Genomic DNA, 230,686 nt, shown 5'->3' with positions numbered 1-230,686 from the left:
CTGGGACCGCGGCCGTATCGCCCGAGGCCTGGAACAGTTGCGATCGGCCGACGGCGCACCTGGCACCTATCTTCCGCAGGCGGTGATCGCGGCGGTGCATGCCACAGCGCCCACCTGGCAGCTCACCGACTGGGGCACCATCTGCCTGGCCTACGACCGTTTGGCGGCGATGACGGACTCGCCAGTTGTACGCGCCAATCGTGCACTCGCCGTTGGCTTCCGCGACGGATTCCCGGCCGGGCTGGCCGCGCTCGACGAGGTGGCCGACGATCCGCGGCTGGCCCGGACGAATGCGGTGGCGCCGATCCGGGCGGACCTGCTGCGCCGGGCCGGCCGGCTGAGCGAGGCCCAGCACTGGTACCGCGTCGCCCTCGAGGGCGAAGGCGCTGGGTCTGAGCCGGCGCGGGCGTTCCTGCGCCGCCGCCTCGCCGAATGCCTCACCCCCTGATGCCGAGCAGACACAAAACTGCCCCTTTTCAAGCGAAAAGGGGCAGTTCCGTGTCTGCTCGCGCAGAAAAAGCTACTCCTCGGTGAAGTTCCGGGTCACCGACGGGTCAACCGGGATACCCGGGCCCGTGGTGGTCGACACGGTGACCTTCTTGAGGTAGCGACCCTTCGAGGACGACGGCTTGGCCCGCAGCACCTCGTCGAGGGCGGCGCCGTAGTTCTCGGCCAGCTTGGCCTCGTCGAAGGATGCCTTGCCGATCACGAAGTGCAGGTTGGCCTGCTTGTCGACGCGGAAGTTGATCTTGCCGCCCTTGATGTCGGCCACAGCCTTGGTGACATCGGGGGTGACGGTGCCGGTCTTGGGGTTCGGCATCAGACCGCGCGGGCCCAGCACGCGGGCGATCCGACCGACCTTGGCCATCTGGTCCGGGGTGGCGATCGCGGCGTCGAAGTCCAGGAAACCGCCCTGGATCTTCTCGATCAGGTCATCGCTGCCGACGACATCGGCGCCGGCAGCCAGCGCCTGCTCGGCCTTCTCGCCGACGGCGAAGACGGCGACACGGGCGGTCTTACCGGTGCCGTGCGGCAGGTTGACGGTGCCGCGCACCATCTGGTCAGCCTTGCGGGGGTCGACGCCGAGGCGGATGGCGACCTCGACGGTGGCGTCCTGCTTCTTGGAGGAGGTCTCCTTGGCCAGCTTCGCGGCGTCAAGCGGCGAGTAGAGCTTGTCCCGGTCGATCTTTTCCGCGGCTTCGCGGTATGCCTTGCTGTTCTTGCTCATTGAAATTCCAATCGTGTTCTTGGAGTCGTGGTACGGGCCGATGCCAGCCCTGCCACAGGTGGTGACTCGATCGCTGCGCGCGACCTATTCGACCGTGATACCCATCGAGCGCGCGGTGCCGGCGATGATCTTCGACGCGGCGTCGATGTCGTTGGCGTTGAGATCGGCCTTCTTGGTCTCGGCGATCTCGCGCACCTGGTCCCAGGTCACCTTGGCGACCTTGGTCTTGTGCGGCTCGCCCGAACCCTTGGGCACACCGGCGGCCTTGAGCAGCAGCCTGGCGGCGGGCGGGGTCTTCAGTGCGAATGTGAAGCTGCGGTCCTCGTAGACAGTGATCTCCACGGGGATGACGTTTCCACGCTGCGACTCGGTCGCGGCGTTGTACGCCTTGCAGAACTCCATGATGTTGACGCCGTGCTGGCCAAGTGCAGGACCGACCGGCGGGGCGGGGTTGGCCTGCCCGGCCTGGATCTGCAGCTTGATGAGCCCGGCGACCTTTTTCTTCGGGGCCATGCTTCTGGTGTTCCTTTACTTGCTCATCCAAGGGCGTGAAACGCCCGTTGTTTCTAGCCGCTGTGGCGACTAAATCTTGGAGACCTGGTTGAAGGTCAGTTCGACCGGTGTCTCGCGGCCGAAGATGGAGACCAACACCTTGAGCTTCTGTTGCTCGGCGTTGACCTCGCTGATGGAGGCGGGCAGCGTCGCGAACGGGCCGTCCATGACGGTGACGGACTCGCCGACCTCGAAATCGACCAGGATCTCGGGCCGTTCCAGGGTGGCCTCGGTGCTGGCACCGGCCGCGGCACCCGCGCTGGACTTGGCGGGCTTCTTGGCCGCGCCCTGCGGCAGCAGGAACTTCACCACGTCGTTCAGCGACAGCGGGGACGGACGCGAGGTCGCGCCGACGAAGCCGGTGACACCGGGGGTGTTGCGCACCGCGCCCCACGACTCGTCGTTCAGCTCCATGCGCACCAGGATGTAGCCCGGCAGCACCTTGCGGTTGACCTGCTTGCGCTGGCCGTTCTTGATCTCGGTGACCTCTTCGGTGGGCACCTCGACCTGGAAGATGTAGTCGCCGACGTCCAGGTTCTGCACGCGGGTTTCGAGGTTGGCTTTCACCTTGTTCTCGTAACCGGCATAGGAGTGGATGACATACCAGTCGCCGGGCTTGAGCCGCAGCTCCTTCTTGAGCGCGACTGCCGGGTCCTCGTCTTCGTCGGCAGCTTCGCCGTCGCCGGCGGGGGCCTCATCGGAGGATTCGGCCGGGGCAGACTCGGTCTCGTCGACCGTCTCCGTCTCGGCGGCGTCCTGGCTGTCAGCCAGATCGTCGGTCTGCGACTCGACTGCGCCGACGGCCGGTTGGTCCTCAGCCGGATCGTCGGCAACGGTCTCGTCGCCGTCGAACGTGGTCACGTTGTCAGTCCTCTCTCAAATTCCAGATCAGGTGCCGAACACCAGCGACACCAGTCGCGCCAGGCCGAGATCGGCGCCGGAGATCAGCGCGACCATGAACACCAGGAAGACCAGCACCACCGTGGTGTAGCTGACCATCTGCTTGCGGTTCGGCCAGATCACCTTGCGGAGCTCGGCAACGACCTGCTGCAGGTAGTTGACGACGAACATGATCGGGTTTCGCGACGGCCCGGTCTTCTTGGCCTTCGCGTTCTTCTTGGCCTTCTTCGACTTACCGGAGTCAGCCTTGGCGTCATCGCTCGACGCGTCGCCCTCAGCGGCCTCGTCGCCGTCGGCCTCACCAACCACGCCACGACGGGTCCGCTTGCCGGTCGGGCGCAGCGGTCGGGTCACCACTGCGGTCTGACCTTGGGAGGTGTCCGTCGCCCCGGAGTCGGCGCCGGCGTCGGTTCCAGTGTCGTCTGCGGAGCCGGCACCTTCACGCTCGTCGCTCACCGCATGCTCCGTTCATCTCTAGCGGATTGGTTTGTTGCGGTCACTTTCCAGTGTCCACACGTTGTCGAGTATTCAGTTTGAGCAGGGGCGACAGGACTTGAACCTGCAACCTGCGGTTTTGGAGACCGCTGCTCTGCCAGTTGAGCTACGCCCCTCTGTCGGTGGCCTACTGGCGCTTCCGCCACCGTACTGCGTCGAGGCTTACACAATTCGCGCGCTCCCCGATCGCTCATGGTCAAGACGACGGACAGCGCGCTGAAATGGGAAAAACCCCGGGTTCCGAGTGTACCCGGCGTGGGCGCGAGAAACTAATCGCGCCCACTGATGACAACTACTCTCCGGCGGCCTTGCGGATGACCTGACCGGATTCCGGATCCCACTTGAGGGAGATCGAATCGTCGCCTTCGTGGCCCATCAGCGTGGTGTATCCATCCAGCACCACCTCACCGTTGTCGTCGGTGCAGACGTTGTGGGTGACGACGATGTCGGCGCCGAAGCGCTTATCTACCGAGGCGATCACCATCTTGGCGTGCAGGCGGTCACCGACCTTGACCGGCCGGTGGTAGACGAACTTCTGATCGACCTGCAGGATCTGCATGGTTTCCATGCCGAGGTCGACATTTCGGAAGAAATCGGCCTGCACCTGCAGCGCGAAGATGGAGGAGAAGGTCGGGCCTGCGACGAGCGCATCGTGGCCCAGGGCGGCGGCGGCCTCCTCGTCCAAGCTGGCCGGATCGTTGGCCTTCACCGCCCGCGCGAACTGCCGCACCTGCTCACGGCCAACCTCGAAAACCTCGGGGTATTCGTAGACCATTCCCAGGATGTCAGCCTTGAGTGCCATGGCCCAGAACTCCTTACGCCAGTTTCGCGGTCGCTGTGGCCCGCCCGAAGATCTTCTTTCCGCCCGCGGTCGCCGAGATGGCCAGCGTAACGAGGTTCTGCTCGGGATCCACGGACTTGACCCGTCCGTTGAAGACGATCTCGGCGCCCACCCCGTCGTTGGGGACCGGCACCACCGCGGTGAAGCGGACGTTGTACTCGGTGACCGCAGCCGGATCGCCGACCCAGGCGGTGACGTAGCCGCCACCGAGGCCCATGGTCAGCATTCCGTGGGCGATCGCGGTGTCGAGGCCGACCTGCTTGGCGATCTCGTCGTCCCAGTGGATCGGGTTGAGGTCACCGGACACGCCGGCGTAGTTGACCAGATCTCCACGGGTCAGTGGGATCACGCGCTCGGGGAGCGTGTCACCGACCTTTACCGAACTGAACTCGCGCAGCGCCATCAGTTAAAACCCTCTTCTCCGTCGCCCGCACGCCCAGCCAGGGTCGTGTAAGCCTCCTGGACCACCTCACCGGTGTCGTCGGTGATGATGTTCTTGGTCACGATGATGTCGGTTCCGTGCGCCTTACGAACGGAATGCACGTACACGTCGCAGTAGAGCTTGTCACCGGCCCTGACCGGCTTGAGGAACCTCAGCTCCTGATCGACCTGGACGATCTGTGCGTCCTGGATGCCGATGTTCGCCCACTCGAAGAACGCCCACTGCGCCTGGTAACCGAAAATGCTGATGAAGGTCAGCGGCGCCGGCAGTGAGTCGTGACCGAGCTCAGCTGCGGCAGCCTCGTCGTGGTAGAACGCATCGTCGTTCTTGACCGCGATAGCGTGTTCGCGAATCTTCTCGCGTCCGACCTCGTAATGCTCGGGATGCCGATAGTGCATCCCGACGATGCTTGACGATAGAGCCACGAGCGTTGGGCTATCGCGACTCTTTGTGCGGCTGGTGGGTGCCGCAGTTGGGGCAGAACTTCTTGATCTCGAGCCGGTCGGGATCGTTGCGGCGGTTCTTCTTGGTGATGTAGTTGCGGTGCTTGCACACCTCGCACGCCAAAGTGATCTTCGGCCGTACGTCGGTACTCGACGCCACGTCAGTTCTCCCTGCTTAAAATCACGCTCTGCTGTTGATGTTCCAGTAGCGGTGGGGGGACTCGATCCCCCGACCTCACGATTATGAGTCGTGCGCTCTAACCAGCTGAGCTACACCGCCCCGATGATGCGAGTCGGCGCACCGCCTGCTCGTCCACCGAGCCCCCTAACGGAATCGAACCGTTGACCTTTTCCTTACCATGGAAACGCTCTACCGACTGAGCTAAGGGGGCTTGTCCCCGCGGCGTTGCGGCTGCGGGGCCTTAAAGAGGGTACAACCTCCCCGGCAGCCGCACCAAACCGCAGGTCAACGCGGCCGCCGGGGAGCTGTTTTGCCTGGTCGGCTAGTCCAGGAGCCAATCGTTGGGCGCGAACAGCTCGCAGTGCACGCGCTCGTGGGCGATTCCGCGGTCACTCAGCTGGGTACGGACCGCCTCGACGAATCCCGCTCCGCCGCACAGGTAGTACGCGGCGTCGGCGGGCAGTTCGATCCCGTCGAGCTTGAGCAGCCCGGCGTGCACGCCGGGGGCACCACCGGTGACGCCGTCCTCGTACCAGAGGTCGAGGCTCGCATTGGGCAGCGCGTCGATCAGCTCGTGCTGACGTTCCCGCAGCGGCTGGCCGCCGTCGCTGCGATCGGCATGCAGGACCCGTACGTAGGTGTCGGGGGCCTCGGCGGTCAGGAATTCCAGGATGCCGACCATCGGGGTGATGCCGATGCCCGCTGACACCAGCACCAGGGGGCCGTCGGGCCGGCCGCCGGTGTAGAGGTCACCGAACGGCAGCGTGACGTCGAGCAGGTCGCCGATACAGAGGTTGGCCCGGATCCAGGACGAGACCTCACCGGCGGGCTGGTCCGCGACGGCGTCGACGGGCTTGACCGCAAACGTGAGGTCGGTGGACCCGGGTGCGCCGACGAGGCTGTACTGACGTAGCTGTCGGGCACCGTCGGGCAGCGTCACGCCGACGGAGACATATTGTCCGGGAGCGAAGTTGACGGGCCCGGTGGCGCGCACCGTGACCAGGACCGCACCGGACGGGTCGTCGACGCGCGAGACGACGCGCAGCCGCCGGAAGACGTCACCGGGTTCCACACCGGCGCCGGCGTACAGGTCACGCTCCAGCGCGATCAGGGTGTCGGCCATGATCCAGTAGACCCGGTCCCAGGCCGCGGCGACCTCGGGCGTCACGGTGTCGGCGCCCAGCACCTCGACGATCGCGGCGAACAGGTTGTCGTGCACGATCGGGTACTGGTCGGCGGTGATGCCCAGCGAGGCGTGCTTGTGACCGATGCGCGCCAGCAACGCCGACGGGTGCGGCAGGTCGGGGTTCACCAGGTGGGTGGCGAACGTGGCGATCGATGCCGCCAGCGCGCGCTGCTGGGCCCCCTGGGCCTGGTTGCCGCGGTTGAACAGGTTGCGCAGCAGCTCAGGATGGTTGGCAAACAGCCGGCGGTAGAACTCCGAGGTGATCTCGTCGATGTGCGCGCCGATGAGGGGCAGTGTCGCGGAGACGATTTCGGCGTGCTGCGGCTCCAGTTCGTCGCGTACCGCAGACGGCTCGGGGCTGGTGACGGTCATCGGGGATTCCTTTCGGGGGTGGTGAGTTGCAGAACGATCGGTAGGCGGGTGTCCGCCGTCAGGTCGGTGACGGTGTAGCGGTCGAGTTCGCGATAGAACGCCTCCTTCGCGTCGGCCAGCAACCGGCGTAGCCGGCAGGCGGCGATCAGCGGGCAGGGGGAATCCCCGCCGCATTCGATGACCTCGCGGTCTCCTTCGAGTTCGCGCACCAGCCAGCCGATCGAGGCGTTGCGCCCGGCCTCGGTGAGCACCAGTCCCCCGACCCGGCCGCGGCGCGCGTGCACCATGCCGAGTTCGGACAGCTTGGAGACGGCCTTGGCGACGTGATGTTCGGACGCGTTGGCGCCCGAGGCGATGGTGCGGGTGGTGATGCGCCGGTCCTCGGATTCACCCGAGGACAGCAGCATCAGCGTGCGGAGTCCTAAGTCGGTGAACCGGGTGAGGTGCATACCGATGACGCTAGTAATTCCGCATTTTTGATGCGAGTTTTATTGGTGTGGGTTCAAACACCTCATGACGTGCGGTTTTTGGACCTGCGGAGATGCCTGCGCGGAGCCGCAATAGTCTTGACGCATGTCCGAGCCCAAGGTTGCAGACCGCTTGTACTTCCGGCAGTTGTTGTCGGGCCGCGACTACGCGGCCGGCGACCCGATCGCCCAGCAGATGCGCAACTTCTCCTATCTGATCGGCGACCGCGAGACCGGCGACGCCGTGGTGGTCGACCCGGCATACGCGGCCAACGACCTGGTCGACGCGCTCGAGGCCGACGGCATGCACCTCTCCGGTGTGCTGGTCACCCACCACCACCCCGACCACGTCGGCGGCACGATGGCGGGCTTCTCTCTGAAGGGTCTCGCCGAACTGCTGGAGCGCCAGAGCGTGCCGATCCACGTCAACACCCACGAGGCCGAGTGGGTCTCCCAGGTCACCGGGATCGCGCCGAGCGAGTTGACCTCGCACGTGCACGGCGACAAGGTCGCGATCGGCGCGGTGGAGATCGAGCTACTGCACACCCCCGGCCACACCCCGGGGAGTCAGTGCTTCCTACTGGAGGGCCGACTGGTCGCCGGGGACACGTTGTTCCTCGATGGTTGCGGGCGCACCGACTTTCCCGGCGGCAATGTCGATGACATGTTCCGCAGCCTGCAGGCGCTGGCCCAACTGCCCGGCGACCCGACCGTCTTCCCAGGGCACTGGTACTCCGAGGAACCGAGCGCTGCGCTCGGCGAAGTCAAACGCAGCAACTACGTGTATCGGGCGTCGAACCTTGAGCAATGGCGCATGCTGATGGGCGGCTGATGAATCGTTTCAGTTCCACGAAGTGCGGAATCCGCTGATTTCATGATCAATTGACGGGGCAGTTGCACCCTATAACGGTCGCTCTGCCACGGATTTCGTTGCCCAGGCGTTTGCAAGGGGAACTACGTGCCATTTTGCGCGATTCGAGTAGTGCAATACTCAGGACACCAGCCCCCGTACCCGGCAAAGTATTGGTCAGCATCAGTTGAGCAGTAGTTGACAGTCCCGCCGGGGGTCGCCGTGAAGAACATCGTGCTGTGCTTCGACCACACAGATGAATATCCCGGACTGCGTGACGCGTCGAATACCGAGATGCTGTTTCGGTTGCTGGACGGCACCGATCAGCTGACCTGGTATCACAGCGGCACGGCCACGCAGCCCGTCAGACGTATGACGCCGAGCCGCCGCGGCGACTCGGCCGGCGAAGCCCGAGCGGCCATCGCCGAGGCCTACCGCTTCCTCGGCGATGCGTGGGATCCCGGGGATCGCATCTTTCTGTTCGGCGGCGGCGAGGGCGGGCATCGCGCCGGTGAACTGGCCACGCTGCTCGGCACGGTCGGCTTGTTGCCGGCCCATTCCGATGACGTACTGGACTATGCGCTTGCCACCTATGTACTGCCGCGCACGGCGCGCACGGCCCAGGACTGGCGACAGATCAGGGTGTTGGCGGGCCAGTTGTTCGGTGACCGCGATCCGGCCGTACCGGTGCGGTTCGTCGGGCTGTGGAATGCCACGGCCACCCCGGGCACCAAGCACCACATGGGTCCGCTGCCGACGGTGGAGTCCGGCCGGCACGCGGTGGCGGTCGAGGGTGGTCGCCGGACGATGCGGTATCGCGAGAGCCTCGATGAAGTCTGGTTCCGGGGAACCCGCGGCGATGTCATCGGCGGCACCGGCGCGTGTTGGCCGCTGGCCGACATCGCTCTGGACTGGATGTTGGACGGGGCTATTTCGTCGGGGCTACGGGTTCGCGATCACAGCGCCTGCCCCACCGATCTCGACGCGCTGGCCGGGACCGCGGGGGCGATCGGGCGGTGCCGGGCGCCGCTGGACGCCAAGGTGCACGCCAGTGTCGAGGTGTACCTGCGTTCGCACCCGCACTATTGGCGGCGACTGCCCGCGCGCATCGAATGGACCGACGCCGAGTGGCTGGCCCGCGGTGAGCGGCTGGTGCACACACCCGTGACCGTGCCGGTACAGCGCGACATCCTCACTGCCGTCGCCTCGTGAGAACAGTCGTTTGACCGAAGTTTGCTGAGCTGGACCGCTGCCCGCGGTGAATGTCCGTGATATACCCACCTGGTGGGGATCATCGATTCAGTCACGGACCGGGGGCGCGAGTTGGCTAGTTTCGAACCGGGTGCATGGACTGCGCTCGCAGCATGGGTGGCAATTGCCGTCATCGTCATCGCGTTGATCTATGCCTGGCGGCAGTATCTGAAGGCCAGGGACCGACGTGCCGAGCTGACCCAGCCGAACGTGTCGATGTTCATGGAGCCGAGCAGTGCCGATTGGCATCTGGTGGAGCTGGTCGTCCGCAATTACGGTCAGCGCCCGGCCTACGGGTTGCGGTTCGAATTCGCGAATCCGCCGACCGTCGGCAAGTACGAGAGCTCGTATGACGACAACTTCGTCGACATCGTGCCGTTGAACCTGCCCGCCGAGATCCCGTACCTGGCGCCGTCGCAGGAGTGGCGCATCGTGTGGGATTCGGCACTGGACCGCAAGCAGCTCGGGGAAGCGATCGCGTCCCGGTTCGACGGGGCGGTCACCTATTACGACGAGCCGGGCTCACCCGGCAAGCCCGCCGGGCGCAAGCTGCGCAACACCGCGGTGCTGGATTGGGCCACGCTGCCGCCGGTGGACCGCATGGAACTGCTGACCACCCACGATCAGGCCCGCCGGGAGAAGCAGAAGCTCGAGTTGTTGCGCGGTGTCCTGACCTATTTCCAGTACGCGGCCAAGGAGACCGACGAGCAGAAGCTGCGTTCGGAGATCAACCGCATCAACGCCCTGGGCGCCGAGATGCGGTCCCGGTGGCGCGACCGCTACGAGGCCGGCGATGACGATGACGACGACGATTACGACGACGACGATCCCGAGACCGATCTGATCAAGCCGCCGCCTTCCACCGGCAGGCGTCATCGGGCCTGAGCCCACTCGCTAGCATCAGTGCGATGAGCAGCCTGGTGAGCTACGAGCTCAACGATGCCGTGGCCACGATCACGATGGACGACGGCAAGGTCAACGCGTTCTCGCCGGCGATGCAGGCCGAGATCAACGCGGCGCTGGATCAGGCTGCTGCCGGCGCCGCTGCCGGCGAGGTGAAAGCCGTGGTGCTGGCCGGCAATTCGAAGGTGTTCAGCGGCGGGTTCGACCTGAGCGTGTTCGCGGCCGGCGACGTGGCGGCAACCCTGGGCATGCTCGCCGGCGGTTTCGAGCTGTCGGTGCGGTGCCTGAGCTTCCCGGTGCCGGTGATCATGGCTGCCACCGGGCATGCCATCGCGATGGGCTCGTTCCTGCTGTTGTCCGGTGATCATCGGGTCGGCGCGGTGACGTCGCGGTGCCAGGCCAACGAGGTGAAGATCGGGATGACGCTGCCGATCGCGGCCATCGAGATCATGCGGATGCGCTTGACCCGGGCGGCTTTCCAGCGCGGGATCGCCATGGCAGCGGTGTTCACCGGCGACGCGGCGATCGCGGGCGGCTGGCTCGATGAGGTCGTCGAGGCCGACGCGGTGCTGTCACGCGCCCAGGAGGTGGCGGCCGAGGCCGCGGCAACCTTGAACACCGGTGCGCACGTGGCCAGCAAGCTCAAGGCCCGCGCCGAGGCCCTGTCCGCGATCCGCGCCGGAATCGACGGCCTGGCACAGGAATTCGCGGGCTAGGCGCTCTCGCGGGTCGACCTGTCGCTTGCCTCGCCAGTGACGCGGTGGCGGTTGTTTCGCGATTTTTCCGCCACGGCGTTACTGGCGTGATGCCCACGCCTTGGCAATGCGGCCGAGCACGTTGGCCGCACCGTCCCGGCGGGTGACCCGGATGACGATCCAGCGGTTTTCGATCATCTCGTCGATGCGAGCGATGTCCTTACGGAGTGTGTCGGGATCGGTGTGGTGCCGTCCTTCGTATTCGAGGGCGATCTTCAGATCCGGCCAGGCGAGGTCGACCTCGCCGATCACCGCGTCGTATTCGTTGCGGACGGGATACTGCGATTGCGGGCGAGGGTAACCAGCGCGAATCACCAAGAGCCGCAACCAGGTTTCCTGCGGTGACTCCGCGCCTGGATCCACCAACGCGATCGTGGCGCGCGCCTGCTTGATGCCCTTGCGGCCCGAGTGGCGTTCGGCCGCCGCCTTGATGTCTGACACCTTCAGCCGGGCGGCTCTGGCCAGCGCATCGATGGCCGCGACCGCCTGGTCTTCGGGGAATTTGCAGGCAAGGTCGACCGCAGTACGGGCAGGAGTGGTGAGGCGGATATCGCCGATCTGACAGATTTCGTCCTCGTCGATGGCATCGCCCCACGCGATGATCCCGCGGGCGGGACGATGATTGCTGTCGATGATGTAGGCGGGCAGGCCGGCATCGATCCACCGCGCACCGTGAAAGGCCGATGCGGAGAACCCGGCCAGAACCCCGTGTCCCCGGGACCGCAACCAGCAGGCCTTGGCCCGCAGTAGCGCGGTCGGCTCGGTACCTGTGGCGACATAGATATCGCGATGGACAGCGGTGAACCGGGTTCTCAATTGATGTCGGGTCAGCGCACCTGAGGCCAGCGCTGCGCTGCCGATGAACGGTTCCCCCATCGCTGGAGTGTGCCAACCGCTACCGACACCCTCGCCAGTAACGCTGTGGCGCTCATTTCGCGATTCTCCCGCCACTGCGTTACTGGCGCGAGGCGCGCCACCCGACGCCTCTCCAGATACATGTATGTGCTATGCATATTTCGTGCCTCGCTACAACCAGCTCGATGAGCTTCTGGTGCGCATCCACATCGTGCGGCAGCGCCCCGGTTGGCGGCGCCGGCTGATCGACGCGTCGGGCGGCGTCCCGTCACTGTCGACGCTGCGCGTGCTCCGCGCCGTCGAGCAGCGGGAGAAGACCGGGCAGAGCGCCTCGGTCGGCGAGGTGGCCGAATACATGGCCGTCGAGCACTCCACCGCCAGCCGCACCGTCGCCAACGTCGTCGCGGCCGGGCTGCTCACCAAAGCCCAAGACGCCGAGGACCAGCGCCGGTGCGTCCTCACCCTGACCGACGAAGGCCGGAAGGCCCTGGCCGATGTCACCGAACGGCGCCGCGAGATGGTCGCCGAGACCGTGGCCGAATGGCCGGAGTCCGACGTCGACAAGCTCGTCGACCTGCTGGAGCAGCTGGTCTCCGATTTCGAGCGAGGGATCAGCTCGTGACAGCCGAGACCACTGCCCGCCCGCAGCCGCGCGGCGCCCTGCGGTTGATGTTCGACCCGGTCTTCGGTGCGCTCTTCTGGGGCAAGATGTTCTCCGTCGTCGCGGTCTGGACGCATGGCATCGTCGCTGCCATCGTGATCTTCGACGCCACCGGTTCGGCGGTGATGGTGGGCATGGTCGGCGTCGCACAGTTCCTCCCCCAGCTCATCCTGAGCCCGACCAGCGGCAAGTGGGCCGACGTCGGCGACCCGGCCCGCCAGATCCTGTGGGGCCGGGTGTTGTGCATCATCGGCTCGGGCTCGACCGCCCTCTGGCTGGGCCTGGATCCCGACCTGCAGGGCACCGCGGCGGCGGTACCCGTGCTCGTCGGCTCCACCTTGGTCGGCTTCGGATTCGTCATCGGCGGCCCGGCCATGCAGTCGGTGGTCCCGAGCCTCATCCGCGACGGCGAGTTGGCAACGGCCATGGCGCTCAACAGCATTCCGATGACCATCGGCCGCATCCTGGGCCCGGCCATCGGCGCTTTCCTGGCCGCGCGTCTCGGTGCCGCACCCGGCTTCGCGATCAGCGCCGGCCTGCACCTGGTGTTCGCGATCTTCCTGCTGCTGGTCACCTTCCCGACCCGGCCGGCACGCAGCCCGCACGGGGACTACCGCGTGCGCGCGGCACTTTCGTACGTCTGGCGGGACCGCCCGCTGCTGCTGGCTCTGCTGGCCGTGGCGACCGTCGGGTTCGCCTCCGATCCGTCGATCACGCTCACCCCGTCGATGGCCGAGGACCTCGGTGGCGGCGCCCACCTGGTGGGTGCGCTGTCGGCGGCGTTCGGCATCGGCGCGGCGGTCGGCATGGTGGCGCTGGCCTCGATGCGTGGACGCCTGGCGGCCGCCCGGGTTTCGGCGATCGGGTTGTGGCTGCTCGTGGCCGGCTGTGGGTTGCTCGCGGTAGGTACCGTCACGCCCGTGGCGCTGACCGGTTTCGCGGTGGCGGGGCTGGGCTTCGGTTGGGCGATGACCGGTCTGAGCACCGTCGTTCAAGAGCGGGCACCCGAAGAACTGCGGGGCCGCATCATGGCGCTGTGGCTGGTCGGCTTCCTCGGGTCACGCCCGTTCGCCGCGGCGCTGTTGGGCGGTGCCGCCGACATGTTCAGCGTGCGGGTGGCGTTCGTCATCGCGGGTGCGCTGACCCTCGCGGTCGCACTCGCCACCCGACCCGCCGCTCTGTCGACTCCAAACGCAGCAACACTGTGACCGGGTCTCCTATCGTGTCTTTCGATGGCACTGCACCTGCACCGGGCCGAGCGCACCGATCTGCTCGCCGACGGGCTGGCAGATCTGCTGTCGCATCCCCCGGCTGACCCGTTCGCCCAGGAGCTGGTGCTCGTGCCCGCCAAGGGCGTGGAGCGTTGGCTGAGTCAACGGTTGTCGAACCGGCTCGGGGTGTGCGCGGCGGTCGAGTTCCGCAATCCGCGTTCGCTGATCGCCGAGCTGACCGGGACCGCCGAGGACGACCCGTGGTCGGCCGATGCGATGGCCTGGCCACTGCTGGCGGTCATCGACGACAACCTGGATCAACCATGGTGTGCGCCGGTGGCCACTCACCTCGGTCATTTCGAGACCGGTGACGAGCATGAGCTGCGTCAGGGCCGGCGCTATGCGGTGGCCCGACGGTTGGCCGGACTGTTCGCCTCCTATGCGCGGCAGCGCCCGCAACTGCTGGTCGATTGGGCGGAGCTGCCCGACGACCTGTCCTGGCAGGCACCGCTGTGGCGGGCATTGCTCGAGCGGATCGACGCCGATCCCCCGCACCTGCGGCAGGCGAAAACCCTTGCCCGGCTCGCCGAATCGCGCAGTGATCTGCCGGAGCGGTTGTCCCTGTTCGGGCACACCCGGTTGCCGGTCACCGAGATCGAGTTGCTCACCGCGCTGGCGACGCATCACGATCTGCACCTGTGGCTGCCGCATCCCAGCGATGATCTGTGGCATTCACTGGCCGCGCACACCGGCCCGATCCCCCGCCGTGAGGACAACAGCCACCGCGAGGTGGGCCACCCGCTGCTGGCCACCCTGGGCCGCGACCTTCGGGAGTTGCAGCGCAGTCTTCCCGTCCCGGACTCCGACGAATACTTGAGCAGAACCGGCGGCGGCATAGCTGAGCCCGATACCGTGCTGGGGTGGCTGCAGTCCGACATCGCCGCCAACGCGGTTCGCCCGGCCGGACGGGTGCCGCGGCGGGACGATCGCTCGGTGCAGGTACACAGCTGTCACGGTCCGGCCCGGCAGATCGAGGTGCTGCGGGAGGTGCTGCTGGGCCTGCTCGCCGACGATCCGACCCTGGAACCCCGCGACATCCTGGTGATGTGCCCCGACATCGAGACCTATGCCCCGTTGATCACGGCCGGATTCGGGCTGGGCGATGTGGTGCGCGGCGCGCATCCGGCGCACAAGCTGCGGGTGCGGCTGGCCGATCGCGCTCTGGTGCAGACGAATCCGCTGCTGTCGGTGGCCGCGTCGGTGCTGACGCTGGCCGGTGGGCGGGCCACCGCGAGCGAGGTGCTCGACCTGGCCGAGTCAGAGCCGGTGCGGGCCCGGTTCGGGTTTTCCGACGACGATCTGGAGGCCATCACCGCCTGGGTGCGTGAGGCCAACATCCGGTGGGGTTTCGACCAGGAGCACCGTAGCCCGTACGGTGTCGAATTCCTGCACAACACCTGGCGTTTCGGGATCGACCGGGTGCTGGCCGGGGTGGCGATGTCCGATGACTCGCACGCCTGGCTGGGCACCACACTGCCGCTTGACGACGTCAGCAGCAACCGGGTCGAGCTGGCCGGCCGGTTCGCCGATTTTGTCGAAAAGCTCAGCCACACTGTCCGTCAGCTCAGCGGCGTCCGACCTCTCGACGAGTGGTTGTCGGCGCTGGCCACCGGGATCGAGGCGCTGGCGTACTCCGACGAGGAGTGGCCCGCGGCCCAGGTGCAGCGCGAGTTCGCCGAGATCGGCGAGGCCACGGGGGCGGCAGCAACGCCACTGCGGCTCAGCGATATTCGAGCGCTTCTGGATCGGCATCTGGCCGGCCGGCCGACGCGGGCCAACTTCCGCACCGGAACCCTCACGGTATGCACCATGGTGCCGATGCGCTCGGTTCCGCACCGGGTGGTGTGCCTGGTCGGACTGGACGACGGCGTGTTTCCGCGGCTGGGAGCCGTCGACGGCGACGACGTGCTGGCCCGCGACCCGCGCACGGGTGAACGTGATATCCGTTCGGAGGACCGGCAGCTGCTGCTCGACGCGATCGGCGCGGCCACCCAGACCCTCGTGGTCACCTATACCGGCGCCAACGAATACTCCGGGCAGCCCCGACCGCCGGCGGTGCCGCTGGCCGAGCTGCTGGATACGCTCAGGACCACCGCCGAGCAGCCGGTGGCTGTCGTCACCACACACCCGTTGCAGCCCTTCGATATTCGCAACGTCACGCCGGGTGCACTGGTGCCCGACGGGCCGTTCACGTTCGATCCCACGGTGCTGACCGCAGCGCAGGCCAGCGCTGGGCAGCGGGCGGAACGGCCACCGTTCTTCGCCCGCCGACTTCCGGCGCCACGCACCGGGGACGTCGCGTTGGAGGATCTCGTCACGTTCTTCAGGGATCCGGTGAAGGGCTTTTTCCGGGCGCTGGATTACACGCTGCCCTGGGATGTGGACGGGGTGTCGGATGTGATGCCGGTCGATATCGATGCGCTGGAGGAATGGACCGTCGGCGATCGCATGCTCGGCGACATCATGCGGGGCATGACCCCGGCCGACGCCCAGCAGGCCGAGTGGCGGCGCGGCACCCTGCCGCCGGGCCAGTTGGGCTGGCGCCGTGCGATCGTGCTGCGTGATCAGTGTGCGCTGCTGGCCATCGAGGCGCTGCGGTATCGGGAGGCGGACCCGCAGGCCTATGACGTCGACATCGACGTGGGTACCGGACGCCGGTTGACCGGAACTGTCTCGCCCGTTTTCGGCGACCGAATGGTGTCGGTGACCTACTCCAAGCTCGACGGCAAGCACCTGCTGCAGTCGTGGATTCCGTTGTTGGCGTTGGCCGCCGGGCATCCCGACCGTGACTGGTCGGCCGTGTGCATCGGGCGCCCCCGGCGCGGCGACACGCCGCGCATCGAAGGGCTGGGCCGCCCGGACGATCCGGTGGGGCTGCTGGCCGATCTGGTGGCCATCTATGACGCGGGCCGGCGGGAGCCGTTGCCGCTGCCCATCAAGACCTCCTATGCGTGGGCGGCAGCGCGTCACGCCGGTGACGACCCGGAGCGTGAGGCCGCTTACCGTTGGCGCAGCAGCAGATTCCCCGGCGAGGATGAGGCGCCCGCGCATGTGCGGGCCTGGGGTCGCGGCGCACCGCTGAGCCGGCTGGTCGGTCTGGGTGAATACTCCGAGCGGCTGTGGCTGCCGGTCCTGCAGGCCGGCGCCCAGGCCGGAAGGTCGGGCCGGTGAACGTCTTCGAACTGACCGGCCCGCTGCCGCGGACCAACAGCACCACGGTGTTGGAGGCCAGCGCGGGCACGGGCAAGACCTTCGCGCTGGCGGGGCTGGTGACCCGCTTGGTCGCCGAAGGTGCGGCGACGCTGGATCAGATGCTGCTCATCACCTTCGGTCGGGCCGCCAGTCAGGAGTTGCGGGAGCGCGTGCGCGCCCAGATCGTCGGCGCCCTGGCGGCGCTGGAGGATCCGTCACGCGCCGACAACGATCTACTCCAGTATCTGATCGCCGAAGATCAGCAGGCCCGCGGGCAGCGGCTACGCGACGCCCTGGCCGGTTTCGACGCGGCGACGATCGCCACCACGCATCAGTTCTGCCAAATCGTCCTGAAATCCCTTGGTGTGGCCGGAGACAGCGATTCCGGTGTGACTCTGGTCGAGAGCCTTGACGAGTTGGTGTGCGAGATCGTGGACGATCTGTATCTCGCCCACTTCGGCGCTCAGCGGGATACCCCGGAGCTCGGGTATGCCGAGGCGCTGCGGCTGGCCCGGGTGGTGGTGGCCAATCCGGCGACGGAGCTGCGGCCACTGGACCCGGAACCGGAGTCCCCGGCGGAGATTCGGGTGGCGTTCGCGCGGGCGGTGCTGGCGGAGTTGGAGATTCGCAAGCGTCGCCGCGGCGTGCTGGGTTACGACGATCTGCTGACCCGGCTGGCCGGTGCCTTGGCCGCCGAGAATTCGGCGGCACGGGTACGGATGGCGCAGCGCTGGCCGATCGTGATGGTCGACGAGTTCCAGGACACCGACCCGGTGCAGTGGCAGGTGATCGAGCGGGCGTTCTCCGGGCGGTCCACGCTGATCCTCATCGGTGATCCCAAGCAGGCGATCTACGCGTTTCGTGGTGGGGACATCGATACGTATCTGCGGGCCGCGGCGACCGCCGGGGACAAGCAGACCCTGGGCACGAACTGGCGCAGCGACAGTGTGCTCGTGGACCGGTTGCAGGCGGTCCTGCGCGGTGCCGAACTCGGTGGTCCCGATATCGTGGTGCACGACGTACAGGCACACCACCAAGGGCATCGGCTGGCCGGGGCACCGCACAACGATCCGTTCCGGCTGCGGGTGGTGCGGCGGAATCGCACCGGTACCAGGGTGATTCCGATCGCCGATCTGCGCCACCACATCGGCAGGGACCTGGCCGCTGACATCGGAGCCTTGTTGGCCAGTAACGCGAGCTACGCCGGCCAGAAACTGGAGGCGGGCGACATCGCGGTGATCGTCGAGACCCACAAGGACGCCCGGGCCTGCCACACCGCCCTGCTCGACGCCGGCATCCCCGCGGTCTACACCGGGGATTCGGACGTGTTCAATTCCGAGGCGGCCGAGGACTGGCTGTATCTGCTGGAGGCCTTCGACCAGCCTCACCGTCCCGGGTTGGTACGCGCCGCGGCTGCCACGATGTTCTTCGGCGAGACCGCGGAAACCCTTGCCGAGGGCGGTGATACGTTGACCGATCGGGTCGCCGACACGCTGCGCACCTGGGCCGGCCATGCCCGCGAGCGCGGTGTCGCGGCGATCTTCGAGGCCGCGCAGCTGGCCGGTATGGGCAGGCGAGTGCTGTCCTGGCAGGGCGGGGAGCGGTCGATGACCGACCTGGCCCACATGACCCAGCTGCTCGGGGACACCGCACACCGGGAGGGTTTCGGGCTCCCCGCACTGCGGGACTGGCTGCGCACCCAGCGCGCCGAGGGCGGTGGCGCGTCCGAGCGCAACCGGCGCCTGGACAGCGATGCGGCGGCGGTGCAGATCATGACGGTGTGGGTGAGCAAGGGGCTGCAGTTCCCGATCGTGTACCTGCCGTTCGCGTTCAACCGGTATGTCCCGGAACCGGATCTGGTGTTGTTTCACGACAACGGGGTGCGGTGCCTGCAGATCGGCGGCCCCGATCCGGCGGTGACCCGCGCCGGCCGCGCCGAGGCTGCCGCCGATGACAGCCGCCTGACCTACGTGGCGATGACACGGGCCCAGTCGCAGGTGGTGGCGTGGTGGGCACCGTCCAACGACGAGCCGAACGGCGGCCTGTCGCGCCTGCTGCGGGGCCGCGTGCCCGGGCAGTCCGCGGTGCCCGACCGCTGCGCGCCGGCCAGGATCTCCGATGACGATGCGCTGGCCTGGTTGCGGGCCTGGGAGGCCGCGGGCGGTCCGGTGCTGGAGGAGTCGGTGATCGGTGCGGTCGTCCCGGTACCGGCGCACACGATACCGGATGGGCTGGCGGCGAGGCATTTTCACCGCTCCATCGACACCGCCTGGCGCCGTACGTCGTACTCGGGGCTGCTGCGGGCAGCCGAAGATGACGGGAACTCCGGGGTGTCCAGCGAGCCCGAGGTCGCCGAGCTCGACGACGAGTCGACCGACATCACCGTCGTCGCTCCAACCCAGGGCACCGACGTTCCCTCCCCGATGGCGTCGTTGCCGGCCGGGGCCGCGTTCGGGTCGCTCGTGCACGCGGTGCTGGAGACCACCGATCCGCTCGCCGCGGATCTGACATCCGAGCTACGGGCCGAAGTACGACGCCACGCGGCCCGCTGGCCCGTCGAGATCGAGGCCGACGAGCTGGCTGCCGCCCTGCTACCGATGCACGACACCCCGTTGGGGCCGTTGGCGCCTGGCATGACGCTGCGCCAGATCGGGTTGGCGGACCGGCTGTGCGAGTTGGACTTCGAGTTCCCGATGGCCGGTGGCGATCTGCGCGGCGGCGAGTTCGCGCGGCTGGCCGAGATCGGGGCACTGCTCGATGCGCATCTGCCTGCCGACGATCCGATGGCCGTCTACGCCGAGCGGTTGTCGACCGGGCTGCTGGGTCGCCAGCCGCTGCGCGGGTACCTGTCCGGTTCGGTGGATGTGGTGCTGCGGATCGGGCAACGCTTCGTGGTCGTCGACTACAAGACCAACTGGCTGGGTACCGGCGACGCGCCGCTGACCGCGGCCGATTACGGGCGTGACCGGATGGCAGAGGCGATGCTGCACTCCGACTATCCGTTGCAGGCGCTGTTGTACAGCGTTGTGTTGCACCGGTTCCTGCGCTGGCGGCTGCCGGATTACGATCCGGGCACGCATCTGGGCGGGGTGATGTATCTGTTCGTCCGCGGCATGTGCGGGGCGCAGACGCCCGTCGTCGACGGACACCCGGCCGGCGTGTTCAGCTGGGAACCGCCGGCCGGATTGGTCGTCGCGATGTCGGAGCTACTGGATCAGGGGGCCCGGTGATGTTGGACGCCTTCGCCGAGATCCTGGAAGCCGCTGATGTTCAGGTGGCCCAACGGCTGAGCACGCTGGCGGAGGAAGCCGATCCGCTGGTCACCCTGGCTCTGGCCCTGGCGGTGCGGGCGCTGCGCGGCGGCTCGGTGTGTGTGGATCTACGCGCGGTGGCCGAGCAGGCCCAGCTACCCGATCTGCCGTGGCCGCCGGTCGACGAGTGGCTGGCGGCCGTGGCGGCCAGCCCGCTGCTGGGCACTCCCCCGGTACTGCGGTTGTTCGGGGATCTGCTCTACCTCGACCGGTATTGGTTGGAGGAGCAGCAGGTGTGCGACGACGTGCTGGCGCTGGTGGGTGCCCAGCGCGACGGCGCGGTCCCCGACGTGGCGCGGCTGTTCCCACCGGGTTTCGAGGAGCAGCGGACCGCGGCGAAGGTGGCGTTGTCGCAAGGACTGACGGTGCTGACCGGTGGGCCGGGCACCGGAAAGACGACCACGGTGGCGCGCTTGTTGGCGCTGTTGGCCGAGCAGTCCGCTCTGGCCGGCCGGCCGTCGCTGCGGATCGCGCTGGCCGCGCCGACCGGTAAGGCCGCGGCCCGGCTGCAGGAGGCTGTGCAGCTCGAGGTGAACCGGCTCGACGCCGTGGACCGTCAACGGATCTCGGGGCTTCAGGCCACCACGTTGCACCGGCTGTTGGGGTCGCGTCCGGACACTTCGTCACGGTTCCGGCATCACCGGGCGAATCGGCTGCCGCACGACGTGATCGTCGTCGACGAGACGTCGATGGTGTCGCTGACCATGATGGCCCGGCTGTTGGAGGCGGTGCGTCCGCAGACCCGGCTACTGCTGGTGGGCGATCCCGATCAGCTGGCATCGGTGGAGGCCGGGGCGGTGTTGGCCGACCTGGTCGACGGGCTGGGGTCGCGCGGGGTGGCGGCGCTGCAAACCTCGCACCGGTTCGGCGAGTCGATCGGTGCGCTGGCGTCAGCAATCCGGGCCGGGGACGCCTCGGGTGCGGTGGAGGTGCTGGCGGCCGGCGGTGAGCATGTCGAGTGGGTGTCCGCCGATGCGGGCGAGCGGCTGCGGGAAGTGCTTGTGCCACACGCCGTTGCACTTCGGCAGGCAGCGCTTCTCGGGGACGCCGCCGCGGCGCTGGACATCCTCGACGAGCATCGGTTGTTGTGTGCGCACCGGCACGGTCCGTTCGGTGTCGCGCAGTGGAACCGTCAGGTGCAGCGGTGGCTGGCCGAGGCGACCGGTGAGCCCACCTGGGCGTCGTGGTACGTGGGACGGCCAATCCTGGTGACGACCAACGATTATGGGCTCAAGGTCTACAACGGCGACACGGGCGTCACGGTGGCCACTCCGGACGGGCTGCGTGCCGTCGTGGGTGGGACCGTCGGCGGGTCCGCGTCATTCGCGACCGGCCGGCTCACCGAGGTGGAGACCATGCACGCCATGACGATCCACAAATCCCAGGGCAGCCAGGCCGACGAGGTGACCGTGCTGCTACCGCCGGAAGACTCCCGGTTGTTGACGAGGGAGTTGTTCTACACCGCGGTCACCCGGGCCAAGACGCGGGTGCGCGTCGTGGGTTCCGAAGCGGAAATTAGCGCGGCTATCGCCCGGCAGGCAGTCCGAGCGACCGGCCTGCGAAAGCGGCTGAAGCTCTAAACGGCACGTCCGGCGAAAAATGCGCCGGAGATGAGACCGATTACGAGTGCCAGGGTGGGAAGACCCATTGCCACTGCCACCACGACGCCGGCGACCGCACCGATGCCGAGCACCAGCAGGAGTGCCCCAACAATTGCTCCAAACATGGACCGCCCTTTCGTATGACAGCGATCACAATGTACATCGTCCGTGGGCTGAATCACATACAGACGAGGCACCAATTCGGTTAACGATTTCGCGGCAAAATGTATAGCTGAGCTTGGTATATGCCTTGTTCAGCGCATGCCAGCGAACTCGGAGGCGGCGCTACCCGGCGCCCGACACGTTCAGCGCCCAGAACACCAGCGCGGTCAGTGCCACAAACGTCAGCAACGAGATCGCAAACGCGCGGCCCCACCAGCGTCTGGGTGCGGCGAACGGCAACACAAGGGCCCAGAAAAGGCTCAATGGCACGGAGATGAGAACGCCGAAGACGATTCCGTAGCCGTGCGGATCGGTGGCTGGGTTCGTGTCGAAGGCCGAACTCAGCATCCCGAAAACGATCAGTGCCCAGAACAGCACAGCGCCTGCACCGATCACTCCGGCGAGGCAACGGAGGGCCAGCACGAGTTGATCGTGCCGACCAGTGGGAGGCGGCTGGACCCAGCCCTGCGGCGCATAAGCCTGAGGGCCGTACCGGTCGACCCATTCGTGCGGGTATTCCTCTGGTGGTGTCTCTTCCACAGCACCCCCCGGTTCGGTGTCCTCACCAGGATAGAGGCGGATCCGTGGTGCCGCGGGCACCGATTTCTGGCGTCAGACGGTCACGGGAACCGACTGTCCGGCCAGCGGTTCATACACCGCGTACTGGAACAAGGCATCCAGGATCGGCGCCACCAGCCCGTCCCACGGCGTCGCCTGTACCGGGTCGGACGAGGTGAACGGCAGCACCACCGCGGTGGCGGTGCCCGACGACGTCGGGATGTCGATGCTCTCCTGCGGCGCACCGTACACACCGGTGTTCGTGCCGTGGTATATGTCGTTGATCCAGCCGGCCGCAACGGTTTTGACCGCCTCGGTGTTCTGCGGTTGCGAGAAGCCCGCGATGAGGTACTCGGCGAATTGCAGGATGACGTTGGCACCCTGCATCCCGTCGATGTGCCGCCCACCGACCAGCATGACGCCGTTGAACTGCCCGGGCCGGGCGGTCTGCAGTTCGTCCCCGACGGTGCCGTTGCGATTCCACACATACCGTTCGGACGAAATGAGTAGCACCGGACGGTAATTGGCGCCACTCAGGCCATTCAGCGCCTCAGGCATGTCGTTGTGGGTATCCACCGCGTCGAGCAGGACCACCCCGGCCAGGTTGTCGACCGCGCCGTTGTCGACCATGCGACCGGCGGCGCCGGTGACCAGCATCCCGCCCAGGGAATGGCCGACCAGGACGAACGTAGACGGCAGGGTGACGGGGTGGCCGGCCGCCGCAGTGGCGCTCGCGGTCAGCTCTGGCCTGCCGCCGGCGAACAGGTCGGCGACGGACTGCTGCATCGGTTCGCCGCCGATCCATTCGCCGCTGGGGTCGAACAGGTTTGACGACAACGTCGGGACGACGACGATGCTGTTGGTCTCCTCAGCCAGGTAGGCCGCGGTGTAGCTGTACATCGGGCCGGTGGCCATGAATCCGTGCTGCAGGTAGATGACGCCGGTGGCGGAGTCCGGATCTTCGGGGAAGTACCAGTCGGCGCGCACGGTCTGGTTGGTGCCCGGCATGTCCAACGTCGAGGTGCGGACGGTGACGTTGCTGCCGGGCGGGAGCGCCGGCGGGCCCGAAAAAACCTGCAGGGCAGCGCCGACCACGTTGAACACGAGCGAGCCGACGATGTTGACCAACGGCACCGACCGCGGCGCGGTGATCGGGGTGGTCATGGCGGCGATGGGTTTCACGGCCTGGTGGACCTGGGGCGCAACCGGGTTCGCGATCCGATCGGCGATTCCGCCGAGCAGGCTACGGCCCTGGGTCACCTGGTCGACGACGGTGCCGACCTCTGCCGGCGGCGGCGCCTTTACCTGGGCCGGACGGGTGATCGCTTCGATCGCGTCGGCGATATCCGGCGCCTTGTCGGCCACCGCGATGGCAGGCACCGCGGCTTCGGAGCGCTCGACGGTGTCACGCCTCGCCGTCTCCTTGGGCCGCGAAAGTGATTGTGCAGACCGGAGGTTCGGCGCCCGGTCGGCAAGGTCGGTCAGTGCGGTACGTGCGTGGGTGGTGAGATCGTCGACCAGCCCACGCACGTCGGAACGCCCCGGCAGGGACAACCGCGGGCGTTGACGCACCGCTGCGTTATCGGTCCGGCGCAGCCTCTCCTTGCGCGGGCCCACTCGGGACACCGGGGCTCGCTGCTTCGCCGATGCACCAGAGCCGTTGGCGGACTGCGTAGTTGACTTATCGCGGCCGGGATCGGCATGGACCGTCGAGACCGTTCCGACGAGCAAGCCCATCCAGAGCGCGACCACCAGCACGCCCCACCCCGTCGTCGCCATTGCATGAACTGTCCGCCCCCGTGTGGTCACGCAGGCACGCTAACCGGCGCGATCAGCGGCCCGCAGGGAAATGCGACAAATTGGCGATAATGTTTCTTTAATGTCAAGGCGGCTGCGCCCGTCGGGCATACTGAAGCTCCATTTACGCAGCCGAGCAGGATAGTCGATTGTCAGCACCAGAACGCCGATCCCGTGGGCGCCCGGTCGGCGGCGGTAACAGCGCCGAGCAGGCTCGCGAGGTGTTGATGGATGCCGCCGAGCACCTGTTCGTCACCCGCGGCCACCGGGCCTCGACAATGGAGGTTATCGCCCACGAGGCCGGCTATTCGCGTACCGCGATCTACCGTCAGTTCGCCAACCGCAACGAGTTGATCGCGGCCATGGTGCAGCGCACCACCCAGAGGCACATGGCCTCGATCCTGACGCGCATGCCCGAGGGCGCAGGGCCGATCGACCTCCTGGTCGAGAGCATGGTCATCGTCGCCACCGAACTGGTCGCCGATCCGCTGCTCAACACCATCGCCGACCAAACGCCCGACGGCACCATTGCGTCATTGATCGCAAAGGACACTGATCTGACGGATCTGGTGACCACCACGGTCGAGGGCGTCCTCGCCGACGGCGCCACTCAATTCCGGCCTGGTGTGCACCCGAATGATCTGGCGCAGTTCATCATCGCGACTGCGCTCGGCTTCCTGGTGAAAGCCGTGCCGGTCGGCAACGACGCTGCGGTGGCGCGGCGTTACATCGAGACGTTCGTCCTGCCGGCCATCGTGGAGAAGCCGCCACCGCCGCGTCGGGTCTTCTGAGCGCGCGTCGCTCAGCCGAAGTAGTGCCCGCGGTCGAGATCCGCGAGCAGCCCGACTTCGGTTGGCTGCCAACCGAATCGCCGGCGCGTCAACGCGCTGGACGTCGGTACGTCGAGGGCGAACATGCCGCCGATCCACCCGAAGTGGTCGAAGGCCTGCTCGACCGGAACCGAGGTCACCGGCAGTTCGAGATGGCGGCCGATGGCGGTAGCGATGTCGCGGCCCGCGATGCCCTCTTCGGCCACCGCATGCAGGACAGTCCCCGAGGGGGCCTGTTCTGCGGCCAGGCGGAACAACGGCGCGGCGTCGAGTCGGTGCACGGCCGGCCACCGGTTGGTGCCGTCGCCGATGTAGGCCGAGACCCCTTTCTCCCGGGCGATCTGGATCAACCGGGGAACGAACCCGTGGTCACCCTCTCCGTGCGTCGTCGGTGACAGCCGCACGATCGAGCCGCGCACCCCCTTGTCGGCGAAGGCCAGCACCGCGGGCTCGGAGTGCCGCGGCAGGCCGGGTTGAAACGCATCGTTCTCGGTCAGGAGCCGGCCGGCGCTGTGGCCGGCGGCGCCGGAGGTGACGACCAGGGGGCGATCCGAGCCCGCGAGGGTCGTGCCCAGGACCTCGATGGCGCGGCGGTCCAGCTCGCCGGCGTCGCCGAAGTTGTCGAAGTCGTGATGGAAGGCCAGGTGAATGACGCCATCGCTGGCGTCGGCCGCAGCCCGCAGGCTGTCGTGATCGTTCAGATCGCCGCGATGGACGTAGGCTCCGGTCGCGCTGAGCGCGTCAGCCGAGGCGTCGGAACGCGCCAGGCCGACGACCTCATGGCCGTGGGCAATGAGGTCCCGAACCACCGCAGAGCCCACAAAACCCGATGCACCCGTGACGAAAACCCTCATGAATCCTCCTGATGTCAGTAACTGTCATCACTGGGAACGCGATGACAGTTGCTGACATTCCCTAGGATCACATCCCATGAGCCGCTGGCAGCCCAACGCGAGCGACCGCCTGCAGGAGGCGGCCCTGCAGCTCTACCTCGAGCGCGGGTTCGACCAAACCACGGTCGCCCAAATCGCAGAGCGGGCCGGGCTGACCGAGCGCACCTACTTCCGGTACTTCGCCGACAAGCGCGAGGCACTGTTCGGCGGGCAGGCCATGCTCACCGAACTCTTGGTCACTGCCATCTCCGATGCCCCGGCCGATACGTCACCACTTGATGTCGTCGGTGCCGCATTGACCGCCCTCGGACCGATGTTCGACGGCCGACGCGACCACGCCCTGCGGCGGCAGACCGTGATCGACGCCAACCCCGCGCTTCAGGAGCGCGAACTGAGCAAGCTCGCCACGCTGTCCACCGAGATGGCCGAGGCGTTGCGTGGGCGCGGCATCGGCGACGGGCCCGCACACTTGGCGGCCGAGACCGGCATGGCGGTGTTCAAAGTCGCGTTCGGTCGATGGGTGCACGGCAGCACAGACGCCGGGCTGGCCGAGATCGTCACGTCGACAATGGACGAAATGAAAGCCCTCGCCGTATAGCGGCAAAAGTCAGCGCAGCGCGCTGCCCTTGACCCATTCGGCCCAGGGCACGGACCAGTCACCGTTGTTGGTCGGCTTGAGCGGGTCACCGCCGGTGTTGCGGATCTCGACGATGTCGCCGGGCACCGAGAAGTTGTAGAACCATTCGGCGTTCTCGCCGTTCAGGTTGAGGCAGCCGTGGCTGGTGTTGGTTTTCCCCTGTGCCCACACCGTCGCGTTGAGCTGGTGCAGATAGATGCCGTCGATGCTGATGCGGGTGGCCCACGGGATCGTCGTCTTGTAGCCGAGCCGCGAATTGACGGGCAGACCGTAGGTCGAGGAGTCCATGATCACCGGGTTGGCCTTGTCCATCACGGTGTAGATGCCGCGCGGGGTCCAGAAGCTCATCGTGGTGCCGCCGATGGTCTCGGTGCCGCCCATGCCCATCGAGGTCGGCATGGTGCGCACGAGCTTGCCGTTGTCGTAGACCTTGACCTGCTTGTCGGTGTCGTCGGCGATGGTGACGTGCGAGGCGCCGATGGTGAAGGAGACCTTCTCGTCCTGGGCGCCGTAGAGGTCGTCGCCGAGTTTGGCGCCGTAGATGCCGGCGTCGACGGTGACCTTCGTGCCCGGCGCGTAGTACTTCTCGGGCCGCCAGTGCGCGGTCTGGTCGTCGATCCAGTTCCACGCGCCGACGGCCTTGGGTTCGGTGATGACCTTCATCCGGTTCTCGGCGGTGGCCTTGTCGGTGATCGGTTCGTCGAATCGCGCGACGATCACCGTGCCGACGCCGTAGGTGGCGCCGTCCTGCAGCGGGGCGTAGTTCGTGCCGTTGAGGTAGACGCGGGCCTGGTAGCCGGGGGTGACGGTGGTGAACGAGACGGACTTGCGGGTCGGCATGCCGCCGGGACCACGCGCATCGACCTTCAGCGTGTAGGTGCGGCCGTAGCCGAGCGTGGTGGTCGGCTTCCACGTCCTCGCATCGGGGGTGAGGATGCCGGGGATCTCCTTGCCGGCGTCGTTGAGCATCGTCACGCGCGCCACGGTGCCGGTGTCGGCGGTGACCATGACCCGGGCCAGTGGGTCGACCTCGGCGTCGACCTTTGGAGTGATGGTCAACTTGGCCGGCTCGGTGGGTGAGGGCTGCGGGGCACCCGGGGGTGCCGCTGCCAACGTCTGGCAATGCTCGGCGCAGTCCGGCAGGGCCGAGACAACGACACCACCCGACACGGCCAGCACGGCAAGTGCGACCGCCAGGTAGGCACGACGAACAGACGTCAACGTCACTCCAATGTGGTTCGGCGAGGGCCAAATTGATCAGGGCGTGATCAGTGTCTCAATGGTAGCCCGGCCGCTTCGGCCGCGTCGCAACGCCTCGGGGTTGTGGGCGAGTCGTGATGGTGCCGATGCCTCAGCTAACAGCCCGCTCGAGGTAGTCCATCGCCGCGTCGGGCTCCTCGGCGACAAACACCAGCTCATCCAGCGGCACGGGCAGGAACCCGTCCTGCTCCATCCGTCGCAGCTGGATCACCAGGCCGTCGTAGAAGCCCGCGGTGTTCAGCAGCACGACGGGCTTGTCGTGGCGCCGGTGCTTACGCAGTTCCAGGATCTCGGTGGCTTCATCGAGGGTGCCCAGCCCACCGGCCATCACCACCAGCGCGTCGGAACGCGCCAGCAGCAGTGCCTTGCGCTCGGAGAGGTCGGCGGTGATCACCATCTCGTCCGCTCCCGCCCTAGCCTGCTGTCGCAGGAACTCGACCGAGATCCCGACCAACCGGCCGCCGCCGGCCTGCACTCCGTCGGCCACAACCTTCATCAAGCCCTTGTCGGACCCGCCCCAGACCAGCGTGTGGCCTCCCTTTCCGAGGAGTTCGGCGAAGGTGCGCACCGGTTCGGTGTAGCGCTCATCGAGGTCGGCGGCGGACAGAAAGACACAGATGTTCACGTCATGGGCGCTTTCGATTGGATCCCTGGGTCTAGTCAACCAGACTCAGGAATAAGTCGGTGAAACCGTGTGCTGCTTTGAACATGACCATCGTGACAGCCGCGGCCGTGCAGATCAGTCCCGTGCTCTACAGCCGGGAGGGCACTGTGCAGAAGGTGGTCGACAAGATCGCCGACCTCGGGCGACGTGGCGTGCAGTTCGCGACGTTCCCGGAGACGATCGTGCCGTACTACCCGTACTTCTCGTTCCTGCAGCGCCCGTTCGAGATGGGCGTCGAGCAGCTGCGGCTGATGGATCAGGCAGTAACCGTCCCCTCCGCCACGACGCACACCATCGCCGATGCCGCGAGGGAAGCCGGCGTGGTGGTGTCGATCGGCGTGAACGAACGCGACGGCGGCACGCTGTACAACACTCAGCTGCTCTTCGATGCCGACGGCACCCTGCTGCAGCGTCGGCGCAAGATCGCGCCCACCTTCCACGAACGAATGGTCTGGGGGCAGGGTGACGGTTCGGGCCTGCGGGCAGTCGACAGCGCCGTCGGACGCGTAGGGCAGTTGGCCTGTTGGGAGCACTACAACCCGCTGGCTCGCTATGCGTTGATCGCCGACGGCGAGCAGATCCATTCGGCCATGTACCCAGGCTCCTTCGGCGGTCCGCTGTTCGCCGACCAGACGGAGATCAGCATTCGCAATCACGCGCTCGAATCGGGCAGCTTCGTGGTCAACGCCACCGGATGGCTCGATGCCGATCAGCAGGCGCAGATCATGGCCGATACGGGCGCGCCGATCGACCCGATCTCCGGCGGATCGTTCACCGCGATCGTGTCGCCGCTGGGCGAACTGCTCGGCACGCCGCTGCGTTCCGGCGAGGGCGAGGTGATCGCCGACCTCGACATCAGTCTGATCGACCAACGCAAGTCGAAGATGGACGCCCGCGGACACTACAGCCGCCCGGAATTGCTCAGCCTGCTCATCGATCGCACCCCGACCGCCCATGTGCACCAGCGGGTGGAGGTCGATCATGTCTGAGCGGCAGGAAATCCCATTCCGCGGAGTGCGGCTGCGTTATGAGAGCGCGAAGAGTTTCGACGCTCTCGTCGCGGCTCTCCTGGCCGACGTCGGCAGCATCCCGGTGCCGATCGATGACATCGCGACGCGGCACGAAAGCTGGGAATCCTACGAGCGCGCGGTGCAGTCGCATGTCGGCGACAGCGGGTTCATGTTGTTCGCGGCATGGAATCACGGCGGGTGGATCGGCAAGGCCGGTATCGATCGGCAGGCGCTGCGGGTGGTGATCGGCAATCCACTGATCGCGATCACGATGCTGCGCCACGATGTGACCGCCGGCCTGTTCGCCCCGGTGGAGCTGCTGCTCACTTCCGAAGGCACCGGACGCAGCGCGCTGACCTACGTGGTGCCGTCCTCGCTGATGGTGATCGACGACAACCCGGCCCTGCTGGCGGCAGCCACCGCCCTGGACGACAAGTTGGCCGGCCTCGCAACAGCGATAACGGCGGCCAGCACTGATTTGTAGCGCAAGGCCGGGGCCCCCGAACTCACCCAATTACTGGTTTGTCCCCAAACGCCCATACCATCGCTAATCGACATGACCGACAAAGCCCTCGACAACGCCCTGGCGGCCCCCGCCTCCAACACCCCGCAAGCTGCCCGGATCTCCGCCGAGGGGGCCCGTCGCCGTACCTTCGCCGTCATCAGCCACCCGGACGCCGGTAAGTCCACGCTCACCGAGGCGTTGGCGCTGCACGCCCGGGTAATCACCGAGGCCGGCGCGATCCACGGCAAGGCGGGCCGCCGCTCAACGGTGTCGGACTGGATGGAGATGGAGAAAGCCCGCGGCATCTCGATCACCTCGACGGCGCTGCAGTTCCCGTACCGCGACTGCGTCATCAACCTGCTCGACACCCCCGGGCACGCGGACTTCTCCGAGGACACCTACCGGGTGCTGACTGCCGTGGACTGCGCGGTGATGCTCATCGACGCCGCGAAGGGCCTCGAGCCGCAGACGCTGAAGCTGTTCCAGGTGTGTAAGCACCGCGGGATCCCGATCATCACGGTGATCAACAAGTGGGACCGTCCGGGCCGGCACGCGCTGGAGTTGATGGATGAGATCCACGAGCGGATCGGGCTGCGCACCACTCCCCTGACCTGGCCGGTCGGTATCGCCGGTGACTTCAAGGGCGTGATGGACCGTCGGGCCGAGAAGTTCATCCGGTTCACCCGCACCGCGGGTGGGGCCACCGCCGCGCCCGAGGAGCACATCGCCGCCGCCGACGCTCACGCTGCCGCCGGCGACGACTGGGACACCGCGGTCGAGGAATCCGAACTGCTGTCGATCGACGGCTCCGACTACGACCGTGAGACGTTCCTGTCCGGCGAATCCTCCCCCGTGCTGTTCACCTCGGCCGCGTTGAACTTCGGCGTCAACCAGTTGCTCGACGTACTGGTCGAGTTGGCCCCGGCGCCCAGTGGGTCTGTCGGTGTCGACGGGAATCACCGCGCGGTGGACTCCCCGTTCAGCGCGTTCGTGTTCAAGGTGCAGGCCGGTATGGACAGCTCGCACCGCGACCGCATCGCCTACGCGCGGGTGGTCTCGGGCACGTTCGAGCGCGGCGACGTGCTCACCCACGCCGCCACCGGCAAGCCGTTCGTCACCAAGTACGCGCAGTCGGTGTTCGGTCAGCAGCGCTCGACGCTCGACGATGCCTGGCCCGGTGATGTGATCGGGTTGGCAAACGCCGCGGCGCTGCGCCCCGGCGACACCTTGTACCGGGACATCCCGGTGGCCTACCCGCCGATCCCGAGCTTCTCCCCCGAGCACTTCGCGGTGGCCCGCGGCACCGACCCGAGCAAGCACAAGCAGTTCCGGAAGGGCATCGAGCAGCTGGAGCAGGAAGGCGTCGTGCAGGTCCTGCGTTCGGACAAGCGCGGCGAGCAGGCCCCGGTGTTCGCCGCGGTCGGGCCGATGCAGTTCGAGGTCGCCGCCCACCGGATGGCCGCCGAGCTCAGCGCACCGATCGCACTGGAGAACCTGCCGTACCAGATTGCGCGGGTTGTCTCCCCTGAAGACGCCGACTTCGTGAATCGTCAGGTGTCGGCCGAGGTGTTGACCCGCAGTGACGGCGTCATGCTGGTGCTGTTCTCCACGCCGTGGCGGCTGGAGGGTTTCCAGCGCGACAACCCCGACATCAAGCTGGGGTCCTTGGTGGCCGCGGAAGGCTGATCGATGACGGACCCGCAACCACCTGCCGAACCGCCCGCCAGCACTGGCACCAAGGGAAAGCAGTGGGTGTGGTTCGTCGGGCTGGTCACGGCCATGGACCTGTTGGGGTTGACGGCTGCCGTCGTGCTGATGCTGCCGCTGGCCATGGTGACCGACCCCTGCCACGAGGGCGTCACCGACAAGGTGTGCCAACTGACCGCGGCCGGCCAGAACACGCTGCTTCTGATTCCGTGGATATGCCTGGTCGTCGGCAACGTCACCGCCATCGCGGGCGCGGCATTCGCCGAACGGCGGAAGTGGACACCACTGATCGGTATCCCCGTCGGAATCCTCGGGTACTTCGCGACGATCCCGATCGGCTATTGGTTGGCGTTCGCCGTGTAGGACGGTTTTGTTCAGGCCGCTCAGTTGTCGTCGATCGGTCCGCCGCCTTGGAGAACGATGCGCCAGGTCCGCGACGGATGGTCATCGCAATCGAATTGCACGGCGTCGACGTTGTTTTCGTGGCTCACCCCGCCGGCGATCGTCACGCATTTCTGGGTTTGGACGTTCCTGATCTGAGTGGTCCCGTCGCCCTGATTGTCCAGAACCCAACGGCGCGACGGATGATCATCGCAGTTGAACTGCAGCGCAGGCACATTGTTCTCTCGGCTCACCCCACCGGCTATGGTCAGGCACTTGTTGGTCTGCAGATTTCTGATCTGCACGGTGCCGCCACCCATATCGTCCAACATCCACTGGCGCGACGGATGGTCGTCACACGTGAACTGCAGCGCAGGGACGTTGTTCTCGGTGCTAACCCCGCCGGCGATCGTCAGGCACAGACCGGTTTGGGTGTTGACGAGCTTGGCTCTCTGGGACCCAGCCTGCGCCGGTGGCGCAAACATCATCCCGACCGCACACACGCCCGTCAGAACCGCGCCGGCGAATGCACGTCGGCCAGATGAAGTTTCCATGGCAATACCCCCTGTGTTGACTCGTTGTCGGGCGCGCTCGGCTGCACACCTACGGTGTGAATCCGTCCGCGCCCATACAGATTGACGAGCACAACCGTGCGGGCACACGAGTAACCGACTACCTCAATCGTCGGCTCATCCCCACCAGAAGGAGGCGGCGATGATGCAGTACAACGCGATCAGCGCCGCACCTTCCAACCAGGTGGACTCCCCGTCGAAGGCGATGATCGCCGCCAAAACGACCGCGACCAACAGCGCGACGATCAGCATCGGCCCGAACACCAGGGTCAGTGAGGCGAGCCCGAAGATCTGGCTCACCAACACGAGCACCGGCGCCAGCACCAGGGCGATCTGAATCGGGCTGTTGAGGATGATCGAGAAGGCGTACTCCGACTGATTTTTGGCCGCCAACTGCACGCCGACGACGTTCTCCACCGCGTTGCCCGCGATCGCCACGATGACCAGACCGGCGAACGCCTGCGAGATGTGCAGCGAGTCCATCGCCGGTTCCAAAGCGGCGACAAACCAGTCGGATACGAACGCGGCCAATCCGCCGGCGACGGCCAACATGCCGATCGCCATGCCGACCGGCCAACGCGGCGCCTCTTTATGTACCTGCGGGACAGGGGCACTGGTCTTGTCTTTGCCTCGACTCAGCGAATACGGCAGCGACAGTCCGAACAGCACCAGGAGGACGACCGACACGATCATCGAGAAGGACACTTCGTGTTCGGAGGCAGGCGCGTGCACCTCGTGGGCGATCGACGGAATCGCCATGGCGGTGACCGACAAGACCATCAGCACCAAGATGGTCCGGACTTGTGCGGAGCCCAGTTTCTGCGGACCGTGTTTCAATCCGCCGACCAGAAACGCCAAGCCCAACACCAGCAGCAGGTTGGCCAGGATGGAACCGACGAGCGCGGCCCGCACCACGTCGACCAGTCCGGCCTTGAGCGCGAAGATGCAGATGAACAGTTCCGGCAGGTTGCCGAGTGCCGACTGCAGTACACCGGTCGCCCCGGGGCCGAACCGGTCGCCTAGTTGGTCGACGCCCCGCCCGACCAGGGACGCCAATACGGTGACGGCCAGCGCACTGACGACAAACGCGACCAGATGCGGCCAGCCGCCGTAGTGGGACAGCCCCGCCACCACGCAGATGGCCAGGCCACCAAAGATCAACAGCTTGTCGGACCGGATCAACACCGCCGTCATGCGGGTCATCATGACACGTCAATGGCTACACGTTGACGTTGAAACTCGCGATCGGCGTCGGATTCGCTCCCGGCAACAATGTTGTACTCCAGCCCCTGTGGCGAATGTGCCGCTTCTCCAGACATTTTCGACGTTTCTCATGAAAGCCTGCACATTCGGCACAGCTCCCCGAAAAGGGCAGGCCCCGTTCTAACCCCGCAGCGCTTCGGCGACCGGGCCGAGATCGAGCAACACCGTCTCACCATTGGCGTCGTCGAGCCCGTCGTTGTCCGTGACGACGTACAGGTTCTGATTGCCGGCGATCGCGAAGCCTTCGACCTTCTCCTGCACATAACCGTTGGTGGCCTGCAGATCCGGCACCAGATTGCGGGCCAACGTCTTCGGCAGAACCGGTGGCTTGTCGGCGGCCGATGTCACGCCCGGGGCGTCGGGAACCGCCACCCGGTACAACGCTTTGAGTCGCGCGTCGGGGCCGTTGAGCTTGTCCCGCTCGAGGACCAGCAAATCACCGTCGTGGACGGCGATTTCGGAGACACCGATCCAGTCGTCCTTCGTGCTGGTGGATTCCAACTGGTAGCCGAACCATTCCCACTTGTCCCCCGTCGGCGTGTAACGCCCGATGCGGACCACACCCGACGGGTCGGACTTGAGCTCACGTTGCAGCGCGATCCAGACGGAATTTCCGTCGACGGCGACACCTTCTAGGCCCTGGCCACCCAGCTGAGCTGCAACATCTTTGGGCAGCGGAACCCGCTTCTCGATACGGCCGTCGGCGGCGACGTAGACCAATTGGTTGCCGGGACCGTCGTCACCTTCGACCGCCAGCACGAAGCCGCCGTCGGGTCGGGCGGATACGCCCTCAATGTCGAGGGTGACAGGCTTGCCGTCTTCGGTGATCGGCAGCGCAGTGTCGATCAGCGCCGGTTTCTGCGCCACGTCCACGCCGAGGATGCGCGCCGGGCCGTACGCGCTGTCGGTGGCGGTGTAGAGCCGATTGTCGTCGCGAGGGTCGGCCGACAGCGCGCCGAGGGCACCCCATCCGATCGGTGCGCCGTCGATGTCGCCGGAGACGATGGACGGAAAGTCCGGTTTGCCTGTGGTGGCGAAGGATTCGCCGTAGCCGTAGAGGTTGACCGAGGCCCGTACGCGAGCCTCGGCATCGTCGGACTCCGAGGAGATGGCCAGCAGATTGCGTGACGGGATCGGCAGGACACCCTCGGGGCCGGGCGTGGTGGGCAGGATCTGCCGGAACCTGGGAGCGGCCGGTTCACTGACGTCGTAGACGGCGACGAAGTTGCTGCGCTCCGACGCGACAAGCACGATAGGCCGGCCACCAATGTTGGTGATGGCCAGGCCTTCCGGCTCGGGGCCCTTTGACTCGGCGCGGCTTTCGATGTGCAGGCCGGAGCGCACGGCGAGTTGTTCGAGGGAGTTGCCGGCGTCCCAGGTGATCTCGCCCGTGCCGGCGTCGAAGATCGTCCAGCCGCGGGCACCGCCCTTCCAGTCGCCTTCGTTAGCAGTGGCGAGGTAGTCGTCACCGATCCAGCCGATGGCGTCCGGTTCCCGCGGGGTGTCCTTGATCGAACCCGTCTGGTCGATCGTGTCGTCCTCTTTGGTGTCGATTCCTTCGACGGATTGGCTTCCGGCGCTGAAGATCTTGGTGACCTTGCCGGTGGGTCCGTCGATGACGGCGATGCCGTTGTTCTCCTGCAGCGTCACCGCGACCTGGCCGCGCGAATTGATGCTGACGTACTCCGGTTCGAGATCCTCGGGTGTGTCCAGGCCAGCCTTACGCGCGGCCTCCACATCGAAGTCGACCGTGCGGGGTTTCCAGGTGTTCGGCGCGCCCTTGAGGTCGATCAGTTGCACGAATCCGGTCGGCGGCTGGGGAAGGTCACCTTCCTCCTTGCCGGGCGGGGTGAACTCCTCGTTGCGCTGGTTCTCCATGGCGATCGCGGCGAAGGCGCCGTCGGGACTGATGGCGATCGAATCGGGCTGACCGCCCAGATCGATGCTGTGCACGCGGGTGCGGTCAGTGGTCCGGACGATGTCGACGCGTCCGGAGGGGCGCGCGAAGTCACCGCCGGTGGTGTCGACGACGACGAGGACGTGCTCGCCCACCGCGGCGACCGAGGTGGGCTGGTCGTCGGCATGGCCCAGCTCGGCGAGGGAAAGCGTGCCTTTGCCAACGGGTTTGGCGGGATCGAGGATATCGACGAAGCCGATGCGTTTGGCGGCGGCGTCGGTGTAGATGAGGGTGTTGCCGTCCGGGGTGACGGTGGAGATCTCGGCGACAGTCTCTTTATCGAGCGGGTCAGCAGCCGGTTTGTTGAGGTACACCGGGTAGGTGGCGGTGCGGTGGTAGCGGTCCGCGTCGGGCAGGTTCCAGTCGATCTGCGAGGTCGCCTTCGGGGTCGCCGGATCCCCTGGATTCTTGTCCTCGGTGGAGCATCCCGCCAGGAGCAGTGCTGCCACCGTGGTCACTGCTGCGGCCCGTCTCGCCGTTGTCATTCGCCACCTTCTTCAGTTGTGCCGGTGCGTCGGACGAGCGTGCCTGGCACAGGTGACTGACAGGGATTCCACAGGTGAACGGAAAGCGACGCGCGCTACAGCGGCGCTGAGAGCGGGCCGAGCGCCTGGCATTGCGGGGCGATCTCCGCGATGCCCATCCAACCGCCGCATCCCCGACCGGTGGACACATAGGTCGCGCCGGGCCGGTAGGGCGCCAGCACCTGTGCCGGTTGGGCTCCCCTGCCCTGATTGCATTGGATGGGTGAGGCGTTGTCCTGACGCTGCACGCACGCCACGGTGAAGCGGGGGTCTGCCGGAGCTCCACATGCGGATGGGCCGACGGTCGCGCTGACCATATCTGCGCCGTCGACATGCACGACGGCGGGCGGCGACAGGGTGAATGCGCAGGGCGGCGCGGGTTCGGCGTGGGCGGGTGCAGCGATGACGCCCGCGATCACGATCCCTGACAACAGCACCGAACTGGCCCGAGCCATGTGCCGATCATAGTTCCGCTGACTGGTCGATCAGTAGGGCTCGGCGGGAATCAGTGAGGCGACCACGCCGCACAGGTACTCGACCTCGGCGGTGGAGGGCTGCATCTCGAAGGCGTGCACATGGCAGGCGACGCTGAGACGGTTCCAGGCCAACGCTGCGCGGTCGGCGGCCTCGGCGGTGTCCAGGGACTTGAGCACGACGAGCTTGCTGCGCGAATTGGCCCGGGGAGCATCCGCATCGAGGGCGGAGCATCGCTGATCGATGATCTCCTCCAGCGCCTGGCGGGCCAGGAACGCCGCGACCCGTGATGACAACCCCTCGGCCGATCCGGGTGCCCGGAGTACACGTTGCGCCTGGCCGAGCAGGTCCATCACACTCATCGCAACGCCAGCACTTCGAGCACCGTCTTCTCCAGGTCCCGGGCGTCGTGGATGGAGACCGGTCTTGCGTCGCCGTGTGCGCCGGCGTTGCAGATCCGCAGTGCCCGTTGGCGTTCGCCTTTGAGCCATGACGTCAGATCGGTCTGCGGATCACCGTGGATCGCCAGGGCCAGCCGACTCGAGGTCTTCTTGGCCGACAACCACTTGTCCTCGGATTCGGTGAGTGCTCGACCGGCCAGCGCCTGCTTGGCATAGAAGGTCTGCTTGGCAGCGGATTCCAGCGCCATGCGGAACAGCGCCGGCGCGGCCCGGCCTTTGATGTCCTCGGGCATCTTGGTGTCCTTGATCAACGCGAAGATATCGTCGACCTGCCGCCGGGCCGGATTTACGTTGTCGCGCACAGTGACCCGTGAACCCTTCTCACGGACCACTTCGATCAACCTGGCATCGACTCCGGTGTCCCGGATCACCGAGGCCAGGCGGTCGTCGTGGGAGAAGACGATCACCTGGTGTGTCTGCGCAATCTCGCACAGCACCTGGACGAAGCCGTCGATCTTCGACGGGTCCATCGCCTGGATCGGATCGTCGAGGACGACGAATCGGAACGGACTCTGCACCGAGGTCGCCCGCGGCAGGAACAATGCCAGCGCCAGTGCGTGTAGCTCCCCTTGGCTCATCACCGAGAGTGCCTTTGTGGGCTTGCCGTCGACCGCGCCTTCCAGCACCACCTTGCGCCGGGTGGAGGTCCCTTCGAGGGAGATCTCCACGAGGTCGACGTTGCTTTCCTGGCGGAGCTGGTGCCAGATGTCACGGGCTTGGGCGGCAATGGGTTTGAGCCGCAGATTACGGAAGGCGGCGGCATGTTCGTTGACCCATTTCTTGGCGGCGGTGACGGCGTTGAGTTCGTCGTCCACTGCCCGGGCCTGTTCTTCGAGGCCGACCCAGCCGCCCAGCTGGGCCGCCAGCGGCGCCCACGCGGTTTCGCGTCGCGCGAGTTCGTCGGCGGCCTCGGCACGCAGCGTTTCGGCGGCGGCGATCACTTCGGTCAGCATCGACTCGGCGTGCGCCGCCAGGGCATCGTCGCCGACCGGGATCTTCCGGGCGGCGGCCACCGCGTCGTTGTAGGTCGAGAGGGCGGGGAGGTCGACGCCGGGCACCGGGGCCGCCGGGACGAGTCCCTGGATCAGGGTGATCAGACTCGACCGCGCGGATTTGAGTTGTAGTGCGGTGGCTCGGTATTCGTCGAGCAGCTCGTCGCTTTGAGCGATGTTGGCCTGAGCGGCCGTGGCCCAGTCCGCGTCGAGGTGTCCCTGCGCGCACACGGGGCAATCGACGTCACCGGCCTGATGGTGAAAGCGCAGTGCGGTGCGCAGCAGGTCGACGCGTTGGCTGGTGAGGTCGATCGTGGCGGTCGCGGAGTCGGCCGCGGCTTTGATGGCGGTGCGTAGTTGCCGGGTCGCCTCCTCGACGCTGTCGATGGTCGGCGTCTCTACCTGGGCCAGGGCCCGCAAGGCGGGCACCACGTCGGATTGGGCCTCGCCTGCCCCGGTCGCCAAGGCGCGGACATCATCCAGGGGCACAGGACGTTTGCGCAGGAGTTTGGCCGCGCGCCCCGCTCGTTCGTCGGCGTGCCCGGCCAGCGCATCGAGGACGCGCTTACGTTCGGCGTCGGCGGTATCGCTGGCGATCTTGATCGCCTTGAGTCGGGTGGCGAGGAGCTTCTCGGTGTCGGCGAGCGCGTCGAGCCCCAGCAGTTTGGCCAGCGCGTCGTACAGCGCTGACGGCCCACCGTCGAACAGCCGGCCGAGCTCCTCGTAGGACAACAGCGGGCGGTGCAGTTCCAGGGCGCGGGTCCAGCCCAGGGCCACCGTGCCGTCGACTCGCTTGCCCCCACCGGTCTGCGTCCAAGTGGTGCAGTTGTCCAGTTTCTCGCCCTGATCCCAGTCCACGCCGATGGTGAACGGGCCGAGCGCCTCGCGGGTGAACCCGACCTGGATCTCGCACGGGTCGGGGTGGTGGAGGTTCTGCCAGGCCTCCGCCCACAGGCTCTCCTTCTTTTTCCAGCGATAGCTCGTTCCGGTGAGCGTGAGCTCCAGCGCCTCGGCGAAGCTGGATTTACCCGAGCCGTTGCGGCCGCTGACCACCATCAGGCCCGGCGCGGGGAAGAGGTCCAGCCGCGCGGACGGGCCCACACCGCGAAATCCGGAGACCGTGATCGAACTCAGAAATGTCGGCGTTGGACTGGTTTCCGTGGCCTCCCCACTTCCGCCGGATACCTCGGCCAGGGCGCCGAGGACGACGTCCTTCGCCCCGTCGGACAACGCGTCGTCGGCTCCGAGCAGTTCCAAGATGACGTCGTGTACGGACTGTTCGGCGCCTGCGGCGGCTGCGGCGGACTCACCCTCTTGCGGCATGCAACGATTTAACTATCTGCGGCCGACAATTTTGTCGGGATCGTCAGTTGAGCTGAGCCGCCTCAGGAGCGGAGGCTCTCGGGATGTCCTGCGCCGGCCCCTGTGGCGAACGTGCAGCCTTTCCGGCCAAGTCGGCGTCGGTGGCGTGCATAACATGCACGCTCGTCACAGTGCTCCAGAGCGCACATCCAGCCGACTAACGCGATCGCCGGAGGCATTCGTTGTGGACGTTTCCCACGCCGAGGGCGCAGTCCCTGATCAGGCAGAGGTACCCAGGGCGTGCCTGTTGTCAGACCGTGCCGCGTGAGGCCCACGCGGTGGCGCTGACGGTGAAGGGTCCGCCACCCAGATGGTCGCGAGCCACCGATGCGAGACGTGCGCGACCGGCATCGTCCAATCCCTGGACATGGTCACCAGCGGGACCGACGCCGAATGTGTACGGCTCCCACCAGTCTTCGAAGGTGGCATGTACAAGGTTCACCGTCAGGGGGCGCTCGTCCACGTCGCGCAGGCCGGCCGCTTCGAATATCTCGGTCAGGTGCCCCCGGTGCGCCCCGGAGAGCAGTGCTTCGTCCTCAGCATCTGGGGCAATGATGTGAACAGCCTCCCAGAACGGCGCCAGCGCGCCGGTCGGACCGTCCCACACGCAGGCTGCGACGACGCCGTCACGCCGAGTCACCCGACCCATCTGCCTCACGCCGGCGACCGGATCCGACATGAAGTGCACGACCAATTGCGCCAGGGATGCGTCGAAAGCAGCTGTGTCATATGGCAATTCCTCTACCGTGCCCTGCCGCGCATCGACATCGGGAAATCGTGCGCGGATCGCGTCGACGAACGGCGGCGACGGATCGATCGCCGTGACCTTGGCTCCCACCGACAGCAGTTGCGCGGTCAGCGCGCCCGGCCCGCATCCCACGTCGAGCACCTTGTCGCCCGCACCGACCCCGGAAAATGCCACAAACATCTCCGCAAGAGGCTCGGCGTACCGGCCCATGAAGCGCGTATAGGCGTCCGGGGGGACAACAAAACCCACGAGGAAATGCTACGTCGCCGGCTCTGCCGGGAGACCGATTCGCGACCTACCCACATTCGCACCGATACGGTTCTTGCCATGGCTGACGACGACCTGCGGACTGCTCTTGAGGCACATTGGGCGTCATCCGACGTGGACGACTTCGACGCCGAACATCGGATCTACCGGCGCGACGCGGTCCTTGACTATCCCCAATCAGGTGAGCGGATCCGCGGGCGAGACTGGATTCAGGCTTCTCGCGAAGCTCAGCCGAATGCCAAGCGCTTCACGGTCCGCCGCATCGTCGGTGGCGGTGACCTATGGATCAGCGAACTCGTGCTGACCTACGACGGGCAACCGTCCTATGTGGTGAGCATCATGGAATTCGTGGAGGGCGAAGTCGTCCACGAGACCCAGTACTTCGGGGCTCCGTTCAGTCCCGGTCCATCCCGTGCTCAGTGGGTCGAATCGATGGAATGACAACGCTGTTCGCCCCTCGAAACTGAGGCGAGTCTGGGCTGGTCGGGCGAGACGCGGATCAACCCGGCGAACTACGTGCCGTTGGTCTCCTGACCACCGCCGACGTACGCATGTATGCGGCCCTGGGGATAGGGCAGGTTGATTCCGTTTTCGTCGTAGGCGCGCAAAATTTCCCGACGGAGTTTGCGCTGCACCGACCACTGCGCGTTCGGTCGGGTCTTGAGGGTCATCCGCAAGGTGAGCTGGTCGGCCGCCAGCGACTGCACCCCGAGCATCTCCGGTTCACCGATGACCTTGCCGGCCATCTTCGGATCGGCGATGACGTCGTGGGCGGCTTCGACAGCGACCTGTTCGGCGCGGTCCACATCCGCGGTCAATGCGACGGGGACCTCGACGCGGGCCACAGCGTAGTCCTGGCTCATGTTCCCGACGCGGGCGATCTCGCCGTTGCGGACGTACCAGAGCGTGCCGTCGATGTCGCGGACGGTGGTGATGCGCAGCCCGACACTCTGCACCTCCCCGGACACCTCACCCAGGTCGACGGTGTCGCCGACGCCGTACTGATCCTCCAGCAGCATGAACACACCGCTGACGAAATCGCGGACCAGGTTCTGGGCACCGAAGCCGATCGCGAGCCCGACCACCCCGGCCGAGGCGATGAACGGCGCGATATTCACCCCGAGCACGCTGAGGATCGCCAACACGACCCACACCAGCAGCACAATCGACACCGTCGACTTGAGCACCGAGCCGATCGTCTGCGCCCGCTGCTGACGGCGTTCCGCGGCCCGTATGCTGCTGGTCGTCGCCGAGGCACGATCACGCAAATAGCGCAGCATCGGAGGTTTTCTGGCTTGCCCTTCCACCTCCCCGCTACGGGACTTCTTGGTCCTGCCGGTGGTCGCACGGTCGATCATGCGATGCAGCAAAAATCGAATGATTAACGCAACAACGATGTACGCGGCGACCCGAATAGGAACCTCGATCAACCAATGTCGATTGGTATCTGTCCATTCGAAAGCCTGGTTGTACATTTCCACGTTTTCGACGGTACGGCAGAACTGACGCAGGCGTCGAATGAGCGGGCCCACCTGCGCACTTGCACGACCAATTCGCTTTTGCAATAAGCATTTTCGGACTGCAGAAATGCGGGCAGGCCTCGCCCCAGACGAAACACGCTGACCAGCGGCACCGTATGCCCGTTGCCGTGGTTCCCCGCCAGGCGGCTTAGACCGTTGGATATTGACGTGCGTTCACTCGTGTCTGTGAGCCGATCACACAGCGATACTGCCGCCGAGTACCTACCGTGTATTCACCAGCAACCGAGAGGATGCCGAGTTGGCCGTCGAAAGCTCCGCGAACCCCACCACGCCGACGCTGCGCGAGCTCACCGTCCGCGGCATCCTGCTCGGCGGCGCGATCACGCTGGTGTTCACCGCCGCCAACGTCTATCTCGGTCTCAAGGTCGGCCTGACCTTCGCCACCGCCATCCCGGCCGCGGTGATCTCGATGGCCCTCCTGCGCAATTTCGCCAACCACTCCATCGTCGAGAACAACATCGTGCAGACCGTCGCCTCGGCGGCCGGCACGCTCTCGGCGATCATCTTCGTGCTGCCCGGGCTGATCATGATCGGCTGGTGGACCGGGTTCCCGTACTGGATCACCGCCGCCGTGTGCGCGGTCGGCGGCACCCTCGGGGTCATGTACTCCATCCCGCTGCGCCGGGCCCTGGTGACCGGCTCGGATCTGCCCTATCCCGAAGGCGTCGCCGCGGCCGAGGTACTCAAGGTCGGTGACAGCACGCGTGGCGCCGAGGAGAACCGCATCGGCATCCGGGTCATCGCGTTCGGCGCGCTGGTATCGGCCGGATTCGGGCTGTTGGCCAACCTCAAGGTGCTGGCCAACTATGTGGCGGCGTACTTCCGCGTCGGGGCCGGCGGTTCGATGTTCGGCGCCAGCCTCTCGCTCGCGCTGATCGGGGTGGGGCATCTGATCGGGATGACCGTCGGCATCGCGATGCTCGTCGGGTTGATCATCTCCTTCGGGGTGCTGCTGCCGATCCGGACCATCGGGACGTTCGGCACCGGTGAGTCGGTGGCCGACGTGATCGATGGCGTGTTCGTGCACGAGGTGCGGTTCATCGGCGCCGGGGCGATCGCGGTGGCCGCGGTGTGGACGCTGCTGAAGATCCTGCGCCCGATCATCAAGGGCATCACCGAGGCGATGGCCTCGGCACGGGATCGGCGTGGCGGTCAACTGGTCGACATCACCCAACGCGACATCCCGTTCCCCCTCGTCGTGGGGGTCATCGTGGCGATGCTGATTCCGATCGCGGCGCTGCTGTGGGAATTCTCCCGCGGCACCGCACTGCAGGGCAGTTCGGCCGGGATCATCGTGGCGAGCCTGGTGTTCGTCTTCGTCATCGGCCTGATCATCGCCGCGGTGTGCGGCTACATGGCCGGCCTGATCGGCTCGTCGAACAGTCCCATCTCCGGCGTGGGCATCCTGACCGTGATGATCGCCGCACTGCTGATCAAGGTGGTCTTCGGCCGCGCCGATGGCGACCAGTCCCTCGCGCTGGTGGCCTTCACCCTGTTCGTCGCGGCCGTCACGTTCGGAGTCGCCACCATCTCCAACGACAACCTGCAAGACCTCAAGACCGGTCAACTCGTCGGCGCCACGCCGTGGAAACAGCAGGTGGCCTTGATCATTGGTGTTCTGTTCGGGTCGGCGGTGATCCCGCCGGTGCTCGACCTGATGCAACGCGCGTTCGGCTTTCTCGGCGCGCCGGGGGCCACCGACCATGCCCTGGCCGCGCCGCAGGCCGCGCTGATCTCCTCACTCGCCAAAGGCGTGTTCGGCGGGTCCCTGGACTGGTCGCTGATCGGCTTGGGTGCGGCGATCGGGGTGGCGATCGTGATCGCCGACGAAATCCTGTGTCGCACTTCCCGGTTCAGCTTGCCCCCGTTGGCCGTCGGGATGGGTATGTATCTGCCGATGAGCCTGACGCTGATCATCCCGCTGGGTTCACTGCTGGGCTGGTTCTACAACCGGTGGGCCGATCGGAGCGACTCCGCGGCCGGCACCGAACGCAAGAAGCGCCTCGGCGTGCTGCTGGCCACCGGCATGATCGTCGGCGAGAGCCTCTACGGCGTCGTTTTCGCCGGGTTCGTCGCCGGCACCGGAAGCGACGACCCGCTCGCGATCTTCACCGGCAATGACGGGACTTTGGCTGAGGTTCTCGGGGTGATCGGCTTCGCGGCCGTGCTTCTGTGGTTGTACAAGCGGACGCAGAAGATTTCGGGGCGTGCGGTGGAGGTGTGATCTGACGCGAGGCCGGCACCTCGTTGAGTTTGAGTCGATGGGGGTCTGTCGGTGATGTCCTGTTTCGGGGCACTGTGGCGAACGTGCAGTTTTTCCGGCCAGAACTGCCTCGTGACGCCAAGATCCTGCACGCTCGCCACAGTGCACCGCATCGAACGTTGGGATAGGAATTCGCTTTTCGCACTTCATGCTTCGGCGGCTGCGCTGCCCGGTTCGAACCGCAGTGGCAACGCCTCGCCTTCTCGTCCCTGCTCGTGTCGTCCACAGCCATTTCTTGTATGCGGGTTCGTAAGACCTGGCTATACCTTCTAAATGTAGCGATTCACGGGCGCCAAAACGTGCTCGGCGATGCCCTCACTCGCCCAGCCCTGACGGTGAACTTCGCGACGAACCATCGATAGACATCGCATATGCGGGCGAGCGCGGGCAACAGCGCTCAGCGAGGCACGACCGTGATGCTGCATCGAGGTCCGTTCGCCCCGGACAACCGCACATCCGCAGTGACCAGGGTGCAGTCTAGATTTTCGGCAAGCGCGACATACATTGCGTCGTACGCCGTTACAGCGGACCGGAGTTCCCAGACCCGTTCCAGGAGAGGTCCAGCGGCATAGCGAATCAGCCCGAGTCTTCGCCAGATATCCAGCGCCTGACGCGCTTCCTCTGTCCCGAGCAAGCCGGCTGCGACTTGACGACGCAGCACACTGACAACTTCCACGTCCGCCAGATGCGGTACATGAATCGGTTCGGCCACAAGAAGTCTCCGGGCCGGCCCATCATTCAACAGCGCTGAGACTGCCGCCGACGCGTCGAGCACGATCACCTGCGTTCGGATTCCAACTGCTCGACGATCGTCTCGGTGGCAATGTCGAGATCGGGCAGTGTGGCGACCAGCGCCGCGTTGTCGACTCGGCGAGTCGCCGCATCGAGTTCACGGATTGCCACGGCAGTCACCGACGTGCTCGCGGCACGTGCCATCCGCTCGAGTCGATCCATGACCTCGTCGGGGACATTACGCAGATGCAGAGTTCGCACCGTCCCAGCGTACGCTTCTCGCTTGCATTCTGCTAGCAAATTGCTAGCAGAATGCGATTCATTGCTTTCAGCCTGCATCGTCGAGGCTCCAGTAGTTCTCCGCTTGTCTCAGGATGTCTTTCTTGTAACGCGACCTCAGCTGGTCGATCACCGCGATCGTGTGCGCCGTCAGCTCCTCGCGAATCCCGCTCTGCGCGTGGGCGAATGGGATGAAGGCACGCAGCAGATCAGGCGCGTCCAACACGACCTCCAACGGAGTGTAGGAGTCGTCGCAGTACGGGCTGCCGATCGCCCGTTCCACGCGGATCTCACTCCACCGCAGCGGATCACCACAACCAGTCTCGATCAGCTCGAGCAGCAGATCCCGGTGGCCGCGGTCGGCAAAGGGCGCTGCTGAGTCGGTGGCGAAGAACCGGTCGCACAGCTGCCCGGCCGCCACCCAGTCCGTGGACGGCCGCTGTGCACCACCTTCGGGCAGCTGCCGTACCAACCACTGAATCAGGGCTCGGCACTGCGGCCAGGTATCGGTCGCACGCGTCAAGGTCGGCTCCGAGAGCGCATCCTCGATCCACGCCCTGGCATCGGCCAGGGTCATCTCGACGACATAGGTATCACTGCTGGAGGCGACCGCCCGCGCAAGACACTGGTCAATCGGATCCCACACGACGATGGCATCGACGACGCCGGACAGTCCGTTGTGGTCGATCAAAACGGACGCGGTCACCTCGTGTTTGCCGTCGAATCGCGCGCCGATCACAAGTTCGTCGGCGTCGCCGAGCACATCAGCGAGGCGCACCGCGCGGTACATCTCGACGTGCGACAGACCGGTGATCCATTGCGGCAGAGGATCGTTGCGCTCAGCAACAGCTTCTCTGCATCGCATCTGGAGCTCTGGATCATCGACGAGAAGTTGAGCCAGCACGGCCAGCAGCGCCGTCGTCTCCCGATTACGCTCACCGATCATGCCGTCGACAAACCGATCCAGGAAGCCGGCGTCGTACTCCGACTTTGGCCAGTCCAACGGATCGGGCCTGCCCTTCTGGATCACGTAGCCGGCCGTGCCAAGCAGACTGTGGGGGTGTCTGCCCGAAACGGTCATGCGTATCGCGTCCCCGAAGGTTGTGTCGGGACGAGATTCCCGGTCGCGTTTCCTGGCCCGCCGCACATCACGACGAGCCTCTTTGGCCTTGCGTTCACGTCGTTTGTCTCCCATAGGCGGAGGCTACTCAGGGGTGCTGACACCTCCGCCGGCTGCTCAAGTCCCTTCGCATCCAGGGCTTTCACCCCGGCTCCTACCGCTCGATGAGCAGCGACGCGTCGGTCCAGTAGCCGCCCATGTAAGGCACTGCGATCACCGCGATCACTCGGTGCAGTGGCGTCCGGCCCGGGCAGTTCTCGGTGAGGAGCATGTCGTAGCGGTAGGTCCTGGTGTCGGACGAAACCCACGAGATGTCCATCGTCCCCTGCTCACCCCGATCGCGGACCGAGTCGAGGGCGTACCGGCAATCAGGAAGCGGAAATGCCGCCTCGATCAGGCGGTCGAGTTGCAGGTTGTCCGGCGCGTCCGGCGCGGCGCTGGTGTTGCGCAGCAGCTGCAATTGCTTCGGGTCTCGCGAGTTCAAGGCGGCGACGAGGTCCTGGGCCCGTCGTTGTTGCTTGTCCGGCAGGTAGGGCTTCATCTGCCGCAGTCGGTCATCCTCGACTTTCCCGAGGTACCAGCCCGCGGCAGCGCCACCGGCGATGAGGACGACGAGCACGAGTGCCGCAACCAGGGCCAGACGCCCGATGTTGACTCTGCGCACAGCGCCCCCTCTCCGGGCGCACCACACTACGCCGGCACACTGGCCACCCGACAGAACTCCGCGGCGAACGCCTGCGCGATACCCGCAGCGCGGCGGTGGTACTCGGCGTCATCGAGGTCGGCGTCGCCGCGTCGGTATCGAGAGCCCAACCGTGCCAGCGCATCGGCTCCCTCGTTCAACGGGACGCCGGAATGCCCGGGCACCCAGCGTATTTCGATCCGGTCGCGCTCGAGATAGATGCGGCGCCGGGCGGCGTGCAGGCAGTGTTCGCGATCGGGCTCTTCTGCCGGGTAATCCGCGGGCATGGCCGGCTGGCCACGCTTCCAGCGGTTCACCATGGAGATGGCGTGCTGACTGTCGGACAACACCGCCAGGTGATGGCGTGGCAACGCGGACACCGCGGCGCCGATCGCCCGCAGCTCGGCGACGAGCACCGGTTCGGTACCGACACGTTTGGACGACGACCGATATCCGGCCAGCCCGTAGTCCCCGGACGAGGTGAGCCAGCCGAACCCGGCGTGCTGTTGACGCACCGAGCCGTCGGTCGCCACGGTCACGGGCCCGCCGTCGACCGCGCGTGGCGATGGGAGCGGTACCGGCTGTGCCGGGCAGGCGTTCTGCACGGATGCGACCGCGGCGGCCAGCAATGAGCGATCGGCATGGTCGGGACGCTCGATCCACCAGTCGCCTGCCGCCTCGGAGATCTGCCCGGCGTACTGCCACAGCGGGCTTCCACAAGTCAGGTTCACGACGAACCGCAACCGCTCCAGCCCCTGGCGCCCGGCGCAGACCACGCCGATGGCATCGAGCACCGCCACCTCGGGATTGGGCGCCGCCACCACTCCTGAGCCCGACCAGGACTCCCCGACCGCGGCATACCGGTAACCGAACGCCGTCTCGGCGACCGCGATCGCGATCGACTCGGCCGGACGCGGGCGCGCGAACACCAGGTCGACGCGCCTGGGGCGCGCCTGAGGTACCTCCACCATGTCTCGCCTCCCGCGGGTTCGATGGGGAGACAGTAGGGGTGGGCACCGACAGTGCATCGGTGCGCGAGTCGGGCTCGACCGAGTTGTCGGTGCCCCTCTTCATACTGATCGGCTCGCTGGAGATTCCATGCCGAGCGAGAGGACTCCGGCATGACGATCCGCATCGCGACACTGAACATCCGCCACGGTGGCAGCAAGTTCGGTGCAGCACTCAGCACGCGACTGCTCGGCTATGACGCCGACCTGCTCGTCGTGACCGAGTTCCGGGCCAACGAGGCGGGCACCACTCTGGTCGCCCAGCTCGAACACGCCGGATATACGACCACGCATCCCATGGCCGAGCCGAAGCAGAACACCGTGCTCATCGCATCCCGAACCCCCATCGACCGCGCGGCACCGTTCACCCGGGATCTGCCCGGCCGGCACCTGTGGTGCGCGGAGTTCGACGGGACCCTCATCTGCGGCGTCTACCTGCCGCAGGCCCACGCGAAACTGCCCTACTGGGAGGCGTTGATCGACCGAGCCCGCCGCAGCGGAGTCGACTTGCTCATCGGCGACTTCAACACGGGCAACAACGATCTCGACAAAGATCCCAAGGGGACGAAGTTCATCGGGCCGGAAATGCCCGGCCGCTTGATCGCCACCGGATACACCGACGTGTGGCGGTCGCTGCACCCGACCACCCGCGAGTACTCATGGCTCAGCCGCCCCGGCGACAACGGATTTCGCCTCGACTACATCTTCGCCGCGCCGGAGTTCGCAGAGCGTGTCGTGGCGTGCGAATTCGACCACGCACCGCGGCTGGCCGGCGAGACCGATCACTCGGCGCTCGTGGCCTCGTTCAACTGAAAGCCAACCAACGGAAGGAGACCATGAGCGATCAGAGATGCGTGCCGCGTACCCGGTGGCCGCTGAGCATCATCCGCGGTTCGAAACTGCCTGACCCGCATTGTGTTCGCGTGACCGTCACGTTCTACATGAGCTCCGATATGGGGACCGTTGACCTCGCGGTGCACGGGTACGCGCTCGGGGCGACACCGCACGAAGCCGTCGCCCGCACCAAGGAATACGTTCTCGTGCAGCTGCATCGGGTGATCACGCGGCGGGGCGGAACGTTCGAGCGGTGGTGGGCCGAAGACGAATACGGCCACATCCTCGAATCTCACGATGCCTACCAACGGCCCCGCCGGCCGCAGATGTGGAGCTAGGGTCGATCTCAGTATCGAGCACTCCGACTGACCGCATCGTGGTAACAAGGTTTCGTGCCCGACGCCATCGATCCCCTGCTGCTCGGTCAGCGCGTGGTGGCGATCTTAGAGACCGGCGCCCGGGTGGCGACGTACAAGTTGGCCACCCTCATGGCGCTCATCGACCACTGCATCGAGAACCTGCCGGAGCAACCGTCTGATTCGTTGACGGTCCCTACTTGATCGGCACGCTCTTGCAAAAGCACGCAGGCGAATCACCTTGCGGACAGCAGCTATTCCTCAGCGCTTACGCCGCCTGGCTCGATCCTGACCGGCAAGGCTTCGCCTTCTCGTCCCTGTCGACGAAGTTCTTCTAGCCACTGCGCGTAGTCGGTCTCGTAAGACCTGTCCAGCTCCTTGCCCTTATCAGTAACCCGTAACCACAGCGTCCACGGCCAACCCGCACGATCATCGAACCGGTCAACGTACTCGGCAAATATCCGTTGGATCGACTCTTGCAGCGAGCTGTCCCAGGGGACGAAACGCGCGCCATGGTCTTGCAAGTCACCGATCTCGGCTACGCCTTCGCCTATCAGCAGACGAACCAACTCGAGTGTCTTGGGTTGTATTTCAGCGCGGCTTTCGGACGGATTTTCCTCCGCGACATGCCGGTGCACCTCCCAGAGTTTGACCCAATCATGCTGGCCCTCCACGAGAACCTTCTCGCGCGCAGACAGCATTTCCTATCCTCCTGACCAGCACGTACCCAGGAGTCCGAGCGTACCAATAGTGCGGCGCTTGATTTCGCCGATGCGTCATGACCGCCCAAAGTCAGGAAGGCCAGGCCGTTTCGATCTCGCGGGCGAGGTCGAGCTGCCACGGTTCAGCGACGTCGAGCAGAATTTGATCCCATTCGGGCGCAGAGGATCGGCGTGCCGCGGCGGCATCGGCCACCACTTGCAGCGCTGTCCTGCCTCCTATCAGAAGCGTCGGCACATGAATATGCCTGAGTGACGAAGGATGTTTAGTAATAAGACCTTTCGCGGTCGCCTTCCCGATCGAGGCTGCGCCGACCAACGAATGTGCCGCAAGCCGTAACTCTGTCCGCTTTCGCTCTTCCCGACGATTCAGGACAGCAGTCCCGCGTGTTCGAAACGCCTCAACGTGCACATGCGTGCGAATCACGAGCTCGGTCGTGAGAGTCGTCATTCCCGGCGCCACAGTGGCCGACCGAACGTTTAGCCCCTCCCCGCTCCGCAATCCTTTGTACGCATGCAAGGCAAACTTTCTGATCGCTTCGTCGTCCATCTCATATAGCAAGGATGATCCGGGTATCGGGAGACTCATCGGGGTAAGCACGTCGGCTCCAAGATGCATAAGCCACCGCAGCAGCGCCTCTTCGAAGGTGTCAACGACGTCAAATCGTCCGCTGGCACTGACTTTGGATCGCTGCCCAGCCGACCACCCGACGCCTCGAAACTCGCCGTCCATGATCTGGCGCAGCGCTTCGAACGGCCGGGCCAAATCGTGGCCGGCAGACTTGACACGATGGGCCCGACCGCCAAACCCCTCACCCATGTAGTCGATCGGTAGACGCTTTCCTGCCTTCTCAAATCGGCGCAAGACGTTGGTTTTCGTCAGAGCAAGGAGGCGGTTCCGGACCGCTCTGTCGATGGAAGCATCGAACCAAACGCAAGCCGTCCCGAGGACCCCCGCGAGGCCCACCATGGCAACGTCCGCTGTGCTCCACTCGATCCGTTGCCGACTGCGCCATTCAGCGAGTGCCTCTGCCTGCTCAGCGGTCAGCGCCGCATCGAGATCGACATCGATCCAGGAGTTCGATTCCCGCAAGCCGTCGTTGAAAACTGTCAGGTCTCGGTAGGGTTGCGAGGGCGGAGCAACGGGAAGCGCTGAGGCGACTGGGTCGTCAGACAGCGCATTGGCGATGGCGCGGTCCATCGCGTCCAGCCGCCTGCGTTGAGTATCGAGATTGCGATCGAAGTCTTCGGTCATCCGACAAACGCCGGCAACCGGTCACGAACAACCTCGAGCGTCGCTTTGGCTTTCTCGGCGTCGGATCGGACTTCCCGCAGACTCGACAGTTCATCTTTCAGCGCACGGTTCTCGTCGCCGAGGCGCTTGTTTTCGGCCTTCAGAGCAGCAATCCGTTCGCTAAGGAGATTGATTCTGTCGGAGAAGTCGTTGATACGGCTCTGCAGACCCTCTGCCACCCGACGGAGCTTCTGATCACGGTCCTGAGAATCGGCAAGAACCAACTTGGCCAGCAGGTCAAGCTTTATGGCATCGGCAACCACTTCAGCTGAACCGACACGGCTGAATCGGGCAGTGGCTCCCGCTGCCCCCGCGGCGAAAACACTGCCGACTCCCGTCAGCAGAATCGTGCCGCCGAACACGCCGAAACCGCCGGCTGCGATCGAACCACCGCCCAGCATGGCCAGACCAGCTGACGTCGCCGCGGCTCCAGAGAATCCTAGACTTGCACCGATTGCTCCCCCAACAGCTGGGGCGGCCCACCCTGCCGTAACTGCGCCCAGCCCAAGCCCGACGACCGAAACTGCCGCGACCTTCCCCCACTTGATGGACTTGCGTTTCAGCTGACGCATCAACGCGTCGAATTCCCCTGTGGCCGCTTCGAAGTCATCCTGCGACACGCCCGCAAGCTGCTGGACAGCCGTTTGCAGGCCCGCCTGACGCGCCCCACTCACCCATTTCTCGGCCGGGTACCAGGGATTGAAGGTCATCAGGTCGATCAACAGGATCATCCCGCGTGATCGCGAGTCGATGGCACGAGCACGTTCAGCTGTCATGTCCGGGCCGAATGAATCGGAGGGCGCGTTGTCACCCGCGCTTCGTGCGGCCACTAGAAATGAACGATGAAACTCGTTCAATACCAGTTGCTTGCGTTCTTTGCGAGCGTCCCGACGTTCCTCAGAGAGGTCGGTGCGCATCATCTGCAAACGCAACGAGTGCAAAGTCACCAGCTCGCCTGGATCCAGGGTCAACTGGTCCGCCAAGTCATCGGCATCGTGCATACCGGTTGATCTCCCTTCATGTGCGCAGGTGGACAATAGCCCGCTGCTATGACACGGCTAGTGCTTTTCCTCGCTCAGCGCCGCGCGAACCTGGCCGGTGTCGAGTTCATCGCGACGTCAGTTCCAGAACAGTCGGACGTGTCGAACGGATACGGACATTCGGAAACTTCGCCACCAGCGAGCACACGAACGCCGACCGCTTCACATTCAGGTCGTTGAGTAGCTCTTGCTGACTCAATTCGCCTTTGTCGCGCAATCTGTCCCATGCCGCGGCGATCATCCACGCTGGCACGCGCTGCGGCCCAGACCCACGGCTCAACGAACGCTCGGTTTCCACGAGGACACCGTCGCGGTCCACATCGATGATCCTGTTGAGCTTCTTGCTGGACAACGTCAAGATCACCGTGCCGGGACCGGCTACCTCCGACACCTGATCGAAGAGGTCGTCATCGAACGGGGCTGCACTCATGCAGACCCGACCACGACGATCCCGGACGGCTGCTGCTTGAGTGTCCCGATGGCCAGTGCCCGTTCCAGCGCTTCATCCAGCCGGGCGCCGATGGCCTGTGTGATGCGAACCCCGCCGAATAACGCCAACGCATCACGCTTGAGATCTTCGACGGCCATGCCGCCGGCCTGCTCGGTCACGATCGCCATGGCATTGCCGATCTCCACCAAGCTGACTTCGCCGATCTGCCGACCGTCGCCTTTCTTCGACGTACGTGCCGTCCGCCAGGTAACCGGGTCAATACCGCTGGGCCAGTAAAAATCTCGATCCCCCGGGCGCAGGTACCTGGCGGGCACGACTCGCCGGATAGCGACCCGACGGGACTCGGCAACCTTGCCGAGACTGAAGGCGCCAGCCACGAGCTTGGCCAGCCGGTCCTGATGGACCGGCCCCTCGGTGTCGATGATCGACTCGACGACCTTCAAGACCTTGGACTCGTTGTAGGCGGTGTGGATCTCATCCAGCACCCTGATGTCGCCGACAACGATCGGCATCCACGGGCTGAAGTCCACGATGTTGACATGCCGGCGCGGGGCGACGGGTTCAGGCTTCGACACCGCGGCAGGTGCTGATCTGAAGGCGAAAACCTCCTCGCGGATCTGCGGCACCGGAGCGGGGCCCGTCGCAACCACCGGCGCCACCTCCACCGGCGGTTCCAGCCGACGCTGCTTGGCCGCGGCCACCGCATCCCGCAAGCGCGTGATCGTTGCTTCCCGCTGACTCAGCCATTCGGGCAGCCAAACCCGTTCCACACCAGGCCAATGCAGAAGAGTCGACAGCACGTCGACTGGCAGCCCGTCACGGTCGGCCACTGTCCTGCGGTCGTACCACTCCAGACCGTCGAGCAGGACCGCGACCAGCGGCTGGTCGGGTTCATCCGGGTCCGAGACAACGAGGTCGACGCGGAAGTCGGACAGCCCCACATCCGCGCTGACGACGAAGCCCTCGCCGCGAAGCGCCTCGGCGATGTCGTCACGGTGCCGGTCGATCACGGCGTTTCGCCGTCCGCCCTGGGTGATGGTCTCCACGCCTCGGTGAGCCATCTCCAGGTACACGCGCAAATGCTTCGTACCCACCTGGGTGGTCTCCTCCGCACGCAGGTCCCCTGGATCGAAGCTCGCATAGAGAACCACTTCGCGTCGCGCACGGGTGATGGCGACGTTGAGGCGGCGTTCGCCACCTGGTCTGGACAGCGGCCCGAAGTTCAGTGGTACGACGCCCTTGTCGTTCTTGCTGAAGGCGATCGAGAACAGGATGGTGTCGCGCTCATCGCCCTGGACGTTCTCGAGGTTCTTGACAAACAGTCCGTCAGGTTCGTCAAGCGCCCGCAACAGGCGGTCGTCCCCGGTATCACGCAGCAGGTTCTCGATGAGATCACGCTGCTGGGCGTTGAACGTGATCACACCGATCGACGGCGCGACGTCAGGCGACGCGGCGAACCGCCCGCGGATGTCCGCCAGAATGCGATCGGCCTCGACCCTGTTGGTGCGCAGCGTCTTTCCGCGGCCGGACCGCTCGAACTGTCCATCGACCCGGACGAGGGAGATGCCGTGGCCGGTGGCCGGCGCCAACGGTGCGGGGAACGAGGCCAACCGCCCGTTGTAGTAATGGATGTTGCTGAACGCGATCAACGTCTCATCCTGACTACGGTAATGCCAGGACAACCACTGCTGCGGCACCAGCGCTTGCACACATTCACTGAGGATCGACTCTTCATCGGCAACGACCTCAGGGGTGACATCCTCTTCACCATCGTCAACGGACACACTGGCATCGGCAAAGCTGGTGGGCGGCATCTGCTTGCTATCCCCCACGACGACAACAGACTTCGCGCGACCCATCGCCCCGATGGCATCAGCGACGCGGATCTGGGACGCCTCATCGAACACGACGATGTCGAAGATGTCTTGCTGGGCCGGGAAGAAGCGGGCTACGGAATCCGGGCTCATCAATGTGCAAGGAAGGATCTGGGTGATCAGGTCCCCGAAGTTGTCCATCAGACTGCGCACGCTCATGCCGCCACGCTTGCGGTCCAGTTGCCTTTTCAGCAGCCCGATCTGGCCGCTCTCGGTGTACACATCAATCGTGCGGCCGGCGAGCAACTGTGCGGGTATGGACCGGCGCAGCTCCTCACGGATGGCCGACGAGCTGGTGGTGAACCGTTGGATGGCCTTGCCGTGTGCGGTCACGTCAAAGTCGCTGAGTCCGCTGGCCTCGAGCCGTTCGGCGATGGACGCGATAGCCACACCACGGTCGAACGCGAGGCTGGCGTCTTCGGCCACGATATTGCCCGCGAGGATGGCCTTCCGCGCCTCACCCATGTCCGCACGCAGCAGCGGTTCGACGTGCTGGAGCAGCCCGACCCACGCCTCAATGGTCGCCGGGGTCTCCAACCTTCGCGCAACGCGAGTCACCCACCACTGGGCAATGAAGGAGCCTTCGCCGGCCCAGCTCTGCTGCTGTGCTGGTGTGGTGCCGGTGGCTTCCGTCAGCTGCCGCCATCCGGCCGACAGCGCCTGTAGCGTCGGGGCCATCGTCCCGGTCTGGGTGTCGCTGTAGAACTTTCGCAGATCCGCAATGTGCGGCGCCGTCGGATTCTTGGACAGCACCTCGCCCACGCGTCGCAGGGCTGCGAAGTTCGTCGTCAGATGCGCAACATCGTCGGCCACGAACGGGTTCCACGGGCGGTCGAACAACACCACCGGCAGTGCGGCAACCCGTTGCCGCAGATCAGCGACGGCAGTGTGGCTGGTCTGCATGTCCGCGGTCCGCGCTGACAGCGACTTGAGCTTGATCTCTGCCGGATCCACCGCGAGAACATCAGTGAGCTGTGCAAGGACCGCGCGGCGCCGCTTCTTGCGGCCGAAGATGCCCGATTCGTCGGCTGCCACCGCCGCGGCATGAATGGCCAGAATGTCGAGGTCCATGGCTGCCGGTGTGGCGATGGCCAGCCAGTCCGGCTGTTGTTGGTGCAGACTCGCGAGGAGCTGTTCGAGCCCAGCGACGTGGGCCTGCCACTCGGAGGTACTGAGGCTGTCCACCGCCGCCAGCGGGTACCGCGGCTCGTTGGTCAACCGGGCCCAGGTGTCGATGGCGTCCGTGTTCTGCCATTTGCCGATCGCATCCAGGGCGATCCCGCCGGCTTGGAGTTCGGCGAGAGCGGTGTCAAACGCTACCGCGGCGGCGTGGATGCGGGCGGCGTCAAGGCCGGATTGCGGGACGGCGTCGATGAACGCCCAGGGATGGTCGGTGCGGGGACGCGCGTCGTCGACCTTCTCCGGCAGCGTGCGGAGCGCCTGCGCTGCCGCGTCGAAAACTGTGGAATCAGTGTTGGTGACAAGGCTTCTCGGCACGGTAAGCGGGATGACGTCCTGGTCAGCCGCGAGCTCGGACGAGCGTGCGGTGTACAGGGACTGCCCGACGGCATTGCGCTCGTGCAGCCGGTTGGCGTAGCGGGCCAGGCTGTGCCGACTCGACTCGGCCACCTGCAGATTGGTACGCAGCAGATCCGCGTCATGGCTCAGCCGCAGTTCCAACGCGTTCTTGATCTGTGCCCGCACCGCGGCGGGTCGCGCAGACTTGTCGTGGATGTCCAGAGACAGCTCCCCCAAGCCCACGCTTTCCAGGCGCTTCTTCACCACGTCCAGAGCTGCCCGCTTCTCGGCGACGAACAGCACGCGACGTCCGGCCGCCATCGCATGTGCGAGCAAATTGGTAATGGTCTGCGACTTACCGGTTCCCGGAGGCCCTTCGAGGACAAATGTCCGGCCACCGACCGCGTCGGCGACGGCCCGCAGCTGAGAGGCATCGGCCGGCACTGGCACTGAAGTGCTCAGTTCATCGAGGTCACTGTCAACCGCGTCCACGACCGGATCGGTGAACTGGTTCTGTGGGTTTTCGATGAGGTGGCGCACCAAGCTGTTGCGGGACAACCCCTTCCATGATTCGTCCAGGTCCTTCCACAGCGGGAACTTCGCGAACTGCAGGATCGCCAGGTGCACACTGTCCTCGACCCGGAACGGGAGCCCCGCCTCGGCGACCGCGCGGCGGACGGCATCGAACGCGCCGGTCAGGTCGATACCTGACGCATCTTCATTCGGCTGCGCGAGCCCGGGAATTTCCAGGCCGAGCGCGGTGCGCAGCTTCTCGACGAGGCAGTAGTTCGGTGTGGAGGCGCCGGTGTCGTCCATGGTGAGGACATAGCGCTCACCCCGGTTGGTGGTGCTGAGTGTCACCGGCACCAGCACCAGCGGTGACCGCAGCGGACGGTCGTTGAGGTTCCAGTCGAGCATGCCGAAGGCGAGATAGAGATTGTTGGCGCCAGTCTCTTCACGGATCGTTTTCGCCTTGTTGGCAAGGTATCTCAGCTTGTTCTTGTACGACGCCGCGGTGATGTCGATGTAGGCGCTGCGTTTGTCGGCGAGCAAGATTTCACGTTCACCTTCGGGCAGCTCCCGCCCGAAGCGAACACCGCGGGCGACATCGACGTTCTGCACCTCGTCGGATCCCAGCAGACTGAAGCCGGCACCGGCATTGACGGCGTCCTCGAAACGGCTGAGCGCGGGGGCTGGAACTTCGAGGCGGTAGCCGGCGCGGTCGGTGTAGTTGATGAGCTTGTTGCGCAAGCTGAGGTCGAGCAGCGCGTTCTTCCACTGCCTGATGCGGGCGGGGACGGGCTCAGCCTGCGGCGCCGGTTTCGTTTCGCTGGCCACGTACGGCGCGATCACCGGGCCTGCGCCCGGTTCATAGTGCGCCACAACGACATTGCCCTCAGCATCGGTACTGCGGCTGGGCAGTGGGTAGATGCGAGCCCGCCGGGCCTGCCGCACGTCGGTAACGCCGAGGATGTTCGTCAGATCATCGGAGAGGTGCCGGATGCGTGGCGCACGGCGTGCATCGTCGAATGTGGCGTCGGACGCGGACTGCGTCATCATGGTGGTTTCGACGAGCCCGATGTTGCCGAGGTCGACCTGGTTGACGACCTCGACGGGCTCGGTGGTGGAGACCGTGCCGAGGGCACCATCGATGCGCCAGTAGCCGACGAAGGCGTGGCCGCGGATCAGCCAGATCGTCGAGTTGATGCCGCACTGTTCAAGGACGGCCGCCATCACCAGGGTCGTGTCGAGGCAGGTGCCCAGGCGCCCGTCGAGGACCTCGGCCGGGGTGCGCACCTTCTGCCCGATATCGCCCCAACTCGCGGGCGGCTCGGCATAGCGGATGTCGCGGGCCTTCATGGCGTCGAAGACCGCTTGGGCGATCGCGTCGACGCGTTCGGGGTTCTCGCTCTGGTAGCCGTCGATCGAGGAGTTCCCGGTGGCTGCGAGCAGCCGGTCGGAGATATCGACCATCAGGGTGGCGATAGCGGCGGCGTTGGGCTGAATATGGGCGGCCAGGATCTCCAGCGCAAGTTGCGGCGGCGTGGCCTTCCATTGGTTGGCCGCCAGGATGTTGACCTCTTTGGCAGCGTCGGCGAGGACCTGACCGGAGCTGTCGCGCAGAACGACGCGGATGTCACCGGGGCGCTGCTCGTCGACCCGCAGCATCGATGCCGGGTCCAGTTTGAGGTCAACGGAATTCAGGACTGTGGGCTGGTGTGCCAGCAGGTCGAGGTGGATTTCGGCAGGTCCGCCGTGGGAGCCTTCGGCGCTGACCACGTCGACCTCGATGACCGCGCCCTGGAGGTCACCACCGGTGTTGTCGACGGTGATGTGGTCGATCACCGGGATGCGGCAGTGGGCCATCGCGTAGCTCAGGTCCGAGATGGCGGAGATGTCGATACGCGGCGCGTCGATCGCGGGCGCGGGAGTCGGCTCCGGCGTGGGTACCGCTTGTTTCGTCGGCTCCGGCTGCGGTGCGGTTGTGGCAGCGACGGGTGCCATCGACGCTTTGAGCTTGTTGACCCGGACCGCGACGTCGGTGGCGCCGATGGCGCGCAGCAGCAGCTCCGCCGAGTCGATCGCGCGGTAGGTTTCCGCGTCACTGAACTCGCCGGTGTGGGCCCACGTATTGCGGACCTCGCGCAGCTCCTTGGCGTAGATCTCGGCCTGGCGGGGCATGGCGCGGTTGAAGGGGTACCCGAGGTCGCCGAGGCGTTCGGTCATGGCGCGCAGCATCAGGGCCAGGTCGCGGCTCTGGTATTCGCCACCACGGCGTCCGTTGGCGGCATCCTTTGCACGCAGCAAGTCCACCCAGTCGGTCCCGGGGGGCAGAACACGGTTGAGGGTTTGCGCGACAAACGGTGACAGTCCGCCGGCCAGTGTGGTCAGGGTTTGTCCGACGAGTTGGTGACGATCAACGGAGTTCACGGCCTACACCTCTGCCTTCATCGCGTATTGAGTATTGCGTAATGCAAGCACTTCGCACGCGGGTATCGAAGGCCGCTGACGGGTACCCCGACGCAGCAGCCAAAACATGGAACCACGACGCACCCACCCGGCGGAGTTCTTTGCCGACGTTAATTTGCCGAGGATCGTAGCGACCAGGGGCGATGCAACCACCGACTGGGGTGCACACATGGGTCAAGCAGTCGGCGGTCATCGGGTCTCCATCCGTCAGGCTCAGACGCCCGCGGGTGGCGAGCTGATCAGGATGGCATGGGGTACCGACAAGTGACGACAACGACGTAGTCGCAGCTGACCGAGCCACGCTAGTGCTGCGCATTCTGGCGTTCATGCAAGGCAGGCGGGTTCAGATTCGGAATGCACGTTCGTCACGTCCGGTCGGGGTCGATCTGGAACCCGTCGGGCAGGGGCTTTAGCGTCTTCTCATTATCATCGAGGGCTGCGCCACCCGACGATTGGAAGTCACGCAGTGCGCCGTAATCGATTTCACCCACCACAAAATAGTCGTGTGATCCACCTTTGAGTCGGACCACATCGCGTTCCCATACCTTGTCCATAGGTGCTCGGAGACGGGTGTCGCCGTAGCCGCGGGTGTTGGCTTGGGCAATGTACGAGTGCAGATCGAGGGCCGACGACTCCACGAGTGCCTCGAACGAATGAAGATCGCGGTTCCACTCCGGGATGAATAGGGCATCAATCGAGCCTCGAAGATGCGAACGATACTCGATGTTCGTCAGCTCACTACATATCAGAAGCGCAAAGCGGAAGTCACCGTGGGCAATTAATGGAGGTAGTCGCCACCTCTGCGCGGGACTCAACAACTTACCAAATGGTTTGAGGACCTTGTCTATCTCGGGCCGAGCAGGTCGTTGTTTGTCCTGTCTGTACACGAAAAACGGCAATCCAAACCCGTCTAGCTCGAGTGCAGCCCAGACTTGGTTTGTGACACGACTCCGTCCACAAGGCTGATGCTCTATCCCAGTAACGAGGCTGATGCCAGAACGCCTTAGCCCCCGGGCGAATTCGATGAACCAGGAAGCTGGCATAGCGAGCTCAGGCAAGAGCAGATAGTGTGGGCGATCCGCATGTGTCACAACCGAATTCAACACAGTTCGAATATGTTTGAATCGCGCGAGCGACAAATTCGGAGTTCCGTAGACCGCCAACGCCGCGTTCGATTCATCAGTGTGCAGCATCGTCAACGCGACTCGGACGCGGCGATCTGCCCGACTCTTTGGTACATGAATCACGGTTGGCCGCCCCGCCCGCGTACGAACCGTGGCAGCCGGCTTTCCGAACGTCCCGCGAGTCGCGTGCAAAATGCTGCTAATAAGTTCTCCAGGTGGCACACCGTAAGCTCGCCGGCCATCCGCCGGCAGCGCAACGTGGAGCTCTATCGCTGTCGGGGGCCGAGTCGCAAACGCAAGCCCGGCATTGGTTCGGCCTGGCACCGCGAGACTTCTACGCTGGCGGCCGGGGCGTCGCCTCAACGCCGCCACAAGCATTTCCAAGCCGGCCGCCACGGTGGGATCGAGCGGCAATCCGACGCACGCGACCGGCAGCACGTTGTCCGCCTTCGGAAGATCTAGCAACGACCAACGATACGGGCGATGCCCAAGGTCGCGCTGAACCATCTTGCGATGCAACGTTCGCAAGCTCGCCACGCCCGGCAGGGGCCGCAGGAAATCCGCAGCTTGTCCGCGCACGGGCAAGAGAATCGCTCGCAAGTCCGCCGCACTGATCGGACCAGCCCAACCGCTGATGAAGCTCTCGAGAGCTTGATTGAGCAGCTGTCGCGCCCAAATCCGCAGGACGTGCGAAGCGACTTGGTCACGAAGGCCCGAAGATACGCTGCCCGCCTCATCACGTGACAGGTACGCGGATACCGAAATGACGCACGTGTCCTTTACTTCATCCGGTAGCCGTGCGAGTGACTCAAACACCATCGGCAGTACCTGGCTGTCACCAGACGACGCCGCGAGTGCAATGATCCGCGGCAGATATACCGCCAAATCGAAGAACGTTGGGAGCGAAAGCAGATGCTCGCAGACAACCCTGAAGAATTCATGCCGCTCATTGATCCACTCCGTTGGCGGCAAGTTCCGCTCAAAAGACTCAAAATCGCGTAGCAGAACCGCGAAGCTTTGTTTGCGTGCGGACATTCGATCGGCATCCCGTAGGGTTGTGGCTGCGTCACCATCGGTGCGACGAGCGGGCGCCATTGCAGACTCGATCTGATCGACTTCACTTGGGACATTGGCAACCGACCGCCACTCGCTACTCCGGGCGCGGATTGTTGATCGAATTGACTCGATCAATGCAAATCCGCTGCGCCCTCGGAGATGAAACGTTTTATTCTTTCGATTCTCGAATGCAATGACCGATCGCTGTAGGTAGCGCGGCGTGAAATAGATGGCACTCTTGACTGCTTCCGTGTTCGCTGCGGTGGGCGAAGGTTGCTCAAGAGTCAGGAGATTACGACTTCGGCCGATGAGCCAGTGCCATAAGGCCTGATCATTGTCAACGCCGCCCGGGTTCTCCACCACAAGTAATAGATCGTCGACGTAACGACCGAAGTACAGCGGTTCGACATCATTCAAAATGGTCATGTCAAGTTCAGCTAGCGCCAAGTTAGCCACGACGGCGGAAGCAGGCAAACCAACCGGCAGGCCCCGATCGCGCCATCCCATGGTCCTTGCGACATTGGTAGACCAAGCGTGGAGCGCGGACACGAATAGTCGATTCAATTTCCGCTGACGAGAATCGAGCTGCACTCCCAAGATTTCCGATAGAAAAGTACTATCCAGGAGGAATTCGGGATCTAACTGATGGTAGAACGACGTGACATCGGCGGTCAGCGCGATAACGTCGCGCTCCTCCTCTAGTGCAGAGGTCATCGCATCCAGACCGCGGTCCCGCCACCTTTGATAGGCCGGCTCATACGGAAGAAAGCTGCCAGATCCGAGCTTGTTCGGGCCTCCGTTCGGGCTGCGACGCAATCGGTTGCCCAGCGCATTGGGTTCCAGTTGCGCATCTAGATATGTCCCAACCTCCAGCATCCATAGCGTAGAGAAAACATGGAAGTCAATGCTGCAATGGGACATGAGTCGAAACTCAGCAGTCGGACTCTTCGGTGCTTGGTCGGTCAGTTTCCGCCACGACTCTGCGGGGGATGACCAGAATGACGCGACGTCAACCTCGGGATCGTCAAGCTTCTTCGGCGAGAACGTAAAGTCGCCAACGAATTTCGGATCGGTAACCCAGGATTCATCATCACCTTCTACGCGTTCGAGAAGGCCGTTCAGATTCTCGTTCAACGTCTCTTCGTACTCCACCAGATCCAACCGCCGCGGATCGGACGAGTAATACAAGTCCACCTTCGCCTTGCGGTATGCCATGACGAGACTGAGCAGCGAAGTGGAGGGCATGGTCACTGATCCTCAGCTCTGACGTTTGTCGAATCCCGCGTGTCGCTCCCAAACGCTCACCCGGGGATCGTAATAGTGCACCATCCCCTGCCGTGGGCACCCCGCGACTCAGCCGCGTCACATGTGCTATCGGGTACAGCGCGTGCCCAGCCACCGTGTACAGCGGCGCACCTGTCATCACGCGCCTGACCCGCAGATCCCTCGACGCGCCCGGCTACCGATATCGAGACATCCGTACCAAAATTGACGACGCGTGCCATAAATTGTCGGTGAACGGACGCATACTGCGTAGCCCGGCAAGGTCCGAATCCGGGGAACAGCCAACAAGCCTGGAGCACGGCGCACTAGCGTTATCTCTACACACAGCGAAAAGGGGGTGGCTCACCGGTGAAGGACGGCCGCTGGGTCACGATCGCGGACTCGCAGTTCACCCACGAGAAGCAGGGACTGGAGGCGGTCAAGCAAGCCCTACCCGATGCTCCCCCGTTCCGGGCCTGGGCGAACTTCGAGTTCCGCGACAACCGTGGACGCTGGCATGAGGTCGACCTGCTGGTCTTGGCCCGCGACACGCTCTACCTGATCGAGCTCAAGCACTACCGCGGCATCCTGCGCGGCAACGACCACGTGTGGATGCGCGACGGCCACCGGGCCGAGGATTCCCCGCTGCTCCTTGCCCGACGCAAGGCCCAGTACTTCGCCTCATTGCTGAAGGACTCGCTCCGCCAGAAGGCCGGGCACCTCCCCAAAGGCGTGATCCCTTACGTGCAGGAGCTGGTGTTCCTGCATCACCCGGAATTCGTCTGTGACCTGCCGCAGAGTTCTGCAATCAACCTCTACGGCCTCGACGGCCACACCAAGACCACCGGACTACCTGGTATCTCCGAGCGCCTGCTGGCTCCCGCCAAACACGACCCGGTCACCGAACACAACAGCATGCTGATCGCCGGCCTGATGAAGGCGATCGGCCTGGCCCCGCGCCGCCAACGCGAGGTCGGCTCCTGGATCATCGACGACCAGCCGCTTGCTGACGGCGACGGCTGGCAGGACTGGCCGGCGTTTCACCACGTCAACTCCGAGGACCACGTCCGCATCCGGTTCTACACCACCGGGCAGGGCTCGACGAAGGCCGACGATCATGCCCGCAAGCAGGCCGTCACCCACGAGTTCAACCTGCTGTCGCGGCTCACCTACGACGGGTTGCAGGCGCCAAAGGATCTGGTCAACGAACCCGAGCTGGGCATCGGCCTGGTGTTCCCGCAACCCAAGGCCGACACTGCGCTGGACCTCTGGCTGGCCGATCATCAGGACACCCTGACGCTGGATCAGCAGCTGGAGCTGATCTCCGATATTGCCGACATCGTGCACTACGCACACCGCAACCGGGTGGTGCACCGCAGCCTCAACCCTCGCTCGGTCGCGATCCGCGAGCGCGGCGCCCACCTCCTGCCTCAGGTCACCGATTGGGACAGCGCCGGGGTGTTGCCGGCCAATCCGGACACTGCGGTGAGTCGGCTGTCGTCCGGGTCGCTGTCGCTAATGGCCGCCACTCCCAGTGACACCGCTCGGCTGTTTGCCGCCCCGGAAGGTCCTCGCCCGGCCGACCCTGCCCGCATCGATGTGTTCGGTCTCGGCGCGCTGGCGTTCTTCATCCTGACCGGCGGGATGGCGCCAGCCACCGAGCGGGGCGAGCTGATGGACCGGCTGCGCCGGGACCGCGGCCTTGACCTGGCCGCCGAGATGCCCCAGGTCCGTTCGTCGCTGCGACAGCTTGTACTGGACGCCACCGACCCCAGCCCCGCCGAACGTACCGACAGTGTCGCCGACTTCGTGGCGAAACTCGCCAAAGTTCGGGAAGACCTGTCGGAGAAGACAGCGGGCACTGACCCGCTGGAGGCCAACCCGGGCACCGTCTTGGCCGGGGGCCGTTTTCTCTATAAGCGACGGCTGGGTGCGGGGTCGACGGCGGTGGGCATTCTGGTCGAAGACCGCCAGGTAGGCGGCACCGAACGGGTGCTCAAGGTTGCCAAGGACGCAGATGCCGCTGAACGGCTGCACGCCGAGGCGCAGATCCTCGGCCAGTTCGAGAACGACGACCGCATCGTCACCCTGCACGGGGTGGAGACCGTGGGCGGCCGCACTGCCCTGCTGCTGCGCTACGCCGGGCGCACCACGCTGGCCGAGGAACTCAACAATCGGGGCCGGTTGTCCATCGACGTCCTTGAACGCTGGGGCACCGACCTGCTGACGGCACTGGTCGCCCTGGAACGCCACGGCGTCACCAACCGCGATATCAAGCCATCGAATCTTGGTGTGCACCAAGCAAGTTCACGTGCCGAGTCGCATCTTATGATGTTTGACTTTTCGATGGCCGGGGTTGATGCCCGCAATATCGAGGCCGGCACACCGCCGTACCTTGATCCGTTCCTGGGCACGGGAGCCCGCCGCCAATACGACACAGCGGCCGAGCGATACGGCGCAGCCGTGGTGCTGTTCGAGATGGCCACCGGCTCCACACCGGAGTATGGCCCGGACCCGAGTGCCAACCCTGCCACCATCGATGATGACGTCACCGTGAACCCAGCCCTGTTCGAGCCCACCCTGGCGACGGCCATGGTTGAGTTCTTCGCCGCGGCGCTGTCGCGCGATACCGCGCTCCGCCCAGATACCAGTGAGGACATGCTGCGGGGGTGGCGGCGCATCTTCGAGGTTGCCGACGCCGACGTCACCGCTCACGCCAGCGATGCCGCCGCCGAAAAGGCTGACACGGCAACCGCACTCACCGCGGCGGGGCTGAGTCCGCGGGCACTCTCGGCATTGGAGCCGGTGCAGGTGACCACGGTGGGCGAGCTCCTGGCGCTGGATTCCACCGCGCTGAACCGTCTGGTGGCCCGCGAGGCGAAGGACACCCGCAGCGAGATCACCACCCGCTACCGTGCCTGGGCAAAACGACTTGGCAAGCAGTCGCAACCGGCGAAGAGCGATTTGATCGGCCTCGACGACACGATTGCGTTGCTGATGTCGGTGGTGTCTGGTCAACGCTCCTCCACCCGTAAGGATGCCGCGGCGCTGATCCTCGGTGTCAATCCCGGGTTGGATGCATTCGCCAGCAGCACCGAACTGGCCGAGAAACTGGGTAAGGCTACCCAGCGGGGGCCGCAGTTACTCAAGGAGCTGCAGCAGGATTGGGGTGAGCACGCCGTCACCCGTGAGAGGCTCGACGACATCACGGACATCGCGCGACGGGTGATTGCCGACTTCGGTGGGGTGGCCGCGATCAGCACGCTGACCGCCGAGATTCGGGCGCAGCTGCCGCAGGCCGGGCTCGGCCCGACCGACGCTGTTGCGCGCGAACGTGCCGACCGGGCGGCCGGCGGTCTGCTGCGGGTGGCGCTGGATCGGCTCAGCGAGCATGAGGCCGCCGCTGGTGACAAGGAATTCGTGCGGCGACGCCATGGCCGCCGGCTTTGTCTGTTAGCCAATGACGAAATGCTGCTCAGCGCAGCTGAATCCGGGGCCAAGAGGGCCGATGAGCTTGTGTCGGCCGACCGCAATGCGGTCATCCCCGCGCACAGCGCGGCTCGGGAGTTGCGGGCAGCGTTTCAGGATGGCTACAACGCAGTCAGCGACCGGGAGGTCAGCGTCCCGGCGCCGGGCGATGTGCGGTTGGTTCGGCTGGCCGCCGCGATCTCCAAACATGCCGGGGTGTCCGGTCGCGGGGAACTGCACAATCACGATATGTCACCAGCGGCGGCGGTGCAGGAAGCGTTGTCCGGGCTGGCGCAAAGCGAATCCCTGTCAGCGTCCCAGATCCGCAGCCGCGTTACCGCCCGCTTCCCTGAGCTCGGTCGGATACCGTTGCGCCCGCATCTGGACAAGATTCTCGACCAAACCACCTTGAATCTCAAATGGGACAGCGAGCGGGAAACGTTCTGCTTCCCGGATGCCGAACCGGCCAGTGCGACCACGATGCACACCCGCAAACCCACCAAGGTTCCTGAGCTGGCAACGGCAGCAGCGGATGCCGCAACCGAGCAGGCGACCAGCACTGCGGCAGTGCTGCGCCGCTCGGTCGATGAGTGCGGGTTTGTTGCGGTCGGGGTGCCGATTCCGCCGGATCGTCCCGGTGAGCATGAGCGCGTGGCCCGGCTGCTCGCCGAAACCCACGGTGGTCAGGTAATGGACGTGACGACGCGGCTCATCGCGGCGATGCGGGAACTTGCTGCGCAGCAGGGGGTTTCGTGGGATCTGATCCGCGGGGCAGACGCAGCGGAGTCGGGCAGTCGCGACGCCCGTGGGCTGCGCGCGGTGATCGACCGCGTCGTCCCCCTGTTGTGGGCCGCGTTGCAGGCGGCAGTGTTCGACGGCCCAGGCAGCCGTGAGCCGCTGATCCTGACCGAGATTTCACCGCTGGCCCGGTACGGCCACCTGGAGGTGTTGGCGAAGTTGTCCGATCTGTCGGCGCCGCGACGCCGGCCGGTGTGGGTGGTACTGCCGCAGCTGCGCGGTCAGGTTGGGGCGTTGGTCGACCGCAAACCCATCCAGTTGAGTTCACCGGGTGGGCAGTTTGTGGTGTGGCGGGAGGCGCCGGATGCGGTACCTGCCGGCAGTGATGGAGGGGTACATTAAATGACCTGGGCGGCATCGGATTTGGTGGCGGCACTGCGCCGGCAGGTGCTCGATTTGGAGGCCGATCTGCGGGTCCGGGTCGATGGTGAGGATCACGACGCTCGCCAGCCTGGCGCGTTTGAGGCGTGGAAGGCAGACTATGGCGCCGCGTTCGCTGCGCAGCGCACCGCGTCGGGCTGGCAGGAGTGGCGCAACGACCGGGTGACCCAGGCCGCGGTGGCCTGGGTCCTGCTGACGGTGTTCGCCCGCTACTGCGAGGACAACGCCCTGGTCGGCCCGCGCTGGATCAGCGGAGCCGATGCTGATCAGCGCGCCCAGGCTCTTGATGCCCGGCGCAGCTACTTCCAGGCCCAGCCCGAGCACACCGACCGCGAATGGGTCGGCCAGATCATTGAACATTTCGCGAAGTACCCGGCCACGGCTGGGCTGGTGGACAGCTTCTCTCCGCTGCATCTGGTGGCACCGTCGGGTGATGCGGCGCGGGCACTGCTGGAGTTCTGGTGGCAGCAGGGCGATGACGGTCAGCCGGTCTACTCGTTCGCAGGAGTGGACACCCGGTTCCTCGGCGATGTGTACCAGGACCTGTCCGAGCACGCCAAGAAAACCTACGCGCTGCTACAAACTCCGGAGTTCGTCGAAGAGTTCATTCTCGACCAGACCATGGAACCGGCGCTGGCGGATCGGCCGTTGGAAGGCTTCACCGTCATCGACCCAACCTGCGGCTCAGGGCATTTCCTACTAGGCGCCTTCCATCGACTGCACGAACGGTGGCAACGCGAAGCACCCGCACTCGGTGCCCGCGAACTCGTGGAGAAGGCCCTCCACGGGGTGTACGGCGTCGACATCAACCCATTCGCCGTCGCGATCGCCCGCTTCCGGCTACTGGTCGTTGCGTTGCATGCCGCCGGGGATCACAGCATCGAGCAGAAAATCCGCTACCAGCCGCATCTGGCTGCAGGCGACAGCCTGCTGTGGGGGGCGAATCAACAGCTGCTGCCCGAAGATCTATTGGCAGGCCCTGCGATTCGTGCGGACACCACCGAGGACGCCGAGGCGCTCAAAGAGATCCTGCAGCGCGAACACGATGTGGTAGTCGGTAACCCGCCCTACATCACGCCCAAGGACGCCTCCCTCAACGCAACCTATCGCCAGCTATACAGCACGCCGCATCGCAAGTACGCGTTGACAATTCCCTTCATGGAACTACTATTGCGCCTTGCGTATCCAGCAGGCCAGGAACGACCTGCCGGGTGGATTGGTCAGATCACCTCAAACTCGTTCATGAAGCGTGAGTTTGGTTCAAAGCTGATCGAAGAATTCTTGCCAACGATCGACCTCAAGGCTGTGATCGATACCTCGGGGGCCTACATTCCGGGACACGGCACACCGACGGTGATTGTCGTGGGGCGGAATCAAAACCCTTCCGCTGACACGGTTCGCGCGGTACTCGGGGTCCGTGGCGAACCGGGGAGGCCAGATGCCCCGGCTAAAGGATTGGTGTGGACCTCCATCGTGGAGCACATCGGAGACCCGGGATTTGAAAATTCCTACATCAGTGTCGCTGACATTGAGCGTTCGCTCTTCCGCACCCATCCGTGGAACCTCGCGGGAGGCGGGGCGGTACAACTGGTTGCCGCGATCGAGACAAGCTGTTCGAAGAAGCTGGACGACAGAATGACCGGTCGAATCGGTTTCGCCAGCTTTCCAGGTGCGGACGATGCTTTCTTTGGACCTGCGCATTACTTTCGCGATCGAAACGTACCGCATCCGCTTGCAAAGCCACTGGTACTTGGTGAGTACGTCCGTGATTGGACCGAGCTCCACGGCGAGTTCGCGTTCGTACCGTACGACGACAATGCTGAGTTGATTCCGCTTGATACCGATTCACCGTGGTACAGAAGGATTTGGCCGTTCCGCGTTCCCCTGCAGAACGTCACCGGTTTCGCCGGCGAGACATCCGCGGAAGCCGGTCGAGATTGGTGGTCGTGGTACCGATGGGTAGCGGCCCGCTATCGCACCCCCCTCTCCATCACCTTCGCGTTCGTCGCCACGCACAACCATTTCGTGCTGGATCGTGGCGGGAAGGTGTTCAAGCAGTCCGCGCCGGTGATCAAGTTGCCGGAAGGTGCGTCGGTCGAGGATCATTTGCGCCTGCTGGGGGTGCTGAACTCGTCGGTGGCCTGCTTCTGGCTCAAACAGAACAGCCACAACAAGGGCAACGGCGGAATCGGCGGTGGAATCGGCGACGAGGACTGGGAACCGCGATACGAATTCACCGGCACAACCCTCAAAGATTTTCCACTGCCCGCCACCACACCCGTTGAGCGCGCCCAACTCCTCGATCAGCTCGCCCAGAACCTTCAGCACCAGTCACCATCAGAGATCGCCGAGCGGCAGATTCCTACCGCTGCAGCACTCGACGCAGCGCGCACGGAATCAAACCGTCTGCGCGGGTTGATGATCGCCCATCAGGAAGAGCTGGATTGGGGGTACTACCGGATCTACGGCCTGATCGAGGATGACCTGACGTACCCAGGGGAACTGCCCGAAATAGCGCTCGGTGAACGGGTTTTCGAAGTCGCATTGGTCCGTCGGATGAAAGACGGTGAGCACACCGCGTGGTTTGAGCGGCACGGGTCCACGCCGATCACCGAGATCCCCGCCCACCTACCCGCCGAATACCGCGAGCTGGTGCAGCGTCGGCTTGATGCCATCGAGTCCGATCCGCATATTCGCCTGCTGGAGCGCCCGGAGTACAAGCGGCGTTGGGCATCCGAGCCGTGGGATAAGCAGGTCGAGTCCGCGCTACGGGGTTGGCTGTTGGATCGGGTTGAGGACCGCGCCCTGTGGTTTGACCGGGAGGGTCGACCCGCCGCACAGTCGGTGGCGCAGCTGGCCGACGTGCTCGATCGGGATGAGGAGTTCCGCAGTGTGTTGCGGTTGTGGGCCGGAGACACCAACGCAGCCACCGGAGCAGCGTTGGCGAAACTGCTTGCCGACGAATCTGTTCCGTTCTTAGCGGCCTACCGCTACAAGCCCTCCGGGCTGGAAAAGCGTGCCGCCTGGAAGGACACCTGGGCGCTACAGCGCCGCGAGGATGCCGGAGAGAAGCTCGCCAGCCCGATCCCGGTGCCGCCGAAATACAAGCCCACTGATTTCGCCAAAGGCTCGTATTGGTCGCATCGCGGCAAGCTGGATGTCCCCAAGGAACGCTTCATCTCCTACCCGTACGCCGGGCGGGACACTGACGCCACCGAACTGCTCGGCTGGGCTGGCTGGGATCACGCCGAGCAGGCGCTCGCTCTGGCCTCACTGGTATCTCTGCGCATTGACGAGGGCTGGGACACCCCCACGCTGGTACCACTCCTCGCCGGTTTGCATGAGTTGGCACCATGGGTTCGGCAGTGGCACAACCAGATCGACCCCGAATACGGCGAGTCCGTCGCCGACACCATCGATGACGAGCTCACTGCACGGCTGACCGAGCATCACCTCACCGTGACCGACCTGACGAGTTGGCGACCTGAAACGGCTCGCCGCGGCCGAAGGACGAAAACCTCATGACAGTGCTTCTTCGTGATGTCATCAACATCCCCGAACGAGTCGGCAGCGACGATTACGTGCTGCGACTGACTGACAGCACCGACGATGACGCCCACATCGCCGCGACACTGGATGAATATGTGCTTACCGAGTCGCTGCGGGAAAACTTCGCCGCTGCACTCGATTTGGTCGCCGACGCGCTGAGTAAAGATACCTCTCGGGCGGCGTATCTCACCGGGTCATTCGGTTCCGGCAAGAGCCATTTCATGGCCGTGCTGTACGCACTGCTCGGCAACCACCCGGCCGTGCGGGTACCGAAGTTCCAGGACCTCACCGGCCACTACGACGGCGCGCTAGCCGGCAAGAAGCTGCTGCGGCTCACCTACCACCTGCTAGGCGCCAAAACGCTCGAGCAGGCGGTGTTGCGCGGCTACGTCGAGCAGATCACCCGACTGCATCCCGACGCCCCACTGCCGGCCGTACACGTCTCCGACAAGCTGCTCGACGATGCGGAAAAGCTCCGTAAGCGCATGGGCGACGAGGAATTCCTAGCTGGTCTTGGTGGCGGCGAAAGTGGCGGCGACGGCTGGGGTGGGCTGCTTGGTGCGGCGTGGGATCTACCCCGCTACCTGGCTGCGCTCAAGTCTGGCCCGGAGGATTCCGAGCGCCGCGAACTGGTCTCGGCATTGGTCAACGGGTATTTCGGGTCGTTCACCGAGACGGCTGATTACGTCGACCTAGACCGCGGGCTGGTAGTCATCTCCGAGCATGCCAAGGCCCTCGGCTACGACGGAGTGGTGCTGTTCCTCGATGAGCTGGTGTTGTGGCTGGCATTCTCGGTGCGCGACACCGAATTTTTCGCCCGCGAATCGCAGAAAATCACCAAGCTGGTCGAATCCTCGGGCCGCCAGCGCGCCATCCCGCTGGTGTCGATCATCTCCCGGCAGATGGATCTGCGGAAGTGGTTCGCTGACGCCGGGGCATCGGGTGCCGAGCAGGAAGCCCTGGACCGGGCCTTCCAGTATCAGCAGGGCCGATTCCGCGAGATCGAACTGGGCGACGACAACCTAGCCGAGGTCGCCAACGCCCGTCTGCTCAAGCCCAAAGATGAAGCTGCCCAAGCCGTTTTGGACCAGGCGTTCGCCGATCTCACCCGCCGCCCCGAAGTGTGGGATGTGCTGCGCGACAGCCTCAACACCGACGAAAAGCACCGCGGCGCCTCGGAAGCCGAGTTCCGGTTAACCTACCCGTTCTCACCGGTGCTGGTGTCCACCCTGCGCCATCTGTCCTCGGTGATGCAGCGAGAACGCACCGCGCTCAAGGTGATGCAGCGCATCCTGGTCGACCGCCGTGACACGCTCACGGTGGAGGACCTTATCCCGGTCGGCGATTCCTTCGACTACATCGTAGAAGGCGGTGAGCCCATTGACAACCACGCCGAGACTATGTTCAAGGCCGCCCACGACCTCTACGGAAGCCGGCTTCTGCCGGCGCTGCTGGAGAAGCATTCAGTCAGCAAGGAACAACTGGAGACCGACCCGGATTCGGTGCCAGGCGGTTTCCGCGGACAGGAGCGAATCGCCAAAACCCTTCTGCTGTCCGCGATCGCGCCGAACGTCCCGGCGTTGCGGGACATCACAGCGCCACGGCTGGCCGCGCTCAACCACGGATCGATCAAGGCTCGGGTCGCTGGTGGTGAATCGCGGGTAGTGCTCGGGGTGGTGCGCGAATGGGCGCAGAAGGACGCCCCGGAGATCAGCGTCTCCGACGGCACCAATCCGGTTATCCGCGTCCAGCTCGCTGAGGTCGACTACCAGTCGATCCTGGATCGGGTTCGGGGCGAAGACAATTCGGGTCGACGCCGGGTGCTGCTGCGCAAATTGGTCCACAAGGCGCTTGGCGTCACCACCGCTCAGGATGATCTCGGTGGGGCGGCGACTCGCACCGTCATCTGGCGTGGGTCACGGCGTGAAGTCGACATCGTGTTCGGCAATGTGCGTGATGTCAGCTCACTGCCCGAGCAGTCGTTCGACAACCGGCCCGGCACCTGGCGCTTCGTCGTCGACTATCCCTTCGACGACGACGGTTACACCAGCTCCCACGACATCGACCGCATCGACAGGCTGCTTACCAGTGGGGATCGCCACGCAGTGGTGTGGTTGCCGCGGTTCTTCACCGAATCTGCGATGGAAGACCTGGCGCTGCTGGTGAAGCTGGACTGGTTGTTCACCGGCAGCGGCGACCGCTGGAATGAGAACTCCGACCACCTTGGGGCCACCGATCGGGCACAGGCACGGGGCATCCTCGAAAACCTGTTCAGCGGCACCATGACCAGTTTCCAGAACCTGTTGAAGCAGGCGTACGGGATCGAGCCCGCCGATCCGAAACGGATCACTGCAGACTCTCTGCAGTTCGATGTGCTGACCGCGCTGAGCCGCGACTTCGACCCGCAGATGCCGCCTGCCGCCGGTTTGGAAGACGCTTTCCTCAAGATCGTCGATCAAGCGTTTGCCGCCACCTACCCGAACCATCCTCAGTTCGATCCGGCGGTTGAGGAAGTCACCGCCCGCAATTTCGAAACGCTTCGCGACTATGTGGAGCAGGCTGCTACCCATCGCGACGGACGCATCCCCACCATTCCAGGCAACGACCGCAAGGTGGTGCGTCGGATCGCCGGTCCGCTGCGAGTCGGCAAGGCCACCGAGGACCACTACCTGTTTGCAGAGGACTCGTTCGCCTACTGGGCTGGTGAGCTGGACCGGGCCGCCCTGGCCGCCGATCCGGTCACCGTCGGCGCGTTGCAGCAGCACATCGACGGCCTGTCCCCTGCCTGGGGGTTACGGCCCGAAGCCCGCGATCTCGTGCTGTCCGCCTGGGCGTTGCTGCGTAAGCGGGCGTGGTTCGAAGCCGGAAGTGCCATCACCGCACCGGCATTGGGACGGATGCGGCCCAACATCGAGTTGCGGGCTGAGGAGCTGCCCGATCAGCAATCCTGGGATGACGCCCGCGCCAATGCCGCCAAGCTGTTCGGCTACACCATGCCACGCACATACCTGACCGGGGCCAACGTCGCTGATTTCGCCGCCCAGGTGCGGGCCAAGGCCAACGAATCGCTCAGCGAGTTGGGGTATTTGATCGAGGAGCTCAGCACTGCCCACCATCGACTCGAGTTCAGCGCTGGCGCGAATGACCGGTTGACTGCGGCCCAGGCGCTTCAGGGCTTTGTCGAAAACCTATATGGCACGGCGAGCAATGTCGCCGTCATCAACGCGATGGCTTCCGTCGAGCTGCCGGTTGCGTTGGAGACCGCCGGCCAGATCGCCGGCGACGCCGCACGCGACACCCGCGCGTTGCGGAATTTCAAATGGAAGCTGCTGGAGAAACTGAAAGCCGGCACCGACCGTGCCGGTGAGGCGGGCGATCATGCCCGAGCGATCTGGAAAGCGCTGCAGGATGCGGTGTCGATTCCGGGCCGGTCACTCAGCGACGAACTGGCCGCCGGTGAGAACAAACTCGTCACCTGGGTCGTCGAGGATGAGCCGCCGACCCCTCCTCCCCCACCGCCTCCACCTCCCGGGCCCCGACCATCGGGCGAGGTGGTGCTGCGCGGCACGAAGGACCTGTCCTCGTTGCAGTCCGCACTCAACTCAGCGCTCGATGACGGCAAGAAGGTCCATGTGCATTGGTGGGTCGAATGAGCGCCCTGACCGCCACCGAACCGATCATTCGGGCCCGGTTGAGGAAGGCCAGCGCCAAGCAGTACCGACACGGGGTGCTCGGGCTGCGCGCCAAACCGGCATGGGACGGTGACGGTTTCGAGTACGACGGTGCCCCTGTGACGGTGGTGGCGTGCCCGTCGGTGCTGGCGATCTGGGAAGCCATCGACGCCCGCGACGTCGAAGGCTGGACGGTGGTGCTCACCAACGTCGACGATGAAGATCTCGGCGACACCGTGCTGGCGCACCTGCTCGACGGCCGACTGATCACCCCCGATCCGTGGGATGCGTTGCGCAGCAACTTTTCCACATCGACCATCGAACCGGCGCTGTACCGGTCGACCAATGATCGCGCCGTGGCCAACGGCCTGCTCAGCGTGCTGTCGGCCGACGCCTACACACCGGCGCCCGGTGGCGTGCTGACCCGAGATCACGCCATGCAGACGCTGGCCCGCGATGTGTTGGAGATCGTCAAGGGCTCTGATGTTGAGGTCGATGCGCTAGCGATCCTGGAGTGGAGCCGCTCACCGGCAGCGCCCGACCACTTGGTGGACCTGCGGACCCGCGGCGGTGCCGAACTCTCCGCAGCGGCCACCGCGTGGCTGGCAGGCAGGGCTGGACAGTTGGCGAAACCTCTGGCGGCGCTGCTGGAAGCCAACCGCATCTCCGATCTGGTTCCGCTGGGTGTGGTGGCGGGGTTGTTCTGCCAGGACGAAGGTTCCGGCGACGCCGTCGCGCTCGGTGTGTTTCTCGGCCGCTACGGGCTGACCGGCCTGAACACCAGCGACCTGAACGCGTGGTACACCAGCGCCCGCGGGCTGCTGACCACCGCGTTGGAACCGGCTCATCAGCAAGCGGTGCTGCAGACTGCCGCGGGCATCGTCAACGACTTGGGAATCGGTGCTGCCGCAGCAACTTCCGACCTGCTGCCGCACGGGCTGGAGGCTCGGGTCGATCTACTGGCCGATGCCCTCACCGCCGCGCTGCCACAGCCGCTGCCCGCCGACCTCGACGGCGTCCTGGTCGCCGCGTCGGCGCTGCAGCTCATCGAAACCCGTTGGACCGAGACCGAACAGCACTTTCTGGCCGCCAACTCCCCCACCGTCGAGGCGTTCTCCGGCGCGGTCCGGCTGGTCCGCTGGTTGACGCAGCCTGCAACCTCAGCCAGCGGGCTCGCCGAGGTGGCCACACGGTACGTCCGTGCTGATTCCTGGGTCGACACCGCGCTCATCAAGGCCCGCCGCGGCGCGCAGAGCCCGGTACCCGCTGCCGCTCTGCGCGCCCTGATCGACCTCGTGGTGGCGCGGCGCTCCCGCCATGACCGGGTATTCGCCGCAGCGTTGGCTGATGCACCTAAACCCGCCGTGCCGACCATCGAGAATGTGCTGCGCGAGCTTGTCGTCCCGGTGGCCCGCAAGGTTCCCACTCTGCTATTGGTGGTCGACGCCCTGTCGTTAGCGGCTGCCAACAACCTGGTCACCGCGATCCAACAGGACGGCTGGACCGAGCTGTCGGTCGGAACCGATACCGGCCGGGGCTGGGCGCTGGCAGTGCTGCCCACCCTCACCCAACGCAGCCGCTGCTCACTGCTGTCCGGGGAGCTGCGCGAAGGCGCCGATACCGTCGAAAGGTCCGGCTTTCTGGCACTGATCCGCGAAGCCGGGCTGCAAGCCACCGGCGGCACGTCCGACCCGATCTTCCACAAGAAGGCGCTCGACGCCATACCCAGCGGCGCCAGCCTGGCAACCGACGTCAGCAACGCCATCGCCGACACCACCAATCAGCCGCTCGTGGCCGCGGTCCTGAACTACGTCGACGACACCCTGCACCACACCGATCCCGGTGGCACCGACTGGAACTTGACCACCATCACCCATTTGCGGGCACTACTGCACGCCGCCAAGAATGCTGGCCGCGCGGTCATCATCACCTCCGATCACGGCCACATCATCGAATACGGCACCAGCGCAAAGGTGAGCCGCGCCAACACGTACGGCCAACGCGCCCACGGGGATTACGCCAACGTCGACCCCGACCGCGAGGTGGTGGTCGAGGGCCCGCGGGTACTCACCGACAGCCACCGGGTGGTGCTGGCCGTCGATGAGACCATCCGTTACGGCGCCCGCAACGCCGGTTACCACGGGGGTGCGCTACCGGCCGAAGCGCTGGTACCGGTGCTGGCGTTCTTGCCCGGGCAGCTGCCCGAATGGGCGGTGCCGGTGGCCGCGACCGAACCCTCCTGGTGGTATCGCGCGGCAACGTCCGCTACGAAGCCTCTGCCCGCTTCCGGGCGGAAGAAGAAGGCCGACACGGAACTGACCCTGTTCACCCAGGTGACTACCGAGCAGCCAAGCCCGCTGCCGGACAAGGTAATTCGCAGCAAGGTGTTCGAAGCTCAGCTGCGGCTGGCCGGCCGGATTGTGGTCAAGCCTGCGCAGATCAAGAACCTGCTGCAAGCCCTGCTGGCAGCAGGCGCGTACGAGATCACCCTCGCCCAGGCCGCGACCGCACTCGGAGTCGCCACCGCTAGCGTCAACGGCGCACTCATGCAGACCAAGCGGGTGCTTGACGTGGAGGGCTACGAGGTGTTGCGGGTGACCGGCGGAGTCACCGGCCTTGATGTAGCGGCGCTCAAGGAACAGTTCGGGGTGTCCGAGTGAGCAGTCAGGTGTCAGCGCGACGGCGCCGCGAAATCCTCGACGCTCTGCGGCGCGGCACCGTCCCGTCGAACGGGCTGGATCAATTGGCGGTCGGGCTGGGTCGTTTCGAAACCGAACTGGATGCTGAGCTCGACGTCGTCGCCGCAGGCGGCGCGGTGTTCAAAGCCGTTCGCGGTGAATATGGCTCGGGTAAAACCTTTTTCGCCCGTTGGTTAGCCGATCGTGCGATGAAGAAGGGTTTCGCGGTCGCCGAAGTGCAGATCAACGAGATCGACACTCCGCTGCACAAGCTGGAGACCGTGTACCGGCGCAGCATCGAATCGCTGCGCACCGCCTCAATTCAGCCTAGTGCGCTGCGCCCCATCCTGGATGCCTGGCTGTTCACCATCGAGGACGACGCCGGCCAGCAAGGGGTGGATGTCGATGCGTTGTTGGAGCGTCGGCTGGCCGAAGTCGCTGCCCGCGCGCCGGTGTTTCCGCTGGCGATCCGCGCCTACCGGCGATTCGTCGCCGACGGTGACCACGATGGTGCCGATGCGCTGGTGGCCTGGCTCGGTGGGCAGCCGCATGTGGCCGCCGCAGTCAAACGCCGCGCCGGGATCAAGGGCGACCTCGACCATTACCTGGCGCTGGGTTTTCTGCGTGGTCTGCTGGCGATCCTCGCCGATGCCGGCAACCCGGGCCTGCTGCTGGTACTCGACGAGGTGGAAACCCTGCAACGGATACGCAGCGACGCCCGCGCCAAAGCCCTGAATGCGCTACGCCAATTGATCGACGAGGTACACGACGGCCATTTCCCCGGCCTGTACCTGCTGATCACCGGTACACCGGCCTTCTTCGAAGGCCGACAGGGCATTCCGTTGTTGCCGCCATTGGCCGACCGGCTGCACACCGAGTTCGCCAAGGATCCCCGGTTCGACAATCCGCGGGCCCCACAATTGCGGCTGACCGGTTTCGATCAGGCCCGGCTGGTAGAGCTGGGTACCCGGGTGCGCGACCTGTATATCGGGGGCGTTCCGGACCCCGATCGGGTGCGCGGGGTCGCCGATGATGCGTTCCTGGAACGGTTCGCCAGCGCGGTGGCAGGTGAGCTGGGCGGCAAAGTCGGTATCGCGCCGCGGCTGTTTCTGCGCAAACTCGTCGATGTGCTCGACAAGATCGAGCAGTTCCCCGACTTCGACCCGTATACCGACTACGAGGTCACGATCGCCCCGGCTGAGCTGTCCGATGCCGAACGCGCCGCCTTGACTGCCGACGACGTGCCGCTCGATCTGTAATGGACGCCTTCGACCGGCTGCATCCGGGTGTCCAGTACCACCTGGCGAATACCCTGCGGTGGAGCGGTCTTCGGCCCACTCAGGCCTCCGCGGTCGAGCCGATTCTGTCCGGCAGCGATGTGGTGGTATTGGCACCGACCGCCGGTGGCAAGACCGAGGCGGCGATGTTTCCGGTGCTCTCGCGGATGGCGTCCGAGGACTGGCAGGGCGTGTCGGTGCTCTACGTGTGCCCGCTGCGCGCACTGCTGAACAATCTGCAACCCCGCCTCGATGGCTACTGCCGATGGCTCGGGCGGACCGCGGCGGTGTGGCACGGCGATGTGAGTCAAGCTCAGCGACAACGCATTCTCGCCGAGCGGCCTGACGTTCTCCTGACCACCCCCGAATCCCTGGAATCCATGCTGGTGTCCACCAAGGTGGACCCGCGCGTGCTGTTCGCCGGGCTCCAAGCAGTTGTTGTCGACGAGATCCACGCCTTCGCCGGCGATGACCGTGGCTGGCATCTGCTGGCGGTGCTCGAACGCTTGTCGCGCATCGCGTCGCGGCCGTTGCAGCGGATCGGACTCTCAGCCACCGTCGGCAACCCAGATGAACTGCTGGATTGGCTGCAGGGCAGCTTTCATCAGCGCGACAAAAAGGTGGTCGCCCCTGATTCCTCCTCACCCACCGCCCCCGAGATCACAGTGGACTTCGTGGGTTCGATTACCAACGCCGCCACCGTCATTGCATCCCTGCACACCGGGGAGAAGCGCCTGGTATTCGTCGACAGCCGCCGCCAAGCCGAAGAACTCGGGGCGGCGCTACGCGAACGTGGCATCGAAACCTACCTGTCGCATTCGTCCCTGTCCGCCGCCGAACGGCGCCGCTCCGAAGCCGCATTCGCCGACGCTCGCGACACCGTCATCGTGGCCACCTCGACGCTGGAACTCGGCATCGACGTCGGCGACCTTGACCGAGTGATCCAGATCGGATCAACTCGCACCGTCGCGTCGTTCCTGCAGCGGCTGGGCCGCACCGGCCGCCGGGCAGGCTCGACACGCAACTGCCTGTTCCTGTGCATCGATGACGACAGTGTCCTGCTGGCCGCGGCCATGCTGAAGCGGTCGTCCGACGGCTGGGTCGAGCCGATCATTCCCCCGGCGCATCCGCGACACATCGCGGCGCAACAGTTGATGGCGCTGTGTTTGCAACAGCATCGGATCAGTGCCGCCGAGTGGTCGGATTGGTGGGGTGACCTACCAGTGTTCGATGAGAACACGCCGGAGATCCTTGAGTTTCTGGTCTCTGAGGGCTATTTCGAGTGTGATGGCCCGTTCCTGCAGATCGGGCCCGAGGCCGAACGACGGTTCGGCCGTCGCTACTTCTCCGACCTGACCGCCGTGTTCACCGCGCCCCCGGAGTTCGTGGTGCTGGCCGGCCGGGTCGAAGTCGGCACCATCGGCACCGACCTGCTCACCGAAAGTACGGAAGGCCCAAGGCTGCTGCTGCTCGGCGGCCGGTCATGGAAGGTGACCCACGTCGACTGGGAGCGACGGCGCTGCTTCGTCGAGTCGGCCGACGGCGGCGGCAAGGCCAAGTGGTCCGGCATCTCCGGCGGCCTATCCTATGAGGTGGCCCGCGGGATGCGCGACGTGCTGCTGGGCGCGACGCCCGTGGGAGTGGTGTTCACCGCCCGTGCGGCAACGGTATTGGCGGAGCTGCGGTCCACGTTTGCAGAGAACGTTGCGGTCGACCGTTTGATCGTGCGTCTGCCCGATGACTCTGCGGGCAGGTGGTGGACGTGGGCCGGCACCGCGGCGAACCGGACGCTGCAGGCGTCGCTGCCGTCAGTGATCGACCCGCGGCAGCGCATTGACGAGAAATCGGTGCGGCTATTGCCCGGGGTCTCGGTGCAGGAGTTCTCCACAGCCCTCGGTGAGGTTGCTTGGCGGGACCCCGAGGTCGATGCGAATGCACTTCGGGGGCTGAAGTTTTCAGCGGCACTACCCAGGTACTTGGCGGTCAAGACATTGGGCGCCCGACTTGGGGATCGTGCGAACGCCAGGGAAGTCGCTTCTCAAGACCGAGCATTTTTCAGGTACCACAACAGTTAGGAGCCGCAGTGATCAAGTCAGTGGCCGATGATCCGGTATACAAATTGCTCAGCTCTGAGGACACGGTCGTCTATGAAGTGCCCAGGTACCAGCGCGAGTACGCATGGACCAAGCAACAATGGGACGAACTCTTCGATGACCTGCTCGAAGAGGAGGACTCGAGCTCTGGCCACTTCCTCGGCACCATCATCTGCATCAACCGCACCGCTAATGCGACCAAGGAGAACGTCCTCGAACTCGTGGATGGTCAACAGCGACTAACCACGCTGTCGATCTTGATGGCTGCAATCTACAGCTTCTTGACCAACCACAGCGATCAGCTTGATCAGAACGAGCTGGTCGACTTGAACTTCCTTGGCAGGCAGTTAGTTCTGAAGGATGGCGATCGGTTGCGGGTTCGTCCTCAGATCCAAAACTCCAACTACGACGATTACGTAAACGTCCTGAAGGCCTGTCGGCTTCTGCCCAAGGCCCCAACTGTCAAATTCCTGGGTAACCGTCGCATCATGAAGTGCTACAACCACTTCAGCGGCCTCATCGAACAGCACGCAGGGCCGAAACCGTCGGTCAAACCAGTGTTTGACCTGCTCAAGCGCGTGAAGCAGGCGATACTCGTGAAGCTGGAGGTAGAGAGCACCTCGGATGCTTTCACGTTGTTCGAATCATTGAATAACCGTGGCATCCCGCTCACGCCCATCGACATCATCAAGAATTCACTGCTCGCGGCCGCCGACAAGAAGCGGCAGAAAGGGTTCACCGCAGACCACGTTTTCGACCAGTGGAACGAACTTCTTGATGACCTCGGAGACGACTACAAGATACAAGAGCGGTTCTTCCGTCACTACTACAACGCGTTCAAGGATGAGCTGCCGCCGGTGCCAAAGGCGCCGATCGCGACACGCTCGAACCTGATCAAGATCTACGAGAGAGTAATCGACACAGACCTCGAAGAACGGCTTGGGGACATCCTGCTCTGCGGCGGAGTCTATCGACGGATCGTCGGCAATCTCGATCCCGACGAACCAACCAACGCATTCGACGATGCACTCGCCAACCTTGCCCGTGTTCAGGGCGCACCCTCGGAAGCCCTCCTTCTCTACCTCATGACATACCGTGACGACCTAGAGCTCACCGACCCCTTGCTGAAGTCAGTTACCGAGACACTCATAAGCTTTTTCGTCCGAAGGAACCTGACAGGTGATCCGGCGACGAACACGCTCCAGCGACTTTTCATGTCAATCATCGGAGAAGTGTCGGCAATGGCAGGGCAGGACATCGTTGACGCTGTGAAAGCACGTCTGCGCGACGTGGCGTCCGACGACACGACCTTCTATGCCAAACTCACGGCCCCCCTCTACAACGAGAATGCCGATGTGACGAGGTACATATTGATCGCACTGGCTCGTGCCGGCATGACCAATGAAACGTTCACCGACCTGTGGGAGCGGGAGGGCAATCACTACAAGTGGACAATTGAACACATCTTGCCTCAAGGAACCGGGCTTCCTAAAGAATGGCTGAGCATGCTGGGCGGAGCTGAGATGGCATCCGCGGTTCAGCAACAACATGTGCATCGCCTGGGAAACCTAACGGTGACAGGCTACAACAGCACGTTGAGCAATAAATCCTTCCATTCCAAGAAGATTCGGAAAGACACCAACGGCAACTTCGTCGGCTTCAAGAATGGGTTGGCGCTCAATGCCGACGTGGTGGAGGCGAAGCAATGGACCGCGGCCGAGATCGAGGCCAGAACCGCGAAGCTGGCCAAGCGAGCCTTGAAGCTATTTCCGCTCTGACTCACTTCGGAACTGATCCTAAGTGGAAGGATGAAAGATCATCTTCCCGGAGACCTCCAGTACGGAAGACAGCCAGATCGATGGATTCTGCACACGCGGCGGCCAGACAAAATTGGGTATGAGGGGACGATGGCAGTGGCATCAGCCAGTCAAACAGTACCCATTCACGTGTCAAAAGTTCACAAGCCGCACAATAACTTTCGATGGCTCACCGGCGAGATCCTCTGCAGACACCCTAACGAAGTCAACCCATTCAGCAGTCCTCGTCGGTACATCGGCGTGCTTCAGACCCGAGACTTCCATGTAATGCACGCATGATTCCCGCTTGAGCAGGAAATCCGTGTCGTCCATAATGTCAATCTCAACATCGGGTATCTTAACCTCAAATTCTCCGTCGTCATGGCCTTCAGCGCGCCTCGCCGTCACTTCTACAAGCTTCTCGTAGGACGCCATGTTGGCCCTTCCTCGGACACACACGGCGACTTCCTCGTCAGAATCAACGTCTGTGCCGATGTAGGCGTCAACATCGATCTCGAGCTCCATCGCATCTAGGTCGGCCGCCGAGTCACGGAATTCGACATCGAGGTTCCGTCTTGCCGACAGCAGCGGACGTATACCGAAAGGCACATCAGCAGCATCGAAACTCGTCAGCTTGAGGTGCAAATCCGATGCCTGGATCGGATTGTCGTCATACACGAGGGTACCTGATGCTGAATCGCGGATATCGCCTGCGACGACGGAAGTCTCATCCCATCTACTTGCCATCCCAACGTAGATGGTCTCCCCCAGAGTCGGGCTAGACACTTCAATGACGACTGGGCTCAACGTCAGTCTCGGGTCAACGAATCGGCTGTTCCATAATTCATCAGAGAACTCAAACGCCACCGACACGGACAGCTTGCTCCAACTATCGGTCACAAGCCGAGCACGCGCGTCGACGGCCCGCCACCCCCTGCGTGACAGAGCGTCAGCGTCAATTGCGACAGGAATGTCGAGAAATCTGTTGACCATTCGGTTCTACCTTCCGCTCACAGTACGATGCAGCCTGCACAGCCTATTTGTGATGTGGTGGTGACGCGTCACGAACTGCGGAGACACTCAGTTCGGCATTGCTCCCGAGGTCGCGCCCACTATCTGCCACCCCTAAAATCCGCAATGCTGCGGCACGCGAAAGGTCTTGGTGGTCACGCCCATTGCGGTGTGAGCGTAGACATCCGTAGCACGAAGTCTCCTCGCCACAATCACAATCATTAACCCGCTTCAGAGCCGATTCCAATACTAGGCCGATATTTTCGGCGATCCGTTTGGCCGAACCGGCACCGCCCGGCACGGTATCGAAAAGCACGATGCTCCGGCGGTGATCTGCGCTCCACGACAACGCGCCGTCAATGTCATCACGGGTGATCTCCAGGGCCTGTGAAGCGCCCTCCAGAATCGCGTACAGCGCAGACAACCAGTTCGACTCGTGATCGCGCTGATATGGAATCCCATCGAAGGTGAACTCTGCGATATCCGATTGGTACCGGTGGCCGAGCGAAATCCTCTCCAGTGGCCCATCACAATCACGACCATTCTCTGGCTTCTGATGTTTCTTACGGCGGCTTCCCCGCTCGCCGGTCGTCGCCCAACCGCACCATTGGCAGAGCTGGAATCCGTCGCCAGCCCCGTTGGACACAACAGAGAGCCACGCACGGACTCCAGCACGCGCCGTGATCCTCAGGCCAGTTGGGCCCGACCACCGGTAAACGCCAAGCTCATCCCCATGCGTCTCGATGTAGCTTCCCCCGTTCCATCGACGTTCAGGGGGCGCACTGCCTACGTCTTGGGTATCGCTGGCAGCGACGAACCCGAACTCCGGAATAATCAGGGTTCCAGTGGATTTGAACGGCTCATTGCAGCTGGGGCATACCACCGTGGGGTCCAGGTTGCTGCCGCGTTCAAAGCGCCCACACGTGCTGCAAATGCGGTACTTGTGACGTACAAGCTCCTTGCCGGGACGCTTCTTTAGGCCTGCTGACGTCCACACTCGGCCACCAGCCACCACTTGGTTCCCCGGCGCATAGTCGTAGATCGCCAACGATAGATCACGGCCAAGCTCTAGGCGGCCGCCTACTGGGTCTGCCGCACCGAAAGTGCTTAGTTCCACCGTGTCGACGGGAAACCCGTACTTGGGCAATATGTTCCGGCTACCCAGGTAGCCAAGAAGCTCGCGGCTAACGATCGTTCGCTTTGTCTCCTCGAGGCGCTTACTGATTCCGAACTTACGATCCTTCACCGACTCTTCAATACGAGTCTCGATGTCGGCCACGTCCTGGCGCATCTCCGCCTGCACTGAATCCAGCAACTCAAGCAGCGGCTCAACCCAACTACCGTCCTCCACACCGATCTCCGATAGGACGCTTGAAGGAAGCGCGGCTCGAAGCGCGTCCGAGACGCTGCCGGGGACAGGAGTCAGAAAGTCCCGTACGCGGCTGGCCGGAGTACTTTCACCACCGTCTTCTGGCAAGAAGAATGGTCCCGCATGCTTCCACTTGTCACCTCGCGTGTCATGACAGTGACGGAAGTACGCAGCCAACGCGATTGAGTGGGCATGACGCCGAGCGATCCGTGCATTGTCGACCGGCACCCACGGGATGCGCATCTTGCCGGCGATCATCGAAGTTGGATCCTGGTACTGCGCCAGATCGTGCGCAGATCGGTTCGCGTAGGTCACCACCAACGCTGCCGACGCCGCGCGACGTCCGGCTCGGCCCGCACGTTGCACGTAGTTCGCAGTCTTGGGTGGCATGTTGCGCATGACCACCGATTGCAGGTCTCCGACGTCGACACCCAGCTCGAACGTGGTCGAACATGACAACACATTGACTGCGCCATTGATGAATTCGCGTTGGATCTCCGCAGCTTCCTTAGCTCTCCACTGCGCAGTGTGCTCCCTGGCCGCAAGGGGTGCAGTGTTCATCGTCTGGTAGACGACACGGTAGTGATTGGCGTCCGCGTCCGGATCCGGCAACTCGAACGGTTGAAGCCGGCCGCTGCAGCGGCCATTCGGACAGACGCCACGGACTGAAAAGGCAGTGGTCAACCGGCAGGTGTCGCACCGATACCAAGCGCAGTCGGCCCCGTTGCTGACTACCAGCTTCCGGTGATCCAGTTGGAAGACGAATCCCCCGCCCCCGCGCTCCGACTCGGAGACAAAGAACCCGGCGGAATCCAGAGTCTTCCAGCAGCCTTCGAGAACTTTCTCGGGTTCGGCGCCACTGCCCAGCGCTGCAAGAACCTTCCGGAGAAACGTCACCCGGCTGTTGGTCGTACCCCCGCCGCTCGGATTCCAACTGATGATCTGTTTGGCACGGTCAGATCCGGTGGAGCGCATGCGCACTCGCGTGTTCCGCGGCGCGAACCGTTCGTCCTTGACATCGACACGGTCAAGAACGGTGATGGCGCCCTGCAATCTGACCGTCTTCACCAGTTCGTTGAGCAATGCCCACGCTTCTTCTTCGCTCAACCCGAGGGATGTGAACCCGCGTAGAGAAATCGGAGTGTCTCGCTGCAGTTCGACCTTCAGAAGTCCGAGGCCTTCGAGCGATTGCCGAGTCTCCAGCGTCATCAGCTCGCCGGAAATCCATTGATGAACCGCCTTGGTGATTTCGATATTGCCCATGCTTCTGGGGAAATGCCCAGCGGCGTCGGCCTTCTCCCGCGCGAGGAGCGCAAGGTCTCCGACTGTGAGGTCGCCCTTGGCCATCGGGTCTCGCAACGCCTGGGTAATATAGCGGCGTTCCAGCATCCGTGTGTACGTCCGATCAAGGTAGGGAGCCGCAAATGCCGCGGCCTGCCGGGAATCGGAGAACATCAGCAACTTTCGGCCGCCGCCAACCTGGTCAGCCGCTTCGCCCACCGCTTCAGGCAACTGCTGGTACAGCGCTGTAGTGACCACAGCCGGTGCTGCGTTGACGTCGGCACGTAGGCGTCGGGCACCTTGCCGGGACTGCGTGCCGCATTCCGTGCAGCGGCTCATTACTCGGGTAGCGCGGGGGTGTTCACGAACAAGCAGCATCTGGCCGTCGCATTGTCCGGATGGGCAGCCGGCCGCGGCCGCATCTGCGAGCAGTCCGCAGTCCGTGCAGAGTCGCCGGGTCATAGGGTCAGACTTGCTTGTCTTGACGTCGGCTCCCGCAAGCGTCACTTCATCCTCATCGATGACGACGTCACCTTGCTCATCGGCGAGAACCAGCCAGTTGACTGAAGAATCGGCTTTCTTGGACGGGACGAAGTATTCCTTGCGGTCACGCGAAACAACGTCACCCGCCAAATGGACGGCGCCGCAGCGCGTGCAAGTTCCAAACTCAAAGACTGCTCGTCCCGTCACCGGGTCGACTTCATGCCTGCCAAGAAAGATGCGCGGTCCTTCGTCCGCGAAGCTGACGAATGCACCCTCAGTCGCTCTGACAAACAGGTGGTACCGGGCAGATAGCACGGGATGGCCGGTTTCGTCGTGCGCGCCGCTGCCAAGTTCAACGAGTGCATCGAGCTTCTCTGCCGATTGAGGGTCCTCCGGCCACAGGCACTCCCGTAGCGTGCGCACGTCGACGGGACCACCGCTCAGCGCGTCCTTCAAGTCGACCATAGATTGTTCGGTTGCTAGCGACTGCGCCACATCCATACCGGACGGCACTACATCGATAGGCTTGAGCTCGCCGCGATGCAGCGCCAGGAGCTGCTCACCGGTTAGGCGCCATGTCGGTACAGGAACATGCTTTTTCCGCACCGGCTCAACCAGATCCTGGCGGGTCACATCGCCGTCAACGTACTCGAACTTCGCGTCAAAAAGGTTCGATGCGAACTCCATCGCCTCACCGTGCGGGTCATTGCGCACCGAGCCGTTCAGGGATGCCGAAGTGGCGATGCACTGGAGGTTCGCCCCGGCCGCAACCCGCTGCTTGAGGCGCCGGATCAGCAACGCAACCTCGGAGCCCTGCGCACCGTCGTATACGTGCGCCTCGTCCATCACGATGAAGCGCCACGTGCCAGCGTGCGGTCCGTCGAACAGATCGATGTCCGCGGGACGCAGTAGCAGGTACTCCAGCATCGCGTAGTTGGTCAGCAACAGATGCGGTGGCGTGTCGCGCATTTCCTGTCGGCTCAACAATTCGTTGGGCAGGCGCTGCTCACCGGGATTGGTCTGGAGAAAATCGGCTTCAGCGGTGCGCGCATCCTCGGCCGCTTCGCCGGTGTACCGCCCAAACGTAATCTCAGGCGCCGACGCAAGAACGGCACGGAGGCGCTTGAGCTGATCGTTGGCGAGTGCATTCATGGGATACAGCAGCAACGCTCGAACACCGGGGCCCAGTGTTCCTGCGGCGGATTCTTTGAGCAGGGCGTTGATGATCGGGATCAGGAAGCTCTCAGTCTTTCCTGATCCAGTGCCCGTGCTAACCACTAGGTTTCGACCGGCGGTGAACTTCCGTACTGCAGTCTCTTGATGGACGTACAACGGACGATCGAGTCCCAACGCTGAGCTGTCCACCTTGCTGAATCCCCGATGAAGGACCCCTTCATCGATCAGCTGCCGGCATGTCGCGCCCGTTTCGTACGGAGGTGTCATTTCCAGGATCGGCCCCTTGATCAACGCCGTCGTAGCGTCGATCTCGGCATCGAATGCCTCGGCGAGCCGCTCGTCTCGCGGCGCAAGAAGCGTCTTGAGGTAGCGCTTGTAACTGCCCTCGATCTGCTTGGCAGTTTCGAGCGGGTCAAGTCGATCTGTCATCAATCTTCTCCAACAAGGTTTCCGCGAATGTCATGAATGACTAATGCCTCTGCAAGCAACAGGTCGGTCGCCACCAGGTTCGGGCACAGCTGCGCTAGCCGGGTCCAGCCCAACAGCATCCCTGTGTTCAGGTACTGCCCGCCGATGCGACCGTGCGCCTCTAGTCGTGCTAGCACTGCTAGCGTCAACGACTGCAACGACATCAACATCCAGGGGTTCGCCGCGGTATCGATTCCAGTCAGTCGATCGCTGCGAATCTTGATGGCGTCGTACGCCAGCCGCGACGTGCGTCTGATCGGCTCAATCACGAATGATGTTTGTGTAGCGAAACTCTCCGACCATCCGTCGGCCGACCACTCCATGCGCTGGCAGAACGCCTGGAACGCGGCGGTAAACCTGGTGTGTGCATGCAACAAGGGGCCGGGGACCAAAGCGATCTCCCGCAGAATTGCGTCGACCTGGTCGGTCGGCATCGCACTCATCGCGAGAACACTCTTGTCGAAGCAGCCCTCATTGAGCCCGTCGGCCTTGCCTGTCTGCAGCAGCGCCATGAGCATGCCCCCACCCTTGTTGGTGAGGTATCCGAGCGTCTCTGCCCGCTCCCATCGGACTTTGTGCCGCCGTGTGTAAAGGGATGGGAGGTCCGACATTTCGATCATGCAACCGAACCACGGGTCTGAATGCAGCTCGTTTGCGGTGTCGACGGTCGCGTAACTGCGGTTGACGAGCTCAGTGCGCACGAGCATGGCCATCTTGTCGTCCAACGGAATCGTGCTGTTGCCAAGGCAGTTCAGGGCCGTCCTCGGGTCGCTGGCGAGCAGCCTGGTCAGTTGCGAGACGCGTACGGCGTCTCCATCGTTATTCAGCCAATCGATAGCAGCCCAGACTTCTGGCACGGAGCCTGCTTCGAATGGCACCGGACCTTCACCAGCTAGAAACTGGGAAAGCTCGGTCTGAACGTGGTTTCCACAGGAATACCAACCACTCTGCTGGACTGTGAATGAATCGTCGGCAGGCTTGGGCGGTGCGTCGAGCAGCACCCACGGGTCGTCAATAAAGAGCTGGCAGCGGAGTTCTCCGGCGTCGATCAAGTCTGACGGTAGCCGCGCCATGTTGCCTTCAAGAGGCACCGTGGTGCACGGCCGCCATGGAGCTGTGGAACACCAGACATAGGCAGCGAGGTCGGCAACGTCTGCCACGTCCTCGAAATGCAGTGCACCGTCGCGCAGTTCAACAGCTGTGGCCAACTCCTGGGGCCTGACAGCCAACACAACCACTTCGAGCCTCGTCCCGTTGGACTGCAACGTCGCAACAAAATGGCCGGACGGCTGACTACCTACCGAATCGGCGAACTTCTGTAGAGCAAGTTCGTAAACGTCGTCCTGCCGATGCTTCGGGCTCGTCTCGACCTGAACATACTCACCGGTTGCGGCGACGTAGCTGAAGGAGACTCGGTCGACGCCCGCGGCTCGAACTGCAATGAACCGACCCTGTGTGACCATATCGGTAGTGCAGACGTCGACCGTGGTGCGCCACGGGGCAGGCTTTCCGACTTCACCAGTACGTATTGCGATGTGAGGCGGGCGAATAATCAGACATCCAGCCATGCCGCCGTCGCCAGCGACTTCGAACTCCCGCTCAATGTCTTTCTCTCCGAACTCAACACGGGTGAGGCCAGAAGGTTCCAGCCGGTCGGGATCGACAGTAGCTGTGCAGGGCGTAAGCCCGTTGCCTTGTGGCACCCGCAGATTCACGTCGTATTCGACCGATAGGCCTTCGGCCACAAACACGACACAGCGCGCCTTGGATCCCAACGGGCCCGATACATCAACTTCGAACAGGCCAAGCTGCGGTTCAGGTGCATCGTCGAAGGGGTCGACGCAAGTTTCCTCAGCTTCGGCTCGCCAATTTCCGACAACAGCCCAGTCTGCATTTCCGACTCGCCGCACGCGAACCTGCCACTGCGGTCCTCTGTCGTCTTGCGAAGGCGGCAGCATGACCCACGGCCGTTCCGCGTAGACGGAACGACCTTCACTGGTGTAGACGCCGGTGAGAGGCTCGCCCAGCTCAAATCGCGGTCGAACCTCCTTGCGGACCACTCGCGGTGTTCCGACGCGCTCGCCCAAGGACTCAAGCTGCAGCGCACTTACACCGCCCAGTTCAACAAAGGCGCTGCGCCAGCCGGGCCACCCTGCTGGGTTGCCCTCGTCGCGCTCCCTCACCGGGGTGCCAGTTACCGCATCGATCAACGTATGGCTCTGTGGGTAGACCACCCACGCGACGTCAATCAATCCATCGTGACGGGGAATCCATTGGCCCTTTTCTGCAAACGTGAGCAGTGGGTCCGCTTTTGCCACCAACGGCAACACGCTGGACTGGCCGGACGCGTCATGAGACATGACCAACTCACGGGCAGGTCCTGGTATCGACACCTGGGTCGCCGCCGTGCCGCCGCCCCAAGACCTGGTGCAGTAGACATCCCGTACTTCACCGTCGAAAGACACTCGCCACGGCGACTCCGCACCGACCTTCGGATACGGCAGACGAACCACGACCTCGTCATCACGAACGCTGTAGACGATGCTCGGCCGGCTCCTTGCGCCAACAACGGACGACCGCTGTGTCACCTTGATGGGCTCTTCGCGGAGCTGGTTGAGGAGTTCCTCAACCAAAACGGTCGGCAGACCCGTAGTCGAAGAGTCCAGATCAGCGTCAAGCAAGGCAGGGTCAGCCGTCGTCGCCTCAATGACCTCGATAATCCGATCGAGGATGTCGATCGCGAATTCCGCACCATGCATGAGGAAGTTCCGCACCGGAACATCGAGACTTGCCGCGCGGTGCTCCTTACCCGGCTCGTGGAGCCACTCGATGACTGCCGCGCCGCTCGGCATTCGGCCGTTGACGATGTGCTCGTTGAGCATCCTCAGCAAGTCGCCCAAGCAGTGCACGGGAACACCCGCGTGCATCGCCAGCAACATCACATACTTACGTGATTGGTCCTTTTGTACGTCAGGAACCCTAGCGAGAGAGAACTTTTGAAGCATTGCGTCGAGGCTGAGGCGCAGCGCGCGCTCGACATCTTGATCCCGCGACAAATTCAGTTCCTGCCAGAAGCTCTCCCAATACGCTCCATGGTCGTACGCCAGGGAGGCGTGGCCCACCAAAATCATCAAGGTGGCAGCGGGGTACTTCTTGATCATCTCCCTACGAGTGAAACCCTGGTTGACCAGCTGTTGAGTTCGGGATCCGTACCGCGACTTCAACTCCCTGATGTCCTGGGCAACGAAGTCAGTTTCAATGACGAGGTTGACCGGTTGCAGCCGCGTCCGCCACTCGTACTCCGCGTCGCTCATCCAGTCCACGAGCGCCTGAGTCCCCGACACTGTGCCCCTCCATCTCGCTTCTTGAGAGAGCACTGTAAGCCAGGTCACCGACAAATCTATGCCCTGGGTAGAGATTCGTGGCAAATATTGACGTCGCCTGCACAAATCCCCGGACAACGACGTGTAGCAAGGGTGCCGGCAGGAGCGACACGTCAACCAATCACTACGCGACAGCGTCGTTTGCCGGCAGTGGAGAGGCGGCGGCCGAGTGCATCTACGCCACCGCAGCTCGTGCCGCCAAATACACCTCGGTCGGCATTGCCTGACGCAAGTGCCAGGTGATTGCCATCGGCCGCTCGCCCTCGTGCGACACGTAGTCGGCCGGCCCCAAGAAGATGTACGGCGCGGCGCCGAGCGCATTGGTCTTGGCCTCCCGCACGAACAGCAGAATGTGCGAGCCGTCGCGACGGTGGTTGATGTAGCGCTGCCCGGTCTTTGATGCCGCGGACGTCGTCGACTGCGACTCCCAGTGGAACAAGTCCGGGCTCAGCGCGAAGTCCCGATACATCGTCGTCGGCGAGTAATCGTTGTCCGACTTCTTCAAGGTGATCAGGAACGCGTCGGCATTGATCGCCTCGCACCACGCCACCCCTTCCCGCATGGTTGCCGGCGTCCGCCTGTCAGACACCCACCCGAGCCCGGCGAGAATCTCTTCACGTGAGTACGTGGCGTGCATCGCTAGTGGCACCTCAGCCAACTTAGGCACCACGTCACCCAACGCACATGTAGTGCGATGTGCGGCATCAAAGGCGATATCAACAACCTGACGCATCTCCTCCGCTACCGCTTCGCTCCGAAGCACGGCGAGTCCTGCTGCGGCACTGTCGAATCCACCACCGTTTGGAAAGAGCGAGTAGAACAGCATTTCCGCCAACCGCTGCTCGGTAGCACCGCCGCCGGCCAGCAGCGCGCGATACGCTTCAGCCCGTCGTCGGTCGTCCACGTGCACCAGCGCCTTCACTCGTTTGACCAACTCCGTCTCCCGCGGACCGGACTGCTCCGCCAGCTTCCCGGCGTCGCGACACAGGGTGGTCCACGACCTATCGGTCCGCAGAATGTCCTCGATGCCGCGGCCCGACTCCTCCAGATAGGACGCCAGCCGATCGTTGGGATGCGCCCGAATCTCAGACACCAGCGCCGCCTTCTTCGGCGACACCTGCTGACGCACGTTCTCCAGCACCAGCTTCTGCGCGACCTCGTCGAGCACGATCTGGCTGCCCGAGGGCAGGAACGGAAACCCTTGCTCGATCTGCTTTTCCAGCTGCTTACGCCCCAGTCCGGTCAACGCCCGGAACCGCTGATCGAACCGGAACTCTTTCCGCTGATGCCCCACGAAGTCCAGCGCCGTCAACACCGACTTCCGCGGCGCCAACCGCAGCCCGCGACCCAACTGCTGTAGAAATACTGTCGCACTCTCCGTGGGGCGCAGAAACAGCACCGTGTCGACCATGGGAATGTCGAGACCTTCGTTGAACAGATCGACGGTGAACACCACATTGATCTCGCCATCACGCAACGCTGCCAACGCCCCACGACGGTCGGCGCTGTCATCGAGACCGACCACGGCTCGCGCCGGAATCCCCGCGGCCACAAACCGTTCGGCCATGTAGCGGGCATGGTCGACGCCCACGCAGAATCCCAATGCCCGCATCGCACCGACGTCGGCGATCTTATCGCGCAACTGATCGAGCACGATGCGCGTCCGGGCGTCGTTGCCGGTGTAGACCTCGCTCAGCTGGGCCAGGTCATAGCCGCCACGCTTCCACTGCAGCGTCTCCAGGTCGGTGCCGTCATGGACGCCGAAGTAGTGGAATGGGCACAGGAGGTTCTGCTCGAGCGCATCCCACAACCGCAGCTCCGCGGCGACCCGTCCGCCGAAGAATGCCCGCACATCAATACCGTCGCCCCGCTCCGGGGTGGCGGTGAGCCCGAGCAGTTCTAGCGGCTCGATGTGGTCAAGCAGTCGGCGATAGGACGCCGCTTGCGCATGGTGGAACTCATCGATCACCACGATGTCGAAATGCCCCGGCTCGATGGTGGAAAGCCGGTCCACAGAAAATGATTGGATGCTGGCGAAGACGTGCCGCCAGCGAGTCGGTTGATCCCCGTCGACCAATAGTTCCCCGAATGTCGCGTCAGTGAGCACCTCCTGATACATCCGGCGAGCCTGAGTCAGAATCTCCTTGCGGTGCGCGACGAACAGCAGCGTCAGGTCACGGCCGTGCACCTCACGCACCAACCGGCGATAGTCCAATGCGGCGATCACCGTCTTACCGGTCCCGGTGGCAGCGACAATCAAGTTGCGGTGCCGGTCGTGCAGCACCCGTTCAGCGTCGAGTTGTTCGAGCAGCTCGGCTTGATACGGCTTGGCCGTCACCTCCAGGCCGGACAGCGTCACCGCAAGTGGGTCGCGTTGCTTCCTCCCAGAAGCGATCTCCAATGCGCCGCGCAGCTTCTCACCGTCCTCGGACGGCCGATAGGGTTCGAATTCTCGGTTCTCCCAATAGGAGTCAAATGTCGCACGGAACTTTTCCAGCAGGTGCGGGGTGGAGATCGCCGACAGCCGCACATTCCATTCCAGTCCGTCGACGAGCGCGGCGTGCGACAGGTTGGACGACCCGACATAGGCGGTGTGAAAGCCCGTGTTGCGGCGCAGCAGCCATGCCTTGGCGTGCAGCCGGGTGCGATCGGTCTCGTAGTTGACGCGGACCTCGGCGCCGAACTCGTCGACCAGCGCATCGAGCGCTCGCGCGTCGGTGGCGCCCAAGTATGTCGTGGTGATGACCCGCAGCAGCACCCCGCGTTGACGCAGCTCGGTCAGCTCGCGCTCCAGCAGCCGCAAACCCTGCCACTTGACGAACGCGCACAACAGGTCGACATGGTCGGCGCTGGCCAGTTCGGTCCGCAGTTCTGCCGCCAGCGTTGGCTCATTGCGGGCGTTCGTCATGAGCGCCGCATCGGACAGAGGAGTGGCGGGACGCGGAAGCCGTACCGTGCCTAGGGTTGTTGGATTCACGGCGTCCAGCCGAAGAATCTTCGCGGGATCGTCCTGATGCAACACTTCGTGCTGTGCATCGGTATCGCCAAGCACTTCGAGGATGTTGCGAAGCAGCTCCGCTCGCGCCTCGGGACTACCCGCAGCCTTCAGTTGCCGCTCGATGAGCGGTGTCAAATGCCGAGCGATGGCCAACGCTTGCTCGGCATCGTCGACAGTGCTGAACCCTGGCTGCAGCTCGGGACGCTCCGCCAGGGCGATGGCAAGTCGCTCCGTGAGCAGGGATTCATATAGTCCAACATCCACGCCGGGAGGTTAGCGCGACCGGACGACAGCGGGCGCAGATTCTGTTCTGCAGTTCATCGCCGGAAGCGTCAAGGAACTGCTTCCGCCCGAACCGCGATCTCAATAGAGCGCCGCCAAAGCCCTCGCTGATAAGGCAGAAACGGCAGCCATATGTTTGCATGAGGCAAGCTGCTGCACGTCAGCCGACCGGCGTCCAGCCTCACCTAAGTCGGCACAGAACCGACAGCAGCTCTCGTTGCATGACGCTCCTCAACCGCATGTTCGGCGAAGTGCTAACCCGGAAGCTTCATCGCCAGGCCGGTCGCTAGTCACAGTTACCGCAGACCCCGGTCACCGACAATTGCATGCCGCAACTGCAGAACCCCGCTGTGCGACGAACATCGCGGGACCGGTCACTCCCACGGTGCACCCGGGTTATCGGATGCTCGACATACCAAGTCCCCTTCCGGGAACTTGGTGCACGTCCAACCCCACTGCCCACCGCGCGGAGGATCTCGTCTTCGGAGGTGAATCCGTTCGTATATCCGTAATGGATGTGGAGATCGGGCAAGCCATCGCTCCGCGTCGCAATGACGTGCGGACGATCTGTGTTCTCGACCGCACGGAAGTCCGCCATACCGATGGCGGAAGTCAACTCCCGAATGAACTGGTGATTTTCCGCCGGAATCCGCGTCTTGGACAACGCGCCGAGTAGCGAGTCAACGGGGCCTTCAGTGTCCATGGCGTGAGGATAGACAGGAACACCGACGACCCGAGCCGTTACTTCGAAACACGAGCGGCCTACCGCTGCGATGGCGCGCCTGGCGTCCACCCGTCGATTCTGCTGCTCATGAGCGGGAACGGCACCGCCGATGTCGCACGTAGCGCGGTAGCAGACGGTACTTGTCAGACCGTTCCACCACACTCCAGACATGAGCCGCCGCAACCGCCAAAAGCGCGCCGCCAAGCAGAGGGACCGCCGGCGCACAACGACCCACCAGAAACGCTGGCACACCGATCCCGGGTACGACCGGGTCGCCCTGCTCGACCGCCTCACCGCGGCGCTGTACAACTACGCGATGTGTCCCGACCACGACGCGGAATTCCACGCCGCTGAGCTGCTCGACGAGTTCCCAGGCCGGACACACGATCTCGACCTTGCCGCCGACGGCACTTTGGCCGGTGCCATCAGCAGAGCGTGGCAGGTGGGTTGGTCGCCCAACGACCTGCACGAGTTCGCTCGTCGCCGTCTCGACGCAGCGGCAACCGGCTACCTGGACGAGGCCATCGTTCGCGAGTCGCGGCACTATCCCGTCACCGCACTACACCCGCGATGGCGCGCCGAGCTCGCCGCGTTGCACGTGGACATCGATCACGGCGCTCCGCAGATGTGGGACTGGGCGAACACGAATGCCGTCGACCGTCACGGAGCGTTGACGGTCGTACTGAAGGTACTGCGGCTACTGGCAACCCTTACGATCCTGGAACCCTTTCTGCCGTTGCCCGGTGAGCACCAGCACTCGACGGTCCCGGTGAACACGGCCGACGCGAAAGCGCTCAGCCGCGTGCGCGGACTACTCGCCAAGGCAGAGGCCACCAAGTTTCCCGAAGAAGCGGAAGCGCTTTCGGCCAAGGCGCAAGAACTGATGAGCAGATACTCGTTGCACCACGCGATTCGAGACCACGAGCGTGGCCGCGTAGCGGATGCCATCGCTCGGCGGATCTGGATCGACAACCCCTACGTCAGCGCCAAGGCGGCACTGGTGCAGTCCGTGGCAACGGCCAACCGGTGCCGCATGGTGTGCGCGGAGAAGATCGGGTTCGTCGCCGTCATCGGGGCCGAGTGCGACCTGGAATTCGTTGAACTGCTTGCTACTTCGCTATTGGTCCAGGCCACCCGGGCGATGCTGCGCGCGGGCCGAGAAACCAGCGGCGGACAGACCCGGACACGCTCGTTTCGCCAATCGTTTCTGCTCTCCTACGCCAACCGCATCGGTGAACGCCTCACCGCCACCTCCGCGACAGTTGCCACCGAAGTGGATCGCAGCACGCTGCTTCCGGTACTGGCAGCGCGCAGCCAGGCCACCGATGACCTCACCAACCGGCTCTTCCCAGCGACTGTCCCCCGTGAAATGTTGGCCTCCAGCGGTGCTGGATGGACGGCCGGACGTATTGCAGCAGACCTTGCGCAGCTGGAGGTGCGTCGCCCGATCGCGGGGTGACGGGTCTTGAGCGCTTCTTGGCGACACCTCAAACCGCACAACTGCCTCCGCGCAGGATGGAATTTAACTCCGCCAACGGAATATGCGGCTGCCATAGGCCGGCCCGCGCAGGACCGGAGCGCGCGGCTGGCATGACCAGCACGAGGTCGGGCCCGTCGAGGTACCACGCGCGGTAATCGTCGGTGTAGTTGTATCGGTGCCCGGGATCGAACTGGGCGATGTCAATATCTTGGGTCACTGCACTTTTCACGTGCGGACGCGCCAGCGGGGGCAGAGCGGTGAGCGGGTCGATGTCCCGACAGAACAAGTCGGCGAGGGCGAGCTGCTTGCCGCGCTGCAAGTCGAAGGTGAAGGTGGTGATCTCATCGTTCGGGTGCGCGCCGCCGAGGTACCAGACGATGCTGAACACAACGGACCGGATTCCTGGCGCATGTTCGAATGTCTGGTAGGTCAAACTCGCCTGTCCATCTCGGACCAGGCCGTCGTCCGGGTGGCCGAACCTCGTGAAGAAATCGCGCACAAATTCTTTGACCGGTGGTCCCGCGGTCTGGTCGTTCAGCAGGTCCTCGGGGTATTTGGCGGACAGTTGCACAGCGATCTGGTGTGCATTGGTGACCCTGAGCGTGCATACGCCACCGGCCTGATCCCAAGTTCCGCCGTTGCCTTCGCAGAACGCGAGCGAATCTGCCCCCGGGGACGGATCGGCGAAAGCCCGCGAATCCGAACCCACCCCGACCAACGCGAGACCCGCCGTAAGCACGCAGACTGCTCGGGCGATGAACCCGACGCGCCACCGCGCGACTACGGACTGGTCAGTCATGCGGCGATTACCCCCGTGCTGCCAAAGCTGATTGATGCCCGTTCGCACCTCGGTCCCGAAGCCCCTACCAACTAGCCGGCGAGTAATCCTTCAAGAAGCACCCGTAGAGGTCCTCGCCCAGTTCCCCTCGCACAATCGGGTCGTACACGCGCGCAGCACCATCCACCAGATCAAGCGGTGCGTGGAAGCCTTCCTCGGCCAGCCGGAGCTTGGTCGGATGGGGGCGCTCGTCGGTGATCCAGCCGGTGTCGACCGCGGTCATGAGAATCCCATCCTGCTCGAGCATCTCCCCCGCACTCGTGCGGGTCAGCATGTTCAGCGCGGCCTTGGCCATGTTGGTGTGCGGGTGCCCGGGCCCCTTGTAGCCGCGGCCGAACTGGCCTTCCATCGCCGACACGTTCACCACGTACTTACGCCGGGCCGACGATGCGGCCAGCGCCGGGCGCAGCCGGCTCACCAGAATGAAGGGTGCGGTCTGATTGCACAGCTGCACCTCGAGGAGCTCCATCGCGTCGACCTCGTGCACGCGTTGGGTCCAGCTGTTGACCGACGCGGTGTCGGGCAGCAGCCCACCGGCGTCGATGGCAGTCCCGGCGGAGATCCGCTCGGGCGAGGCGCTGCGCGCGGTCAGCGCCAGCTCAGTCAGGGCGTGCGCTGATGGGTGCTCGCCGAGGCTCCCGGCCAGGGCGTGGGGATGGGCGTCACTGACGTGGTCGAAGGTGACCACGTCCACCAGCGCCGGTGGCGGGGTGCGCTCGGCCTCGACCAGGGCGGCATACGAGCCCGGCGGGCGGCGCACCGTCTGCGCGGCGTTGTTGATCAGAATGTCCAGCGGCCCCTGCGCGGCCACCTCGTCGGCCAGGGCGACCACCTGAGCCGGGTCACGCAGGTCGATCCCGACCACTCGCAACCGGTGCAGCCAGTCGGCGCTGTCCTCCATCGCGGCGAAGCGGCGCACCGCGTCGTTGGGGAACCGCGTCGTAATGGTCGTAAAAGCGCCGTCGCGCAACAGCCGCAGCGCGATGTACATGCCGATCTTGGCGCGCCCACCGGTGAGCAGGGCACTGCGCCCGGTCAGGTCGGTGCGGGCATCGCGCTTGGCTCGGTTGACCGCGGCGCATTCCGGACAAAGCTGGTGGTAGAAGGCGTCGACCACGGTGTGGTGGTTCTTGCAGATGTAGCAGGCCCGCGAGCGCAACAGCGTGCCCGCACTGGCCCCGACCGCAGTGGACACCAGCGGCAGACCTTGCGTCTCGTCGTCGATCCGTCCGGGTGCACCGGTAGCGGTGGCCGCGATGACGGCGCGGTCCGCGGTCGCGATCGCGTCACGTCTGGCGTCCCGACGGGCCTTCTTCACCGCCTTGAACAGCTTCGCGGTGGCCTGGCGCACAGCAACGGCATCGGGATGCTCTGGAGGCAGCGCCTCCACTTCGGAAAGCACCCGCAGGCACGTGCTGAGCTGGTCGGGATCGATCGCGGTCACCATCGAAGGGTACGGGGGTTGGGGCCAAAACCCGCTATCGAGCGAACGGGCCTACAGGTAGAGGTGGTGGGTGCGGTGTTGCGGCGAACGTGCAGGTTTTCCACGTGATGTGTGCAGGTCTGGCCGGAAAAGCTGCACGTTCGTCACAGCGCCCCGCACGGGACATAGGAGCGGAACCGCCGGCAAAACGGTGAGCCCCAGATATCAGTCGTAGATGACGTCGAGCCCCCGCCGCCGAAGATCGGCCAAGGTGTCCCGCATGCCTTGCAACTGCTCGGGTGAATGGCCCACCCAGTCGGCGATCTCCCCGACGATTCGCACCGGCTCACGGGTTCGGTAGGAGCGGGTCGGGTTGCCGGGAAGCTTCTTGTCGGTGACGTTCGGATCGTCCTCCAGCGCACCCTCGGGTTCGACGATGTAGATGCGGCCCCGCCCCTCACCGACGGCCATCTCGGCGCCCCACACCGCGGCATCCAACGTGCGGGTGACGTACACGTGGTTCATGATCCGGCCCGCTTCGTAATTCGATTCGCGTCCGGGCACCAGGCGATCACCCACCGCCAGGTCAGCCTTGGTGCCGTGCAGCAGCGCACCCGACTCGTGCACTTCAAACGGTTTCGGCGTACTCGTCACAATCTCCCCCATCTGGTCACGGACCGACAGATTGTGCAGCACGACAGGGGCCTTGCCACAAGCCCCACCCCCGGCCGTATATTGAGAATGGGAACAGATCCGCAGCGCCGGCTACCTCTCAGAGTTGATCGAGCAGACCGTCGACGAAACTGGACAGTCTCGTGAAATGTGTTCCGGGCCAATAGATCTGTCCGCAATCTTCGCAGCGGACGAAGTCGTTGTAATGACGGCGGGTCAACGGCTCAAGGCGGTCGCACACCTCATCCTTCGTCACCGCGGCCAATACCCCGTTGCACCGCACGCACCGAGTGAACGGCGCCACCCGCCGTCTCAGGTCCAGCCGCCGAATCACCTCCAGCGTCTGTTCCTCCGGTTGCTCGGAGTGGACGAACAAGCCATGCGTGATCGCCCGACGTTTCAACAGGCCCCGGTCGCGGGTCAGCAGGATCCGCTGTTGCTCCAGGCTGATGTCGGCCAGGCTGTGATCGTCGGCGTCGTTCGACCACCAGACGTCGAACCCGAGCACCCGGAGCAGCCGCGCCAGGCGACCAAGATTGACGTCGATCACGAACCGCGGCTCACGCAGCGGCTCGGGCCGTAGCCGGACCGTCGACTCGATATCGAGCGCCTCGAACATCGGGTACACCGCGATGCGGTCCCCCGCAGCCGGTCGGTGCTCGAAGCCCACCGGGTCCCCGTTCACCAGGATCAGGTCGATCTCGGTGTGCGGAATGCCCATGGCTTCGAGGACATCCTTGACGGTCTGATGGCTCTGGCAGGGACGGTGCACGGTCCGGCCGCGCGAGCCGGCTTCCACGAAGTCGTTGAGCTCGGCGTATGCCCGGACCGTCACGAAACCGGCCATATCGCCATAGTGACGCGCGGACTCGCTGCGGGCAATGAACATTGCCTCGACAACCTGGGCAACCTCGAACAATCGGCATAGCGTGAGGACATGACAGAGCCCATGGTCACCGTGGCCCACCCGCCGAAGGCGATGCTGCGCGTCGTCAATCCGGCCCTGCGGTTCATGTTGCGCACGCCGTTCGCCGGCTCCGCACGCAAGCAGTTCATGGTGCTGACGGTGCGCGGCCGAAAGACCGGACGGCAGTATGCAATTCCGTTGAGCGCACACGTCATCGACAACACTCTCTATGCGCTGACCGACGCGGCATGGAAGTACAACTTCCGTGACGGCGCCACGGCCGAAGTTCTGCACGACGGGCAGTCAACGTCGATGCGCGGCGAGCTCATTCACGACCCCGCGACCGTGGCGGATCTGTTTCACCGCTGTGCCGAGTCCTATGGCGTCAAACGCGCCCAGCGGATGATGGGGTTGACGTTCCGCGACCCACGCATCCCCACACTGGAGGAGTTCGCCGACGCGGTCGACCGAGCGCACCTCGCCGCGATCAAGCTGTCCCGCGATTAGCCGTCACTTGAGGCAGGTGTCGAACTCGTCTCGGATGCGCTGTTGCAGCGCCGACGCATCGGGCACGAGCAGTTCGGACTTGGTGCGGTCGCCGTTGACGTACTCGCATTTGCCGATCATCGCGCTGCCCGCCCAGCGTGGCTCGTCGAAACGGGCGCGGTCACCGTTCCAGCGCCAGGTGAGGCTGACAGGATGCTCGGGGCCGGCCTCGATCGCGTGGATGGTCCGCACGATGTCGTCATAGGCAGTCGCCCGCGTCGGCACGCCGAAGGTCAGATGCTCAACCCGCCCGTCGCGGACGCTGATCCAGCCCGGTTGGGCCGGCGCCGCTGCAGCCAGTTGCCCGTCGATACGCTGCTTTTCCACCGGGGACAACCGGGTGAAGATCATCCAGTGCGGATCGGCGACCCGGTTGGCGGCAGAGACTTCGATACCACCCGGCGGCCGGTCGGCGAAGATACGCAGGATGGCATCGACCGCGGCACCTGGTTTTTCGGCCTCCCGGATCTCTACCTTCGATGCATCGGGCGCGGCGCCGCTGAACCACTGGATCTCCCCGGCCGGGGCCTCGGCCCGAAGGCGACGCACCAGTCCGGTCACCTGCTCGACGTCATCGGGCAGATCGGCGCTTCCGGAAATCGAAGTCTGTTCGGCCACAATGATCTTCATCCGCTGGTCGAACTTCGCGAAGTCTTTGCCGCGTAGCTCGTCGAGCTGGGAGGTCACCGCTCCGACCTGCTGATCGCTGGCCTGCTCCATGTCAACACTGAGTTCGAACCGAGTGCCCTCGAGGATGCCGTTGTCATAGATCAGGTCGACCTCGGACACACCCGGCATCGCCGCGATGCGGTGCTTGATGTCGAGTGCTTCCTGTTCACGGTCGGGCGCGCCGGTGCAGCCACTCACGCCGACCATCACCGCGACAAGCAGTGCGGCGCCAACGGGTGCGAATCGCATGCTCATGAGCCTACGGCCGGTGCCGGCACCGGCGACGCGCCAATTCGCCCTACGGAACCGGCAAAGGCGAATAAACTTGTCGGCACCCCGCGTTACGTTCGCCTGTTCGCCAGTCGAGGAGGCACAGGATGGTCGAGAACAACCCGGGCGTGGGGAGCCGGTTCGGCAAGTATGAGCTGACCGCGCTGCTCGGCCGTGGTGGCATGGGCGAGGTCTACGAGGCTGTCGACACCGACAAGGGCCGGACCGTTGCCCTGAAGATTCTGCGCGCGGAGTTTGCCCACGATGAGCAGTTCCGAACCCGGTTCCTGCGCGAGTCGCAGGCGGCGGCGAGCTTGGAGGAACCCCACGTCGTGCCGATTCACGACTGGGGCGAGATCGACGGCAACCTCTGCATCGACATGCGCCTGGTCCGCGGGCAGACCCTGCACGACCTCATCAACAGCGGCCCGCTCGAGCCGCGCCGCGCGGTATCCATCGTCGAACAGATCGCCTCCGCACTGGACGCCGCGCACGCGCGCGGGCTGATCCACCGGGATGTCAAGCCGCAGAACATCATCGTCACCTCTGCGGACTTCGCCTATCTGCTGGACTTCGGTATCGCTCAGGCCCAAGGCGATTCGAGCCTCACCCAGGCAGACACGCGGATCGGCTCGTTCAGCTATATGGCCCCGGAACGGTTCGGCGACGAGCCGTGCTCGCCCGCCGCCGACATCTACTCGCTGGCCTGCGTGCTCTACGAGGCGCTGACCGCCGACGCACCGTTCCCGGCCCATAGCAACGAACAGCTGATCGCGGCGCATCTGACGACCCCGCCGCCGCGACCCAGTACGGCCCACTCGGGAATCCCGACGTCCCTGGATACTGTTATCGCGCGCGGCATGGCCAAGGAGCCCGACGACCGTTACGGCAGCGCCGGCGCATTGGGGCGCGCCGCGCAACGGGCGTTGCACACCACTGACGAGAGGGTCGCCGCCAGCGCCGAAACCATGATGGCGCCATATGTTTCACCGCAGCTGCTCACCGCACCGCCGGTCGTCGCGCACATCGCGCCCGGCGCCGCTGAGCCCGGACCGCCTCCACGGCAATCCTTGGTGCCGCTGGCGGCCGTCGTTCTGGTAGCCGCGCTCCTCCTCGGTGGGGTCGGGCTGGTCATCGGTCTGCTCCTGTCGAAAAACTCTGCAACAGTCGACTCGTCATCGGCACAGACGTCGGCGCTCGCACCGCCGACGGGCGTGACCGTCGCTGGGCCGACCGTGTACAAGACGGTGCCGGCGCCGACGACGGCTCCCACGCCGTCGTACACGCCGACGGCAACCCGCAACCCCGAAGCGTCGAGTTCGACACAGCTACGCCAGATCTCACTGGGTGACCACACGGTCGTGAGCACCCAGGGTTCCGATCGATGGGTGCCGCAATTGAGTTCCAAACGGCCGGGCGTCGTCGACCAAGGTGTGGTGTGGGACAACGAGTTGACGTTGGAAGAGCATCTGCGGCTGCGCCAGGAGTACGGCGCCAAGCTCCTGTGGTCCGGTGATTGGTCGACGTTCGACGCGCCCAACTTCTGGGTCACCATCGCTCCGATCACCTATCCCACCGCGAGTGGGGCGTTGGCCTGGTGCAGCGACCACGGTTTCGATCGGAATCACTGCTACGCGAAGCTCATCAGCACGACGCACGCCGTGGCCGGCAGCACCGCGTTCAATTGACCTGGTAGCGGAAAATTGGCGCCGTCGGCCCCCACATAGCGATGTCACAATCGCAGAGAGTGAGCTGAACGCAGCGCCATCCGTCGAAAGGACCTCGTCCGTTGTGGGTTTGGTACAACACCGCACCGCGGTGGGCTCGTTGGCTGTTCATATCGGTGTGGATGACGATGTGGTTCTTGTTGTTCGGGTGGGCAGTGGTTCACCCGCAATACCATTGGTGGACATCCTGGCCGGGCTGGGTTGTGGCCGTCGGACTGGCCGCATTCGGACTGCTCGCTGCCATCCCGGTCACAATGATCACGCAGCCGGTCGTGAACACGTACGCCACCGTGTTGAAAGGGCTCACCGCCGCGCAGCGTTCCGCTGTGGCCCGGGCGCTGCGAAGCGAACCGATACCCACTGACCCGGCCGTGCTGACCGCAGCCGTCCGCGCCATTGATCTCACCCGTGCATATCGGGATCGGGTCACCCCGGCACGTCGCCGTCTCAGCTGGGTGCTCATCGGGCTATTCGCGATTGCGCTCCCGGTCCTCGAATTCTTCGCGGACCAACCGCGACTCGCCCTGCTCTACCTGGCTATCGCCGTGATGTTGGTGGTCGGTCAGGTATGGCCGGCATGGGTCCGGCGTCGCCGTGAGCCGCATCTGGCACGGTTACGCGCCGCGGCCGACGCCGATCCGGAGGTTGCCGCTGCGGTCGCGCAAACCGTGGCACCTGCGGCGTCGCCCACAACCCGCCAGCGCTGGCTTCGAGCCGGTCTGGTCCTCCTGCTGGCTGTCGCGGCCGGGCTGACTTTCGGCATGCTGAGCCAGGTTTCCGGCCGCGACTGCCGAACCGCCATCGGTGCGGCTCGCTACATCAGCGACCACCGAGAGCTTCTCGATTCCAGCAGGATCGGCCCCGGCGGGCCAGATCTATCGGAGTACCGAGGATGGTCAACTCAATTGAGCCGCTACGCCGACCGGGTCGATGATCCGGCCGTCCGCCGACATCTGCAACAGGTCAGTGACCTTTCGGCCGAGGTAGTCGACGTTGTCGAACAAGCCCGCACCCCGGGACTCTCCAACGAGAGCATCGGTATCCAAAAAATGTTTTACCTCAACACTGTTCAACGATTGGTCGACGCGGATACGCAGATGGTGCAGCTCTGCCAGCGGTAAACCACGCTCACACCGTCACGGGCACTTCTCCGTGTCGATGCGCACCACCCCGAAGTCGATTTTGGTCGACGTACCGAACGTCGACCCGGGCGGCGGCGTCGAACTGCACACCTGCCAATTGCGGTCACTGATCTGCGCCCGGCCCTTCCCGGTCAGATCGGTCGAGCTGCTGAACCACACCTCGCCGTGCGTCAGCGACTGGATCGCGTCCTGTGCGCCCTGCAGATCCATCCCGATCAGATTCGGCATGGTCCACGACGGCGACGCCACCGCCGCCGGACTCGTCGCCAGAGCCACGGCCACCAGACCGACGACTGCCACCGATACACGCTTCATATCAACCTCCTGTTTGAAGTGAACCGCGCATCGTCGCACCAGCCACTGACAAGGCAGTTCCCCTGGCGTGCCTGTGACGAGCGTGCAGGCTTTCAACGCGATCTCGCAGTTCTGACGGAAAACAGTGCACGCTCGTCACAGCGTCCCCCAGACAGGACATTGGAAGAGCGCGATCAGGCCGGGCCACGGCCGTCAGGTATCGACGACCATCTCGACGAGCACCCGTCGCAGCAGCTTGCCGGTGGCGTTGCGCGGCAGTTCGTCGATGAACACCACATCGCGGGGCACCTTGTGCCGGGCGAGGTTGTTCTTCACATACAGCTTGACCTCGGCAGCGTCAGGACTGGCACCAGGTTCGGCAACAATGAAGGCCCGCAACCGTTTTCCGAATTCGACATCATCCACACCGACGACCGCCACCTCCGCGATGTCGTCGCGTTCCTCGAGTAGGTTCTCCACTTCCTGCGGGAAGACGTTCTCACCGCCGGAGACAATCATGTCGTCGTCGCGGCCGTCGACGAACAGCAGTCCGTTCTCGTCGAAATGGCCCATGTCGCCGCTGGACATGTAGCCGTCGATGATCTGTTTGGTGCGCCCATCGGTATAGCCCTGAAACGGCGCGCCGTTGCGGACGAAGATCCGGCCGCGGCGGTTGGCGCCTTCGAGCCGCTGGTCGTTGTCGTCGTAGAGCACCACCTCGCAGGTCACGGGGGCGCGGCCCGCAGTCCCCGGAGCCGCCCGCAGTTCAGCCGGCGTGGCAATGGTGGCGATGGCGCACTCCGTGGAGCCGTACATGTTGTACAGGACATCGCCGAAGGCATCCTGGACTCGGGTGGACAACTCCGGGCTCAGTGCCGACCCGGCGATCAGGATCACTTTCAACGCCGACATGTCGTACTTACCGATCACGTCGGGGCCCAGTTCGACCATCCGGTGCAGCATCGTCGGCACCGCTACCAGCATGTCGGCCCGGTGCTCTGCCATCAGCTTCAGCGTGCCCTCGGCGTTGAACCGCCGCGCCGTCACCACCTTGTTGCCCAACGCCGCACCCACCAGGTAGGTGGCCCAGCCGGTGCTGTGGAAGATCGGTGAGACGATCACCATGGTTCCCTTGCGCGGGAACGGAACTCGGTCGACGATCTGCGCCGTCGCGAACGGGGACACGGTGTCACGCGGGGCCCCCTTGGGCAGACCGGTGGTCCCGCTGGTGAGGATGACCGACCCTCCGGGCTTGCTCGGAGGGGGCAGCGGTCCGGTCGGGTTCGCTGCCACGATGTCGTCGATTGTCTGTGCGCCGTCAGGCAACTCGGCGTCATCGTCGACCCAGGTCAGTACCCGCGGAAGCTCGGCAGGCAGCGCGTCGAGCAGTCCGAGGAACTCGCTGTCGTGCATCACCACCCGCACGCCCTCGCGCGCGCATACCTCCGCGAACTGCGGTTTGGCGAAGCCGGTGTTCATCAGCACCAGCCGTACACCGAGTTTGCCGCAGCCGGCCATCGCGATGATGAGGCCACGATGATCCCGGCACAGCAACCCGACAACGGAGCCTTCCTTGAGACCCAGGCGTTGCAGTCCGTGCGCCAACGCCCAGGATTGGTCATCGACCTGCTTGTAAGTCAATGTGCCGCGCTCGTCGACAATCGCAGGCAGGTCCGCATACCGGCGCCCGCCCTGAATCGCCATGGTGGCCTGCGGCCCGTACAGCCGGGCAAGCTTGGCGCTGCGCACCACCGCGCCGATATCCAGGGGCTCGATGATGCCCCGGTCGACGAGGCGCGCGACCGCATGCCCCGACTCGACAACCTGACCCAGCTTTTGCCGAACTCCGGCTATTGCGTGCATGCCCCTGCCCCTCGCCGATTGCGCTGGACAGTAGCAGTGCTCGGGTCGTCCGTCACCGGGTCGGACGCGTCAAACCGGACCCTCACACCAAATGCCCCAATAACAACCACCAGCAACATCCATCTCGGTAACGTCGGCAGAGATGCGGAGGGCACTGACGTGTTGATGGCGGCGTTACGCGATCTGCAGTGGCGACGACGGCGATTCTTGATCGCCGCCGTCGGCACCGGGCTGGTCTTCGCCATGACGTTGGTGTTGACGGGCTTGGCCCATGGTTTCCGCGTGGAGGCCGAACGCAGTGTCGACGCGTTGGGCCTGGACGCGTACATGATCAAGGCAGGTGCGGCAGGACCGTTCCTCGGCTCGGCACCGTTGCCGCTCAGCGACGTCCAACGTGCCGCGCGCCTGCCCGGCGTCACCACCGCCGTCCCGCTGGTCTACGGCTCCTCGACGATCCCCAACAACGGCACCCCGCGCAACGTGAATGTGTTCGGCGTGCCCGAGTCGGGCCCGGGCACGCCGGCTCTGAAGGACGGCCGGGCCCCGCACGCCCCCGACGAGGTTGCGGTATCGACGACGATGGACCAGCCTATCGGCTCCGATGTCGCGGTCGGGGCGGCGAAACTACGCGTCGTCGGTCTGGTCGACGACCTCACCGCCCTGGCTGCCCAGGACAACATCTACCTGACGGTGCCCGGCGCCCAGCAGCTGCTGTTCTCGGGGCAGAAGCTGATCTCCTCGGTCGGCATCATCGGGACCCCGGGACCGCCGCCACCGGAATTCCGCATCGTCGACCGGTCGGGCGCCATCGACGACATGGTGCGCGCACTGCGGGGCGCCAACCAGGCGATGAGCCTGATGGCCGGTCTGCTGTGGGCGGTCGCGGTGTTGATCGTCGGCTCGGTGATCTACCTGTCGGCGCTGGAACGCACCCGCGATTTCGCGGTGTTCAAAGCGGTCGGCGTGGCCAGCCGATCGATCATGGCCGGCCTGGCGATGCAGGCCGTGACGGTCGCGCTCCTGGCTGCCGTGCTGGGCGCGGGCCTGTCATTGCTGCTCGGACCGCTCTTCCCGATGCGCTGCGACGTGCCCACCGTGGCATTCGTCGCGCTACCGATCGTCGCCGTCGTGGTCGGCCTGCTGGCCAGTGTGGCCGGGCTGCGCCGCGCCGTGAACGTCGACCCAGCCCTGGCATTCCGAGGACCCTGACATGGCCGACTTAGTCGTCAAAGACCTCGTCGTGGAGTACTCCAGCGGCGGCTACGCGGTACGCCCGATTGACGGGCTCGACCTTGAGGTGCCCGCCGGATCGCTGTCAATTCTCTTGGGCCCCAGCGGTTGCGGGAAGACCACGCTCCTGTCGTGCCTGGGCGGGATCCTCAAGCCGACCGCGGGTCGTATCGAGTTCGGCGACATCGACGTGACGACGCTCGACAAGAAGGCACTCTCGGATTACCGGCGCGACACCGTCGGCATCGTGTTCCAGGCCTTCAACCTGGTGCCCAGCCTGACCGCGTTGGAAAACGTGATGGTGCCACTGCGCGCCGCGGGCCGGACACGGCGTGAAGCCCGCGAACGCGCCACCGAACTGCTCACCCGCGTCAACCTTGAGGGCCGATTGCACCATCGCCCCGGCGATCTCAGTGGCGGGCAGCAGCAACGTGTCGCGGTGGCTCGTGCGATCGCCCTCGATCCGCCGCTGATCCTGGCCGACGAGCCGACCGCACATCTGGACTTCATCCAGGTCGAGGAAGTGCTCCGGCTCATCCGTGAGCTCGCCAGCGGCGAGCACGTCGTCGTCGTCGCCACCCACGACACCCGCATCCTGCCGCTGGCCGACCACGTGGTGGAGCTCGTTCCGCACGTCGCCGTCGAACATCAGAACACCGAGACCGTGACCATCGCGGCCGGCGAAGTGTTGTTCTCCCAGGGCGAGATGGGCGACCAGATCTACATCATCACCGAAGGCGAGATCGAACTGGCCCGCGAATTGGCCAGCGGTGGTGAGGAAGTCATCAAGGTCGTCGGCCCTGGCGACTACTTCGGGGAGATGGGGCCGTTGTTCAGCCTGCCGCGATCTGCCACCGCGCGCGCGAAGACCGATGCTATCGTCGTCGGCTACACCATCCAGGCGTTCCGGGAACTGCTCGGCCCCACCGGCGCCCGCAATCTCATCGGGCAGCCCGAAGCCGAGGACTCAAATGACTGAACTCGACACCCGTGTCGCGGTATACCTCGACTTCGACAACATCGTGATCTCCCGCTACGACCAGGTCAACGGCCGCAACTCATTTCAGAAGGACAAAGCCAAAGGCCTCGAGGCCGACAAGCTCACCAAGGCCACCGTCGACCTGGGTGCCATCCTCGACTTCGCCTCGTCCTTCGGCACGCTGGTGCTCACCCGCGCGTACGCGGACTGGTCAGCCGACCTCAACGCCGGATACCGCGAGCAGCTAGTCGGCCGCGCCGTCGATCTCGTGCAGCTCTTCCCCGCCGCCGCGTATGGCAAGAACGGTGCGGACATCCGGCTGGCCGTCGACGCGGTCGAGGACATGTTCCGGCTTCCCGACCTCACCCATGTCGTGATCGTGGCCGGGGATTCCGATTACATCCCCCTCGCCCAACGCTGTAAACGGCTGGGCCGCTATGTCGTCGGCATCGGGGTGGCCGGATCCTCCAGCCGCGCACTGGCCGCCGCGTGCGACGAGTTCGTCATCTACGACGCACTCCCCGGAGTCCCCACAGTCACTCCCGAGCCGGAACCCAGACAGCAGAAGCGCAGCCGCAAGACAGAAGAACCCGACCCCCAGGCCGAGGCGACCGCGCTGCTCACCCGCGCCCTGCAGATCGGCCTGGAGAAAGACGACGACGTCGAGTGGCTGCACAACTCCGCAGTCAAACGCCAGATGAAGCGGATGGACCCGTCGTTCAGCGAGAAATCGTTGGGCTTCAAGTCGTTCAGCGACTTCCTGCGGTCGCGCTCCGATGTCGTCGAGTTGGACGAGAGTTCGACGACGCGGATGGTCAAGCTGCGGTAGCACCGGCCAACGCCTCAGACCCCCAGCCGCCCCGACAATCGGTTCAGCCGGTCCAGGCTTACCCCGTCAAGCCCGGTAAACGACACAGTTTTCCCGCGCGACGAGTACTTGGTCCTGATCGCATCGAGACTCGCGACGGACGACGCGTCCCACACCGACACACCGGACATGTCGATCACCACCTCGGCGGGATCATCGGCGTAGTCGAATTGGTGCACCAGGTCATTGCTGGACACGAAGAACAGGTCTCCGCGGACCCGATACGTCCGCGCGCCGTCCGGTCCGGTGACGGCCGTGACCGAGGTGAAGTGGGCGACGCGGCGGGCGAACGCCACCATCGCCGTGAGCACCCCGAGTGACACCCCGATGGCAAGGTTCCCGGTGGCGACCGTCGCGATGACGGTGATCACCATGATCAGGGTTTCACTGCGCGGCAGCATCTTCAGAGTCCGTGGCGTCACGCTGTGCCAGTCGAAGGTCGCGAACGACACCACGATCATGACGGCCACCAGCGCGGCCATCGGGATGCGTCCGACAAGGTCCCCCAGCGACACCACCAGGATCAAGACGAACACCCCGGTCAGCAACGTGGACAGTCGGGTGCGGGCGCCGGCCACCTTGACGTTCATCATCGTCTGCCCGATCACCGCGCAGCCACCCATGCCGCCGAAGAACGCGGTGACCACATTGGCCATGCCCTGCCCGCACGCTTCACGGGTCTTGTTGGACGGTGTGTCGGTGATGTCGTCGACCAGTTTGGCCGTCATCAGCGACTCCAGCAGCCCGACGAGCGCCGCACCCAACGCGTAGGGCGCGATCACCTGCAGCGTGTGCAAGGTCAGTGGAACGTGCGGGAACCCGGGTACGGGCAGCGAATCAGGCAGAGCCCCTTGATCTCCCACGTCGGGCACGTCCCAGCCACACACCACGACCGCAAGCGTCAGCACCAGCACCGCCACCAGGGGCGCGGGCACCGCGGTGGTCACCTTGGGCAGCAGAACCATCAGCGCGATGCCCGCCACGGTCAACGGATACACCAGCCACGGCACGTCGACCAGATGCCGCAGCTGCGACACCAGCACCAGGATCGCCAGCGCGTTGACGAAGCCCACCATGACACTGCGCGGGATGAACCGCATGAGCTTCGCGACCCCGAAGAACGCCAGCAGCATCTGGATGATGCCGGCCAGCAGGATCGTGGCGACGAGGTAGCCCACCCCGAACTCCCGGGATACCGGGGCGACGACAAGCGCGACTGCCGCGGTGGCGGCAGTGATCATCGCGGGCCGACCGCCGGTGAAGGCGATGGTGATCGCCATCGTCACCGTCGAGAACAGGCCCACTCGGGGATCGACCCCGGCGATCACCGAGAACGCGATGGCCTCGGGGATCAGGGCCAGCGCTACGACCAACCCCGCCAGCACCTCGGTGCGCAACACTGCCGGCGACCGGAGCGACGGCACGCGCGGTCCGGTTGACGGCGCGCGGAATCCGGGGATGGTGATACTCATCGAAACTCCTTGGTGGAAAACCAGTTATGCAGCCGGGCGGTGCCCGAGAAAGTCCAAGATGGCGCGTCGGCGCCGTTGGTAGGACTCCTCGAACTGCGCCGCGGGGGTGCGGGGCTGCTCGATCGTGATGACATCGGCCACGGTGGCGGGACGATGGCTCAACAGCACGATCCTGTCGGCCAGCAGCAGCGCCTCGTCGACATCGTGAGTGACGAACAACAGCGTCATCTTCTGCGTCTCCCACACCGACATCAGCAGCTGTTGCATCTCCAGGCGCGTCTGCGCGTCCAACGCACCGAACGGCTCATCCATCAGCATCACGTGCGGCTCACACGCCAGGGTCCGAGCCAGCTGCACCCGTTGCCGCATACCGCCGGACAGCTGGCTCGGCAGGTGGTCCAGGTACGCGCCGAGCCCCACCTGCTCCAGCCGGGCGGTGGCGGTGTCTTTGAGTTGCCTGCCACGCATTCCGCGGAGCTTGAGCGGGAACTGGACGTTCTTGAGCGCCGACCGCCATGGGAACAGTGCGTCCTCCTGAAACACCATGGCGCACTGGGCGGCATTGCCGGTGACGGGTGCACGGTCGACGGTCGCCGTGCCGCCCATCGGTTTGAGCAGCCCGGCCAATGCACGCAGGATGGTCGACTTGCCACACCCGGACGGACCCAGGAAGACGACGACCTCGCCGGGTTCGATCGTCAGGGTGATGTTCGCTGCGACGACGCCGTTGAACCCGAGTTGCAGCTGCTGGAGGTTGACGGCACCGGCGCTCATCGGGAGGCCCTCGGCAGCCAGCGGTTGACCCGCCGTCCGACGCGCTCGACCAGCCAGGCCGTGCCCAGCCCGAGCGCACCGATGGAGATCATGCCGACCACCACGCCGGCGTAGTCCAGCAGCCCGTAGGCCTGCCACGTGTAGTACCCGATGCCGAACTGGCCCGAGATCATCTCCGCACTCACCACACAGATCCACGCGACACCCATGGACACCGACAGCCCGGCGAAGATGCCCGGCAGGGCGCCCGGGATGATGACGTGAAACAGCAACGACATCCGGCCCGCACCCATGGTCTGCGCCGCTTCCTCCCACACCTTCGGCATCGAATCCATGGCGTGAATCGTGCTGACCACCACCGGGAAGAACGCCGCGAAGAAGGTGATGAACACGATCCCCTGCTCGCTGGACGGGAACAGCAGGATGGTCAGCGGCACCAATGCGATCGCGGGGATCGGCCGGATCAGTTCGATGAACGGCCGCAACGTCATTCGGGCGATCTCGGAGCGACCGACCAATACACCCAACCCGATGCCGACCACCGCGGCGAGGCCGAAGCCCAGCAGGATCCGCTGCAGGCTGGCCAGCAAGTCGTCGTAGTAGGTGCCCGAGCTGACCCGCGCCAGCAGGGTCTGCATGACCGCTTCCGGTGTCGGCATCCGATTGAACCGCAACCAGGCCACGACATTGTTGGCCGTCAGCAGATGCCAGGCCACCAGGAAAACCGTGATCGGGATCAGCGGCAGCACCAGCGCAGGCACACGCCGGGTGACGGATGCGGGCAACAGGTCAGCGACGCTGCGCCGCATGGACTTTCCGGTCTTGCTGGTCGGTGACCACAACCGCGGTGCAGCGATCGTGGGCCGTGTCATGAGCTCGGTCATGCGGTTTCCTTTCTGGGAGGGGTTTAGCCGGCGGTGCGGGACTGCCCCACGGCAGCCGGGTAGGCGACGGGTACTGCCTGCGGATGGTTCGTCCGGTAGGTGTCGGCACCAGCGCCGGTGGCGAACGGCTTGTACCGCTGAGTGGGTGATGCGGCGGGATCCTGGAGCCACACAGCGTGATCGGCGAAGATCCTCAGCCCGGTGAGGGTGTCGGGCACATACGCCGCCCGCACCTCGGGCATCGCAGCCACCCTCCGCAGCAGGCACGTCGGGGTCGCAGCGGCGTCGGTGGTCTCCGATCCGGACGCCCACACCTCAGAGGCCTGCGCCGGATCGCCCACCGGCAGCCCGCACACGTCGTCGAAACCGGTGAGCGTCATCGGATTGGCCACACTGGCGCGGCGCTGCGGGTATCGGTCTCCGAACAGCTGCCGAAGGTAGCCGTCGTTGACGAAGCCGGGAACGTCGAAATCCTTTGTCACCGAGCCCCGCCCGACCAGATAGTCCTTGACGGTTGCGAACGCGGTGAGGAATTGCTCCTTGAGGGTCATGTCGAAGCTGACCAACCCGTTGGGTCCGTTGTACAGGTAGATCACTTCGGGTTCGATGCCGGTCAGCTCCCCCACCCGCTTCGCCGCTGCGAGCGGATGAGCGACGACATCGTCGGTGGTCGACTTCATCGCCCGCAGGAACGCCGCCATCACCTCTGGATGACCGCCGGCGAACTGCTTGCGCACGACCACACCGTGGAACGTGGGCACATTGTTGTCACCGCCGTCGTACAGCAGCCGCCCTTGATTGCGGTAGATCACCAGCTGCGGCCACGGCACGAACTGCGCCAAGCCATCGACCTGCCGGCCGTCGATCGCCGACGCCCCCACCGACGGGTCCTGGTTGACGATGTGCACGGCGCCCTTGTCGATGCCGCTGTTACGCACCGCCGACGAGAACATCCCGTCACCGGCCGACCCCAGGCTGGTCGACACCTTCTTGCCCGCCAGGCCGGCAAGCGTCTGGACAGTGGAATCCATCGGTACCACAACCTGATTCAACGAGCCGCGCAAGTTGTAGCCGGTGGTCGCGATCATCTCGGTGGCCGCGTCGTCGTATTTGCGGGTCTTGGATCCGTTGGTGAGCAGCGGATAATCGCCCATCGAGCCGATGTCGACGTGAGTGGCGATCATCTGCGCGGTCAGCGGGGCGCCGGAGGCGAAGTCCTGCCACACCACCCGGTACCTGGTGCCGGTCTGCGCGCCCAGTGCCTTGAGCTCGTTCTCGAAGTCACCGCGGTCACGCAGCAGGGTGCCGGCGTTCACGGTGTTGATGGTCTTGGATTGATAACCGACGTTGACCACCACGGTCGGCTCGGAGAGCAGGCCGCAGCCGGTGAGCAACTGCGCGCCGCCCACCGTGAGCGCGGTCAGCAGAGCAGCCGAACGGGCCCGCCACCGACCGCGTGGGAGCTGTTGTACCTCATCCATGCCGACAAGAGTCGACGGCTTCTGTTACCTCACTGTCATGTGAGGTTGCGCAGCAGTTACGCCATCCGCACACAAACAACGCCTCGGTTACGCCACCACTACCACCCTGGAAACCCGCCTACGTTTCGGAAACGCTTGCAACCGTGAGCATTCCGATCGAACCCGACTACAGGTTCACACTCGCCAACGAGCGCACCTTTTTGGCCTGGCAGCGTACCTCGCTCGGGCTGCTCGCCGCGGCCGTCGCGGTGGTGCAATTCATGCCCGAACTGACAGTTCCGGGACTTCGGCACATACTGGGTGCGACGGTCGGGGGCATGGCGATCCTGACGGCCGTCGCGGGCCTGCGCCGGTGGGCCCAAGTCGATCGCGCGATGCGCCACGACGAGCCACTGCCCCGACCCGCCGCGCCCACCTATCTGACCGCCGGCCTGGCGATGATGGGGCTCGCAGCCGTGGTTCTGGCGATCACCGTCACCGTGCGATGACGCGCCGGGCACTGGCCGAAGACCGTGGGCTGCAGGCCGAACGGACGTCGTTGGCGTGGACCCGGACTGCACTGGCCGTTGCGGCCTCCGGGGTGCTGGTGCTACTGCGCGACGGACACCTCGTCGGTGCACCGGCACGCCTGATGGTGGTGGCCACCGCGGCGCTGCTAGCCCTCGGCGTGTACTCCGTGGGCGCGCGACGACGCCACCAGTTACTGACAGACCCGCGGGGTTCGGCGGCATCTGGCCGGAGATTCGTTCCAGGTATCGGGCTCGCCGTCATCGCCGAGGCACTTCTGGTGATGGCGTACCTGGCAATGCCCGCCGGGCCGTGATCTCCCGGTCTTGCGCAGCCCACACCTTCTGCCGCACCCGATCCGCGATATTCGTTCGGTCCACCATCGTTTGCGTCACCCACACCACCGCCCAGCCGTACGACTCAAGGTCGGCCGTTTGTGTGTGCACCCATGTTCGGTGATCCGGAGAATCCGTTTCCTCATCGCATTCGACAGCCACCTTCCAGCGACGCCACCCCATCGCCACTCGGGTGCACTCCAAACCCCACTCGTCATAGAACGGGACCTGCGTTTCCAGTCCCGGTATGCCGATGTAGCGCAGCCGAAGCCGAGTTTGCGTCTGGAGCGGCGTTTCGGCACCGCCGTCTGCGTCTGCCAGTGATATTCGCAGCCGGTCGACGCCCCGAATCCCTCGATTCGCTTCGGCCAATGACCACACCTTCGCGCGGTCAAGCCCGGTCTTGTTCATCAACGCATCCAAGATCGGTACCGCTTGGGCGTACGGCAGCAGCCGGCCCAAGTCGAACGCTGTGCGCGCGACCGTGGTGACCCGCATGCCGTCGGACTCGCAGACATCCTCTGGTGCAAGGGCATACGAATGGACCCGCAACCCGGGCGGCGCGTGACGATTGGCTCGCACGACCTCGGCCGGCGCACCGACGTCCAGCCACTTGGTGCCATGGACCGCCGCGGCTGACACTCCGCTGATCACTGCGGATGGGCCGGCGAACAGCCACGCCGCCTGAGCCCGCAACAGCGGCGTCAGGGCGACCTCATTGTCCAGATACACATTGCGGTAAACGGCACGAAACTTCGTCTCGAGTTGGCGCGAGGTGAGCAGCCCCGCCCGGACCGCCTCGCGCCCGAGAAACGGCTGTCCGTTCATGGGGCAAGCATCGGCCGGCCGACCGACAATTCTCACGGCCCGGCCAGGGTTATCCACAGGGATGTCTCTGGGTTGTAGTGGGTGTCGGCGCACTGTGACGAGCGTGCAGGATTTCCGCGCGATCTCATCGTTGGGGCGGCAAAAGCCGCACGTTCGTCACAGCGGCCTGACCGGGATATACATGGCGGAGACCCGGAGAAATTGCAGGTCAGGAGGTCAGACGTCAAGAAAGCGAACGTCTTTGGCGTTGCGCGTGATGAAACTGCGCCGCGCTTCGACGTCTTCACCCATGAGAATCGAGAAGAGTTCGTCGGCCGCGGCGGCATCGTCGAGGGTCACCTGACGCAATACCCGCACCGAGGGATCCATGGTGGTCTCCCACAGTTCCTTGGCGTCCATCTCACCCAGACCCTTGTAACGCTGGATACCGTCATCGACGTTGATCCGCTTGCCCGCGGCCTTACCCGCCTCCAACAACCCGTCACGCTCCCGGTCGGAATACGCGAACTCGGGTTCCTGACGCTGCCACTTGAGCTTGTACAACGGCGGCTGGGCCAAGAAGATATGCCCGTGCTCGACCAGCGGTTTCATGAACCGGAACAGCAGGGTCAACAACAACGTCGAGATGTGCTGACCATCCACATCAGCATCGGCCATCAACACGATCTTGTGATACCGCAGCTTGGCCAGATCGAACTCGTCATGGATACCGGTACCCAGGGCGGTGATGATCGCCTGGACTTCGGTGTTCTTCAAAACCCGGTCGATACGCGCCTTTTCGACGTTGATGATCTTGCCGCGCAACGGCAGGATCGCCTGAAACATCGAGTCCCGGCCACTCTTGGCCGAGCCGCCGGCCGAATCACCCTCCACCACATACAGTTCCGACTTCGTCGGATCGGTGGAGCGGCAGTCGGCCAACTTGCCCGGCAGCCCACCGATGTCGGTCGCGCTCTTGCGACGAACCAGTTCACGGGCCTTGCGGGCGGCGATACGCGCCTGAGCTGAGGAGGCGACTTTGGTGACGATCATCTTGGCCTCGGCGGGGTTGGCCTCGAACCAGTGGCTCAACTGCTCGTGACAGACCTTCTGCACAAACGAGCGAACACCAGCATTGCCCAGCTTGGTCTTGGTCTGGCCCTCGAACTGCGGTTCGGCCACCTTCACCGACACCACCGCAGCCAAACCCTCGCGGATGTCATCACCGGTCAGGTTGGGGGCGTGGCCCTTGGCGCCGTCCTTGAGAAGCTTCTTGTCCCTGGCGTACTTGTTCACCACGGTGGTCAACGCCGCGCGGAAACCCTCCTCGTGCGTACCACCCTCATGAGTGTTGATCGTGTTGGCGAACGTGTGCACCGACTCGGAGTAACCGGCGTTCCACTGCATCGCGATCTCGACCTCGTGACCGGTGCCCTTACCGTCGAATCCGATGATGCTCTGCTGGATCGGGTCTTTCACCCGGTTGATGTGCTTGACGTAGTCGATCAATCCGCCCGGATGGTGAAAGGTGCGGGTGTCACCGTCGGGCCCACGGTGATCGGTGAGCGTGAGGAGCAGTCCCTTGTTGAGGAAGGCCATCTCCTGCAGGCGCCGGGCGATGGTCTCGGCGTTGTATTCGGTGGTCTCGAAAACCTCAGCGTCCGCCCAGAATCGGACCGTGGTGCCGGTGCGCTTCGAGGGGTTGCCGCGGGCGAGGGTGCCCGGTTCGGAGTAGTCGTAGTGCTGGAACCATTCGTGGCCGTCCCGGTAGACGGCCACTTCGAGCCGCGTGGACAGCGCGTTGACGACGGACACTCCCACGCCGTGCAGACCACCCGACACCTGGTAGGACTCGCCGTCGAACTTTCCTCCCGCGTGCAGTTGGGTCATCACGACGTCGATGGTCGGAATACCCGTCTCGTGCATGGCAACCGGGATGCCGCGCCCGTCATCAGACACCTCGACGCCGCCGCCGCGCAGTAGCGCGACGTCGACGCGGGTGGCGAACCCGGCCATGGCCTCGTCGACCCCGTTGTCCACGACCTCCCACACCATGTGGTGCAGGCCGCGTTCGCTGGTCGACCCGATGTACATCCCGGGGCGCTTGCGGACGACGTCGAGTCCTTCCAGGATCGTGATCGATTGGGCACCATAGCTGGTGGCGGTCATGGCCGGGTCTCCTCTTCGGCGATTACTGGCTGCGGGCAGGCACGAAGTCGATGGGTGCGCCGGCCGGGATCAGCTCCTCCTGCTCGACCGTGGCATCGAACTCCTGAATGAAGCGGTACGCATGCTGCATCACCCACCACCGCACCCAGGTCTGGTTGACTGCCTCCCGCTCCTTCGGATCCTCAAGGAGATTCGTGATGCGCGCGAAGCCCAGCGGGATCTCCGGGTCGTGGAAATGCTGCTGACGCTTGAAGTTGATCTTGAACTGCGACCACTTCACCGCATGCAGCTCTTCGTTGAGCCACACCATGCAGCCCTCACGCTTGGATTCCTCAGCGCCGGCGAAGAATTCCCGCTGATCGATGCCGTCAATGACCCGGTCTTCGGGGATCTCGCAACCGACCCACCGCAGCAAGGTCGGGAACATGTCGGTGACGTGCACCATCTCGTTGCTCTCGCGCGGCGTAACCTGGCCCGGCCAACGGATCAGGCACGGTGTACGGATACCGCCCTCGGCGGAACTGAAGTACGAACCGTCGAAGAACCCTGCAGTTCCACGTCCGGCCAGATGATCTTCGGCACCGTTGTCACCGGCCATGATGACGATGGTGTTGTCCTCGATGCCCAGTTCGGTCAGCGTATCGAGAATGCTGCCGAAGTCGTGGTCGAGCATGAGCAACGAATCACCCCACGCCCCATTGGTGCTCTTGCCCTTGAACTCCTCGCGGACCTCCATCGGGAAATGCATCAACGAGTGGTTGTGGTACAGGTAGAAGGGCTTGTCTTCTTCGACGCTGCGCTTCATGAACGCCTTTGCACGGCGGTCGTATTCGCCGTCCACCTCACCCTTGAGCTTGACTGTCAGCTGCTGGTCGGTGGTCCGGACGCCGTCGGCCTTGGTTCCCTCGTACATGTAGGAGTAGCCGTCGCGCTCGGCCTTGTACCAGGGATCGTCGGGCCACAGGCACTCGTCGTAGGTGCGGGCCGGGCCGTACCACTCGTCGAACCCGTGATCGGTCGGCCATCGACCGTCCTCGGCACCGATGTGCCACTTGCCGAAACACGCTGTGGCATAACCTGCTTCGGACAGAATGTCGCCCATGGTGCGTTCCCAGGCCACGATGCCGCCACCATTTCCGCCGAGCGCGATGGTGTGGTTGCCGGAACGGATCGGGTAGCGCCCGGTCATCAGCGCCGAACGGGTGGGTGTGCACTGCGGTTCGACGACGAAATGCGACAACTTCAGCGACTCGGCGGCGAAGGCGTCCATCCGGGCGGTGTCAGCGCCACGAAGGATGCCACCGCCATAGCAGCCGAGCTCGCCCATACCGAGGTTGTCGACGTGGAAATACACGATGTTGGGTTTTTTGGGCATGGTTGAACTACCTCTCTCTATACATGGGTGAAAACCGTTGGAGGTGAAGCGGAAAGCTGCCGGCTACTTTGGCGGCGACGCCTGATCAGGCGACCGCGCGGCAATCGTCATCAACGAGCACCGATCCCCGCGATAGCGCACGGTCTCGAAGTCGAACGGGGTTCCGTCTTCCAGATGGGTCAACCGATGCAGCAGCAACAGTGGTGCACCGGAACGGATTTGCAGAAGTTCGGCAGTACTGGCGTCCGCGGAGACCGACTCCACCGTCATCTCGGCCCACCCCAGCCGCATGCCCAGCTCGCGTTCGATCAAGGCGAAGACGTCCTGGTGATCGAGATTGGCATCGACCGGGATCGCGCCGATCCGCAACGACGTGGTGTCGAGAGACAGCGGCACACCCCCGACCGACCGCAACCGCTCGATGAAGAGGATCGGGGCGTTCTCAGGCAGTTGGAGCTTGGCCGCGACAAATGGGGATGCGACCGATTCACGCACCGACAGCACTGTGTTCTCCACCGGTAGCTGGTGCCCGGCCAGGGACTCTGCCAGACCTTCGAGCCGATCGATACGCTGGCTCAGCTTGGCGCCGGTGACAAAGGTTCCCGCACCCTGCACCCGGGTGATCAGCCCTTCGCCGCGAAGTAGTTCGAGCGCCTCACGGATGGCATTGCGGCTCACCCCGAACTCGGCGGCGAGCTCGTTCTCCGACGGCAGCATCGGACGGGCCGCCGCCAATCCGCCGTACACCCCGTCAAGGATCTGGCCGCGCAGAACATCACGGGCCCACCGGGCGGCGTCAGCCCGGGTGCCGGCGTATTCCCTGGTCGCCGGACGAGGAAAGTCCTTCGGCGGGATGTGCGGGCGGCGGGTCATGACCTCACTGTGCCACCGCGGACACCAGGTGGCGATACGGCGCGTGTTACGCCACCTGTTACTTCGTAAAGCCCTAGGCCAGCGGCTATGAGGCAGCGTTTAGGCGCGACATCCGCCACCACGCTCTAGTTCGACACGCAACGAAAACCGATGTGGGTGGTCGCGCTGTCCTGTGATTGCGAGGACCGGGCGGCGGGGCGGTAGCGGTGGCAGTACTCAGGTGCGCACAGGTGCGACCCGCCCTTGAGCGTCTGCATCACCGATGGGTCGGCGACAGGAGCGGGGCAACATCCCGATACCTCGGCGACGGCACGATGCCCAGGCGTGAAGCGGGTGGCGGTCCACTCCCACACGTTCCCGATCATGTCCACCAGGCCAAAAGCGTTCGGCGGGAACGTGCCAACCGGTGAAGTCCCCATCCAACCCAGGGCCCCGTCGTTGCGGTACGGGAACCGGCCTTGCCACGTGTTGGCCATCAGCTGCCCGTCCGGTCGGACATCGTCACCCCAGGCATAGACAGTCGTCGCGCCTGCGCCGGCCGCGTACTCCCATTCATCTTCGGTCGGCAGCCGTCGCCCCACCCAGGCTGCGTACGCCGCCGCATCCGGGTACGCGACCTGGACCACCGGGTGATCAGGCCGGTCGACGACCGTTGACCCGGGCCCCGTCGGATGCTTCCAACATGCCCCCTCCGCCCATGTCCACCATTGCCGCCAGTTCCGCAGGTCCACCGGGCCATCGGTCGGTTGGAAGACCAGTGCGCCCGGGACGAGCTCTTCGGCGGGCACCCCCGGAAATGCCGCAGGATCCAGTTGCTGCTCGGCCACCGTGAGATAGCCCGTCTCAGCCACGAACTCGGCGAACTGGGCATTGGTGACCGGATGCCGCTCGATGCCGAACGGTGCAACCGTCACGTCATGCACCGGCGACTCCTCGGGATAGAAGTTCTGCGATCCCATGCGGTATGTGCCGCCGTCGAGTGCGACGAGTTCGGTGAGCATGCGGACAGACTAGGTAGGTCCCGAACCTGGCGCAGCCCGGCTCTTCTCCGGCCCGGCGCCACCGCCGGCACGGATCTTGGCTATCGCCGGCTCCGGATACCCTGCCCCGCGCGCCGCCCGGAACACCTCCTCGCCGACCACATCCACCCGCTCCCCCGGCACCAGCGCGATGACGCAGCCGCCAAACCCGCCACCGGTCATCCGCGCCCCGAGCGCACCGGCCCGCACCGCGGTTTCAGCAATCAGATCCAGATGCGGTGTGGTGATCTCGAAGTCGTCGCGCATCGAGGCGTGCGAGGCGGTCCACAGCTCACCGACCGCCGCAAGGTCCGAAGAGGCCATCGCCGCAACACAATCGAGCACCCGCTGGTTCTCAGTCAGCACATGACGCGCGCGCCGGGCATCGACCGGATCGGTCACCGCCGCGAGCGCTGAGGCGGAAGAGATCTCCCGAAGCGAGGCCACCCCGAGATCGGCGGCAGCCCGCTCGCACGATGCCCGCCGGGCCGCGTATTCGCCGCCGGCATGCGCATGTCTGGCCCGGGAGTCGATCAACAGCAGCGCCACGCCGGACACCTCGGGATCGAAGGGCACCGACTGCACGCTGACGTCGCGGAAGTCGATCAGCATCGCCTTGCCGGGCTGACCGAACAACGAGGCCAACTGATCGAGCAATCCCGTTGGTGCACCGACATATTCGTTCTCGGCCTGCTGAGCGATGTGCGCCTGATCGACGCGATCGAGTTCGACACCGACTGCGGTGAGCAGCGCACCGAGCACCGCGCATTCCAACGCCGCCGACGACGACAGCCCCGACCCGATCTCGACCTCACTCGTGATCGTCATCGTCCCGCCCGGCACGGCAATCCCGGCATTCAGCAGCGCCCACACCACCCCGGCGACATACGCCGCCCACCCCGTCACGTCTCCGGGCACGGTGTCCACACCGATCCGCACCGGCCCGTCAGCCAACGCGCTCGACACGTCCAGCACACCCGATGAGTCCGGGTCGAAGTCGACAAAGGTCCGCTGCGGCAAGGCGACCGGCAGCGCAAGTCCCGCGTTGTAGTCGGTGTGCTCGCCGATCAGATTGACCCGGCCCGGGGCAGAGTATCTGATGCGCACTAGCCCTGATCCACCCGATGGGCGCTGCGGAAGCGGTCCAGATAGGCCGGCCAGTCCCAACCGGACAGGAACTGCGTCGTCGCCGCGTAGCCCTTGTCGTACAGCGCCGCGGCCTCGTTGCGGCTGATGTCGAAGTCGAGCACCCCGACATCGGTCGAATCCACCTGGATCGCACGCGTCTTCACCCACGGCAGGCTCAGATGAGCCTGGTCATGACCGACCAGCATGGTGGTGAGCAGGCTTTCCAGGAAGGTCGGTTCCCCACAACGCAGCATCCCCAACCCGGGGATGAGCTGCTCGGCGGACGGCGCGGGCAGATAGGGCACCACCGTCACACCGAAGGTGGGCCAGCGCGGCACCGCACCGTCGGGCCGGTCGAACGAGTCGATGGGGAAATTCGACAGCACTCCACCGTCCACCAACGTGCATGGTTGCCCGTCAGCAGTTTTCAATGTGACCGGATGGAACAGGAACGGGATCGCCATCGAGGCGCGCACCGCGTCGGCGACGAGTTGCTCGTCGGGGTCCAGGCCGTAGACCCGGCGGTAATCCCAGGGCAGACGAACCAGTTGCCCGGTCGTCACGTCCGTCACCGTGACCACGAACCGGTAGCGCCGTTCAGGTAGCAGATGATCATCGGTGATCGCCAGATCACCGAAAGTCTTGACGCCCAGGTTCTTCAGCTCGCTGCGGATCCAGTCGTAGGCGAAATCCCCGCGATACACGCCCGTCTCACGCAGTAGGCCCCACGCGGTGCCCAGCACCGGGATGCGCTCGATCGGCCCGCTGTCGCGGAACTTGCGGTAGGGCACGTTCAACGCCAGCTCGCGCAGCTGCGCACTGGTCAGGTCGTTGCGTTGCTCCGCCGCGGCCACCACCGCACCGACCAATGAGCCGGCCGAGGTTCCCGAGATCCGCTCGATCGCGTACCCGGCGTCCTTGAGCGCGACGACGGCGCCCACCAGGCCGATGCCCTTGACCCCGCCCCCGGAAAGCACGAGGTCGGCACGGTGCGGGGAATGTTTCGCAGCCATGAACCCAGCTTCGCACGGCTGCCTGACAATCAACCGCGCGTAGCATCGAATTGTCATGCGGATCGCCATCAGTGGAGCCGGGGTCGCCGGGGCGGCGCTCGCACACTGGCTGCACCGCGGCGGTCACACCCCCACACTGATCGAACGGGCGCCGGGTTTTCGCACCGGCGGCTACATGATCGACTTCTGGGGCATCGGCTACCGGGTCACCCGGAAGATGGGCATCGAATCCGCCATCCGCGACGCCGGCTATGACGTGCAGTCCGTGCGGTCACTCGGACCCGATGGCACGACCGACGCCGAACTCCGCGTCGACGTGTTCCGGCGCATGATCGGCAGCGATTACACCAGCTTGCCCCGCGGCGACCTGGCAGCCGCGATCTACCGCACCGTCGAGGGCAGCGTGCCCACCGTGTTCGGCGACAGCATCGCTTGCATCGACCAATACCCCGACGGGGTACGGGTGACCTTCGAGAACAGCCCGGCCGACGACTTCGACCTGCTCATCGGTGCCGACGGACTGCACTCCAATGTGCGCGGCCTGGTGTTCGGTCCCGAGGAGCGGTACGAGCACTACCTGGGCTGCAAGGTCGCTGCGTGCGTGGTCGACGGCTACCGCCCGTGTTCCGGCACCGGCACTTCCGATGTCTACCTCACCTACGCCCTCCCTGGCCGGCAGGTGGGGCAGTTCACGCTGCGCGGCGACCGCACCATGTTCCTGTTCGTGTTCCGCGATGAGCACGACGACCGCGGAATGACACCAAAAGAGCAGCTACACAACCAGTTCGACGACGCGGGCTGGGAATGTCGACAGATCCTGGCCGCGGTCGACGACGTCGACGATCTCTACTTCGACGTGGTCAGCCAGATCCGGATGGACCACTGGTCCGACGACAGGGTGTTGTTGATCGGCGATGCGGCGGGCTGCATCTCCCTGCTCGGCGGCGAGGGCACCGGGTTGGCCATCACCGAGGCATATGCCCTGGCCGGGGAACTCGCCCGCGCGGGTGGCGATCACCGAACCGCCTTCGCAAGCTACGAGTCACTGCTGCGGCCGTTCATCGAAGGCAAGCAGGCCGGTGCCGAACGGATGCTGGGCTTCTTCGCCACCAGGACCCGGTTCGGTTTGTGGTTCCGGAATGTGGCGCTGCGCGCGATGAACCTGAGCCGCCCGGTGGCGGGCCTGTTCGCCGGCAGTGTGCGGGACGACCTCGACCTGCCCGACTACCGGATCGGCTGACGCGGGGCCGCCTCTTCCCGACGGCGATCCGTCTCAACCGTGAGCTCGTGGACGGCCCGCACACAGATCCGCGCCCCGCGGTGCGGTACCAGGGTGACGTGCTTGACCCGCTGCCGTTCGTCCGCGGCGGCCGTGGCGAAAAAGTCTACCCGACACAGGATTTCGCGCAGCACCACCCGCAGCTCGACCATCGCGAACGTGGCTCCCAGACAGCGGCGATTGCCGCCGCCGAACGGGAACCACGTGGTGGGGCCCATCGTCACCCCGAGCATGCGGTCCGGGTCGAACCGGTCGGCATCGGGATACACGTCGTCGCGTTCGTGGACCAGCCCGATGCCCGGGGCCACCATCACCCCGGCCGGCAGCCGGTAGCCGGCCACCTCCACCGGCTGCTTCAGCACCCGGCCCACGTCGAACACCACCGGCCGGATCCGCAGGGTTTCCTTGGCGACCGCGTCGAGGTACTCGTCGTCGCCGGTACGCGCGGCCTGCACCGCCTTGTCCAGCACCGCGGGGTGGCGGGTCAACCGTTCCAGCGCCCACGACAACGCCGTCGCAGTCGTCTCATGCCCCGCGACCAGCAAGGTCATCAGCTGATCGCGCAGCTCACGGTCGGTCATGGTGTGCCCGCGCTCATCGGTGGAACGCACCAGCATGGCCAGCACATCGGTGCGGGACGCCAGCTCGGGGTCGGCGCGACGGTCGGCGATCTCGGCGCCCAGCAGCCGGTTGGCCTCCTCGATGTTTCGCCGCAGGGCCCGCCACGGGCGTCGCTCCAGCAAGCCCGGCCGGGCGACCGCCATCAACTCCCACGGACCCACCCTGAGCAGCCGCGGCATCACCTCACGCAACGCGGCCAGCCGCCCCGGATCCGACGCCCCGATCACGGTTCGGAGGATGACCTCCAGGGTGATCTCGGCCATCTTCGGCGCCGCCGGGAACGTGGTTCCCACCGGCCAACCCGCAAGGTTCGCGGCGGCGATCTCCGCCATGATCTCGGTCTGGCGGGCGACGGCGTCGCGGTGGAACGGCGGCAACATCTGCCGCCGACGTTCGTGGTGTTCATCCTCGTCGACGACCAGCACCGAACTGTCGCCGAGCAGTGCACTGAGCACCGAATTCGCTTCTCCGGCATGAAAAATCTTCGGGTCCCCGGCGAACACCACCTTGATGTCGGCCGGGTCCGCCAGGTACACCATCGTGCCCATCGCCGCGACCCGCAACGTGAACACGTCGCCATAGCGTCGCCGGCAGGCCGATACGAAGCGCGGCCAGTAGTGCATCATCGCCGCAGCCTGCACCGCCGGAGGTAACGGAGGCCCCGGCGGTAGTGACGCGGTACCGGCCATAACCCCACCATACGAGCCGCCGGCCGCCCGCCAAAGGCCCGGACGCCGGGTCGCGTCCGGGCCTTGCCTCCCCCAGGCCTACTTGGCGTGGTTGCGCTGGTGGTGGTGATGGGTCGAGGAGCCGGGCTGGGGCATGTTGTGCTGGTGGGGGAAGGCCTGATGCGAGCTGACCGACGGCCCGGCGTTCAGGGTGGCGGAATCGGCGTGAGCAGTGGCGGCGCCCAGGGCGATCAGCGCGGGAGCGGCGGCCAGGGTGAAGCCTGCGGCGATACGGCGGGCGATGGTGCTCATGTCGACTCCTTTGTCGGATAAGGCTTTTGGTGTTCTTTCCGGTGTGTTCCGGCGTTGAAACAAGAATGCGCCGATCCGGCCCGCGGCTGTATCGACCGACCGGCCCATGGACCGGACGAATCTCGTGTCCCCCGATCGGGGGAACGAGCTGGGCTGGTTCTGCGCCGTTTGCCACCGGAGGGACGGCAGTGGTCGGCCGACCGATTACCGTCCGGCATACCCCGCGATCACGTCTAGGATCAGCAAACAGATCCAAGGGGGACCTGATGAGCGCTCATCGCAACGCCGCAGCCGGCCTGGCGCTGTGCGCTGCCCTGCTCACCGGCTGCACCCCCACGGTCCCCGATTCCGGCGGCGCTCACGTCGACGTGCTGGGCAGCATGATGGCCAGTGAATCCGAGATCAACGCCGTGATGAACGCCGAGGTCCGGCCGAAGACCGCGCTGCGTTCCCCCATGACGAACGCCAACTACGAGCCCGTCTCCCGCCCGGAATGCATGGTCGTCATCGGCAACGCGATGGACTGGATCTACCGCGCCAGCGATTACCGCGAGTTCCGCGAAACCCAACTCGCCGACGACGCCGATGACGTGGAGGTCGACCAGGCCATCGCCAGGTTCGACACCCCCAAGGCCGCCGAGGCCGTGGTGGCTCACACCGTCGACATCTGGCGCCGCTGCGGCAACGACACCCTGACCTTCAGCTACGACGGCGGCAAAACGCGGGACACCCGCCGGATGGCCGTTCCGACCGTGCTCGACGGTGTCGACATCACAAACGACGAACCGGTCGACGTCAACGACCGCATCACCCACCGCGCGATCCTTGCGGTCGACAACCTCGTCGTCGACCTGCGGATCAGCGGCTACGACATCACCGACCAGCAGACGGTGCAGCTGGCCAAGATCATCGCCGGCCGCACCGCGCTCTAACCTGCTGCGCTACAAAGGATTACAACCGATCCGGCGGTAATGTTGACACGGACCCCACAACGGCGTGTACTGGAGGTTCAGGGCGCGCCACCCCATGATCGACAGCTTCTCCCTGTTCGACTGACTGCGGCACAGGGACTGCAGAAGTAGCGTTCCTTTTCGGGATCCCGGTCAAGTGGGTGGCGCCGCTCCGAGCAACGACCGCCACCCCGCGTTGGGCAGTGCGAGTTTGAAAATCGTCCGCAGCGTCTGCAGGTACTGGCGGCTGAAACGACCGCTGGTGTAGGGCAGATCGTACTTCTCACACACGCCGCGCACCCGCACGCTGATCTCCGCCAGGCGGTTACTGGGCAGGTCCGGAAACAGGTGGTGCTCGATTTGGTAACACAGGTTTCCACTGGAAAATGCCAGTACCGGACCGGCTTTGAAGTTGGCCGCGCCCAGCATCTGCCGCAGGTACCACTCGCCGCGGCTCTCCTCTTGCAGCGTTTCCGGGCCGAACCTCTCCGCACCGTCAGGAAAATGCCCACAGAAGATCACCAGGTACGCCCAGAGATTGCGCAGCACATTCGCGCCCAGATTCGCGATCAGCGTCCGCTTCCAGCGCCGCCCACTCAACACTGGGAGGACGATGAAGTCCTTGGTGAGCTGGCGCCCGACCTTGGCGTGCAACGCCTGTCGCGCGGCTGCCTTGCCGGCTTCGGTGTCCGCCCGGTCCCTGGCGGAGTAGAAGTCATGTAGGGCGATCCCCCACTCGAAGATCATGGCCAACAACACATTTCGCAGTGGCTGCACAAGATGTTGAGGTTCCCACTGCTGGTCGCGGCTCATCCGGAGAATGCCGAAGCCGAGGTCGTCGTCCACGCCCAGCACGTTGCTGAACACATGATGGTGGTAATTGTGCGAATACCGCCACTGCGCCGACGGGCCTACCTGGTCCCACTCCCAGGTGCTGGAGTGGATCTCGGGATCGTTCATCCAATCCCACTGACCGTGGCCGACGTTATGTGCGAGTTCCATGTTCTCAACGGATTTGGCGTAGGCCAGCGTCGCCGTCCCGGCCAGCAGGCCGGCCTTCGACCTGGTGCCCGCGATCAGCAGCCGTGCGGCCACCTCGAGCGCGCGTTGGAACACGATGGTGCGTCGAATGTAGGCGGCATCCCGCGCACCGAGTGACTCCTCGATGTCGCTGCGGATGGTGTCGAGCTCGGCCGCGATCGCGTCGATGTCCGCGCGGCTCAGCTTCGAGTATGCCGCGATATCTCTGATAGTCAGTTTCCCGGTCCGTCTATGTACGGCGGCATGGTCCGGGCCACCTGGGTGAGAGTGCCTTCAGCCTAGGCGCGGATGTGGATCCCTGCCACAGCGCCAGGTCGGGCCCTTGTGACCAGTGTCGATGCCGAGCTACCCACGCAGTGCACCCAGCAGTTCAGGCAGCGGAACGGTGGCAATGCGGATTGCCGCGTCACCGACCCCGAACGGCAACACCAAGGTGTCGGCGTGCACAAGCGCACCACACGAGTACACAACGTTGGGCACATAACCGTCGAGTTCGTCGTCCTCCGCACTCAGCAGCGGTTCAGTGAGTCGACCGAGAATCCGGGTTGGATCATCCAGGTCGAGCAGGATGGCGCCGATCCGGTAGGTGCGCATCGGGCCGACGCCGTGAGTGAGCACCAGCCAGCCATCCTCCGTCTCGATGGGTGGACCGCAGTTTCCCAATTGGAGCGCCTCCCAGGGCTGCGTCGGCTGCTGACACGGCAACGAGCTCGTCCACACCGCCGGGTGGTCCGAAAAGGCGACAGTGTTCGATTCCCGGTCGGATCTCGACATGGCCGCGAAGCGTCCACCGATCCGGCGCGGAAACAGGGCAAGACCCTTGTTCGCGGCGGCCCGACCGACCATCGGCACCGAGTTGAACGACCCGAAATCGGTGGTCGAAAGGAGCTGCTGGCTGATCTGCGAGCCGCTGTACGCGGTGTAGGTCGCGTAGTACGTGACCGCGCCGTCGTCGTCGACGAAACGTACGAAACGCGCATCTTCCATCCCGGCGGCTTCGGCGCTCATGGCGGGCCACAGCACACGCTCGGAGAGTGCGGTATCGCCCGAGAATTCGATCCCGTACGCGCGGTCAGCGATCGCTCGGATCAAGGCAATCGTGGCCGGTGCATGCCGGCGGGTACTGCGGTGTCGCTGCAACTGCTCGAGCCGCTCATCCAGGTCGGCACGGGTGAACCGATCACCGAGCGCATCGAGCACATAGTCGGAAGCCTCGCCGCCACCGTGCAGAAAGGCCAGCTCGCTGCGGAACACATCCGCATCGAGGAGCCTCGGCACGGTTGCACCGACGGAGGCGAACGGGACCGGGCCGTCGACCACGACGCGGCCGGCATCATCTACGGTGCCGGTCCGGAAGCCGATCGATGACCGGTGCCCCTCCCCGATGCCCCGCACACTCATCACGAATCTCACACTGCCGGTGGCAGTTCCAGATTGATCTGGGTGCACGACGATGCTGGGGTTGCACAGTGCAGCACCCTCGATCGCGTACTCGTTGGTGAACACCGCTCCGAGCAACAACATTCGAGATTCCGACAGCGTCGAACCGGAAGCGAGCCGGTCGGCGAGTTCGGCGGCGTGGCGCCGAAACGTGCCGACAAGGCTGCGGTGACGACCACCGTGCCGGAGAACGACATCGTCCAACGCCGCCTGCACCTGGGCCTCGTCCAGATCCAGGATCCGCGCCAGAACCTTGCCCGCCCGGGATTCCTGATGTTCGAAACCCTCTTGGCCCGCCACGAACAACTGTGTGATCACCCGCGCAGGGTCAGCTCTCAACCACAGCGAACTGCGCGTGAGCATCACCGGCTGGATCGCCGTCATGGGGCGACATGGGAAAAGCGTTGCGCCTGCTGGAAAGTCGATAGCACCGCCAGTGTCGACTCGGCGCCCTGATTACGATTCACCCCGTCGGCGTGCAACCCGTCGAATCCGCCACCGGTCTCCGGATCCCACATCAGCTCGCCGACGTCGTTGGCACCCTGGAACCAGGCGGCAGCTGCCCGCACGGTTTCCGGCCAGATAGTGCTCGGATCGACAGCGGCGGCGCGGGCACACGCATCCGCCAGTGCGGCCACCTCGATCGGTTGCTGGTCAAATCCCGGTCGCGGATCGTCGACGCCCCAGCCGCCCGCAGGCGTGACCGACAGGTGATCGTCCGCCGTCTCACGCTCGACCAGCCATGCCAGCAGGTCCAACCCCCGCTTGCACAGCGCAGAGTCGTCGATCGCGACGCCAGCGGCAATCATGGCTTCGGCGAGTACCGCATTGGCGTAGGTGAGTCTCGGTTCGGGCCATGGCCAGGCCGGGTTGCCGGTGGGCGCCGGGATACCTGCGACGTAGTCGGCGATGAGCGAGTGGGCGGCGCTGTGCCCGGGGTGGGCGGAGAGCAGCTCAACTGCTCCCAGCACGGCGAACGCCATCGCCCGTGGCCACACCGACCTCTGCTGCGCGGCACGCTCGAATTGGTTGACGGCCAGTTTGCGGACCATTCCGACTTCACTGTGCGCAGCTGCCGTCCCCAAGCCCCACAGACAGCGCCCCCACGAGTCCTCCAGCGCCGGTTCGTCCACCCACGCGCCGCTGATGTCCATCCGGTTGCGGCAAGCGCCGGTGAGGGTCTGCGCCTCGTTGAGGAAGCGCATCGCCACACCAGCGAGACGGTTCAAGTCCCGGTCGGGGCCGGGTGCACGGGTCGCTACGATCAGCACCCGCGCCATATCGTCTGTGCAATAACCGTTTTCGCATCTCGGTTCCGCCAGTCGGGCATGTTCGAAGGTGCCACTGCCGTCCGTCATCCGCAACAGGTGGTCGAATCGGGGAATCGGCGGGGCGGTCACTGCAGTTCCGACCGCTCGGCCAGAATCTTCCGCGCCGTCGACTGGTACGCATTGGCGACGACAGACCATGACATCATCGGCGCCAACCGACGCGCTTCGGCCGCCATCGCGCCGGCGAGGCGCGGTTGGGTGAGCACCCTGCGCAAAGCAGACGTGAGCGCCTCCGGATTCTCATGATCGACCACGATGCCCGCCCCAGTCCCGAGCAGCTCGACGGCGTGAGGAAAGGCGGTAGCGACAACAGGCCGCCCATGGGCGACTGCGTCGACCAACACCCCGGAGGTGACCTGCTCTGTCGAGTCGTAGGGCAGCACCACCACGGCCGCGGCGCGGACCAGCGCAGTCAACGACGTCCCGTCGACGTAACCGGAATCGAAGTGCACTGCGTCGGAGAGGCCACTCGACCGCGCCTTCTCGACGCAGAAGTCGCGGTAGTCCTCTCCAGCTGCGGCGAGCACCTTCGGATGCGTCCGGCCGGCTACCAGATACCGTGGCCGGCCGTTGAGCTGATGCAGGTCACCCATTGCGTCGATGACGCGCTCGATGCCTTTTCCCGGCCCGAGCAAACCCCAGGTCAGCAGGGTGGGTCTGCCGGCGCGCTTGGTCTGCGCGTGTACCGGGACCATCGCACCATGCGGGATTGTGGTGACTTTTCTGCGTTCGACATGGAAGCCGAGACACAGTCGCCGATGCGCCGACTCGGACATGACCACGACCTGGTCGGCCAGCGCCGCGACCATCTCCAGCACTGAACGCTGTTGGGGTGTCGGATCTTTGGGGACGGTGTGCAGCACGACGATCGACGGGACATCGAGGTCACCGATGATGTCGACAACCTCGTCACCGTCAGAACCGCCGTAGATCCCGTACTCGTGCTGGATAACGGCGACGTCGTTCTGGTTGAGCAGATCCGAACTGGCCGCGACAGATGCCGCAGATCCGTTGACGAGCTCTCCGACGACCCGGCCGTCGCCAGACGACGAACCATCGGAGATCCGAACAACACTCACATCCGCACCGGTCGCCGCCAAACCGCCTGCGAGCGCTGCACTGAATGTCGCCAGACCACAAGGAGTCGGAGGGTACGTGCTGAGTATCCCAACCCTCAGAGAATCGGGACGGGTGCGCACCGACGAAGGGCCGGTCGGTAGGTGCAGAACAGATGCAGCACTCAAGATGTAGCCGACATCATTTGGGCGCGAAGCACTTCCATCGGTTTCACAGCCGCGACGGAAACATCCGAATCCTCAGCGCCTTCCGGCGTCGACGGTCCCATCTCTGCATGGTTGCCGATTACCCTCGGCTCGGTGATGTGCGTAATGATTGCCCTCGCTTCGGCTCGCGGCCGACCTCTCGGGCTGCTCCGAGCACGTCAAGACCGACGTGTTTGAACTGAACCGAATTTCGCGATATCGCAAGAAAACTGAATGCTCTCTGCTAGCGCATGGATCGATTGTGCCTGGTGGCGGGATCCGGGCCAGAACACCAGTCAACGCTGCACCCCAGGCAATGTCAACCGCGCCGACCTGTGCTGCTGCGCATAACCGGTCGTATGCGTAGGGTTCATGGAACCGGGACCGACACAGGCCCCCACATTCAAAGGGGCCGACATGGCCGACAAATCGCCGCGACAAAGCCTGGCCAAGAAGTCCGGCAAATCCCTCAAAGAAAAACGCGCTGTAAAGCGCGCAAAATCCGGCAATACGCCGTCAACGGACGACGTTCTGCATTCCAAGAAGCGTTAGGGCTCGACCCGGTAACCGGCATCGCCGGTTACCGGCTTCAACCGTGACCGCGTCAACGGCGAAAACCCTTACTGGAACGCCCCGTTGATCACCGGCTGGGTGATCATCCCCTTCTCCACACCCCACATGGTGGCGATGGTGCGGTACTCGCCGGTGTCCATCACGTGCTCGAGCGCCAACCGCAACGACTCGGCCAGACCGGAGCCCTTGGCCACCGGCCAGCCGTAGGGCGCCGAGTCGAAAACTTCGCCGGCGGGTTCCAACGCGCCGCCACTGAGTTTGATCGCGAACCCGGTCACAGGAGAGTCGGCGGTCATGGCGTCCACCTCACCGGCGATCAGCGCGGCCGTCACCTCGTCCTGATGGGTGCGCACCACCTTCTCGATGGGCGGCAACCCAGCTGCGACGCATGCATCCGATTTGGCCGGGATCTCCTGGGTCTCCTGAATCGTGCTGTACTTCACGCCGACTCGCAGTCCGCACGAGGAACCCGGATCGGCCGATGAGCCGGGCCGCCGCGCCCACAGCGTGCCCGCCTCGAAGTAGGTGACGAAATCTGCCTGCTGCTCGCGCTCGGCGGTATCGGTGATCGAGGACATGCCGATGTTGAAATTGCCGTCGGCCACCGAGGGCAGGATCCCCTCGAAACCGGTCTCGCGGAAGTCGGGCACCAATCCCATGGTGCGAGTCACGGCCTTCATCAGATCGATGTCGAACCCGACGATCTCTCCGCTGGAATTCTTGAACTCGTTGGGCGCGTAGGGCACGTTCACCCCGATCACCAGACGGCCGGAGTCGCGGATCTCGCCGGGCACCGTCTTCGCGATGTCGTCCACCGCGCCTGTCGGCGCCTGCACCGGGCCGGACCCAGCTGAACCGGCCACATTGGCGACCCGGCCCGAACCGCTGTCCCGCAGCTGCCACACCCCCACCGCGCACAGCGCCGCCACCACCACCGTCGCGCCAACGATCGCGGCCACCTTCTTGGACACCCGCACGCGGGTGGGAACGCGTTGCGCCGAATGCCGCCCCGAGCGGGCCGACGCGCGCACCGGCACAGGAAATGCTGTGAGCGCGTCCCGCGCCGCCGCCGCCAGGTCCCCCGCACTTTGATAGCGCTTGGACGGCTTCTTGGCCATGCCCTTGGCGATCACGTCGTCGAAGGCCGCCAGCCGCGGGTCCTTCTCGGAGGCCCGCGGGGGCGCTGACACCATGTGACCGGCGATCTGCTGTTCGAGACTGTCGGACGGATACGGCCGTTCGCCGGTGAGGCATTCGTAGAGCACACACGCCAGCGCGTAGATGTCCGACCGCGGATCGACCTTGCCCGCGTCGAACCGCTCCGGCGCCATATAGGCCAGCGTGCCCAGGGTGCTGCCCGCAGTCGTCATGCCCGAATCCCCCGCGGTGCGGGCCAGGCCGAAATCGATCAGGTACACGAAATCGTTGTGGGCGATCAGGATGTTCGACGGCTTGACGTCGCGATGGGTCAACCCGGCCTGATGCGCGCTGTCGAGCGCCTCGGCGACCTGCTCGATGATGCCCACCACGAAGGACGGGTCCAGAGGCTTGCCGGTCTTGGTGAGCATGGCGCCGAGGTTGCGGCCCTCGATCAACCGCATGTCCAGATAGAGCCGGCCGTCGATCTCGCCGTAACCGTGGATGGGCACCACATGCGGATTGCTCACCCCCGCCGCGGCGTGCGACTCGCGGCGGAACCGTTCCTGGAACGTCGAATCCTGCGCCAGGTGCGGCGGGAGGACCTTGAGCGCGACGATCCGGTCGGTGTCGGAATCGTAGGCCTGGTAAACCTCGCCCATCCCGCCCCGACCGATCAGCTTCTGCAGCTGATAGTGCCCGAATGGGGTTGAATCCACCGTTCAACTCCTCCGGAGCGGCCATTTCGGCGTCGGCATGTCGATCGAAGTTACATCACGTTGCTCGCATATGTCGGCCTGGATCACATCAGGCGAGCAAAAATTGTCGCCCGCGGTGACTAATGAGACCGATGTGAATTCGTAACGGTTCAGATCGCCACCAAATGCCGATATCGGCATCCGATCCCGCTACCTTGGTCGCGGGCTTCGATAGCGCGTCTCGATAACGGGCCGGAAAGGGGGAACATGCGCGTTGACGGACGGGACATCACCGTCACCGGCAGCCTCCTGCAACCGCCGACCCGTCGCACCAACGACATCCTGCGCCTGACACTGGCCGCGATCTTCCTGGCCACCGTCATCACCAGCTCACTGATCACCCGCTACGAATGGGTGGCGCTGGAGAAGTCGATCTCCGAGATCGTCGGCGTGCTGACCCCTACCCAGTCCAATCTGGTTTATCTGGCCTACGGCGTGGCGATCCTGGCCCTGCCGTTCGTCATCCTGGTCAGCCTGATCCTGGGCCGGCAGTGGAAACTGCTGGGCGCCTACGCGGCCGCCGCCCTGATCACCATGCTTTCGCTGTCGATCACCGCCAACGGCATCGCCGCCCCCAGATGGCATTTCGATCTCTCCGATCGGCTCGACTCACAGCTGTCGCAGTTCCTCGACGACCCGCGCTGGATCGGCATGCTCGCCGCCGTGCTCACGGTCTCCGGGCCATGGCTGTCCCGCCGGCTGCGGCGCTGGTGGTGGACGCTGCTGCTGGCGTTCGTGCCCATCCACCTCGTGGTCAGCGCCGTGGTGCCGGCCCGCTCACTGCTCGGTCTGGCCGCGGGCTGGTTCGTCGGCGCCCTCGTGGTGTGGATCGTCGGCACGCCGGCCCTGGAAGTCCCGCTCGACGGCGCGGTGCGCGCCCTGGCCCGGCGCGGCTTCGTCGTCTCGGCGTTCACCGTGGTGCGCCCGGCCGGCGCCGGCCCGCTGATGCTCGACGCGGCTTCCCAAGATCCGGACTCCAGCGCCGTCATCGAGCTCTACGGCCCCAACCAACAGAGCGGCGGCGCCGTACGTCAGGTGTGGCGAAAGCTGCGCCTGCGCTCCAACGAGACCGCACCCCTGCAGACCTCGATGCGCCGCGCCGTCGAGCACCGGGCACTGATGGCCATCGCCATCGGCGACCTGGGTCTGGCCAGCACCTCGACCATGTCGGTGGCCGCCCTCGACCGCGGCTGGACGCTGTACGCCCACAACCGCAAACGCGGTGTCCAGTTGGACCAGTGCACCGACGAGACCACCGTCGGGCGAGTGTGGAACGCGCTGCGCACCCTGCACGACCACCAGATCTCCCACGGCGACCTGCGCAGCAAGGAGATCACCGTCGACGACAGCGCGGTGCTGTTCGGCGGGTTCGGCAGCGCCGAATACGGTGCCACCGACGCCCAATTGCAGTCCGACATCGCGCAACTGCTCGTCACCACCACGGCGCTGTACGACCCGGAGTCCGCAGTAGCCGCGGCAATCGAGGCGTTCGGTCGTGACGCCGTGCTGACCGCGTCGCGGCGGCTGACCAAGGCCGCGGTACCGACGCGGGTCCGCGACGCCGTCCCCGACGCCAAGGCCGTGATGGCCGCCGCCCGCGACGAGGTGAAACGCCAGACCGGTGCCGACCAGATCCAGGCCGAGACGATCACCAGGTTCACCCGAACCCAGGTGATCCAGCTGGTGTTGTTGGGGGCCCTGGTCTACGTGGCCTACCCGTTCATCAGCACCGTGCCGACGTTCTTCTCCGAACTGCGCACCGTGAACTGGTCGTGGGCCACGCTGGGGCTGACCGTCTCAGCTCTGACGTATGTGGGTGCGGCGGCCGCACTGTGGGCGTGTGCCGATGGGCTGGTGAGTTTCCGCAATCTGTCGATCATGCAGGTGGCCAACACCTTTGCCGCCACCACCACGCCCGCGGGCGTCGGCGGCCTGGCCCTGAGCACGCGGTTCCTGCAGAAAGGCGGGCTGAGCACGACGCGCGCCACCGCCGCCGTGGCATTGCAACAGTCGGTGCAGGTGATCGTGCACGTGATCCTGCTGATCCTGTTCAGCACCGCGGCCGGAGCCTCGGCCGACCTGTCGCATTTCGTGCCGAGTTCCACGATCCTCTACCTCATTGCCGGGCTCGCCCTCGGACTCATCGGCGCGTTCCTGGCCGTCCCCAAGCTACGGCGCTGGCTCGCGTCCTCGGTGCGGCCCAAACTCGAAGAGGTCACCGCCGACCTGGTCAAACTGGCCCGCGAACCTCAACGGCTGGCACTGATCGTGCTGGGTGCGGCGGGCACCACTCTCGGTGCGGCCCTGGCACTCTGGGCCAGCGTCGAGGCGTTCGGCGGAACCACCTCATTCGTCACCGTCACGGTCGTGACGATGGTCGGCGGCACCCTGGCCTCAGCGGCCCCCACCCCCGGCGGTGTCGGCGCGGTCGAGGCGGCCCTGATCGGTGGTCTGGCGGCGTTCGGGGTGCCTGCCGGGATCGCGGTGCCCGCGGTGCTGCTCTACCGGGTGCTGACCTGCTGGCTGCCGGTGTTCATCGGCTGGCCGGTGATGCGCTGGCTGACGAAGAACGAGATGATCTGACGGGTCTGGGTCCTGGTACCTGCTGAGGAACGCTGTGGCGAGCGTGCAGGTTTTCTCTCCAGATTGCGACTGTCGGCGGGATAACCCGCACGCTCGCCACAGGGGCTGGCGGAATGGTCTATCGGGTCCAGAGCTGTCGCAGCGGGCGAATCCGTGCACCCGGGCACAGTCCGACAGTGCAATGATGATTTGTCATGGACAGCGCCGACCCCGCCGAGCTGATCCGCCAAGCCGATGCGGCGCTCGCCCGCATTGGCAAACTTCGTGCCGACATCGCCGACCGCATCCACGCGAGCACCGACGAGGTGGTGACCCGGACGCTGAAGGCCGCACCGCTGGAGCACCTGCGCCCATATCTGGCACGCGGCGCCCGCCTCGGTGGGCTGGCCAATTCGGAATATCGCACGGTCGCCGACATCCACACCGTGCCCGCCCGGCTGTTGACGCAGGTGCCCGGTGTCGACATCGAGGCTGCGCAATCCGTCCAGGCCGCGGCCCAGGCCATGGCCGACCACATCCGCACCACCACCCGCCCCCCGCTACGCAAAGAAGACACCGAGCTACTGACGTCGTTGCTGACGTTGGTTCACGCCGATACACCGGTCAAACAGTTACGCAGGCTGATGCCACGGCTGCGCAGCCATACCGCCTCCGATCAGCTGCGGGAATCGGTCGGAGAGCTGCTCGTCCGGATCGAGGAGGTCCACCACCCCCACGGGGACCCGTGGGCTTCATACCGCGCCGACCCGCGTCCGATCGACCAGGTGCTGAGTGAATTTGCCTCCGGGACAACCGATGTGGATGCGGCGCAGGGTTTCGTGGGGACGGAGGTGGCCGAGCAGGTCGAGAAGACCGTGCTGAACCGCGCACTGCTGCGGACGGAATTGCGCGGGTACCAGGAGTTCGGCGCCCGCTATGCGGTGACGCGCGAACGGGTTCTGCTGTGCGACGACCTGGGGCTCGGCAAAACCCTGCAGGCACTGGCGGTCGCCGCGCACCTGGCTGCCGCCGAACAGCTGCGCCACACCCTGGTGGTCTGCCAGCCCAACACCGGAATCCATTGGGCCGCAGAAACAGCCAAGCACACCGCGTTACGGGCGATCGAAATCCGCGGCAGCCAACGCGACGCCCGCCTTGAGAATTGGAAGACCTCCGGCGGCGTGGCCATCGTCTCCTACGACACCTTGCAGCGCATCAAGCTGCCCGAACGCCCCAGCCTGGTCATCGTCGACGAGGCGCACCTGCTGCGCGACCCGAAATCGGACCGGGCCCGCGCCGTCCGCAACGTGTTGACCTCCGACAACCGTGTGCTGTTCCTGTCCGGCGTGGCGATGCACCAACGGATCGGCGGTTTCCGCCACCTCGCCGATTTCCTGCAGCCCGATGTCGCGGGCAAGGTGGCACCGAACGCGGGCGACCGCGGATCGATCGCATTCCGCCGCGCGGTGGACCGGGTATACCTGCGACGCGACTACCGCGATGTGGTCGACGAGCTGCCGGCGCGGATCGCCACCGAAGAATGGGTGCGGACCAGCCGGGCCGACCGCGAGCGCTACCGCCAAGCCGTCACCAGCGGCAACTTCAGCGCGATCCGGCAGGGCGCCTGGCCGTCCGGTTCACCGTCGCCGGGCGCCAAACTGGACCGACTCCTCGAGCTCACCAACGAGGCCCACATCAACGGGGCCAGGGTGGTGGTGTTCTCTCACTTCCCCGCTGTGCTCGAGGTGATTCGGAAAGCCTTGCCGGGAAACGTCTTCGGGACAGTCGATGCGTCAGTTCCCGATCAGCAGGCCGTCGTCGACGCATTCGCCACCGACCGCGGCCCGGCCACCCTGCTGGCCCACATCGGTGCCGGCGAGCTGGACCTGCGCCGGCTGAACGCCCCGGTCGTGTTCATCATCGCCGAACCCCAATGGCTGCCGCGCACCGAACGGCGGGTGATCGGACGCACCCAGCGGCTCAGCGAACTGCACACCGTGCGGGTCTACCGACTGCTGGCCAAGGGCACCGTCGACGAGCCGATCCGCCGCCTGGCCCAGCATCCCGACCAGACTCCCCCGCATCAGGACGAGGTGGTGCGCGCCGAGCAGGCCCGGCTCGCCCGGTCCGGGCTCACCGCCAAGTTCAGTGGAAACGGTTGATGATCGGGATGCGCTCGATGATCCGGTCCCGCAGCCGCGGCTGCGGATAGGTCACCGGCGGCGGCACGTACGGCGGAGGGCTGTACACCGGGGCCGGCGGTGGCGCATAGACGGGAGTGGGCGCGGGCGGAACGTAGGCGGGCGCAGGTGCCGGTGCCGGTGCGGCAGCGGGCGGCTGGTGTGCCGGCGGGCTTCCCGCCTCGACCGCCTGTGCCGGCGGCGGGGCCTCGGGTGTATGCGGCGGAGCCGCCGGTGCGGGCTTGGCCGCAGCCTTCTCCGCCGGCTTCTGTACCGGCTTTTGCACCGGCTTCGGGGCCGGGCCGGCCTCGGGGGCCGACTCGTGGAGACTCTTGGCCTGCGCGGTCTCCGATACCGCTCCGGGATGCAGATGCAGCCCGATCACCGCCGAGGTCGCGACGACGAGCGTCACCAACGCACCACCCACCACCGACGCCAGCGCGCCGACCTTGGTCCAGTGCACACCTTTGGCAGGCGCCGCAGCGGTATTCACCGCGAGTGCCGCGGCCAGGCCCGCACCTCGCGCGAACGCCAGGTCGGCCTCATTGGCGGTGATGACCGCTGCCGGGATGGACTCGGCCAGATCGGCCACGATCGGGCCGTGCGCATCGGAGCCCAGGACGAACATCGCGCTGATCGGCCGACCGGTGAGGGCCAGGAGCCCGGCAATGTCGGCGACGAACGTGTCGGAACGATCGATGCGGTCGGCGCTGACGTCGTCGGGCGTCACGATCGCCACCACCGCGGCGTCGGGTTCGACGAGACAGACCGCGATGTCGTCGTGCTCGGTGATCTCGGCGATGCCACTGGCCAACATGCCGGCCGCCTCGATCTCGGACACTGCGAAAACATTTCCGTAGCCGCGGGTATCGAGCGACTGCATGATGTGGCCGGCCAACGGCGCAGCGTCATTCGTCCAGGTCACGCCGATGGCGTGAATGCGGTGTCCGCCCTCGAGTTCGGTGTCGTCCACCAAGCCGCGCAGCAGGCCGTCGGGGTCATAACTGGCGGCGTCGTCGAGGGAGATCGCGCCGCGGTCGACGGGACGCCCCTCGCCCGTCGTGCCTTCGACAAGTACCCACCGAACGGCTCTCGAAGTCATCGCGAGGCCGAGCACGAGATCCATACCGATCCCCCGATCTGCCTAGTCAGTCATTACTCAGGTTACCGGTGTGACGCCGCTTACACGTGGGTGCGGCGATCTACGCGCAAACTCTCCTGCCCGGCAACGCACCACACCAGAACGGTTGCACCCCATAAGCTCGCTGCATATGAGGTACATCGCCGCCGTCCTGGCCACCACCTCCGTGCTCGCCGGTTGCGCTGTCGCGGGCAAGCCGATCGCGGCCCCGGTGACCGATGAGTGGCGGCAGGCCGTCATCGACGCCGTCGCCGGCCTGGGCACGCAGTTGGGTCCGATCGCCAATGCGATGGTGACCCCGGGCCGCATGACCAACTACGGCGCACTGCACAACGCATGCAGCGACCTACGCACGTACGTCGACTCGGTCCAGCCCAAGGTCCTCCCCGGGCCCGACGTCTCGGTCAACACCGCCTTGCAGGAGGGCTTCGACGGCTTCCGCAGCATGGCCGACCAGTGTGTGGAGTTGACACCGGCTAACAGTTCCGCCCGGCTGACGAAGTTGGGCGCCACGATGGACGAGGCTCACCTGCACATCAACGACGGACTCAAGCGTCTCGGCGTCGACATCCCGAAACGCTGAGCCGGCCGGAGTCCCACGTCGGGCCCGCCAACGTGACCGAGACCTCAGCCAGTTAATTAGGTATTCGTAGCGATCGTGTTCAAGAATTGTTTACCGTGTCGTTACAGTTTCTCCTGCTGTGCATCGTCGTATTCACCGCATTGATGTTCGACTTCACCAACGGCTTTCACGACACCGGCAATGCGATGGCGACGTCGATCGCCAGCGGAGCACTCAAACCACGCACCGCTGTAGCACTGTCCGCCCTGCTGAACCTCGTCGGCGCTTTTCTGTCCACCGCCGTCGCGGCCACGATCGCCAAGGGTCTGGTCGATGCCGACCTGGTATCCCTCGAGCTGGTGTTCGCCGGACTCGTCGGCAGCATCCTGTGGAACCTGTTCACCTGGCTGCTGGGCATTCCGTCCAGCTCGTCACACGCACTCATCGGCGGCATCGTCGGCGCGATGATCGCCGCGGCAGGTGGCCATGGCGTGATCTGGCATGGGGTGGTCTCGACTGTCATCGTGCCCGCGGTGCTGTCGCCGCTGATCGCCGGCTTGGTGGCCTGCATCGCCAGCTGGCTTGTCTACCGGTTGATCCGCGGCCTGCCCAAGGACCGCACGATCGCCGCGTTCCGTTACGGCCAGATCGGCTCGGCCTCCCTGATCTCACTGGCGCACGGCACCAACGACGCCCAGAAGACGATGGGCATCATCTTTCTCGCCCTGATCTCCTACGGTGCGGTCGACGAGTCCGCGTCCATGCCGCCGTTCTGGGTGATCGGCGCCTGCGCCGTCGCCATCGCCCTCGGCACCCTCTCGGGTGGCTGGCGCGTCATCCGCACCCTCGGCAAGGGCCTGGTCGACACCGAAGCTCCCCAGGGCATGGCCGCTGAAGTCTCCTCGGCGGCAACCATTCTGCTGTCCAGCCACTTCGGCTACTCACTGTCCACGACACACGTCGCCACCGGGTCGATCCTGGGCAGTGGGCTGGGCCGGCGCACCGAGGTGCGCTGGGGCGTCGCCCGCAACATGGCCACCGCCTGGTTGATCACGCTGCCGGCCGCCGGGCTGGTCGGTGCGCTGACCTACTTCCTGGTGCACGGGATCGGCGGCTTTGCCGGGCCGCTGGTCGGATTCGTGGCCCTGATCGCCTCGACGGTGCCCATCTGGCTCAAGTCACGCAAACCGCCGATCGACCACAAGAACGTCAACGATGCGTGGCAGGGCAGCCTCACCGCGGTCGAGGGCAAGTAGGGACGGGGCAATCACATGAACAACTGGATCAACCTCGTGGCCGTCGGCAAGATCCTGCTCTTCGGCCTGGCAGTGGGCGCTTCGGTGCCCACCCTGTTCGCGATCGGCGTCCGACTCCACATCGCGGGCGACATCGCAGGTGCCACCGCCGAGGGCTCCTCAGCTGTGGGCCGTCGCCGCCTGCTGGTGGGGCTCAGCTGGGTGATGTTCGCGTTGGTGCTGGTCGTGGTGGCTGCCGGCGTGCTGTACATCGCGAACAATTTCATCGGCCATCACACCGGCGTCTACCTGTTCGGCGACAACGCACACCACTAGGCCGGCTATACCGGAGCGATAGGCGGCGGCGCGGGCGCAGGCGCGACGGGCGCAGCGGGAGTCGGTGCAGCGGGGCTCGGTGCTGCGGGACTCTGAGCAGGGGCCGGACCGGGAAGGTTCTGGGGCGCCGGACCCATGTGTTGGGCGGGTTGCGGAGACTGTGCGGGCTGGGCCGACGGCACCCGCGACGGCTGCGACGGCCCGGTACCGACCAGCGTGGCCGGCGGCGCCGGCTGAGTTGCCTCCCGCGCCCAGTCGTCCTGCAGCTTGCTCGCCGCGAACGCTGCCCCCTGGTTCACCAGACCGGCCTCCGCGTACTGGGTATGGATACCGAAACTCCTGCCCTGCGGGTCGCACACCAGATCGTTGTCGACGCAGAGGTCGATGGCCTTGGCGGTGTAGCCCGGTCCGACGACAACCGAGGGATTGTTGATCACCTTCATGAATCGCGGTGACGGTTTCCCGAACAACGCGACGGCTGCCACATGGTCAGCGACATCGGGCGGCATGGGCGACGGTACGTCTGCTGCGGTAACCCCGTCAGGCACAACGCTGGCCGTCACGAAGCCGATGACCGCCGCACCTTGAGAGAACCCGCCGAGCACCATCTTGGTATCAGGACAGTTGGCCACGGTGGTCATGATGCGCGCCCGCGCGTCGGCGATGCCCTGGACCGCCGTCGGGAAGTCAGTGGTGGCCGGGTAATCGACGGGATAGACCTCCACCGATTTCGCGCCGACGTTGGCACGCAATGAGTTAACGAATGCCTCGCCGGTATCGCCTACTCCAGGCGCTTCCATGGTGCCGCGGGCGAATATCACCTCGGCATCCGGACACGGTGCCGCATTGGCGGACGGCATCGCCATAATGCTCATCACGGAAGCCGCCCCCGCCATGACGGCAACTAAACCGGCACTTCCGAACTTTCCCACTAATTCACTGTGGCACAGCACCGCTATAAGCGCGCTCCGAGAATATGAAGCATAGAGTTCCCTCAAGAACCAAAGAGAACTCTCAGGAAGTGGGCCAAGGCGTTTGGCATCCACTCAGCCCCGGCACGCCCGGCGGACGCCACCGAATCACCTTTCCCGCAACAACTCTCGGCAATCGCGCGGCGAGGAAACCCGGCCACCCACCAGCACCCCACCAACGCGGTCCGTCATCGTCTGCCGGACACCCACATCGCGCATCAGATCGCACATCAGAAGGTGGGCATCACCGGATCCACCCCCCGTGGCGCCACTACACTGCGACCCATGGGTAGACCGCCGGTGGCCCCCGATGCGCACGAAACGCCGGGGCCCACTGCAAAGCCCCGCGGGCAGCGCACGATCCGCGGACTCGATGCCGAACAGCGTCGTGCCCATCGCCGCGAACAACTGTTGACGGCCGCCTTCGAACTGATCGCACGCGACGGATACCCAAACACCTCGATCGAGCAGATCTGCCAGGCGGCGTATGTCGGCAACAAAGCGTTCTACGAGGTGTTCGACAGCAAAGAGGACTGCTATCTGGCCCTGCTGACTCAGATCGCACAACGAATCGAGACGCAGGCGGTCGAAGCGCTCGCCGATGCGCCCGATGATCCCGACGAAACCGTCCATCGCCTGCTGTCGGCCTTCGCCCACGCACTTGTCGACGACCCCCGCGTGGCCGTGGTGGCTTTCGGTGAATGCGCCGGGATCTCGCCACGTGTCGAACGGCTCCGCCGCGAGAATCGTCGCTGGACCGCGGCCTTTCTCGAAGGACTGTGGCGCCAGCGCGAGTTTCCCTGCCTGCCCGCGAACGGCGCCGTGGACTACCACGACTTGGCGGTGTCCACCGTGGGTGGCCTGTTCGAGAGCGTGGCCGACTGGCTGCACCAACGCGAGATCAACCGCGACTCACCGCCGACCATCGACACCCTGATCCGCACCATGACGACCTTCGTCTCCGTGGTGCGCGCCGGGATCGCGGCCTCCGCGCGCTGACCTCGGAAAACAATTGCAACAAGAGTCCTTGTTGCAAAAAGTCATCCTTGCCATAACTTCTACCCACTGGTAACTTTCGGCTGCGTACGAAGTGGCGCCCGTCACATTCCGTCACTGATGTGTTGGCAGTCCCTCTGGAAATTGCGCCTGCGTCCGGACATCTGGCCGGCCTAACCAACGAGGAAAGTAGGAACGGCATGAACGGTCGGGGTCGCCGGGGGGCGCTGCCGCGTAGTGAGCGCCGGCAGCGCGGTTCACGTCGTTGGGGGTCGATGTTGATGGCCGGCGGAGTGGTCGTCGCCGTATCGGCCGGGGTCAGCGTCACCACCCCGTCCGCCACCTACAGTGCCGCGGTTCGTCTCGTCGGTACCACGATCGGCGTGGGGCCCTCATTCGACGGTTTCGGGTTGAGCATTCCGCTGTTCTTCTACGGCAGCACCGTCCCCGAAGGCGACTCGTTCCACACCGTCCCCTACCCGGCACAGATCAACCTCGACATCCCGATCATCTCCGATCTTCCTGGGCTGTCCGATATTCCGTACTGGCCGCACTCGCTCAAACGGTCCGAACAGATCGGGGCGGGCTACCTCCAGCAGGACATCGCCAACACACCGGCCGACGACAAAGTGACGATCATCGGGATGTCGCAGGGCACCCAGGTTGCCGAGATCGTGCGGGCCAACATGGCCAAGGACCCGAATTACGTTGCCAACGCCCAGAACTACGAGTTCGTGCTCATCGGCGACCCGTACCAGCCCAACGGCGGCATCCTCGCCCGCTTCACCTCGTGGAGCGATGTACCCGTACTCGGTGACATCTTCCCGTTGGGACGTCCCGGCCCGTCCGACAGCCCCTTCAAGACGACCTACTACCAGAACCAGTACGACGGCTTCGCTGATTTCCCAGCCTATTTCAACGCGCTGTCCATCGCCAACGCCCTCGCCGGCATCGTGTTCCAGCATGTTTTTCCCGGCTACGTCCTGGAACATCCCGACGCGACCAACGCGGTGTCCACCCAGGTCGGCAACACCACCTACGTGATGCTGCCGCAATACCTGCCACTACTGGCACCGCTGCGGATTCCCGCATCCCTGATCGGCGCGGAGCGATTCGTCGACGCAATCGACCCGGTACTACGAGTGTTCGTCGAAATGGGATACGACCGCACCGCAGATCCCAGCCAGGTCAAGGAATTCGGTTGGATCACCCCCGACGAGAAAGTGCACGAGGCCCTGAACGCATTGCCCGGCGCGTTCCAGCAGTCACTGGCGATCCTGGGCGGCGAGAAGTACGTTCCGACCCTGCCCCAGCCTGTCGTCTCCAGTACCGAACCGGAGACACCGGTGACCGAGCATCCGATCGATCCCGTGGGTACGTCGCCATTTGAACAAGGGGTACGCCACACCGTGGTCGACGTGGCGACGGCGCTGTCGGACGCCACCCGCCCGCTGGCCAAGGTGCTGCAAGCCATCGGCGAGCCGACAGCCCCCAAGAGCGCTGTCGAACCGGACGCCGGTACCGCTCCGAAGCCCACGCCTTTCAGTCGGCACGGGCGGCCGCGAACGGATTCTCCCCAAACCGATTCGGCGCAGCGACGGCTGAGAGCGGTCCCGGATGCCGACGGTTCCGGGAAGCGCGACGTGACCACCGCGCCCACCCGCAAATCGACCCAGGACCAGGGATCGAGCACGTCGTCGGGAACCGATCACTCCGACCGGGCTTCGGCTCGATCAGCAAGGCGCGCCGCTGAGCAGTCCGCGAAATCGGTGGACGGGAAACGCGACCGACCGTCGAAACACGAGAGCACCCACGCGAGTTAGCCGTTCCACGGCGAAACCTTGAGCGCATTGGATCATCGTTTGCTCCAATGACTCTCGGTGACGGTTTGGCGGAGAATTGCACGACCACCCGCCGGACACGGGAGTTGCCAGCCTGACACGATCGCGTAGCAGGCTCGGACCCGGCTGCAGCGACCTTGGTGAACATGCCCGAATCTTGCTGCGGGCCAACGGGCTTGCTGGTAGCTTTCGGGCACTATGAGCGTCGGAAGTGGCACTGGGCACCTTCCCGGTTCGCGGCCGGCAGTGGGCCACAGACGTTGATACTCCGCCGGATCACCACGATGGCCGAACCCACCACGGTGGGGGAAGAAAGGTGCCGGAATGAAGGGTCGGGGTCTCCAGGGGGTACTGCAGCGCGGTAAAGGCAGGCAGCGCGGTTCATGTCGGTGGGGCTCGATATTGCTGACGGGCGGTGTCGTCGTCGCGGTATCCGCCGGGGTCAGCGTCAGCACCCCATCGACCACCTACAGCGCGGCGGTTCGTCTCGTCGGCACCACGCTGGGCGTGGGGGCCTCCTACGACGCATTCGGGTTGAGCATTCCGCTGTTCTTCTACGGCAGCACCATCCCGGAGGGCGACGCGTACCACACGGTCGCCTACCCGGCGCAGATCAGCGTCAGCTTGCCGATCATCTCGGATATCCCGGTGCTGTCCGATCTGCCGTACTGGACGCAGTCACTGAAGCGATCCGAGGCCATCGGGGCCGGCTACCTCGAGCGGGACATCGCCGCGGCACCGGCCGGTGACAAGGTGACGATCATCGGCGTATCGCAGGGGACACAGGTCGCCGAGATCGCGCGCTACGACATGGCGAAAGACCCGAATTACGTTGCCAACGCTGAGGATTACGAGTTCATCTTCATCGGAAACCCGTATCAGCCCAACGGCGGCATCCTCACGCGCTTCGGCGCGTGGAAAGACCTGCCGGTGCTGGGAGACCTCTTCCCGTTCGGCCGTCCCGGACCATCGGACAGTCCCTTCAAGACCACCTATTACCAAAATCAGTACGACGGCGTCGCCGACTTCCCGGAGTACCTCAATCCGCTGTCCGTAGCGAACGCCATTGCCGGGATGGCTTTCGGACACGCCTTTCCCGGCTATGTGCTGGAGTACGCGGATGCCCCCAACGCCGTCAGGACTCAGGTCGGCAACACCACCTACGTGATGCTGCCGCAGTATCTGCCACTGCTGGCGCCGCTGCGCATCCCGGCATCGCTGATCGGCGCGGAACGATTCGTCGACGCGCTCGACCCGGTGCTACGAGTGTTCGTCGAGATGGGTTACGACCGCACCGCAGATCCCAGCCAAGTCAGAGAACTCAGCTGGGTGACTCCTCAGGCCAAGTTCGACGAGGCAATGGACCGGCTGCCGGGAGCGTTCGCGCAGTCGCTGGCGATCCTGGGCGGTGAACCCTACGTCCCGACCCTGCCCGATCCGGTGGTCTCCGGCACCGGACCGGACGATCAGTGGACCGAGCATCCAGCGGCCCCGGTGGACACCTCACCGGTGGCCCAGGGGGTGCGCCACGTCGTGGACGAAATCTCGAGGTCGCTGTCGGATGCGACAAGGCCGTTGGCTGAGTTCATGAAAGCTTTCGGCGATGCAACGGCGCCGAGAAAAGCCTTTGAACCGGGCGACGCTCACGCCCCGGCGACTGCCACGGTGAACACTACGATCGACACCGCGATCAACACCGCGACGCCGAAGCGCACCCCGGCCGATCGTCCCGCGCGTGTGCCATCGGCCACTGCCCGCAGTGATTCCGCTTCGGCGCCACGGCGGTTGACATCGGTCCCGGATGTGGAACGTTCCCGGAGCGCTCATCGGACGGCCTTGCCGGCCCGTTCCTCAACCCGTGAACCGGCGCCGAGCGCCAAGTCCGGACACGAGCGGTCCGACCGGACGTCGACTCGCGCAGAACGCCGCGCAGCGAAGCAATCCACGAAGTCCGTGGGTGCCCAGCACAACCGTCCGGCGAAGCAGAAGCGGTCGCACGCAGGCTAACCGTCCGTCGGTGGGCGCTGCGGACGACGCTGGATCCGCAGCGCCTGCGTCGGCACCTGAAGATCGGTCGTCGGCGGTGCGGCCAGCACCGTCGTCGAATCCTCTTTCAGGCGAACGATTCTCGGCACGGCCGCCGCACGAGGCTGCCGGGCGATGGTCGGGGGCGCGGAGTCTTCGACGCCCGCCTTGGGCAGCAACGTCGCGGTCGGTGGTTCGGGGATCACCGGCTTGGCCGAACGGGTTTCGCGTCGCACCAGATAGCCGGCGAACGGTCCGGTGAACACCATCACCACCAGCACGAGCAGGCTGAGCACACATACCGTGACGTCGAAGGTGCTGGTGATCTGCTGCGCCAGGTTGTTGCCATAGATCGCCGCGGGCGCAGGCCCGGCGTAGCGCGGCGCCAGGGCGACGCCGATGGCCACGTTCGCCACCGTGAAGACGAACAACACGGCGCTGAAGGCCGCCGCCACGGTCGTCGACGTCAGCCCCCTCTCCAACTGGCGGTGCAGCCAGCGCGCGACCAACGCGGTCACCAGGTTGAACACCGTCATCGCGACCGTGTCATACAAGGCCCGCGGGAGGTCGAGCGACAGGGCGATCACGAAGTCGACAACCCGCAGCGCCGCCGCCGCGAACGCCCAGAAGGCGATCAGCGTCAGGCACTTCTGGGCGGCACCGCGGTAGGCACCGATGGTCGGCGGCCTGATCAGGAAGACGGCATACAGCGTCGTCGGCGCAACGATCGCGGCCGCGGCCGCCCAGGCGAGGTAGCCCTCGTAGCCCACTGCCGCCGTCGAGGTGTTCTGGGCGATGCCGTGAAACGCGTCGACATCACGGCCGATGCCGGCCAGCCACACCAATGTGGCGGCGATCGCACCCGAAACGCCGATGGCCGTCGTGGCCAGCCGTGCCGCCCCGGTCCGCTCGGTCAGCCAGCGTGAGGCGATGACCAGCGCGATCATCGCCTCCGCGCCGTAGAGCACCGTCGTGGCGATGACAGCGACATCGTGCGCACCGAACTCCACCTGGGTGACGAACAGGTACCGCAGCCGCCAGTAGACGTTGAACGCGACCGACAGCGTCGCGAGCGCAATCGACAGGAAACCGATCACCCGCGCGACAGCATACCAGCGCCGAAACTTGTTGTCCTCGACCGTGATCGACGTAATAGGCGGCTGCCCGGCGAGCAGCGCGCCCGCGACGCCGAGCAGCATGCCCGGACCCACCCCCGGCGGGACGGCCCCGGTGCCACCGCCACGCACCGTCTGCACCACGTGATAGCCGACAAAACAGATGACCACGATCAAGTAAGCGGCGCTGAGCACGAGCCGGATTCGGCTGGTGCGCCGAACATCCGACTTGTCTCCACCGAGGCGGAACGGACCCAGGTGCGGTGCGAGTGCGGCGGCGATCGCCAGCAGCGTCACGATGGCCAGCATGACGAAAGTCGACCCGGCGCTGCCCGGGACACCGACGCCGAATTCCAGGTTCCACGGGAGCAGCATCGCGATGACGAGCAGCACCACGGCGAGGCCGTCACGCACCCGGTTGGTCCGGGTGGGCACGTAGCCGACCCGCGGAGGACGCTCCGCCGCCGGCGTGGCCACCGTCGCCACCTGGACGGTGGCGGACGCGTCGTAACGCTCGTCGCTCACGTACCGATTCCTCTCTAGGAGTGACAACGCAACGGGACTCAACCAGCGTGCTCACTTTTGCTCCGACGCACAAGCAGCGCTGGCAGCCGCACCGTTTGACCACCAAAGCCCGTTGCAGCTGTGCGGTAGCTTGGAAATGTCCGTCGGGGCTCGACATATATCTGTGAAGCAAGGAGTGCAACCGTGGACGTAGTCCTCGGGGTGGCGGTCACCGGGCGTGTGGCGCGCTTGGCCATGATCGGATCGCCTGCGAGTGGCGGCCAGGTTCTGGATCAGTACGCGCTCGACCTGCCCGACGACCTGATAGCCGAAATGTCGGAGCTCGCCGAGACCATCATCGGCACTTACCGCGCGGTGACCGAGTCCGGCAACCAAGTGGCCGCGACCCGACTGTGCCTGCCCGACGATTCGGCGGCCGACACGCTGCGCCAGACCGTGCTCGACGCCGGAGTGCCGAACGTCGAGGTCGTGACCGAAGGCGAAGCCGCTGCAGCCCTGGCCCGCAGCGTGGGCGCCGACGCGGCATTGCTGCTGGCCGCCGATGACACCGTGTCGCTGACCGTGGTCGGGGACCGCACGGCCGCACCGGCCCCGATATCGGCCACGTTGGCCACGATCCCGATCGGCACCGCCGGCGCCGCCGCAGCGTGCGCCGCGGCGCTCAAACGGGTACCCGCCGACGAGGCCCCCGGACGCGTGTTGTTGGTCGGCCAACGCCTCGATCTTGATTCGGTTGCGGCAGAGCTTCGTTCGACCGCACCGATCGAGGTGGCGCCGGACGCGGGCTATGCGATCGCCCGGGGCGCTGCCCACTTGGTGGACGACATCGCGCCGGCCAGTGCATCCACTCAGATGGCACCCGTCGTCGGTGTGCCACAGGATCCGACCCAGATGGCCCCCGCGGCCTCCGATGCCACGCAGCTGGCACCCGCCGCGGCGGACGCCACCCAGCTGGGACCCGCCGCCGCCGAGGCGACTCAGATGGCTCCTGCTGCCGCGGCGACGCAGATGGCTCCTGCGGCCTCGGACGCCGCCGTCGGACCGGACCTGGCGTACTCGCAGGATCCCGAGGACCAGCCTTGGGCCGACGAGATGCCGATGGACGCGGTCAACGAGTTCGTCCCCGAACAGGACGACGACCCGGACTACACGACCGTCATCGCGCCGCCACCGCCGCGGATGCTGCTCATGGGCAGTGCCCTGACATTCGTAGTGGTCGCCTTCGCCACGTTGGCCGTCACCGTCGCGATCAACGTCCGGCCGGCAGCCGATGTGCGCGCGCAGCCCGCGCCCGCCGAACAGGCGGCCACCGTACCCGGCAATTACCTTCCGCCGGTTCCGCACGAGCCGGATCCCGTCGCCCTGCCGGTCTCGGTGCTGACGCCGCCACCGGCGGCGCCCAAGGTGCGTCAGGCCCCCGTCAACCAGCCGGTCAACGAGGCTCCGCCGGTCGCGCCGGTTCCTGCACCTGCCCCGGCACCCGCACCCGTGGTGGTTCCGCCGGCTCCGGTGCCCGTGCCGATCCCGATTCCGGTTCCGATCCCGCTGCCTCCGGTCGTGTGGCCGACGGCGCCGACGTGGGTACCGACGACGCCCCCCACCACCACGTCGCCGCCCACGACAACAACGGCGCCCCCGACGACGACCACCACCGCACCGCCGACCACCACCACGGCACCGCCGACGACCACGACGGCCCCGCCCACCACGACCACCGCGCCACCGACGACCACCGCGCCACCCACCACGACAGCGCCACCCACCACGACGGTGGCGCCGACCCACACGTCCGCTCAGGAGACCGTGCCTCCGATCGAGGCACCGACCCACACCGCACCGACCTATACGCCGCCGGTCGAACAACAAGCTCCTGCGACGCAGGCGCCGGTTACGACGGTCGAGCCGCAGTCGCCGTTTGGTGGCGGCTCCCCATACGGGGGCGGATCGTCATCCGGCGGTAGCTCGTCCTCAAGCGGCGGGTCATCCGGTGGCGGGTCGTCGAGCGGCGGCCTCTTCGGCGGCGGGAGTGGCTCCGGCAGCGGCAGTTACGGTGGCTCGCCGGTGACGACGATGCCGGTCAGTCCATAGCCGCTCAGTAGTCGTGATTCGGGCAGGCGACGTCGACGTAGACCGTCACGAACGTCGTCGGACCCGGCGTCTGGCTACCGGGATTGTTGACGCCGGTGACCCAGCACTCCGACAGGGGCTTGGTGTCGAATCCGGTGGTCCAGTTGATGTGAACCGTGTAGCCCTGCGATTCCAGGTCGCGGATCACGTCGTCGGCTCCGGCGGACGCAGCCGGTGCAGAGACGACCGATGCGACGACCCCCGCAGCCGTCAGCAATGCGGCATACAGAACCGAGGTCCGCGCCATGATCGCCATCATCCGCCGGTTCGACTGGAGGTGTCCAGTGCGTATCGGGCGCCACCACGTGGAAATACCTTGGCATATCTTGGGGGAACAACCGATGCCTCTCCCCCGAAAGGAATGCGCTCGTGGCCAAGAAGCGCTGGAATGACCTGTCGCCCACCGCCAAGACCGCCGTCATCGTGGTAGCCGCCGTCGATGCCGCGCTGCGGGCCTGGGCGGCACGCGACCTCGCCGCCCGAGAGGCCGATCAGGTCAAGGGCCCGAAGTGGTTGTGGGGCAGCGCCCTCGGACTCCTGAGCACCTCGGGGGTGCTGCCGGTGGTCTATCTGGTTGCCGGGCGTAAGTCCTGAGCTACGTACCCTTCACATTGAGCACCTGACGGAGCTCGTGTTCGATCTCGATCAGGCTCGCCGCGTCGGCCATGACGACGTCGATGTCCTTGTACGCGTCGGGGATTTCGTCGATCCACTGTTCGCCGTGGCGGTATTCGATGCCCTGCATCCGCTGGGCGAGGTCGTCTGCGGTGAAACGGCGACGCGCCTCGTTGCGGGAGAACCGGCGACCGGCACCATGTGGAGCTGAGCACAGGCCGGCGGCGTTGCCCTTGCCCCGCACCACATACGACCGGGTTCCCATGCTGCCCGGGATCAGTCCCATGACGCCCTTGTGCGCATCGATCGCACCCTTGCGGGTCAACCACACCTCGCGGCCACCGTGGTGTTCCTTGCGGGTGTAGTTGTGGTGGCAGTTCAAGCGTTCGACCTCGAAGTCGCCGGCGGTCTTCGGCCGATCCAGATGGGCGTAACCCATCCACGCGGCGAACACCCACATGTACCGGTCCATCATCTCGGCACGGTTCTCGAAGGCGAAGCGCTGCGCCCAGTTGAGATCCCGCAGATAGTCGCCGAACTCCTGCGTGCCCTGCGGGAGGTAGGCCAGATCAGGGTTGGGCAGATCGATCCACCACCGCTTCATGAGCTTCTGCGCAATCCTGATGTGCCTCTGCGCGATCTTGTTTCCCACACCACGGGAACCCGAGTGCAAAAACAGCCACACCCGGTCGTCCTGGTCCAGGCACAGTTCGATGAAGTGGTTGCCGCCGCCGAGGGAGCCGAGCTGCTCGCGCCACTTGGGCGAGTGCAACAGGTCGATTCCGCCGTCCTTGGCCAAGTGCTCGAGGTCGGTGATGCGACCCGCCGTGAACGGGAACCGGGCCAGCGTGTCGTTGTAGTTACCCGGTGACAGCGGAATCGCCGCCTCGATCGCCGTGCGCAGCGCCGCCAGGTCACGGCCCTTGATGTCGGTTGCGGTGAATTCGGTGCGAGCCGCGATCATGCCGCAGCCGATGTCGACGCCGACCGCGGCCGGGATCACCGCGTCGATGGTCGGGATGACGGTGCCGACAGCCGACCCCTTGCCGCTGTGGGCATCAGGCATCAAGGCAACATGGGGATGCACGAATGGCATCGAAGCGGTCTGCTTCGCCTGCTCAATGGTGTTGTCGTCGATGTGGCTGGCGAAGTTCAACAGCTTGTGGTCGACGACGCGATGCGTAGTCATGCCGTCGATTCTGCCGATGCTGTCCAGGGGTTTGTTCGGCCCGGCCAGCGGGTAGACGATGCGCCGTACAGCCGAGCACCCCGCCCGATTTGACGGAAAGCGGTACGCCCGCACCAGAATAGAGTCCGAAATGACGTAGGCATTGTCGGTACGGGGGTCCCGATGAGAGTTGGCTGGTATGTGTTCATGCACCGCCCTGACGGCGGTGTGATGCCGATCGCCGGGTTCTGGCGCAAACGCACCGCGGTGCGGTGGGCGAAGGAGCACGCAGAACCGGACTGCCGACTTGAAGTCCATCGTTTCGGCTGGTGGTCGGCCGACGCCGCCGGCCAGCGGGTGGTGGCGGAACCGGCGAGCAGATGCCAACCGTTCGACGGTCGCCGCTATCCGCCAACCTCGGCGTCCAGACCGTAGAAACCAATCAGGCCCCCTCGAAAGGGGGCCTGACTTGTGTGGCAGATGCAGGATTCGAACCTGCGTAGGCGTAAGCCGACGGATTTACAGTCCGCTCCCATTGGCCGCTCGGGCAATCTGCCTTGCTGGTGCGCCGCCCCGTTTCCGGTTTGGTGCGACTAGCAGGGTACAACGAGGATGTACCCAAGTTACAAACCGGCAGCGTATCTGCGATGCGGGCCACATTCTGCCGGTGTCGTAGGCGCGGGCGCTCGCCCGTCTCAAATGCAGTAGGCAATTACCTATATCCCCATGTTGCGCGCGCGTTATTTTGTGCCGGCCAGACGTCAACTCCATGGAGCGAGGCCCTACATGCGACAGAACACCGCGCGATTCGACGGCAGACGCACGAGCGTGCTGCTCGCTGGGGTGGTGACCTCCGGTGCGTTGCTCGCCGGCCTGGCATATTCGGGGCCCTCCGCGAACGCGTCCTGCATATCGGCCTTCGGCCTCAGCAGCAGCGCGGATTGCTCCAGCGGTCTGGCCGACGTGGCGATCGCCATCGGCGACGGTGCCACCGCGTCCGCGTACGGATGGTTCACCGGGGCGCTGGCGATCGGCGACGGTGCATCCGCGGTGGTCCCTGCCGAGCTCCTGAGCCTCAATTCACTGAGTGCGGCACTCGCCGTCGGTGAGGGTTCGTACTCGACGGCACGAGGCGTCCTCACGTTCGCCTACGCGAACGGCCACCACGCGTACGCCGGTTCGGCGGGGCTTACGTCGCTCGCGGTGACCGACGGCGCCCAGGGACACTCAGTCACCAGTGGAATCGCCAATATCGCCATCAACCGCGGCGACCATGTCGACTACAACTGGGCCGAGGCATTCGGAATCGGCAACCTCGCGATCAACCTCGACGGTGACGGACGAGTCGTCGCCGGGTTCGACATCGACAGCTTCGCCTCCCTGGCGTTCAATACTTCAGGCACCAATACCGTTAAGACACAAGGTGGTCCGTTCGCCGTCGCCGGCGCTGTCGGCCAAGACGGCATCACCGTGAGCCAAACCGGTCCGGGTATCAACATCGTCGACAGTGCCGTCGCATCGGCGAAGGCAGTCGTCGCTGACGATCCGGCACCGATGAGATCCAAGGACGCCGCCGTGGCTCCGGTGGCCCCGAAGTCAGCGAAACCCACCCGGGCTGCGACCTTCGAATCAAGGCCGCAGCGCACCGCGTCCAAGCTGCGGTCCCTGGTCAAGAAACAGTGGTCGAAGCGGTTGAACGGCTCCTCGGGCGTGACGCGCGCCCGCGTGCCGCATCGCGCAACGGGGCTGAAGTCCGGAGACGATTCCGCTTAGCCGCCACGGCCCCTCCTGTGGTGCGGGCAGCAAGGTGCGACGAGGATGTACCTAAGCTACAAACCGGCAGCATTCACCGAGGGAAGAGGAGGGGCGTCCAATGGCGGATTCCAGCTTCGACGTCGTCAGCAAGGTCGACCGCCAGGAGGTCGACAACGCGCTCAACCAGGCCGCCAAGGAACTGTCCACCCGGTTCGACTTCCGCGGCACCGACACCACCATCGCCTGGAAGGGCGAGGAGTCCATCGAACTGGTCAGCTCCACCGAGGAGCGCGTCAAGGCCGCGGTCGATGTGTTCAAGGAGAAACTGGTCCGCCGCGACATCTCGATGAAGGCCTTCGACGCCGGCGACCCGCAGCCCAGCGGCAAGACCTACCGGGTGTCCGGGGACATCAAGCAGGGCATCACCAGCGAGCAGGCCAAGAAGATCACCAAGCTCATCCGCGACGACGGCCCCAAGGGCGTCAAAGCCCAGATCCAGGGCGAGGAGATCCGGGTCAGCTCGAAGAAGCGCGACGACCTGCAGGCCGTCCAGGCGCTGCTGCGTGGCGCCGACCTGGACGTGGCACTGCAGTTCGTCAACTACCGCTAGCGCAGTCGCCGAGCGTGCACTCAGATCACGGGTGACGACGAAATCGCGATCTGAGTGCACCGTCGGCGTTCTAGGCGGTGCTGGCCGCCGCCGTTGCGGTGTACCGGCTGGGCCGGTGCTCCAGCCCGTAGTGTCCGCGCAGTGTCGTCGCGGTGTAGTCGGTCCGAAACAGCCCGCGACGCTGCAGGATCGGCACCACCTGCTCGACGAAGTCCTCCAACCCGCCGGGCAGATACGGCGCCATGATGTTGAAGCCGTCGGCGGCGCCCTCGGTGAACCACAGCTCCAGGTTGTCGGCCACCTGCTCGGCGGTGCCGGCGAAGGTCCGGTGTCCGCGGCCACCACCGAGTTTGGCGATCAACTGGCGCACGGTCAGCGACTCGCTGCCGGCCAGGTCCTTGACCAGTTGGTAGCGGCTCTTGTTGCCCTGGATCTGCTCGATGGGCGGCAGGGCGGGCAACGGAGCGTCGAGCGTGTGGGCAGTCAGATCGACCCCGAGCATCTGCGACAGCTGACGCAGTGAGTATTCGGGGGAGATCAGGTCGGTGAACTGCTGTTCCAACTCACGGGCGGCCTCGTCGGTGGGGCCGATGAACGGCACGATGCCGGGCAGGATCAACACGTCGTCGGCGCTGCGGCCGAACTTCACCGCGCGGGCCTTCACGTCGCGGTAGAACGCCGTGCCGTCCTCGACCGAGCGCTGCGCGGTGAAGATCGCCTCGGCGTACCGCCCGGCGAAATCCTTTCCGGCCTCCGAGGACCCGGCCTGCACGAGCAGCGGACGGCCCTGCACCGACCGCGGCGAGTTCAGCGGGCCACGGACGGTGAAGTGCTCGCCGTGGTGGTCGATGCGGTGCACCCGGTCCGGATCGGCGAAGATGCCGGTGGACTCGTCGAGGATCAGGGCGTCGTCCTCCCAGCTGTCCCACAAAGCCGTTGCCACGTCGACGAATTCAGCGGCCCGTCGGTAGCGCCCGGCATGGTCGGGGATACCCTCGACGCCGAAGTTGGCCGCCTCGTCCTCACCCGCCGAGGTGACGATGTTCCACCCGGCACGGCCGCCGCTGATGTGATCGAGCGACGCGAAGTTGCGGGCCAGGGTGTAGGGCTCGATGTAGCCGGTGGTGGCGGTGGCGATCAGCCCGACGTGCTCGGTGACCGTCGCCATCGCGGTCAACAGAGTGATCGGCTCGAAGATCGCCTGTGTGTTGTGCTTGACTCGGGGCCCCACCGCGAGCCCGTCGGCGAAGAACACCGAATCGAGCTTGCCGCGCTCGGCCAGCTGCGCCAGCCGCTGGAAGTGCTTGACGTCGGTCAGGTCTCGCACATCGGTGCGCTCGTGCCGCCACGCTGCCTCGTGGTGGCCGACCCCCATCAGAAATGCGTTGAGATGCAGTTGGCGTGGCAATGGTTCCCTTTCCTAAGTGGTGGCGCGCCAGCCCGACAAGCGCCCTTCGATGGCCACGACGATGCCGTTGAAGGTGACGCCCACCAGGGCGATGGTGACGATGCCTGCGTACATGTTGGGGATCTGGAAATTCAGCTGCGAGGCCGTGATCAGATATCCCAGTCCAGCCTTGGCGCCGACCATCTCGGCGGCGATGAGCACCAGGATCGAGGAGGCCGCCGCCATGCGCAGGCCGGTGAAGATGGTCGGCACCGCGGCGGGCAGGATCACCTTCTGGAAGAGACGGATCGGCGAAAGCCCCAGAGAGCGCGCCGATTTGATCAGTAACGGGTCCACGGTGCGTACCCCGGAGATGGTGTTGAGCAGGATCGGGAACGACGCCGCATAGATCACCAGCGCAACTTTGGAGGTTTCGCCGATCCCCAGGATCAGGATGAACACCGGCAACAGAGCCAGCGCCGCGGTGTTGCGGAACAACTCCAGGATCGGGTTGAGGAATTCCGCGACCGGTCGGTACCAGGCGATCGCCACTCCCAGCGGAATGCTGACCGCGATCGCGATGACCAAACCGGCCAAGGCGCGCCCCAGGCTGGCCGAAACATGCTCCCACAGTTGACCGTTGCCCAAGAGCGTGAACCAGGCGCCGACCACCTCGGAGAACGGCGGCAGGAAGACCTTGTCCACCAGGCCGACCCGTGGCGCCACCTCCCACAGTGCCAGGAAAGCGGCGACGACCACCGTGGGACGCAGCAGACGCCACGCGAGGGTCTGCAAGCGGCGGCCACGATGCTCGGGCCCCGGCACCGGTGCCGGCGTCTCGGCCGGCTCGTCGACGGACACCTCGGCCGGGGCCACCGCGATGGCGCTAGACATGTTGAACCTCCTCGGACCGGGCCCGTTCCACCTCGTGGTGCAGAAGCGACCAGATGTGATGTCGTTGTGCCCGGAATCCCTCGCTGGACCGGATGTCATCGGCGCTACGGTCGATGTCGACGTCGACAACCTTCTTGATCCGGCCCGGCCGCGAGGTCAGCACCGCGACGCGCTGGCCGAGATACAGCGCCTCGTCGATGCCGTGGGTGATGAACAGAATGGTCTTGCCGGTCGCCTGCCAGATCCGCAGCAGCTCGTCCTGCAGAGATTCCCGGGTCTGGGCATCCAGCGCGGCGAACGGCTCATCCATCAGCAGCACCTCGGGATCGAACGCGAGGCTACGGGCGATCGCGACACGCTGCTTCATGCCGCCGGACAGCTCGTGCGGGTAGCGGTCGGCGAAGCCCTGGAGGCCGACGAGGTCGAGATACTCCTCAGCCCGTCGGCGACGCTCGGCCGCCGGCAATCCTTTTGCCTCCAGACCGAACTCGATGTTCTTTCGCGCCGTGCGCCACGGCAACAGCGCGTACTGCTGGAAAACGATGCCGCGATCCAGTCCGGGACCGGTGACCGGCTTGCCGTCGAGCAGGATCTCCCCCGACGTCGGCTGGGTCAGTCCGCCGAGCAGGTCCAGCAGGGTCGACTTGCCGCAGCCGCTCGGCCCGACCAGCACCAGGAACTCCCCCGCCGACAGATCGATGCTGATGTCCTGGATCGCGGTGAAACCGGTCTTCTCGCCGCGGATCGGGAATTGCTTCGTCACATTGCGCAGCCGCAGCTTGGGTTGGGCGCTCTCGGCTTGTGTACTCACTTGTGTGCCAGCGCTTTCCCGTCCGGCCCGCTGTCATCGGGATAGGTTCCGTTGGCATACGGGTTGAGGTCGTTGGTGTAGAGGTCCTTCGCCTTCAGCTGCCCTTCCTTGAGCTCGCCGTTGCGCACCAGCCAGTCGATCCAGGTCTGCAGTTCGCGTTCGGCAATCACCGCACCGGGCACCGGAATGCCTGAGCTGCGCCAGTATTCGATGGACTGTGTGTCCTCGTTGCGTTTGCGCTTGTCGATGATCTCGCGGAACTTGGCCACCACCTCGTCGCGCGGGGTCACCTGGGTCCACCGGATCGCCCGCGCGGTTCCTTGGACGAAATCGGCCACCGCATCCCGGTTCTTCGCCAGGAAATCGTCGCGCACCACAAAGGTGCCGTAGCTGAACGCCCCGAACAGCGACTTGTCGGTGAACAGCGGCCGGATCCCACCGCGTTGCTGCGCGGTCTCCCGCCAGATCCCGTTGAGCGCCGCGACATCGATCTGCCCCTCACGCAACGCCTGCTCGGTGTTGACCGGCGGCACCACGGTGAGGGTCACCGTCTTGATCTCGTCGTTGGTCAGCCCTTCCTTGGCCAGCCATTCCCGGGTCAGGAACTCATGATGCGCGCCAAGGGTGTTCATCCCGACCTTCTTGCCGATCAGGTCGCGAGCCGAGTGGATGGGGCTGTTCTCCAACACGAAGTATCCGGTGTACTCACCGTCGTCGGCGCCGTAGGAGCTGAGCACCGAGGTGATCGGTGCACCGGCGGCGTTGAGTTTGACCACGGCGCCGTTGAACGCCTCGCCCACGTCGATATCGCCGGTGGCCACGGACTGGATGTCCTGCGGCCCGCTGGTGGTGTTGCCCACCCAGTCCAGCTTGATCTTCTGGTAGTAGCCGAGGTCCTCGGCCAGTTCCTGGAATCGGACCTCGCCGGCCCAGCCCTGATAGCGCACCACGGTCTTGCCGTCCTCCGTGCGCGCCGTTCCCTCCGACGAACCACACGCGGTCAGTACCAGCACGAGCGCACTGAGCATCGCGAGCACTGAACTGAATAGGCGCATGGCCTCATGGTGGCAATGAAGCCGAAGCCGGTAACCCTTTAGCCTCGCGAAGAATCGAATACACCCAATGTGAAGAAGATTGCGAGATTCCTCGAAAATCTCGCAATCTTCTTCACACTGGGCGCCGGCTCAGGCTCAGGCTCAAGCCCCGCCGAACTGCGGCTGCAGCACCGGGGCGAGCGCGGAGAGCGGAATGTGCGCCTGCACCGTGCCGCCGTCCATCGCCCACTGCATCCTGGCCGGGGTGAAATCGATCGGGCTGTCGCGTCCTACCGGGTAATCCGGCATGTAGAGGATGAGCTCGTCCGGGGTCAGCGCCCAGGCCTTGTACCCGCCCGAATACACGTTGTCCGGGGTCCAACGGTCCGCGGTGAAGGGATAGGTACCGGGCTGGTGCGGCGGCGGTGCGGCATCGAGCGCGGCGACGATGAACGGCTCACCCAGGCGCGGGATCTCGGCTCGGTGGTCGACGCCCGGTTTGAACAGGTCAGCCAGCTGCACCTGCCGCCCACCGGCGAACGTGAAGGTGCGGTACGCGTCGCTGACGATGGGGGCGTTCGGATGTGACAGCGCATCGGTACCGACCGTCCCGGAGTACATCTCGTGGAAGACGGCCGTCGTCGCGTCGCCATGCTGGAAAATCTCGAACTGCTCCTCGCCGAAGCTGTCGGCGGCCATCTTCTGAGCGGCGTTACGCCAGTTGTTCATCAGGTTGGTCAGGTACTGCCGGATGACGGGGTTTTCCACCAGATCGCCGGGCAGCGCCATCTTGATGTCACGAACCGCTTTTCGGTCCGAGGTCACCGACGTATGGCAGAACTGGCCATCCCACTGTCCGGCCAGTTCGTCGCAGAAAGTTGCCGCCGATGCCGCGGCAGACGGAGCGGTCGTGCCGGCCACTACCACAGAACCTGCCGCCAGCGCCACCGCGCCGATCAGCTTTCCGATGTGCAACATGTCAATTCCTCAGGGGAGTTCCACTTTGCTTGCACGCCACTGTCCGTCGACCTTGTCCATCGTCATCTTGATGCGGCTGCGGTCGATCCGCGGATCGGGCACGGTGCTGTTGGCCACCGATTGATCGACGAACAACAGCACCACGACCTGGTCCTTGCTCGCCGATTGCACCGCCGACTGCACGACCACGCCGTGTGCCGTGGCCTTGTTGTCGATGAGCAGCTGGCGCAGCTGGACACTCGACTGCGAATACATGTCCTTGAACTCGCCGGTCGCGCCGGCCAGCACCTGGTTGAAGTTCTCGTCGACCTTGGCGGAGTCGATGCTCGTCAAGATCTGGGCGTAGGCCACCGCGGCGTCCTGTGCCTGCTGGCCGGCGCGCGCCACCTGTTGGGTCTTCAACAGCTGCCAGCCGAGGAAACCGGAAAGTGCCAGGGAGGCAACGAAGACGACGGCCACCGCGCCGGCGAGCACCGGGCGAAGCCAACCTCGCGACGTGTCCTTCGACTCAGGCTCGGACTCTGCCACCTCTTCGGCGTCGTCCTCGGCTTCGTCTTTGTCGACGTCCTCGGCTTCGTCCTTGTCGACGTCCTCGGCTTCATCGTTGGCGTCAGCATCCGACTCGGCCGTTTCTTCGATACCGATTGCGTCGTCGACGGTTTCGGTCTGATCGTCGTCGGTCTTCTTGTCAGTCGTCACAGTCACCGTCATCTCCTTCAGGTGAGGTTGGGTGGTTCAGCGGGGCGGTTCGATCGGGAGAGTCGGACCACCGTAGGGCGTCGGAATGGTGTAGCGACCCCGGGGTGTCGGATCGGTGGTGCGTCCGAGGTCGGCCCCGGGTGGCGGGCCTGCCGTGTCATCGCCGGCCGGACGTGGCGCATTCTTGGCGCCACGGACCAGGACGCCGGGATGATCGTCGCGGCAGTAGGTGTACATGTAGGGCTCGGGATAGTCCGCCGACGCCGGTGGCCGGCGAGGTGTTCCGTAGTCACAGCTGTAGCGCGGGTAGATGTCAGCGGTCGCCCACAGCCCGTTGTCATGCATGACGCTGCCCAGTGCGTCGAGTACCGAGGTGCGGTAGTTCGGGAACAGTGCGTTCAACGCCGGCACCCGCAGATACAGCAATTGCGAAGTGCTGGCGAGGCTTCCGAGCAGCTGCACCATGGTGTCGGAGTTGTCGGTGAACAGGTTGTCGACCGAGTTCAACGCTCCCGGGGTCTGATCCGTGAGCCGGCGGAAGCCGTCACGCATCTTGTTGATTCCGACAAACGTCGAGTCGAGATTGTCCGACGCCACTGCGATGCCGGCATTCTTCTCGGACATCAGGTTGAACACCACGCGGCTGTTACGCAGCACGCTCACCGTCTCGGGCAGCACCGAATCCAGTGTCGACAGCAGGAATGTGCCGCCGTCGATGACGTCGGCCAGCTTGCCCGGACCAGCCTGGGACATGCTCAGTTCCTTGCGGATCACCTTGAGTTTCTCGGGGTCGACCTGGGCCAGCGCACCGTCGGCGTCGGCGAGCAGCTGGGCCAGGCTGACCGGCACCGTGGCCTTGCCCAAACCGATCACACTGCCGTCGGTGAGAAACGGTCCGTCTGCCGTATTCGCCGCGAAGTCGATGTACTGCTCGCCGGCCGGGGACAGCCCGGACACCCGCACATCGCTGGACTTCGGGATGGATACCGCCGAGTTCACGTTGACGACGGCACTGACCCCGCTGGGCGTGATGTTGAGCCGTTCCACCCGCCCGACGCGCACACCGCGCAGCGTCACATCCTGATTGGGTAGCAGGCCCGCCGATTCCGGCAACTCGATGGTGATGCGGTAACTGGAGTCGAAGGGTGTGACCCGCAGCGCCCCGATCATCAGGTAGGCACCGGCGACTACCAGGGTCATCACGAGCGCTCCAGCCGAAAGCCAGGCGCGGCGCCGGTACACGGCCCGCACCACTCCGACGAGGAGATCCGCGAGTGCGTTGATCATCGCGGCACCTCCGCAGGCGGCACCCCGGCCGGGGTCTCGGCCGGAGGGGCCTCAGGAGGCGGTGCCACCGCGGGCGCCTCCGGAGGGGCTTCGGGAGCCGGCACAATCACGCCGGGCTCTGTCGGGCTGGGAATCACCGGCATCTGCGGCACCGACGGACCGCGCCCGACGACGCGCTCCTGCAGCCGCAACAACGTGTACTGCAAGGAGCCGACCAGCTGATGCCAGTTGTAGCGCTTGGGGCCGTGCAACCCCGAATCACCGGCGAACCCGATATCGGGAATCGAACCCAGGATGAGGCGGTCGATACTGGCGCGCACCGAAAGGCCACTGCCGGAAGTCGCTTTCACCAATGGCGGCATCATCCGGTTCAGCGCATACAGCGAGGCGTCCGGGGACAGCGCCACGTCGTTCCAGGCACCGGCCACCTTGTTGGCATCGGCGATCACGCTGCGTCCGCTGGTGTCGGTGCCCGCGACCGACGGGAACTTGCGTAATTGTGCCGACGTGTCGCCGATCTGGGTGATCAGGTCGGCGATCTGAGTGGTGTGTTCGGCCAGGGTGTCGGTGGCCGGCCCGGCAGCATCCATCAACTCACTGACGGTCTGGTTCTTGTCCTCGATCTGCTTCAGCAGCCGGGACGTCTCGGTCATCGCGGTCGAGAGCTGGTCGGACCGTCCGTTGAGGGTGCCCAACGTGTGGTTCGTCTTGGCGATCAGATTGCCGAACGCCTGCCCCTGATCGCCGGTGGCCTTACCCATGCCGTTGATGATGTTGGTGAAGTTACGCACCGCGCCGCCGTTGACCAGGATCGCCGCCGATCCCAGGAGTGATTCCACCGTCGCGGCCGCCCGCGTGGAATCCAGGTCGATAACGTCGCCGTCTTTGAGCAGCGGGGCGTTCGGGTCGACCGGGCTCGGGGGCCGTACCGACACGAAGACATCGCCCAGCGGTGTCGCCGAACGCAATTCGGCCGTGGTGCCGTGAGGCAGCCGAACGCCGTCCATGATGCGCAGGGTGGTGACCGCGGTGTAATTGCTGGCCACCATCGACTCGAGCTCACCCACATCGGCACCGGCCAACTTGACCTTGGCGTTGGCCGGCAGGTTCAAGGCGTTGGCGAAGATCGCGGTCAACTTGTAGCCGCCCGAACCGACTCCGGGCGCCGGCAGCGGCAAGCTGGCCAAGCCTTCGGAGGCACATCCCGAAATGGTCAGACATGCCGTCATCACCACGGGCAGAACGTATTTACGCACCGGTTTGATCATTTCTGCCCCATCGCCGCCATGCCGTCGAGCATGTAGGACAGCCCGAAGTCCGGGCCGAAATCCTGCACCGTGCCGGTGCTGCAGCCGAGCTGACGCAGGCCCATCATGTTGCAAACTTCCTTGACGGTCTGCGAATCGAACAGCACCTTGTCCACCAGTACGTGCGCTCGCGCCGAGCCATTCTTCTGGTCGACGATGTTGTAGATGTTGTCCAGCGTCAGCGGGGTCAGGTCCAGGAACTCGGCGAGATCCCGCCGCTGATCCACCGCCGTGGTCAGCGCGGTATTGCCGTTGAGGACAATCTGTTTCACCTCGTCACGGTGGGCCTGAAGCACCTCGCCCACCTGGGTGATCACCTGATTGATCTTCCTGCCGGTGGTGCCGCTGCCGAAGTTCTCGTCGGACAGGATCTGGCTGAGCTGACGTACCGTCGATCCGAATTCCCGCAGCGTGGCGTCGTTACGGGAGGCGGCCTCGAACAATGAACTGAGGTTGCGCACGATCGTGGTGAGCTGATCCCGGGTCACCGCTCCCCGATCGGCACTGAGCCGCAACGCGTCTGACAGCTCACCGAGGGCGTCCTTCATCTGCTGACCGTTGCCATCGGCGACTGCGGCAGCAGCGTTGACGACATCGCCGACCGGGCCGCCGCCCTTGCCGTCGCCCTTCAACGAGGACGACAACTTGTCCAAAACGTCGAGCACGCGGGCGAACTCGACCGGGGTCTTGGTGCGGTTCAATCCGATGGTGTCGTGATTCTGCAGGGTCGGACCGCCGTGGTAGGCCGGGGTCAGCTCGATCTGACGGTCGGTGAGGATCGAATTGGAGATGGTCACCGCCTGCGCGTCGGCCGGCACCGAGACGTCCTTGTCCACCGTGAACTCGACCTCGACGTAATTTCCCTTGGGCGTGATCTTGGTGACGCGGCCCACCTGCATACCCAGCACCGCCACGGTGTTTCCCTCGTAAAGACCGGCAGCGCTGTCGAATTGGGCCGTCACGGTAATGGCGTCGGTCCTCCCCTTCAGGAACCACCAGCCGACTCCGGCCACCGCGGCGAGCGTCAGCGCGCCGACGACACACAGCGCGAGGATCTTGCTCCTGAACAACCTCATTTGCAGTCCTTGTAGTACTGGATCATGCTGAACTGCTTGGCGCGACCACTGATCGCGCACATCCACGAGTCGATCAGCAGCCCGTTGCCGACGTGCATTTCCCCCGCGTTGCCGTTGCCGGTGGCGTTGGCGAGCCCGCGCAGGGCTACCGGACCCGACTGCAGGACGCTGCGCAGCAGATCGTCGTGCTTGCCCAACATGTCCGACAGTTCACGCAGATTCGTGAGCAGTTGCTCGAGCTGCGGCCGGTCGTCGATCGCGATATCGCTCAGCGTCTGGACCAGGTTGGTCAGCGACGCCATCATGGCCTGGAAGGACGCCCTGCGCATGACGAACTCACCGACGAGGTCGTTGCCCTGGTTGACCAGGTTGCCGATCGTGGACTGCTGGCGACGCAGGGTGTTGCCAACCACATCGGTGGTCTCCAGCAGAGATCCCAGTTGGTCACGCCGATCGGCGATGATGGTCGCGAGGGTATGCGTGTTCTGCAGCGCCCGCGGCACCACCGCCGGCAGACCCGACATCTGCTTACCGAGGATGCTCAGCGTCTCGGCGAACTTGTCGGAATCGACCTGCTCGAAGGTGGTGGTGACGTCCCCCAGCGCCTCCTGCAGGTCGTAGGGCACCTCGGTGTGGGTGAGGTCAAAGGTGTTGCCGGGCAGGGAACCCGAGCCGGCAGGCTGCAGAGCCAGATAACGCGACCCCAAGATGGTGGTGATCTTGATGACCGCCCGGGAGTCCTTCCCGAGCGGAACATCGTCGCGCACCTTGAGTTTGGCCTCGACATGGTCGCCGGCCAGCTTCATGCTCTTCACCTCACCCACCGGCATGCCGGCAACGGTGATGGGGTTGCCCGCCTTGAGCGCAGCGGCCTGCTGGAACCGCGCGGTGTACTGCCGGTAGCCGACATCGGCGACCTTCACGATCAGCATCGCCCCGATCAGCACGGTCACCACAGCGATCGCGGCGATCCCGAGCCACGTCCGGTTGTAGCTCTCCAGCGGGCGACGCCGTTTCTTCGGCGGCTTGGGTGCCGCCGGTGTGTTCGCCTTCGTCAGTTGCTCAACCATTGGCCATGTTCCTGCATTTGGGGGTGTATGCCGCCTTGTTCCCAGGAGTCGCCGCGTCGACGATGATCGGTGTGACGTCGTTGAGGCCTGGGAAGAATCCGGTTGCGTTCAGGTCGCACGCATAGGTGGTGGCGTAGGCGCCCTCGTTGGTCATCCGGGCGAATCCCTTGAGCAGCAAGGGCAGATTGGCACCGGCGAACGCGAGTTGCGGTTCGATGCCCACCATGTGCGCGGCGAACCCGGGCTGGCGGGTCACGAGCTCGTTCAGCGGCGGGTACACCTCGTCGCTGATGGTCGACAACTGCTGCACCACCTTGGAGATCGAACCCAGCGAGTCCACCATCTCGGGCCGGCGGGCATCGAACGTGGCGACCATGCCCTTGGTCTGGGTGATCACCTCGTCGAGACTGTCGTTGTGCTGGGCGAGGTTCTTGGCCACCGCATTGAGATTGTTGATCACCTCTCCGAGTTCCTGATCCCGGCCGGCGAAGGAATCGGTCAGTTGCGCGGTCTGGTCGACAAGCCCGACGATCGAGGCGTTGTCGCCCTGCAGCGAGGCGATCACCCCTTTGGTCAGATTGTCTGCGTCGCGCGGGTTGAGGACGCTGAACAGGGGCTCGTAGCCGTTGAGCAATGTCCCGACATCGAACGACGGATCGGTCTGCTCGACGGGGATGACGCTGCCGGCCGGAAGCGGGCCCGAGTCGCCGATATTGCCCAGCGACAGACCGAGATAACGCTGACCGACGATGTTCTGGTAGGTGACCGAGGCGGAGGTCCGGCCGAACATCGGCTGGTTGTCCTGCACCACGAACGACACCTTGGCCAGTGCGCCCTGTAGTTCGATCTTCTCGACCCGCCCGACCCGTACCCCGGCCATCCGGACGTCGTCGCCCTCACGCAGGCCGAACACATCGGAGAACAACGCCGCATACGGCACGGTCTTGCCGGCCACATCACGACGCAGCGTGACATAGACCAACCAGGTCAGGCCCAGCGCGACCACCATGAACAGCGACAGGCCGATCATTGCACCGCGGTACTTCATCGGCCTCCCTCTCCTGAAACTGGTTGCGGCGCCTCAGCCGGTAGTAGCGGAGCGTCCGCTGCCGGTGCCGCCGCGCCGGGTGCGGGCGCCGACCCGGGCACCGATGCAGCCGGCGGTGAACCGGGCGGCCGCGGTGCCACGGGCGCGACCGGCGACAGCGGCACCGGCGGGGGCGGCGTCGGCATCAGGGCGGGATTCGCCGTCCCCGGCACCGGCCCGGCCGCCGGCATCCACGGGGGTAGCGGCGGATTCGGGTCGGACAGGTCGGGGTTCGGGTTCACCAACGGCGGGCCGACCGCGACGAGGTTCCCGTTGGGGCCCAGGACGGTCCCGGCGGGTGGCATGAGATCGGCAGGCGGTTGAAAGTTCTCCGGCAGCAACACATCCGGCAGTGACGCCCTGGTCGGCACCAGCGGGGCGGTGAAACAGCTGGGCCCCTTGAGCCCGGAGTACTGCGGGCAGTCGGCACGGGTGTAGGCGTAGCTCGGCGTCAACGACAGGTTCACCCGCATGTTGCCGATGTCGTTTCCTGGCATCCAGACGTGCTCGAAGAACTTGCCCGACAGCTGATTGAGCTTCACGAAAGCCGGAACCCAGTTGTTGGACGTGTCAGCCAGCACCCCCAGGACCGGCGTCAGATTCGACGTGGTCTTGACCAGTTCGTCGGTGTGATTGTCCAACGCGGTGTGGGTGGTACCGACCGTGTTGATTCCGCCGTTGATCATCGTGTTCAGCTGTGAGCGTTGCTCGACCAAAGTCTGCATCGGCTGCACGGCTTTGTGCAGGGCGTCGAGCAGGTCGGGCGCGGTCTGCTGCAACCCCTGGGTGGCGTCGATCAATGCGGAGACGGTCGTCGGGCCGGGTTCGGAGGCCACCACCGAATCCAGCTGATCGACCAGCCGGTTCAATTGCGCTCCGCTGGTGAGCAATTCGTGACGGCGATTCTCGGTCGCAGCGTTCACGGCGGCCAGGATGCCCACCGTCTTGTCCTCACGCCCGCGCCCCGTCGCCGCCAGTACGTCACGCAGCTTGCTGATCGTGGTCTGGAACAACACCGTGGGAAGTTCGGTGTCCTCGGGGATCCGGGCGCCGGCGGCGATCGGCGAGCTTGCCGGCCCGCCGGCGTCTACCAGTTGCACCGACGACACCGCGAAGACGTTGCTGGGCACGACGCGCGCGGTCACCGTGTTCGGGATGGAGCCGGCGTATTCGGGTTTGAGATCGATATGGACGAAGTTCGGATCACCGTTGGCGGCCGGGGTGACATCGTCGACCATCCCGACGAGGACCCCGTGATACTTCACATCCGAGCGCTGCGGCAGACCGTCGCCGACGTTGACCAACGCGGCCACCACTGGCACCCGATCGTCCAGCTTTCCGGTGGCCTTCACCAGAAGAAACGTCGAAATCAGTGCTGCGACAACGAGAACCGCGGCACCACAGCCGAGCAGCTGTTGGTCGGACGGCCCACGCCCGTCGGTTTCCAGCGAGTTTCCCATCTAGCCGCCGAACCTCGCTCCCGAATCGACCGTCCACAGCGCCATGGTGAGCAACATGTTGACGATGATCACCACGGTGATGCTGGCCCGCATGGCATGGCCGGCGGCCACGCCGACGCCCACCGGCCCGCCCGAGGCGTAGAACCCGTAGTAGCACTGCACGGTCGAGGCGATCCACACGAAGATGACCGCCTTGAGCACCGAGTAGAGGATGTCCTGGCCGGACAGCATGAGGCTGAAGTAATGCAGATAGGACCCGCTGGAGCCACCGCTGATCAGGTACACGACCACCTGGGTGGTCAGGTAACTGACCGCCAGGCAGAGGGCGTAGAGCGGGATCACCGCGACCACCGCGGCCATCAGCCGGGTGGTGACCAGGTACGGGATCGGCCGGATCGCAATGGAATCGAGCGCGTCGATTTCCTCGGCGATCCGCATCGACCCCAACTGTGCGGTGAACCGGCAGCCGGCCTGGGTCGCGAAGGCCAGCGAGGCGGCGATCGGCGCCAACTCGCGGGTATTCACCAGCGAGGAGATGATGCCGGTGGCCGGGCCGAGCCCGAGCAGATCGAGGAAGTTGTATCCCTCGATGCCGACGAGTGCACCCACCGTGATGCCCAGTACCACCGCCACGCCGACGGTTCCGCCGCCGACCACGAGTGAGCCGTTGCCCCAGGCGATATCGGAGAGTAGCCGGACGAATTCTCCGCGGTAATGACGCAACGCGATGGGCACTGCCGTCAGAGCCCGGACGAAGAACACCATCATGTGGCCCAAACGCATCAGCGGCGCCGACGCCCGTTTGTACAGCCGCACAAACGGGCTGAGCAACGGTGGGACGAAAGTCGAGGCAGTCATGTCACAGCCCGACCCGGGGGAACAACATGATGTAGAGCTGGCTGATCGCCACATTGACCACCATCAGCAACAGAATCGATTCCACCACCGCCGCGTTCACGGAGTTCGCGACGCCGGTCGGGCCGCCTTTGGTGGACAGCCCCTTCTGACACGACACCACGGCCACGATGGCGCCGAAGATCACCGCCTTCAGCAGAGCCACGACCATGTCGCCGGTGGTGGCGAACGAGGCGAAGGTAGCCACGAAACTGCCGGGGGCGCCGTTCTGGAAGTAGACGTTGAACAGGAAGCTGGCCAGGAAGCCGACGAAGCACACCACCCCGGTGAGCGCGACGCCGATCATGATCGCCGCGACGAAGCGTGGCACGACCAGGCGCTGAATCACCGAGACGCCCATGACCTCCATGGCATCGGTTTCCTCACGCATGGTCCGCGAACCCAGGTCGGCGGTGATCGCCGACCCCACCGCGGCGGCCATGAGAACGGCCGCGACCAGCGATGCGGCCTGCCGAATCACGGCCAGTCCACTGGCCGCGCCGGCCAGTGACGTCGCACCGACCTGCCCGGCCAGCAGGGCGAACTGAATCGAGAGGGTGACGCCGATCGGCAGGGCCACCAGCACGGTGGGGAGCACCGCGGTTCCCGCCATGAAGGCACCCTGGCGAACGAACTCCTGCCATTGAAAGCGGCCCGTCACAAGGTCGAGGAACAGGATCTGGACGGTGCGCACGCCGAGCACGAACTGGTCCCCGACCGTGGCGAGCGACGCCATCGGATGACGCCGGGCATAACCGGTGGCCCAGTTCTCGATGGCGTCGATTCCCCGTTGCGGCTCGACCCCATCAGCCACGCTCTCAGGCGGCGCCGTCATCCTCTCTCATTAAGCAGAAGAATGAACACAGATCAATACCTCCCCAGACCGAGAGATGGCCACCGCCGGCCGGATAACTCACAGTGGTTGGCACCGTAGCGTCGGCGCTCATCCCCCGTCAATGTTTTGCCGAATTATCATTCACTTATGGAGGTTGGCTCATCAATTTCCGGCAAATCCGTCGTCGTCGTCGGCGCACCGCCGGTTCCGCTCCGGCGCACGGGTGAGGGACGTGTCACTTCTCGTATCACGTGTAAATGCAGTGCATTCAGGCCGCAGCCAACGCCATGCGTATTGACGCCGACGTAAGGCGCGGAGTCGGATCGATCCGGGATTCGGGCCCTGCGGCCGAACTCACCACGGAATCCGCACCCCGCATGCGCGTTAACTTTGCGGATCGTGCCAGAACCGCGGAAGAAGTTGCCAGATTTGCCCGATCATGTTTCGCCCGGTACCTGGCGCGCCGCTGCGCCGAAGTCTACTGACTACAGACGATGTCAGTCGGGTTTCGGGACAAATCGGGCCCGCGACGATCGACCCAGTTCGACAACTTTCGCTCAGCAACCGCGTCTCGGCAATACTCTGATCGCCATGGCACCAGCGCAACGCGAACCCAACGTCGTCGTCCTCGGCGGAGGATCCTGGGGCACCACCGTCGCCTCCATCTGCGCCCGGCGCGGGTCGACGCTGCAATGGGTGCGCTCGGAGGAGACCGCCAAGGACATCAACGACAACCACCGCAACTCGCGCTACCTGGGCGACGAGGTCGCGCTACCCGAAAGTCTCAAGGCCACCAACGATTTCAACGAGGCAGCCAACTGCGCCGACGTGATCGTGATGGGCGTGCCGTCACACGGCTTCCGCGGGGTACTCACCGAACTGGCCCGTGAACTGCGCCCGTGGGTTCCGGTGGTCTCCCTGGTCAAGGGCCTGGAACAGGGCACCAACAAGCGGATGAGCGAGATCGTCGACGAGGTCCTGCCCGGGCACCCGGCGGGCATTCTGGCCGGGCCGAACATCGCCCACGAGGTCGCCGAAGGCTATGCCGCCGCGGCTGTGCTGGCCATGCCCGACCAGCATCTGGCTGCCAACCTGTCACAGTTGTTCCGCACCAAACGTTTTCGTACCTACACCACCGACGACGTGGTCGGCGTGGAGATGGCCGGGGCACTCAAGAACGTGTACGCCATCGCCGTCGGCATGGGCTACTCACTGGGCATCGGCGAGAACACCCGCGCCATGGTGATGGCCCGCGCGGTGCGGGAGATGTCCAAACTCGGCGAAGCCATCGGCGGGCACCGCGACACCTTCGCGGGCCTGGCCGGCATGGGCGACCTCATCGTCACCTGTACGAGCCAGCGCAGCCGCAACCGCCATGTCGGCGAGCAACTCGGCGCGGGCAAGACGATCGACGAGATCATCGCATCGATGAATCAGGTGGCCGAAGGAGTGAAGGCCGCCAGCGTGATCATGGAGTTCGCCGACAAATACGGGCTCAGCATGCCGATCGCCCGCGAGGTCGACGCGGTGATCAACCACGGCGCGAAGGTCCAGGACGCCTACAACGGACTGATGATCGAGAAACCCGGCCACGAGGTGCACGGCTCGGGGTTCTGACGGTTGCCGTTCTGATCGCGCTGTGCGCCGAGAGTGACGCCAGGGTCGCTACGCCGCGGTGACAGCGACCCTCACGTCACTTTCGCGGAACCGAGCAGCGCTCACTCACCGCGAACCGCGGCGCGGAAGTCCTCGGCCCCGACCGGCGGGGCGATGGTCCAGAGCACCTCGGCGTCCCCGTCGGTCGGGTTGTGCCAGTCATGCAGCTGGGTCGCGCCGAAGGTCATGCTGTCACCGGTGTCCAGCAATGTGGTGTGTCCCTCCACGGTGATGCTGAGCTCACCCTTGAGCACGTAGACGAAAACTGTTGCGGCTTCAAGCCGGTAGGCCCCGCCGGAACCACCGCCCGGCCGCATCACGGTGTGCATCACCTGCACATGGTGTTCGGACCTCGGGGTCAGCAGCTCCTCCCGGACGCCGAGTCCGCCCATCTCCAGCGGCGCCCCGGCCCCACTGCGCACCACCGGCGCCGAGGGGTACTCGAACAGGTCGCCGATGCCGATTCCCAGGGCCTCGCAGATTCGCATCAACACCGGGACCGACACATTGGTCATCCCCCGCTCGGCCAGGCTCAGGAAACCCTTGGTCACCTCGGCCCGGGCGGCCACTTCGGTCAGGCTGAGACCGCGCTGACCGCGAACCTCACGCAGCCGTGCCCCGGCCCGCCCCATGCCGGTTTCCGTACCGGCCTGCCGACCGTCCGCCACTGAAGCTCCCCCTTTGTTGACGCCCACTTGTTTAGTGGTGTAAAACACGTTCATCGTTTTATGGCATTGAACCCTACATGTGGCGGTGCCCCCCGAAGCGCAGAAAGGTACGCGGTGTCTGCACCTGCAACCGAACCCAACGGCGAATCGACGCGGATTCAGGCCGCCGTCCTCGACGGCAACGGAACCATCAGCATGGAAGACGTCGACCTCGCCACCCCGGGGCCCGGCGAGGTGCAGGTGAAGATCGCCGCCGCCGGCGTTTGCCACTCCGACCTGCACGTCACTACCGGGGCCTGGGATGTCCCGGCGCCTGTGGTGCTGGGACACGAAGGGTCCGGCGTGGTCACGGCGATCGGACCCGGCGTCGACGACCTCGAGCCCGGCGATCATGTGGTGCTCAGCTGGGTACCCGGTTGCGGCGAATGCCGCGCTTGCCAGGCCGGCCGACCGGCCCAGTGCGCGCTGGTGGCGTCGGTCGTGGCCACCGGAGGCACCCTGTACGACGGAACCACCCGGCTGTCCAACGAACGCGGCCAGATCCACCACTACCTCGGGGTGTCCTCCTACGCCGAGCAGGTCGTGGTTCCGCGCAGCGGCGCCGTCAAGGTCCGCAAGGACGCCCCGCTGCAGGACATCGCCATCGTCGGCTGCGCCATCGCCACGGGTGTCGGCGCCGTCCGCAACACCGCCGGGGTGGAGCCGGGTTCGACCGTCGCGGTGATCGGCTGCGGCGGGGTCGGCCTGGCCTGTGTGCAGGGCGCCCGGCTGGCCGGCGCAGACCGCATCGTGGCCGTCGACGTCGTCGCCGAAAAACTCGACCTGGCCCGCACCCTCGGGGCCACCGACACCGTCGACGCCTCGGCGGTCGAGGACGTCGCGGCCGCCCTGCGTGAGGTGCTGCCCGACGGATACGACTACATCTTCGACGCCATCGGCAAGATCGCCACCACCGAGCAGGCCATCGCCGCGCTGGGCCTCGGCGGGGCCGCCGTCATCGTCGGCCTGCCGCCGGCCGGCGAACGCGCCACCTTCGATCCGCTCGCGCTGGCCGAGGCCGACCAACGGATCCTTGGCTCCAATTACGGCTCGGCGGTGCCCGAGCGGGACATCCCCCAGCTGGTCGACGAGGTCATGGCAGGCAACCTCGACCTGGCTTCGATGATCTCCGCTCGGCGGCCATTGGCAGAAGCCGCGGCCGCCCTCGACGATCTGGCCGCCGGCCACGCACTGCGCCAACTACTCGTCCCGAACGCCTGAGAAGAATCGAGATCCCAAGTGACCGAAGATCTTCAGACCCGGGCCGAGACCTCGAGCGGAGATGCCGGCCTGCGCCGCGGGGTGATGGGCGGCGGCGAACTCGCCGCGCAGGCAATTGCCAACATCGCGCCCAGCGCCGTCATCGCGTTCACCGCTGCCGCCATCTACACCACCGCCAGTAACGGCACCTGGGTCTCGTTCGCGCTGGCCACCGTCGTCATCCTCTCGGTGGGTTACTGCATCTCGCAGTTCGCCAAGCGCCGTTCGAGTGCGGGCTCGCTGTACAGCTATGCCGCGACCGCACTCGGACCTTTCGGCGCCTACGTGACCGGCGTCAGCCTCATCATCGGATGCTTCGGGATAGCCGCGGGCTCACTGAGCGGCTCGGTGGCCTACACCGCCACCCTGCTCAACCAACTCGGTATTCCGGTCCACGGGGTGGCCGCACAGATCGTGCTGGCCGCCGTTCTCGGCGCACTGGCTACCTTGTTCACCATCCGTGGTATCCGGCTATCGGCACGGGTTTCTCTTGTGCTGGAACTGATTTCGGTGTCCATCATCATCCTGTTGCTGGTCTTCACCCTGGTGCATCTCGGGGCGGACGCATTCGACGCCGACCAGTTCGACCTGAGTGGCGCCAAGCCGTCGGGAATCGCGGTGGGCATGGTGCTGGCGATCCTGGGCTTCGTCGGCTTCTCCAGCGCCGATGCCCTGGCCCGGGAGGCCAAGGACCCCTACCGCGCGGTGCCACGCGCCATCATGTGGAGCGCGGCCGGCGTCGGTGTGCTGTACGTCTTCGCCGCCTACACCCAGGTGGCCGCATTGGGATCCGGTCTCGGCGAATCCGCCCAGCCGCTCAACGATCTCGCGACCCTGGTGGGCATGCCGGGGTGGTTCAACCCGATCCTCAACTTCGGTATCGCCGCATCGTTTTTCGCCGTGGTGGTCGCGCCGATGAACGTCATCGGCCGCATCCTCTACGTGATGGGCAAAGAGGGTGTGGTTCCGTCCGCGATCGGCCGGACCCACCCGACGCACCTGACCCCGCACCGCGCGCTGATCTCGGTCAGCCCACTCGTGATCGCGGTGCCCGTCGTGCTGTATCTGCTCGGCGTCGACGCGATGGATGTCGTGACCTGGGTGGACACCTACGGGACCTACGGTTACATGGTGGCCTACGCCGCCGCGGCGATCGCTGCTGTTGTTTTCCTACGCAGCATCAAGGTTCGCGTGCCACTCGTGTGGCCCGCCGCCGCGTTGGCCATCGGATCAATGGCATATGTGTTCTACGCCAACGTTTATCCGGTGCCGGCGTATCCACTCAACGTGATCCCGTGGCTGTTCCTGGCCACGGTTGGCGCCGCGCTGGCGTGGTACTGGATACTGCGCCGCCGGTCACCGGAAGTGATCGCGAAGATCGGTACCAGTGACATGGAGACGCTCGAAGGAATCGCCTGAGGCCCCCGAGTGTGGATCAGCCGATCTGGAAGGTGGGCTTGAAGTCCGACTCCTGCTCGCCGATGACGAAGCTGCCCGCGGGACTGATCACGAAACCCGCCTGATTGCGCCCGTCGATGCAGGACGTCGTCACGCCGTCGGTGCCGCAGCTGACCGTCTGATAGCTGAGCCGCGAATTCGCCGGCAAGGGCTTGGGATTCTCGACGACGGCGAACACCGGGGCCGGTGAACTGGCGAACCCGGGCACTCCCGGCCCGCCGCTGACCAGATTGGCTCCGTTGGGCGCGGCCGGTATCGGCCCGCTGCAGCCGTAGGTACCGTTGCGCTGGATCACGCAGGTGATGCCGTCGGGAACGGTGAACGCGTACCAGGTCTTGTCCATCACCGCGTATTCGGAGGTCTTGACCGGTGCGTACGCGTTGACGTTGGGGACGGCCGGAGCCGGGGCCGGCTCCGGCTCCGCGGCCGCCACCGGCGGCATGCTCATCACTGCCGCCCCCGCGGCGCTCACCAGGCCAATCACCACTCTGCTCAGCACGCCGCCACCCTAACCCGGGGCGATAGTGTGGTCCACCGCTCCGGGGCTGGGCTACTTACCCGAGCCGCAGGCGAGGTCGACGTAGACCGTGGTGTAGCGGACCCGCTCCTCGGTGTTGCCCCGCCGCGTGTTCTTGAGCTCGGTGATCTCCCGGCCCGGGCGCACCGCCTTGACGTCGCAGTTGCTGATCGAACCGGTGCCGACCCGGGACAGGATGACGCGGTAGCCCTCGTCCTCCAACTGCTTGATGGTCTGCTGCGCCGACCCCGTGCCACTCGGTGCCGCAGCAGCCGGGCCGGCCAGCGCCAGCGCGCCCACCGCCATGCCTGTTGCGACGGCGGCGACGGAAACAGTTTTCCAGATGTTCATCATTGAATTACCTGGCCTTTCTCTTGATGAGGTAGTTCCAGCCTAGGGAGCTATTCAGCCAGGGTCCATCAACTCAGGTTGAACACATACGAATTACCGCATACGGCCCCGCAGTCAAAGAATTTTCAGGCCTAATTCATATTCTTTGCATGGGCGGCAACCGTCTCCGGAGCGATCTCATCGGCGAGCGGGATCCGCACGGTAAACACAGTGCGACCAGGCTTTGAGGCGACGGCGACGGTGCCCTGGTGCGCCTCGACGATCGAGGCCACGATAGCCAGCCCCAAGCCGGTACTACCCAATTCTCGCGATCGTGATTTATCGGCCCTGACAAATCTGCCGAAAAGGTTCGGCAACAATTCGGCATCAATTCCCGGGCCGTCATCGGTTACCGTCAATTCTGCGAATTCATCGGCCTCGGTCAATGCAATTGTGACGGTCACACCGGGCGGCGTGTGTATCCGCGCGTTCGTCAACAGGTTGCTGACCATCTGGTGCAGCCGGGCCAGGTCCCCGCGTACCCACAGCGGATCGTCGGGCAGCTCGGCGACCCAGTGATGTTCGGGCGCGCCCACCGCCACGTCGTTGATCGCGTCCACCACCAGATCGCTCAGGTCGATGTCGTCGGTCTCGAGTTCCTGCCCCTCACTCAACCGCGACAACAGCAACAGGTCGCTGACCAGACCGGTCATCCGCCGCGCCTCCGCCTCGATGCGGGCCAGCGCGTATTCGGTGGTCGGCGGCAGGTTCGCGCTGTCCTGCCGGGTGAGCTCGGCATACCCCTGGATCGCCGCCAGCGGTGTGCGCAGCTCATGGCTGGCATCGGTGAGGAACTGCCGGGTGCGCCGGTCGGAGTCGGCCAGTGCGGCCAGCGCGCTGTCGACGTTGGCCAGCAGCTGGTTGAGCGTCTCTCCCACCAGGCCGACCTCGGTGTCCGGATCGGTGTCCTTGTCCCGCACCCGCGTCGTGATGCGGTGATCGCGACCGTCCAACGGCAACTTGGCCACCTTGGCCGCGGTGGCCGCCACCCGGCTCAACGGCCGCAGTGCGTAGCGCACCACGGCGACCGTGCCCAACGCGGTGACGATCAGGGCGATGACGATCATCACCCCGACGGTCACCGTCTTGCGGGCGATCACCAAGTTCGCGCTGTCCAGCGACACCCCCGACACCAGCACGTCACCGTTGTCCGCAGGCTGACTGGCCAACCGATAGGAGCCCAGTACCGGAAGCTTCACCGTGCGGGGGTGTTCGTCGGCCCAGGCGTACTGGTCGAGTGCGCGGGTCACCGCCGCCGGCGCCGGGTGCGGCTCACCGTCGGAGAACACCGCCGACTGGACGACCTCGCCGTCGTGCAGCACCGCGATCAGATTGCCCGGCGCCTGCCCGACGAAGGCCGTGAGCGCCTCGGCGTCTGACGCGAGCTGGTGGTCGGTCTGACTCTCCCGCCACTTTTCAAGGGAATGGCTGAACGCTGCCAACGACCGCGACACCTCGGTATCGCTCATCGTCGTCACATAGGTGTGCAGGCTGTACACGGACAAGGCGCCGACCGCGAACAGCACCACCGTGACGAGCGCACTGACGCCCAAGACCAATTGCCGGCGCAGCGAGCGCGGCCCCCACCGCCGGGGCGGCATCAGCGAGTCACGACGCCGGCCGCAGCATATAGCCGACGCCACGCACGGTGTGGATCATCGGCTCGCGGTCGGTGTCTACCTTTTTGCGCAGGTAGGAGATGTACAGGTCGACGATGCTGGACTTCCCGCCGAACCCGTAGTTCCACACCCGGTCGAGGATCTCGGCCCGGCTCAGCGCCCGGCGCGGATTACGCATCAGGTAGCGCAGCAGTTCGAACTCCGTCACGGTGAGATTGATCGGCTCACCGTCCCGGGTGACCTCGCGGCTGGCTCCGTCGAGCACCATGTCGCCGACCTTGAGGATCTCGTCGGCCGGCGGCGTGGTGTGACTCGAGCGGCGCAGCAACCCGCGCAGCCGGGCCACCAGCTCCTCGAGGCTGAACGGTTTGGTCATGTAGTCGTCGGCACCCGCGGTCAGGCCGGACACCCGGTCAAGCACCGAATCCCTGGCGGTCAGGAACAGCGTGGGCGTATAGCCGTCGGCCTCACGGACCCGCTGCAGAATCTGCAGCCCGTCGATATCGGGCAGCATGATGTCGAGGACCACGACATCGGGCTCGACCTCGTCGAACTTGGCCACGGCATCATGGCCGTTGTGCGCCACGTCGACCTCCCAGCCCTCATAGTGCAGGGCCATCTTGACGAGGTTGGTCAGCGCGGGCTCGTCATCTACCAGCAGTACGCGAATCGCAGATCCGTCGGCGCGATGGATCTTCGGCAACTGTCCGAGGATGGCCTGCCGCGGTTGCTGGGCACGAGGGGAAACGGACATCGTCGTCATATTTCCATTGTGCGGAGTACACAGACGGTTGTCACGGAGTTCATATGGAGTTCTAAGGGAATACCCCTTCTATGAGTCTTCTATGACGCTCGTCACCTTTGCGACCTGTGGTGATCCACATCAAAGACCTTGCGATACATACTGTTTCCAACGAATTGGTGAACACTTGGTGCCGCCGCGATTCCGGTTACGGATGATTAGCCGTGCGCACCAGGCATATTCGCGGAGAGACACATCTCCGTAACATTTGGGTTCTCTATGCATAGCCCAATCTTCCTTGCACCAGTTCACAGCGATAAATACTCTCGCTCATAGCAATTGGGCGTTGCCAAGCTTCGACGGGTCCAGAATGTGGCCCGTGTCGCGCTGCGCTCCAACACTTTTCGAAGTTGTTCAACGACAACGGCGTCAATAACTGTGCGCGGGCCCGCGATGAGGCGAGCTCGCGCATCACCAACTCCAGACGGAGGCGTTCCATGCAGCAAACCACTGATTTCGTAGGACGGGCCCGGTCCGTCCTGCGATACGACCTGCCGGCGTCGCTGGTCGTATTCCTGGTCGCCCTGCCGTTGTCGCTGGGTATCGCAGTGGCGTCGGGGGCTCCGGTACTGGCCGGCATCATCGCCGCCATCGTCGGCGGCATCGTGGCAGGCGCCCTGGGCGGATCGCCGCTGCAGGTCAGCGGACCCGCGGCCGGGCTGACCGTGGTGGTCGCCGGCCTGATATCGCAGTTCGGCTGGGCCGTCACCTGCGCCATCACCGTGTGCGCCGGCGTGCTGCAGGTGCTGTTCGGACTGAGCCGCGTGGCGCGCGCCGCCTTGGCCATCTCCCCCGTCGTCGTGCACGCGATGCTGGCCGGCATCGGCATCACCATCGCGCTGCAGCAGATCCACGTGCTGCTCGGCGGCAGTTCCAACAGCTCGGCCTGGGCAAACGTCACCGAACTGCCAGGTCAGCTGATCAACGCTCACGGCCACGGTGTCGTCCTGGGCGCGCTGGTGATCGCGATCCTGGTGGGCTGGCGCTGGGTGCCCGCCGCCGTCAAGAAGGTGCCGGGCCCGCTGGTGGCCATCGTCGGCGTCACCGCACTGTCGTTGCTGCCGGCGTTCGGTGACGTCACCCGCATCCAGATCAACGGATCCCTGCTCGACGCGCTGGCCCTGCCCGGCCTGCCCGAAGGCAACTGGGGCGCGTTCGCCGCAGGCGTGCTGACCGTCGCGCTGATCGCCAGCGTCGAGAGCCTGCTGTCGGCGGTGTCGGTGGACCGGCTGCACACCGGCCCGCGCACCAACTTCGACCGCGAGATGATCGGCCAGGGCACCGCCAACATGCTCTCGGGTGCTGTCGGCGGACTGCCCGTCACCGGTGTGATCGTGCGCAGCTCGACCAACGTCGCCGCCGGGGCCCGCAGCCGGGCGTCGGCAATCCTGCACGGCGTCTGGATCCTGGCGTTCGCCGTGCCGTTCGCCGGCCTGGCCCAGATGATCCCGACCGCCGCCCTGGCCGGCCTGCTGATCGTCATCGGCTGCCAGCTCGTCAAGCGGGCTCACATCAAAACTGCAAGGCTCACAGGCGATCTCGCGGTGTACGTGGTGACGGTGGCCGGCGTGGTGTTCCTCAACCTGCTCGAAGGCGTGCTGATCGGACTCGCGCTCGCGATCGCGCTGACCGTGTGGCGGGTGGTCCGCACCAACATCGTCGCCGAACCCACCGGTGCCGACACCTGGCGCGTCGCCATCGAGGGCTCCTGCACGTTCCTGTCCCTGCCGACACTGACCAGCGCGCTGGCGCGGGTGCCCTCGGGTGCCTCGGTGACCGTCGAGCTGTCGGTCGACTTCATCGACCACGCGGCCCACGAAACCATCGAAGAGTGGCAGCGCCAGCACGTGGCCACCGGTGGCACGGTCGAGATCCACGACTTGGGTTCGGTCGAGATGGGCAGCGCCGTCACCGGCCCGCCGATGCGTGGCTTCACACCGTTCGACAAGCGCTCCGGCGTGGTGCCGTGGAGCTCCTGGCAGCGCGAGGAGACGTCATCGGTGCTGCACGGCCTGGCCGCCTACCACCGCCGCACCGCCCCGGTGCTGCGCCCGCACATGCAGGAGCTGGCGCATGCCCAGCGGCCCGAGACGCTGTTCCTCACCTGTGCCGATTCACGGGTCGTGCCCAACGTCATCACGAGCAGCGGTCCCGGCGATCTGTTCACGGTGCGCAACGTCGGCAACATGATCCCCGCCGGCCAGGCCGACGCCTCGATCGAAGCCGCCATCGCGTTCGCCGTGGACAAGCTCAACGTCTCCTCGATCGTGGTGTGCGGGCACTCCAGCTGCGGCGCCATGACCGCGATGCTGGGCAAGACCGACGCGGGCGACAAGCATCTGGAATCCTGGCTGGCCCATGGTGATCCGTCGGTCGCAGCGTTCGACGAAGGCCGCCACCCGGTGGCGCAGTCGGCGGCCGAGGCCGGTTTCGGCATGGTCGATCAGCTGTCGATGGTCAACATCGCGGTGCAGGTGCAGACCCTGCAGTCGCACCCGCTGGCCCGGCGCGTCAACGTGATCGGCCTGTTCTACGACATCGCCAGCGCCGACGTGCTGCGGGTGACGCCCACCCACATCGAGACCCTCGCCGACGCCGCCTGAGCGTCACGGATTGCACCGCGAGCGTGCGTGTCGGCTGCCCGGCACGCACGCTCGCGGTGTTGCTCGACGCGGTGTTGCTCGACCCAACGCGGTACTCGTCCTTCGTGACCACCGGCCATCCAGATAGAGCTCCGGCCTCCGCATGAGGTGCGCTGAACGTTGCGGCGAGCGTGCAGCCTTTCACGCCGATGCCACGCGCATCTGACCGGAAAGGCTGCACGTTCGTCACAGCGTCTGAATCAGGGCTGAATCAGGCCGAGGCCACCGGACAGCCGAAAGGCCGGCTATGACACGCAGATCACGAAGAAGTGTGCAATAACCGGCCAGTCGTCCTTGCTGGAGATCAGTAGTGACCAGGGCCGCGGCCGGCCATGTCCTCCAGGCGACGGATCCGGTCTTCCATCGGCGGGTGGGTCGAGAACAGCTTGCCGATGCGCTCGCCGGCCCGGAACGGGCTGGCGATCATCAGATGTGCCTGATCGGCCAACTGGGGCTGCGGGGGCAGCGGCGCCGCCTCGACGCCACCGGAAATCTTGCGCAGCGCCGAGGCCAATGCCAGTGGGTCACCGGTCAATTCGGCACCGGACTGGTCGGCCTGGTACTCACGCTGGCGGGACACCGCCATCCGCACCACGGTGGCCGCGATCGGGCCGAGCAGCGAAACCAGCAGCATGGCAAGCGGATTCGTGCCTTCACGATTGCCGCCGAACATCCCCGCGAACATCGCCATGTTGGCCAGGGCAGTGATCACCGACGCCATGGCGCCCGCCACACACGAGATCAGGATGTCGCGGTTGTAGACGTGGGAGAGCTCGTGCCCGAGCACCGCACGCAGCTCACGCTCGTTGAGGAGCTGAAGAATGCCCGTGGTGCAGCACACCGCGGCATTCCGTGGGTTGCGACCGGTGGCGAATGCGTTCGGGTTGGCGGTGTCGGAGATGTACAGACGCGGCATCGGCTGATGTGCCGTGGTGGCCAACTCCCGCACGATCCGGTAGATCTCGGGCGCCTGCACCTCGGTGATCGGCTGGGCGTGCATCGCGCGCAACGCCATCTTGTCGCTGTTGAAGTACACGTAGACGTTCATGCCGACGGCGAACAGCACCGCCAGGTACATCACGTTGCGGCCGAACAACGAACCGACGAACACGATCAACGCCGAAAAACCGACCAGCAACAGGAATGTCTTGATGCGGTTCGCGTGCGGGTTCCACGTCATCGCAGTTTCCTCCTATCAGGCAACTACTCGGCAACCATCGCTGATTAAACGCTCAGTTACCGTCCGTGGTTCCGGAATCAGCCGTGACGGTTGACCGTGTAGTCCACCAGGGTGGCCAGCGCGTCACGCCCGGGCCCGGCCGGAAGGCTGGCCAGCTCGTCACGTGCCTGCGCCGCGTACTGGGCCACCGTCTCCTTGGCGCGCACCATGCCGGCCGACCGCCGCAGCAGGGCCAACGCCTCGGCCACGTCCTCGTCACGTTCGACGGGCGTGGCCAGCAACTCGCGCAACCGGTCGGAATCTGGCCCCGACTCCCGCAGCGCGTACAGCACCGGCAGGGTATGTACGCCTTCGCGCAGGTCAGTACCCGGAACCTTGCCCGATTCATCGGGATCGCTGTCGATGTCGATGATGTCGTCGGAGATCTGGAACGCGGTGCCCACGATCCCGCCCAGCCGGTGGAGACGCTCGACCTGCTCGGCATCAGCGCCCGAGAACGTCGCGCCGAACCGTCCCGAGGCAGCGATCAGGCAAGCGGTCTTCTCATAGACCACCTTGAGGTAATGGTCGACGGAGTCGACATGCTCGGCCGCGCCGCGGGTCTCGCGCATCTGCCCCGTCACCAGTTGGGCGAATGTGTCGGCAATCACACGCACCGCGTCGGGTCCCAGCCGGGAAACCAGCCGCGAAGCCGTGGCGAACAGGTAGTCACCGGCCAGAATTGCGATGTTGTTGCCCCACCGCGCGTTGGCGCTCGGTGCCCCGCGCCGCATCTGGGCCTCGTCCATCACATCGTCGTGATACAGCGTGGCCAGGTGCACCAGCTCGATGACCGCACCGGCGATCGCGACATCGGGATCGTCGGGCCGGGGCCCCAGAGACGCCGCGAGCACGGTGAACAGCGGGCGGAACCGCTTGCCGCCGGCCTGGAACAGATGCTGGACGGCCTCGGCCATGAGCTCGTCGGCTTTGCCCAGCTCGTCAGACATCAGTTGTTCGATCCTGGCGACGCTGTCCCGGACGTCGGCGGCGAACGCCGCGTCCCCGAAATCAACGCCTGCCACCACAGTCGCTGGTGTCCTCATTCGTCCAACATACTGGGAGCAATGGATATCAAGGCAGACGTGGTCGTCGTCGGCGCCGGGCCGGCCGGGTCGGCGGCCGCCGCATGGGCGGCTCGAGCCGGTCGCGACGTGCTGGTGGTCGATGCGGCGCAGTTCCCCCGGGACAAGTCCTGCGGCGACGGACTGACGCCGCGCGCCGTTGCCGAACTGGAACGGCTCGGCATGGGCCCGTGGCTCGACACCCGGATCCGGCATCACGGCCTGCGGATGTCGGGGTTCGGCGCCGACGTCGAGGTGCCGTGGCCCGGGCCGTCGTTTCCGTCCACTGGAAGCGCGGTCCCGCGCACCGAACTCGACGACCGGATCCGTTCGGTCGCCGCCGACGACGGTGCCAAGATGCGCTTGGGCGCCAAAGTCGTTGGAGTCAGCCATGACTCACGTGGACGTGTCGAATCCGTGCAGCTCGATGACGGCGCCACGATCGGCTGCAACCATCTGATCGTGGCCGACGGGGCCCGCTCCACCCTGGGCCGCGTGCTGGGCCGTACCTGGCACAAGGAAACCGTCTACGGCACCGCCATCCGCGGCTACATCGCCACACCCCGAGCCGATGAGCCGTGGATCACCTCGCATCTGGAGCTGCGCTCCCCCGAAGGCCAGGTGCTGCCCGGCTACGGCTGGATCTTCCCGCTGGGCAACGGCGAGGTGAACATCGGTGTCGGCGCCCTGGCGACGGCCAAACGTCCCGCCCACGCCGCCCTGCGCCCGCTGCTGTCGTATTACACCCAGCTGCGCCGCGACGAGTGGGGATTCTCCGGGGAGCCGCGGGCCGCGCTGTCGGCGCTGCTGCCGATGGGCGGTGCGGTGTCCGGGGTGGCCGGGCCCAACTGGATGCTCGTCGGCGATGCGGCAGCGTGCGTCAACCCGCTCAACGGCGAGGGCATCGACTACGGGCTGGAAACCGGCCGGTTGGCGGCCGAACTGCTCGGCTCCGGCGACTATTCACAGGCCTGGCCCGCGGTTTTGCAGGAGCATTACGCCCACGGGTTCTCGATCGCCCGACGACTGGCGCTACTGCTCACCCTGCCCCGGTTCCTGCCGGTCTCCGGCCCGGTCGCGGTCCGCTCGTCCTTCCTGATGAACATCGCCGTGCGCGTGATGGGCAACCTGGTCACCGAAGAGGACGGCGACTGGGTCGCCCGGGTGTGGCGGGGCGCGGGCCTGGCCTCACGTCGACTGGATCAGCGCAAGCCGTTCAGCTGAGCGCGGTCAGGTGCGGTTGAGCATCCAGATACGGGTGGACAGCGCCGTCGCGAAGGCACACCACAGCGGATAGGGCGCCAGCACCGCACCCGGGGCGCCCTGGGCCTGTACCGAGCGACGGGTCAGGTCGGCACTGCTGGCGGTCAAGGCCGCGGCGGTGACGGCCGCTGCTCCGAGTTGACGCCGGGAGAAGAACACCCACGACCAGGCGGCGTTGACCGCCAGGTTGCCGGCCAGCGCCACGGTGTAGCCGCGCGCCCGGTCGTCGTGACCCTCGGCCCGCAGCCGGTCGATGGTGCGGGCCGATACCACCGCGATGCCGGCGTAGAGGACCGGCCAGACGATCGGAAAGGCTTGTCGCGGAGGCTGAAACGACGGCTTACGCAACAACTCGTACCACGTCGACTGTGCGGGCCGGCTGGCCAGTCCGCCGACGAGTGCAGTGGTCAAAGCCGCGGTGGCCGTCTTGGCCAGGGTGATGGGGCGCATGGGCGTTACATACCCGAATTGCCCGGCGTCAAAAAGTTTTGCCCTGCGCGCCGCTTTCTACGGCAGGGCTGCGCTTCCCGCCTCGGAACAACCCTGAGGTAGAAAGCGGCGCACTGGGTAGGCGGCCGAGAGGCCAGCAGAGCCTCGTCAGCGGTACTCACAGAGGTAGGCAGTCTCGACCTCGGCGCGGACCTGGAACTTGCTGTCGGCGGGCACGGTGAATTGTGTTCCGGCCGCAAAGGTTTCCCACTGCTCACTACCGGGCAACTTGACGGTCAGCGCACCGGAGACCACCCGCATGATCTCGAGCGCAGAAGTGCCGAACTCGTACTCGCCGACAGCCATGACGCCCACGGTCGCAGGGCCTTCCGGCGTCGTGAAGGCGATCGATGCGACGTCGCCGCCGAAGTACTCGTTGACCTTGAACAATGCGGCTCCTTGAATTCGGGTGAGCGGCCAGGATAGCCGGACGAGAAACCGCCGACACCAGCTACACCACGTACTTGAGCACCCCGAGCATCGCATTCTCGTCGGCCGGCTCACCGGTGCACCGCTGCAGCCCGGCCAGTACCGCCGCAGGGTCCATCCCGGTGCCGATCAGCACCAACTCGGTGGCCGCCCCACGCCGCTTCTCGAAACGCAGCGAGCTGCCGACGAGCTGCAGCAGGAAGCGCTGAGCGCCGAAGTCGACGAAACCCTTGGCACGGTAGAGCCCTTCGGGGCGGTCTCGCAGGAACTCCATGAACAAGCGTGGGTTGACCGCGGCATCGGTGCGGAACTCCACACTCTGATACTCGGGATGCTCGTGATCGTGCTGCTCGTGCAGCAGCTCGTCGAACGACAGCTGGGCTTGGGGCGTCCGCTCAGGTGGATCGATCAGCAGGTGGGGGTCGACGCGGGCAAAGTCGGTGGGCAACACCGGAACCCGGGGACTGAACTCGCGGATCTGGGCGAGCAGACCGTCGGCGTCGGCGCACGAGGACGCCTTGTTGAGCACCACCAGATCGGCGACCGGCAGCCCGTGCCTCAGGTCGGGTTGCAGGCCGTCGAGAACCAGAACCAGGCCGGCGTAATGGAAGCGGGGATCGTCGACGGTGACGATGGTGCGGGCCAGAGAGGCCGGTTCGGCCACACCGCTGGCCTCCACCACGATGAGATCGAGCCGCGGTTTGACGGCCGCGAGCTTGCCGAGCATCTCGCCCACTTCTTCGCCGTCCACCGCACAGCAGATGCATCCGTTGGACAGCGACGCCATCGCGTCGACCTGCCCGGCCACCAGCATGGCGTCGATGTTGACCGCCCCGAAGTCGTTGACCAGCGCCCCGATGCGGACGCCGCGACTATTGCGCAGCAGGTGGTTGAGCAGCGTGGTCTTGCCGGCGCCCAAGTGCCCGGCGACCGCGAGCACGGGTACGGATCCGGTCGAGGTCACCGGCCTATCGTAGGGTTATTGGTAATTGTTTTCAGTAAGGGGGGTCAGGTCGGCCACCGGGTGTCGACGATGTCGAACGCGTGGGGCAACCTGGCCCGGTATCGCGCCTTGTCGGCGGCCTTGAACGGGGCCCACCACGGCGCCTGGAACAACCCGAGAACGTTGACCTTCGGCCCCTGATAACCCGACGCCATCAGCACCCCGTTGGCGGCGTAGCGCCCGCCCTCGTTGGCGCCCTCCATCGTGGTGACGTTCTGGTCGGTCTTGATCCACTCGCCGGCCAGGAACAGGTTGTCGATCCCGGTGACAGCCTCGGGCCGGCGCGCCCACGAACCCGGGTCCTGGATGAACAGCGGTTCATCGTTGCGCACGTTGGGCGTGCCCGAGTCGATGATCGACGGGTCGAGAAACCACGAATGCACCATCGCGTCGGTGACCACGATGCTCGTGTCGTTGAGGTGCGCCTTGATCTGTGCCCAGGCCTCGGCGGCGATCTGCGGCGGAGTGCACTGCCTGGCACTGAGCCCGTTGAAATTCCCCTGCGTGCTCCAGTCCGAGATGATCGCCGACAGACAGTCTTTGACGGTGCCGTCCCCATAGGACGTCAGTGGCCGCTTCCAGAACTGGGCCTCGCTGATGGAGGTGAGCCCCCATCCGGAGTCGACGTAGTTGACGTGCCCTTTGGTGACGTCGACGCGCTCGCGCAGAAAGAACATCAGCCCGTTCATCCACTCGGTGCGTAACGCCGCCACCGACGCGAGCTTGGGATCGGCGGCGACCACGTCGGGAGTGAGTACCGCCGCGAGCTTCTCGCAGGGCACGGCAGAGATGTACCAGTCTGCGACCACAGGTTGGGCCACCCCGTTGCCGTCCACCACTGTGGCCGAGGCGATGTGACGACCGTTCGGGGTCAGGCGGGCCAGCGCCTGGCCGAGCCGGAACGTCACCCCCAGCGATTGCAGGTGCGCCACCCAGGGATCGATCCACTGCAGGCTGGTGGGTCCGTTGAGCACCCGGTCGAATCCCTTGTTGTCGATATCGTTGCCCAGCAGCAGGATCGACCACACCGAGGCCTCACCGACCAGGCCGATCGAATGCGCGCTGGCGTCCTTGGACTTGGAGGCGGCCAGATTCCGGATGATGCCGTCGGCCAGGTAGCGGTTGTACTCCTTACTCTTGCGGTCCGCCCCGATGTATTTCTCCCAGGTCATGTTGTCCCACTGACCGAGCTTGCGCTCGTCGCAGCTGGTGACGTAGACCGCGAGCTTCTGCGCGGCGTACACCGCCTCCAACGGCGGCAACCGGAACAGCGTCTGGAACACCGCGGCGACCGACTCTGTGAACGCCTTCGGGGTGATGGGGTTGGGCAGCGTCGGGATCGGAAAGGGCAGCGGAATGGTCAGATCCGCCCGCCCCAGCCCCGAATGCAGATATGACGTGGCCCGGGTCAGGTTCTGCCATACGCCGAAGGTGTTGCCGGCGAACGGGATACGACGCATGGTGTCGGTGACGTTGCGGTAGAAGCCCGGGAAGAACCGGAAGCCGTGTTCGGCCGGTAGCGCGCTGCCCGACGGCGACGGCGCCGGGATCGATCGCGCCTTGCCGCCCAAGGCTTTTCGCTCGAACACCGTGACCCGGTACCCACGCTCGGCCAGCTCGTGGGCGGCGGTCAGGCCGGCCACCCCGGCACCGAATATCGCGACCGTGGACCCGGGAGCTGCGCGTGCGGTTGCCGGCCCGCTCAGCGCCGCGGCGGCCACCCCCGCCGTGGCCGTTCCGGCCAGAAACGACCTTCGTGAAATGTGACGCTTCCCGACCCCACCAGCCATACCGATACCACCTAAGCTCGGCAATCCCCGTGGCCGATAAGTTAATGCCGATTCTCACGGAAAGCCGATCCGACACGCCGAGCGAATTTGAGCGGCATCGATTCGAGGCTGTAGTCACAAGCCTGCACCCATAACCGCTCTATACCTGAGGAGATAGGTTAGATCAGCTCGAGAATCGCCGTTCACTTAATCCTTGCGGCGGCGTCCCGAAATGTGACATGCTCCACATGCGGCCGGGGGGTCAGAACGATGCTCAACACAGCCGGTATCGCCGGCAGCCCCGCGCATGCCACGACAAGCGCGGAAGGAACTCGATGACCTACGAGCTACCAGCGTCCAAGGGCCCCGTTCGGGACGTCCTGATCCAGGGCGGCCACGTACTCGGCTTCTCGGTGCAGGCTCTGGTCAGCGTCGTCACCGCAGTGGTACGCCGGCGCCTGGTGCTCGACGAGGTCGTCAACCAGACCTTGTTCATCGGCCGGGTGTGCACCGGGCCGGCCCTGCTGCTGATGATGCCCATCGGCGTGTTCATCGCTGTGTCGGTCGGTGAGCTGGCGGGGCGCATCGGTGCCGGCGGCTATTCCGGCGCGGTGGTGGCGTTCATCATCGTCGGTCAGGCCGCGGCCCTGGTGTGCGCCTTGATGATGGCCGGTGTGGCCGGATCGGCGATCTGTACCGATCTGGGATCGCGCACCATCCGCGAAGAGATCGACGCGATGGAGGTCATGGGCCTGGACGTGATCGAGCGGCTCGTGGCACCGCGACTGGTCGCCGCCGTCATCGTGGCCCTGGCCCTGTGCGCGATCGTCACCTTCGGCGGCGTGATGGCGTGCTACCTGTACCACATCAGCGTGCAGCACCTGCCAGCTGGAACTTTCCTGGCCACGTTCAGCCAGTACGGCCAGGTGTCGGATTTCGTGATGGCACTGATCAAGTCGGCGGTGTTCGGACTCACCGCGACCCTGGTCGCCACCTTCAAGGGCCTGCACACCAAGGGCGGCGCCGGCGGGGTGGCCAACGCGGTGAACGAGGCCGTGGTGCTGGCCTTCGCCCTGGTCTTCATCCTCAACACCACCATGTCGGCGCTGTATACCGTCGTGGTTCCGGCCGTGGGCAGTTACCGATGACCGCACTTACCAGCAGTGCTGCCCTGCACCGGATTTCGCGCCCCGCAGTCGCCGGGTACGACGCGCTCGTGGTGGCCGGCCAGCACGTCACGTTCTACGCCAAGGTCCTGGGCTCCCTGCCGTATGCCCTGGTGCGCTACCGCAAGCACACCCTCGGCCAGATCGGCGAGGTCACGTTTGGCACCAGCTCTCTGCTGTCCGGCGGCGGGACCATCGGCATCGTGTTCGCGATGTCTCTGGCTGCGGCCATGATGCTGGGAGTCGAGACCCAGCGCGGCCTGGATCTGGTGGGGATGAACACGCTGTCAGGCATGCTCGCGGCGATCGCCAACACCCGCGAACTCGCACCCGTCGTCGTGGCAATCGCGTTGGCCGCCAAGGTCGGGACGGGCTTCACCGCCCAGATCGGGGCCATGCGGATCTCCGACGAGATCGACGCCATCGACGCCATGGCACTGCGTTCCATTCCCTACCTGGTGGGCACCCGCGTGCTGGCCTCCGTGGTCTGCGTCATCCCGATCTACATGATCGGGCTGCTGGCGAGTTATCTGTCCACCCGCACCGTGGTGGTGATCTTCAACGGTGCCTCCCCCGGCACCTACGACTACTTCTTCCACCTCGCCCTGGGCCCGCGCGATCTGCTCTACTCCGGGATCAAGGCGATCGTCTTCGCCATCGTGGTGGCCCTGGTGCACTGCACCTACGGCTACTTCGCCTCGGGCGGGCCGGCCGGGGTGGGGCAGGCCGCGGGCCGCGCACTGCGCACCGCGATCCTGGCGGTCGGCATCCTCGACGTGCTGCTGACCTTCGCGCTGTGGGGCCTGGTCCCCGAGATCCCCGGGATGGGAATGTGAAGCGCCGCACCGAGCCCGGCCGGGCCCGACTGGCGCTGCGTGGCCTGGCCGCCGCCACCGTGGCGGCAGCAGTGGCCTCCGCCCTGGTGGCCAGGGCGTCGGGACATCTGGAACGCAGTTCCGATGTGTTCGTCGGCGTCCCGGTGTCGGCCGGGCTGATCACCGGGGGATCCCCGGTGCGCTACCACGGCGTCAACGTCGGACGCATCGCCGACATCGAGTCGGGCACCCGTACCTCCCGGGTCCGGCTGGCCATCGAACCCGACAGTCTCGGCATCATCCCGGCCTCGGCCGTCGCGCGGATCGTGCCCCGCACCTTCTTCGGCGACATCTACCTGCAACTCGTCGACCCCCAAGGCAACCGGGCGACCAACGGGCTGAAGCCAGGTGACACCGTGGCGATCGACGACAGTCCCGATGCGATGGCGCTCTACGACGTGTTCACCAAGATCGTCGACCTGTTCTCGCAGATCAAACCCGAGCGCATGCAGACCGCCCTCACCGCGATCAGCCAGTCCCTGCGCAACCGCGGTACCGAGTTGGGCACCACGATCGACAACCTGAGCGCGAGCGCCCAGGTGCTGACTCCGTCGCTGGTGCGGTTCCTCGACACCACACCGCAATTCCGGGACGTGATGGCGTCGCTGAACACCGCTACCCCCGACATCATCTCCACACTGTCGGCGGCGACGTCGGTGTCCAACCGGATGGTCGACGACCAGAAGAAGTTCGCCTCGGCGCTGGACGGTTTCGCCCGGTTCTCCTCGGTGCTCACCGCATTCCTGTCCGACCATCGCGAACAGTTGATCACCGTCGTCGACTCCGCAGGCAAGATCATGGCGACCACCGCCGCCCAACCCCTGGGGCTGGTCGACACCCTGGCCGGCGCGCAGTCGTTCGGGGAGGCCGGCGCCAAGGTGTTCGCGACGGGCAAGTTCAACATCACCGCCGTAGCGACGTTCGCCGGGCCGATGCCGTACTCGCTGCAGGACTGTCCGGTGTACGGCAACACGGGAGGCGCCCGGTGCGCCGAATCCGCACCGTCGGGCGAGGTGCCGACGCAGCCGGAGGACATCCTGTCCCGACCCGCCGCCGACCTCCCGGTCAACCCATTTACCGCCCCCGCACCGCATATGCCGACGCACTCGTTCCTGCCGCCTGGGCCCGGGCTGCCGCAGTCGGCACCCATCCCCACCGAACCCGGACCGCTTCCCGCCGAGGCGGTTCCGGGTGCCGCACCCGCCTCCGCAGTCGTCGACGCCGACGGCCAGGCCCACGCCCTGGCCGTGTTGCAGGACGAACTGATGCCCCCGGCCGGCGGTCCCTCGGCGCAGCCGAACATCGCCACGGTGCTGATGCTGGGCCCGCTGGTGCGCGGCACGGAAGTGCAGGTCTCATGAACCGCAACGGTCGGTGGCAGTCGTGGGCCAGACTGGGCGCGTTCTGCACTGCGGGTGTACTGAGCGCGGTGTTGGTGATCAACACCCTGTCGGTTCCGGTCCGCGGTAGCACCGTGACCTACCAGGCGCAGTTCACCAGCGTCGAGGGACTCAATGTCGGAAACCCGGTGAGCATGAACGGCATTCGGATCGGGCGCGTGGATTCGATCCGGTTCGCGCCCAATCCCGACGGCACCAGCCGGGCCGACGTCGACATCGAGGTCAACTCCGATTTCACCCTGACAAGCAATGTCACCGCGGCGGTGCGCTACGGCGACATGCTCGGGGCCCGCTATGTGGCGCTGTCCGACCCCGGTGGCGCCATCATGGACGTCTCCACCGGCGAACCGCCCGCGCGACTGGCCGCCGGAGGAGTGATCCCACTGGCCCAAACCTCGCCCGCGGTGGATCTGACCGCACTGCTCAACGGTTTCAAGCCGCTGTTCGACGCGCTGGCACCAGAACAGGTCAACACCCTCACCCGGGGATTCGTCGAGACCTTCAGCGGCCAGGCGCAGACCTTGACGACGCTGCTGACCCAGATCGCCGCGATGACTTCCAATCTGACCGGGAACTCCGCAATTTTTACCCAGCTGATCGACAACATGTCGACCCTGATGCGCACCATGAACAGCCGCCGGCCCCAACTGGAACAGATGCTCAGCGGGCTCAACCGGCTCAGCGCCGCGGTGACCTCCGGTGACCGGCAGTTCGAGACGCTGATCGACCAGGGCAACGCCGTGCTGGCCACCCTGGCCAACACGGTCGACAACTCCAGCGCCGCGTACGGAGACACCATCACCAACCTCAACACCATGCTGCAGACGTGGCAGCCCAACACCGACGAATTCACCACGCTGCTGGCCCGGCTTCCCGAGTTCGGTGATGCGATCAACCGGACCTCCAGCTACGGCGGGTTCGTCAGCCTGTACCTGTGCAACTTCACCCTCAAGATCCGCAGCCACGAAGCCAACATCTTCGGCAGCAGACATTCCGAGGTGTGTCTGTAGATGTTCCTCGTCAAACTGATCGACCTCTTCGTCGGCGCGGTGATCTTCCTCTTCGTCAAAGATCAGCGCAAGCACAACCCGTCAATCCCCTTGGCACTGGGCATGATCGGCACGGTCACCCTGATCTCCATCATGGTCGTCTCGATCGGGATCCCCCGGGCGGTCTACCACGTGCGGACCAACGCGTATGTGGCCGAACTGGCCAATGCCAGCGGCCTTTCCGGTGGCGACCCGGTGTACGTCGCCGGGGTACCGGCCGGGCGCGTGGAAGATGTGGCATTGGCCGGTGACCGCGTGCGGGTCGGCTTCCGGCTGGACAAGGCGCAGGCCCTCGGCAACCGCACCACCGTCACGGTGCGGCTGCGCACCGTACTGGGCAAGCGGTTCCTCGACGTCATGCCGGCAGGGACGATCAATGGTTTGGATTCCAATGTTATCCCGTTGTCGCGCACCACAGTTCCCTACAGCCTCGACGAAGTCGGGCGCAAGGCCGCCGACACCGCCGAGCACGTCGACCCGCAGCCGCTGACAGCGATGATGAACACCCTGGCCGACACCATGCCCGGCAACAGCACCGAGCTCGGCCAAGCGCTGGCCGGAATCAGCGCCGCCAGTTCCGCCTTCGCCGCCAACGGCGACAAGATCGACGAGATCCTCCGGATCAGCCGCTCGATGGCCGAAATGCTGTCGCACCAGACGGATTCACTGGCCGACACCGCGGCCAACGCGCAGTACATCGTGGCCTCGCTGGCCGCGCGCCGCCAGGCCCTGACCGACATCGTCACCAACCTGACCGCGATCATGCAACACCTGGCCGCGATCTACACCGAGAAGCAAGCCGATTTCGGCAATTTGATCGCCGGCCTCACTGCGGTCACCGGAACCCTGAAAGCCAATGTGGACAAGATCGACCAGACCCTGCTCAAAATGCCACCGGCGATCCGTGCAGTCACCAACTCCACCGGCAACGGCAACTGGGCCGACGTGAACTCACCGTCCGTGGTGATGCCCGACAACCTGTTGTGCTTCCTCAATGTTCAGCGGGAGTGCCGGTGAAGCGACAGATCTCGATGCTGCTCATCGTCGCCCTTTGCCTGGGTGCCGGTGGCTGGTATGTGTTCGGCCGCACCGACCGGGCCCGCACCGTGCATGCCGACTTCGGCTACATCAACGGCATCTATCCGGGCAGCAAGGTCACCGTGCTCGGGGTGCCGGTGGGCAGGGTCACCACGGTGACGCCCCAGGGCACCACGGTGCGAGTCACCATGACCCTGCCCGACGACGTCGTACTGCCCGCCGAACCCGACGCCTATGTGGTGAGCCCGGCACTGATCAGTGACCGCAGTGTCGAACTCGGCCCGGCCTACAACGGAACGGGACCCACCCTGGCCGACGGACACGTCATCGGAGCCGACCACAGTCACTCCCCGATCACCTTCGACAGCATGCTCGGCAGCCTGAGCACACTGACCTCGGCGATCGGGCCCGAGCAGGGCGACATCGGTGCGGTACTGACCCGCGGCGCCGACCAGTGGCGGGATCAGGGCAAGCTGTTCAACTCCGCGATGCGCAACCTGAGCGCGGCCAGTGGCGTGCTGGGCGCCCGGGCCGAGGACATCGGCGCGGTGGTGGACAACCTCAGCACGCTGATGGCCGCGTTCAATCAGCGGCAGGTGTCGCTGAACCAGATGGTCGACGAACTCGGCCAGGTCGGCGGCAGCTGGGCCGACGCCAACGTCGACATCGCCCAGCCCATGGCCGATCTCAAGGTGGTGCTCGACCAGGTCGACACCTTCGTCACCCAGCACGGCGACGACCTCGGCACCATCGCGGCCAACCTCAACGCCGTCGGTGATGTGCTGACCGCCAAGCAACCCCAGTTGGCCGAGTTCATAGACCTGGTGCCGCTGATGATGCAGAACCTGTCCAACACCGTCGGCCAGGACCGGCGCGGCCGGATCCGGCTCAACGTGTCCACGGTCCTGACCCAGTTCGCCGCGGCCCAAAATTTCTGCGACCGCAACATGTTGCCGATGTGCGTGGGTGCCGGGATCACCAACCCGATCTCCTACCCGATCAGCCGATCCGACCCGCTGGGCATCGTCTCCGCCGTCACCGGCAACGCCCCGGCGCCGAACCCGAAGTACCCGAGGTGAACGGTCATGCCTAGACCCATGCGCAAGCCCACCCTCCGGGGCGCCGCCACTTGCTGCGCGGTGGTCGTGGCCGCAACCGCCGTATGGGCGTTGAGCGATATCGGTATCCAGGACCTTCCGCTGGGCCGCACCTCCCCCACCGACACCCTGGCGGTCACGGTGGTACTGCCGACGGCCGACGGGATCACCATCGGCGCCGACGTCCGCAACGGGCAGAAGGTCGTGGGCCGGGTCAGCGGGATGAGCCTGGCCGCCTCGGGAGCCTCGGTGCAACTGAGCCTGGCCGACGCCGACGGACTGGATTCCGGCACCGTGGCCAGCGTCGAACTGCCCTCGGCCCTTGGCAATCCGTTCGTCCGGCTCAGCAGCGCGCCACAGGCGCCGCAGCGTGCGCTGCGCGACGGCGACGTGATCCCGCCCAGCCACACCGAGCTCGGGCCGCAGATCGAAAGCGCGCTCGCCACCTTCGGGGCCCTGCTGAGCCGCAGCGGCGTCGACCAGTTGGCCACCATCGTCACCGAACTGGACAAGGCGTTCGGTGGGCGGGCGGACAAGGTCCGCGGCCTGATCGACTCGATGTCCATGCTGGCCGCCAAGGCCTCAGAGCACCAGGGCGAATTCGACCAGGCAATGCGCCTGGCAGCCAACATCACCGGGCAGTTCGGCCACGAGCAGAAGACCGTGGCCGGCTACCTCGACGCGGTACCCAAGGTGGTGGCGATGCTCGATGTGCAGCGCGCCAAGCTGCAGACGCTGTTCTCCTCGACCACCGCGCTGGCCGCCACCGCCAACAGTGTGCTGTCCTCGACCGACCTCAGTGCCATGGTGACCGATGCCGGCACGGTCGTGCAGACGATGGGTGCCTTCAACGACCGGCTCGGCGGAATGCTCAATTCGATGAACGGCTTCCTGGAGAAGTTCGGAAACTCGGTACACGGGGACTACCTGATGTTCGATGGCGCCCTGGACATTCCGGGCACCATCGACAAACTGCTGACCGGAGGGCTGATCGTCAACGGCACCCCGATCACCGGGGACGTGGCGCTGGAGGGGTTCTTGTCGGGAGGTCTGAATTGAGACGCCTGGTAGTGGTTCAGCTGGCGATCTTCGCGGTGATCGCCGCAGTCGTCATCCCGTTCGGTATCCGGTATGTGGCCGGGCCGCAAGGGTTTCGAACTCCGATGACCCTGACCGCCTCGATGACCGACGCATTCGGCCTGACCGCAGGCACCAGCGTCACCGTGCGCGGGGTACAGGTCGGCACCGTCGACGACGTCTGGCTGGCCCCCGACGGCACCGCCATGGTGCGGCTGGCAATCGACCCCGACACCAGGATCCCGCGCGACGCGATCCTGACCGTCGGCATGGGTACGGCCGCAGGCATCCAGAGCGTGGACATCATGCCCCAGTCCGACGCCGGCCCGTACCTGGCGTCCGGGGACACCATCGCCGCACCGTCCGACCGTCAACCGGTCCAGATGGACCGGATCATGGGTGACACCGCGCAACTGGTGAAAGGCATTGACACCCAGGCAGTTCGGGACGTCGGCACGGAATTGTCGAACGCCTTCGAAGGGCTGGGCCCTGACCTGGCCATGCTGATCGACAACGCGTCGGACATGTCCACCCGCATCCGCAGCCAGACCGGCCAACTGCAGCCACTGGTCGAGGGCACCGCAGCATTGGTCACCACCATGGCCGGCCAGGGTGACCCGTTCGTTCGGGGTATGGCAGCGAGTGCGCGGCTAGCCAACCAACTCGACGGCAGCGGCCCGGCGTTCCTGTACCTGACCGACCGGTCACCGGCCGCGCTGAAATCCCTGCAGCGGGTGCTGGATACCTATCAGGGCACCTTCGGCGCCACGCTTGCCAACCTGGCGACCGTCACCCCGATCATCGGCGACCGCACCGATTCGCTGCAGACCGGGCTGTCCACGATCCCGAAAGGCCTGCAGGATCTGACGTCGATCGTCAAGGTCGACGCCACCGGCCAGACCCGGGCGGATTTCTCGTTGATCGCCACCCAGGGGCCGGTCTGTAACTACGACGTCGACCGGCGGGCCATCGGCGATGTGAGTCCCACCGAACCCAACCTGGTGATGTACTGCCCGCCCGCACCCGACATGCTGATGCGGGGCGCGGTCAACGCACCCCGGCCCAACGACCTCGGCTTGCAGAACTCACAGACCCCTGGGTATCCGATCGGACCCGAGGTGGTCAACGACCCGGTCAAGATCCCGACCCTGGCTCAGCTGGCCTACAAATGGCGCAGCATCCTGAAAGGTGGCCCGCAGTGAGCAAATCCGACGACGACTCCATCGACGAAGACCGCAGCGAATCGGTGCTGACATTGGAGAAACGCTCCGACGATTCCGAGGACCTCGAAGCCGACGAGACCGGTTCCGACGACTCCGAGCCCACCCCGTCCGGTCGGCTCAAGCGCCGGGTCGTAACGGGCGTGGTCGCGCTGCTGGCCGTCGCCGCCACGGCCGCACTGGTGGTGTTGTCGATCGGCGAGTACCACCACCGCCGCGACGACGCGCTGCGCGCCCAGGCGGTGACGATGTCGCGGGACTATCTGGTGGCGATGGCCGCGTTCGACTACCAGAAGATGGACGCCAACCGCGAGCACATCGTCGCCAATTCCACCTCCGGGTTCGCGGCCAAGTACGACGAGATGGTCAAGGCGCTTCGCGACATCGTGGTGACCAGCAAGGGCGTCGCGACCGCCACGGCCGATCATGTGGTCGTCGACTCGCTCGACGGCGACACGGCGACCGTCGTCGCCTTCGTCGATCAGCACGTCACCAATGTCACAGCGCCACAAGGCAGTAACCAGAAGTACCGGATGGTGGCCAAGCTCGTGCGCAGCGGTGACCGCTGGATCGTCGACGACGTGCAGACCGTGTAACCGCACCATTCGCCCTGTTCGCCCCCGGAAGGAGTCCCATGCCAGCGACGTACGTGGACCTGGCCGCCGAGCCGCGGCTGACCACCGCCGACACCCGCATCACCGTCACGCAACGGGTGCCGCGGTGGATCAGAAAGAAGGAGGTCGACCTCTCCGACGCGCTGGACTTCTGGTCGGCCGCCGGGGCGGCGGCCAACGTCATCATGCAGATGAGCTGGCCTGAAGTCGGCTACGGCGTCGCCGAAAGCCGGGTGGAATCCGGAAGTTTGGTGCACCACCCATGGAAGCGGCTGCGCACCACCGCGCAATACCTGACCGTCGCGATCCTCGGCACCGACGAGGAGAAGAACGCCTACCGGGAGGCCGTCAACGTTGCGCACCGGCAGGTGCGGTCCACCGAGGACAGTCCGGTCAAGTACAACGCGTTCAACCGAGAACTGCAGTTATGGGTGGCCGCCTGCCTTTTCATCTTCTACGAGGACACCCATCAGCTTCTGTACGGGACCATGACCGAGGAGCAGGCCGAAACCTTCTATCAGAGCGCGATGACCATCGGCACCACCCTGCAGGTCCTCGAGGAGATGTGGCCGGCCACCCGGGCGGACTTCGATGCGTACTGGAACACCGCATGCGAACGCGTCGAGATGACGCCGTTCGTCCGGGATTACCTCATGGTTCTGGTGGAACTGCGGATGATCAACTGGCCGATGCGGAAGATGCTGGCACCACTGCTGCGGTTCTTGACCATCGGGTTCCTGGCGCCGGTGTTCCGCGACGCGATGGAACTCGAGTGGACCGACACCGACCGCCGTCGCTTCGAACATCTCTTTCTGTTCGTGGCGTTCGTCAACCGCTTCCTGCCGAAGTCGCTGCGCAACGGCAACTACGCCGTGCTGATGAAGGATCTGCGTCGACGGATCCGCCGAAAGAAGGCCCTGATCTGAGCGAGGTGGCAGCCGGACTCGGCCCGGACACCCTGCTGTCACAGTGTCTCCGGGACCGACGGTTCCTTTTCGTCCTGCCGAGGGCGGTCTGTCTGCAGTCTCTGCATCCGACGATCGCCACCGGAATCACGCAGCATGCGCTGTTGCACCGACGAGTCTGGCTGCACCACAAACGCACTGTGACGCAGGCGATCAGAATCGCCCACTCCAACGTCGACATGCGGCCGTACATCCGGTTCGCGCACGAAGACGTCAAGGGCCGCGACCCGGCCGGGAACAAGTACCACGCGCTGAACCCCGACGTGTTCCACTTCCAGCACGCCACCTACGTGGAAAGCCTTGTGATGATGGTGAATACCTTCATCCGGAAGCTGGACGACGACGAACACGAGCAGCTCTACCAGGAGTGCTGCGCGTGGTACCGGCGCTACGGCATCTCCACCCGCCCGATGCCGGCCAGCTGGCCCGGGTTCTGCACGTACTTCGAGAACGCATGCCGCTCCCAGTTGTCGGCGGGCGAGCACTTCGAACCGTTTCGCCGGCAGATGTTCGCGCCGACGGACTGGTGGCCACAGGCCGTGCCGCACCGGGCGATCCGGGCCATGCAGCATCCAGTGGCGGCCGAGCTGACCGGAACCGTGGTCAGCGCTCGCGATCGGCGCTCCCTACGTCGGTTCGCTGTGGTCAGCCGGGCTTTATCCACGCCGAAACGGCATTCCAGCAGCTAGCTACTCGAATAAATCCTGCCGGAATGCCGTTTCGGCGGAGGTCAGGGGCCCCGGGTGCTCAGGTAGACGGCTTCGTCGCCGCGTGCAACGCGACGATGCCACCAGTCAGGTTGCGCCACTTGACCTGTGACCACCCGGCATCGGCGATGCGGCGTGCCAGCTCGTCCTGATCCGGCCAGGCCCGGATCGACTCGGCCAGGTACACATAGGCGTCCGGGTTGCTCGACACCGCGGTGGCCATCCGCGGCAGCGCCTGCATCAGATATTCCTTGTAGAGCGTAGCGAACGCACCATTGGTCGGCGTCGAGAACTCGCACACCACCAGTCGGCCACCGGGCCGCGTCACCCGGGCCATCTCGCGTAGCCCTGCCACATGGTCGACAACGTTGCGCAGCCCGAAGCTGATGGTGACCGCGTCGAACACCCCGTCGGCGAACGGCAGCCGGGTGGCGTCGGCGCCCACCTTCGGCACGGGGCGTGAGGCCCCGGCGGCGAGCATGCCCACCGAGAAGTCCGCGGCCACGCACCACGCACCCGATGAGGCCAGCTCGACCGTCGACACCGCGGTGCCCGCGGCCAGGTCCAGCACTTTGTCGCCGGGCCCGATACCGAGTGCTGCCCGCGTCTGCCGGCGCCAGAACCGGTCCTGCCCGAGCGAGAGCACCGTGTTCGTGAGGTCGTAACGCCGTGCCACGGCATCGAACATCGATGCCACTTCGTGGGGGTTCTTCTCCAGGCTCGCGCGACTCACGTCGCCGACGGTACCCGTACCGATCCCTGTGAACTTCCTGCGACCGGGAATTGGTGCTCGGCGGGGCGCCTTGAACCTGATCATGAGCGAAAAAGTGTGGTTCATCACCGGTGCATCGAGAGGCTTCGGCCGTGAGTGGGCAATCGCCGCCCTCGACCGGGGCGACAAGGTGGCCGCCACGGCCCGCGACACCGCGACGCTGGCCGACCTGGCCGACAAGTACGGCGACGCACTCCTGCCGCTCCGGTTGGACGTCACCGACCGCGAGGCGGACTTCGCCGCGGTCAAGCAGGCGCACGACCACTTCGGCCGGCTGGACGTCGTCGTCAACAATGCCGGCTACGGACAGTTCGGCTTCATCGAGGAACTGTCGGAGGCCGACGCCCGCGATCAGATCGAGACGAACGTCTTCGGTGCCCTGTGGGTCACCCAGGCCGCGCTTCCCTACCTGCGCGCCCAGGGCAGCGGGCACATCATCCAGGTGTCCTCGATCGGTGGTATCACCGCATTCCCCCTGGTCGGGATGTACCACGCGTCGAAGTGGGCGCTGGAAGGGTTCTCGCAGTCGCTGGCCCAGGAGGTCGCACCCTTCGGTGTGCATGTGACGCTGATCGAGCCGGGCGGGTTCTCCACCGACTGGGCCGGATCCTCGGCCAGACACGCTGCCCCGCTTGCCGATTACGACGAGGCCCGCGCCGCCGCGCAGCGCGCCCGCCAGCAGCGCAGCTCCAAGCCCGGTGACCCCAAGGCCTCCGCAGACGCGGTGCTCAAGATCGTCGACGCCGAAAACCCGCCGCTACGGGTGTTCTTCGGTGAGCTGCCCCTGCAGCTGGCCAAGGCCGACTATGAGGGCCGGCTGGCGACATGGGAGCAGTGGCAGCCGGTGTCGGTCCTGGCGCAGGGCTGATTTTCAGCGCGCGTTTTCCTCCACGGACCGTTTCGCCCGGCGGTGGCCGGGGAAGCCTGTGAACATGCCGGAGAGCGTCACACAGAAGTTGATCGGTTCGCATCTCGTCTCAGGGTCCATGACACCCGGAGAGGAGATCGCCATCCACATCGACCAGACGCTGACCCAGGACGCGACCGGAACCCTGGTGATGCAGGAGCTCGAGGCGCTCGGTCTCGATAGGGCCCGCACCGAGGTCAGTGTGCAGTACGTCGATCACAACTTGCTGCAGACCGACGAGAAGAACGCCGAGGACCACGAGTATCTGCGCACCGCGGCGCAGCATTTCGGGCTGTGGTTCTCCAAACCCGGCAACGGGGTCTCCCACCCGACACACATGCAGCGGTTCGGCATACCGGGCAAGACGATGGTGGGTTCGGACTCCCACACACCGGCGGCCGGCTCGTTGGGGATGCTGGCGATCGGTGTCGGCGGGCTCGAGGTGGCGCTGGCCATCGCCGGTGAACCCCTGCACCTGCGGGCACCGCAGGTATGGGGTATCCGGCTGGAAGGTGAGCTACCCCAATGGTGTTCGGCCAAGGACGTCATCCTGGAGATGCTCCGGCGCCATGACGTCAAGGGCGGCGTCAACCGCATCATGGAGTATTACGGCCCGGGACTGGCGGGCCTGACCGCCATGGATCGGCACGTGATCGCCAACATGGGCGCCGAGCTCGGCGCGACCACCACCGTCTTCCCCAGCGACGACGCGGTGCGCGAATTCCTCCGCAGCGAGGATCGCGGCGACGACTGGATCGAACTCGTCGCCGACGACGGTGCCGAATATGACATCGATGAGGTTGTCGACCTTTCACAGCTGGAGCCGCTGATCGCCAAGCCGTCGTCCCCCGGCAACGTGGTCCCGGTGTCCGAAGTCGCCGGCGAACCCGTCGCTCAGGTGATCATCGGCTCCAGCGCCAACCCCGGCTTGCGGGACTTCGCGATCGCCGCGGCCATGGTGCACGGCCGGCAGACCTCGCCCGATGTCAGCTTCGACGTCAACCCGACCTCGCGCGAGATTCTCACCGACCTGACGCGCATGGGCGCCACGACCGAGCTCGTCATCAACGGGGCCCGTATCCACCAGGCCGGCTGCATGGGCTGCATCGGCATGGGCCAGGCCCCTGCCACCGGCCGCAACTCGCTCCGCACCATGCCCCGCAACTTCCCCGGCCGGTCCGGCACCCGGGAAGATTCGGTGTGGCTGTGTTCACCGGAAACCGCTGCGGCATCGGCGATCACAGGCGTCATCACCGATCCACGACAATGGGCTGCAGACAACGGCATCGAGTACCCCACGCTGGATCTGCCCACGCACTCCAGCGTCAACACCGCCATGCTGGTCGCCCCGTCCACGCCCGAGCAGGCGCTGGCCGTCGACGTCATCAAAGGCCCCAACATCTCCAGCCTGCCCGAGCTGACACCATTGCCCGACGAGATCGCGGCGCCGGTCCTGCTCAAGGTCGGCGACAACATCTCCACCGACGAGATCTCACCGGCGGGTGCGCGCGCCCTGCCGTTCCGGTCGAACATCCCCAAGCTGGCCATGTTCAGCTTCACCCAGATCGACGAAACCTACCCGGACCGGGCACAGTCCGCCGACGACGGCCACATCATCGTCGGCGGAGAGAACTACGGCCAGGGCTCGTCGCGCGAGCACGCCGCGATTGCGCCCCGCTATCTCGGGCTGAGGGTGGTGATCGCCAAGTCCTTCGCCCGCATCCACTGGCAGAATCTCGCCAATTTCGGTGTGCTGGCACTGGAATTCGTCGAGCCCACCGACTATGACACGGTGGCGCAGGACGATGTACTCCACCTCACCGACCTCCGCCAGGCATTGGCCGACAGCCTTCCGATCACGGTCACCAACACCACGCGGGGCACGACTTTCGGGGTGCGCCATCGCCTTTCACCGAGGCAGATCCAGCATGTGCTGGCCGGTGGCCTGATCCCGTGGCTGGCCGCTCAGCGCTAGCTTTTCCTCACGAGCAGACACATATGTACCCGACACGCCATGGTTTTGGGTACATATGTGTCTGCTCGCGAGGAGAAAGTCAGGCGGCGCGCAACTGACGCAGGCCCTGCACGTCCTCGTAGTGCCCGATCAGCTCGTCGCAGATGGCCGGCCAGGTGCGGCCGAGCACACTGCGCCGGGCTGCCACCGAATAACGCGGCCGCTCGGCGATCAGATGCTCGACAGCCGCAGGCAGCGCCGACTCGAATTCGTCTACCGGAAGCAACAATCCGGTGCGGTACGGCGCCACCAGATCCCGGGGCCCGCCGGCGTCGGGCGCGACCACAGGCAGACCTGACGCCATCGCCTCCTGCACCGCCTGGCAGAACGTCTCATGCTCGCCGGGATGGACGAACACGTCCATGCTGGCGTAGGCCGCGGCCAGTTCCGGCCCGTGCAGCTCGCCGGTGAAAACCGCGGTGGGCAAAGCGGTTTGGAGTTTTTCCCGGTCCACCCCGGCACCGACCACCACAAGCTGCAAGTCGTCGCGGCCGGCCAGCGCAGCCAGCCGTTCCACGTGCTTCTCCGGGGCCAGCCGGCCGACGAACCCGACGATCGGCCTGCCGTCGGCCGACCACGACGCCCGCAACGCCTCATCGCGGGCCGACGGGGCGAACCCGGTGATGTCCACTCCGCGTCCCCACTTGAATACGCGGGGAATCCGGTGGGCCTCCAGGTTTTCCATCGCCGAGGTGGACGGGGCCAGAGTGCGGTCGGCCTTGCTGTGCAGGCGACGGGTCCAGGCCCACGACGCCCGCGACAGGACGCCGACCCCGTAGCTCTCGGCGAAGCCGGCGACATCGGTCTGGAACACGGCCACCGTCGGCACGCCCAGGTAGCGTGCGGCGTGCACGCCACCCCAGCCGAGGAGTGCGGGCGAAGCGAGGTGCACGACGTCAGGGTCGAAACCGCGCAGCACATTCACCATCCGGGGCCGCGGCACGCCCAGCGGCAGCGAGGTCACCTTGGGAAACATCCGCGAAGGCACCCGGTGCACACGGACACCGTCATGCACACGTTCGGCCGGCGGCTGACCCCGCGGGGTGTCCGGGGCGATGACAAGAACCTCATGGCCGGTGCGGCGGAGATGCTCGATCACCCGAAGCACCGAGTTGGTGACGCCGTTGACATTCGGGAGGAAGGACTCTGCAACGATCGCAACGCGCACCCCTCGATGCTCCCAGCGGCACCTGTCCCCTAGGTAGCGTCCGGGGATACGACACGCTAAAACCTGATGCCCGGGTCTAGGGTTGGCGAATGCGATTCCCGCGCGTTGCTGCAGCGATGCTGGCCGTGGTGGCATTGTCCGTTGCCGGGGCAACCGCCGGTTGCACTCGGCTGGTCGACGGCACCGCGCAGGCCAACGGCAACAAGCCCGGCAGCGAGATCACCGACGACGGCTGGGGTGTCCAGATCGGCTTTCCGGATGCGTCTGCCCGGATCGAGTTTTTCACCGAACCGCAGTGCCCGGCCTGCGCCCACCTGCAACACGAGTTCGGCGATGCCCTGGCCGCCGCCATCGGCCAGGGCCAGCTGGCCGTGACCTACCGGCCGCTGACCTTCCTGGACGGGTCGAGCACCGAGTACTCAGCCCACGTCGCCAACGCCCTGTTCCTGGCCGCCGGGCCCGGCACCACCGGGACGGCATTCCAGGCATTCGTGCAGGACCTCTGGGGTCACCAGGAGCCCGAGGGTTCACCCGGCCCGACCGACGACGCAATCGCGGCGATGGCCTCCGAGAGCGGGGTCGGCGACGAGCAGACCAACAAGATCGCAGCCAGTGCGCAGGCCGTCGACTCCGAGCAACTCAACGAGGCCAACGCCGAACTGCTCAGCGAAACGCAGGACTCGGTGTCCACGCCGACGATCTACGATCTCGTCGGCGAAGAGGTCGTCGACACCAGCGACCCCGACTGGCTGGCCAAACTGCTCGCTACGCCAAGGAGTTGACGTTTCCGGCGCCGGTTGAGCGGGGCCGTCGCTGCAGGAAGGCCAGCAGAGCCAGCGCCGCAGCCGCCACCAGCCAGCCCACCACCGCGATCGATCCGGCCGGGATGATCGCCAACGACGCATCGCGGTCACGCACCCGGACCAGGTCCGGATTGTTCTTGTCGTACTCGACATAGATCCGCATCCCCGTGTCGAGCTCGGAGGGATACAGCACCCCCAGCTCGGGGCGGTAGGTCACCCGGTCCGGCGTGACGAACTCGATGGTCGAGCGCCGCGGCCCGGCGCTGAGCACCTCGGCCGCAGCCACCCCCATGTTCCGCTCGATCTGCTGGTCGTTGCGCCAGGCGCCCATCACCAGCAGCGAAGACTGCAACGTGACCAGGCAGGCGGCGATCACCACGCCGATCCGCACCCGCCGGATGATCCGCTGCGAGCGCGTCTCCCCCGGTTCGCCGTACAGGTGTGGGATCAGTGGCTGCACCATCGCCCGGAAGCGCGCCGCGATCAGCGCGGGACTCACAGGGCCGCCTTGATCGACGCGTGCAGGGCACGCAGCGACGACCGGTCGGCCTTCACCTCCAGTACCCGCATACCGTCGAAGGGTTCGTCCAGCGCCGCGCCGAGCGCATCGGCCTCAACCTGGCCGAACTCGACGTGGTAGGCCCGGCACAGCGCGGCGATGTCGACATCGTGCGGCGTGCCGAAGATCCGCGACGACACGTCGGAGAACCGCGGATCGCCCTGCTCCAGCAGCTCGAAGATGCCGCCGCCGTTGTCGTTGGACACCACGATCGTCAGGTTGCGCGGCGTCGGCTCGGTGGGCCCGATCAACAGCCCTGAGCTGTCGTGGACGAAGGTCAGATCCCCGATCAGCGCGACGGTCCGACGCGGCCCGTTCCCGTCACCCTCCCGATCGTGAGCCAGCGCCGCGCCGATCGCCGTCGACACCGTGCCGTCGATACCGGCCACACCGCGGTTGGACCGCACCTTGATGCCCTCGGCATTCAGCCCGACCAGCGCCGCGTCGCGCACCGGGTTGGATGCCCCGAGCACCAGCTGATCCCCGGGGCGCAGTGCGCCGGCGACCACCGCGGCCACGTGTAGACCCGTGGTCAGCGGATGCGCCGCCAGTTGTTGGCGCACCGCCGCCACCGCGTGCCGATTGACCTCTGCGCAGCGGTTCAGCCAGGCCGGGTCCGGGGTGCCGGTGGTCACCGCCCGGGTACCGGTGGCCATCGAGTTGCCGGATACATCGGGCCAGCGCGGACCCGTGGTCAGTGCATAGACCGGCACCGCCGGGTCGGCCAGCAGCGCCGAGACCGGCCGGTGCAGGGTGGGCCGCCCCAGCATGATGACCTGCTTGGGATGCACGAGGCGCAGCGCCAGCGGGTGCAGCGGGTTCTGGGGCAGCGGTGCGGTGGGCTCGGCCACCGTCGGCAGCCCGGCCAGGTTGGGGTGCACTCCGGCGCCGTGCCCGGCGATCACCACGGTGTCCGGGGTGAGGTCGATCTCCAGCGGCTGATCAAACGTCACCGCCGGGGTGTACGTCCACGGTTTGCCGTCCGGGCGGCCTTCCGACCAGCGCTCGCGCGAGGAGCCGACAAGCCCGGGGGACGACGCGTCCCCGTGCGCACTGTCGGGAACCAGCGGCTCGCGCAGCGGGATGTCGAACTGCACCGGGCCCGCGTTGGCGGTGCGTGAACCGGTAGCCGCCGCCAGCACCCGGCAGGTCGCCGATCGCCACTGGGCGTTGAGGGAATCAAGCTGTTCCGGGCGGTCTTCTGCCAGGCCGAGACTGACGTTGGCACGCACCTGGGTACCGAAATACCCCAGCTGTTCAAAGGTCTGATTGGCGCCGGTGCCCAACATTTCATAGGGCCGGTTGGCGCTCAGCACGATCAGCGGCACCCGGGCGTAGTTGGCCTCCACGACCGCGGGGCCGAGATTCGCCACCGCGGTACCCGAGGTCATCGCGATGCAAACAGGGGACCGTTCGTCTGTGCCTCCCCCGAACGCCAAGCCGATCGCCAGGTAACCGGCGGTGCGCTCGTCGATACGGACGTGCAGACGGATGCGGCCGGCCCGGTCGGCATCGGACAGCGCGAACGCCAGCGGGGCGTTGCGCGAGCCCGGGCACAGCACGACATCGCGGACACCGCCGCGGATGAGTTCGTCGACGACTACGCGCGCCTGTGCCGTCGATGGGTTCACCACACCACCTTATTCTTCAGTACTGCCCGGTCTGCCCGGCCTGCCCCGCGAGAAACTCGAGCAGTGCGGCGTTGACCTCGTCGGGCTTCTCGATGAAGCCGAGGTGGCCCGTGTCGGGGATCTCCAGGTAGCGGGCGGTGGGAATCGCATCGGCCACCTCACGGCCCAGATGCGGAGGCAGCACCACATCATCGGCGAACCCCATGACGAGCACCGGAGCGGTGATGGCCTGGTACGCCGGCAGCCGGTTGCCCACCGGACCGGCGTCGGACTGTGCCGCGAGACCGGGAGTCTGCTTGGTGGGCCACATGGTGAACATCTCGCTCCAGTCGCGCACCAGCACGTCGTTGTTGAGCGTCTTCGGCGAGAAACTCTCCATCATCCGGAGCTTGGCGTCGAACGTCGGCGGCAGCTGCACGCCCGAGGCCGCAAGGTCACGCTCGGCAGTACGGAAGAACTCACGCGCCCGGTCGTGGCGGCCGCGGGTGGCCATCAACACCGCGGATCGCACCAGCTCCGGGCGGGCCAACATCAGTTCCTGCGCGATGAACGAACCCATCGACACACCCACGATGTGCGCCGGAGCCGCCCCGAGCTTCTCGATCAGCTCGGCGGTGTCGGCCACCATCTGCTCGGTACCGAACCCCTGGGCGTTCTCGGTCGCCCCGACCCCGCGGTTGTCGAAGGTGATGACGCGGTAGCCGGCCCGCTGCAGCGCTGGGACCTGGTGCAGGTGCCAGGTGCGGCCGGCACCTCCGCGACCGGCGATGAACAGCACCGGATCGCCCTTGCCTCGCTCCTCATATGCCAGATTCACCCGGCCGACGGTACTCGATCGCCGCCTGAGCGCTCACGCGCTGCAGCTGTCTGAGCGCTCACGCGCTGCGCAGCGAACGGACCTTGCGGATCGCCTGGTCCCACGCCAACAACACACTCGCCTTGAGCGGCTCGGGCTTGATCATGTCCTTGCCCAGCAGGGCGGTCGCGCCGGCCTTCGTCGTGCCCGAAGCCTTCGACATGTGCCCCGAATCGAACGGCGGCTGCGGGTCGTATTCGATCATCAACTGGATGGCCTTGGCTTTGGCTTCTCCGCCGATCTGACCGGCCAGCCACAAACCCAGATCGATACCCGCCGACACCCCTGCCGCGGTGATGACGTCATCTTCCTGCACGATGCGCTCATCGCCAACCGGTGTGACGCCGAACATCTTCAGACTCGGCAACACCGACCAGTGCGAGGTGGCCCGCTTCCCGTCGAGCAGGCCCGCTGCGGCCAGCACCACTGAACCCGAGCACACCGACGCCATCCAGGTGGTCCCCGGATACACCTGACGCAGCCAGTCGAGCACCTTTTCGTCGCGGGCCGCCATGGTGGTGCCCGGTCCGCCGGGCACCAGAACCACGTCGGGCGAGAGGGTTTCGTCGAAACTGTGGGTGGCCCCCACCACCAGCACACCGGAGTCGGCGGTGATCGGGCCGGGCTCGTGCCAGACGAACCGCACGTCCGCGTCGGGCAGGTTACGCAGCACCTCGTAGGGTCCGATGAAATCGAGGGCGGTGAAGCTGGGATACAACACGATTGCGAACTGCATGGTTATTCCTTTCACGCGAAGGTCTTGCGGTACTGGTCAGGTGAAATTCCAAGGCGCCGAACGAAGTTGCGCCGCATTGTTTCGGCGGTACCGAACCCGCAGCGAGCGGCGATGACGGTGACGGTGTCGTCGGATTCCTCGAGTTGACGCCGCGCGGCGTCGGTGCGGATCCGTTCCACGTAGGCGCCGGGCGCCTCCCCGACCTCGTCGGTGAACACCCTGGTGAAATGCCGTGGACTCATCGCCGCGCGCCGGGCCAGATCGGAAATACTATGTGCCCCACCGGGTTCTACCTCGATGAATTCCTGGACCGCGCGGATCGGGGCGCGTTTGGCCCGTGGCATCCACACCGGCGCGGCGAACTGTGTCTGACCGCCGGGCCGGCGCAGGTAGAGCACCAGGTACCGGGCCACCGTCTGGGCGAGATCGGTGCCGTAATCGTCCTCGACCAAGGACAACGCCAAGTCGATGCCGGCGGTTACCCCGGCCGCGGTCCAGACCCGGTCGGAGCTTCTGACGAAGATCGGATCGGGATCGACTGCCACCTCGGGGAACTCGTCGGCCATCCGGCGCGCCGAGGACCAGTGGGTGGTGGCGGTGCATCCGTCGAGCAGTCCGGCCTGCGCGGCCAGGAACGCGCCGGTGCAGACACTGACGACACGGCGGGCGTGGCTCGCGGCGACGCTGATCCAGTCGATGACCGCCGGGTTGGCCCGGGCGGCATCGGCGCCGATCCCACCCGGGATGACGATGGTGTCGATCGGACCGTGGGGGTCAGGCAGTGGTGCGGCGACGAATTCCAAACCGGTGAGGGTGCTGACAGGCCGGCCGTCCACCGAGGTCACCGTGACGGCATAGCCATCGGGTTGGCCCAGACCGGCCAGGGCCAGCGTGGCGGTGGAGAACACGTCGAAGGGCCCCACCAGGTCCAGGGCCTGCACGCCGGCATAGCCCAGGATCACCACCGATCGCGTCACGTCTTCAGTGTTCGCGACGTCGGCGATGGCGTCTACGCCACGTACCCCACAAATCAGGACATCAGCTGGCATCCGGAGTTCTAGAGTTTCTTGATCCCGCGCACCACCCGGTAGAACGACGGCACCGTCGCCACGCCGCGCCGCAGACCGCGCTGCATCAGGCCACCATTGATCAGCACCAGGTGTCGCACCCCGCAGTCCCGCCATTCGGCGACCCGGTCCAGGATCTCGTCGGGCGTGCCGATCAGCCCCATGTCCCGCATCAGGTCAGGCGTGATGCCCTTGATGTGCGAGAGCGCGGTCTGCTCGTCCCAATCCTGGGGCAGGATGTCCTGACCTCCGGAGAAACCCACTCCCAACGGATGCTCTGCGCCCCGCCGCGCGAAGTACTCATCGGATGCACTGAGGCAACCCGCGCGCATCACTTCGGATTCCAGGGCATCGTCGACTGATGCCGAGCGGTAATCGCGCGAGGCGGTTTCGCGCGGCGAGTTTCCCCAGCATCGTCCACGGTTCCATGCAGGCGTCGACTGACGGAACCAGCTTCGCTGCAGCGCAGTACTTCTCCTGCCACAATGCGCGGGGAAAGATCGCGTTCAGATGATCGGGCACCCAGAAGGAGTCGACCCGGGCGCCCACGGCCGAGAGATAGTTGGCCTGGGTGAAGGTGTCCGCCGCCGGCCTGCTCGCGGTGATGAGGTCCAGTAGGCCGATCTGCAACCCGCCCATGGGGTTCAGAGCTTCTTGAGCTTGCGGATCACCTGGCTGAACAGCAGCTGCGACGCCAGCCCCTTGCGCAGACTGCGCTGCAGCGGACCCATGTTGACCACCACCAGATGCCGGACACCGCAATCGCGCCACTCCGCCGCCCGTTCGACGATCTCGGCCGGCGTCCCGCTGAAGTACATCTCCTGCAGCAGCGACCGCGGAATCGACTTGATGTAGGACAGCGCAGTCTGCTCGTCCCAGTCTTGGGGCAGGATGTCCTGCGCGCCCGAGAAGCCGACACCGAGCGGATGTTGTGCCCCGTGGCGGGCATAGAAATCGTCGGTGGCGATCAACGCACCCGCTTTGACGACCTCGGATTCCAGCGCCTCGTCGACGTCGGCGCGGTTGCGCCCCGGCACCACCATGCACCACAACGCAGGTGTGATGGCCATCGGATCACGCCCGGCATCGGAGGCCGCCGACCGCACGACTTCGAGACGCTGTGCGTATTCCTGCGGCGCATGCGGGAACGCTGGGAAGAACCCATCGGCATACCGACCCGTCGCCCGCAGCATCCGCGGTCCGTGCGCGGCGATCCAGATCTCCGGCCAACGGCCCCGATAGGTCGGCAGGTCGAAGATCGCGTTCCGCAGCGGGAAGTACGGCGAATCACGGTTCACCAGTTCACCATTCGATTCCCACAGTGCCCTGATCGTGGCCATAGCCTCCTCGAACCGGGCCACGGGTTTCGTCCACTCCACGCCGTAGGGTTCGTTGCCCTCGCGTTCCCCGGTGCCGATTCCGAGGATGAATTTGCCTTTCGTGAGCAGGTTCATCGTGGCCGCGGCCTGCGCGGTGACGGCCGGGTTGCGCCGTCCGGTGTCGGTCACCGAAACACCCAACCTGAGCCGGGCGATCCGGTTGCGGGCGGCCAGATTACCCAGCATCGTCCACGGCTCCAGGTAAGCATCGGCCGAGGGAAGCAACTTCGCACCACCGCAGAACTGCGGCTGCCACAGCGTGCGCGGGAACAGCGCGTTGAGGTGGTCGGGCACCCAGAACGAGTCCACGCCCCCGGCGACCGCGCTCAGATAGCTGGCCCTGGTGAAGGTGTCAATCGCCGGACGTGAGGCGATCGTAGGGTCCATGATGCCGACGCGAAATCGAGTCATCCAGCGAGTCTCGAACGCCTGGACCGGTTTGCTTAGAGTAGTGACCTACTCCAATATCAGTGGGTAGCACTCCCGTACCCGATCGATCCACCATTGCCGACGCTCCGGCGTCGCTGCCAACGCGGACAGCCGGGCGGGGTCCGGCACCACGTTCCCGACGGGCAGGTACCCGTCGACCGGCGCCGACACGTCTGCCACGTCCTCCACGAAGAATCCGCCCGTACCCAGCCCGCAGGCGTGGTGCAGCGAGGGCAGTGCCGCGGCCGCCAACAGTCCGCGCGCGATACCCACCGCGGAATCCAGGGCGCTGGACACCACGACCGGGATGTCGATCTGCGCGGCGATGTCGAGCATGCGTGACACCCCGCCCAGCGGCGCCACCTTGAGCACTGCGACGTCGGCCGCGCGGGCCCGCACCACCCGGAGCGGATCGGATGCCTTGCGGATCGACTCGTCAGCGGCGATCGGCACCGACACCTGCCGGCGCAGTGCGGCCAACTCGTCGACCGTCGCACATGGCTGCTCCAGGTATTCGAGCGGTCCGTCAGCAGTCAGCGCCGCGGCGGCAGCGACGGCCTCCGGCACCGTCCAGCCGCCATTGGCATCCACCCGCACCACCGGAATCTGCGCGCGCACGGCGTTGACCCGCGCGACGTCGTCAGCCAGCGTCTGCCCCGGTTCGGCGACCTTGACCTTGGCCGTCCGCGCGCCGGGGAAACGCGCCAGCACGTCGGGCACCTGGGCGGCCGGGACCGCGGGCACCGTGGCGTTGATCGGGACACGATCGCGCTGCACCGCCGGCGCCGGCAGGTACGCCGCCTCGATCCCGGCGGCGAGCCAGGCCGCGGCCTCCGGCGGCGCGTATTCGAGGAACGCGCCGAACTCACCCCAACCGACCGGGCCGTCGATCAGCGCGACCTCACGAACGGTGATGCCGCGGAAGCGAACCCGCATCGGCAGGGCCACCACGTGAAGGCGCTGCAGGAGGTCGTCCAATGCCGGCGCCGCGTCCATCACGCCGTCAATGATGCCCAACCCGGTCAGGCAGCGCCCAACGTCCGCTGAATGTCGGGCTTCATCTGGTTCAGCTGCGCGCCCCAGTAACCCCAGGTGTGGGTGCCGGTGGGCGGGAAGTTGAACACCGCGTTGTTCCCGCCCGCGGCGACGTACTGGTCGCGGAAATTGAAGTTGCTCTGCAGGGCCGTATTTTCGAGGAAGGTCGAGGCGACGTCATTGCCGCCCAACTCCCCGGGTGTCCCCGAGCCGCAGTAGACCCAGATGCGGGTGTGGTTCGCGGCCAACCGCCCCACCTGCAGCGTCGGATCGTTGCGTGCCCACGCCGGATCACCGGGCGGTCCCCACATGGCCGCTGCCGAGAAGCCGCCGGCGTCACCCATCGCCAGCCCGATCAGCCCGGGCCACGGGCCGGCCGACGGATTCAGGAACGCCGACAACGACGCCGCGTACCGGAACTGCTGCGGGTAGTAGGCGGCCAGGATCAGTGCCGAGCTGCCCGACATCGACAGTCCGACCACCGCATTGCCCGAGGTGGACACCCGCTTGTTGGCCGCCAGCCACTGCGGTAACTCGCTGGTCAGAAACGTCTCCCACTTGTAGGTCTGCGTGCCGCCGTTGCCCGCCGCCGGCTGGTACCAGTCGCTGTAGAAGCTCGACATGCCACCGACCGGCATGACCACTGACAGCCCAGATTGGTAGAACCACTCGAAGGCTGGGGTCTCGATGTCCCAACCGTTGGCATCATCACGGGCCCGCAGTCCGTCCAAGAGGTAGACGGCGTGCGACCCGCCCGCCCTGGATGTCGGCGCCGGAGCGCCTCCGTCCTGGAACTGGATCTTGATGTCGCGACCCATCGACGCTGAGGGCACCGACAAGGTTTCGACCGGTAGACCGGCTCTTGACCAGGCAGTTGCCGTCGGCGGTGGTCCGAGTAGGCCGGCGGTCGCCGCCAACATCAGGGCCGCGGCGATCACCAATCCGCGGGAAATTCTCGGCAATCCGAGCGCATCTGCCATGTCCGCACCCCACATCTCCGCGCACACATATGGGGTCGAAAATACTCCGCTCAAATCGGGAAATGAAGGGCCGCCGGTGGCCGATTGCTACACCGTGGCGCGGTCGCGGCCCTCCCAGTACGGCTTGCGCAGATCCTTCTTGAGGATCTTTCCCGTGGGATTGCGCGGCAACTCATCGACGATGTCGACCGACTTCGGGCATTTGTAGGCAGCCAGATGTTCGCGCGCGAACGCGATCAGGTCCGGCTCGGAGGCCTCGCCTTCCAGTGTCACAACGGCTTTCACCGACTCACCCCATTTTTCGTCGGGCACTCCGATCACCGCGACGTCGACGACAGCGGGGTGTTCGGCCAGCACGCGCTCGACCTCGATCGAGTAGATGTTCTCTCCGCCGGAGATGATCATGTCCTTGAGGCGGTCTTCGACGAAGATGTACCCGCCGTCGTCGACGCGGCCGATGTCACCGGTGCGGAACCAGCCCTCAGGCGTGATCGACTCCGCCGTGGCCTCCGGCCGGTTCAGATATCCCTTCATCAATTGTGGTGAGCGGAACCACAATTCACCCTGCTCACCGATGGGTACCTCGGCGCCGGTGTCAGGGTCGACCACCCTGACCTCGGCCCCGGGCACCACGGTGCCCGCACTCATCAAGCGCGCTTCACTGGCCGCACGGTGGTCGTCGGGCCCGAGCCGGCTGATCGCGCCCGCCACCTCTGTCAACCCGTACACCTGGATGAACTCTGTCTCAGGCCAGGCCTGTAGCGCAGAACGCAACAGCGGCAAGGGCATCGGCGATGCGCCGTAGGCGAACGTCTTCAACGCACCGAAGAGCTTCACCGCATCCTCGCCGGTGTCGAACACCTTGGACAGCACGGCGGGCACGAGGAAGGTCCGATTGGCCCCGGCCAGAATCCCGCCGGCCAACGCCATGCCGTCGACGTCACGCGTCATGTACGTCGGCGCCCCGTGATACAGACCCCACTGCATGTAGGACGACCCGCCGACGTGGAACAGCGGCATGGCCACCAGACTCTTGTCTCCCTCGGAGAGCGACCAGCCCTCGAAGGCATTGAGGGTGTGGGCGATGACGTTGGAGTGGGTGAGCGCAATGCCTTTGGGCCGACCGGTGGTGCCCGAGGAGTACATGATGATGCACGTGTCGTCGGGCTGAACATCGGCCGAGCGACCGACGGGCGACGCACCGGCGAGCAGCGTCTCGTACTCGTCGCCGTCACCGCCCTCGGGCGTCACCGTCACGACGTGCTCGACGGACGAAAGGCGATCGGCGATCGCGTCGATACCCGGGCGAAGCTCCTCACCGACAACCAGCACCTTGGCCCCGCAGTCGTTGAGCACATAATCCAACTCGTCGGCGGCGAGCCGGAAGTTGATGATGGCGTTGGCCGCACCGAGCGACGCCGCCGCGAGCGTCAGCTCCACACACGCCACATGGTTCTTGTCGAGGAATGCCACCACATCGCCACGCCCCACGCCCCACGCACTCAACGCGCCGGCCAGCCGCTGGACCCGGTCGTACCACTGCGACCAGGTCCAGGTGCGGCTCAGATAGGTGACCGCCTCCTCGTCAGGTTTCGTGGCCGCCCAGTGGGCGACGCGTTCGTCGAGAAACTGCGGAGCCGGCAAATCTGACATGCCCCGAGCGTGCCACGGCGCGCGGGCGGTCAACCGGCTTTCGGGTAAACCTGCCGGCCCGCCAGGAATGTGGCCCGTACTTCCAGGTCGGCAATGCCCTCCGGGGCCGTTTTGCGCGGGTCGGCCGAGACGATCACGAGGTCGGCGTACTTGCCCACCTCGAGCGATCCGATCACGTTGTCGGCGAACAACTGCCACGCCGCATCGATGGTCTGCGCCCGGATCCCCTGCTCGACGGTGAGCCGCTCCTCGGGCGCCAGGACGCGCCCGCTCGGTGCGGTCCGCGTGACGGCCACGCTGATGTTGCGCAGCGGTTCCTCCGGGGTGACCGGCGGATCGTTGTGCAGCGAGATTCGCATGCCCGTGGCGACGGCCGAGCCGGCAGGCATCCAGCGTCCGCCGTGCTCGGGGCCGAAGAGCCCGTCGACGAGGATGTCGCCCCAGTAGTGCAGGTGGTCGACGAACAGGCTGCACGTGACCCCCAGCGCGTGCGCACGCTGCAACTGCTCGGGCGTGATGGCGCCGACGTGTTCCAGACGCAGCCGGTGATCTTTTCGTGGCCAGCGCTCCAGCGCCTCCTGGTAGACGTCGAGGATGGTGTCCACCCCGGCATCGCCGTGCACGTGACAGGCCAGCTGCCAGCCCTGCGGAAAGAACGTGCCGACGATCTCGGCGAGCTGCTCTTTCGTGTAGTTGGCGTGCCCACAGGAACCGGGCACCACGCCGATGGTCCGGGTGGCGTCGGTATCCAGATACGGGAATGTCAGGTCGATGTTGCCGATCCACGGGGACCCGTCGACCCAGATCTTGATGCCGACCTGGCGCACGATGTCGTCACCCTCGGATGGGCTGGCGTCGGTGTGCAGCGCCGCCGTGGACATCTCGTACGTGCGCAACCGCACCGTCAACTGATCGTGCAACTGCGCCAGCAACGGCCGGAACATCGGGTCGAACGCCATCTCCGAACACGTGGTGAGCCCGGCACGGTTCAGCCGTGCGCATTCGGCGGCCAACATGGCCGGATAGTCGCTCACCGAGATGGCATCGCCCAGCAGCGGGAACACCGCTCCGGTCTCCTCGGCCGTGCCGTCGAGATTGCCTCCGGCATCGCGGCCGTACTTGGCCCCCTTGGGGTCCGGGGTGTCTCTGGTGAGTCCCGCGCGGCGGGCCGCGGCGCTGTTGAAGAAGGCTTTGTGGCCTGAGTTGTGCACGATCACCAACGGCGTCTCGGACGCGATGCCGTCCAGCCACGCCAGGGTGGGATCGGGCAAACCGCGCTGCAGCAACGGATCCCAGCCGTTCAGAAATGCACCGTCGGCCCCGCGTTCGGCGACCTCGGCAGCTATCGCCTCGAGCACCGCGCCCGCATCCGGCAGGGTCACCGGGCGGATGTCGACGATGCGGCCGGACAACGCCACCGCCTCCATCAACGGATGACCGTGCGCCTCAACGAAACCCGGCATGACACAGCCGTCGACCTCGCGGACGTCGGTGTGCTCCCCCACCCAGCCTGCCACGTCGGCCCGGGATCCGACGGCGACGATCCGCCCGCCGGACACTGCGAGCGCCTCGGCAGTGGGTTGCGTGTCGTCGACCGTGAGGATGGTGCCGTAGAGAACGAGATCCGCGGACTCGGTCGGGCTGGTCATGCTCGGATGCTAGAGGGTGGTGACGTTTGCCCGGGTACGTCCCCAGAAATCCGTGACACCGCGGATGGAGAACATTTCAAAAAGTTTTTCGGGCCGTGTCGATTCCGTGGGGGTGCCGTTCGACGTACTAACGAGGGCACGATAGACGAGCCCCTTCCCGACGTCAGAAGGAGACACACAATGTCGCGCTACATGCTGATCATGCGGTCCACCCCCGAGGCCGAGACCGCGATGGCCGAGCAGAACATCGACTTCGACGAGATCATCGCGTCGATGGGCCGCTACAACGAGGAGCTCATCAAGGCCGGTGTGCTGCTGGCCGGAGAGGGTCTGACCGACCCCGAGGAAGGCTTCGTCGTCGATTTCAACGCCGATCCCCCGGTGGTCACCGACGGTCCGTACACCGAGGCCAAAGAACTGTTCAACGGGTTCTGGATCCTCGATGTGTCCTCCAAGGAGGAGGCCAAGCAGTGGGCACGGAAATGCCCCCTGGGATGCGGGGTGAAACTGGAGGTCCGTCGCGTCAGCGAAACCGACGAGTTCCCGCAGGACAACGAGTGGGTTCAAAAAGAGATCCAGTGGAAGGCCGACCTGGCCGAGAAGCTGGCTCAACAGGCCCGCGACGCTGCCAACCGCTGATCCGGGCACAAGCCCCGGCGGTCCCTAACCCGCCGGGGCTTGGCTCCGCCCCCCACATCTGAAACATTAAGCAGCGCGAACTGCGTGGATGCGAGTACCGCACTACCTGTATTTCGGTCCGCGACGACCTCGTGTTACGCCCACATCGGGGGATCGGCTCCACACTTTCTGGAACACGTTCTAATCTGGACCCCATGAGTGATGCGCTGCTGCACCATCCCATCCATTCCGGCCATCTCACGGTCGGTGCGCTCAAACGCAACAAAGACAAGCCCGTGCTGTTCCTCGGCGACACCACACTGACCGGTGGCGAGCTCGCGGAACGCATCAGCCAGTACATACAGGCCTTCGAAGCGCTCGGCGCGGGCGCAGGCGAAGGCGTCGGCCTGCTCTCGCTGAACCGGCCCGAAGTGCTGATGATCATCGGCGCGGGTCAGACCCAGGGCTACCGCCGCACCGCACTACACCCTCTCGGTTCGCTGGACGACCACGCCTACGTGCTGGCCGACGCCGAGGTGACGACCCTCATCATCGATCCGACACCCGCGTTCGTGGAGCGGGCCGTCGGATTGCTGGAGAAGGTGCCGTCGCTCCGCCAGGTGCTGACCATCGGCCCGGTGCCGCCCGCCCTGGAGGGCGTGGCGACCGATCTGATCGCCGAGGCCGCCAAGTACTCCCCCGTGCCGCTCGTCGCCGCCGAACTCGATCCCGACCACATCGGCGGGCTCACCTACACCGGCGGCACCACCGGCAAGCCCAAGGGCGTGATGGGCACGGTGCGCTCGATCAACACCATGACCACCATCCAGCTCGCCGAGTGGGAGTGGCCGGAGAACCCGCGCTTCCTGATGTGCACCCCGCTCTCGCACGCCGGTGCGGCATTCTTCGTGCCGACGATCGTCAAGGGTGGCGAGATGATCGTGCTGCCCAAGTTCGACCCGGCCGAGGTGCTGCGGGTCATCGAGGAGCGTCGCATCACCGCGACCATGCTGGTGCCGTCGATGATCTACGCGCTGATGGACCACCCGGATTCCCACACCCGCGACCTGTCGTCGCTGGAGACCGTGTACTACGGCGCCTCGGCGATGAATCCGGTGCGGCTGGCCGAGGCACTCAAGCGCTTCGGCCCGATCTTCGCGCAGTACTACGGCCAGTCCGAGGCACCGATGGTGATCTCGTACCTGGGCAAGAAGGACCACGACGAGAAGCGACTGACCTCCTGCGGCCGGCCCACCCTGTTCGCGCGGACGGCGCTGTTGGATGCCGACGGCAAGCCTGTTGCGCAGGGCGAGGTCGGTGAGATCTGCGTGTCCGGGCCGTTGCTGGCCGGCGGTTACTGGAAGCTGCCCGACGCCACGTCGGAGACCTTCAAGGACGGCTGGTTGCACACCGGCGACATGGCCCGCGAGGACGAGGACGGCTACTGGTTCATCGTCGACCGGGTCAAGGACATGATCGTCACCGGCGGGTTCAACGTGTTCCCCCGCGAGGTGGAAGACGTTGTGGCCGAACATCCTTCGGTGGCCCAGGTATGCGTGATCGGCACCCCCGACGAGAAGTGGGGCGAAGCGGTGACCGCGGTGATCGTGCTGCGGCCCGACGCCGCGACCGACGACGAGGCAGTCGCCAAGGTGACCGCCGAGATCCAGGCCGCGGTCAAGGACCGCAAGGGCTCGGTGCAATCGCCCAAGCAGGTGATCGTGGTGGATTCGGTTCCGGTGACCGCACTGGGCAAGCCCGACAAGAAGGCCGTGCGGGCCCAGTTCTGGGAGGGCGCTGCCCGCTCGATCGGCTGACGTTTCCTGCGCCAGTTTCCTGCGCGAGCAGACGTAAACCTGCCCTGAATTCACGGATTCAGGGCAGGTTTGCGTCTGCTCGGCAGAATGGGTGGGGTGCCCACCACCTCTGCCGACATGCAGAAGACGCTCGACGCGGTGTGGCGGATGGAGGCCGCCAAGATCCTGGCCACGCTGACGCGCACGGTCGGGGACGTCGCTCTGGCAGAGGACCTGGCCTCCGAAGCCCTGCTCGACGCGCTCACGCAATGGCCGCAGACCGGCGTACCGCGCAATCCCGGCGCCTGGCTGACCACCGTGGCCAAACGCAAGGCCATCGATCACTGGCGGCGCGCGGAGAACCTCGACGCCAAGTACGCCGTGCTGGCCCGCGATCTGGCCGAACACGCCGAGGAAACCTGGGATCCCGACCGCATCGACGATGACGTCCTGCGGCTGATCTTCATCGCCGCCCACCCGGTCCTGTCTCGTGAGGCCCAGATCGCGCTGACGCTGCGCATGGTCGGCGGATTGAACACCGACGAGATCGCCCGGGCCTTCCTGATCTCGACCGCCACCGCGGCGGCCCGCATCACCCGCGCCAAAAAGACGCTGGCTCAGGCCAATCCGCCGTTCGAGGTGCCGCCCCGCGACGAGTACCCGAAGCGACTGTCGGCGGTGTTGTCGGTCATCTATCTGATCTACAACGAGGGTTACTCAGCCTCCGTCGGGCAACGCTGGATCCGCGACGAGCTATGCACCGAAGCCTTGCGCTTGGGGCGGGTACTGGTCGCGCTGGTACCCGATGAACCAGAGGTCCACGGCCTGGTGGCGCTCATGGAATTCCAGTCCTCGCGCTTTGCGGCCCGCACCGACGCCGAGGGCCGGCCCATCCTGTTGGAAGACCAGAACCGGGCCCGCTGGGACCGTGCGCAGATCCAACGCGGTGTCGCCGCTCTTGAGCGCGCCAGTGCCGCACGGCAGCAACGGGGTTGGGGCCCATATGCGCTACAGGCCGCGCTCGCCGAATGCCACGCCGTTGCTCCGAGGGCCGCCGATACGGACTGGGCTCGCATCGTCGCCCTCTATGACGCTCTGCTGCAGATCGCGCCCTCCCCCGTGGTGCAGCTCAACCGCGCTGTCGCCATCGCCATGCTCTCCGGCCCACAGGAGGCACTGGCAATCGTCGACGGTATCGAGGGCCTGGACGGCTCCTACCTACTGCCCAGTGTGCGCGGCGAGCTCCTGTCCCGACTGGACCGACGCGTTGAGGCGGCCAAAGAATTCGAGGCGGCCGCCGCACTGGCCGACAACGAGCGGGAACGTGAGGTCTTGACAGACAAGGCAACCCGCGAACGCGGCTGATATCCGCCACCGTCGTGGCACGATGGCGGGCATGGTGTCGGCCGTGTTGTTCGACTTCTCCGGGACGCTGTTCCGCCTCGAGGAACAGGACAGCTGGTTCGCCGGGATGGCCGTCGACGAACGCGAGGTCGACGGGCACGTGCAGGCCGAACTGATGCGCCGGCTCACCGCCCCGACCGGGCGCTCCGTGACGATGACCGACGAGCAGTACCGGGCCTGGGCCAACCGTGACCTGGCACCGCACCTGCACCGTGAGGCGTATCTGCACGTGCTGCGGGAATCCGGTTTGGCCGACCACCACGCCGAATCGCTGTACAACCGGGTGATCGATCCGGCCAGTTGGACGGCCTACCCGGACACTGCCTCGGTGTTGAAAAACCTGAAGGGACAAGGAATTCGGACCGCCATTGTGTCCAATATCGCCTTCGACGTACGGCCGGCCTTCACCGCGATCGGTGCGGCCGAGTACGTCGACGAGTTCGTGCTGTCCTTCGAAGTGGGCGCGGTCAAACCCGACCCTGCGATTTTCACCACTGCGCTGCAACGCCTCGGCGTGGCCGCTCGGGATGCGCTGATGGTCGGCGACAGCGAGGAGGCCGACGGCGGCGCCCGTGCGGTGGGCTGCCGGTTCGCGCTGGTCGATCCGCTGCCGACCGCCGAGCGGCCCGACGGGCTGATCACGGCCCTGCGGGATGTCGGTATTCGCGCCTAATGTGAAAGTCATGGCTGACGACCGCATCCGGCCGCCGTGGTGGCTCAAGTACGTCAACAAGGTGATGATCGGGCTGAACAAGCTCGGTGTCGGCGGTGACAAGGGGCCGGTGGTGCTCACCGTACGGGGCCGCAAGACCGGGAAACCGCGGACGACGCCGGTCACCCCCATGACCGTCGACGGCCACCGCTACATCGTGGGTGGCCTGCCGAAGGGTGATTGGGCGGCCAACGCCCGGGCTGCAGGCGAGGCCACCGTGCACCAGGGCCGCAAAGAGCAGCGGGTACGCGTCGTGGAGATCCCGCCCGAGCAGGCCCGGCCGTTGTTGCGTCAGTTCCCGGTCCTGGTTCCGACCGGCGTGGGTTTCATGCGCAATGCGGGACTGGTGACCGGGCCCAATCCCGACGAGTTCGAGGCCCTGGCCGGACGCTGCCCGGTGTTCCGGCTGGACCCGATCTAAGCCACGCTCAGCTCAGGTGCGGGGCCTCCTTGATCTTGGAGTCCTGCTTGCCTGTCGTCTGACAGAAGGCCTGTACCGCCAAGCGGGTTCCGGTGATCTCCAGCTGCGCGGCGTCGGTGCCCTTCTCATCCTTGAGCATCTTGGCCACCGCATCGTTCTGCGTCTTCTCGTCCTGCCCGATGAAGTCCTTGCACTTGGTGTCGCCACCGGTCACCTCAGGTGTGCACCCCACGAGCACCACGCCCGCGGCCAAACCCGACATCAACACACTCGCCAGCTTCTTCATCGTGGCCTCTCTCCTCTGGTGGCGCGCGGTACGCGCCATCGCGCCAGGTTTGGTACCCCGCGACGGTACCTGTGAAACGTCGCGTCGCACTCGCTCTACAGTCGAGCACGTGAGTGCAGACAACCCGTTCGACCCGACAGCCTGGGAGCCGGTGCCCGGTTTCGACGATCTGACCGACATCACCTACCACCGCCACGTCGCCGACGGCAGCCGGCAGCCCACGGTGCGGGTCGCGTTCGACCGGCCCGAGGTGCGCAACGCCTTCCGGCCGCACACCGTCGACGAGCTGTACCGCGTCCTCGACCACGCCCGGATGTCACCCGATGTCGGCGTGGTGTTGCTGACCGGCAACGGCCCGTCGCAAAAAGACGGCGGCTGGGCCTTCTGCTCCGGCGGCGACCAGCGCATCCGCGGGCGGTCCGGCTACCAGTACGCCGACGGCGAAACGGCCGAGACCGTCGACCCGGCGCGGGCCGGGCGGCTGCACATCCTCGAGGTGCAGCGGCTCATCCGGTTCATGCCGAAGGTGGTGATCTGCCTCGTCAACGGTTGGGCAGCCGGCGGCGGGCACAGCCTGCACGTCACCTGCGACCTGACCCTGGCCAGCCGTCAGCACGCCCGGTTCAAGCAGACCGATGCTGACGTCGGCAGCTTCGACGGCGGGTTCGGCAGCGCGTATCTGGCCCGCCAGACCGGACAGAAGTTCGCCCGCGAGATCTTTTTCCTGGGCCGCTCCTACGACGCCGAGACCATGTATCAGATGGGTGCGGTGAACGATGTCGTCGACCACGCCGAGCTCGAATCCGTCGGCTTGCAGTGGGCGGCCGAGATCAACGGCAAGTCGCCCCAGGCCATCCGGATGCTGAAGTTCTCGTTCAACCTGATCGACGACGGCCTGGTGGGCCAGCAGGTGTTCGCCGGGGAAGCCACCCGCTTGGCCTACATGACCGACGAAGCTGTCGAAGGCCGGGACGCCTTCCTGGAGAAGCGCGATCCGGACTGGAGCGGTTTCCCACGCTACTTCTGAGTGATTTGTGTGCGTTTACCGGCGGTCAGCGCCGGTAAACGCACACAAATCACTGGCTCAGAAACGAAAAACCGTCTGTCCGTGGGGCGACTTCGCGAATGCGAGCACCTTGGCCGGAGTGACTTCGTAGACGATCGCCGCCTCGCCCTGCGGATCGAAAACCTCGTCGTCGCAAGCGAAATCCCAGTCGTCGCCGTACTTGCTGCGGTAGGCGTCGGCCAGGGCGGTCAACCGCTGCAGGCCGGTCACCCGCGCCGCGGTGCCCTCGACGACGACGTCGAGGCCGGTGTTCCACGTATTGGATCCGGTCGTGACCACGACGGCTGCTCCGGCCTGCAGGTTGCGAGCCTTCTGTTCGGTGGGCCCGGTGCAGAACACGAACGCAACGTCGACCCACACCCCCACCAACGGGGTGACATGCGGGCGCCCGTCGCCGCGCACGGTCGTGAGCCAGTACAGCCCGGCACTTTCGAGCGCGGCCGTCGTGGCCGGCCAACTCGTCGCTTCGGTCGCTTCGCTGAATCGCTGGTCGAGCTTGCCGGTGATGGTCATAGCGGTACCGACTCCGCGGGAGCCGGCAAGTCATCGCGGCAGCGAGGCATGCGGGATATCGAGCAGAAACGTAGGCCACCTAAACTCAGCGCATGAGTAAGAACCCGCTGCGTCGGCTGTCTGAACAGTTGCTGCTGACCAGCATGCGCCCGCCGCTGACCGAACGACTGCAGGCGCGTGACGACATCGACGTCGCCGGCAAGCGGATCCTGCTGACCGGCGCCTCCTCAGGGATCGGTGAGGCCGCTGCCGAGAAGTTCGCCGCGAAGGGGGCCACCGTCATCGCGGTGGCCCGCCGTCAGGAACTTCTCGACGACCTCGTCGGGCGGATCTCCGCCAAGGGCGGCGACGCCCAAGCTCATGCCGTGGACCTGTCCGACCTCGACGCCATCGACAAGCTTGTCGCCACCATCGAACGCGACCTGGGCGGTGTCGACATCCTGATCAACAACGCCGGCCGATCGATCCGGCGCCCACTGGCCGAATCGCTGGATCGCTGGCACGACGTCGAGCGCACCATGACGCTCAACTACTACTCGCCGCTGCGGCTCATCCGCGGCCTGGCCCCGGGCATGCGCGAACGGGGCGACGGGCACATCATCAACGTCGCCACCTGGGGCGTGATGAATGAATCCTCACCGCTGTTCGCGGTGTACAACGCCTCCAAGGCCGCGCTCGCCGCGGTCAGCCGCGTCATCGAGACGGAATGGGCCTCTGTCGGCGTGCATTCCACGACGCTGTACTACCCGTTGGTGAAGACCCCGATGATCGCCCCGACCCGCGCCTACGACGGGCTGCCCGGGTTGTCGGCCGCCGAAGCCGCCGAGTGGATGCTGACCGCGGCGCGCACCCGGCCGGTGCAGATCGCACCGCGGATGGCGGTGACCGCCAAGGCCATCAACACCGTGGCGCCCGGACTTGTCGACGCCGTGATGAAACGGCAACGGGTCCAGCCGGTCTGACGTGTCGCATCGCCCCGAGCCCGGGTGCGGTGGTAGACAAGGGCTATGGAGATCCTGGCCAGCCGGATGTTGATCCGGCCGGTCGACTACCCGAAGTCGGTGGCGTTCTACCGTGACGGGATCGGTTTGGCCATCGCGCGTGAATACGGTGCAGGCACAGTCTTTTACGCGGGGCAGTCACTGATCGAGTTGGCCGGCCATCACAGCCCGACCGAATCCGGGAACTTCCCCGGAGCGCTGTGGCTGCAGGTGCGCGATGTGTATGCCACCCAGACCGAACTGGAAGGCCGTGGTGTGGCCATTGCCCGGGCCGCGACACAGGAGCCGTGGGGTCTGCACGAGCTTCATGTGACCGATCCCGACGGCATCACCCTGATTTTCGTGCAGGTTCCCGAAACTCATCCGCTGCGCCGGGACACCCGCGACTAGTTTCGAGCGCCGTTTTCCACACCCGGGTCGTTGATCGGCACAGACAGCAGCCCGGAGGTAGAAATCGGCGGCGCGACGGGATGCGATGGCATCACGATGCGCGTCAGCGCGTCGGCGCCGCCAGCGGCCAACCCACCGACGCCAGCCGCGAGGCGACCTGGTTGATCTCTTCTGGAGTGGGGTCCTTCTCGATGACGCTGCGCACCGCTACGCGGATGGCGTCATCCGTCACCGGGCTGTCGCCGTCGCTGGACCGCAGGATGTTGTGAGCGGCTTCGACCACCTCATCCTCGGTCAGTGTCCGCGTCAGCAACGCCAGCAGGGCGAACTGATCCTTGGGCGGAACCCCTTCGGGGTAGCCCGCACGCAACCAGCCCAACACATTGTCCAAGACGCTTGTCGACTCACCCATGGATACTCAGCTCACTTCTTGGGCAGGAACGGGAACAGGTCGATGCCGGTGTGGTGGATCATCGTGGTCCGGGTGATCCACGCGATGGCCACCAGGATCACCAAACTGACAAGGGCGAACAGCGCCAGCCCGACGAACTTCAGCACCGGGTTTGGAGCGTGGGTGGCGCCGTCGGCGGTTGTGCCGCCGGCCCCGTTGGAGTAGGCCACCAGTCCCGCGGCGAAGACCGCCGGCAGACCGGCACCCAGGATGAGGCCGACCACGAGCACTTTGAAGATGGATTCGAGATAAGTCATTGCGATTCCTTGTGTTCGCTTGTGCGCGGGACGATCAGACGCTGGCTTTGTCGGCGCCGGGGTTCTTCTCGGCACTCGGTGCGCCGGGGTCGGTGGCCTCACGCACATCGGCGGGCACCACGGAGTTGGTGGAGTGGTCCCAATCGGCGTTGACGTTGCTGTGGTCAACCTTCTGCTGCTGGGCGCGCCACCACATGTATCCCGACAAGGCGACCAGAACCAGGAAGATCAGCCCGTCACCCGCGAGTGCCGAGGAGGTCAGCACCTCGACACCGTGGGACAGCCAGTACGCGAGCGCGCCCACGAGGCCCGCGGCGGGCAGCGTCACCAGCCAGGCAACTGCCATGCGGCCGGCCACCGCCCAGCGCACCTCGGCGCCGGGCTTGCCGACGCCGCTGCCCAGGATCGAACCGGTCGCCACGTGGGTGGTCGACAGGGCCATGCCGGCCGCGCTGGAGCTCAGGATGATCGCGGCCGACGATGCCTCGGCGGCCAGGCCTTGCGGGGACTCGATCTCGACCAGGCCCTTGCCCAGGGTGCGGATGACCCGCCAGCCGCCGATGTAGGTGCCCAGGCCGATGGCCAGCGCGCAGGAGGCGATGATCCAGAACGGCAGTCCGTCGTTCTTCACGTCGCCGCCGAGGTGGCCCGTGGTGATGAGGGCCAGCGCGATGACGCCCATGGTCTTCTGCGCATCGTTGGTTCCGTGCGACAGCGCGACCAGCGAAGCGGTGGCGATCTGTCCCCAGCGGAAGCCCGTCTCACGCCGCTTCTGCGCGACGTTGCGGGTGATGCGGTAGACGAGCCAGGTTCCGCAGCCGGCCACCAGGCATGCGATCACCGGGGCGGCCACCGCCGGGATGAGCACCTTCTGGCTGACGCCGGCCCAGTTCACCCCGGACAGGCCGATCGCCGCCAGGCCGGCACCGATCAGACCGCCGAAAAGTGCGTGCGAGGAACTCGACGGGATGCCGAACAGCCAAGTGAGCAAGTTCCAAAGAATGCCGCCGATCAAACCCGCGAAGATGATCGTCAGGCCCGTCGAGGCGTCGATCGAGGGGATCAGCGCCCCGGTCTTGGAGTCCTGGATCTTCAGCACCGAGCTGGTGACGGTGATCGCGACCTCGACCGACAGGAACGCACCCACCAGGTTCAGCACCCCGGCCAGCAACACCGCCGTCTTCGGCTTGAGAGCGCGGGTGGCGATCGAGGTGGCCATGGCATTGCCGGTGTCGTGAAAGCCGTTGGTGAAGTCAAAAGCCAGTGCCGTTGCTATCAACAGCACCAGGACGATCAGCTCAGCGCTCATGGCCGTAATTCTGTAGGACCGCAGGCGCTTTTGACCAGCCGGAAACACCTCGCTGAGCTGGGAATTCGGTTAGCCTGCGAATGAGTTCACCGAGTGTTCATCTGCCCACCCCGGATTGTTCGCCGGGGCGCTTTGCCGATTCCCGAGCGGCCGATACGTTCACTGCGAGCCAGAGTCGGCTGGCACAACTACCATCAATGCGGTCTTCCGGCTCAAACTCGAACGGCCGGAGGAACCTCGCTCGGGTGCATCAGGAGTAGGCACAGTGAACGCTTTTCTCGCGAAGATCGCGGCCTGGCTGAACGCCGGGTACCCCGAGGGGGTGCCCGGACCAGACCGGGTGCCGTTGTTGGCGCTGCTGACCCGGCGGCTGACCAACGACGAAGTCAAAGCCGTCGCACGGGATCTCATCGATCGCGGTGATTTCGATCACATCGACATCGGCGTGGTGATCACCCAGATCACCGACGAGCTGCCCCGCGCCGAGGACGTCGAGCGGGTGCGGCAACGACTCGCGGCCAAAGGGTGGCCGTTGGACGATCCGCGCGACGGCGAGGACGTCAACGACACCGGCAATGACGGTGGTGGCAGTGGCGGTGGCGATCCGAAAGAGCCTGGGGGCCCGGCATAGCCGTCCTGCGCCCCGTCACCGTCGGATCCGCGACGGACGCGTTGCTGAGGGTCCTCGATGACGTCCTGACCGGACGCGGGACGGCCATCCTGCCGGTCCCCGCCGACGACGAACGGGCACGCTCCCTGCTGACAACCACTTTGCGCGCCGGCGAGGAAATCGACGACGATGTTGCCCTGGTGATCTCGACCTCGGGTACCACCGGCAA

At 65.6% G+C, this 230,686-nt stretch carries 195 protein-coding genes, 4 tRNA genes and 1 pseudogene (2 of these 200 cut by a window edge); 82 read left to right on the top strand and 118 right to left on the bottom strand.

Features of this window, described 5'->3' with window-relative positions:
* Positions 1 to 448, top strand: the 3' end of a protein-coding gene (locus ACZYZF_RS09800) for an RNA polymerase sigma factor (protein WP_463835496.1). Its footprint begins 776 nt before the window's first position; only the last 448 of its 1,224 coding nucleotides appear in the window; the start codon falls outside the window, past its left edge; the stop codon is at positions 446 to 448.
* Between the two features lie 72 nt (positions 449 to 520).
* On the opposite strand, the gene rplA is transcribed toward ACZYZF_RS09800, so the two are convergent.
* The 13 genes from rplA to ACZYZF_RS09735 form a co-directional block, all read right to left on the bottom strand.
* Positions 521 to 1,228, bottom strand: coding sequence for a 50S ribosomal protein L1 (rplA, locus tag ACZYZF_RS09795; RefSeq protein ID WP_463745067.1), 708 nt, complete (start codon positions 1,226 to 1,228; stop codon positions 521 to 523).
* An 84-nt stretch (positions 1,229 to 1,312) separates the two neighbouring features.
* Positions 1,313 to 1,741, bottom strand: a complete 429-nt coding sequence (gene rplK / locus ACZYZF_RS09790) for a 50S ribosomal protein L11 (protein WP_166902518.1) — start codon at positions 1,739 to 1,741, stop codon at positions 1,313 to 1,315.
* A 69-nt stretch (positions 1,742 to 1,810) separates the two neighbouring features.
* Complete coding sequence (gene nusG, locus ACZYZF_RS09785) at positions 1,811 to 2,551, bottom strand: transcription termination/antitermination protein NusG (RefSeq protein ID WP_463745308.1); 741 nt, start codon at positions 2,549 to 2,551, stop codon at positions 1,811 to 1,813.
* 117 nt (positions 2,552 to 2,668) lie between these two features.
* Entirely contained in the window at positions 2,669 to 3,136 is a 468-nt protein-coding gene (gene secE, locus ACZYZF_RS09780) for a preprotein translocase subunit SecE (RefSeq protein WP_463835494.1), read from the bottom strand.
* Between the two features lie 82 nt (positions 3,137 to 3,218).
* Positions 3,219 to 3,291: transfer RNA gene (locus tag ACZYZF_RS09775), tRNA-Trp, on the bottom strand.
* A gap of 176 nt (positions 3,292 to 3,467) precedes the next feature.
* Complete coding sequence (gene hadC / locus ACZYZF_RS09770; RefSeq protein ID WP_463745069.1) at positions 3,468 to 3,977, bottom strand: (3R)-hydroxyacyl-ACP dehydratase subunit HadC; 510 nt, start codon at positions 3,975 to 3,977, stop codon at positions 3,468 to 3,470.
* Between the two features lie 13 nt (positions 3,978 to 3,990).
* Positions 3,991 to 4,419 carry a (3R)-hydroxyacyl-ACP dehydratase subunit HadB gene (gene hadB, locus ACZYZF_RS09765; RefSeq protein ID WP_463745070.1) on the bottom strand — a complete coding sequence of 143 codons (429 nt, stop codon included), beginning with the start codon at positions 4,417 to 4,419 and terminating at the stop codon, positions 3,991 to 3,993.
* Positions 4,419 to 4,883, bottom strand: a complete 465-nt coding sequence (gene hadA, locus ACZYZF_RS09760) for a (3R)-hydroxyacyl-ACP dehydratase subunit HadA (RefSeq protein ID WP_463745071.1) — start codon at positions 4,881 to 4,883, stop codon at positions 4,419 to 4,421. Before hadA ends, hadB begins: the two co-directional genes overlap by 1 nt.
* Before the next feature lie 10 nt (positions 4,884 to 4,893).
* A complete protein-coding gene (rpmG, locus tag ACZYZF_RS09755; protein ID WP_003881823.1) occupies positions 4,894 to 5,061 on the bottom strand; it encodes a 50S ribosomal protein L33 in 168 nt (55 codons plus the stop codon).
* Between the two features lie 46 nt (positions 5,062 to 5,107).
* Positions 5,108 to 5,181 (bottom strand) — tRNA-Met (locus ACZYZF_RS09750).
* Positions 5,182 to 5,220: 39 nt separating this feature from the next.
* Positions 5,221 to 5,293: transfer RNA gene (locus ACZYZF_RS09745), tRNA-Thr, on the bottom strand.
* 111 nt (positions 5,294 to 5,404) lie between these two features.
* Complete coding sequence (locus ACZYZF_RS09740) at positions 5,405 to 6,640, bottom strand: globin domain-containing protein (RefSeq protein WP_463835492.1); 1,236 nt, start codon at positions 6,638 to 6,640, stop codon at positions 5,405 to 5,407.
* The gene (locus ACZYZF_RS09735; RefSeq protein ID WP_463745073.1) at positions 6,637 to 7,089 is read right to left on the bottom strand and encodes an RrF2 family transcriptional regulator; all 453 of its coding nucleotides are present in this window, start codon (positions 7,087 to 7,089) and stop codon (positions 6,637 to 6,639) included. Before ACZYZF_RS09735 ends, ACZYZF_RS09740 begins: the two co-directional genes overlap by 4 nt.
* Positions 7,090 to 7,213: 124 nt before the next feature.
* On the opposite strand from ACZYZF_RS09735, the gene ACZYZF_RS09730 reads away from it, so the two are divergent.
* The 4 genes from ACZYZF_RS09730 (at position 7,214) to ACZYZF_RS09715 (ending at position 10,827) form a co-directional block, all read left to right on the top strand.
* Positions 7,214 to 7,939 carry an MBL fold metallo-hydrolase gene (locus tag ACZYZF_RS09730; RefSeq protein WP_463835490.1) on the top strand — a complete coding sequence of 242 codons (726 nt, stop codon included), beginning with the start codon at positions 7,214 to 7,216 and terminating at the stop codon, positions 7,937 to 7,939.
* 240 nt (positions 7,940 to 8,179) lie between these two features.
* Positions 8,180 to 9,169, top strand: a complete 990-nt coding sequence (locus tag ACZYZF_RS09725) for a phospholipase effector Tle1 domain-containing protein (RefSeq protein ID WP_463835489.1) — start codon at positions 8,180 to 8,182, stop codon at positions 9,167 to 9,169.
* Positions 9,170 to 9,241: 72 nt separating this feature from the next.
* Positions 9,242 to 10,093, top strand: a complete 852-nt coding sequence (locus ACZYZF_RS09720; RefSeq protein WP_463745076.1) for a hypothetical protein — start codon at positions 9,242 to 9,244, stop codon at positions 10,091 to 10,093.
* A gap of 23 nt (positions 10,094 to 10,116) precedes the next feature.
* On the top strand, positions 10,117 to 10,827 hold the full coding sequence (locus ACZYZF_RS09715; protein WP_463835487.1) for a crotonase/enoyl-CoA hydratase family protein: 711 nt from the start codon (positions 10,117 to 10,119) through the stop codon (positions 10,825 to 10,827).
* 78 nt (positions 10,828 to 10,905) lie between these two features.
* Here the strand turns inward: ACZYZF_RS09715 and ACZYZF_RS09710 are convergent, their stop codons facing one another.
* Positions 10,906 to 11,742: a hypothetical protein gene (locus tag ACZYZF_RS09710; protein WP_463835485.1), complete on the bottom strand. Its 837-nt coding sequence runs from the start codon at positions 11,740 to 11,742 to the stop codon at positions 10,906 to 10,908.
* Positions 11,743 to 11,866: 124 nt separating this feature from the next.
* Here ACZYZF_RS09710 and ACZYZF_RS09705 point away from each other — a divergent pair, with 124 nt between their 5' ends.
* From ACZYZF_RS09705 to recD, 5 genes are read left to right on the top strand one after another with little or no spacing between them, the layout of a single operon-like run.
* Positions 11,867 to 12,343 (top strand): MarR family winged helix-turn-helix transcriptional regulator, encoded by a 477-nt coding sequence (locus ACZYZF_RS09705; RefSeq protein ID WP_463835483.1) that lies wholly within the window; start codon positions 11,867 to 11,869, stop codon positions 12,341 to 12,343.
* The gene (locus ACZYZF_RS09700) at positions 12,340 to 13,590 is read left to right on the top strand and encodes an MFS transporter (RefSeq protein WP_463745080.1); all 1,251 of its coding nucleotides are present in this window, start codon (positions 12,340 to 12,342) and stop codon (positions 13,588 to 13,590) included. The genes ACZYZF_RS09705 and ACZYZF_RS09700 overlap by 4 nt, the downstream gene beginning before the upstream one ends.
* A 24-nt stretch (positions 13,591 to 13,614) precedes the next feature.
* Positions 13,615 to 16,824 (top strand): exodeoxyribonuclease V subunit gamma, encoded by a 3,210-nt coding sequence (recC, locus tag ACZYZF_RS09695; protein WP_463835481.1) that lies wholly within the window; start codon positions 13,615 to 13,617, stop codon positions 16,822 to 16,824.
* Positions 16,821 to 20,075: an exodeoxyribonuclease V subunit beta gene (gene recB, locus ACZYZF_RS09690; protein WP_463835480.1), complete on the top strand. Its 3,255-nt coding sequence runs from the start codon at positions 16,821 to 16,823 to the stop codon at positions 20,073 to 20,075. Before recC ends, recB begins: the two co-directional genes overlap by 4 nt.
* Positions 20,075 to 21,736 carry an exodeoxyribonuclease V subunit alpha gene (gene recD, locus ACZYZF_RS09685; protein ID WP_463745083.1) on the top strand — a complete coding sequence of 554 codons (1,662 nt, stop codon included), beginning with the start codon at positions 20,075 to 20,077 and terminating at the stop codon, positions 21,734 to 21,736. The genes recB and recD overlap by 1 nt, the downstream gene beginning before the upstream one ends.
* Here the strand turns inward: recD and ACZYZF_RS09680 are convergent.
* The 3 genes from ACZYZF_RS09680 to ACZYZF_RS09670 form a co-directional block, all read right to left on the bottom strand.
* Positions 21,733 to 21,882: a hypothetical protein gene (locus tag ACZYZF_RS09680; RefSeq protein WP_463745084.1), complete on the bottom strand. Its 150-nt coding sequence runs from the start codon at positions 21,880 to 21,882 to the stop codon at positions 21,733 to 21,735. The two genes, recD and ACZYZF_RS09680, sit on opposite strands and share 4 nt — an antisense overlap.
* 160 nt (positions 21,883 to 22,042) lie before the next feature.
* The gene (locus ACZYZF_RS09675) at positions 22,043 to 22,459 is read right to left on the bottom strand and encodes a hypothetical protein (protein ID WP_463835479.1); all 417 of its coding nucleotides are present in this window, start codon (positions 22,457 to 22,459) and stop codon (positions 22,043 to 22,045) included.
* Between the two features lie 72 nt (positions 22,460 to 22,531).
* Entirely contained in the window at positions 22,532 to 24,256 is a 1,725-nt protein-coding gene (locus ACZYZF_RS09670) for an alpha/beta fold hydrolase (protein WP_463835477.1), read from the bottom strand.
* A gap of 167 nt (positions 24,257 to 24,423) precedes the next feature.
* On the opposite strand from ACZYZF_RS09670, the gene ACZYZF_RS09665 reads away from it, so the two are divergent.
* Positions 24,424 to 25,065, top strand: a complete 642-nt coding sequence (locus ACZYZF_RS09665) for a TetR/AcrR family transcriptional regulator (RefSeq protein WP_463835476.1) — start codon at positions 24,424 to 24,426, stop codon at positions 25,063 to 25,065.
* A gap of 11 nt (positions 25,066 to 25,076) precedes the next feature.
* Here ACZYZF_RS09665 and ACZYZF_RS09660 read toward each other — a convergent pair whose 3' ends face one another.
* Positions 25,077 to 25,958, bottom strand: a complete 882-nt coding sequence (locus ACZYZF_RS09660) for an SDR family oxidoreductase (RefSeq protein ID WP_463835474.1) — start codon at positions 25,956 to 25,958, stop codon at positions 25,077 to 25,079.
* Between the two features lie 76 nt (positions 25,959 to 26,034).
* On the opposite strand from ACZYZF_RS09660, the gene ACZYZF_RS09655 reads away from it, so the two are divergent.
* Positions 26,035 to 26,595 carry a TetR/AcrR family transcriptional regulator gene (locus tag ACZYZF_RS09655; protein ID WP_463835472.1) on the top strand — a complete coding sequence of 187 codons (561 nt, stop codon included), beginning with the start codon at positions 26,035 to 26,037 and terminating at the stop codon, positions 26,593 to 26,595.
* Positions 26,596 to 26,604: 9 nt separating this feature from the next.
* Here the strand turns inward: ACZYZF_RS09655 and ACZYZF_RS09650 are convergent, their stop codons facing one another.
* Together ACZYZF_RS09650 and ACZYZF_RS09645 are read right to left on the bottom strand one after the other, a co-directional pair.
* Entirely contained in the window at positions 26,605 to 27,861 is a 1,257-nt protein-coding gene (locus ACZYZF_RS09650) for a L,D-transpeptidase (protein WP_463835470.1), read from the bottom strand.
* A 124-nt stretch (positions 27,862 to 27,985) separates the two neighbouring features.
* Positions 27,986 to 28,519, bottom strand: coding sequence for an LOG family protein (locus ACZYZF_RS09645; protein ID WP_463835468.1), 534 nt, complete (start codon positions 28,517 to 28,519; stop codon positions 27,986 to 27,988).
* 83 nt (positions 28,520 to 28,602) lie between these two features.
* Here ACZYZF_RS09645 and ACZYZF_RS09640 point away from each other — a divergent pair, with 83 nt between their 5' ends.
* From ACZYZF_RS09640 to ACZYZF_RS09625, 4 genes are all read left to right on the top strand, one after another.
* On the top strand, positions 28,603 to 29,547 hold the full coding sequence (locus ACZYZF_RS09640) for a nitrilase-related carbon-nitrogen hydrolase (RefSeq protein WP_463835467.1): 945 nt from the start codon (positions 28,603 to 28,605) through the stop codon (positions 29,545 to 29,547).
* Complete coding sequence (locus tag ACZYZF_RS09635; protein WP_463805160.1) at positions 29,540 to 30,052, top strand: DUF302 domain-containing protein; 513 nt, start codon at positions 29,540 to 29,542, stop codon at positions 30,050 to 30,052. Before ACZYZF_RS09640 ends, ACZYZF_RS09635 begins: the two co-directional genes overlap by 8 nt.
* 72 nt (positions 30,053 to 30,124) lie before the next feature.
* Positions 30,125 to 31,759, top strand: a complete 1,635-nt coding sequence (locus ACZYZF_RS09630; protein ID WP_463745094.1) for a peptide chain release factor 3 — start codon at positions 30,125 to 30,127, stop codon at positions 31,757 to 31,759.
* Between the two features lie 3 nt (positions 31,760 to 31,762).
* A complete protein-coding gene (locus tag ACZYZF_RS09625; RefSeq protein WP_463835465.1) occupies positions 31,763 to 32,143 on the top strand; it encodes a hypothetical protein in 381 nt (126 codons plus the stop codon).
* A gap of 20 nt (positions 32,144 to 32,163) precedes the next feature.
* Here ACZYZF_RS09625 and ACZYZF_RS09620 read toward each other — a convergent pair whose 3' ends face one another.
* The 7 genes from ACZYZF_RS09620 to ACZYZF_RS09590 all read right to left on the bottom strand — a co-directional run bounded on the left by ACZYZF_RS09620 (position 32,164) and on the right by ACZYZF_RS09590 (position 40,763).
* On the bottom strand, positions 32,164 to 32,715 hold the full coding sequence (locus ACZYZF_RS09620; RefSeq protein ID WP_463835464.1) for an RICIN domain-containing protein: 552 nt from the start codon (positions 32,713 to 32,715) through the stop codon (positions 32,164 to 32,166).
* A gap of 135 nt (positions 32,716 to 32,850) precedes the next feature.
* A complete protein-coding gene (gene cax / locus ACZYZF_RS09615; protein WP_463835462.1) occupies positions 32,851 to 33,927 on the bottom strand; it encodes a calcium/proton exchanger in 1,077 nt (358 codons plus the stop codon).
* Positions 33,928 to 34,116: 189 nt separating this feature from the next.
* The gene (locus ACZYZF_RS09610; RefSeq protein ID WP_463835461.1) at positions 34,117 to 36,438 is read right to left on the bottom strand and encodes an esterase-like activity of phytase family protein; all 2,322 of its coding nucleotides are present in this window, start codon (positions 36,436 to 36,438) and stop codon (positions 34,117 to 34,119) included.
* A gap of 95 nt (positions 36,439 to 36,533) precedes the next feature.
* Positions 36,534 to 36,932 carry a hypothetical protein gene (locus ACZYZF_RS09605; protein ID WP_463835460.1) on the bottom strand — a complete coding sequence of 133 codons (399 nt, stop codon included), beginning with the start codon at positions 36,930 to 36,932 and terminating at the stop codon, positions 36,534 to 36,536.
* A gap of 30 nt (positions 36,933 to 36,962) precedes the next feature.
* Complete coding sequence (locus tag ACZYZF_RS09600) at positions 36,963 to 37,313, bottom strand: hypothetical protein (protein ID WP_463835458.1); 351 nt, start codon at positions 37,311 to 37,313, stop codon at positions 36,963 to 36,965.
* Positions 37,310 to 39,727: an AAA family ATPase gene (locus ACZYZF_RS09595; RefSeq protein ID WP_463835457.1), complete on the bottom strand. Its 2,418-nt coding sequence runs from the start codon at positions 39,725 to 39,727 to the stop codon at positions 37,310 to 37,312. The genes ACZYZF_RS09600 and ACZYZF_RS09595 overlap by 4 nt, the downstream gene beginning before the upstream one ends.
* Positions 39,728 to 40,016: 289 nt before the next feature.
* On the bottom strand, positions 40,017 to 40,763 hold the full coding sequence (locus tag ACZYZF_RS09590) for a class I SAM-dependent methyltransferase (RefSeq protein WP_463835456.1): 747 nt from the start codon (positions 40,761 to 40,763) through the stop codon (positions 40,017 to 40,019).
* Between the two features lie 78 nt (positions 40,764 to 40,841).
* On the opposite strand from ACZYZF_RS09590, the gene ACZYZF_RS09585 reads away from it, so the two are divergent.
* Complete coding sequence (locus ACZYZF_RS09585) at positions 40,842 to 41,222, top strand: nuclear transport factor 2 family protein (protein ID WP_463835454.1); 381 nt, start codon at positions 40,842 to 40,844, stop codon at positions 41,220 to 41,222.
* A gap of 71 nt (positions 41,223 to 41,293) precedes the next feature.
* Here the strand turns inward: ACZYZF_RS09585 and ACZYZF_RS09580 are convergent, their stop codons facing one another.
* Entirely contained in the window at positions 41,294 to 42,256 is a 963-nt protein-coding gene (locus tag ACZYZF_RS09580; RefSeq protein ID WP_463745309.1) for a mechanosensitive ion channel family protein, read from the bottom strand.
* Between the two features lie 304 nt (positions 42,257 to 42,560).
* Here ACZYZF_RS09580 and ACZYZF_RS09575 point away from each other — a divergent pair, with 304 nt between their 5' ends.
* Complete coding sequence (locus tag ACZYZF_RS09575) at positions 42,561 to 44,546, top strand: OPT family oligopeptide transporter (RefSeq protein ID WP_463835453.1); 1,986 nt, start codon at positions 42,561 to 42,563, stop codon at positions 44,544 to 44,546.
* 436 nt (positions 44,547 to 44,982) lie between these two features.
* On the opposite strand, the gene ACZYZF_RS09570 is transcribed toward ACZYZF_RS09575, so the two are convergent.
* From ACZYZF_RS09570 to ACZYZF_RS09550, 5 genes are all read right to left on the bottom strand, one after another.
* A complete protein-coding gene (locus tag ACZYZF_RS09570; RefSeq protein ID WP_463835866.1) occupies positions 44,983 to 45,360 on the bottom strand; it encodes a type II toxin-antitoxin system VapC family toxin in 378 nt (125 codons plus the stop codon).
* Positions 45,361 to 45,362: 2 nt separating this feature from the next.
* Positions 45,363 to 45,578 (bottom strand): antitoxin, encoded by a 216-nt coding sequence (locus tag ACZYZF_RS09565; protein WP_463835452.1) that lies wholly within the window; start codon positions 45,576 to 45,578, stop codon positions 45,363 to 45,365.
* Positions 45,579 to 45,645: 67 nt separating this feature from the next.
* Positions 45,646 to 46,791, bottom strand: coding sequence for a hypothetical protein (locus ACZYZF_RS09560; RefSeq protein ID WP_463835451.1), 1,146 nt, complete (start codon positions 46,789 to 46,791; stop codon positions 45,646 to 45,648).
* 79 nt (positions 46,792 to 46,870) lie between these two features.
* Positions 46,871 to 47,380, bottom strand: a complete 510-nt coding sequence (locus tag ACZYZF_RS09555; protein ID WP_463835450.1) for a hypothetical protein — start codon at positions 47,378 to 47,380, stop codon at positions 46,871 to 46,873.
* Positions 47,381 to 47,406: 26 nt separating this feature from the next.
* A complete protein-coding gene (locus ACZYZF_RS09550; protein WP_463835448.1) occupies positions 47,407 to 48,369 on the bottom strand; it encodes a ribonuclease H family protein in 963 nt (320 codons plus the stop codon).
* 150 nt (positions 48,370 to 48,519) lie between these two features.
* On the opposite strand from ACZYZF_RS09550, the gene ACZYZF_RS09545 reads away from it, so the two are divergent.
* The 3 genes and pseudogenes from ACZYZF_RS09545 to ACZYZF_RS09535 form a co-directional block, all read left to right on the top strand.
* The gene (locus ACZYZF_RS09545) at positions 48,520 to 49,218 is read left to right on the top strand and encodes an endonuclease/exonuclease/phosphatase family protein (RefSeq protein ID WP_463835447.1); all 699 of its coding nucleotides are present in this window, start codon (positions 48,520 to 48,522) and stop codon (positions 49,216 to 49,218) included.
* A gap of 23 nt (positions 49,219 to 49,241) precedes the next feature.
* Positions 49,242 to 49,577 (top strand): hypothetical protein, encoded by a 336-nt coding sequence (locus ACZYZF_RS09540; RefSeq protein WP_463835445.1) that lies wholly within the window; start codon positions 49,242 to 49,244, stop codon positions 49,575 to 49,577.
* Positions 49,578 to 49,631: 54 nt separating this feature from the next.
* Positions 49,632 to 49,793, top strand: a pseudogene (locus ACZYZF_RS09535) (HNH endonuclease); the annotation flags it as partial.
* Between the two features lie 56 nt (positions 49,794 to 49,849).
* On the opposite strand, the gene ACZYZF_RS09530 reads toward ACZYZF_RS09535, so the two are convergent.
* From ACZYZF_RS09530 to ACZYZF_RS09505, 6 genes are all read right to left on the bottom strand, one after another.
* Positions 49,850 to 50,296, bottom strand: a complete 447-nt coding sequence (locus tag ACZYZF_RS09530; protein ID WP_463835444.1) for a hypothetical protein — start codon at positions 50,294 to 50,296, stop codon at positions 49,850 to 49,852.
* A gap of 91 nt (positions 50,297 to 50,387) precedes the next feature.
* Positions 50,388 to 51,569 carry a hypothetical protein gene (locus tag ACZYZF_RS09525; protein WP_463835443.1) on the bottom strand — a complete coding sequence of 394 codons (1,182 nt, stop codon included), beginning with the start codon at positions 51,567 to 51,569 and terminating at the stop codon, positions 50,388 to 50,390.
* On the bottom strand, positions 51,566 to 52,609 hold the full coding sequence (locus tag ACZYZF_RS09520) for a cell division protein ZapB (protein ID WP_463835442.1): 1,044 nt from the start codon (positions 52,607 to 52,609) through the stop codon (positions 51,566 to 51,568). The genes ACZYZF_RS09525 and ACZYZF_RS09520 overlap by 4 nt, the downstream gene beginning before the upstream one ends.
* 106 nt (positions 52,610 to 52,715) lie before the next feature.
* On the bottom strand, positions 52,716 to 53,078 hold the full coding sequence (locus ACZYZF_RS09515; RefSeq protein WP_463835441.1) for a hypothetical protein: 363 nt from the start codon (positions 53,076 to 53,078) through the stop codon (positions 52,716 to 52,718).
* Entirely contained in the window at positions 53,075 to 59,422 is a 6,348-nt protein-coding gene (locus ACZYZF_RS09510) for a DUF3320 domain-containing protein (RefSeq protein WP_463835440.1), read from the bottom strand. The genes ACZYZF_RS09515 and ACZYZF_RS09510 overlap by 4 nt, the downstream gene beginning before the upstream one ends.
* Before the next feature lie 404 nt (positions 59,423 to 59,826).
* The gene (locus ACZYZF_RS09505) at positions 59,827 to 62,892 is read right to left on the bottom strand and encodes a hypothetical protein (protein WP_463835439.1); all 3,066 of its coding nucleotides are present in this window, start codon (positions 62,890 to 62,892) and stop codon (positions 59,827 to 59,829) included.
* Between the two features lie 381 nt (positions 62,893 to 63,273).
* Between ACZYZF_RS09505 and pglW the strand changes: the two genes are divergently transcribed.
* Genes pglW through ACZYZF_RS09470 form a run of 7 tightly spaced genes read left to right on the top strand, consistent with a single transcriptional unit; the run spans position 63,274 to position 82,597 of the window.
* Positions 63,274 to 67,512: a BREX system serine/threonine kinase PglW gene (gene pglW, locus ACZYZF_RS09500; RefSeq protein ID WP_463835437.1), complete on the top strand. Its 4,239-nt coding sequence runs from the start codon at positions 63,274 to 63,276 to the stop codon at positions 67,510 to 67,512.
* Positions 67,513 to 71,076 (top strand): BREX-2 system adenine-specific DNA-methyltransferase PglX, encoded by a 3,564-nt coding sequence (gene pglX / locus ACZYZF_RS09495; RefSeq protein ID WP_463835435.1) that lies wholly within the window; start codon positions 67,513 to 67,515, stop codon positions 71,074 to 71,076.
* Positions 71,073 to 74,753 carry a DUF6079 family protein gene (locus tag ACZYZF_RS09490; RefSeq protein WP_463835434.1) on the top strand — a complete coding sequence of 1,227 codons (3,681 nt, stop codon included), beginning with the start codon at positions 71,073 to 71,075 and terminating at the stop codon, positions 74,751 to 74,753. The genes pglX and ACZYZF_RS09490 overlap by 4 nt, the downstream gene beginning before the upstream one ends.
* Positions 74,750 to 77,431 (top strand): BREX-2 system phosphatase PglZ, encoded by a 2,682-nt coding sequence (gene pglZ, locus ACZYZF_RS09485; RefSeq protein WP_463835433.1) that lies wholly within the window; start codon positions 74,750 to 74,752, stop codon positions 77,429 to 77,431. Before ACZYZF_RS09490 ends, pglZ begins: the two co-directional genes overlap by 4 nt.
* Positions 77,428 to 78,708, top strand: coding sequence for a BREX system ATP-binding protein BrxD (brxD, locus tag ACZYZF_RS09480; RefSeq protein ID WP_463835432.1), 1,281 nt, complete (start codon positions 77,428 to 77,430; stop codon positions 78,706 to 78,708). The genes pglZ and brxD overlap by 4 nt, the downstream gene beginning before the upstream one ends.
* Positions 78,708 to 80,801 carry a DEAD/DEAH box helicase gene (locus ACZYZF_RS09475; protein WP_463835430.1) on the top strand — a complete coding sequence of 698 codons (2,094 nt, stop codon included), beginning with the start codon at positions 78,708 to 78,710 and terminating at the stop codon, positions 80,799 to 80,801. Before brxD ends, ACZYZF_RS09475 begins: the two co-directional genes overlap by 1 nt.
* 8 nt (positions 80,802 to 80,809) lie before the next feature.
* Complete coding sequence (locus ACZYZF_RS09470) at positions 80,810 to 82,597, top strand: DUF262 domain-containing protein (RefSeq protein WP_463835429.1); 1,788 nt, start codon at positions 80,810 to 80,812, stop codon at positions 82,595 to 82,597.
* Positions 82,598 to 82,768: 171 nt separating this feature from the next.
* On the opposite strand, the gene ACZYZF_RS09465 is transcribed toward ACZYZF_RS09470, so the two are convergent.
* From ACZYZF_RS09465 to ACZYZF_RS09450, 4 genes are all read right to left on the bottom strand, one after another.
* Positions 82,769 to 83,608 (bottom strand): hypothetical protein, encoded by an 840-nt coding sequence (locus ACZYZF_RS09465; RefSeq protein WP_463835428.1) that lies wholly within the window; start codon positions 83,606 to 83,608, stop codon positions 82,769 to 82,771.
* A gap of 43 nt (positions 83,609 to 83,651) precedes the next feature.
* Positions 83,652 to 88,364, bottom strand: a complete 4,713-nt coding sequence (locus ACZYZF_RS09460; RefSeq protein ID WP_463835426.1) for a DEAD/DEAH box helicase — start codon at positions 88,362 to 88,364, stop codon at positions 83,652 to 83,654.
* A complete protein-coding gene (locus tag ACZYZF_RS09455) occupies positions 88,364 to 91,747 on the bottom strand; it encodes a hypothetical protein (protein ID WP_463835424.1) in 3,384 nt (1,127 codons plus the stop codon). Before ACZYZF_RS09455 ends, ACZYZF_RS09460 begins: the two co-directional genes overlap by 1 nt.
* Positions 91,748 to 91,961: 214 nt before the next feature.
* Positions 91,962 to 95,048 carry a DEAD/DEAH box helicase gene (locus ACZYZF_RS09450; protein WP_463835423.1) on the bottom strand — a complete coding sequence of 1,029 codons (3,087 nt, stop codon included), beginning with the start codon at positions 95,046 to 95,048 and terminating at the stop codon, positions 91,962 to 91,964.
* Positions 95,049 to 95,959: 911 nt separating this feature from the next.
* Here ACZYZF_RS09450 and ACZYZF_RS09445 point away from each other — a divergent pair.
* Positions 95,960 to 97,249 carry a DUF2786 domain-containing protein gene (locus ACZYZF_RS09445; protein ID WP_463835422.1) on the top strand — a complete coding sequence of 430 codons (1,290 nt, stop codon included), beginning with the start codon at positions 95,960 to 95,962 and terminating at the stop codon, positions 97,247 to 97,249.
* 28 nt (positions 97,250 to 97,277) lie between these two features.
* Here ACZYZF_RS09445 and ACZYZF_RS09440 read toward each other — a convergent pair whose 3' ends face one another.
* The 4 genes from ACZYZF_RS09440 to ACZYZF_RS09425 form a co-directional block, all read right to left on the bottom strand.
* Complete coding sequence (locus tag ACZYZF_RS09440; RefSeq protein ID WP_463835421.1) at positions 97,278 to 97,841, bottom strand: DUF3298 domain-containing protein; 564 nt, start codon at positions 97,839 to 97,841, stop codon at positions 97,278 to 97,280.
* 292 nt (positions 97,842 to 98,133) lie between these two features.
* Entirely contained in the window at positions 98,134 to 99,552 is a 1,419-nt protein-coding gene (locus ACZYZF_RS09435; RefSeq protein ID WP_463835420.1) for an SDR family NAD(P)-dependent oxidoreductase, read from the bottom strand.
* 204 nt (positions 99,553 to 99,756) lie between these two features.
* Positions 99,757 to 100,197, bottom strand: coding sequence for an NAD(+)--rifampin ADP-ribosyltransferase (gene arr, locus ACZYZF_RS09430; protein ID WP_463835865.1), 441 nt, complete (start codon positions 100,195 to 100,197; stop codon positions 99,757 to 99,759).
* 106 nt (positions 100,198 to 100,303) lie between these two features.
* Positions 100,304 to 101,050 carry a Mut7-C RNAse domain-containing protein gene (locus ACZYZF_RS09425; protein WP_463835418.1) on the bottom strand — a complete coding sequence of 249 codons (747 nt, stop codon included), beginning with the start codon at positions 101,048 to 101,050 and terminating at the stop codon, positions 100,304 to 100,306.
* Between the two features lie 90 nt (positions 101,051 to 101,140).
* Between ACZYZF_RS09425 and ACZYZF_RS09420 the strand changes: the two genes are divergently transcribed.
* Positions 101,141 to 101,617 carry a hypothetical protein gene (locus ACZYZF_RS09420; RefSeq protein ID WP_463835417.1) on the top strand — a complete coding sequence of 159 codons (477 nt, stop codon included), beginning with the start codon at positions 101,141 to 101,143 and terminating at the stop codon, positions 101,615 to 101,617.
* 3 nt (positions 101,618 to 101,620) lie between these two features.
* On the opposite strand, the gene ACZYZF_RS09415 is transcribed toward ACZYZF_RS09420, so the two are convergent.
* Positions 101,621 to 102,574, bottom strand: a complete 954-nt coding sequence (locus tag ACZYZF_RS09415) for a hypothetical protein (RefSeq protein WP_463835416.1) — start codon at positions 102,572 to 102,574, stop codon at positions 101,621 to 101,623.
* Between the two features lie 128 nt (positions 102,575 to 102,702).
* Between ACZYZF_RS09415 and ACZYZF_RS09410 the strand changes: the two genes are divergently transcribed.
* Together ACZYZF_RS09410 and ACZYZF_RS09405 are read left to right on the top strand one after the other, a co-directional pair.
* The gene (locus ACZYZF_RS09410) at positions 102,703 to 104,283 is read left to right on the top strand and encodes a serine/threonine-protein kinase (RefSeq protein ID WP_463835415.1); all 1,581 of its coding nucleotides are present in this window, start codon (positions 102,703 to 102,705) and stop codon (positions 104,281 to 104,283) included.
* 242 nt (positions 104,284 to 104,525) lie between these two features.
* Entirely contained in the window at positions 104,526 to 105,443 is a 918-nt protein-coding gene (locus ACZYZF_RS09405; protein ID WP_463835414.1) for a hypothetical protein, read from the top strand.
* A 15-nt stretch (positions 105,444 to 105,458) separates the two neighbouring features.
* On the opposite strand, the gene ACZYZF_RS09400 is transcribed toward ACZYZF_RS09405, so the two are convergent.
* Positions 105,459 to 105,779 carry a hypothetical protein gene (locus ACZYZF_RS09400; protein WP_463805213.1) on the bottom strand — a complete coding sequence of 107 codons (321 nt, stop codon included), beginning with the start codon at positions 105,777 to 105,779 and terminating at the stop codon, positions 105,459 to 105,461.
* 192 nt (positions 105,780 to 105,971) lie between these two features.
* The gene (locus ACZYZF_RS09395; protein ID WP_463835413.1) at positions 105,972 to 107,621 is read right to left on the bottom strand and encodes an acyl-CoA synthetase; all 1,650 of its coding nucleotides are present in this window, start codon (positions 107,619 to 107,621) and stop codon (positions 105,972 to 105,974) included.
* A 159-nt stretch (positions 107,622 to 107,780) separates the two neighbouring features.
* On the opposite strand from ACZYZF_RS09395, the gene ACZYZF_RS09390 reads away from it, so the two are divergent.
* Genes ACZYZF_RS09390 through ACZYZF_RS09380 form a run of 3 tightly spaced genes read left to right on the top strand, consistent with a single transcriptional unit; the run spans position 107,781 to position 110,659 of the window.
* Complete coding sequence (locus tag ACZYZF_RS09390; protein WP_463835412.1) at positions 107,781 to 108,830, top strand: ABC transporter permease; 1,050 nt, start codon at positions 107,781 to 107,783, stop codon at positions 108,828 to 108,830.
* Position 108,831: 1 nt separating this feature from the next.
* A complete protein-coding gene (locus ACZYZF_RS09385; RefSeq protein ID WP_463835410.1) occupies positions 108,832 to 109,830 on the top strand; it encodes an ABC transporter ATP-binding protein in 999 nt (332 codons plus the stop codon).
* Positions 109,823 to 110,659, top strand: a complete 837-nt coding sequence (locus ACZYZF_RS09380) for an NYN domain-containing protein (protein ID WP_463835409.1) — start codon at positions 109,823 to 109,825, stop codon at positions 110,657 to 110,659. Before ACZYZF_RS09385 ends, ACZYZF_RS09380 begins: the two co-directional genes overlap by 8 nt.
* A gap of 14 nt (positions 110,660 to 110,673) precedes the next feature.
* On the opposite strand, the gene ACZYZF_RS09375 is transcribed toward ACZYZF_RS09380, so the two are convergent.
* From ACZYZF_RS09375 to ACZYZF_RS09360, 4 genes are read right to left on the bottom strand one after another with little or no spacing between them, the layout of a single operon-like run.
* On the bottom strand, positions 110,674 to 112,170 hold the full coding sequence (locus tag ACZYZF_RS09375) for a SulP family inorganic anion transporter (protein ID WP_463835408.1): 1,497 nt from the start codon (positions 112,168 to 112,170) through the stop codon (positions 110,674 to 110,676).
* Between the two features lie 24 nt (positions 112,171 to 112,194).
* Complete coding sequence (locus tag ACZYZF_RS09370) at positions 112,195 to 112,944, bottom strand: ABC transporter ATP-binding protein (RefSeq protein WP_463835407.1); 750 nt, start codon at positions 112,942 to 112,944, stop codon at positions 112,195 to 112,197.
* A complete protein-coding gene (locus ACZYZF_RS09365) occupies positions 112,941 to 113,828 on the bottom strand; it encodes an ABC transporter permease (RefSeq protein ID WP_463745135.1) in 888 nt (295 codons plus the stop codon). The genes ACZYZF_RS09370 and ACZYZF_RS09365 overlap by 4 nt, the downstream gene beginning before the upstream one ends.
* 23 nt (positions 113,829 to 113,851) lie before the next feature.
* The gene (locus ACZYZF_RS09360; protein WP_463835406.1) at positions 113,852 to 115,309 is read right to left on the bottom strand and encodes an ABC transporter substrate-binding protein; all 1,458 of its coding nucleotides are present in this window, start codon (positions 115,307 to 115,309) and stop codon (positions 113,852 to 113,854) included.
* Between the two features lie 143 nt (positions 115,310 to 115,452).
* Here ACZYZF_RS09360 and ACZYZF_RS09355 point away from each other — a divergent pair, with 143 nt between their 5' ends.
* Positions 115,453 to 115,797: a YidH family protein gene (locus ACZYZF_RS09355; protein ID WP_463745137.1), complete on the top strand. Its 345-nt coding sequence runs from the start codon at positions 115,453 to 115,455 to the stop codon at positions 115,795 to 115,797.
* Entirely contained in the window at positions 115,794 to 116,132 is a 339-nt protein-coding gene (locus ACZYZF_RS09350) for a DUF202 domain-containing protein (protein WP_463835405.1), read from the top strand. Before ACZYZF_RS09355 ends, ACZYZF_RS09350 begins: the two co-directional genes overlap by 4 nt.
* Here ACZYZF_RS09350 and ACZYZF_RS09345 read toward each other — a convergent pair.
* From ACZYZF_RS09345 to ACZYZF_RS09315, 7 genes are all read right to left on the bottom strand, one after another.
* Entirely contained in the window at positions 116,077 to 116,979 is a 903-nt protein-coding gene (locus ACZYZF_RS09345; protein ID WP_463835404.1) for a hypothetical protein, read from the bottom strand. The genes ACZYZF_RS09350 and ACZYZF_RS09345 overlap by 56 nt on opposite strands.
* A gap of 216 nt (positions 116,980 to 117,195) precedes the next feature.
* Complete coding sequence (gene gyrB, locus ACZYZF_RS09340) at positions 117,196 to 119,127, bottom strand: DNA topoisomerase (ATP-hydrolyzing) subunit B (protein WP_463835403.1); 1,932 nt, start codon at positions 119,125 to 119,127, stop codon at positions 117,196 to 117,198.
* A gap of 22 nt (positions 119,128 to 119,149) precedes the next feature.
* Positions 119,150 to 120,502, bottom strand: coding sequence for an arylsulfatase (locus tag ACZYZF_RS09335; protein ID WP_463835402.1), 1,353 nt, complete (start codon positions 120,500 to 120,502; stop codon positions 119,150 to 119,152).
* A 63-nt stretch (positions 120,503 to 120,565) separates the two neighbouring features.
* Entirely contained in the window at positions 120,566 to 121,375 is an 810-nt protein-coding gene (locus ACZYZF_RS09330; RefSeq protein WP_463835401.1) for a GntR family transcriptional regulator, read from the bottom strand.
* A 125-nt stretch (positions 121,376 to 121,500) separates the two neighbouring features.
* The gene (locus tag ACZYZF_RS09325) at positions 121,501 to 122,376 is read right to left on the bottom strand and encodes a formylglycine-generating enzyme family protein (RefSeq protein WP_463835400.1); all 876 of its coding nucleotides are present in this window, start codon (positions 122,374 to 122,376) and stop codon (positions 121,501 to 121,503) included.
* Positions 122,377 to 122,385: 9 nt separating this feature from the next.
* Entirely contained in the window at positions 122,386 to 123,501 is a 1,116-nt protein-coding gene (locus ACZYZF_RS09320) for a galactokinase (RefSeq protein ID WP_463835398.1), read from the bottom strand.
* Positions 123,501 to 124,535: a patatin-like phospholipase family protein gene (locus ACZYZF_RS09315; protein ID WP_463835397.1), complete on the bottom strand. Its 1,035-nt coding sequence runs from the start codon at positions 124,533 to 124,535 to the stop codon at positions 123,501 to 123,503. The genes ACZYZF_RS09320 and ACZYZF_RS09315 overlap by 1 nt, the downstream gene beginning before the upstream one ends.
* Before the next feature lie 55 nt (positions 124,536 to 124,590).
* Here ACZYZF_RS09315 and ACZYZF_RS09310 point away from each other — a divergent pair, with 55 nt between their 5' ends.
* Positions 124,591 to 125,775 carry an FAD-binding domain gene (locus ACZYZF_RS09310; RefSeq protein WP_463835396.1) on the top strand — a complete coding sequence of 395 codons (1,185 nt, stop codon included), beginning with the start codon at positions 124,591 to 124,593 and terminating at the stop codon, positions 125,773 to 125,775.
* Here ACZYZF_RS09310 and ACZYZF_RS09305 read toward each other — a convergent pair.
* Both ACZYZF_RS09305 and ACZYZF_RS09300 read right to left on the bottom strand, forming a co-directional pair.
* A complete protein-coding gene (locus tag ACZYZF_RS09305; protein ID WP_463835394.1) occupies positions 125,760 to 127,124 on the bottom strand; it encodes a cytochrome P450 in 1,365 nt (454 codons plus the stop codon). The genes ACZYZF_RS09310 and ACZYZF_RS09305 overlap by 16 nt on opposite strands.
* Before the next feature lie 78 nt (positions 127,125 to 127,202).
* Entirely contained in the window at positions 127,203 to 127,415 is a 213-nt protein-coding gene (locus ACZYZF_RS09300; protein ID WP_463745147.1) for a hypothetical protein, read from the bottom strand.
* Between the two features lie 266 nt (positions 127,416 to 127,681).
* Here ACZYZF_RS09300 and ACZYZF_RS09295 point away from each other — a divergent pair, with 266 nt between their 5' ends.
* The gene (locus ACZYZF_RS09295) at positions 127,682 to 128,347 is read left to right on the top strand and encodes a sensor domain-containing protein (protein WP_463835393.1); all 666 of its coding nucleotides are present in this window, start codon (positions 127,682 to 127,684) and stop codon (positions 128,345 to 128,347) included.
* Positions 128,348 to 128,518: 171 nt separating this feature from the next.
* Here ACZYZF_RS09295 and ACZYZF_RS09290 read toward each other — a convergent pair whose 3' ends face one another.
* The 4 genes from ACZYZF_RS09290 to ACZYZF_RS09275 all read right to left on the bottom strand — a co-directional run bounded on the left by ACZYZF_RS09290 (position 128,519) and on the right by ACZYZF_RS09275 (position 133,376).
* Entirely contained in the window at positions 128,519 to 129,622 is a 1,104-nt protein-coding gene (locus ACZYZF_RS09290) for a fatty acid desaturase family protein (RefSeq protein ID WP_463835863.1), read from the bottom strand.
* Between the two features lie 129 nt (positions 129,623 to 129,751).
* On the bottom strand, positions 129,752 to 131,230 hold the full coding sequence (locus tag ACZYZF_RS09285; protein ID WP_463835392.1) for a glycoside hydrolase family 130 protein: 1,479 nt from the start codon (positions 131,228 to 131,230) through the stop codon (positions 129,752 to 129,754).
* A complete protein-coding gene (locus tag ACZYZF_RS09280) occupies positions 131,227 to 132,204 on the bottom strand; it encodes a glycosyltransferase (protein ID WP_463745311.1) in 978 nt (325 codons plus the stop codon). The genes ACZYZF_RS09285 and ACZYZF_RS09280 overlap by 4 nt, the downstream gene beginning before the upstream one ends.
* Positions 132,205 to 132,242: 38 nt before the next feature.
* Positions 132,243 to 133,376: a glycosyltransferase gene (locus ACZYZF_RS09275; protein WP_463835862.1), complete on the bottom strand. Its 1,134-nt coding sequence runs from the start codon at positions 133,374 to 133,376 to the stop codon at positions 132,243 to 132,245.
* 480 nt (positions 133,377 to 133,856) lie between these two features.
* Between ACZYZF_RS09275 and ACZYZF_RS09270 the strand changes: the two genes are divergently transcribed.
* Positions 133,857 to 133,991: a hypothetical protein gene (locus tag ACZYZF_RS09270; protein WP_463835391.1), complete on the top strand. Its 135-nt coding sequence runs from the start codon at positions 133,857 to 133,859 to the stop codon at positions 133,989 to 133,991.
* A 68-nt stretch (positions 133,992 to 134,059) separates the two neighbouring features.
* Here the strand turns inward: ACZYZF_RS09270 and stpK7 are convergent, their stop codons facing one another.
* Complete coding sequence (stpK7, locus tag ACZYZF_RS09265; RefSeq protein WP_463835390.1) at positions 134,060 to 135,868, bottom strand: serine/threonine protein kinase StpK7; 1,809 nt, start codon at positions 135,866 to 135,868, stop codon at positions 134,060 to 134,062.
* Positions 135,869 to 136,114: 246 nt separating this feature from the next.
* Here stpK7 and ACZYZF_RS09260 point away from each other — a divergent pair, with 246 nt between their 5' ends.
* A complete protein-coding gene (locus ACZYZF_RS09260) occupies positions 136,115 to 138,490 on the top strand; it encodes a flippase-like domain-containing protein (RefSeq protein ID WP_463835388.1) in 2,376 nt (791 codons plus the stop codon).
* Positions 138,491 to 138,684: 194 nt separating this feature from the next.
* A complete protein-coding gene (locus ACZYZF_RS09255) occupies positions 138,685 to 140,631 on the top strand; it encodes an SNF2-related protein (protein WP_463835386.1) in 1,947 nt (648 codons plus the stop codon).
* Here the strand turns inward: ACZYZF_RS09255 and ACZYZF_RS09250 are convergent.
* A complete protein-coding gene (locus tag ACZYZF_RS09250) occupies positions 140,615 to 141,775 on the bottom strand; it encodes a DUF7159 family protein (RefSeq protein WP_463745154.1) in 1,161 nt (386 codons plus the stop codon). The two genes, ACZYZF_RS09255 and ACZYZF_RS09250, sit on opposite strands and share 17 nt — an antisense overlap.
* 145 nt (positions 141,776 to 141,920) lie before the next feature.
* On the opposite strand from ACZYZF_RS09250, the gene ACZYZF_RS09245 reads away from it, so the two are divergent.
* From ACZYZF_RS09245 to ACZYZF_RS09235, 3 genes are all read left to right on the top strand, one after another.
* On the top strand, positions 141,921 to 142,373 hold the full coding sequence (locus ACZYZF_RS09245) for a hypothetical protein (protein WP_463745155.1): 453 nt from the start codon (positions 141,921 to 141,923) through the stop codon (positions 142,371 to 142,373).
* 95 nt (positions 142,374 to 142,468) lie between these two features.
* Positions 142,469 to 143,608, top strand: a complete 1,140-nt coding sequence (locus tag ACZYZF_RS09240; protein WP_463835384.1) for an anion permease — start codon at positions 142,469 to 142,471, stop codon at positions 143,606 to 143,608.
* A gap of 15 nt (positions 143,609 to 143,623) precedes the next feature.
* Positions 143,624 to 143,923: a hypothetical protein gene (locus ACZYZF_RS09235; RefSeq protein WP_463835382.1), complete on the top strand. Its 300-nt coding sequence runs from the start codon at positions 143,624 to 143,626 to the stop codon at positions 143,921 to 143,923.
* 5 nt (positions 143,924 to 143,928) lie between these two features.
* On the opposite strand, the gene ACZYZF_RS09230 is transcribed toward ACZYZF_RS09235, so the two are convergent.
* Positions 143,929 to 144,819 (bottom strand): cutinase family protein, encoded by an 891-nt coding sequence (locus ACZYZF_RS09230; protein ID WP_463835860.1) that lies wholly within the window; start codon positions 144,817 to 144,819, stop codon positions 143,929 to 143,931.
* A gap of 360 nt (positions 144,820 to 145,179) precedes the next feature.
* Here ACZYZF_RS09230 and ACZYZF_RS09225 point away from each other — a divergent pair, with 360 nt between their 5' ends.
* The 3 genes from ACZYZF_RS09225 (at position 145,180) to ACZYZF_RS09215 (ending at position 149,738) form a co-directional block, all read left to right on the top strand.
* Positions 145,180 to 145,893: a TetR/AcrR family transcriptional regulator gene (locus tag ACZYZF_RS09225; RefSeq protein ID WP_463835381.1), complete on the top strand. Its 714-nt coding sequence runs from the start codon at positions 145,180 to 145,182 to the stop codon at positions 145,891 to 145,893.
* 197 nt (positions 145,894 to 146,090) lie between these two features.
* On the top strand, positions 146,091 to 147,713 hold the full coding sequence (locus ACZYZF_RS09220; protein WP_463835379.1) for a PE-PPE domain-containing protein: 1,623 nt from the start codon (positions 146,091 to 146,093) through the stop codon (positions 147,711 to 147,713).
* A 342-nt stretch (positions 147,714 to 148,055) separates the two neighbouring features.
* Complete coding sequence (locus ACZYZF_RS09215; RefSeq protein WP_463835378.1) at positions 148,056 to 149,738, top strand: PE-PPE domain-containing protein; 1,683 nt, start codon at positions 148,056 to 148,058, stop codon at positions 149,736 to 149,738.
* Here ACZYZF_RS09215 and ACZYZF_RS09210 read toward each other — a convergent pair.
* The gene (locus ACZYZF_RS09210) at positions 149,735 to 151,396 is read right to left on the bottom strand and encodes a DUF7937 domain-containing protein (RefSeq protein WP_463745162.1); all 1,662 of its coding nucleotides are present in this window, start codon (positions 151,394 to 151,396) and stop codon (positions 149,735 to 149,737) included. The two genes, ACZYZF_RS09215 and ACZYZF_RS09210, sit on opposite strands and share 4 nt — an antisense overlap.
* A gap of 183 nt (positions 151,397 to 151,579) precedes the next feature.
* Here ACZYZF_RS09210 and ACZYZF_RS09205 point away from each other — a divergent pair, with 183 nt between their 5' ends.
* Positions 151,580 to 153,484 carry a DUF7159 family protein gene (locus ACZYZF_RS09205; RefSeq protein ID WP_463835377.1) on the top strand — a complete coding sequence of 635 codons (1,905 nt, stop codon included), beginning with the start codon at positions 151,580 to 151,582 and terminating at the stop codon, positions 153,482 to 153,484.
* Positions 153,485 to 153,488: 4 nt separating this feature from the next.
* On the opposite strand, the gene ACZYZF_RS09200 is transcribed toward ACZYZF_RS09205, so the two are convergent.
* Entirely contained in the window at positions 153,489 to 153,770 is a 282-nt protein-coding gene (locus ACZYZF_RS09200; protein WP_463835375.1) for a hypothetical protein, read from the bottom strand.
* Positions 153,771 to 153,892: 122 nt separating this feature from the next.
* Here ACZYZF_RS09200 and ACZYZF_RS09195 point away from each other — a divergent pair, with 122 nt between their 5' ends.
* The gene (locus tag ACZYZF_RS09195) at positions 153,893 to 154,117 is read left to right on the top strand and encodes a hypothetical protein (protein ID WP_463835374.1); all 225 of its coding nucleotides are present in this window, start codon (positions 153,893 to 153,895) and stop codon (positions 154,115 to 154,117) included.
* A 1-nt stretch (position 154,118) separates the two neighbouring features.
* Here the strand turns inward: ACZYZF_RS09195 and ACZYZF_RS09190 are convergent, their stop codons facing one another.
* A complete protein-coding gene (locus ACZYZF_RS09190; protein WP_463835372.1) occupies positions 154,119 to 155,327 on the bottom strand; it encodes an RtcB family protein in 1,209 nt (402 codons plus the stop codon).
* A gap of 162 nt (positions 155,328 to 155,489) precedes the next feature.
* On the opposite strand from ACZYZF_RS09190, the gene ACZYZF_RS09185 reads away from it, so the two are divergent.
* On the top strand, positions 155,490 to 155,741 hold the full coding sequence (locus ACZYZF_RS09185) for a hypothetical protein (RefSeq protein ID WP_463835371.1): 252 nt from the start codon (positions 155,490 to 155,492) through the stop codon (positions 155,739 to 155,741).
* Between the two features lie 39 nt (positions 155,742 to 155,780).
* Here ACZYZF_RS09185 and ACZYZF_RS09180 read toward each other — a convergent pair.
* A tRNA-Tyr gene (locus tag ACZYZF_RS09180) sits at positions 155,781 to 155,863 on the bottom strand.
* 229 nt (positions 155,864 to 156,092) lie between these two features.
* Here ACZYZF_RS09180 and ACZYZF_RS09175 point away from each other — a divergent pair.
* Together ACZYZF_RS09175 and ACZYZF_RS09170 are read left to right on the top strand one after the other, a co-directional pair.
* Positions 156,093 to 157,079, top strand: coding sequence for a hypothetical protein (locus ACZYZF_RS09175; RefSeq protein WP_463835369.1), 987 nt, complete (start codon positions 156,093 to 156,095; stop codon positions 157,077 to 157,079).
* A 100-nt stretch (positions 157,080 to 157,179) separates the two neighbouring features.
* Entirely contained in the window at positions 157,180 to 157,671 is a 492-nt protein-coding gene (locus tag ACZYZF_RS09170; protein ID WP_463745169.1) for a YajQ family cyclic di-GMP-binding protein, read from the top strand.
* A gap of 70 nt (positions 157,672 to 157,741) precedes the next feature.
* On the opposite strand, the gene ACZYZF_RS09165 is transcribed toward ACZYZF_RS09170, so the two are convergent.
* The 14 genes from ACZYZF_RS09165 to ACZYZF_RS09100 form a co-directional block, all read right to left on the bottom strand.
* On the bottom strand, positions 157,742 to 159,079 hold the full coding sequence (locus tag ACZYZF_RS09165) for an LLM class flavin-dependent oxidoreductase (RefSeq protein ID WP_463835368.1): 1,338 nt from the start codon (positions 159,077 to 159,079) through the stop codon (positions 157,742 to 157,744).
* A gap of 12 nt (positions 159,080 to 159,091) precedes the next feature.
* On the bottom strand, positions 159,092 to 159,952 hold the full coding sequence (locus ACZYZF_RS09160; RefSeq protein WP_463745171.1) for an ABC transporter permease: 861 nt from the start codon (positions 159,950 to 159,952) through the stop codon (positions 159,092 to 159,094).
* Complete coding sequence (locus ACZYZF_RS09155) at positions 159,945 to 160,763, bottom strand: ABC transporter ATP-binding protein (RefSeq protein ID WP_463745172.1); 819 nt, start codon at positions 160,761 to 160,763, stop codon at positions 159,945 to 159,947. Before ACZYZF_RS09155 ends, ACZYZF_RS09160 begins: the two co-directional genes overlap by 8 nt.
* A complete protein-coding gene (locus ACZYZF_RS09150; RefSeq protein WP_463745313.1) occupies positions 160,760 to 161,791 on the bottom strand; it encodes an ABC transporter substrate-binding protein in 1,032 nt (343 codons plus the stop codon). Before ACZYZF_RS09150 ends, ACZYZF_RS09155 begins: the two co-directional genes overlap by 4 nt.
* Before the next feature lie 168 nt (positions 161,792 to 161,959).
* Positions 161,960 to 162,775: a DUF3298 domain-containing protein gene (locus ACZYZF_RS09145; protein WP_463835367.1), complete on the bottom strand. Its 816-nt coding sequence runs from the start codon at positions 162,773 to 162,775 to the stop codon at positions 161,960 to 161,962.
* 9 nt (positions 162,776 to 162,784) lie between these two features.
* Positions 162,785 to 163,486: a DUF3329 domain-containing protein gene (locus ACZYZF_RS09140; protein WP_463835366.1), complete on the bottom strand. Its 702-nt coding sequence runs from the start codon at positions 163,484 to 163,486 to the stop codon at positions 162,785 to 162,787.
* Between the two features lie 24 nt (positions 163,487 to 163,510).
* Positions 163,511 to 164,761 carry an MlaD family protein gene (locus tag ACZYZF_RS09135; RefSeq protein ID WP_463745175.1) on the bottom strand — a complete coding sequence of 417 codons (1,251 nt, stop codon included), beginning with the start codon at positions 164,759 to 164,761 and terminating at the stop codon, positions 163,511 to 163,513.
* Positions 164,758 to 166,029, bottom strand: a complete 1,272-nt coding sequence (locus tag ACZYZF_RS09130; protein ID WP_463835365.1) for an MCE family protein — start codon at positions 166,027 to 166,029, stop codon at positions 164,758 to 164,760. The genes ACZYZF_RS09135 and ACZYZF_RS09130 overlap by 4 nt, the downstream gene beginning before the upstream one ends.
* Positions 166,026 to 167,144 carry an MlaD family protein gene (locus ACZYZF_RS09125; protein WP_463835363.1) on the bottom strand — a complete coding sequence of 373 codons (1,119 nt, stop codon included), beginning with the start codon at positions 167,142 to 167,144 and terminating at the stop codon, positions 166,026 to 166,028. The genes ACZYZF_RS09130 and ACZYZF_RS09125 overlap by 4 nt, the downstream gene beginning before the upstream one ends.
* Complete coding sequence (locus tag ACZYZF_RS09120) at positions 167,141 to 168,214, bottom strand: MlaD family protein (RefSeq protein ID WP_463835362.1); 1,074 nt, start codon at positions 168,212 to 168,214, stop codon at positions 167,141 to 167,143. The genes ACZYZF_RS09125 and ACZYZF_RS09120 overlap by 4 nt, the downstream gene beginning before the upstream one ends.
* On the bottom strand, positions 168,207 to 169,262 hold the full coding sequence (locus tag ACZYZF_RS09115) for an MCE family protein (RefSeq protein ID WP_463745179.1): 1,056 nt from the start codon (positions 169,260 to 169,262) through the stop codon (positions 168,207 to 168,209). The genes ACZYZF_RS09120 and ACZYZF_RS09115 overlap by 8 nt, the downstream gene beginning before the upstream one ends.
* Positions 169,259 to 170,761, bottom strand: coding sequence for an MlaD family protein (locus ACZYZF_RS09110; RefSeq protein ID WP_463835361.1), 1,503 nt, complete (start codon positions 170,759 to 170,761; stop codon positions 169,259 to 169,261). The genes ACZYZF_RS09115 and ACZYZF_RS09110 overlap by 4 nt, the downstream gene beginning before the upstream one ends.
* Complete coding sequence (locus ACZYZF_RS09105; RefSeq protein ID WP_463745181.1) at positions 170,762 to 171,619, bottom strand: MlaE family ABC transporter permease; 858 nt, start codon at positions 171,617 to 171,619, stop codon at positions 170,762 to 170,764.
* A gap of 1 nt (position 171,620) precedes the next feature.
* The gene (locus ACZYZF_RS09100) at positions 171,621 to 172,490 is read right to left on the bottom strand and encodes an MlaE family ABC transporter permease (protein WP_463745182.1); all 870 of its coding nucleotides are present in this window, start codon (positions 172,488 to 172,490) and stop codon (positions 171,621 to 171,623) included.
* A gap of 591 nt (positions 172,491 to 173,081) precedes the next feature.
* Here ACZYZF_RS09100 and ACZYZF_RS09095 point away from each other — a divergent pair.
* Complete coding sequence (locus tag ACZYZF_RS09095) at positions 173,082 to 174,107, top strand: NAD(P)H-dependent glycerol-3-phosphate dehydrogenase (RefSeq protein ID WP_463835359.1); 1,026 nt, start codon at positions 173,082 to 173,084, stop codon at positions 174,105 to 174,107.
* Positions 174,108 to 174,208: 101 nt separating this feature from the next.
* Here ACZYZF_RS09095 and ACZYZF_RS09090 read toward each other — a convergent pair whose 3' ends face one another.
* Entirely contained in the window at positions 174,209 to 174,814 is a 606-nt protein-coding gene (locus ACZYZF_RS09090; RefSeq protein WP_463835358.1) for a helix-turn-helix domain-containing protein, read from the bottom strand.
* Between the two features lie 195 nt (positions 174,815 to 175,009).
* Between ACZYZF_RS09090 and ACZYZF_RS09085 the strand changes: the two genes are divergently transcribed.
* Positions 175,010 to 176,074: a zinc-binding dehydrogenase gene (locus ACZYZF_RS09085; protein WP_463835859.1), complete on the top strand. Its 1,065-nt coding sequence runs from the start codon at positions 175,010 to 175,012 to the stop codon at positions 176,072 to 176,074.
* Positions 176,075 to 176,092: 18 nt separating this feature from the next.
* Positions 176,093 to 177,532: an APC family permease gene (locus tag ACZYZF_RS09080; protein ID WP_463835356.1), complete on the top strand. Its 1,440-nt coding sequence runs from the start codon at positions 176,093 to 176,095 to the stop codon at positions 177,530 to 177,532.
* 16 nt (positions 177,533 to 177,548) lie between these two features.
* Here the strand turns inward: ACZYZF_RS09080 and ACZYZF_RS09075 are convergent, their stop codons facing one another.
* From ACZYZF_RS09075 to ACZYZF_RS09060, 4 genes are all read right to left on the bottom strand, one after another.
* The gene (locus ACZYZF_RS09075) at positions 177,549 to 178,070 is read right to left on the bottom strand and encodes a hypothetical protein (protein WP_463745187.1); all 522 of its coding nucleotides are present in this window, start codon (positions 178,068 to 178,070) and stop codon (positions 177,549 to 177,551) included.
* Between the two features lie 51 nt (positions 178,071 to 178,121).
* On the bottom strand, positions 178,122 to 178,442 hold the full coding sequence (locus ACZYZF_RS09070; protein WP_463745188.1) for a hypothetical protein: 321 nt from the start codon (positions 178,440 to 178,442) through the stop codon (positions 178,122 to 178,124).
* A gap of 128 nt (positions 178,443 to 178,570) precedes the next feature.
* Positions 178,571 to 180,079 carry a sensor histidine kinase gene (locus tag ACZYZF_RS09065; RefSeq protein ID WP_463835355.1) on the bottom strand — a complete coding sequence of 503 codons (1,509 nt, stop codon included), beginning with the start codon at positions 180,077 to 180,079 and terminating at the stop codon, positions 178,571 to 178,573.
* 7 nt (positions 180,080 to 180,086) lie between these two features.
* Positions 180,087 to 180,860: a response regulator transcription factor gene (locus tag ACZYZF_RS09060; protein ID WP_463745190.1), complete on the bottom strand. Its 774-nt coding sequence runs from the start codon at positions 180,858 to 180,860 to the stop codon at positions 180,087 to 180,089.
* Positions 180,861 to 181,336: 476 nt separating this feature from the next.
* Here ACZYZF_RS09060 and ACZYZF_RS09055 point away from each other — a divergent pair, with 476 nt between their 5' ends.
* Complete coding sequence (locus ACZYZF_RS09055) at positions 181,337 to 183,502, top strand: SulP family inorganic anion transporter (RefSeq protein ID WP_463745191.1); 2,166 nt, start codon at positions 181,337 to 181,339, stop codon at positions 183,500 to 183,502.
* Between the two features lie 343 nt (positions 183,503 to 183,845).
* Here ACZYZF_RS09055 and htpX read toward each other — a convergent pair whose 3' ends face one another.
* Together htpX and grcC1 are read right to left on the bottom strand one after the other, a co-directional pair.
* The gene (htpX, locus tag ACZYZF_RS09050) at positions 183,846 to 184,721 is read right to left on the bottom strand and encodes a zinc metalloprotease HtpX (RefSeq protein WP_463745192.1); all 876 of its coding nucleotides are present in this window, start codon (positions 184,719 to 184,721) and stop codon (positions 183,846 to 183,848) included.
* A gap of 77 nt (positions 184,722 to 184,798) precedes the next feature.
* Positions 184,799 to 185,806 carry a nonaprenyl/(2E,6E)-farnesyl/geranylgeranyl diphosphat synthase gene (gene grcC1 / locus ACZYZF_RS09045; RefSeq protein WP_463835354.1) on the bottom strand — a complete coding sequence of 336 codons (1,008 nt, stop codon included), beginning with the start codon at positions 185,804 to 185,806 and terminating at the stop codon, positions 184,799 to 184,801.
* A gap of 21 nt (positions 185,807 to 185,827) precedes the next feature.
* Here grcC1 and menJ point away from each other — a divergent pair, with 21 nt between their 5' ends.
* The gene (menJ, locus tag ACZYZF_RS09040; protein ID WP_463835353.1) at positions 185,828 to 187,048 is read left to right on the top strand and encodes a menaquinone reductase; all 1,221 of its coding nucleotides are present in this window, start codon (positions 185,828 to 185,830) and stop codon (positions 187,046 to 187,048) included.
* 6 nt (positions 187,049 to 187,054) lie between these two features.
* Here menJ and ACZYZF_RS09035 read toward each other — a convergent pair whose 3' ends face one another.
* The 4 genes from ACZYZF_RS09035 to ACZYZF_RS09020 all read right to left on the bottom strand — a co-directional run bounded on the left by ACZYZF_RS09035 (position 187,055) and on the right by ACZYZF_RS09020 (position 190,798).
* Positions 187,055 to 187,537: a TspO/MBR family protein gene (locus ACZYZF_RS09035; protein WP_463745195.1), complete on the bottom strand. Its 483-nt coding sequence runs from the start codon at positions 187,535 to 187,537 to the stop codon at positions 187,055 to 187,057.
* 147 nt (positions 187,538 to 187,684) lie between these two features.
* Positions 187,685 to 187,966 carry a pyrimidine/purine nucleoside phosphorylase gene (gene ppnP / locus ACZYZF_RS09030; protein WP_463745196.1) on the bottom strand — a complete coding sequence of 94 codons (282 nt, stop codon included), beginning with the start codon at positions 187,964 to 187,966 and terminating at the stop codon, positions 187,685 to 187,687.
* A 61-nt stretch (positions 187,967 to 188,027) separates the two neighbouring features.
* Entirely contained in the window at positions 188,028 to 188,969 is a 942-nt protein-coding gene (locus tag ACZYZF_RS09025; protein ID WP_463835352.1) for a CobW family GTP-binding protein, read from the bottom strand.
* Positions 188,970 to 189,013: 44 nt separating this feature from the next.
* Entirely contained in the window at positions 189,014 to 190,798 is a 1,785-nt protein-coding gene (locus ACZYZF_RS09020; RefSeq protein WP_463835350.1) for a hydroxysqualene dehydroxylase, read from the bottom strand.
* A 314-nt stretch (positions 190,799 to 191,112) separates the two neighbouring features.
* Between ACZYZF_RS09020 and ACZYZF_RS09015 the strand changes: the two genes are divergently transcribed.
* Genes ACZYZF_RS09015 through ACZYZF_RS08965 form a run of 11 tightly spaced genes read left to right on the top strand, consistent with a single transcriptional unit; the run spans position 191,113 to position 201,967 of the window.
* Entirely contained in the window at positions 191,113 to 191,925 is an 813-nt protein-coding gene (locus ACZYZF_RS09015; RefSeq protein ID WP_463745199.1) for an MlaE family ABC transporter permease, read from the top strand.
* A complete protein-coding gene (locus ACZYZF_RS09010) occupies positions 191,922 to 192,779 on the top strand; it encodes an MlaE family ABC transporter permease (RefSeq protein ID WP_463835349.1) in 858 nt (285 codons plus the stop codon). The genes ACZYZF_RS09015 and ACZYZF_RS09010 overlap by 4 nt, the downstream gene beginning before the upstream one ends.
* Positions 192,776 to 194,179: an MCE family protein gene (locus tag ACZYZF_RS09005; RefSeq protein ID WP_463835348.1), complete on the top strand. Its 1,404-nt coding sequence runs from the start codon at positions 192,776 to 192,778 to the stop codon at positions 194,177 to 194,179. The genes ACZYZF_RS09010 and ACZYZF_RS09005 overlap by 4 nt, the downstream gene beginning before the upstream one ends.
* Positions 194,176 to 195,228 (top strand): MlaD family protein, encoded by a 1,053-nt coding sequence (locus tag ACZYZF_RS09000; protein ID WP_463835346.1) that lies wholly within the window; start codon positions 194,176 to 194,178, stop codon positions 195,226 to 195,228. The genes ACZYZF_RS09005 and ACZYZF_RS09000 overlap by 4 nt, the downstream gene beginning before the upstream one ends.
* Positions 195,229 to 196,284 (top strand): MCE family protein, encoded by a 1,056-nt coding sequence (locus tag ACZYZF_RS08995; RefSeq protein WP_463745203.1) that lies wholly within the window; start codon positions 195,229 to 195,231, stop codon positions 196,282 to 196,284.
* Entirely contained in the window at positions 196,275 to 197,384 is a 1,110-nt protein-coding gene (locus ACZYZF_RS08990) for an MCE family protein (protein ID WP_463835345.1), read from the top strand. The genes ACZYZF_RS08995 and ACZYZF_RS08990 overlap by 10 nt, the downstream gene beginning before the upstream one ends.
* Before the next feature lie 6 nt (positions 197,385 to 197,390).
* On the top strand, positions 197,391 to 198,461 hold the full coding sequence (locus ACZYZF_RS08985) for an MlaD family protein (RefSeq protein ID WP_463835344.1): 1,071 nt from the start codon (positions 197,391 to 197,393) through the stop codon (positions 198,459 to 198,461).
* On the top strand, positions 198,458 to 199,681 hold the full coding sequence (locus ACZYZF_RS08980) for an MlaD family protein (protein WP_463835343.1): 1,224 nt from the start codon (positions 198,458 to 198,460) through the stop codon (positions 199,679 to 199,681). Before ACZYZF_RS08985 ends, ACZYZF_RS08980 begins: the two co-directional genes overlap by 4 nt.
* Positions 199,678 to 200,295 (top strand): mce associated protein mas1a, encoded by a 618-nt coding sequence (locus tag ACZYZF_RS08975; RefSeq protein ID WP_463835342.1) that lies wholly within the window; start codon positions 199,678 to 199,680, stop codon positions 200,293 to 200,295. Before ACZYZF_RS08980 ends, ACZYZF_RS08975 begins: the two co-directional genes overlap by 4 nt.
* Before the next feature lie 38 nt (positions 200,296 to 200,333).
* Positions 200,334 to 201,239, top strand: a complete 906-nt coding sequence (locus ACZYZF_RS08970; protein WP_463835341.1) for an oxygenase MpaB family protein — start codon at positions 200,334 to 200,336, stop codon at positions 201,237 to 201,239.
* A gap of 5 nt (positions 201,240 to 201,244) precedes the next feature.
* On the top strand, positions 201,245 to 201,967 hold the full coding sequence (locus tag ACZYZF_RS08965) for an oxygenase MpaB family protein (RefSeq protein WP_463835340.1): 723 nt from the start codon (positions 201,245 to 201,247) through the stop codon (positions 201,965 to 201,967).
* A 58-nt stretch (positions 201,968 to 202,025) separates the two neighbouring features.
* On the opposite strand, the gene ACZYZF_RS08960 is transcribed toward ACZYZF_RS08965, so the two are convergent.
* Positions 202,026 to 202,718 (bottom strand): demethylmenaquinone methyltransferase, encoded by a 693-nt coding sequence (locus tag ACZYZF_RS08960; RefSeq protein ID WP_463745209.1) that lies wholly within the window; start codon positions 202,716 to 202,718, stop codon positions 202,026 to 202,028.
* An 82-nt stretch (positions 202,719 to 202,800) separates the two neighbouring features.
* Between ACZYZF_RS08960 and ACZYZF_RS08955 the strand changes: the two genes are divergently transcribed.
* Positions 202,801 to 203,625 carry an SDR family oxidoreductase gene (locus tag ACZYZF_RS08955; RefSeq protein ID WP_463835338.1) on the top strand — a complete coding sequence of 275 codons (825 nt, stop codon included), beginning with the start codon at positions 202,801 to 202,803 and terminating at the stop codon, positions 203,623 to 203,625.
* Between the two features lie 64 nt (positions 203,626 to 203,689).
* Positions 203,690 to 205,639: an aconitate hydratase gene (locus ACZYZF_RS08950; RefSeq protein ID WP_463835337.1), complete on the top strand. Its 1,950-nt coding sequence runs from the start codon at positions 203,690 to 203,692 to the stop codon at positions 205,637 to 205,639.
* A gap of 79 nt (positions 205,640 to 205,718) precedes the next feature.
* Here the strand turns inward: ACZYZF_RS08950 and ACZYZF_RS08945 are convergent, their stop codons facing one another.
* Positions 205,719 to 206,846 (bottom strand): glycosyltransferase family 4 protein, encoded by a 1,128-nt coding sequence (locus ACZYZF_RS08945; RefSeq protein WP_463835336.1) that lies wholly within the window; start codon positions 206,844 to 206,846, stop codon positions 205,719 to 205,721.
* A gap of 89 nt (positions 206,847 to 206,935) precedes the next feature.
* Here ACZYZF_RS08945 and ACZYZF_RS08940 point away from each other — a divergent pair, with 89 nt between their 5' ends.
* Complete coding sequence (locus ACZYZF_RS08940; RefSeq protein ID WP_463835335.1) at positions 206,936 to 207,628, top strand: DsbA family protein; 693 nt, start codon at positions 206,936 to 206,938, stop codon at positions 207,626 to 207,628.
* On the opposite strand, the gene ACZYZF_RS08935 is transcribed toward ACZYZF_RS08940, so the two are convergent.
* The 12 genes from ACZYZF_RS08935 to ACZYZF_RS08880 form a co-directional block, all read right to left on the bottom strand.
* Positions 207,612 to 208,112, bottom strand: a complete 501-nt coding sequence (locus tag ACZYZF_RS08935; RefSeq protein WP_463745315.1) for a DUF3592 domain-containing protein — start codon at positions 208,110 to 208,112, stop codon at positions 207,612 to 207,614. The two genes, ACZYZF_RS08940 and ACZYZF_RS08935, sit on opposite strands and share 17 nt — an antisense overlap.
* Positions 208,113 to 208,144: 32 nt before the next feature.
* The gene (gene menD / locus ACZYZF_RS08930; RefSeq protein ID WP_463745214.1) at positions 208,145 to 209,839 is read right to left on the bottom strand and encodes a 2-succinyl-5-enolpyruvyl-6-hydroxy-3-cyclohexene-1-carboxylic-acid synthase; all 1,695 of its coding nucleotides are present in this window, start codon (positions 209,837 to 209,839) and stop codon (positions 208,145 to 208,147) included.
* 16 nt (positions 209,840 to 209,855) lie between these two features.
* Positions 209,856 to 210,656, bottom strand: coding sequence for an alpha/beta fold hydrolase (locus tag ACZYZF_RS08925; RefSeq protein ID WP_463835334.1), 801 nt, complete (start codon positions 210,654 to 210,656; stop codon positions 209,856 to 209,858).
* Between the two features lie 58 nt (positions 210,657 to 210,714).
* The gene (locus ACZYZF_RS08920; protein WP_463745216.1) at positions 210,715 to 211,431 is read right to left on the bottom strand and encodes a DJ-1/PfpI family protein; all 717 of its coding nucleotides are present in this window, start codon (positions 211,429 to 211,431) and stop codon (positions 210,715 to 210,717) included.
* A gap of 11 nt (positions 211,432 to 211,442) precedes the next feature.
* The gene (locus ACZYZF_RS08915) at positions 211,443 to 212,408 is read right to left on the bottom strand and encodes a GlxA family transcriptional regulator (RefSeq protein ID WP_463835858.1); all 966 of its coding nucleotides are present in this window, start codon (positions 212,406 to 212,408) and stop codon (positions 211,443 to 211,445) included.
* An 80-nt stretch (positions 212,409 to 212,488) separates the two neighbouring features.
* Positions 212,489 to 212,761: a hypothetical protein gene (locus ACZYZF_RS08910; RefSeq protein WP_463835333.1), complete on the bottom strand. Its 273-nt coding sequence runs from the start codon at positions 212,759 to 212,761 to the stop codon at positions 212,489 to 212,491.
* Between the two features lie 37 nt (positions 212,762 to 212,798).
* Positions 212,799 to 213,137, bottom strand: coding sequence for a hypothetical protein (locus ACZYZF_RS08905; RefSeq protein ID WP_463745218.1), 339 nt, complete (start codon positions 213,135 to 213,137; stop codon positions 212,799 to 212,801).
* 5 nt (positions 213,138 to 213,142) lie between these two features.
* Complete coding sequence (locus tag ACZYZF_RS08900; RefSeq protein WP_463745219.1) at positions 213,143 to 214,288, bottom strand: LLM class flavin-dependent oxidoreductase; 1,146 nt, start codon at positions 214,286 to 214,288, stop codon at positions 213,143 to 213,145.
* Between the two features lie 45 nt (positions 214,289 to 214,333).
* The gene (locus tag ACZYZF_RS08895; protein WP_463745317.1) at positions 214,334 to 215,302 is read right to left on the bottom strand and encodes an o-succinylbenzoate synthase; all 969 of its coding nucleotides are present in this window, start codon (positions 215,300 to 215,302) and stop codon (positions 214,334 to 214,336) included.
* A gap of 26 nt (positions 215,303 to 215,328) precedes the next feature.
* A complete protein-coding gene (locus ACZYZF_RS08890) occupies positions 215,329 to 216,321 on the bottom strand; it encodes an esterase family protein (protein ID WP_463745220.1) in 993 nt (330 codons plus the stop codon).
* A gap of 87 nt (positions 216,322 to 216,408) precedes the next feature.
* Entirely contained in the window at positions 216,409 to 217,974 is a 1,566-nt protein-coding gene (locus ACZYZF_RS08885; protein WP_463835332.1) for a long-chain-fatty-acid--CoA ligase, read from the bottom strand.
* Between the two features lie 29 nt (positions 217,975 to 218,003).
* The gene (locus ACZYZF_RS08880) at positions 218,004 to 219,623 is read right to left on the bottom strand and encodes an amidohydrolase (RefSeq protein WP_463745222.1); all 1,620 of its coding nucleotides are present in this window, start codon (positions 219,621 to 219,623) and stop codon (positions 218,004 to 218,006) included.
* 180 nt (positions 219,624 to 219,803) lie between these two features.
* On the opposite strand from ACZYZF_RS08880, the gene ACZYZF_RS08875 reads away from it, so the two are divergent.
* The 5 genes from ACZYZF_RS08875 (at position 219,804) to ACZYZF_RS08855 (ending at position 224,574) form a co-directional block, all read left to right on the top strand.
* Positions 219,804 to 220,262: a YciI family protein gene (locus ACZYZF_RS08875; RefSeq protein ID WP_463745223.1), complete on the top strand. Its 459-nt coding sequence runs from the start codon at positions 219,804 to 219,806 to the stop codon at positions 220,260 to 220,262.
* 194 nt (positions 220,263 to 220,456) lie between these two features.
* Positions 220,457 to 222,058 carry a fatty-acid--CoA ligase FadD8 gene (gene fadD8, locus ACZYZF_RS08870; RefSeq protein WP_463745224.1) on the top strand — a complete coding sequence of 534 codons (1,602 nt, stop codon included), beginning with the start codon at positions 220,457 to 220,459 and terminating at the stop codon, positions 222,056 to 222,058.
* Between the two features lie 87 nt (positions 222,059 to 222,145).
* Positions 222,146 to 223,402 carry an RNA polymerase sigma factor gene (locus ACZYZF_RS08865; protein ID WP_463835331.1) on the top strand — a complete coding sequence of 419 codons (1,257 nt, stop codon included), beginning with the start codon at positions 222,146 to 222,148 and terminating at the stop codon, positions 223,400 to 223,402.
* A gap of 22 nt (positions 223,403 to 223,424) precedes the next feature.
* The gene (locus ACZYZF_RS08860) at positions 223,425 to 224,114 is read left to right on the top strand and encodes an HAD family hydrolase (protein WP_463745226.1); all 690 of its coding nucleotides are present in this window, start codon (positions 223,425 to 223,427) and stop codon (positions 224,112 to 224,114) included.
* A gap of 10 nt (positions 224,115 to 224,124) precedes the next feature.
* Positions 224,125 to 224,574, top strand: a complete 450-nt coding sequence (locus ACZYZF_RS08855; RefSeq protein WP_463835330.1) for a nitroreductase family deazaflavin-dependent oxidoreductase — start codon at positions 224,125 to 224,127, stop codon at positions 224,572 to 224,574.
* A gap of 7 nt (positions 224,575 to 224,581) precedes the next feature.
* Here the strand turns inward: ACZYZF_RS08855 and ACZYZF_RS08850 are convergent, their stop codons facing one another.
* Entirely contained in the window at positions 224,582 to 224,860 is a 279-nt protein-coding gene (locus tag ACZYZF_RS08850; RefSeq protein WP_463835328.1) for a hypothetical protein, read from the bottom strand.
* A gap of 109 nt (positions 224,861 to 224,969) precedes the next feature.
* Between ACZYZF_RS08850 and ACZYZF_RS08845 the strand changes: the two genes are divergently transcribed.
* Positions 224,970 to 225,887, top strand: a complete 918-nt coding sequence (locus ACZYZF_RS08845) for a 1,4-dihydroxy-2-naphthoyl-CoA synthase (protein WP_463835326.1) — start codon at positions 224,970 to 224,972, stop codon at positions 225,885 to 225,887.
* A gap of 57 nt (positions 225,888 to 225,944) precedes the next feature.
* On the opposite strand, the gene ACZYZF_RS08840 is transcribed toward ACZYZF_RS08845, so the two are convergent.
* Positions 225,945 to 226,439 (bottom strand): pyridoxamine 5'-phosphate oxidase family protein, encoded by a 495-nt coding sequence (locus tag ACZYZF_RS08840; RefSeq protein WP_463835324.1) that lies wholly within the window; start codon positions 226,437 to 226,439, stop codon positions 225,945 to 225,947.
* Positions 226,440 to 226,531: 92 nt separating this feature from the next.
* On the opposite strand from ACZYZF_RS08840, the gene ACZYZF_RS08835 reads away from it, so the two are divergent.
* Together ACZYZF_RS08835 and ACZYZF_RS08830 are read left to right on the top strand one after the other, a co-directional pair.
* Positions 226,532 to 227,401 carry an SDR family oxidoreductase gene (locus ACZYZF_RS08835; protein WP_463745230.1) on the top strand — a complete coding sequence of 290 codons (870 nt, stop codon included), beginning with the start codon at positions 226,532 to 226,534 and terminating at the stop codon, positions 227,399 to 227,401.
* Positions 227,402 to 227,446: 45 nt separating this feature from the next.
* Positions 227,447 to 227,830 (top strand): VOC family protein, encoded by a 384-nt coding sequence (locus ACZYZF_RS08830; protein WP_463745231.1) that lies wholly within the window; start codon positions 227,447 to 227,449, stop codon positions 227,828 to 227,830.
* 103 nt (positions 227,831 to 227,933) lie between these two features.
* On the opposite strand, the gene ACZYZF_RS08825 is transcribed toward ACZYZF_RS08830, so the two are convergent.
* From ACZYZF_RS08825 to ACZYZF_RS08815, 3 genes are read right to left on the bottom strand one after another with little or no spacing between them, the layout of a single operon-like run.
* Entirely contained in the window at positions 227,934 to 228,242 is a 309-nt protein-coding gene (locus tag ACZYZF_RS08825) for a DUF3349 domain-containing protein (protein WP_463745232.1), read from the bottom strand.
* Positions 228,243 to 228,253: 11 nt separating this feature from the next.
* The gene (locus tag ACZYZF_RS08820; protein ID WP_029110994.1) at positions 228,254 to 228,538 is read right to left on the bottom strand and encodes a hypothetical protein; all 285 of its coding nucleotides are present in this window, start codon (positions 228,536 to 228,538) and stop codon (positions 228,254 to 228,256) included.
* A gap of 34 nt (positions 228,539 to 228,572) precedes the next feature.
* The gene (locus tag ACZYZF_RS08815; protein ID WP_463835322.1) at positions 228,573 to 229,847 is read right to left on the bottom strand and encodes an anion permease; all 1,275 of its coding nucleotides are present in this window, start codon (positions 229,845 to 229,847) and stop codon (positions 228,573 to 228,575) included.
* Positions 229,848 to 230,112: 265 nt separating this feature from the next.
* On the opposite strand from ACZYZF_RS08815, the gene ACZYZF_RS08810 reads away from it, so the two are divergent.
* Together ACZYZF_RS08810 and menE are read left to right on the top strand one after the other, a co-directional pair.
* Positions 230,113 to 230,478, top strand: coding sequence for a DUF3349 domain-containing protein (locus tag ACZYZF_RS08810; RefSeq protein WP_463745234.1), 366 nt, complete (start codon positions 230,113 to 230,115; stop codon positions 230,476 to 230,478).
* A gap of 41 nt (positions 230,479 to 230,519) precedes the next feature.
* A protein-coding gene (gene menE / locus ACZYZF_RS08805; RefSeq protein ID WP_463835321.1) for an o-succinylbenzoate--CoA ligase crosses the window boundary here: on the top strand, positions 230,520 to 230,686 show its start. The gene runs 931 nt beyond the window's last position; 167 of the gene's 1,098 nt are visible here — the first part of the coding sequence; the start codon lies at positions 230,520 to 230,522; its stop codon lies off the right edge, out of view.

The sequence above is a fragment of the Mycobacterium sp. IDUB_24 genome, assembly GCF_055419385.1.
This window is presented reverse-complemented; position numbering and strand designations above follow the sequence as displayed.

Excerpts from the sequence above, each read along its gene's own strand:
- recD (WP_463745083.1), top strand. The coding sequence starts at position 20,075 with ATGTTGGACGCCTTCGCCGAGATCCTGGAAGCCGCTGATGTTCAGGTG.
- ACZYZF_RS09475 (WP_463835430.1), top strand. The coding sequence starts at position 78,708 with ATGGACGCCTTCGACCGGCTGCATCCGGGTGTCCAGTACCACCTGGCG.
- ACZYZF_RS09010 (WP_463835349.1), top strand. The coding sequence starts at position 191,922 with ATGACCGCACTTACCAGCAGTGCTGCCCTGCACCGGATTTCGCGCCCC.
- ACZYZF_RS09400 (WP_463805213.1), bottom strand. The coding sequence starts at position 105,779 with ATGAAGCGTGTATCGGTGGCAGTCGTCGGTCTGGTGGCCGTGGCTCTG.
- hadC (WP_463745069.1), bottom strand. The coding sequence starts at position 3,977 with ATGGCACTCAAGGCTGACATCCTGGGAATGGTCTACGAATACCCCGAG.
- ACZYZF_RS09305 (WP_463835394.1), bottom strand. The coding sequence starts at position 127,124 with ATGGCCGGTACCGCGTCACTACCGCCGGGGCCTCCGTTACCTCCGGCG.
- ACZYZF_RS09125 (WP_463835363.1), bottom strand. The coding sequence starts at position 167,144 with ATGAGGTTGTTCAGGAGCAAGATCCTCGCGCTGTGTGTCGTCGGCGCG.
- ACZYZF_RS09445 (WP_463835422.1), top strand. The coding sequence starts at position 95,960 with ATGAGCCGCCGCAACCGCCAAAAGCGCGCCGCCAAGCAGAGGGACCGC.
- ACZYZF_RS09330 (WP_463835401.1), bottom strand. The coding sequence starts at position 121,375 with ATGACCCGCCGCCCGCACATCCCGCCGAAGGACTTTCCTCGTCCGGCG.
- ACZYZF_RS08935 (WP_463745315.1), bottom strand. The coding sequence starts at position 208,112 with ATGGTGCAGCCACTGATCCCACACCTGTACGGCGAACCGGGGGAGACG.
- ACZYZF_RS09540 (WP_463835445.1), top strand. The coding sequence starts at position 49,242 with ATGAGCGATCAGAGATGCGTGCCGCGTACCCGGTGGCCGCTGAGCATC.
- ACZYZF_RS08905 (WP_463745218.1), bottom strand. The coding sequence starts at position 213,137 with ATGGGCGGGTTGCAGATCGGCCTACTGGACCTCATCACCGCGAGCAGG.
- ACZYZF_RS09600 (WP_463835458.1), bottom strand. The coding sequence starts at position 37,313 with ATGAGTGTGATGGACCTGCTCGGCCAGGCGCAACGTGTACTCCGGGCA.
- ACZYZF_RS09425 (WP_463835418.1), bottom strand. The coding sequence starts at position 101,050 with ATGGCCGGTTTCGTGACGGTCCGGGCATACGCCGAGCTCAACGACTTC.
- ACZYZF_RS09260 (WP_463835388.1), top strand. The coding sequence starts at position 136,115 with ATGCGCGTTGACGGACGGGACATCACCGTCACCGGCAGCCTCCTGCAA.
- ACZYZF_RS09560 (WP_463835451.1), bottom strand. The coding sequence starts at position 46,791 with ATGGGAGACAAACGACGTGAACGCAAGGCCAAAGAGGCTCGTCGTGAT.
- ACZYZF_RS09230 (WP_463835860.1), bottom strand. The coding sequence starts at position 144,819 with ATGGCGGGGGCGGCTTCCGTGATGAGCATTATGGCGATGCCGTCCGCC.
- ACZYZF_RS09285 (WP_463835392.1), bottom strand. The coding sequence starts at position 131,230 with ATGACGGCGATCCAGCCGGTGATGCTCACGCGCAGTTCGCTGTGGTTG.
- ACZYZF_RS09190 (WP_463835372.1), bottom strand. The coding sequence starts at position 155,327 with ATGACTACGCATCGCGTCGTCGACCACAAGCTGTTGAACTTCGCCAGC.
- pglX (WP_463835435.1), top strand. The coding sequence starts at position 67,513 with ATGACCTGGGCGGCATCGGATTTGGTGGCGGCACTGCGCCGGCAGGTG.
- ACZYZF_RS09145 (WP_463835367.1), bottom strand. The coding sequence starts at position 162,775 with ATGTTGCACATCGGAAAGCTGATCGGCGCGGTGGCGCTGGCGGCAGGT.
- ACZYZF_RS08825 (WP_463745232.1), bottom strand. The coding sequence starts at position 228,242 with ATGGGTGAGTCGACAAGCGTCTTGGACAATGTGTTGGGCTGGTTGCGT.
- ACZYZF_RS09140 (WP_463835366.1), bottom strand. The coding sequence starts at position 163,486 with ATGACGGTGACTGTGACGACTGACAAGAAGACCGACGACGATCAGACC.
- ACZYZF_RS09000 (WP_463835346.1), top strand. The coding sequence starts at position 194,176 with ATGAACCGCAACGGTCGGTGGCAGTCGTGGGCCAGACTGGGCGCGTTC.
- ACZYZF_RS09605 (WP_463835460.1), bottom strand. The coding sequence starts at position 36,932 with ATGGCTCGGGCCAGTTCGGTGCTGTTGTCAGGGATCGTGATCGCGGGC.
- ACZYZF_RS08895 (WP_463745317.1), bottom strand. The coding sequence starts at position 215,302 with ATGGACGCGGCGCCGGCATTGGACGACCTCCTGCAGCGCCTTCACGTG.
- ACZYZF_RS09095 (WP_463835359.1), top strand. The coding sequence starts at position 173,082 with ATGGCACCAGCGCAACGCGAACCCAACGTCGTCGTCCTCGGCGGAGGA.
- ACZYZF_RS09115 (WP_463745179.1), bottom strand. The coding sequence starts at position 169,262 with ATGAAGTACCGCGGTGCAATGATCGGCCTGTCGCTGTTCATGGTGGTC.
- ACZYZF_RS09065 (WP_463835355.1), bottom strand. The coding sequence starts at position 180,079 with ATGCCGCCCCGGCGGTGGGGGCCGCGCTCGCTGCGCCGGCAATTGGTC.
- ACZYZF_RS08880 (WP_463745222.1), bottom strand. The coding sequence starts at position 219,623 with ATGACCAGCCCGACCGAGTCCGCGGATCTCGTTCTCTACGGCACCATC.
- ACZYZF_RS09365 (WP_463745135.1), bottom strand. The coding sequence starts at position 113,828 with ATGACCGAGCTCATGACACGGCCCACGATCGCTGCACCGCGGTTGTGG.
- ACZYZF_RS09150 (WP_463745313.1), bottom strand. The coding sequence starts at position 161,791 with ATGCTCAGTGCGCTCGTGCTGGTACTGACCGCGTGTGGTTCGTCGGAG.
- ACZYZF_RS08985 (WP_463835344.1), top strand. The coding sequence starts at position 197,391 with ATGCCTAGACCCATGCGCAAGCCCACCCTCCGGGGCGCCGCCACTTGC.
- arr (WP_463835865.1), bottom strand. The coding sequence starts at position 100,197 with ATGGGGGAGATTGTGACGAGTACGCCGAAACCGTTTGAAGTGCACGAG.
- ACZYZF_RS09245 (WP_463745155.1), top strand. The coding sequence starts at position 141,921 with ATGAGGTACATCGCCGCCGTCCTGGCCACCACCTCCGTGCTCGCCGGT.
- ACZYZF_RS08970 (WP_463835341.1), top strand. The coding sequence starts at position 200,334 with ATGCCAGCGACGTACGTGGACCTGGCCGCCGAGCCGCGGCTGACCACC.
- ACZYZF_RS09670 (WP_463835477.1), bottom strand. The coding sequence starts at position 24,256 with ATGGCGACGACGGGGTGGGGCGTGCTGGTGGTCGCGCTCTGGATGGGC.
- ACZYZF_RS09680 (WP_463745084.1), bottom strand. The coding sequence starts at position 21,882 with ATGTTTGGAGCAATTGTTGGGGCACTCCTGCTGGTGCTCGGCATCGGT.
- ACZYZF_RS09655 (WP_463835472.1), top strand. The coding sequence starts at position 26,035 with ATGAGCCGCTGGCAGCCCAACGCGAGCGACCGCCTGCAGGAGGCGGCC.
- ACZYZF_RS09740 (WP_463835492.1), bottom strand. The coding sequence starts at position 6,640 with ATGACCGTCACCAGCCCCGAGCCGTCTGCGGTACGCGACGAACTGGAG.
- ACZYZF_RS09235 (WP_463835382.1), top strand. The coding sequence starts at position 143,624 with ATGAACAACTGGATCAACCTCGTGGCCGTCGGCAAGATCCTGCTCTTC.
- ACZYZF_RS08860 (WP_463745226.1), top strand. The coding sequence starts at position 223,425 with ATGGCGGGCATGGTGTCGGCCGTGTTGTTCGACTTCTCCGGGACGCTG.
- ACZYZF_RS09105 (WP_463745181.1), bottom strand. The coding sequence starts at position 171,619 with ATGACTGCCTCGACTTTCGTCCCACCGTTGCTCAGCCCGTTTGTGCGG.
- gyrB (WP_463835403.1), bottom strand. The coding sequence starts at position 119,127 with ATGACCGCCACCAGCTATGGTGCCCAATCGATCACGATCCTGGAAGGA.
- ACZYZF_RS08940 (WP_463835335.1), top strand. The coding sequence starts at position 206,936 with ATGCGATTCCCGCGCGTTGCTGCAGCGATGCTGGCCGTGGTGGCATTG.
- ACZYZF_RS09160 (WP_463745171.1), bottom strand. The coding sequence starts at position 159,952 with ATGTCTAGCGCCATCGCGGTGGCCCCGGCCGAGGTGTCCGTCGACGAG.
- ACZYZF_RS08840 (WP_463835324.1), bottom strand. The coding sequence starts at position 226,439 with ATGACCATCACCGGCAAGCTCGACCAGCGATTCAGCGAAGCGACCGAA.
- ACZYZF_RS09550 (WP_463835448.1), bottom strand. The coding sequence starts at position 48,369 with ATGGTGGAGGTACCTCAGGCGCGCCCCAGGCGCGTCGACCTGGTGTTC.
- ACZYZF_RS08830 (WP_463745231.1), top strand. The coding sequence starts at position 227,447 with ATGGAGATCCTGGCCAGCCGGATGTTGATCCGGCCGGTCGACTACCCG.
- ACZYZF_RS09710 (WP_463835485.1), bottom strand. The coding sequence starts at position 11,742 with ATGGGGGAACCGTTCATCGGCAGCGCAGCGCTGGCCTCAGGTGCGCTG.
- ACZYZF_RS09295 (WP_463835393.1), top strand. The coding sequence starts at position 127,682 with ATGAGCGCTCATCGCAACGCCGCAGCCGGCCTGGCGCTGTGCGCTGCC.
- ACZYZF_RS09335 (WP_463835402.1), bottom strand. The coding sequence starts at position 120,502 with ATGCCCAAAAAACCCAACATCGTGTATTTCCACGTCGACAACCTCGGT.
- ACZYZF_RS09035 (WP_463745195.1), bottom strand. The coding sequence starts at position 187,537 with ATGCGCCCCATCACCCTGGCCAAGACGGCCACCGCGGCTTTGACCACT.
- ACZYZF_RS09250 (WP_463745154.1), bottom strand. The coding sequence starts at position 141,775 with ATGGATCTCGTGCTCGGCCTCGCGATGACTTCGAGAGCCGTTCGGTGG.
- ACZYZF_RS09135 (WP_463745175.1), bottom strand. The coding sequence starts at position 164,761 with ATGATCAACGCACTCGCGGATCTCCTCGTCGGAGTGGTGCGGGCCGTG.
- ACZYZF_RS08885 (WP_463835332.1), bottom strand. The coding sequence starts at position 217,974 with ATGTCAGATTTGCCGGCTCCGCAGTTTCTCGACGAACGCGTCGCCCAC.
- ACZYZF_RS09215 (WP_463835378.1), top strand. The coding sequence starts at position 148,056 with ATGAAGGGTCGGGGTCTCCAGGGGGTACTGCAGCGCGGTAAAGGCAGG.
- ACZYZF_RS09415 (WP_463835416.1), bottom strand. The coding sequence starts at position 102,574 with ATGCGATTCGCACCCGTTGGCGCCGCACTGCTTGTCGCGGTGATGGTC.
- ACZYZF_RS08900 (WP_463745219.1), bottom strand. The coding sequence starts at position 214,288 with ATGACTCGATTTCGCGTCGGCATCATGGACCCTACGATCGCCTCACGT.
- ACZYZF_RS09185 (WP_463835371.1), top strand. The coding sequence starts at position 155,490 with ATGAGAGTTGGCTGGTATGTGTTCATGCACCGCCCTGACGGCGGTGTG.
- ACZYZF_RS09280 (WP_463745311.1), bottom strand. The coding sequence starts at position 132,204 with ATGACGGACGGCAGTGGCACCTTCGAACATGCCCGACTGGCGGAACCG.
- ACZYZF_RS09020 (WP_463835350.1), bottom strand. The coding sequence starts at position 190,798 with ATGGCTGGTGGGGTCGGGAAGCGTCACATTTCACGAAGGTCGTTTCTG.
- ACZYZF_RS09325 (WP_463835400.1), bottom strand. The coding sequence starts at position 122,376 with ATGCTCACCGAACTCGTCGCACTCGACGGCGGCACATACCGCATGGGA.
- ACZYZF_RS09270 (WP_463835391.1), top strand. The coding sequence starts at position 133,857 with ATGGCCGACAAATCGCCGCGACAAAGCCTGGCCAAGAAGTCCGGCAAA.
- ACZYZF_RS09620 (WP_463835464.1), bottom strand. The coding sequence starts at position 32,715 with ATGGAAACTTCATCTGGCCGACGTGCATTCGCCGGCGCGGTTCTGACG.
- ACZYZF_RS09490 (WP_463835434.1), top strand. The coding sequence starts at position 71,073 with ATGACAGTGCTTCTTCGTGATGTCATCAACATCCCCGAACGAGTCGGC.
- ACZYZF_RS09130 (WP_463835365.1), bottom strand. The coding sequence starts at position 166,029 with ATGATCAAACCGGTGCGTAAATACGTTCTGCCCGTGGTGATGACGGCA.
- ACZYZF_RS09085 (WP_463835859.1), top strand. The coding sequence starts at position 175,010 with ATGGAAGACGTCGACCTCGCCACCCCGGGGCCCGGCGAGGTGCAGGTG.
- ACZYZF_RS09350 (WP_463835405.1), top strand. The coding sequence starts at position 115,794 with ATGACGCGCCGGGCACTGGCCGAAGACCGTGGGCTGCAGGCCGAACGG.
- ACZYZF_RS09385 (WP_463835410.1), top strand. The coding sequence starts at position 108,832 with ATGGCCGACTTAGTCGTCAAAGACCTCGTCGTGGAGTACTCCAGCGGC.
- ACZYZF_RS09300 (WP_463745147.1), bottom strand. The coding sequence starts at position 127,415 with ATGAGCACCATCGCCCGCCGTATCGCCGCAGGCTTCACCCTGGCCGCC.
- ACZYZF_RS09310 (WP_463835396.1), top strand. The coding sequence starts at position 124,591 with ATGCGGATCGCCATCAGTGGAGCCGGGGTCGCCGGGGCGGCGCTCGCA.
- recC (WP_463835481.1), top strand. The coding sequence starts at position 13,615 with ATGGCACTGCACCTGCACCGGGCCGAGCGCACCGATCTGCTCGCCGAC.
- ACZYZF_RS09630 (WP_463745094.1), top strand. The coding sequence starts at position 30,125 with ATGACCGACAAAGCCCTCGACAACGCCCTGGCGGCCCCCGCCTCCAAC.
- ACZYZF_RS09255 (WP_463835386.1), top strand. The coding sequence starts at position 138,685 with ATGGACAGCGCCGACCCCGCCGAGCTGATCCGCCAAGCCGATGCGGCG.
- ACZYZF_RS09735 (WP_463745073.1), bottom strand. The coding sequence starts at position 7,089 with ATGCACCTCACCCGGTTCACCGACTTAGGACTCCGCACGCTGATGCTG.
- ACZYZF_RS09060 (WP_463745190.1), bottom strand. The coding sequence starts at position 180,860 with ATGACGACGATGTCCGTTTCCCCTCGTGCCCAGCAACCGCGGCAGGCC.
- ACZYZF_RS09595 (WP_463835457.1), bottom strand. The coding sequence starts at position 39,727 with ATGCCGCAAGAGGGTGAGTCCGCCGCAGCCGCCGCAGGCGCCGAACAG.
- pglZ (WP_463835433.1), top strand. The coding sequence starts at position 74,750 with ATGAGCGCCCTGACCGCCACCGAACCGATCATTCGGGCCCGGTTGAGG.
- ACZYZF_RS08855 (WP_463835330.1), top strand. The coding sequence starts at position 224,125 with ATGGCTGACGACCGCATCCGGCCGCCGTGGTGGCTCAAGTACGTCAAC.
- ACZYZF_RS09420 (WP_463835417.1), top strand. The coding sequence starts at position 101,141 with ATGACAGAGCCCATGGTCACCGTGGCCCACCCGCCGAAGGCGATGCTG.
- ACZYZF_RS09220 (WP_463835379.1), top strand. The coding sequence starts at position 146,091 with ATGAACGGTCGGGGTCGCCGGGGGGCGCTGCCGCGTAGTGAGCGCCGG.
- ACZYZF_RS09705 (WP_463835483.1), top strand. The coding sequence starts at position 11,867 with ATGTGCTATGCATATTTCGTGCCTCGCTACAACCAGCTCGATGAGCTT.
- ACZYZF_RS09580 (WP_463745309.1), bottom strand. The coding sequence starts at position 42,256 with ATGTACAACCAGGCTTTCGAATGGACAGATACCAATCGACATTGGTTG.
- ACZYZF_RS08850 (WP_463835328.1), bottom strand. The coding sequence starts at position 224,860 with ATGAAGAAGCTGGCGAGTGTGTTGATGTCGGGTTTGGCCGCGGGCGTG.
- menJ (WP_463835353.1), top strand. The coding sequence starts at position 185,828 with ATGGATATCAAGGCAGACGTGGTCGTCGTCGGCGCCGGGCCGGCCGGG.
- ACZYZF_RS09465 (WP_463835428.1), bottom strand. The coding sequence starts at position 83,608 with ATGGTCAACAGATTTCTCGACATTCCTGTCGCAATTGACGCTGACGCT.
- ACZYZF_RS09015 (WP_463745199.1), top strand. The coding sequence starts at position 191,113 with ATGACCTACGAGCTACCAGCGTCCAAGGGCCCCGTTCGGGACGTCCTG.
- rplA (WP_463745067.1), bottom strand. The coding sequence starts at position 1,228 with ATGAGCAAGAACAGCAAGGCATACCGCGAAGCCGCGGAAAAGATCGAC.
- ACZYZF_RS09525 (WP_463835443.1), bottom strand. The coding sequence starts at position 51,569 with ATGACCGAAGACTTCGATCGCAATCTCGATACTCAACGCAGGCGGCTG.
- ACZYZF_RS09345 (WP_463835404.1), bottom strand. The coding sequence starts at position 116,979 with ATGAACGGACAGCCGTTTCTCGGGCGCGAGGCGGTCCGGGCGGGGCTG.
- ACZYZF_RS09520 (WP_463835442.1), bottom strand. The coding sequence starts at position 52,609 with ATGCACGATGCCGATGACTTGGCGGACCAGTTGACCCTGGATCCAGGC.
- hadB (WP_463745070.1), bottom strand. The coding sequence starts at position 4,419 with ATGGCGCTGCGCGAGTTCAGTTCGGTAAAGGTCGGTGACACGCTCCCC.
- ACZYZF_RS09395 (WP_463835413.1), bottom strand. The coding sequence starts at position 107,621 with ATGCACGCAATAGCCGGAGTTCGGCAAAAGCTGGGTCAGGTTGTCGAG.
- ACZYZF_RS09070 (WP_463745188.1), bottom strand. The coding sequence starts at position 178,442 with ATGATGAACATCTGGAAAACTGTTTCCGTCGCCGCCGTCGCAACAGGC.
- ACZYZF_RS09375 (WP_463835408.1), bottom strand. The coding sequence starts at position 112,170 with ATGAGTATCACCATCCCCGGATTCCGCGCGCCGTCAACCGGACCGCGC.
- ACZYZF_RS08835 (WP_463745230.1), top strand. The coding sequence starts at position 226,532 with ATGAGTAAGAACCCGCTGCGTCGGCTGTCTGAACAGTTGCTGCTGACC.
- ACZYZF_RS08950 (WP_463835337.1), top strand. The coding sequence starts at position 203,690 with ATGCCGGAGAGCGTCACACAGAAGTTGATCGGTTCGCATCTCGTCTCA.
- ACZYZF_RS09515 (WP_463835441.1), bottom strand. The coding sequence starts at position 53,078 with ATGAGTGCAGCCCCGTTCGATGACGACCTCTTCGATCAGGTGTCGGAG.
- fadD8 (WP_463745224.1), top strand. The coding sequence starts at position 220,457 with ATGAGTGATGCGCTGCTGCACCATCCCATCCATTCCGGCCATCTCACG.
- ACZYZF_RS09585 (WP_463835454.1), top strand. The coding sequence starts at position 40,842 with ATGGCTGACGACGACCTGCGGACTGCTCTTGAGGCACATTGGGCGTCA.
- ACZYZF_RS09380 (WP_463835409.1), top strand. The coding sequence starts at position 109,823 with ATGACTGAACTCGACACCCGTGTCGCGGTATACCTCGACTTCGACAAC.
- ACZYZF_RS09635 (WP_463805160.1), top strand. The coding sequence starts at position 29,540 with ATGTCTGAGCGGCAGGAAATCCCATTCCGCGGAGTGCGGCTGCGTTAT.
- ACZYZF_RS09530 (WP_463835444.1), bottom strand. The coding sequence starts at position 50,296 with ATGCTGTCTGCGCGCGAGAAGGTTCTCGTGGAGGGCCAGCATGATTGG.
- ACZYZF_RS09640 (WP_463835467.1), top strand. The coding sequence starts at position 28,603 with ATGACCATCGTGACAGCCGCGGCCGTGCAGATCAGTCCCGTGCTCTAC.
- ACZYZF_RS09110 (WP_463835361.1), bottom strand. The coding sequence starts at position 170,761 with ATGGGAAACTCGCTGGAAACCGACGGGCGTGGGCCGTCCGACCAACAG.
- rplK (WP_166902518.1), bottom strand. The coding sequence starts at position 1,741 with ATGGCCCCGAAGAAAAAGGTCGCCGGGCTCATCAAGCTGCAGATCCAG.
- ACZYZF_RS09100 (WP_463745182.1), bottom strand. The coding sequence starts at position 172,490 with ATGACGGCGCCGCCTGAGAGCGTGGCTGATGGGGTCGAGCCGCAACGG.
- ACZYZF_RS09545 (WP_463835447.1), top strand. The coding sequence starts at position 48,520 with ATGACGATCCGCATCGCGACACTGAACATCCGCCACGGTGGCAGCAAG.
- ACZYZF_RS09660 (WP_463835474.1), bottom strand. The coding sequence starts at position 25,958 with ATGAGGGTTTTCGTCACGGGTGCATCGGGTTTTGTGGGCTCTGCGGTG.
- ACZYZF_RS08920 (WP_463745216.1), bottom strand. The coding sequence starts at position 211,431 with ATGCAGTTCGCAATCGTGTTGTATCCCAGCTTCACCGCCCTCGATTTC.
- ACZYZF_RS09170 (WP_463745169.1), top strand. The coding sequence starts at position 157,180 with ATGGCGGATTCCAGCTTCGACGTCGTCAGCAAGGTCGACCGCCAGGAG.
- ACZYZF_RS09610 (WP_463835461.1), bottom strand. The coding sequence starts at position 36,438 with ATGACAACGGCGAGACGGGCCGCAGCAGTGACCACGGTGGCAGCACTG.
- ACZYZF_RS08865 (WP_463835331.1), top strand. The coding sequence starts at position 222,146 with ATGGGTGGGGTGCCCACCACCTCTGCCGACATGCAGAAGACGCTCGAC.
- ACZYZF_RS09175 (WP_463835369.1), top strand. The coding sequence starts at position 156,093 with ATGCGACAGAACACCGCGCGATTCGACGGCAGACGCACGAGCGTGCTG.
- ACZYZF_RS08995 (WP_463745203.1), top strand. The coding sequence starts at position 195,229 with ATGTTCCTCGTCAAACTGATCGACCTCTTCGTCGGCGCGGTGATCTTC.
- ACZYZF_RS08955 (WP_463835338.1), top strand. The coding sequence starts at position 202,801 with ATGAGCGAAAAAGTGTGGTTCATCACCGGTGCATCGAGAGGCTTCGGC.
- ACZYZF_RS09315 (WP_463835397.1), bottom strand. The coding sequence starts at position 124,535 with ATGGCTGCGAAACATTCCCCGCACCGTGCCGACCTCGTGCTTTCCGGG.
- ACZYZF_RS09460 (WP_463835426.1), bottom strand. The coding sequence starts at position 88,364 with ATGACAGATCGACTTGACCCGCTCGAAACTGCCAAGCAGATCGAGGGC.
- ACZYZF_RS09715 (WP_463835487.1), top strand. The coding sequence starts at position 10,117 with ATGAGCAGCCTGGTGAGCTACGAGCTCAACGATGCCGTGGCCACGATC.
- ACZYZF_RS09225 (WP_463835381.1), top strand. The coding sequence starts at position 145,180 with ATGGGTAGACCGCCGGTGGCCCCCGATGCGCACGAAACGCCGGGGCCC.
- ACZYZF_RS09370 (WP_463835407.1), bottom strand. The coding sequence starts at position 112,944 with ATGAGCGCCGGTGCCGTCAACCTCCAGCAGCTGCAACTCGGGTTCAAC.
- cax (WP_463835462.1), bottom strand. The coding sequence starts at position 33,927 with ATGACGGCGGTGTTGATCCGGTCCGACAAGCTGTTGATCTTTGGTGGC.
- ACZYZF_RS09055 (WP_463745191.1), top strand. The coding sequence starts at position 181,337 with ATGCAGCAAACCACTGATTTCGTAGGACGGGCCCGGTCCGTCCTGCGA.
- ACZYZF_RS08815 (WP_463835322.1), bottom strand. The coding sequence starts at position 229,847 with ATGAGCGCTGAGCTGATCGTCCTGGTGCTGTTGATAGCAACGGCACTG.
- grcC1 (WP_463835354.1), bottom strand. The coding sequence starts at position 185,806 with ATGAGGACACCAGCGACTGTGGTGGCAGGCGTTGATTTCGGGGACGCG.
- ACZYZF_RS08875 (WP_463745223.1), top strand. The coding sequence starts at position 219,804 with ATGTCGCGCTACATGCTGATCATGCGGTCCACCCCCGAGGCCGAGACC.
- ACZYZF_RS09360 (WP_463835406.1), bottom strand. The coding sequence starts at position 115,309 with ATGGATGAGGTACAACAGCTCCCACGCGGTCGGTGGCGGGCCCGTTCG.
- ACZYZF_RS08820 (WP_029110994.1), bottom strand. The coding sequence starts at position 228,538 with ATGACTTATCTCGAATCCATCTTCAAAGTGCTCGTGGTCGGCCTCATC.
- ACZYZF_RS08890 (WP_463745220.1), bottom strand. The coding sequence starts at position 216,321 with ATGGCAGATGCGCTCGGATTGCCGAGAATTTCCCGCGGATTGGTGATC.
- htpX (WP_463745192.1), bottom strand. The coding sequence starts at position 184,721 with ATGACGTGGAACCCGCACGCGAACCGCATCAAGACATTCCTGTTGCTG.
- ACZYZF_RS09410 (WP_463835415.1), top strand. The coding sequence starts at position 102,703 with ATGGTCGAGAACAACCCGGGCGTGGGGAGCCGGTTCGGCAAGTATGAG.
- ACZYZF_RS09730 (WP_463835490.1), top strand. The coding sequence starts at position 7,214 with ATGTCCGAGCCCAAGGTTGCAGACCGCTTGTACTTCCGGCAGTTGTTG.
- ACZYZF_RS09120 (WP_463835362.1), bottom strand. The coding sequence starts at position 168,214 with ATGGTTGAGCAACTGACGAAGGCGAACACACCGGCGGCACCCAAGCCG.
- ACZYZF_RS09200 (WP_463835375.1), bottom strand. The coding sequence starts at position 153,770 with ATGGCGCGGACCTCGGTTCTGTATGCCGCATTGCTGACGGCTGCGGGG.
- ACZYZF_RS09625 (WP_463835465.1), top strand. The coding sequence starts at position 31,763 with ATGACGGACCCGCAACCACCTGCCGAACCGCCCGCCAGCACTGGCACC.